This is a genomic window from Citrobacter sp. RHB21-C05 (genome assembly GCF_013889015.1).
GTDB classification, from domain to species: Bacteria; Pseudomonadota; Gammaproteobacteria; order Enterobacterales; family Enterobacteriaceae; genus Citrobacter_A; species Citrobacter_A sedlakii.
The window spans coordinates 1084319-1315004 of the sequence record NZ_CP057611.1; the positions used below are offsets into that span (position 1 = coordinate 1084319).

The 230686-nt window shown below is 55.7% G+C and carries 202 protein-coding genes, 1 tRNA gene, 3 rRNA genes, 1 other RNA gene, 2 pseudogenes and 1 other annotated feature (2 of these 210 cut by a window edge); of the genes and pseudogenes, 138 read left to right on the top strand and 71 right to left on the bottom strand.

The window, feature by feature from the left end; genetic code table 11:
* Together HVX72_RS05245 and HVX72_RS05250 are read right to left on the bottom strand one after the other, a co-directional pair.
* Positions 1–257, bottom strand: the 5' portion of a protein-coding gene (locus tag HVX72_RS05245) for a hypothetical protein (RefSeq protein WP_181822691.1). Its footprint begins 241 nt before the window's first position; the window shows 257 of its 498 coding nt (coding positions 1–257); the start codon lies at positions 255–257; the stop codon falls past the left edge of the window.
* Between the two features lie 34 nt (positions 258–291).
* On the bottom strand, positions 292–723 hold the full coding sequence (locus HVX72_RS05250) for a hypothetical protein (RefSeq protein ID WP_181822692.1): 432 nt from the start codon (positions 721–723) through the stop codon (positions 292–294).
* A 4-nt stretch (positions 724–727) separates the two neighbouring features.
* Between HVX72_RS05250 and HVX72_RS05255 the strand changes: the two genes are divergently transcribed.
* The 23 genes from HVX72_RS05255 to HVX72_RS05365 all read left to right on the top strand — a co-directional run bounded on the left by HVX72_RS05255 (position 728) and on the right by HVX72_RS05365 (position 20231).
* Positions 728–943 carry a hypothetical protein gene (locus tag HVX72_RS05255; protein ID WP_181822693.1) on the top strand — a complete coding sequence of 72 codons (216 nt, stop codon included), beginning with the start codon at positions 728–730 and terminating at the stop codon, positions 941–943.
* Positions 944–1118: 175 nt separating this feature from the next.
* On the top strand, positions 1119–1622 hold the full coding sequence (locus tag HVX72_RS05260) for a DUF1441 family protein (protein ID WP_181823241.1): 504 nt from the start codon (positions 1119–1121) through the stop codon (positions 1620–1622).
* Positions 1623–1625: 3 nt separating this feature from the next.
* Entirely contained in the window at positions 1626–3743 is a 2118-nt protein-coding gene (locus HVX72_RS05265) for a phage terminase large subunit family protein (RefSeq protein ID WP_181822694.1), read from the top strand.
* A complete protein-coding gene (locus tag HVX72_RS05270; protein ID WP_181822695.1) occupies positions 3740–3955 on the top strand; it encodes a hypothetical protein in 216 nt (71 codons plus the stop codon). The genes HVX72_RS05265 and HVX72_RS05270 overlap by 4 nt, the downstream gene beginning before the upstream one ends.
* An 8-nt stretch (positions 3956–3963) precedes the next feature.
* Complete coding sequence (locus HVX72_RS05275) at positions 3964–5484, top strand: phage portal protein (RefSeq protein ID WP_181822696.1); 1521 nt, start codon at positions 3964–3966, stop codon at positions 5482–5484.
* Positions 5474–7534: a ClpP-like prohead protease/major capsid protein fusion protein gene (locus HVX72_RS05280; RefSeq protein ID WP_181823242.1), complete on the top strand. Its 2061-nt coding sequence runs from the start codon at positions 5474–5476 to the stop codon at positions 7532–7534. Before HVX72_RS05275 ends, HVX72_RS05280 begins: the two co-directional genes overlap by 11 nt.
* 72 nt (positions 7535–7606) lie before the next feature.
* Positions 7607–7942, top strand: a complete 336-nt coding sequence (locus tag HVX72_RS05285) for a capsid cement protein (protein ID WP_181822697.1) — start codon at positions 7607–7609, stop codon at positions 7940–7942.
* Positions 7942–8298: a hypothetical protein gene (locus HVX72_RS05290; protein WP_181822698.1), complete on the top strand. Its 357-nt coding sequence runs from the start codon at positions 7942–7944 to the stop codon at positions 8296–8298. Before HVX72_RS05285 ends, HVX72_RS05290 begins: the two co-directional genes overlap by 1 nt.
* 1 nt (position 8299) lies before the next feature.
* Positions 8300–8962 carry a hypothetical protein gene (locus tag HVX72_RS05295; protein WP_181822699.1) on the top strand — a complete coding sequence of 221 codons (663 nt, stop codon included), beginning with the start codon at positions 8300–8302 and terminating at the stop codon, positions 8960–8962.
* 8 nt (positions 8963–8970) lie between these two features.
* Positions 8971–9525 (top strand): hypothetical protein, encoded by a 555-nt coding sequence (locus HVX72_RS05300; protein ID WP_181822700.1) that lies wholly within the window; start codon positions 8971–8973, stop codon positions 9523–9525.
* Positions 9518–10135 (top strand): phage baseplate assembly protein V, encoded by a 618-nt coding sequence (locus tag HVX72_RS05305; protein WP_181822701.1) that lies wholly within the window; start codon positions 9518–9520, stop codon positions 10133–10135. Before HVX72_RS05300 ends, HVX72_RS05305 begins: the two co-directional genes overlap by 8 nt.
* Before the next feature lie 38 nt (positions 10136–10173).
* A complete protein-coding gene (locus tag HVX72_RS05310) occupies positions 10174–11643 on the top strand; it encodes a phage tail sheath C-terminal domain-containing protein (protein WP_181822702.1) in 1470 nt (489 codons plus the stop codon).
* Positions 11640–12146 (top strand): phage major tail tube protein, encoded by a 507-nt coding sequence (locus HVX72_RS05315; RefSeq protein WP_181822703.1) that lies wholly within the window; start codon positions 11640–11642, stop codon positions 12144–12146. The genes HVX72_RS05310 and HVX72_RS05315 overlap by 4 nt, the downstream gene beginning before the upstream one ends.
* A gap of 55 nt (positions 12147–12201) precedes the next feature.
* Positions 12202–12489: a phage tail assembly protein gene (locus tag HVX72_RS05320; protein WP_181822704.1), complete on the top strand. Its 288-nt coding sequence runs from the start codon at positions 12202–12204 to the stop codon at positions 12487–12489.
* A gap of 114 nt (positions 12490–12603) precedes the next feature.
* A complete protein-coding gene (locus HVX72_RS05325; protein ID WP_181822705.1) occupies positions 12604–14421 on the top strand; it encodes a hypothetical protein in 1818 nt (605 codons plus the stop codon).
* Positions 14418–14888: a phage tail protein gene (locus HVX72_RS05330; RefSeq protein ID WP_181822706.1), complete on the top strand. Its 471-nt coding sequence runs from the start codon at positions 14418–14420 to the stop codon at positions 14886–14888. The genes HVX72_RS05325 and HVX72_RS05330 overlap by 4 nt, the downstream gene beginning before the upstream one ends.
* Entirely contained in the window at positions 14863–15078 is a 216-nt protein-coding gene (locus tag HVX72_RS05335) for a tail protein X (protein ID WP_181822707.1), read from the top strand. The genes HVX72_RS05330 and HVX72_RS05335 overlap by 26 nt, the downstream gene beginning before the upstream one ends.
* Before the next feature lies 1 nt (position 15079).
* Positions 15080–16198 carry a contractile injection system protein, VgrG/Pvc8 family gene (locus HVX72_RS05340; protein ID WP_181822708.1) on the top strand — a complete coding sequence of 373 codons (1119 nt, stop codon included), beginning with the start codon at positions 15080–15082 and terminating at the stop codon, positions 16196–16198.
* Positions 16199–16236: 38 nt separating this feature from the next.
* Positions 16237–16590 carry a GPW/gp25 family protein gene (locus HVX72_RS05345; protein WP_181822709.1) on the top strand — a complete coding sequence of 118 codons (354 nt, stop codon included), beginning with the start codon at positions 16237–16239 and terminating at the stop codon, positions 16588–16590.
* A complete protein-coding gene (locus tag HVX72_RS05350; protein WP_181822710.1) occupies positions 16574–17491 on the top strand; it encodes a baseplate J/gp47 family protein in 918 nt (305 codons plus the stop codon). Before HVX72_RS05345 ends, HVX72_RS05350 begins: the two co-directional genes overlap by 17 nt.
* A complete protein-coding gene (locus HVX72_RS05355) occupies positions 17484–18047 on the top strand; it encodes a phage tail protein I (protein ID WP_181822711.1) in 564 nt (187 codons plus the stop codon). Before HVX72_RS05350 ends, HVX72_RS05355 begins: the two co-directional genes overlap by 8 nt.
* Positions 18040–19797, top strand: a complete 1758-nt coding sequence (locus HVX72_RS05360) for a phage tail protein (protein ID WP_249418871.1) — start codon at positions 18040–18042, stop codon at positions 19795–19797. The genes HVX72_RS05355 and HVX72_RS05360 overlap by 8 nt, the downstream gene beginning before the upstream one ends.
* A 2-nt stretch (positions 19798–19799) precedes the next feature.
* Complete coding sequence (locus tag HVX72_RS05365) at positions 19800–20231, top strand: tail fiber assembly protein (protein WP_181822712.1); 432 nt, start codon at positions 19800–19802, stop codon at positions 20229–20231.
* Between the two features lie 40 nt (positions 20232–20271).
* Here the strand turns inward: HVX72_RS05365 and HVX72_RS05370 are convergent, their stop codons facing one another.
* The 3 genes from HVX72_RS05370 to HVX72_RS05380 form a co-directional block, all read right to left on the bottom strand.
* Positions 20272–21375 (bottom strand): acyltransferase, encoded by a 1104-nt coding sequence (locus tag HVX72_RS05370; protein ID WP_181822713.1) that lies wholly within the window; start codon positions 21373–21375, stop codon positions 20272–20274.
* A gap of 29 nt (positions 21376–21404) precedes the next feature.
* Entirely contained in the window at positions 21405–21584 is a 180-nt protein-coding gene (locus HVX72_RS05375) for a hypothetical protein (RefSeq protein ID WP_248315972.1), read from the bottom strand.
* A 217-nt stretch (positions 21585–21801) separates the two neighbouring features.
* A complete protein-coding gene (locus HVX72_RS05380; protein ID WP_181822715.1) occupies positions 21802–22047 on the bottom strand; it encodes a DinI family protein in 246 nt (81 codons plus the stop codon).
* A 79-nt stretch (positions 22048–22126) separates the two neighbouring features.
* Here HVX72_RS05380 and HVX72_RS05385 point away from each other — a divergent pair, with 79 nt between their 5' ends.
* Positions 22127–22492, top strand: coding sequence for a S24 family peptidase (locus HVX72_RS05385; protein WP_181822716.1), 366 nt, complete (start codon positions 22127–22129; stop codon positions 22490–22492).
* A gap of 192 nt (positions 22493–22684) precedes the next feature.
* Here HVX72_RS05385 and HVX72_RS05390 read toward each other — a convergent pair whose 3' ends face one another.
* The 3 genes from HVX72_RS05390 to HVX72_RS05400 are packed head-to-tail and all read right to left on the bottom strand — an operon-like array spanning position 22685 to position 23723.
* A complete protein-coding gene (locus tag HVX72_RS05390) occupies positions 22685–22846 on the bottom strand; it encodes a hypothetical protein (RefSeq protein ID WP_164972480.1) in 162 nt (53 codons plus the stop codon).
* The gene (locus HVX72_RS05395) at positions 22833–23372 is read right to left on the bottom strand and encodes an ImmA/IrrE family metallo-endopeptidase (RefSeq protein WP_241687271.1); all 540 of its coding nucleotides are present in this window, start codon (positions 23370–23372) and stop codon (positions 22833–22835) included. Before HVX72_RS05395 ends, HVX72_RS05390 begins: the two co-directional genes overlap by 14 nt.
* Positions 23373–23723 (bottom strand): helix-turn-helix transcriptional regulator, encoded by a 351-nt coding sequence (locus tag HVX72_RS05400; RefSeq protein ID WP_058107919.1) that lies wholly within the window; start codon positions 23721–23723, stop codon positions 23373–23375.
* Between the two features lie 411 nt (positions 23724–24134).
* On the opposite strand from HVX72_RS05400, the gene HVX72_RS05405 reads away from it, so the two are divergent.
* Positions 24135–24896, top strand: a complete 762-nt coding sequence (locus HVX72_RS05405) for a BRO family protein (protein WP_181822717.1) — start codon at positions 24135–24137, stop codon at positions 24894–24896.
* 165 nt (positions 24897–25061) lie between these two features.
* On the opposite strand, the gene ssrA is transcribed toward HVX72_RS05405, so the two are convergent.
* From ssrA to smpB, 7 genes are all read right to left on the bottom strand, one after another.
* Positions 25062–25425: a transfer-messenger RNA gene (ssrA, locus tag HVX72_RS05410) on the bottom strand.
* A gap of 72 nt (positions 25426–25497) precedes the next feature.
* Positions 25498–26688: an HlyD family efflux transporter periplasmic adaptor subunit gene (locus HVX72_RS05415; RefSeq protein WP_181822718.1), complete on the bottom strand. Its 1191-nt coding sequence runs from the start codon at positions 26686–26688 to the stop codon at positions 25498–25500.
* A complete protein-coding gene (locus tag HVX72_RS05420; RefSeq protein WP_181822719.1) occupies positions 26669–28480 on the bottom strand; it encodes an ATP-binding cassette domain-containing protein in 1812 nt (603 codons plus the stop codon). Before HVX72_RS05420 ends, HVX72_RS05415 begins: the two co-directional genes overlap by 20 nt.
* On the bottom strand, positions 28477–29883 hold the full coding sequence (locus HVX72_RS05425) for a TolC family outer membrane protein (RefSeq protein ID WP_181822720.1): 1407 nt from the start codon (positions 29881–29883) through the stop codon (positions 28477–28479). Before HVX72_RS05425 ends, HVX72_RS05420 begins: the two co-directional genes overlap by 4 nt.
* A gap of 78 nt (positions 29884–29961) precedes the next feature.
* Positions 29962–41130 (bottom strand): BapA/Bap/LapF family large adhesin, encoded by an 11169-nt coding sequence (locus HVX72_RS05430; RefSeq protein ID WP_320338573.1) that lies wholly within the window; start codon positions 41128–41130, stop codon positions 29962–29964.
* Positions 41127–41711, bottom strand: a complete 585-nt coding sequence (locus HVX72_RS05435; RefSeq protein ID WP_181822722.1) for a BapA prefix-like domain-containing protein — start codon at positions 41709–41711, stop codon at positions 41127–41129. Before HVX72_RS05435 ends, HVX72_RS05430 begins: the two co-directional genes overlap by 4 nt.
* A 614-nt stretch (positions 41712–42325) precedes the next feature.
* On the bottom strand, positions 42326–42808 hold the full coding sequence (smpB, locus tag HVX72_RS05440) for an SsrA-binding protein SmpB (RefSeq protein WP_042289030.1): 483 nt from the start codon (positions 42806–42808) through the stop codon (positions 42326–42328).
* A gap of 169 nt (positions 42809–42977) precedes the next feature.
* Here smpB and ratA point away from each other — a divergent pair, with 169 nt between their 5' ends.
* Both ratA and HVX72_RS05450 read left to right on the top strand, forming a co-directional pair.
* Positions 42978–43415, top strand: a complete 438-nt coding sequence (gene ratA / locus HVX72_RS05445; protein WP_042288300.1) for a type II toxin-antitoxin system toxin RatA — start codon at positions 42978–42980, stop codon at positions 43413–43415.
* On the top strand, positions 43405–43695 hold the full coding sequence (locus tag HVX72_RS05450; protein WP_042288298.1) for an RnfH family protein: 291 nt from the start codon (positions 43405–43407) through the stop codon (positions 43693–43695). Before ratA ends, HVX72_RS05450 begins: the two co-directional genes overlap by 11 nt.
* Before the next feature lie 108 nt (positions 43696–43803).
* Here HVX72_RS05450 and bamE read toward each other — a convergent pair whose 3' ends face one another.
* From bamE to nadK, 3 genes are all read right to left on the bottom strand, one after another.
* The gene (gene bamE, locus HVX72_RS05455) at positions 43804–44148 is read right to left on the bottom strand and encodes an outer membrane protein assembly factor BamE (RefSeq protein WP_042288296.1); all 345 of its coding nucleotides are present in this window, start codon (positions 44146–44148) and stop codon (positions 43804–43806) included.
* Between the two features lie 149 nt (positions 44149–44297).
* Complete coding sequence (recN, locus tag HVX72_RS05460; RefSeq protein WP_181822723.1) at positions 44298–45959, bottom strand: DNA repair protein RecN; 1662 nt, start codon at positions 45957–45959, stop codon at positions 44298–44300.
* Between the two features lie 85 nt (positions 45960–46044).
* On the bottom strand, positions 46045–46923 hold the full coding sequence (gene nadK / locus HVX72_RS05465) for an NAD(+) kinase (protein ID WP_042288294.1): 879 nt from the start codon (positions 46921–46923) through the stop codon (positions 46045–46047).
* A 122-nt stretch (positions 46924–47045) separates the two neighbouring features.
* On the opposite strand from nadK, the gene grpE reads away from it, so the two are divergent.
* Positions 47046–47639, top strand: a complete 594-nt coding sequence (grpE, locus tag HVX72_RS05470; protein WP_042288292.1) for a nucleotide exchange factor GrpE — start codon at positions 47046–47048, stop codon at positions 47637–47639.
* A 60-nt stretch (positions 47640–47699) separates the two neighbouring features.
* Here grpE and HVX72_RS05475 read toward each other — a convergent pair whose 3' ends face one another.
* Together HVX72_RS05475 and HVX72_RS05480 are read right to left on the bottom strand one after the other, a co-directional pair.
* Positions 47700–48986, bottom strand: coding sequence for an HlyC/CorC family transporter (locus HVX72_RS05475; protein WP_131729031.1), 1287 nt, complete (start codon positions 48984–48986; stop codon positions 47700–47702).
* Between the two features lie 19 nt (positions 48987–49005).
* Positions 49006–49797, bottom strand: a complete 792-nt coding sequence (locus HVX72_RS05480; RefSeq protein ID WP_042288288.1) for an inner membrane protein YpjD — start codon at positions 49795–49797, stop codon at positions 49006–49008.
* 165 nt (positions 49798–49962) lie between these two features.
* Between HVX72_RS05480 and ffh the strand changes: the two genes are divergently transcribed.
* The 7 genes and pseudogenes from ffh (at position 49963) to HVX72_RS05515 (ending at position 55560) form a co-directional block, all read left to right on the top strand.
* A complete protein-coding gene (gene ffh, locus HVX72_RS05485; protein ID WP_042288286.1) occupies positions 49963–51324 on the top strand; it encodes a signal recognition particle protein in 1362 nt (453 codons plus the stop codon).
* Positions 51325–51578: 254 nt separating this feature from the next.
* On the top strand, positions 51579–51827 hold the full coding sequence (rpsP, locus tag HVX72_RS05490) for a 30S ribosomal protein S16 (protein WP_012134698.1): 249 nt from the start codon (positions 51579–51581) through the stop codon (positions 51825–51827).
* 18 nt (positions 51828–51845) lie between these two features.
* Positions 51846–52394 carry a ribosome maturation factor RimM gene (gene rimM, locus HVX72_RS05495; RefSeq protein ID WP_042288279.1) on the top strand — a complete coding sequence of 183 codons (549 nt, stop codon included), beginning with the start codon at positions 51846–51848 and terminating at the stop codon, positions 52392–52394.
* A 43-nt stretch (positions 52395–52437) separates the two neighbouring features.
* Positions 52438–53203 (top strand): annotated as a pseudogene (gene trmD / locus HVX72_RS05500) (tRNA (guanosine(37)-N1)-methyltransferase TrmD).
* A 40-nt stretch (positions 53204–53243) separates the two neighbouring features.
* Complete coding sequence (gene rplS, locus HVX72_RS05505; RefSeq protein ID WP_000065254.1) at positions 53244–53591, top strand: 50S ribosomal protein L19; 348 nt, start codon at positions 53244–53246, stop codon at positions 53589–53591.
* Between the two features lie 141 nt (positions 53592–53732).
* Positions 53733–54137, top strand: a complete 405-nt coding sequence (locus tag HVX72_RS05510) for a DUF2946 domain-containing protein (protein WP_249418878.1) — start codon at positions 53733–53735, stop codon at positions 54135–54137.
* 64 nt (positions 54138–54201) lie between these two features.
* Positions 54202–55560: a PepSY-associated TM helix domain-containing protein gene (locus HVX72_RS05515; RefSeq protein WP_181822724.1), complete on the top strand. Its 1359-nt coding sequence runs from the start codon at positions 54202–54204 to the stop codon at positions 55558–55560.
* A 3-nt stretch (positions 55561–55563) separates the two neighbouring features.
* On the opposite strand, the gene HVX72_RS05520 is transcribed toward HVX72_RS05515, so the two are convergent.
* The 3 genes from HVX72_RS05520 to HVX72_RS05530 are packed head-to-tail and all read right to left on the bottom strand — an operon-like array spanning position 55564 to position 57791.
* Positions 55564–56043: an OmpA family protein gene (locus HVX72_RS05520; RefSeq protein ID WP_060569502.1), complete on the bottom strand. Its 480-nt coding sequence runs from the start codon at positions 56041–56043 to the stop codon at positions 55564–55566.
* Between the two features lie 13 nt (positions 56044–56056).
* Complete coding sequence (dgcN, locus tag HVX72_RS05525) at positions 56057–57280, bottom strand: diguanylate cyclase DgcN (RefSeq protein ID WP_181822725.1); 1224 nt, start codon at positions 57278–57280, stop codon at positions 56057–56059.
* Positions 57273–57791 (bottom strand): YfiR family protein, encoded by a 519-nt coding sequence (locus HVX72_RS05530; RefSeq protein ID WP_042288265.1) that lies wholly within the window; start codon positions 57789–57791, stop codon positions 57273–57275. The genes dgcN and HVX72_RS05530 overlap by 8 nt, the downstream gene beginning before the upstream one ends.
* A 384-nt stretch (positions 57792–58175) precedes the next feature.
* Between HVX72_RS05530 and aroF the strand changes: the two genes are divergently transcribed.
* The 3 genes from aroF (at position 58176) to HVX72_RS05545 (ending at position 61396) form a co-directional block, all read left to right on the top strand.
* Positions 58176–59246 carry a 3-deoxy-7-phosphoheptulonate synthase AroF gene (gene aroF, locus HVX72_RS05535; protein ID WP_181822726.1) on the top strand — a complete coding sequence of 357 codons (1071 nt, stop codon included), beginning with the start codon at positions 58176–58178 and terminating at the stop codon, positions 59244–59246.
* A 10-nt stretch (positions 59247–59256) separates the two neighbouring features.
* Entirely contained in the window at positions 59257–60378 is a 1122-nt protein-coding gene (gene tyrA / locus HVX72_RS05540; RefSeq protein WP_181822727.1) for a bifunctional chorismate mutase/prephenate dehydrogenase, read from the top strand.
* A 145-nt stretch (positions 60379–60523) separates the two neighbouring features.
* The gene (locus HVX72_RS05545) at positions 60524–61396 is read left to right on the top strand and encodes an SMP-30/gluconolactonase/LRE family protein (protein WP_181822728.1); all 873 of its coding nucleotides are present in this window, start codon (positions 60524–60526) and stop codon (positions 61394–61396) included.
* Here the strand turns inward: HVX72_RS05545 and pheA are convergent.
* The 4 genes from pheA to bamD all read right to left on the bottom strand — a co-directional run bounded on the left by pheA (position 61393) and on the right by bamD (position 64151).
* On the bottom strand, positions 61393–62553 hold the full coding sequence (pheA, locus tag HVX72_RS05550) for a bifunctional chorismate mutase/prephenate dehydratase (protein ID WP_042288254.1): 1161 nt from the start codon (positions 62551–62553) through the stop codon (positions 61393–61395). The two genes, HVX72_RS05545 and pheA, sit on opposite strands and share 4 nt — an antisense overlap.
* Positions 62554–62575: 22 nt before the next feature.
* Positions 62576–62700: a sequence feature (Phe leader region), on the bottom strand.
* Positions 62652–62699, bottom strand: a complete 48-nt coding sequence (pheL, locus tag HVX72_RS22090) for a pheA operon leader peptide PheL (protein WP_187375663.1) — start codon at positions 62697–62699, stop codon at positions 62652–62654. It overlaps the preceding feature by 48 nt.
* A 102-nt stretch (positions 62701–62802) precedes the next feature.
* Entirely contained in the window at positions 62803–63141 is a 339-nt protein-coding gene (raiA, locus tag HVX72_RS05555) for a ribosome-associated translation inhibitor RaiA (RefSeq protein WP_042288251.1), read from the bottom strand.
* 272 nt (positions 63142–63413) lie between these two features.
* Positions 63414–64151 carry an outer membrane protein assembly factor BamD gene (gene bamD, locus HVX72_RS05560; protein ID WP_012906713.1) on the bottom strand — a complete coding sequence of 246 codons (738 nt, stop codon included), beginning with the start codon at positions 64149–64151 and terminating at the stop codon, positions 63414–63416.
* Positions 64152–64283: 132 nt separating this feature from the next.
* On the opposite strand from bamD, the gene rluD reads away from it, so the two are divergent.
* The 8 genes from rluD to kgtP all read left to right on the top strand — a co-directional run bounded on the left by rluD (position 64284) and on the right by kgtP (position 75900).
* Positions 64284–65264, top strand: coding sequence for a 23S rRNA pseudouridine(1911/1915/1917) synthase RluD (gene rluD, locus HVX72_RS05565; RefSeq protein WP_042288245.1), 981 nt, complete (start codon positions 64284–64286; stop codon positions 65262–65264).
* Positions 65261–65992 (top strand): purine nucleoside phosphorylase YfiH, encoded by a 732-nt coding sequence (yfiH, locus tag HVX72_RS05570; protein WP_181822729.1) that lies wholly within the window; start codon positions 65261–65263, stop codon positions 65990–65992. The genes rluD and yfiH overlap by 4 nt, the downstream gene beginning before the upstream one ends.
* A 129-nt stretch (positions 65993–66121) precedes the next feature.
* The gene (gene clpB / locus HVX72_RS05575; protein ID WP_042288239.1) at positions 66122–68695 is read left to right on the top strand and encodes an ATP-dependent chaperone ClpB; all 2574 of its coding nucleotides are present in this window, start codon (positions 66122–66124) and stop codon (positions 68693–68695) included.
* A gap of 451 nt (positions 68696–69146) precedes the next feature.
* Positions 69147–70688: ribosomal RNA gene (locus HVX72_RS05580) — 16S ribosomal RNA — on the top strand.
* Positions 70689–70859: 171 nt separating this feature from the next.
* Positions 70860–70935: transfer RNA gene (locus HVX72_RS05585), tRNA-Glu, on the top strand.
* A gap of 184 nt (positions 70936–71119) precedes the next feature.
* Positions 71120–74024, top strand: a 23S ribosomal RNA gene (locus tag HVX72_RS05590).
* A gap of 127 nt (positions 74025–74151) precedes the next feature.
* Positions 74152–74267, top strand: a 5S ribosomal RNA gene (gene rrf, locus HVX72_RS05595).
* The 16S, 23S and 5S rRNA genes sit together here with 1 tRNA gene alongside, the layout of an rRNA operon.
* 334 nt (positions 74268–74601) lie before the next feature.
* Positions 74602–75900: an alpha-ketoglutarate permease gene (gene kgtP, locus HVX72_RS05600; protein ID WP_181822730.1), complete on the top strand. Its 1299-nt coding sequence runs from the start codon at positions 74602–74604 to the stop codon at positions 75898–75900.
* On the opposite strand, the gene HVX72_RS05605 is transcribed toward kgtP, so the two are convergent.
* The 5 genes from HVX72_RS05605 to trxC form a co-directional block, all read right to left on the bottom strand.
* Positions 75897–76220 (bottom strand): YfiM family lipoprotein, encoded by a 324-nt coding sequence (locus HVX72_RS05605; protein WP_181822731.1) that lies wholly within the window; start codon positions 76218–76220, stop codon positions 75897–75899. The genes kgtP and HVX72_RS05605 overlap by 4 nt on opposite strands.
* Before the next feature lie 43 nt (positions 76221–76263).
* Positions 76264–77619, bottom strand: coding sequence for a CDP-diacylglycerol--serine O-phosphatidyltransferase (pssA, locus tag HVX72_RS05610; RefSeq protein WP_181823245.1), 1356 nt, complete (start codon positions 77617–77619; stop codon positions 76264–76266).
* A 113-nt stretch (positions 77620–77732) separates the two neighbouring features.
* Positions 77733–80393, bottom strand: a complete 2661-nt coding sequence (gene pat, locus HVX72_RS05615) for a protein lysine acetyltransferase (protein ID WP_042291716.1) — start codon at positions 80391–80393, stop codon at positions 77733–77735.
* Between the two features lie 35 nt (positions 80394–80428).
* Positions 80429–81127: a tRNA-uridine aminocarboxypropyltransferase gene (gene tapT, locus HVX72_RS05620; protein ID WP_181822732.1), complete on the bottom strand. Its 699-nt coding sequence runs from the start codon at positions 81125–81127 to the stop codon at positions 80429–80431.
* Between the two features lie 76 nt (positions 81128–81203).
* A complete protein-coding gene (gene trxC, locus HVX72_RS05625; RefSeq protein WP_042291710.1) occupies positions 81204–81623 on the bottom strand; it encodes a thioredoxin TrxC in 420 nt (139 codons plus the stop codon).
* Positions 81624–81829: 206 nt separating this feature from the next.
* Here trxC and HVX72_RS05630 point away from each other — a divergent pair, with 206 nt between their 5' ends.
* Positions 81830–82867, top strand: a complete 1038-nt coding sequence (locus HVX72_RS05630) for a tRNA/rRNA methyltransferase (RefSeq protein ID WP_042291709.1) — start codon at positions 81830–81832, stop codon at positions 82865–82867.
* A gap of 48 nt (positions 82868–82915) precedes the next feature.
* Here HVX72_RS05630 and ung read toward each other — a convergent pair whose 3' ends face one another.
* Entirely contained in the window at positions 82916–83605 is a 690-nt protein-coding gene (gene ung / locus HVX72_RS05635; RefSeq protein ID WP_181822733.1) for a uracil-DNA glycosylase, read from the bottom strand.
* Between the two features lie 317 nt (positions 83606–83922).
* Here ung and grcA point away from each other — a divergent pair, with 317 nt between their 5' ends.
* Both grcA and HVX72_RS05645 read left to right on the top strand, forming a co-directional pair.
* Positions 83923–84306 carry an autonomous glycyl radical cofactor GrcA gene (gene grcA / locus HVX72_RS05640; protein WP_042291706.1) on the top strand — a complete coding sequence of 128 codons (384 nt, stop codon included), beginning with the start codon at positions 83923–83925 and terminating at the stop codon, positions 84304–84306.
* Positions 84307–85491: 1185 nt separating this feature from the next.
* Positions 85492–87492, top strand: coding sequence for an autotransporter outer membrane beta-barrel domain-containing protein (locus tag HVX72_RS05645; protein WP_181822734.1), 2001 nt, complete (start codon positions 85492–85494; stop codon positions 87490–87492).
* A gap of 66 nt (positions 87493–87558) precedes the next feature.
* Here the strand turns inward: HVX72_RS05645 and srmB are convergent, their stop codons facing one another.
* On the bottom strand, positions 87559–88893 hold the full coding sequence (srmB, locus tag HVX72_RS05650) for an ATP-dependent RNA helicase SrmB (protein WP_181822735.1): 1335 nt from the start codon (positions 88891–88893) through the stop codon (positions 87559–87561).
* A 131-nt stretch (positions 88894–89024) separates the two neighbouring features.
* Between srmB and trmN the strand changes: the two genes are divergently transcribed.
* On the top strand, positions 89025–89762 hold the full coding sequence (gene trmN, locus HVX72_RS05655; protein ID WP_181822736.1) for a tRNA(1)(Val) (adenine(37)-N(6))-methyltransferase TrmN: 738 nt from the start codon (positions 89025–89027) through the stop codon (positions 89760–89762).
* Here trmN and nadB read toward each other — a convergent pair.
* Positions 89747–91369 carry an L-aspartate oxidase gene (gene nadB, locus HVX72_RS05660; protein WP_042291700.1) on the bottom strand — a complete coding sequence of 541 codons (1623 nt, stop codon included), beginning with the start codon at positions 91367–91369 and terminating at the stop codon, positions 89747–89749. The two genes, trmN and nadB, sit on opposite strands and share 16 nt — an antisense overlap.
* A gap of 272 nt (positions 91370–91641) precedes the next feature.
* On the opposite strand from nadB, the gene rseD reads away from it, so the two are divergent.
* From rseD to acpS, 12 genes are all read left to right on the top strand, one after another.
* Positions 91642–91797: a rpoE leader peptide RseD gene (gene rseD / locus HVX72_RS05665; protein ID WP_131729047.1), complete on the top strand. Its 156-nt coding sequence runs from the start codon at positions 91642–91644 to the stop codon at positions 91795–91797.
* On the top strand, positions 91794–92369 hold the full coding sequence (rpoE, locus tag HVX72_RS05670; RefSeq protein ID WP_000003307.1) for an RNA polymerase sigma factor RpoE: 576 nt from the start codon (positions 91794–91796) through the stop codon (positions 92367–92369). Before rseD ends, rpoE begins: the two co-directional genes overlap by 4 nt.
* Before the next feature lie 31 nt (positions 92370–92400).
* Entirely contained in the window at positions 92401–93051 is a 651-nt protein-coding gene (rseA, locus tag HVX72_RS05675) for an anti-sigma-E factor RseA (RefSeq protein WP_060570467.1), read from the top strand.
* Positions 93051–94007: a sigma-E factor regulatory protein RseB gene (rseB, locus tag HVX72_RS05680; RefSeq protein WP_181822737.1), complete on the top strand. Its 957-nt coding sequence runs from the start codon at positions 93051–93053 to the stop codon at positions 94005–94007. Before rseA ends, rseB begins: the two co-directional genes overlap by 1 nt.
* Positions 94004–94480, top strand: coding sequence for a SoxR-reducing system protein RseC (gene rseC, locus HVX72_RS05685; protein ID WP_181822738.1), 477 nt, complete (start codon positions 94004–94006; stop codon positions 94478–94480). Before rseB ends, rseC begins: the two co-directional genes overlap by 4 nt.
* 175 nt (positions 94481–94655) lie before the next feature.
* The gene (gene lepA / locus HVX72_RS05690) at positions 94656–96455 is read left to right on the top strand and encodes a translation elongation factor 4 (RefSeq protein ID WP_042291517.1); all 1800 of its coding nucleotides are present in this window, start codon (positions 94656–94658) and stop codon (positions 96453–96455) included.
* A 16-nt stretch (positions 96456–96471) separates the two neighbouring features.
* On the top strand, positions 96472–97446 hold the full coding sequence (lepB, locus tag HVX72_RS05695) for a signal peptidase I (RefSeq protein ID WP_060570473.1): 975 nt from the start codon (positions 96472–96474) through the stop codon (positions 97444–97446).
* A 274-nt stretch (positions 97447–97720) separates the two neighbouring features.
* On the top strand, positions 97721–98401 hold the full coding sequence (gene rnc, locus HVX72_RS05700; protein ID WP_042291512.1) for a ribonuclease III: 681 nt from the start codon (positions 97721–97723) through the stop codon (positions 98399–98401).
* On the top strand, positions 98398–99303 hold the full coding sequence (era, locus tag HVX72_RS05705; RefSeq protein ID WP_042291507.1) for a GTPase Era: 906 nt from the start codon (positions 98398–98400) through the stop codon (positions 99301–99303). Before rnc ends, era begins: the two co-directional genes overlap by 4 nt.
* Positions 99304–99326: 23 nt before the next feature.
* Positions 99327–100040, top strand: a complete 714-nt coding sequence (recO, locus tag HVX72_RS05710) for a DNA repair protein RecO (protein ID WP_181822739.1) — start codon at positions 99327–99329, stop codon at positions 100038–100040.
* A gap of 15 nt (positions 100041–100055) precedes the next feature.
* A complete protein-coding gene (pdxJ, locus tag HVX72_RS05715) occupies positions 100056–100787 on the top strand; it encodes a pyridoxine 5'-phosphate synthase (protein WP_042291504.1) in 732 nt (243 codons plus the stop codon).
* Positions 100787–101167: a holo-ACP synthase gene (gene acpS, locus HVX72_RS05720; protein WP_181822740.1), complete on the top strand. Its 381-nt coding sequence runs from the start codon at positions 100787–100789 to the stop codon at positions 101165–101167. The genes pdxJ and acpS overlap by 1 nt, the downstream gene beginning before the upstream one ends.
* An 82-nt stretch (positions 101168–101249) precedes the next feature.
* Here the strand turns inward: acpS and HVX72_RS05725 are convergent, their stop codons facing one another.
* Positions 101250–101510 carry a YfhL family 4Fe-4S dicluster ferredoxin gene (locus tag HVX72_RS05725; protein WP_042291500.1) on the bottom strand — a complete coding sequence of 87 codons (261 nt, stop codon included), beginning with the start codon at positions 101508–101510 and terminating at the stop codon, positions 101250–101252.
* Positions 101511–101565: 55 nt separating this feature from the next.
* The gene (locus HVX72_RS05730) at positions 101566–102414 is read right to left on the bottom strand and encodes a MurR/RpiR family transcriptional regulator (protein WP_042291497.1); all 849 of its coding nucleotides are present in this window, start codon (positions 102412–102414) and stop codon (positions 101566–101568) included.
* A gap of 113 nt (positions 102415–102527) precedes the next feature.
* On the opposite strand from HVX72_RS05730, the gene murQ reads away from it, so the two are divergent.
* The 3 genes from murQ to tadA all read left to right on the top strand — a co-directional run bounded on the left by murQ (position 102528) and on the right by tadA (position 104756).
* Positions 102528–103445 (top strand): N-acetylmuramic acid 6-phosphate etherase, encoded by a 918-nt coding sequence (gene murQ, locus HVX72_RS05735; protein ID WP_042291493.1) that lies wholly within the window; start codon positions 102528–102530, stop codon positions 103443–103445.
* Between the two features lie 105 nt (positions 103446–103550).
* The gene (gene yfhb, locus HVX72_RS05740; RefSeq protein ID WP_042291490.1) at positions 103551–104186 is read left to right on the top strand and encodes a phosphatidylglycerophosphatase C; all 636 of its coding nucleotides are present in this window, start codon (positions 103551–103553) and stop codon (positions 104184–104186) included.
* 24 nt (positions 104187–104210) lie between these two features.
* Complete coding sequence (gene tadA, locus HVX72_RS05745; protein ID WP_060570476.1) at positions 104211–104756, top strand: tRNA adenosine(34) deaminase TadA; 546 nt, start codon at positions 104211–104213, stop codon at positions 104754–104756.
* Between the two features lie 12 nt (positions 104757–104768).
* Here the strand turns inward: tadA and mltF are convergent, their stop codons facing one another.
* A complete protein-coding gene (gene mltF / locus HVX72_RS05750) occupies positions 104769–106316 on the bottom strand; it encodes a membrane-bound lytic murein transglycosylase MltF (RefSeq protein ID WP_042291485.1) in 1548 nt (515 codons plus the stop codon).
* Positions 106317–106572: 256 nt separating this feature from the next.
* Between mltF and purL the strand changes: the two genes are divergently transcribed.
* The 5 genes from purL to glnB all read left to right on the top strand — a co-directional run bounded on the left by purL (position 106573) and on the right by glnB (position 114910).
* Complete coding sequence (gene purL, locus HVX72_RS05755; protein WP_181822741.1) at positions 106573–110460, top strand: phosphoribosylformylglycinamidine synthase; 3888 nt, start codon at positions 106573–106575, stop codon at positions 110458–110460.
* A 536-nt stretch (positions 110461–110996) separates the two neighbouring features.
* On the top strand, positions 110997–112427 hold the full coding sequence (gene qseE, locus HVX72_RS05760; RefSeq protein ID WP_060570598.1) for a two component system sensor histidine kinase QseE/GlrK: 1431 nt from the start codon (positions 110997–110999) through the stop codon (positions 112425–112427).
* Positions 112428–112446: 19 nt separating this feature from the next.
* A complete protein-coding gene (gene qseG, locus HVX72_RS05765) occupies positions 112447–113172 on the top strand; it encodes a two-component system QseEF-associated lipoprotein QseG (RefSeq protein WP_060570479.1) in 726 nt (241 codons plus the stop codon).
* Positions 113172–114506, top strand: a complete 1335-nt coding sequence (gene glrR, locus HVX72_RS05770; protein WP_304502517.1) for a two-component system response regulator GlrR — start codon at positions 113172–113174, stop codon at positions 114504–114506. Before qseG ends, glrR begins: the two co-directional genes overlap by 1 nt.
* 65 nt (positions 114507–114571) lie before the next feature.
* Positions 114572–114910, top strand: a complete 339-nt coding sequence (gene glnB, locus HVX72_RS05775; protein ID WP_012906673.1) for a nitrogen regulatory protein P-II — start codon at positions 114572–114574, stop codon at positions 114908–114910.
* 76 nt (positions 114911–114986) lie between these two features.
* Here glnB and hmpA read toward each other — a convergent pair whose 3' ends face one another.
* Positions 114987–116177, bottom strand: coding sequence for an NO-inducible flavohemoprotein (hmpA, locus tag HVX72_RS05780; RefSeq protein ID WP_181822742.1), 1191 nt, complete (start codon positions 116175–116177; stop codon positions 114987–114989).
* 327 nt (positions 116178–116504) lie between these two features.
* Here hmpA and glyA point away from each other — a divergent pair, with 327 nt between their 5' ends.
* Positions 116505–117758, top strand: a complete 1254-nt coding sequence (gene glyA / locus HVX72_RS05785) for a serine hydroxymethyltransferase (RefSeq protein ID WP_181822743.1) — start codon at positions 116505–116507, stop codon at positions 117756–117758.
* 141 nt (positions 117759–117899) lie between these two features.
* On the opposite strand, the pseudogene HVX72_RS05790 reads toward glyA, so the two are convergent.
* Positions 117900–119081 (bottom strand): annotated as a pseudogene (locus tag HVX72_RS05790) (ROK family transcriptional regulator); the annotation flags it as partial.
* Positions 119082–119194: 113 nt separating this feature from the next.
* Between HVX72_RS05790 and HVX72_RS05795 the strand changes: the two are divergent.
* From HVX72_RS05795 to HVX72_RS05810, 4 genes are all read left to right on the top strand, one after another.
* Positions 119195–122461 (top strand): DUF5107 domain-containing protein, encoded by a 3267-nt coding sequence (locus HVX72_RS05795; RefSeq protein WP_181822745.1) that lies wholly within the window; start codon positions 119195–119197, stop codon positions 122459–122461.
* Positions 122462–122532: 71 nt separating this feature from the next.
* On the top strand, positions 122533–123975 hold the full coding sequence (locus HVX72_RS05800) for a sugar porter family MFS transporter (protein ID WP_181822746.1): 1443 nt from the start codon (positions 122533–122535) through the stop codon (positions 123973–123975).
* Positions 123972–124802, top strand: a complete 831-nt coding sequence (locus HVX72_RS05805; protein WP_060570485.1) for an aldose 1-epimerase — start codon at positions 123972–123974, stop codon at positions 124800–124802. The genes HVX72_RS05800 and HVX72_RS05805 overlap by 4 nt, the downstream gene beginning before the upstream one ends.
* An 88-nt stretch (positions 124803–124890) precedes the next feature.
* Positions 124891–126030 carry a 3-phenylpropionate MFS transporter gene (locus HVX72_RS05810; RefSeq protein ID WP_181822747.1) on the top strand — a complete coding sequence of 380 codons (1140 nt, stop codon included), beginning with the start codon at positions 124891–124893 and terminating at the stop codon, positions 126028–126030.
* Here HVX72_RS05810 and csiE read toward each other — a convergent pair.
* From csiE to HVX72_RS05845, 7 genes are all read right to left on the bottom strand, one after another.
* The gene (gene csiE, locus HVX72_RS05815) at positions 126022–127302 is read right to left on the bottom strand and encodes a stationary phase inducible protein CsiE (RefSeq protein ID WP_181822748.1); all 1281 of its coding nucleotides are present in this window, start codon (positions 127300–127302) and stop codon (positions 126022–126024) included. The genes HVX72_RS05810 and csiE overlap by 9 nt on opposite strands.
* Positions 127303–127525: 223 nt before the next feature.
* Positions 127526–128125 carry an SIS domain-containing protein gene (locus tag HVX72_RS05820; RefSeq protein WP_181822749.1) on the bottom strand — a complete coding sequence of 200 codons (600 nt, stop codon included), beginning with the start codon at positions 128123–128125 and terminating at the stop codon, positions 127526–127528.
* Positions 128122–129759 (bottom strand): FGGY-family carbohydrate kinase, encoded by a 1638-nt coding sequence (locus tag HVX72_RS05825; RefSeq protein ID WP_042291448.1) that lies wholly within the window; start codon positions 129757–129759, stop codon positions 128122–128124. The genes HVX72_RS05820 and HVX72_RS05825 overlap by 4 nt, the downstream gene beginning before the upstream one ends.
* A gap of 16 nt (positions 129760–129775) precedes the next feature.
* A complete protein-coding gene (locus HVX72_RS05830) occupies positions 129776–130729 on the bottom strand; it encodes an ABC transporter permease (RefSeq protein WP_060570489.1) in 954 nt (317 codons plus the stop codon).
* Position 130730: 1 nt separating this feature from the next.
* Complete coding sequence (locus tag HVX72_RS05835; RefSeq protein WP_042291441.1) at positions 130731–131720, bottom strand: ABC transporter permease; 990 nt, start codon at positions 131718–131720, stop codon at positions 130731–130733.
* Positions 131713–133221 (bottom strand): sugar ABC transporter ATP-binding protein, encoded by a 1509-nt coding sequence (locus HVX72_RS05840; RefSeq protein WP_181822750.1) that lies wholly within the window; start codon positions 133219–133221, stop codon positions 131713–131715. Before HVX72_RS05840 ends, HVX72_RS05835 begins: the two co-directional genes overlap by 8 nt.
* Positions 133222–133326: 105 nt before the next feature.
* Complete coding sequence (locus tag HVX72_RS05845; RefSeq protein ID WP_060570492.1) at positions 133327–134310, bottom strand: autoinducer 2 ABC transporter substrate-binding protein; 984 nt, start codon at positions 134308–134310, stop codon at positions 133327–133329.
* A 412-nt stretch (positions 134311–134722) separates the two neighbouring features.
* Between HVX72_RS05845 and HVX72_RS05850 the strand changes: the two genes are divergently transcribed.
* The gene (locus tag HVX72_RS05850; protein WP_181823246.1) at positions 134723–135361 is read left to right on the top strand and encodes a DUF1007 family protein; all 639 of its coding nucleotides are present in this window, start codon (positions 134723–134725) and stop codon (positions 135359–135361) included.
* Positions 135352–136332, top strand: coding sequence for a nickel/cobalt transporter (locus HVX72_RS05855; protein ID WP_181822751.1), 981 nt, complete (start codon positions 135352–135354; stop codon positions 136330–136332). The genes HVX72_RS05850 and HVX72_RS05855 overlap by 10 nt, the downstream gene beginning before the upstream one ends.
* Positions 136333–136364: 32 nt before the next feature.
* On the opposite strand, the gene suhB is transcribed toward HVX72_RS05855, so the two are convergent.
* Positions 136365–137168 (bottom strand): inositol-1-monophosphatase, encoded by an 804-nt coding sequence (gene suhB, locus HVX72_RS05860; RefSeq protein WP_042291430.1) that lies wholly within the window; start codon positions 137166–137168, stop codon positions 136365–136367.
* 118 nt (positions 137169–137286) lie between these two features.
* On the opposite strand from suhB, the gene trmJ reads away from it, so the two are divergent.
* The 11 genes from trmJ to sseB all read left to right on the top strand — a co-directional run bounded on the left by trmJ (position 137287) and on the right by sseB (position 146042).
* Positions 137287–138018 carry a tRNA (cytosine(32)/uridine(32)-2'-O)-methyltransferase TrmJ gene (gene trmJ / locus HVX72_RS05865; protein ID WP_042291428.1) on the top strand — a complete coding sequence of 244 codons (732 nt, stop codon included), beginning with the start codon at positions 137287–137289 and terminating at the stop codon, positions 138016–138018.
* A 207-nt stretch (positions 138019–138225) separates the two neighbouring features.
* On the top strand, positions 138226–138717 hold the full coding sequence (gene iscR, locus HVX72_RS05870; RefSeq protein WP_042291424.1) for a Fe-S cluster assembly transcriptional regulator IscR: 492 nt from the start codon (positions 138226–138228) through the stop codon (positions 138715–138717).
* A gap of 124 nt (positions 138718–138841) precedes the next feature.
* Complete coding sequence (gene iscS, locus HVX72_RS05875) at positions 138842–140056, top strand: cysteine desulfurase (protein WP_181822752.1); 1215 nt, start codon at positions 138842–138844, stop codon at positions 140054–140056.
* Between the two features lie 25 nt (positions 140057–140081).
* Positions 140082–140468 carry a Fe-S cluster assembly scaffold IscU gene (gene iscU, locus HVX72_RS05880; RefSeq protein WP_002913991.1) on the top strand — a complete coding sequence of 129 codons (387 nt, stop codon included), beginning with the start codon at positions 140082–140084 and terminating at the stop codon, positions 140466–140468.
* Positions 140469–140487: 19 nt separating this feature from the next.
* On the top strand, positions 140488–140811 hold the full coding sequence (gene iscA, locus HVX72_RS05885; RefSeq protein WP_003037681.1) for an iron-sulfur cluster assembly protein IscA: 324 nt from the start codon (positions 140488–140490) through the stop codon (positions 140809–140811).
* Positions 140812–140884: 73 nt separating this feature from the next.
* Complete coding sequence (hscB, locus tag HVX72_RS05890) at positions 140885–141400, top strand: co-chaperone HscB (protein WP_042291420.1); 516 nt, start codon at positions 140885–140887, stop codon at positions 141398–141400.
* A 15-nt stretch (positions 141401–141415) separates the two neighbouring features.
* The gene (gene hscA, locus HVX72_RS05895) at positions 141416–143266 is read left to right on the top strand and encodes a Fe-S protein assembly chaperone HscA (protein WP_060570495.1); all 1851 of its coding nucleotides are present in this window, start codon (positions 141416–141418) and stop codon (positions 143264–143266) included.
* Between the two features lies 1 nt (position 143267).
* Positions 143268–143603 (top strand): ISC system 2Fe-2S type ferredoxin, encoded by a 336-nt coding sequence (gene fdx / locus HVX72_RS05900; RefSeq protein WP_042291414.1) that lies wholly within the window; start codon positions 143268–143270, stop codon positions 143601–143603.
* An 11-nt stretch (positions 143604–143614) separates the two neighbouring features.
* Positions 143615–143815, top strand: a complete 201-nt coding sequence (gene iscX, locus HVX72_RS05905) for a Fe-S cluster assembly protein IscX (RefSeq protein WP_003037694.1) — start codon at positions 143615–143617, stop codon at positions 143813–143815.
* 62 nt (positions 143816–143877) lie between these two features.
* Positions 143878–145161 carry an aminopeptidase PepB gene (gene pepB / locus HVX72_RS05910; RefSeq protein WP_060570496.1) on the top strand — a complete coding sequence of 428 codons (1284 nt, stop codon included), beginning with the start codon at positions 143878–143880 and terminating at the stop codon, positions 145159–145161.
* A 104-nt stretch (positions 145162–145265) separates the two neighbouring features.
* Positions 145266–146042 (top strand): enhanced serine sensitivity protein SseB, encoded by a 777-nt coding sequence (gene sseB, locus HVX72_RS05915; RefSeq protein WP_181822753.1) that lies wholly within the window; start codon positions 145266–145268, stop codon positions 146040–146042.
* Positions 146043–146198: 156 nt separating this feature from the next.
* On the opposite strand, the gene sseA is transcribed toward sseB, so the two are convergent.
* The gene (sseA, locus tag HVX72_RS05920; protein WP_060570498.1) at positions 146199–147050 is read right to left on the bottom strand and encodes a 3-mercaptopyruvate sulfurtransferase; all 852 of its coding nucleotides are present in this window, start codon (positions 147048–147050) and stop codon (positions 146199–146201) included.
* 209 nt (positions 147051–147259) lie between these two features.
* Between sseA and HVX72_RS05925 the strand changes: the two genes are divergently transcribed.
* From HVX72_RS05925 to HVX72_RS05975, 11 genes are all read left to right on the top strand, one after another.
* The gene (locus HVX72_RS05925; protein ID WP_181822754.1) at positions 147260–152203 is read left to right on the top strand and encodes an alpha-2-macroglobulin; all 4944 of its coding nucleotides are present in this window, start codon (positions 147260–147262) and stop codon (positions 152201–152203) included.
* Positions 152204–154516 carry a peptidoglycan glycosyltransferase PbpC gene (pbpC, locus tag HVX72_RS05930; protein WP_181822755.1) on the top strand — a complete coding sequence of 771 codons (2313 nt, stop codon included), beginning with the start codon at positions 152204–152206 and terminating at the stop codon, positions 154514–154516. It abuts the gene before it with no gap.
* A gap of 165 nt (positions 154517–154681) precedes the next feature.
* Positions 154682–155113 carry a nucleoside-diphosphate kinase gene (ndk, locus tag HVX72_RS05935; protein ID WP_042291400.1) on the top strand — a complete coding sequence of 144 codons (432 nt, stop codon included), beginning with the start codon at positions 154682–154684 and terminating at the stop codon, positions 155111–155113.
* A 147-nt stretch (positions 155114–155260) separates the two neighbouring features.
* Positions 155261–156427 carry a bifunctional tRNA (adenosine(37)-C2)-methyltransferase TrmG/ribosomal RNA large subunit methyltransferase RlmN gene (locus tag HVX72_RS05940; RefSeq protein WP_060570502.1) on the top strand — a complete coding sequence of 389 codons (1167 nt, stop codon included), beginning with the start codon at positions 155261–155263 and terminating at the stop codon, positions 156425–156427.
* Positions 156428–156715: 288 nt separating this feature from the next.
* Positions 156716–157723, top strand: a complete 1008-nt coding sequence (gene rodZ, locus HVX72_RS05945) for a cytoskeleton protein RodZ (RefSeq protein ID WP_181822756.1) — start codon at positions 156716–156718, stop codon at positions 157721–157723.
* Positions 157724–157749: 26 nt separating this feature from the next.
* On the top strand, positions 157750–158868 hold the full coding sequence (gene ispG / locus HVX72_RS05950) for a flavodoxin-dependent (E)-4-hydroxy-3-methylbut-2-enyl-diphosphate synthase (RefSeq protein ID WP_042291394.1): 1119 nt from the start codon (positions 157750–157752) through the stop codon (positions 158866–158868).
* A gap of 110 nt (positions 158869–158978) precedes the next feature.
* Positions 158979–160253, top strand: coding sequence for a histidine--tRNA ligase (gene hisS / locus HVX72_RS05955; RefSeq protein ID WP_042291391.1), 1275 nt, complete (start codon positions 158979–158981; stop codon positions 160251–160253).
* Between the two features lie 13 nt (positions 160254–160266).
* A complete protein-coding gene (locus HVX72_RS05960) occupies positions 160267–160887 on the top strand; it encodes a YfgM family protein (RefSeq protein ID WP_042291388.1) in 621 nt (206 codons plus the stop codon).
* Between the two features lie 10 nt (positions 160888–160897).
* Positions 160898–162076 (top strand): outer membrane protein assembly factor BamB, encoded by a 1179-nt coding sequence (gene bamB / locus HVX72_RS05965; protein WP_181822757.1) that lies wholly within the window; start codon positions 160898–160900, stop codon positions 162074–162076.
* A 118-nt stretch (positions 162077–162194) separates the two neighbouring features.
* Positions 162195–163667 (top strand): ribosome biogenesis GTPase Der, encoded by a 1473-nt coding sequence (gene der, locus HVX72_RS05970; RefSeq protein WP_181822758.1) that lies wholly within the window; start codon positions 162195–162197, stop codon positions 163665–163667.
* A gap of 52 nt (positions 163668–163719) precedes the next feature.
* The gene (locus tag HVX72_RS05975; protein ID WP_042291379.1) at positions 163720–163941 is read left to right on the top strand and encodes a zinc ribbon domain-containing protein; all 222 of its coding nucleotides are present in this window, start codon (positions 163720–163722) and stop codon (positions 163939–163941) included.
* Here HVX72_RS05975 and HVX72_RS05980 read toward each other — a convergent pair.
* The 3 genes from HVX72_RS05980 to xseA form a co-directional block, all read right to left on the bottom strand.
* Entirely contained in the window at positions 163938–164288 is a 351-nt protein-coding gene (locus tag HVX72_RS05980; RefSeq protein WP_042291377.1) for a protealysin inhibitor emfourin, read from the bottom strand. The genes HVX72_RS05975 and HVX72_RS05980 overlap by 4 nt on opposite strands.
* Entirely contained in the window at positions 164288–165307 is a 1020-nt protein-coding gene (locus HVX72_RS05985; protein ID WP_181822759.1) for a M4 family metallopeptidase, read from the bottom strand. Before HVX72_RS05985 ends, HVX72_RS05980 begins: the two co-directional genes overlap by 1 nt.
* Positions 165308–165370: 63 nt before the next feature.
* Positions 165371–166744, bottom strand: coding sequence for an exodeoxyribonuclease VII large subunit (gene xseA / locus HVX72_RS05990; RefSeq protein ID WP_181822760.1), 1374 nt, complete (start codon positions 166742–166744; stop codon positions 165371–165373).
* Positions 166745–166904: 160 nt separating this feature from the next.
* On the opposite strand from xseA, the gene guaB reads away from it, so the two are divergent.
* On the top strand, positions 166905–168371 hold the full coding sequence (guaB, locus tag HVX72_RS05995; protein ID WP_042291368.1) for an IMP dehydrogenase: 1467 nt from the start codon (positions 166905–166907) through the stop codon (positions 168369–168371).
* A 60-nt stretch (positions 168372–168431) separates the two neighbouring features.
* The gene (gene guaA / locus HVX72_RS06000; protein ID WP_042291366.1) at positions 168432–170009 is read left to right on the top strand and encodes a glutamine-hydrolyzing GMP synthase; all 1578 of its coding nucleotides are present in this window, start codon (positions 168432–168434) and stop codon (positions 170007–170009) included.
* Positions 170010–170231: 222 nt separating this feature from the next.
* Here guaA and HVX72_RS06005 read toward each other — a convergent pair whose 3' ends face one another.
* Positions 170232–170423, bottom strand: coding sequence for a YfgG family protein (locus HVX72_RS06005; RefSeq protein ID WP_181822761.1), 192 nt, complete (start codon positions 170421–170423; stop codon positions 170232–170234).
* A gap of 346 nt (positions 170424–170769) precedes the next feature.
* Here HVX72_RS06005 and HVX72_RS06010 point away from each other — a divergent pair, with 346 nt between their 5' ends.
* A complete protein-coding gene (locus tag HVX72_RS06010) occupies positions 170770–173010 on the top strand; it encodes a sensor domain-containing phosphodiesterase (RefSeq protein WP_181822762.1) in 2241 nt (746 codons plus the stop codon).
* Positions 173011–173017: 7 nt separating this feature from the next.
* Here HVX72_RS06010 and ppx read toward each other — a convergent pair whose 3' ends face one another.
* The 4 genes from ppx to purM form a co-directional block, all read right to left on the bottom strand.
* Positions 173018–174559, bottom strand: a complete 1542-nt coding sequence (gene ppx / locus HVX72_RS06015) for an exopolyphosphatase (RefSeq protein WP_181822763.1) — start codon at positions 174557–174559, stop codon at positions 173018–173020.
* Between the two features lie 4 nt (positions 174560–174563).
* Positions 174564–176630 (bottom strand): polyphosphate kinase 1, encoded by a 2067-nt coding sequence (ppk1, locus tag HVX72_RS06020; RefSeq protein ID WP_042290933.1) that lies wholly within the window; start codon positions 176628–176630, stop codon positions 174564–174566.
* Between the two features lie 217 nt (positions 176631–176847).
* Positions 176848–177486, bottom strand: coding sequence for a phosphoribosylglycinamide formyltransferase (gene purN, locus HVX72_RS06025; RefSeq protein WP_042290932.1), 639 nt, complete (start codon positions 177484–177486; stop codon positions 176848–176850).
* Positions 177486–178523: a phosphoribosylformylglycinamidine cyclo-ligase gene (gene purM / locus HVX72_RS06030; RefSeq protein WP_060570601.1), complete on the bottom strand. Its 1038-nt coding sequence runs from the start codon at positions 178521–178523 to the stop codon at positions 177486–177488. Before purM ends, purN begins: the two co-directional genes overlap by 1 nt.
* Positions 178524–178788: 265 nt before the next feature.
* Here purM and HVX72_RS06035 point away from each other — a divergent pair, with 265 nt between their 5' ends.
* The 4 genes from HVX72_RS06035 to HVX72_RS06050 all read left to right on the top strand — a co-directional run bounded on the left by HVX72_RS06035 (position 178789) and on the right by HVX72_RS06050 (position 183207).
* Positions 178789–180219, top strand: a complete 1431-nt coding sequence (locus HVX72_RS06035) for a 6-phospho-beta-glucosidase (RefSeq protein WP_181822764.1) — start codon at positions 178789–178791, stop codon at positions 180217–180219.
* 181 nt (positions 180220–180400) lie between these two features.
* Entirely contained in the window at positions 180401–181027 is a 627-nt protein-coding gene (gene upp / locus HVX72_RS06040; RefSeq protein ID WP_003037929.1) for a uracil phosphoribosyltransferase, read from the top strand.
* A gap of 94 nt (positions 181028–181121) precedes the next feature.
* Positions 181122–182411: a uracil permease gene (gene uraA / locus HVX72_RS06045; RefSeq protein WP_060570515.1), complete on the top strand. Its 1290-nt coding sequence runs from the start codon at positions 181122–181124 to the stop codon at positions 182409–182411.
* A 94-nt stretch (positions 182412–182505) separates the two neighbouring features.
* On the top strand, positions 182506–183207 hold the full coding sequence (locus HVX72_RS06050) for a DnaA inactivator Hda (RefSeq protein WP_211935781.1): 702 nt from the start codon (positions 182506–182508) through the stop codon (positions 183205–183207).
* Here the strand turns inward: HVX72_RS06050 and HVX72_RS06055 are convergent.
* From HVX72_RS06055 to bepA, 3 genes are all read right to left on the bottom strand, one after another.
* Entirely contained in the window at positions 183197–184120 is a 924-nt protein-coding gene (locus HVX72_RS06055) for an Rpn family recombination-promoting nuclease/putative transposase (RefSeq protein WP_181822765.1), read from the bottom strand. The two genes, HVX72_RS06050 and HVX72_RS06055, sit on opposite strands and share 11 nt — an antisense overlap.
* A gap of 157 nt (positions 184121–184277) precedes the next feature.
* A complete protein-coding gene (gene arsC / locus HVX72_RS06060) occupies positions 184278–184637 on the bottom strand; it encodes an arsenate reductase (glutaredoxin) (protein ID WP_042290924.1) in 360 nt (119 codons plus the stop codon).
* Between the two features lie 40 nt (positions 184638–184677).
* Complete coding sequence (bepA, locus tag HVX72_RS06065; protein ID WP_181822766.1) at positions 184678–186141, bottom strand: beta-barrel assembly-enhancing protease; 1464 nt, start codon at positions 186139–186141, stop codon at positions 184678–184680.
* A 223-nt stretch (positions 186142–186364) separates the two neighbouring features.
* Between bepA and HVX72_RS06070 the strand changes: the two genes are divergently transcribed.
* The 4 genes from HVX72_RS06070 to iadA all read left to right on the top strand — a co-directional run bounded on the left by HVX72_RS06070 (position 186365) and on the right by iadA (position 189885).
* On the top strand, positions 186365–187429 hold the full coding sequence (locus tag HVX72_RS06070; RefSeq protein WP_042290921.1) for an AI-2E family transporter: 1065 nt from the start codon (positions 186365–186367) through the stop codon (positions 187427–187429).
* A 158-nt stretch (positions 187430–187587) separates the two neighbouring features.
* Positions 187588–188247 carry a nucleoside recognition domain-containing protein gene (locus HVX72_RS06075; protein WP_042290919.1) on the top strand — a complete coding sequence of 220 codons (660 nt, stop codon included), beginning with the start codon at positions 187588–187590 and terminating at the stop codon, positions 188245–188247.
* A 1-nt stretch (position 188248) separates the two neighbouring features.
* Positions 188249–188710 (top strand): YjiG family protein, encoded by a 462-nt coding sequence (locus HVX72_RS06080; protein ID WP_181822767.1) that lies wholly within the window; start codon positions 188249–188251, stop codon positions 188708–188710.
* A gap of 11 nt (positions 188711–188721) precedes the next feature.
* A complete protein-coding gene (iadA, locus tag HVX72_RS06085) occupies positions 188722–189885 on the top strand; it encodes a beta-aspartyl-peptidase (protein ID WP_060570529.1) in 1164 nt (387 codons plus the stop codon).
* Positions 189886–189933: 48 nt separating this feature from the next.
* Here the strand turns inward: iadA and bcp are convergent, their stop codons facing one another.
* A complete protein-coding gene (gene bcp, locus HVX72_RS06090; RefSeq protein ID WP_012906615.1) occupies positions 189934–190404 on the bottom strand; it encodes a thioredoxin-dependent thiol peroxidase in 471 nt (156 codons plus the stop codon).
* A complete protein-coding gene (locus HVX72_RS06095) occupies positions 190404–190976 on the bottom strand; it encodes a glycine cleavage system transcriptional repressor (RefSeq protein WP_042290914.1) in 573 nt (190 codons plus the stop codon). Before HVX72_RS06095 ends, bcp begins: the two co-directional genes overlap by 1 nt.
* A gap of 145 nt (positions 190977–191121) precedes the next feature.
* Here HVX72_RS06095 and dapA point away from each other — a divergent pair, with 145 nt between their 5' ends.
* From dapA to ypfH, 6 genes are all read left to right on the top strand, one after another.
* Entirely contained in the window at positions 191122–192000 is an 879-nt protein-coding gene (gene dapA, locus HVX72_RS06100) for a 4-hydroxy-tetrahydrodipicolinate synthase (RefSeq protein WP_181822768.1), read from the top strand.
* Between the two features lie 16 nt (positions 192001–192016).
* On the top strand, positions 192017–193051 hold the full coding sequence (bamC, locus tag HVX72_RS06105; protein WP_042290912.1) for an outer membrane protein assembly factor BamC: 1035 nt from the start codon (positions 192017–192019) through the stop codon (positions 193049–193051).
* Between the two features lie 110 nt (positions 193052–193161).
* The gene (gene purC, locus HVX72_RS06110) at positions 193162–193875 is read left to right on the top strand and encodes a phosphoribosylaminoimidazolesuccinocarboxamide synthase (RefSeq protein ID WP_042290911.1); all 714 of its coding nucleotides are present in this window, start codon (positions 193162–193164) and stop codon (positions 193873–193875) included.
* A gap of 111 nt (positions 193876–193986) precedes the next feature.
* Complete coding sequence (locus HVX72_RS06115) at positions 193987–194853, top strand: neutral zinc metallopeptidase (RefSeq protein ID WP_181822769.1); 867 nt, start codon at positions 193987–193989, stop codon at positions 194851–194853.
* Positions 194854–194867: 14 nt separating this feature from the next.
* Positions 194868–196877 (top strand): GNAT family N-acetyltransferase, encoded by a 2010-nt coding sequence (locus HVX72_RS06120; protein ID WP_181822770.1) that lies wholly within the window; start codon positions 194868–194870, stop codon positions 196875–196877.
* Positions 196878–196950: 73 nt separating this feature from the next.
* Positions 196951–197649, top strand: coding sequence for an esterase (gene ypfH, locus HVX72_RS06125; RefSeq protein WP_181822771.1), 699 nt, complete (start codon positions 196951–196953; stop codon positions 197647–197649).
* A 112-nt stretch (positions 197650–197761) separates the two neighbouring features.
* Here the strand turns inward: ypfH and HVX72_RS06130 are convergent, their stop codons facing one another.
* From HVX72_RS06130 to HVX72_RS06140, 3 genes are read right to left on the bottom strand one after another with little or no spacing between them, the layout of a single operon-like run.
* Positions 197762–197962: a YpfN family protein gene (locus HVX72_RS06130; RefSeq protein WP_042290905.1), complete on the bottom strand. Its 201-nt coding sequence runs from the start codon at positions 197960–197962 to the stop codon at positions 197762–197764.
* 26 nt (positions 197963–197988) lie between these two features.
* Positions 197989–199116, bottom strand: a complete 1128-nt coding sequence (gene dapE / locus HVX72_RS06135; RefSeq protein WP_181822772.1) for a succinyl-diaminopimelate desuccinylase — start codon at positions 199114–199116, stop codon at positions 197989–197991.
* Positions 199117–199119: 3 nt separating this feature from the next.
* A complete protein-coding gene (locus HVX72_RS06140) occupies positions 199120–199476 on the bottom strand; it encodes an ArsC family reductase (protein ID WP_042290901.1) in 357 nt (118 codons plus the stop codon).
* 394 nt (positions 199477–199870) lie between these two features.
* Here HVX72_RS06140 and ypfM point away from each other — a divergent pair, with 394 nt between their 5' ends.
* The gene (gene ypfM, locus HVX72_RS06145) at positions 199871–199930 is read left to right on the top strand and encodes a protein YpfM (RefSeq protein WP_181823247.1); all 60 of its coding nucleotides are present in this window, start codon (positions 199871–199873) and stop codon (positions 199928–199930) included.
* Positions 199931–200022: 92 nt separating this feature from the next.
* On the opposite strand, the gene acrD is transcribed toward ypfM, so the two are convergent.
* Complete coding sequence (gene acrD, locus HVX72_RS06150; RefSeq protein WP_060570538.1) at positions 200023–203136, bottom strand: multidrug efflux RND transporter permease AcrD; 3114 nt, start codon at positions 203134–203136, stop codon at positions 200023–200025.
* A gap of 167 nt (positions 203137–203303) precedes the next feature.
* Positions 203304–205010, bottom strand: coding sequence for a nitrate/nitrite two-component system sensor histidine kinase NarQ (narQ, locus tag HVX72_RS06155; RefSeq protein WP_042290899.1), 1707 nt, complete (start codon positions 205008–205010; stop codon positions 203304–203306).
* Between the two features lie 186 nt (positions 205011–205196).
* Here narQ and aegA point away from each other — a divergent pair, with 186 nt between their 5' ends.
* The 3 genes from aegA to HVX72_RS06170 all read left to right on the top strand — a co-directional run bounded on the left by aegA (position 205197) and on the right by HVX72_RS06170 (position 209066).
* Complete coding sequence (gene aegA, locus HVX72_RS06160) at positions 205197–207158, top strand: formate-dependent uric acid utilization protein AegA (RefSeq protein WP_181822773.1); 1962 nt, start codon at positions 205197–205199, stop codon at positions 207156–207158.
* 168 nt (positions 207159–207326) lie between these two features.
* Positions 207327–207902 (top strand): GDP-mannose pyrophosphatase NudK, encoded by a 576-nt coding sequence (gene nudK, locus HVX72_RS06165; protein WP_042290897.1) that lies wholly within the window; start codon positions 207327–207329, stop codon positions 207900–207902.
* 123 nt (positions 207903–208025) lie between these two features.
* On the top strand, positions 208026–209066 hold the full coding sequence (locus tag HVX72_RS06170) for a DUF1176 domain-containing protein (protein ID WP_181822774.1): 1041 nt from the start codon (positions 208026–208028) through the stop codon (positions 209064–209066).
* Positions 209067–209080: 14 nt separating this feature from the next.
* On the opposite strand, the gene tkt is transcribed toward HVX72_RS06170, so the two are convergent.
* Entirely contained in the window at positions 209081–211075 is a 1995-nt protein-coding gene (gene tkt, locus HVX72_RS06175; protein ID WP_181822775.1) for a transketolase, read from the bottom strand.
* Between the two features lie 20 nt (positions 211076–211095).
* A complete protein-coding gene (gene tal, locus HVX72_RS06180) occupies positions 211096–212046 on the bottom strand; it encodes a transaldolase (RefSeq protein WP_060570544.1) in 951 nt (316 codons plus the stop codon).
* Between the two features lie 278 nt (positions 212047–212324).
* Between tal and maeB the strand changes: the two genes are divergently transcribed.
* The 18 genes from maeB (at position 212325) to eutR (ending at position 229509) form a co-directional block, all read left to right on the top strand.
* Positions 212325–214604: an NADP-dependent oxaloacetate-decarboxylating malate dehydrogenase gene (maeB, locus tag HVX72_RS06185; protein ID WP_042290889.1), complete on the top strand. Its 2280-nt coding sequence runs from the start codon at positions 212325–212327 to the stop codon at positions 214602–214604.
* 158 nt (positions 214605–214762) lie between these two features.
* Positions 214763–215098, top strand: coding sequence for an ethanolamine utilization microcompartment protein EutS (gene eutS / locus HVX72_RS06190; protein ID WP_042290888.1), 336 nt, complete (start codon positions 214763–214765; stop codon positions 215096–215098).
* A gap of 12 nt (positions 215099–215110) precedes the next feature.
* Entirely contained in the window at positions 215111–215593 is a 483-nt protein-coding gene (gene eutP, locus HVX72_RS06195; protein ID WP_060570546.1) for an ethanolamine utilization acetate kinase EutP, read from the top strand.
* Positions 215568–216257: an ethanolamine utilization acetate kinase EutQ gene (gene eutQ, locus HVX72_RS06200; RefSeq protein ID WP_181822776.1), complete on the top strand. Its 690-nt coding sequence runs from the start codon at positions 215568–215570 to the stop codon at positions 216255–216257. Before eutP ends, eutQ begins: the two co-directional genes overlap by 26 nt.
* Positions 216254–217057 (top strand): ethanolamine utilization cob(I)yrinic acid a,c-diamide adenosyltransferase EutT, encoded by an 804-nt coding sequence (eutT, locus tag HVX72_RS06205; RefSeq protein ID WP_181822777.1) that lies wholly within the window; start codon positions 216254–216256, stop codon positions 217055–217057. The genes eutQ and eutT overlap by 4 nt, the downstream gene beginning before the upstream one ends.
* Positions 217054–218070, top strand: a complete 1017-nt coding sequence (gene pta / locus HVX72_RS06210; protein WP_060570551.1) for a phosphate acetyltransferase — start codon at positions 217054–217056, stop codon at positions 218068–218070. Before eutT ends, pta begins: the two co-directional genes overlap by 4 nt.
* Positions 218071–218106: 36 nt before the next feature.
* Positions 218107–218397, top strand: coding sequence for an ethanolamine utilization microcompartment protein EutM (eutM, locus tag HVX72_RS06215; protein ID WP_000387720.1), 291 nt, complete (start codon positions 218107–218109; stop codon positions 218395–218397).
* Positions 218398–218520: 123 nt separating this feature from the next.
* The gene (gene eutN / locus HVX72_RS06220; protein ID WP_042290880.1) at positions 218521–218808 is read left to right on the top strand and encodes an ethanolamine utilization microcompartment protein EutN; all 288 of its coding nucleotides are present in this window, start codon (positions 218521–218523) and stop codon (positions 218806–218808) included.
* Positions 218809–218819: 11 nt separating this feature from the next.
* Entirely contained in the window at positions 218820–220223 is a 1404-nt protein-coding gene (locus HVX72_RS06225; protein ID WP_181822778.1) for an aldehyde dehydrogenase family protein, read from the top strand.
* 10 nt (positions 220224–220233) lie between these two features.
* Positions 220234–221073 (top strand): ethanolamine utilization protein EutJ, encoded by an 840-nt coding sequence (eutJ, locus tag HVX72_RS06230; protein ID WP_042290878.1) that lies wholly within the window; start codon positions 220234–220236, stop codon positions 221071–221073.
* Positions 221063–222250 (top strand): ethanolamine utilization ethanol dehydrogenase EutG, encoded by a 1188-nt coding sequence (eutG, locus tag HVX72_RS06235; protein ID WP_042290877.1) that lies wholly within the window; start codon positions 221063–221065, stop codon positions 222248–222250. The genes eutJ and eutG overlap by 11 nt, the downstream gene beginning before the upstream one ends.
* 60 nt (positions 222251–222310) lie before the next feature.
* Entirely contained in the window at positions 222311–223537 is a 1227-nt protein-coding gene (gene eutH, locus HVX72_RS06240; protein ID WP_042290876.1) for an ethanolamine utilization protein EutH, read from the top strand.
* On the top strand, positions 223534–224937 hold the full coding sequence (gene eutA, locus HVX72_RS06245) for an ethanolamine ammonia-lyase reactivating factor EutA (RefSeq protein ID WP_060570556.1): 1404 nt from the start codon (positions 223534–223536) through the stop codon (positions 224935–224937). The genes eutH and eutA overlap by 4 nt, the downstream gene beginning before the upstream one ends.
* Before the next feature lie 11 nt (positions 224938–224948).
* Positions 224949–226310, top strand: coding sequence for an ethanolamine ammonia-lyase subunit alpha (eutB, locus tag HVX72_RS06250; RefSeq protein WP_012906585.1), 1362 nt, complete (start codon positions 224949–224951; stop codon positions 226308–226310).
* Positions 226311–226330: 20 nt separating this feature from the next.
* Entirely contained in the window at positions 226331–227227 is an 897-nt protein-coding gene (gene eutC / locus HVX72_RS06255) for an ethanolamine ammonia-lyase subunit EutC (RefSeq protein WP_181822779.1), read from the top strand.
* A gap of 10 nt (positions 227228–227237) precedes the next feature.
* Entirely contained in the window at positions 227238–227897 is a 660-nt protein-coding gene (gene eutL / locus HVX72_RS06260; protein WP_042290871.1) for an ethanolamine utilization microcompartment protein EutL, read from the top strand.
* A 12-nt stretch (positions 227898–227909) separates the two neighbouring features.
* Positions 227910–228410: an ethanolamine utilization microcompartment protein EutK gene (gene eutK / locus HVX72_RS06265; RefSeq protein WP_181822780.1), complete on the top strand. Its 501-nt coding sequence runs from the start codon at positions 227910–227912 to the stop codon at positions 228408–228410.
* Positions 228411–228456: 46 nt separating this feature from the next.
* Positions 228457–229509, top strand: a complete 1053-nt coding sequence (gene eutR / locus HVX72_RS06270) for an HTH-type transcriptional regulator EutR (protein ID WP_181822781.1) — start codon at positions 228457–228459, stop codon at positions 229507–229509.
* A gap of 64 nt (positions 229510–229573) precedes the next feature.
* Here eutR and hemF read toward each other — a convergent pair whose 3' ends face one another.
* Complete coding sequence (hemF, locus tag HVX72_RS06275) at positions 229574–230473, bottom strand: oxygen-dependent coproporphyrinogen oxidase (RefSeq protein WP_042290866.1); 900 nt, start codon at positions 230471–230473, stop codon at positions 229574–229576.
* 2 nt (positions 230474–230475) lie between these two features.
* Positions 230476–230686, bottom strand: the 3' portion of a protein-coding gene (gene amiA / locus HVX72_RS06280) for an N-acetylmuramoyl-L-alanine amidase AmiA (RefSeq protein ID WP_181822782.1). 659 nt of this gene lie beyond the right edge of the window; 211 of the gene's 870 nt are visible here — the last part of the coding sequence; its start codon lies off the right edge, out of view — the gene reads right to left on this strand; the stop codon is at positions 230476–230478.

The window sequence follows — 230686 nt, forward strand, 5'->3', positions numbered from 1 at the left end:
ATATCGCTTCGTGTAATAGGGGCTGTTAACGTAGGTGAAAAGCTAAAAGAAGTCACCGATACCATGAACTGATTATATTTCTCCCTCAACAGAGATTCCTGCTTATCCAGACGAATGATACATGCTGTTTTTGAAGCATTGTGTGTTTGTAAATAGTTTCCATACAGACCCAGTAATGCGGTGATACTGACACCCAGTAATGTGCAGATGACTGGGAAAATTACATTGAATTGTTTTATAGCTAGACTTCTTCTCATGGCTGTCGCTCACTTGCTGTGTGGTTCAGTATATTTATTCGGTTAAACCATATTTACTTGCCATGATTTTTACGCCAAGAGCCAGCACATGGTTAGTTATCATTTTTATGGTTTCTCTACTTCCGGCTTTGACCGCCTGTGTTAATTGGCTACCAGCATTTGATGTTAGGCTATCAGGCATGAGTTTCAGACATTCAAGCCCTTTAGGGGTAAGAATTACATCAGTAAAGTATTCACCGTGAAATCCGCTGGAGGTAATAAAATCTGCATTAATAAGCCAGCTAATTGTTGCTTTAACAAATTCAGCGTCTTCGGTTAACTCAGCACCGGTAAAGCCATCGGGATCAAGTGCTGAGTCTCCTTCTGTGTAATCTGCCAACCCTAACGGTTTGGTGAGAGGAAAGGAATTGTACAAATCCGCAAATACCTGACCTGCAATTTCGTCGAACTTATCAATATTGGACATATTTATGGATAACTCCCTGTATCAAAAAGAAGAGGTTAAGGCTGTTCTTATTAAAGAACTGCATGGGGCTATTACAGCACAACTGACAGGAGAAATGGATTGGGTAAGGACGAGAGCTTTTTGGGCCGCCAGATTACCGGGGATTCCCTCAGATCTGCTGGCTGAAGCTCTCGCCTCTGCTATCAGCAAAGGTGCATACATTCTGGCGTCAAAGCGCTAATCAGTGATAGTTCTGTGGGTCCTCCTGACGATTCTGAACACCGAGGGGCCGGGTACACGCGGAAAACGGCTAGTTTTTTGCATTTTATGGGTTTCATCATCATCCGTTTAACCTATTGATATTTCAGTCCTGATCGTTTACAGGATGTCGAAATGACTATTTTTTGTTCACCATCATGGATAACGAACTGAAAAATCTCCGGCTGAATATCACTCAGCTGGCCGCAATCACCGATCTGCACCGTCAGACGGTCGCAAGCAAGCTGGCAAATGTGCAACCCGCCCCCGGCAGCAATCCGAAACTTAAGCTTTATGCAATCACAGATATTTTGCGTGAGCTGCTGACAAGCACCACATCGTCCGAGCTGGTGGACGTCGACAAAATGCTTCCCCCGGATCGTAAAGCCTGGTTTCAGTCAGAGCGCGAAAGGCTCAAGTTCCAGCAGGAAACAGGGGAGCTGATCCCGGCATCCGAAGTCACCAGGGAGTTTTCCTCCATGGCGAAAGCGATGGTTCAGGTGCTGGAAACGTTACCCGATATTCTTGAGCGCGATTGCGCCATGACCCCAGCAGCGGTTGTCAGGGTGCAGCAGGTTATTGACGATCTGCGCGATCAGATAGCCCTCAAAGTTGAGCAGGCCGACTCACCGGAACAGGAGGATATGCCAGAAGAGGAGTAAGTCATGCGACAGGCCACGGCAGCGGAAGTCAGGCGTAACGCTTCCGTCATTCTCAAAGCCCCGCGCCGTATGCCTGTGGCTGAGGCGGTTCAGAAATTTATGCGCGTACCCATGGGGGCCGGTAACTCAGTACCGTGGGACCCTGCCGTCGCCCCGTATGTGATTGAACCGATGAACTGCCTCGCGATGCGTGAATACGATGCGGTGGTGTTTGTTGGTCCGGCACGAACAGGGAAAACGATCGGTCTGGTGGATGGTTGGGTTGTATACAACATTGTCTGCGACCCTTCCGATATGCTCGTCGTTCAGATGACCGAAGAGAAAGCCCGCGAGCACTCAAAAAAGCGACTGGCGCGGACCTTCCGAGTGAGCCCTGAGGTGGCGAAGCGCCTGAGCCTGTTGCGAAACGACAACAATGTGCATGATCGTACTTTTCTGGCGGGCAATTATCTCAAAATCGGCTGGCCATCCATCAACATTATGTCCTCGTCAGATTTCAAATGTGTGGCGCTCACGGATTATGACCGTTTCCCTGAGGACATCGACGGCGAGGGTGACGGTTTTACCCTGGCCTCCAAACGCACAACGACTTTTATGTCCGCCGGGATGACCCTCGTGGAGTGTTCACCGGGGCGGGACATTCGCGACAGCAAATGGCGCCGCAAGTCTCCCCATGAAGCGCCACCAACGACTGGCGCGCTTTCTCTGTACAACCGTGGCGATCGCCGTCGGTGGTACTGGCCGTGCCCGCACTGTGGTGAATATTTTCAGCCAGCGATGGAGGCGATGACCGGCTACCGTGATGAACCGGATCCGGTAAAAGCCAGCGAGTCGGCTCATCTGCTTTGCCCACATTGCAGCAGCATTATTACAGCAGATAAAAAGCGCGAGCTTAACGGTGTGGGAGTCTGGTTGCGTGAAGGTCAGAGTATTGACCGTGATGGCAATATTTCTGGTGAGCCACGCCGTTCTCGCATAGCGTCGTTCTGGATGGAAGGCCCCGCCGCTGCGTATCAGACCTGGGCGCAGCTGGTATACAAACTGCTGACTGCTGAGCAGGAGTATGAGGCCACCGGCAGCGAAGAAACCCTAAAGGCGGTGATCAACACCGACTGGGGGCTGCCGTACCTGCCTCGCTCGGCCAGCGAACAGCGACGTGCCGATGCGCTGATGCTGCGTGCGGAGGATTACGGTAAACGCCTGGTACCGCCTAAGGTACGTTTCCTGCTGGCGGCAGTTGACGTTCAGGGCGGTAAAAAACGCCGTTTCGTCGTGCAGATTATCGGTTATGGCGAGAACGGAGAACGCTGGCTGGTTGACCGCTACAACATCCGTCAGTCGCTGCGCTGCAATGCCCATGGCGAGGCGGAGCCGATCCATCCCGGCGCCTATCCGGAGGACTGGCAACTGCTGGTCTCCGATGTGCTGGAAAAAACGTATGCGCTTCAGTCTGACCCGACGCGGCGTATGCCGGTACTGGCCATGGCCGTCGACAGCGGCGGTGAAGAAGGTGTGACCGATAACGCCTATAAATTCTGGCGCCAGTGCCGCCGGGATGGCCTGGGTAAACGCGTCTATCTGGTTAAGGGCGACAGTACAAAGCGTCAGAAAATCATCACCAAAACCCACCCGAATAATACCGAACGCAGCGACCGTCGCGCCGACGCGCGCGGCGAGGTACCGGTATATCTGCTGCAGACCGACCTGCTCAAGGATCAGTTGAGCAACAATCTGGACCGTGAGACCCCCGGCGCGGGCTATATCCATTTTCCTGACTGGCTGGGGGAGTGGTTCTACGAAGAACTGACCTACGAAGAGCGCGGCGTGGACGGCAAATGGCGTAAGCCAGGCAAGGGACCCAACGAAGCCTTTGACCTGTTCTGCTATGCCCACGCCGTGGCGATTCTGCGCGGCTACGAAAAAATCCGTGACTGGGAAAAACCTCCGGCGTGGGCTGAGCCGCAGGATCTCAACCCAAATATTCATGAAGGGGAACGCCCAAGGGAGATAACCGTGAAAAAAACAAAACCTGTTCAGTCACCTGTTAAGGCTGAACCTGAAAAGGATACAGCTCTCTCCGGCAGCTGGCTGGGGTCTTCCGGTAAGGGAGGCTGGTTGTGACGAAAGACGACATCTGGAAAACGCTGCTGATGGTGCGTCAGGCCTACCAGGATTCCCTGGACGGCAAGAGCATTTCCTTTACCGGCGTAAACGGTCGCGCCATCACTAACCACGATCCGAAAGCGCTGCGCGACGAGCTCGAATACTGGGAGCGTCGCTGGCGGGCGGTCAACAGTCGCGGTGGTTCGTACAAACTCGCACACTTTCTGTAAGGCGTCATATGGGTATTTTTGAAAGAACACTGGGGGCAATTTCACCCGGGTGGGCAGCGGCGCGCGCGCGGGATCGTCTGCGGCTAAATGCTTATGAAGCGGCAAACCCGTCACGGCTGCATAAGGCGAAAAAACAAAGCCAGTCAGCGGACACCTCGGTATTTGCTGCAGGTAAGTCCCTGCGGGAGCAGGCCCGGTGGCTGGATGAAAACCATGACCTGGTGATCGGCCTGTTCGACAAAATGGAAGATCGGGTAATCGGTGCCCACGGGATCCATGTTGAACCCCAGCCCCTCGATCTGGAGGGCAATCTCCATTCCGATTTTGCCGGGCAGCTTTCGGCGCTCTGGGCGGAATGGTCCGTGCGCCCGGAAGTAACCGGCATGTTTACCCGGCCGGAAGCTGAGCGCCTGTTGCTGCGTTCTGCGCTGCGTGACGGGGAGGTGTTCACGCAACTGGTAAGGGGGAATGTGTCGGGTCTGCAACACGCAACGTCAGTACCATTTTCACTGGAAATGCTGGAGGCGGATTTCGTTCCGTTCAACCTGAACAGTACCGCAGGCCAGCAGGTTCGCCAGGGCATCATCGTGAACGACTGGGGGCGTCCCGTAGGCTACCGCGTTTATAAGTACCACCCGGCCAACATGATGCGGTTCAGCGCTGAGTTGAAAACCGTCTCAGCGGAAAACATGCTCCACCTGGCACAGCGAAAGCGCCTGCACCAGTTGCGTGGTATCAGCCTGATCCACGGGGTGATCACCCGTCTTTCAGACATCAAGGATTACGAAGAGAGTGAACGCGTGGCCGCCCGTATTGCCGCTGCGCTCGGTTTCTACATCAAGCGTGGTGATGCGCAGTCCCTTGGCGATGATAGTGAGTTTTCAACACCCGGTGGTCAGCGTCATTACGATATTGCGCCGGGCATGATTTATGACGAACTCCGGCCCGGTGAAGACCTGGGCATGGTGGAATCAAACCGCCCGAATGTTCACCTCTACGAATTCCGGAACGGACAGATGCGCGCCGTGGCCGCAGGTACACGCGGCAGTTATTCCAGCATTGCCCGTGACTACAACGGTACATATAGCTCACAACGTCAGGAACTGGTTGAAAGCTTCGAGGGTTACAACGTTCTGCAACAGTGGTTTGTCGGGCAGCACAGCAGGCCTGTTTATCGTGCATGGCTGGCGATGGCGTTGCTGAGTGGCGTTGAGGTCCCGCCGGATGTGGATCCAAAATCCCTCTATAACGCACTTTATCTCGGCCCGGTTATGCCATGGATTGATCCGGGGAAAGAGGCTAACGCCTGGAAAGCGATTGTGCGTGGCGGTGCGGGTACAGAAGCGGAATGGGCGCGGGCACGTGGGAAAAACCCGCAGGAGGTTAAACGCCAGCGACTGCGTGAAACAGAATTTAACCGTAAACACGGGCTGGTGTTTGATTCCGACGCCGCCAATGACAAAGGAGCGATGCCAGATGCAACGGCAAAAACAAATGATGCCCGGCGTGAACCGGACGATGATGATTAATCCGCGCGCCAGCCTGGCGGGTGTCGATGCGGCAAACGGTCAGTGCTGGTATGAAATCCGCGCGCTGTCCGCAGGCCGTGTCGAAATCTTCCTTTATGACGTGATCGGTGGCTGGGGCATCACTGCCCAGCAGTTTGTCGCTGACTGTAAAGAGGCGGGGGTGTTTGACGCCAGCGCGGTGGACTTGCATATCCACAGCCCCGGCGGCGATGTGATGCAGGGTTTTGCCATTTACAACACCCTGTCGCGGCTGAAAGCGAAAGTGGATATCTGGGTGGACGGCGTGGCGGCAAGCATGGCCTCGATGATTGTCTGCCTGCCCGGCGCAACGGTGCACATGCCGGAAAACGCCTGGATTATGGTCCACAAACCGTGGGGCGGCATCGCCGGCGATTCTGACGATATGCGCGATTACGCCGCCTGGCTTGATCGTAATGAGTCCCTGATGCTCAGCGCTTACATGAACAAAACAGGACTGGAGCAGGAGGAGCTGGAAGCGATGCTGAAAGCAGAGACCTGGCTTAACGGTGCCGAGGCGGTGGAAAAAGGTTTCGCCGACAAACTTGAACCTGAACTGCAGGCCGCGGCCTGTGTGAATCAAAATAAACTGAAGGATTACCAGAATATGCCAGAACAGATTAATTCCCTATTTGCGCCGCGCGCCGAAGCTCCTGTGAATCAGCCGCAGCAGCCTGCTCCGGTACAGGCAAATCTTAACCCGCCAGCACCACAACAGCCTGCGCCTCAGATGTCGAACATCGATATTACCGCGCTTGCCCAGCAGTTGCAGCAGCAGATGCAGACGGCGAACGCGGAGCGCGTGAATTCCGTCTCTGCCGTGTTTGAGGCGTTTCCGACCTTTGCGACGCTAAAGGCGGAGTGCCTGGCCGATTTCTCCTGCAATGCCGAAAAGGCCCGTGACAAACTGTTGCAGGCACTGGCGGCGGGAACCACCCCGAGCGCCGGTCCGGGAGCTATTCATCTTTATGCCGGTAACGGCAATCTGGTCGGTGATTCCATTCGCGCTGCGGTAATGACCCGGGCGGGGTTTGCCCAGGCAGAGAAAGATAATGCCTATAGCGGCTATACCCTGCGTGAGCTGGCGCGCGCGTCGCTGGTCGATCGCGGCATCGGTATCTCCGGTGCAGGCACGGCACAAGCGATGGTCGGCCTGGCCTTCACCCACAGTAGCAGCGATTTCGGCAATATCCTGATGGATGTGGCGCACAAAGCAGCGCTACAGGGGTGGGATGAGGCAAGCGAAACCTTTGATCAGTGGACCCGTAAAGGTACGCTGACCGATTTCAAAACAGCACACCGCGTCGGCCTGGAATCACTCGCATCGCTGCGCAAGGTTCGCGCCGGGGCGGAATATAAATATGTCACTATTAAAGACCGCGGTGAGCCGATTGCGCTGGCGACCTACGGCGAACTTTTCAGCATTGACCGCCAGACCATCATCAACGATGACCTGGATATGCTGACCCGTATCCCGCAGGCAATGGGTCTTGCCGCTCGTGCCACAGTGGGTGATCTGGTGTGGGCAGTTCTGACCAGCAACCCAAAAATGTCCGACGGCAAGCCGCTGTTCCACGCCGATCATAGAAACCTTGTCTCCGCCGATCTGAGTATCGAAGGCCTGGATACGGCACGTAAGGCGATGCTGCTGCAAAAATCAGGCGACCGCAGTCTGAACATTCGCCCGGCCTACATGCTGACGCCAGTGGCCATTGAGTCCCGCGCTAACCAGTTGATCAAATCTGCAAGCGTACCGGGCGCGGACGCGAACAGCGGTATCGTTAACCCGATCCAGAACTTTGTGACGGTGGCCTCTGAGGCTCGCCTGGATGACAGCAGTCCGACGGATTATTACCTGACCGCTGCACAGGGACGCGACACCATTGAGGTGGCGTATCTGGACGGTATCGATACGCCGTATCTGGAGCAGCAACAGGGCTTCACTGTTGACGGTGCCGCGTTCAAGGTGCGTATCGATGCCGGTGTGGCACCGCTTGACTGGCGCGGCATGGTTAAAGTCACCAAAAAATAACGACCGCCGCCTGGCGGTTTTTTTATCCCTGAAGGCGGCGCGGGCCGCCTTATCCTCTTATGGAGAAAAAACATGTCGAATAACTATCAGCAGGACGGCAACACCCTCGATTTTCAGAATACCGGTGCGACCGATATTCACTCAGGCGATGCCGTGCTTTCAGGGGCACTGGTGGGCGTCGCTCACGATGACATCCCGGCAGGGCTGTGGGGCGTGCTGCATACCACGGGCGTGTTCGTTCTGCCAAAGGCAGCGGAAGCGGTCACTGTCGGCCAGAAGCTGTATCTGGCTGATGGTAAACTGACTGCGGAAGCGGGGGAGGAGGCAGCACCGAACCCTCTGGCGGGTACAGCTTGGGCTGCTGCGGCGGCGGATGCAGAATCTGTTCCGGTCCGGCTGGGTTACTGATGAACCGCTTTCGTCAACGCCTGTTAAACGCGGATGTCCGGATCTCCCGGGCATTTGCCGAAGAGGTGCCTGCCGTCCTGTCTATCGACGCTGAGTTGCGTCCTGTTAACGTGATTTTCGAGACGCCTGATGCCCCGGTAGATGTTCCGGGCGGGGGGCAAATTCAGGATCGTTCTCCGGCATTCAGCGCAATGACCTCCGATATCGCGGGACTTGAGAAGCATCACGGTGTGGAGATCAACGGTACGGCTTATCGTGTGACGCATGTCGGGGCTGATGAAGAAGGCCGTACCCGCGTCACACTGGCGTATGGCGCACCGGGTAAGGTGCAGCCGGCTATCAATAAGTGGAGCTGATATGGCGCGTGAGTCCAGACTGCGACGGGATTTGCCTGTCGATATCGATGTGGATGCCATCTGGCGGATAGCGGAGCACATCGGGGCCACCCATAAACAATTCCGGGCCGCGTATTCCCGCGCCCTGACCAGAACGGCAACGACGCTCCGCAAACAAGCGGTAGCTGATCTGAAAAGCGGCCTGGCACCACGCAGTCTTGATCTGGTGCGTCGCCGTCTTCTTTCCTTTCGTCTCGATCGCGCCTCTCAGTCAAAGCTGGATAATTTTCGTCTGTGGTTTGGCCTCAACGCCATCAAAGTTAAAGACCTTAAAGGACGCATTAACGGGCGTGTCAGGCCTCATCACACCCGGCGGGATAAATCCACAGGGCGTTTTATTAAGGCGCGGCGCCAGGCGGAAAACGCCGGATTTACGCCTAAGGGCAGTCTGCTTTCCCCGTGCACATATGAAAACGGAGAAGTGGCGCGCTCCCGACGGGAAAACAGGAGAACGGTGGTAATCCGTGATCCAGACACCCGCCGCACCCGCGAAGCGGAAGTCGACATATATGAGCCGATGCTGAACTACATCGAGGACAACGCGTTTGCGGAGGCGATGGAGATATTTATGCATCACTTTGAAACTGATCTGCGCGGGCGAGTGAAAGCCCGTATATCTGTCTGAGGTGGCTTATGGCCGAGCCTTTATTGCTGGGGCAATATCACGATGCCGTCACCAGCGCGCTGAAAGAAATTGCGTGGGTGCGCGACGCCGATGCCTATCCGGAAAAAAACATACCGCGCTTTTCCGGGCTGTCCACACCTGCGGTGTATTTTTCCATTAATGGCTGGGAGCAGGGGGGCGGTAATGAAGGGCAACTCAACGTAAACCTGTCCTGTGATTTGTTCGTGGTAGTGGATGCCGCCGGCCACGGTGTCAGCCGCCCGGAAATTTTTCTGCGTACTGCGGCTGCGGACATTACGCAGTGGATTGATGGCCAGCAATTTGGCCTGACAAATCTGGAGCCTGCCATTTTTATCGACGCTGCGCGCGATGAGTTTGACCCACGAATGGATGATTACCTTGTCTGGCGCATTTCGTACACACAGGCCGCCGCCTTTGGTGCGGATCCGTTTGCTCAGATGAACGCACCGCTCAAACAGGCGTGGCTCGGCAAGGCGCCGGACATTGGCAGCGCACATGTTGATGACTACCGACTGATTTATGAGGCTGAGCCTGATGAATGATATTGAAGGAGATTTACAGCGCCGGCTGGCGAATATTGTACGGCGCGGCGTCATTCATTCTGTCACGCATGACCGGATCCCTAAATGCCGGGTTGATCTGGGCGACAACATCACCGGCTGGCTGCCTCTCTGCCAGGGCTTTTCTGGTATGAACCGGGCAGACTCCAATCCGTACGCGGTTGGGGATGCTGTGACAGTACTGTCTGAGGCTGGCGAGCTCAACAATGGCCGGGTGTTTCCCGGCTGGAATACCGGCGGGCTGCCGGTACCGGAGGGCAGTAACAGTGAACATATCACACGCTACGGCGATGGTACCGAAATCCGGTATGACCGTGCCGAGCATGCTCTGACCATCACCGTGGCGGAGAACGGTACCTACAAAATCATTGGCAAAGGTACGCTGGACGGCCCGGTGGAGATCACCGATACCCTGACGGTACAGGGAAAAACGCAGATAAACGCCGATACCGCTGTGAAAGGTAACATCGGCGCCTCTCAGGAAATTACGGATAAAACCGGCAGTATGAGCGGGATCCGGAAAACCTTTAACAGTCACGACCACCCCGGAGACAGTGGCGGAACCACTAAGCAACCTAATCAGAAAATGTGACCTGCTACGGCAGGTTTTTTTATGCCTGGAGAAAAAACATGTCTCAGTTACATGGCGTTGAAACAATAGAACTAACCTCAGGGACTGTGGCGGTCACCACCATCCAGACCGCGATTATCGGCCTGGTGGGGACTGCTCCGGATGCGTCAGCCGGTTCCCCGGCAAGTGCCACCACCGGAACCCCTATTATGGATAACGTTGTGGACTTTGCCGCGACGATCGCGGGCAGGTCAGGCAACGTTGTGGTGATTGAGGCTGTAGCCGGGATCCCGGATGCGGAAAATCCAGCCAGGGTGGACACATCTGCGGTCTGGGATGCTACGGCATTAACGCTGACCATCACGTTAGGCTGTGATGATACGGGAAAACTGACGGCAACACCTGCAGAGATTGTCACTGCGGTGGGCGCACTGGCTGATGTGAAAGTGACCGCACAAGGAAGCGGCAGCGGTATTGTCACACCGTTCAGTATCCAGTTGGCTGGTGGTGAAGATGAACCTTTTCCGCTGAATACGCCGGTGGCGATCGCAGGCACGACGATGCTCTCTCGCCTTGGGGACAAAGGCACGCTTAAGCAGGCGCTGACGGAAATCAATGATCAGCGTAACGCCCTGACTGTGGTGGTGCGTGTGGCAGAAGAATCGGATGCGACTAAACAACGTGCTGCGGTACTGGCCGGGACAGGCAAGCTTTCATCTGCAAAATCCGTGACAACGTATCAGCCTCGTATCGTCATCGCGCCGGGATTCAGTGAGGATGATGCGGTGGGCAAGGCGCTGGAAACCGTTGCTGGCAAGCTGCGGGCTGTGGCGTATGTTGACTGTGAGTCCGGCGCCACGCTGCAGGAAGTGGTGCAGCGCCGCCAGTCATATGGTGCCCGCACCGAGCTGCTGCGTCCGCGCGTGCAGGTCAGCAACGCTGATGGCCAGCTGGTCTACCGCCCGTATTCGGCATTTGCTGCCGGGCTGCGTGCGCGCATCGACTTTGAGAAGGGATGGTGGTGGAGCAAATCCAACCAGGACATCAACAATATCCTCGGCGTGGAGCAGATCGACGAGTTTATTCTCGGCGATGAAAACTGCGACGCGAACCTGCTCAACATGCAGAACGTGTCCACCATTATCCGTCGTGCCGGGTTTAAGCACTGGGGCAACCGTCTGTGTGGTACCAACCCGCAGTGGCGCTTTGAATCGGTTCGCCGCACTGCTGACGTCATCGAGGACAGCATACAGGAAACAATGCTGGAATACGTTGACCGCCCGCTGGACCGGGAAAACGCCGACGACATTATCGGCACCATCAATGCCTATATGCGGCAGCTGATTGGACTCGGTGCCATATTCGGCGGTCGCGCCTGGCTGGATGAAGAGTTGAATACCGCAGAAAGCATGGCGGCAGGTGTCCTGTACATCAACTATGACTTTGGTCCGAAATCGCCGACTGAGCTTATCAGCCTGCGCGTCCGGGTGAATAACAACTATGCGCTTGAGGAGATGCTGGCAGCATGAGCGAAAAAAACACATTACGCGTCTGGACCTTCTTCCGGCAGGGGATCCGCATTCAGGGGGCGCATGAGTTTACGCCGCCGTCGTTGGCAGTCGTTAAAACAGATCTTCGTACCGGCGCGCAGGATGCACCGACGCCCGTTGATGACGGAATGGAGGCCCTGACGTGCCAGGTCAAGTTTTACGGCATCGATACGGACATGCTGACAGCGTTCGGTTTTGTCAGCGGCAGTCGCCCACGCTTTACGGCGTATCAGGGCTACCTGGCGAACGGTACCGCGCTCGGTACTATCGAGGAAATTGAAGGTTTTGTGCAAACGGTTACGCCGGATGCGCGCGGGAAGGACAATTTGTCTGAAAACGCCATCACAGTTGATATTGCTGTGAGCTATTACCGTCAGACCAAAGATGGCCGTGAACTCTTTGCCATTGATACTGAGCGCTTTGCGCGCCGGGTGAACGGCGTGGACGTGCTTTCTGGTCTGGCGGCAAAAGTTCGCCTCTGATTTATCCCTCATACTACCAACGGCCTGTGGGCCGTTTTTACTTTAAGGAGTTTTTATGAGCTTTCCCGGTGAAACCCGCGTCATCAAACTTTATTCGCCCGTTCAGCTTGAAAACGGTGATCTTCTTGAACAGGTGATTCTGCGCGAGCCGCTGGTACGTGACCGTATCGCTTTTTCTAAAGACCGCGGCAGCGAAGAAGAAAAAGAAGCACGCATGATTGCGCTCCTCTGCAATATCAGCGAACAGGATATATGGCAACTGACCGCGGCGGATTATGCGCAACTGCTGGATGCTTTTAATGTTTTTATGCTCCCGCCCGCGGAGCGTCCGAAAGAGGTCTGAGGCGGGCGATACGCTTTCTGGGGCGGCGTCTGCATTTCCCCATGACGGAATACCTGGACATGCCATTCAGCGTGTTTTCTGATTTTCTCACCGACGAAGTGGAGGCGGTAAATCGTGGCCGGATTAAGCCAGAATCTTAAGGCCGTCATTACCTTTGGCGGCAATATCGACAGTACCTGGAACCGTTCAGCGAACGGTCTGCAAAAAAGCCTGAAGGACGTCGGGAAGCAATCAGAAAAACTGTCCAAAGACCAGGCGAAGCTGGCGGCGGAGATTAAGAAAGCAAAGCTGTCAGGGCAAAGCCTGGGCGATCTGAAACGCCGTTACAGTGAAGTGTCCCGTGAAATCCGTAAAACGGAGTCCGAACAGCAGAAGCTGAACCAGCAGATGCAAAAGGCACAGCGCCTGGCGGCGTTCACAGGCGCCGGGAAAGGGCTGTTTCGCCGCGGTCTGGGTATCGCCGGACAACTGGGCGGCATGGTGGCGCCGGGGCTGGCGATTGGGGGCGGGGGCGTGGTGGCCTCCGCACTGGGTACCCTGATCGCCCCGGCAGCCACCAACGCGGAAACGGCCCGGCGCGCAGGTGTGGCAAAAAGTTATGGCGTTGATATTCCGACGTTTGATGCCTGGGACACGCTCGCGAAACAGTACGACATGAATGGGGAGAATATAGGCGACCTGTTCGAGGAGTACCTCCATAAAGCGGGGGAGTACAAGCAGAACGGCAAGCAGGGTTCACTGCAGGATGCGTTTGAGACACTGGGATTTAAGGCGGGTGATTTGGCCGGGCTAAGCGATATGGCGCAGTTTGAAAAAATTGTCGAGCGTGCGCTCAGCCTGCAGGATGAGTCGAAAGCCTCATTTGCACTGGATTCGCTGTTTGGCGGTGAGGCCAGCAAACTGCTGATGCTCCTGAAACAATCCGGGAAAAGTTACCGCGACCTGATGGACGAGCAGCGGCGGTATAACCTCGTCACGAAAGAGGGCGCCGAAGGGGCGATGGCGGGCAACCGCGCCGTCACGAACCTGCGCACTGTCTTCTCCTCCGCAGTTGCAGAGATTTCGGGACAACTGGGGAACGAACTGGCCCCGGACATCCGCCGACTGACCGACGATCTGGCAGAGTGGTTTAAGGGCGGTGGGATTAAGCGCATTGTCAGTTTCCTGCGTAATGATCTTTACCCTGGGGTACTGACCTTCGGGCAGGGAGTTGTTTTTGTCGGGAAGGTCGCTTACGCGCTCGCGAAAAAACTTTCCTGGCTACTACCGGATGAGCGAGGCGATCAACGGGACGTGCTCAAATCACTGGCAATGACAGGCTCAGTCGATATTGCCCGTATCACCGCACAGCGTAACGGTCAGGGCGAATGGTTTGAGCAGCAGCTTAAGGAAAAACCGGATCTGCCGGATGATGTGAAAAAATCGTATCGCGATACGCGAGGCTTTTTCCGTGACGACGAGGAGACGTTCAATTCCACACTCGATAAGTATGTGACGCCGGAGAACAGCGGTACACAGTTTGACTGGAACACCTCACTGCAGGGCAACCGTCAGCAACCCGGCACGCAGACGGGGGGCGGGGCAGGTTTCCGGGAGAATGGTGCGCTGACTGCAGTGTCATCCGCCCCATCGGCCATAAGTGTCAACCTGGCTTGGCCTGTCTCTGCAGGGATAGCCGGGCAGACGAGCCATGAACAGGGACAGACTGGAGCAGATAATTGGGACACACTGTTACAGCGATTAGATATGGCTGATAAACACCCCCCACAGCGGCAACTTACCGATAACCGTAAGTTTGAATACCGGTTTGAAATTTACGGTGCGCCAGGACAGGACGAACGGGTAATTGCTGATGAGGTGGGAGCAGTGACGAAAAGCAACCCGGCATTTACGGGTGACAGCAGTATGCTGGACGGAGGGCAAATCTGGTGAGTGAAATCATACCTGTCTTTGAAGATTTTGGGCAGTCCGGATCCAGCGCTGTTCGTGGCGCGCAGGCGGCCAGGGTGATGATGATGCTGGGTGACTTTGCCTTTTCCATCGATACCACGGCTTACAACCAACTGACCCGCGAGGCCAGCTGGCGATGGAGCGAGCAGGAGCGGATCGGCAAACAGGACTTACTTCAGTATACCGGCAAGCCGGGGCGAACCGTCCGGCTCGAGGGGGAATCGCATGCTTTCTTCCGTAAGGGGGTGGATGCTGTTAATGATCTCTACGACCTCGCCGATCAGAAAAAGCCACAGCAACTGGTCAGTGGCGAAGGCGATGTGCTGGGCTGGTGGGTGGTAATCGACTTCTCCGATACAACCAGCCGTTTTCTGCCAGGCGGCGGCCACCGTAACAAAAACTGGACGATGACGCTGAAACATTATGCAGACGATATATCAAACCCGTGACGGTGATGTGCTGGATGCGATTTGTGCAGCGCGTTACGGCACGGAAAACCTCTCTTATATTGTGACGCAGGTACTGGAAGCGAATCCGGGGCTGGCTGACCGCGGGGCAGTTTATCCGTCAGGTCTGCTTATCACATTGCCGGATATGTCTCCGCCCGTTCAGGAATCTGCATTCAGCCTGTGGGATTAAAATGACCGAACAGATTGTTAAACCAGAATATGCGCCCGCATACAGTGTTAGCGCCGAAGGGAAAGACATTACCCGCGCGCTACAGCAAAGCCTAACGGAGCTGACACTCACCGATTACGGCGGCTCCACGGCAAAGGCGGATGAGCTGAAAATCACTCTTCTGTCGGAAACGCTGTCCCTGCCGACAAAAGGGGCACGGCTAAGTGTCGCGCTGGGCTTTAACGACCAGTTAGTGGATAAGGGCTGGTTCGTGGTGTCCGGTGTTGGCAGCAGCGGCCCGCCACGTCGTATCGAGATATATGCCACCGCGGCGCCGATGAACGCGCAGAAACAGCCAGGCGATGTGCTCAGCCATAAAACGCGCAGCTGGGATAATCTGCGGCTGGCGGATCTGGTCAAGACCGTTGCTACTGAAAACGGGCTGAAGCCCAAAGTGGCCTCAGAGCTTGCTGATATTCATATCGATCATATCGACCAGGTGGCAGAATCCGACGCCAATCTGCTGACCCGCCTTGCCAGGACATGGAACGCTGTAAGCAAACCCTCCGGCGGCTACTGGTTGTTTCTCAGGCAAGGCGCTACGGCGAACGCCTCTGGCAGGCAAACTGATGCGCTGGTCATCACCCCGGATGAAGTATCGAACTGGTCATACAGTGAGGGGGAACGGGGAAGTTCTACGGGGAAAGCTACCGGCAGTGGTGGTAAGTCATCGGGCAAAATCGGTGTGCGGTATTACGATGAAGCGGATGGGAAGACCAAAACCACCACGGTTGACCATGATGGTCCCTCGATGGCTAATCCCTATACCCAGCCGGTGAAGGCCACGGCTGACCAGCAGGCTAAATCAAAAAAGACACAGGCCCTACGCAATGAACAGAAAATGACAGTTTCTGGCCCGTGTCGCCCTAAGCATGTTCCTCTCACGGCAGAATCTGGAGTGTCTACCTCCGGTTTTGGTGAGCGGGAGGATCGTACCTGGGTGGTGGAATCGCTGGTGTATTCCCTGACGCCTGCCGGATTCAGCTACACATATAACCTGGTGGTTGATATTCGCAAACCTGCAAAATTCTCTAAAAAATCCGGCAACAAGGATAAAACCGGCCCGGATTACTTCGGCTAACGTTCCGCCACCCGGCGGACCCGATACGGAAAAATACTATGAACGGCGTAAACAGCCGGACGGGTAAACGCCTGTCCGGTATTGACCATTTGCGTCAGTCGGTCAGCGACATCCTCTCCACGCCCGTCGGCAGCCGTCTGCTGGTCCGTGATTATGGCAGCAACCTGTTTTTACTGGTAGACAACCCCCGTGATGACCTGACCAGGCTGCGCATTATCGCAGCGACCGCCTCGGCGCTGGCGCGCTGGGAACCCCGGTTAAAGGTCACGCGCGTGGCCGTCTCTTTCCCGGCAGATGAAACGGGGTGTGTGGTGGATATCGAAGGGATTAACAAAGAAAACAATCTTCCTGTCAGCACCGGAGGCATACCGATTTATGGCAAGCAGCTATGACGTGATTAACCTGTCCGCCCTGGCGGTACCGGATGCCATAGTGGTACCGGATGCCGCAGATATTTTTACCCGCTGGCTGTCGCGCCTGCGCGAACTGGATCCGGCATTTGATGCGCTGGTGGAATCGGATCCGACCTACAAACAGGGAGAGATAACAGCTTATCAGTTAATGCTGGCTTTCCAGCGTGTTAATGACGCTGTCCGGGCAGTATTTCTTGCAAGTTCAAAAGGTGACGATCTCGATCAACTCGGTGCGGCGTTTAATGTTAAACGGCTTGTTATTACGCCGGGTGATCCGAATGCCGTGCCACCCGTCGATCCTGTCTATGAAGACGATGACGCTTTCCGTGAGCGCATCCAGCTTTCATGGGCGCAGCTAAACACCGCCGGTGCGCGAAACGCATACCGCTTCCATGCCAAATCAGCAGACACCGATGTGCTGGACTCGGATGCCTATGGTCCGGAAACCCACAATCGCCCCGGCGAAGTAGATATCTACGTTCTGTCGCGAAAAGGGGACGGTACGGCGGGGGAAACGCTGTTGGAAGCTGTCAGACGCAATCTGAACGCTGATGAAGTCCGCCCGTTAACTGATTATGTGACAGTTAAAAGTGCAGAGATCGTCAGGTATGAAGTGACCGCCAGACTTCAAATACCGGACGGACCGGACGCGCAGACGGTGCTGAAGAATGCGACTGATGTTTTACAGGCATACACCATCCTTTCTCACCGAATAAAAGCCGTCATCCCTCTTTCAGCAATCTATGCTGCGCTGCAGCAGGCCGGTGTTGTAAGGGTGAAACTGATTTCCCCGGTTGCAGATCTGGAAGCCGAAGCCGGCAAAGCACCGTGGTGTACCGCGATTAATGTTACGCGAGAGGAGGAAAGTGGTAATGGCTGAGAAATTTCGCTCCCTGTTGCCGCCCAGTGCTTTCAGGGAAGAACGGGCGCAGGAGCAGGCCGCAACGGAACTGATCATGTCACTGGATACCGATATGGTGCGCAAGGTGAAGAATGCCGACGACTGCCCGGCACATCTTCTTCCGTGGCTGGCATGGGAAAGCGCTGTTGATTTCTGGGACGACAGCTGGACAGAGGCGCAGAAGCGGCAGGTGATAAAAGATGCGCCCTATGTTCACCAGCACCGCGGTACTGCTGGCGCTGTCAGGCGTTCACTGGGATCAATCGATCTACCGACCACAGTTGTGGAGTGGTGGGAGGATACTCCACGTGCAGCACCATATACCTTCCGTATTGAAGTGCAGAGCAGCCAGGGTGTCAGCGATTCGCTCTACCATCAAATCCGTCAACTGACCGACAGGGCAAAGAATTTGCGCAGTTATCTGAGCAAGATCGATGTGCTCGCTAAAGTTGGGATGGACGGGGCCTTTTATATTTCTGGCGCGACGACGGCGCATATTGACGTAGACATTTTTGCCGGGGGATCTCATGGCTGATTATTATTCTATTATCACCAACCGGGGCAAGGAACTGGAAGCAGAGGCCCTTGCCAGCGGTCGTCCGATTGTACTGACGCAGTTTGTAGTGGGTGACAGTAACGGCCAGCAGATCAAACCCGATCCGAAGCAAATCAGGCTGGTGAATGAAACCTTCCGGGGAGTTATCGCTGAATTGATTGTATCCCCGGATCAATCAACACAGTTAATGGCGAAAATTATCCTACCCACAGGAATGGGGGGCTTTACGGTGCGTGAGGTCGGTCTGCTGACAGATGCAGGTGAACTTTATGCTGTTGCGAACTGTCCAGCTATCGACAAACCTGTTGGCGGTGTCAGTGTAAACATGCAGTTTCGCCTGGCAGTATCCGACACTTCAAACATAACCCTGAATGTGGCCACGGGCGATGGTCTGTTCCTGCGTATCGATCAAAACCTGAAAGAAATTAAAGCGCGTGGCGATGATTCGCAGCGAGAAGCCCGGGAGTCGATTGGTATTCTTGATGCAACGACCCAGCGAAAAGGGCTGGTGCAGCTCAACAGCGCTGTTAACAGTACCAGTGAAACGCAGGGGGCCACTCCTGAGGCAGTAAGAATCGCAATGGATAACGCGAATGCACGTCTGGCGAAAGAGCGGAATGGGGCTGATATTCCGAACAAGTCGCTTTTTATTCAGAATGTTGGACTGAAGGAAACGGTAGACAAAGCAGCTGGCGCAGTCCAGAGATCCGGCGATGAAATGACAGGCCAGCTAAAAATAGGTGCAACTGACGCCCTGAGAATTTATGACGACGCATTTGGACTGATTATGCGTCGTTCTGAGGATTTTCTTCATTTCATTCCGACTGTAGAAAATCAGGGGGAGTCTGGTGGACTCGGCCCACTACGTCCATTTTCCATCAATCTAAGATCAGGGAAGGTTTCAGTAAATCATGGCGTTAATATATCTGGCGGTCTGGGGCTTGGCACTGATAACACTCTGGGCGGCAATTCTATTGCCCTCGGTGACAATGATACTGGCCTTAAGCAGAATGGTGACGGTGTTCTGGAGGTTATCGCTAACAATGTTCAGTCGATGCGCATTATAAGAGATGCTGTTCAGGTTGCCAATTGGTCAGGCTCATGGATTAACATGCGTGAGCAACGCTGTTTTACAGGTCAGCAAATTGTGAGCACTAACTCAGCGTCGGCAATCGTTCGGCAGGAACATCAGGATCGTCATTTTTGTTTAGGCGGCTTGGGCAATCACCAGTTCGGAATATATATGATTAATAAAGCCCGAACAGAGAATGGAACTGATGGCCAGGCTTTTCTGAGTGTTGAGGGGAATTTTCAATGCCCGTCAGGACAGTTGATTCCGGGAAACTATGGAAATTTTGATGCCCGGTATCAGGCAAAAGGGAATTATACGCCAGCAGGTCAGGCTTATACTAAATCTGAATCAGATGCGCGTTATCAATTAAAAAATTCTGCGTCTAAAGCAGCCAATGGCTGGCACAAAGATGCCACTACTGGAATAATTACTCAATGGGGGTATGTGAAAAAGGCAGGGGACAGGAATGCTTATATTACTTTCCCTATTGCCTTTCCCTCTGCAGTTTGTTCAGTAGTTATTAATATTGATGGTAGTCCCGGATGGTCTCCGAACCTTGTTCAATTTGTATATAATGTGTCACGTACTGGATGTAGTGTATCGGCACATGACCCTGATAGAAATAGAGGGGTTTATTGGATGGCTATAGGATATTAATTATGTCAGAGGAAATTAAGTACTACTTTAGTGCAAGCAATAATTCATTCTACCCATTATCATTAAAAGATGATTATGATGTTGTAGACTCGTGGCCCAGTGATGCTGTGGCGATATCAGAGAAATGGTATAACTACCTTATGGAAGGACAGATGAAAGGAAAACTCATAATATCAAATGAGTATGGCGAACCAATACTTTCTGAACCCGCTCCGTTAACTAAGCAAGAACTGATTCAATTTGCTGAAAATAAAAAAGAGGAACTTCTTAGAGAAATCAGGGAAAAAACTCAGATTTGGCAAACTCAACTTGCCTTAGGGATTATTAGTGACGAAGACAGACAGCGTTTAATTCAATGGATGTTACATGCGCAACAAGTGGCTGTGACAGATACTTCAGCTAATCCGGTTGACTGGCCAGAGCAACCACGATAAACATTCTGTGCTACTGGTTAACAGTAGCACATCCCATCGCTTAATTCACCAGACGTACTTTTCTTATAGTATGTCGAATTGAACGGCTTTCAACGTACTTATAAAGTAAAGGTGCCATTATCCCCGTTGCTATTATTGCACAAATTTGCCAGGCATAATATCCTGAATCGTATAGGTAATGTTTCGATACTGTTTGTGCAATACCATGAACCAAATAAATGGAAAAACTACAGGTTCCAAGCATTTTAATAGGTAATGAGGTTAGCAAACCAAAATAATCACAACCACATTTTATCGTAAAGAATACAATAAACATATAAAGCGGCGTGGTAGTATTATACGCATGTTTTGTAAAAAATAACGCTGCTAGCAGCAAAACAAGGCATATCACATCTGAAGGTTTTTTATCGTATTTTATTGTTGCGGCTAAAAATCCAGAAAGGAAATACATTATAAAACTTAAATACTGCTCGCTAGCAACAAGGTATTTATAACACAATACCATTAACATTAAAGAAATGATGAATGCTTCTTTATATTTAATTTTTTTCATAATTAAATATAACAATGGAATTGCAAAGTATAAGCGCAACTCCCAAACAAGTGTCCAGAACACCCCAGACGTGGCTATCTGCAGAGAAAAACCGTTAATGTTTGCACCCGGTGGATTAAAAAGAAACGGAAGGGAAGGGAGGAACCATTCCCATACAGGGGTATGCTCGTCCGGATGCATTAACAAAGTTGCAAAATATACTATAAACAATATAGCGACTACTGGCGGGTAAATTCTCACAAATCTGGATATGGCAAAATCCTTAACATTGAAGTCAGATGCCAGCGCTTTTTTAAAGAACAGAAACGCTGAAAGCATAAAGAATATACCAACCGATAATTCACCCGTAAGATAAATGGATTTTTTGATGTGGCTTATGGTTATATAATCCAGAGACCAATACACATCTGACTCACCGCCGGCTCTCCAGTAGAGATGGAAAACCGCAACCAAAGCAGCACAGATTCCACGTAAACCATCAAGGGCTGCGTATTTGTGCTTAGCTGGGGTTATTCCTAGAATTTTGGAAGTTAGCCAGACAGTAGCTATTAACAAACCTAAGTAGAGTCCATATTCTAATAAATATTTCATATCCAATGTACAATCAGTCTGTAGTGAAATTAATCAATACGTGCGCCGATTTCCCTCATTTTGTTTATTACAGCAGTAAGTTCTTTATCGCTTAACGCCAACTGCGCCGCCATGAAAAAGAGGATATGAGGCGACATTGCGCGGGGAGTTTCTCCACCCGTGTACTTGCGCCATTGGCTGTTACTGGCAACACCGGCTAGGTCAGCCATCTGGTTTCCGGTGTAACCGAGACGCGCTTTAAGCTCATGCAGGTCTTCCGGTGTGGGTGCAGTGTAGCTGCTTATCAAGCGCATATGTAACCTTTAAAAAGCTCCCGAAAGAGCTTTTTATTGTTGGAATACAGGACGGGGCATTGCTGCCATAATGCGAGTCAAATTAGCCCTTTCGGTGCTATAGGTCAAGAAAATAATTAAATATTTTGAGCACTTAAGTGAATTCAGTAACAAGCCACATATCGGCTTCTTCAAACATTTCCTCAAGCATACGGTTTAGCTTTTCTCGATCGCTTTTGCTGGCGTCGCTATTCAGGCCGTTTGCCTGCATCGGCTTCACCTTCACTTCTGCATCCGGGAAAATCCGATGTACACGCTTCGTCAGTTCAGCCTGGATGATCTCTCTGGCTCCCGTCAATCCCTCAACATTACGCTTGTCATAAACCAGCTCAACAAACATATTTTATTTCCTTACTCCACTGGTTGGATACACAGTATTTATACTGTGTTTTTATCCAGTGTCAATAGTAGAGTTAACTATGGGCTTTCCCTCTTCGGCAGCTGACTATGTCGAGCGCCACATATCGCTAGATGAAAAGTTTATTGAGCATCCAGCAGCTACATACTTCATGAGTGCAGGGCAGACATACTGGAGAGAAGGCATCATGAATGGTGCTTTGTTAGTGGTAGATAGTTCCTTGATACCTTGCGGTGGCTCTCTGCTCATCTATAGGTTAGATGGTGAGCTAAAGATAAAACGCTTCCGTGTGTACCCAAGACCTCATCTGGTGAACCTGGAGAACGGTAAGCGCAAAGAGATACCAGACTTAACGGGTGACTACAATGTGACTTCTACAGGATTTGGGGTGATCACCTACATCATTAATGATGCTAGGAATGCGTAGTTTTTGATGATTATCCGTCTATATAATAAAAAAAGGCCCTGGGGGAAACCAGGACCTTTGCTTAATGAAGATTAACCACGATACTTAGAAACTGGAATCTTGATCGGAAAGGCTGAAAGGCCTTTCTGATGAGCGAAGATTCGCTTACCCTTTACAGTAATAAAAGGGCGATAAATAGTGATATACTCTTCGTTACTGGCGTTTGTAATACTCATGTATAGGTACCTTTAAAGTTTCGCTGTTGACAAAACCTAAGGTAAGCGTATACTCACAACCGCCAAGTTTTTCGTATTCGCTTACGATAGGAGAAGCCAGCGACAGCGGTTCGCTGGCTTTTTCGTTATCTTTTAACATTTTTTCTCATCCACGTTTCAGCTGCCTGTAAGCTAACCCCGAATGTTATGCTAATGTCCTCAGCATTCATCGCTGGAGAGACTAATCTTGCATCTATAAGGAAATGGCTGGCAAAGACATCTGCTTGCCACTCACTGTCCTCATAAATTTTGTGTCCACCATTACTCTTACTGCGAGCGTATGCTCCTTGATTGCGGTGCATAATCAGATGACCAATTTCGTGTGCAACAGTAAATCGTGCATGATTTTCTCCACTACAGAGGGCATCATAAACAGACTGTTGCAAAACAATCTTGTTTTTGTCTGGGTAAGTCACTGCGTACCGCTTAGGCAACTCGTGATCTTCGACAATTTCAAGGTCGATGCTTTCTGAGGCCATAAGACCTTCTAGCAATACATCCAGTCTCAGATATGTATGATTCGATATCTGAAGAACATCCCTCAAACGCTGCGCATAAGATTTAATCATGTCATTGCTGAGGGGTGAAACGCGATGGCCAAGTTCTCGTTTCGCAATAGTCATCATCTAGTCCTTTAACATTTTGTTGAGTTTATCAAGCTGTTCAGGACTCAGATCTTTGAACTTACGGGCAAAGACAAGCATCAATTCTTTATTCTGATCCTCTGCATCGGACATATCGACTTTCAGCGATGGTTGAGAAATCTCAGCCTGTTTCCTAAGGTCGCTGGCTTCTTGACCACTTAATCCGAATACAGCAGCTACTGAATTTACTAATGAGTCAGGTATGGCTCGCTTACCTAATTCAATGGCTGACAAGTAAGCTGAGCTCACCCCCAACATATCAGCCATATTCTTGAGTACCATACCCCGGTCTATTCTCAGTTTTCTGAGAGCTTTACCAAAGCTAGTTACCATGTTGTGCCTCCTACAAGTCCTGCTTACTTTATACTGAAAGCCTAACTCAAAATCAACAAAATCTGTAGAAATTTTTAAGCTCAACGTGTGCACTTAATTTACAAATTTTTTTCTCAAAGTGCAATGCTTAACCCCAAATAACTATATATTGTATGTACGTTGGTTTTTGTGCCTGCATATAGTTCACTCTCAACCACCATCTTTCAGAACCATGCATTGTGTTTGTAGCAGTTCCGGGGAAGAAGAACGGAGAGGTTGGTGATGTGGATTTGTTTTTGAACAGTTCGGGGTTAGGGGGAATTCATCCTAAGTGTACGATTTTTCAGTTTTGTAGGAAAATGTGACTTATTACTATACCCATGACAATTTTGCTGCCGACGGTATAATCAAAAAAACTAAGGAGGGGGTAGCGTGCAAAAAAACTTGTTACAACTTTGTTATGAAGGGGAGTGTGGCGAAAATTACATTCGTAGTATGAACGAAAAAGGACAACTTTTTGTTTCACTCTCGGACGTTTTGAAGACTCTTTCAGCAGAAAACAGAAAGCTTGATGGTAAAACATCCCAAAGTCTTATCACTGTTCTTAAAGCAGTAATTAAGACGCTAGATCCAGATGAATTCAGAAACGTTCCTCTTATTGTAGATGGCGAGACAATTTCTGAAACTTTCCTCACTGAGCCAGGTTTATACAGGGTCCTTGCTCAAGATACGACGGCAGCAGGGAAAAAATTCCAACGCTGGCTCTTTCATAGTGTTCTGCCCTCAATTCGCGAGTTTGGGATTTATCCGCCCCCTCCCAAGCAGGAGCGTTCGGAACTGAGTGCTTTCGCAAATAGTCTTCAGCAAACAGTTCAAGCTTTAGTGATGGAGATTGAAAGGCGCGAAGAACTCGAGAGCCGGGTAAACCAGGTTGAACTAAAAGTTAACTCGTTAGAAAGTTTAAGGGATTTATCAAAATTCAGGAGTGTTCCGCAACGCCTGTTAGAACTTGAGCTTGAGGGATACTCTGTCGAGGAGATCTGGCAGTGGTGTGAGAAACTACGTAGCGAAACTGGTGCCGAGAAGATTAAATGTCCTTCAGGGATTAATATCAACACTTGCTATCCATTGGCTCTGGTTGATGAAGCAATCACACTGTATCAAAAAGTTATCGAGGCAAGAATTCGGCCTTGAGTTAATGAGTACAAAAAAGCCCGCATAAGCGGGCTTTTTCATCACTCGGGAGCCGCGGCTCCTTTGCGTATCCTTTTTTGTCCCCTCACCGTCTGGTCGGTGTCCTGCTGAGACTGCTAACTACCTGTTATTTCTAGCGATGTCCTATCACTGTCCAATCATGATTGGTGGAGCTGGCGGGAGTTGAACCCGCGTCCGAAATTCCTACATCCTCGGTACTACATGCTTAGTCAGTCTTTACATTCGCCTGGCACCTGCGGACGGACACGCCACTACCAGACTAGCCTGATTAGTTTTAACGTTTCAACCCCAGGCAGGGCCTCCACGCGATCTCTTTTGGGTTTGACCTCTCTTTAATCCCCGTCTTAAGAGCGGAAGCTAGGGAGAGAGGGCTCTGAGCAGGTTATTAAGCTGCTAAAGCGTAGTTTTCGTCGTTTGCGACTATTTTTTTGCGGCTTTTTACGAGGCCAACCGCCCCTCGGCATGCACCTTGGGTTTCGCGAATCCCGTCGAATCCAGAATCAGCCCCAATGTGTGAAGATAAGTATAACAGACTTGTGACAGTCGTGACCAGCCCCTCATTTTGCTGTCCGTCAGGCAGTTAGCGTTCGCGCAGCGCTTCTTTGGCCCGGTTGAACGGTTTGATTAAATAGTCGACGATGGTTTTTTCACCCGTTTTAATGTCTACGGTGGCGATCATCCCGGGAACGATGGAAAAGCGTCGACCCAACTTGTTCTGCAAATAGTCCTGTTCGGTACGGATAAAGACGCGATAGTAGAAGATCTCCGGTTTGACCTCATCCTGAATGGTGTCCGGCGAAATGGTTTCTACAACGCCCTCCAGCCCGCCGTAAATGGCGTAATCGTAGGCGGTAATTTTCACCAGCGCGCGTTGTCCTGGGTGAATAAACGCGATATCGCGCGGCGACAGGCGGGTTTCAATCAACAGGTGATCGTCGACCGGCACAATCTCCATCATCTCGCCGTTTGGTGGGATAACCCCGCCAATGGTGGTGACCTGGATGTTCTTCACGATACCGCGAACCGGCGAGCGCACGGTCAGGCGCGTTACCGAATCTTCCCGCCCTTTGATGATCGCGGCGAGCATCGCGACCTCCGCGTTGGCTTTGGAAAGCGCCTCGCGCGCCTGGACGTAATATTGTGAGCGCAAGTCGGTCAGCTTCAGCCCGATATCGCTTTTTTGCCGCTGCAGGCGCAGTACTTCAACGTGGCTGGCGGCGCCGCTTTTTGCCAACCGTTCGGTAATCGCCAGCTCTTTATTCACCAGCGCCAGCGCCTCTTTCAGGTCTGACTGCGCATCGGCAAGCTGGGCGCGGCGGCTGTTATAAAGCCGCGTTTCCGAGGCGAGCAGTTCCGGCCAGTCTTTCAGCTCGTCGGAAAAGACCAGCGGTTGGTCGCTCACCTCTGCGGTCAGACGCTGGCTCGAGGCCAGCGACGCGCGATAGCGGGCGGCACTTTCGCCAACGTTGGATTCGGAACGTGTCGGGTCAAGGCGCGCCAGCACCTGACCGGCCTGCACCTGATCGCCCTCATGCACAACCAGTTCCGCGAGGATGCCGCCGTCGAGCGACTGCAATACCTGTTCACGGGAACTGGGGATCACTTTCCCGGTGCCGGTCGATACTTCATCCAGCACGCCAAACCATCCCCAAATCGCCAGCATCAGGCACAAAATGCCGGTTAGCCAGATGATCCGGCTGGCCCCTGAAAATTCTCGCTCGCGGCTGTCGTCGAGTGCGTCAAGCGTAGGATCAGGCTGACTGGTTTTCATTTTTCCACTCCCGTGCGTTAGCCTGTGCGGCCATTCGACTCTGTCCCAGCGCCTGGGCTTTAGGCGCATCCATGACCAGTTGCCCTTCTTTGAGCACGATCACCCGCTCCACCAGTTCCAGCACCGGTACGCGATGGGTGGCAACAACCAGCGTGCGATTGCCGAGCCACTGCCCCAGACGTTGAATAAACTCGCGCTCGGCATGCTCGTCCAGCGAGGCGGTGGGTTCATCAAGCAGGACGATATTTGGCGAACGCAGTAGCATCCGTGCGAGCAAAATCGACTGGCGTTGCCCGCCGGAAAGGCCCGTCCCCCCTTCCATAATCGGATGATCCAGTCCTTTTGGCAGACGTTTTACGAAGTTCGCCGCACCGCAGATCGCCAGCGCGGAAAAAATCTCGTCATCGCTGGCGTGCGGCGCGCCCAGCGTCAGGTTCTCACGCAGGGTGCCAAAGAACAGGCGGGCGTTCTGACTGAGCAGGCCAACGTTGCGGCGCAAGTCCGACATATCAATGTGCGGCAGGCTGATGTTGTCGAGACGGGCATCGCCCTCGACCAGATCCACGCCGCCCGCCAGCGCCTGTAGCAGCGTCGACTTCCCCGCGCCGTTGCGCCCCAGCACGGCAATGCGCTCACCGGCGGCAATCTCCAGCCGGTTGATGCGCAGCGGTACCCGCTGATCTTCGCTGTGATAGCGAAACTGCGCGTTCTCAAACAGATAATGGCCGTGGAAGATCTCCTGATGTACCAGCGTCTCGTCACGCTGGGTCTCGGTGGGCAGTTCCATAATGCTGTCCAGCCCCTTTTTGGCGGCCTTAACCTGCTGCCAGCGAGCCAGCACCCCACACAGATTGCCCATCGGGGCGATCCATGCCAGTGGCGGGGCGATGATCGCCAGAACCACAATAAACAGAAAGAAGAAGGGCAGATCGACGATCGTGGAAAGGGTAGAGGAGGTGACCATTTCACGGATCTGTTCCAGCTCGCGCAGTTGAGAAATAAAGCTGCCGGTCGAACGGGGGATCGCGCTGTTGCGCAGGCGCAGCGCGTGGCTGAACACGCGATCAGAAACCCGCATGTCGGCGCGTTTGCCCAGCAGATCCATCACATGTCCGCGCGCGAGTCGCAGCAAAAAACCGAACAGCATTGCGATCAGCACGCCTACCGCCAGCACGTACAGCGATGGCCACGACTGCGCCGGGATCACCCGGTCATAAACCTGCATGGAAAAAACGATCCCGGACAGAGACAAGATGTTGATCAACAGCGCCGCCAGCATCACCAGGCCGTAAGGCCGCAGATCTTTCAGCACCAGGCTTTTCAGCCAGTCGGGACGAAAACGTGAAACATAGGCGTCTACCCGGCTGTCCTTCACTGCCGAAAGCGGACGTAGCGCGATGATAAAGCGGATGGTCGGCAGCAGTTCGCTCAGGGCGAGCCGGTTACGTTGCAGGTCGCCATTAACAAAGCAGACATCGAGCTGGTTATCGCCATCAAACTGTTCCACCAGCACCAGTTCGCCATCCTGAAGCTGAATGACTACCGGCAGTCGCCAGCGGCTGAGGGATTGCCCGGTTGGCGTCAGCGGCTGAAAAGAAAGGCCGGCCTGGCGGGCTAACTGGGTAAGCGCTTGTGGCATCGCTTTATCTTTAAACCACGGCGCGCTGGCCTGTAACGCGCCAGGAGAACAGGCGATCCGATAATGGGCGGCGATATGGCTCATCGCTCGCGCCCAGTTGGCCAGCGCCTCTGCGCTAATCGGCTCATTGGCCGGAATGTCGGCATGGATCATGGCTGGATCTCCACGGACTGAATGGTGCGGTTTTCCAGGCCAAACGCCCGGCGTATCTGTCCGCTGTTGTACAGGCAGTTAAGCTGGAGCTGATGCAGTTGGCTTTCGGTCTGGATCTGCGCAAAGCGGGCCTGATACACCTCCTGTTCGGCATTCAGCACATCGAGCAGGGGGCGTGAACCGAGATCGAGATATTGTTGTTGATACAGTTCCCGCGTCCGCTCGCTCAGCGTCTGTTGGCGCTTTTGGATCTGTAACGATGTCGCCAGATTCATTGCCTCGCTGCGATCGGAAAGCAATTTCTGGCGGACATCCAGTCGGGTACGCTGAATGGCGGACTGGGCGGATTCCACTGCATGGCTGGCGGCGTTGCGACGCGCGGTTAAGCCGCCGCCCTGATAAATCGGCATCTCCACTTTCACCCATGCCGAATATTGGGTGCGGTCGATGGAGGCGCTGCCCGAATAGTTATCGTTCAGGTAATGACGCACTTCCGGCTCCAGCGAGACTGTCGGCGTCATTTGCGCGTTGGCGTAGTCCAGATTCGCCTGAGCGACGTTGGCCTGCGCCCACGCGGCGAGCACTGAGGGCACCAGTTTGTCATCCGGCGTGGCCTGCTCGCAGCTGCGGTTGAGCATCGCCGGGAATTCATTGCTAATGGCGTTGAGGTTTTTCCAGCCCAGCCAGGTTTTCAGCGTCTCCTGCGAACTTTCGAGGTTGGCCTGATACTGGACAAGCTGGGCGCGCGCGCCTTCAATGCGCGCGTCGGTCTGCACCACATCGGAAAGCGAGCTGGCGCCTTCGTCGTTACGCTGGTTCGCCAGTCTGCCGATGCTGCTCAGGGCGTCGAGTTGCTCTTTAGCCACTTCCACCATTTGTTGCCAGGTTTGCACTTGCACGAGGGTGGAGGCGGTCTCAAGGCCGACGTTATCAATGCTCACCAGTACGTTCGCCTGCTCCTGCGCGACGCCTGCGTTTTCCGCCCGCACCTGACTGGCGACTTTGCCGAAGTCGTAGAGCATTTGCGAGAGGGAAAGTACCAGCGACGGGCTGAATCCGCTGTCGGAGTAGCTGTTGGTGTACCCGTTATTCATCCCGGCATTAATCTGCGGATAATATTTGGCTTTGGCGACGTCCACCTGCTGGATTTGGGCATACAGTTTGCCGATCACTTCGGCGATCGACGGATGCCAGGAGACAGCGCGATTGACCGCCTGAGAAAGGGTAAGTTCGCCGGGCGCGGCGCTGTCGCCGGTGAGCGGCATTGGTCCATTCAGCGAGGGCAGTTCCTGCTGCTCAACCCATTGCTGTGGGGCGATGCGGGGCGGTTCCTCGACGGCAATCGCCGGGAACGCGTACAGATGTCCCGCCAGCCACCAACCTGTTAGCTGTCGTTTTCCCATTTTTTTACTTCCCTAAGCTGCTTTTTGCCCCGGGCGGGCGTGCGCCCGGGGTCGTTGTGTTGTCGTTTTTTGTACTTATCAGGTCACAATATGGTTCTGTTCAATCAGCTCATTGAGCGTGGTCTGTACGTTCTCCAGGGTGACGAGTGCCGTTGACTGATACGTGCTCCCCGCGCCGTCGCGGTCGATGGATATCGTGGTGTTGCCGCCGCTGGTGCTGACGTTGAGATAACTGCCGAGCGTGGCGTTATCTCCGTTCCAGCCCACCAACAGGTCGCCAATGTCGATTTTGTCGCTCTGCGTCAGCGAGAAGTTTCTCCACGTATCCGTACCGTTTCCGCCCGTCGCGCTGCTGGCGTTAAGCAGGTTGTAGATCAACGTGTCGCCGTAGGCCGATCCCACCAGGACATCGTTCTGCGTGGTGCTAACGACCTGCGGAGCAATATCTACCGTCAGGGTGGCGGTGTCGGTATGACCACGGGTGTCATCCAGTTTGTAGGTAAAGGTCTCCTTCGTGGACATAGATGAGAGTGCGACGCCGTTGTCCAGCGTGTAGGTATAAGAGCCGTCAGCGCGGATTTGCAGCGAGCCGTACTGCCCCTGGATGGTGGTCGTCCCGCTGGAATACGGATCCAGCGTCGCGGTACTGCCGTTAAAACCGGTTACCGTCAGACGCGTATCGACGGTGTTCAGTTGATCCAGCACGCCAGAGGCGTCGCTGCCGTCAAAGATATTGCCGTTGACGGTATGCGTACCGGAGGTTTCGAAATTATCCAGATCGACTGTGGTACCGGTGATACGCGGCGTAATGGTCGCAGCCCCCACCAGAGTGTTGTTACCGGTGAAGTTCAGCGTATACGTGCCGCCGTCCAGCTCCAGCCCGGTGAGATTGACGGTTACCGTGGCGCCGCCGAGGGTGATATTGGAAACCGGTACGGTGCCGGTGCGAATCACTACGCCATTTTCCAGCACCGTCCAGGTGATGGTCAGGTTGCCGAGTGTGATCAGCGTAGAAACGTTAAAGACTATCGCTGCGCCTTTCAGAATTGTGCCAGCCGCGACGTCAAAGGTCCCGCTGCCGCTGCCGGTTCTGCCAAACGCTCCCCAACTTGCTGTGCCGACAGAACTGTCCAGATAGCTCACCGTATCCTGCACCGACGGCGCAATCAGGGTGTCGCTGACATCGTTCACGGCATCCAGCGCGCGGGCGGTTGGCTGGATATTGAGTGAAGCGGTGTCAGTATCGCCGTTTGGCGCCCGGACCGTATAAACGAAACTGTCCGGCGTGGAGGTGCTGTCGGCTCCGAGGCCGCTTTTCAGGGTGTAGGTGTAGTTCCCCTGCGCATCAATGGTCAGCGTGCCCCAGGCACCCACAATCGTCGTGGTGCCGGTCTGTGCCACCGCGACGCCGTTCACCTGGGTCACCAGCGTTCCGTCTGGCGCGACATCGTCGTTCAGCACGTTGCCCTGAGTGGTGGTGCTCAGGCTTTCTACGCTGTAAACATGATCCTCAAGGATGTTCAGCGTATAGCCAGTCAGCGCCGTGATGCCAAATGACGGGTTCAGCAGGAACAGGTATTCACCGCCCGGGAGGTTGAGGGTCAACGGATTGGACTGACCGCCCAGGAGCGGCGCGTTCAGCCAGTTTCGCTCTACCCGCCACTGTTCAAACTGCTGGGTGACATCATTAAAGCGATAGATATAGAGGTCAAAACTCGACGCCACCGCCACGCCGCCTATCGATGATTGCAGCGTCATGGTACGCGTTGTGCCTTCTTCAACGTCGAAGATTATCGGGTTACTCAGTCTGTCGAGCACCCCAACATCCAGCACGTTGCCGAGGCTAACGTTCACCACGGTAAAACCACCCTGCGAAGACGGACCATTGTTAACGGCGTCCACCAGCGTGTCATAGGGCAGGGTAGCGACGTTATCGACAGCCGTAACGCTGCTGGCCGGAGTCTCATTGCCCAGCGTGATCACCAGTTTCGCCGAGGTTGTATTACCGCCGCCGGTGATAGTGTAGGTGAAGCTTTCGGTTCGACCGACCACCGATGCCGGGCTGTTCGGGTTCAGCGCGTAGCTGTAGCTGCCGTCCGGATTGATGGTCAGTGTCCCGTAGACGCCCTGAAGGACGCTGCTGCCGGAGCCGAGCGTAACGCTGTTGCCGTTGGTGCTGGTAACCGTTGTTACTACGGTGTCCTGCGGCGCGCTGTCGTTGTTCAGTACGTTACCGGTTTGCGTTTCCGCGCTGGTGATGGCGCCTGCGCTGGTCTGCTCGACGTTGACGTTCAGCGCAGTGTAAGAGCCCGTCGCCAGCAGAGCGGTGTTATAGGTCAGCACCCGATAGGTTCCGCCCTCTAATCCGGTGACGTTCACCGTTACGCCGCTGCTGCCCAGCGTCAGCAGGTTGGCGAACTGTGCCTGAGCGGTGTCGATGACCGTTGTCCACGAGTTAGTGGCCGCATCGTATTTCTGGATCGCCACTTCCTGGGTATTGAGCAGCGAGAGCACTACCCCGGTGGTACTGGCGTCGATCACCAGATTGGCGCTTCCGCCGTCCTGGACGGTGAACTCGACCGCCGCCGTATCGTTGCCCAGCACGTTCGCCACGTTGCCGAGCGCGCCTACCAGCAGCAAACCGTAGTCGCTGTAGTCATTGGTGGTCACGGTGGCGTCGGTGGTGATGGTCAGGTTCTCCACGTTATCGCTGGCGGCGATGGGGAGCGTTGGCGCCTGAACCTGGGTGGTGGTTGAAACGTTGCCAACCGCATCAGTGGCGCTGACGCTGATATTTTCCCCGCTGGTCTGTTTGCGGTCGAAAGTCAGGGTGTAATTACCGCTACTGTTGGCAGTGGTGGTGAGCGTCTCGCCGGTACTGAGGGTGATCGTGACCGTACTGCCCGCTTCGGCGGTCCCGCTGATGCTGGCGCCGTCAGCGCTGATGCTGCCGGTGGGCGCAGCCGTCACGGTGTCTATCGTGACGTTAAAGGTGGAAGAAAAGGTGCCGGTGCCGTTAGCGTTGGTTGCCGTGGCGGTCAGCGCGTGCGCCCCGTCAGCCATACCGGCAGGCGGGGTGAACGACCAGCTCCCTTGGGCGTTGGCAGTGGTGGTGCCAATCGCCACGCCGTCGCTGTAGATGGTGATGGTTGAGGATGGCTGTGCGGTGCCGTTGATCAGCGGTGTGGCGTCGTTAGTCGCCTGACCGTTGGCCACCAGCCCGGTGATTGAACCAACCTCATCGGTCAGTGAGACAATCACCGGTGCGCCTGGCAGACCGGTAAACGGCGCTTCGACGCTGCCTGCCGTTCCGATGTTGCCAGCCCGGTCCTGGGCAACCACCTGCAGGGTTTCTCCGCCAACCTGCGCCGGCGTGATGACAATGGAGAAATTGCCGGAGCCGTCTGCGACGCCGGTACCCAGCACCGTGCCGTTGCTGCCGGTGATGGTAATCGTGCTGCCCGCTTCCGCCGTACCGGTTACGCTGGTGCCGTTGGCGACCACCGCCAGGTTCGCTGGCGCGGCAGGCGGCGTGGTGTCGACAACAATGCTGGAGATTGCCGAGGTCGGGCTGACGTTGCCCGCCGCGTCGGTGGCCTGGGCCGTAAAGCTATGCGACCCTTCGCCCAGCGCAGTCGTCGGCGTAAAGCTCCACGCCCCGTTCGCATCCGCCTGAATCGGCGTCGGCGTAAGCAGGGTTGCGCCATCGTAGATATTGATAAACGCCCCCGGCTCACTGGTGCCGCGCAGTTCCGGCAGCGTATCGTTGGTGCTTTGCCCGCTGCCTACTGCGCCAGTGTTGTTGCTGACGTCATCAAGGATCGTGGTGATGACCGGTGCGGCTGGCGTTTGGGTGTCCACCGTCAGGCTGAAGCTGCTGGATGGGCCGACGTTGCCCGCCGTATCAGTGGCGCTCACGGAAAGCGTGTGCGGCCCGTTGCCGAGTGCCGTGGTTGGCGTAAAGCTCCATGTCCCGTTGGCGCTCACGACGACGCTGCCGATGACCGTTCCGTTATCGCTGAAGGTGAGCGTGGTGCCTGCTTCTCCCGTTCCGTTAAGCGTCGGACGGGTGTCGTTAGTGCTCTGATTGGGCGACAGGTTGCCGGTCTGCGGTGCGCTGTCATCCACCACCGAGGTGATCGCTGGCGCCAGCGGAGCGACACTGTCTACTGCCAGGGTGAAACTAGCCGCCGGACCCGTATTGCCCGCAGCGTCCGTTGGGGTAAAGGTTAGCGAATGCGTGCCCTGACCGAGATCGCTGGTTGGGGTAAAGGTCCAGGCGCCGTTGCTGCCTACTGTCGCCGTGCCGATAGGCACGCCGTTATCCGCAACGCTGATGGTGGTACCAGGCTCGCCCGTCCCGGTAAAGGTGGGGCGCGTATCGTTGGTGGACTGACCGCTGGTCAGGCTGCCGGTCACCGGGCCTGCGTCATCGGTCACGCTGCTGATAACCGGTGCGACAGGCGCGGCGGTATCGACCGTCAGGGTAAAGTTTGCCGATGCCGGACCGGTATTGCCCGCGCTGTCGGTGGCTGTCACCCGTAGCGTGTGCGTCCCCTGCGCCAGCCCGTCTGGTCTGTAGCTCCAGCTACCACCTTCGTTGACTACCGCAGTGCCAAGCAGGACGCTGCCGTCGAAGACGTTAATGGTGCTACCCGGCTCGCCCGTCCCGGTGATGACGGGACGAGGATCGTTGGTGGTCTGGCCGTTAGTGAGATCGCCCGTACCCGGCGTGACGTTATCGGTCACGTTGACGATGGCGGGCGCCACGGGCGCGACGGTATCCACCACCAGGCTAAATCCCGCGCCGAGGCTGACGTTGCCTGCGGTATCGGTCGCGGTCACGTTAAAGGTATGCGAACCGCTGGCGAGTGCGGTAGGCGGCGTAAAGGTCCAGGCGCCTGTGCCGTCTGCCTGCACAGTGCCGAGCAGGGTCGTACCGTCAAAAATGTTGACGGTGCTGTTGGCTTCGGCCGTTCCGGACAACGTTGGGCGCGTATCGTTGGTACTTTGTCCGTTTGCCAGTGTGCCGCTGTTGGGGGCGACATCATCGGTGACCGCGCTGATGACCGGCGCCGATGGCGCCTGGGTATCGACGGTCAGAGTGAAGGATGCCGCCGGACCTTCGTTCCCTGCGGCATCCGTCGCCGTAACGGTCAGGTTATGCAGGCCGCTGCTTAACGGACTGTCCGGAGAAAGCGACCAACTGCCGTCTGTGCCAGCGACGACGCTGCCGATTACGGTGGCGCCATCATAGAGGGTGACGGTTGCGCCTGGCTCCGCCGTCCCCTGGAAGGTCGGCTGGCTGTCGTTAGTGCTTTGCCCGTTCGCCAGTACGCCGGTGGCAGGAGCGGTATCGTCAGTAACGCTCTGGATCACCGGCGCGCGCGGCGCGGCGGTGTCCACGGTAACGGTATACCCCGCAGACGGGGCGCTGACGTTACCGATCGCATCGGTAGCGGTGACGGTTATGGTGTGTGTTCCGGCGCTGAGCGCAGGCGGCGTGAAGCTCCAGCTACCGTTGGTCACGGTCGTAGTGCCGATGTTTACACCGTTGTCGTAGAACGTAATGGTACTGCCTTCTTCACCGCTACCGGTAAAGGCTGGCGTGGTGTCGTTTGTGCTGCCGCCGTTGGAGATGATGCCGGTTTGCGGATCGCTGTCATCGGTAGCCGACGTGATCGCTGGCGCCAGCGGCGCGGTGGTGTCCACAACCACCTCAAACGCTGCTGACGGCGCACTGACGTTGCCCGCGGCATCGGTGGCGGTAATGGTCAGACTGTGGCTGCCTTCACCCAGCGCCGTCGTTGGAGTAAAGGACCATACGCCGTTGACCACCTGCGTTACCCCGAGCAGTGTGGCGCCATCGTAAATCGAAATCGTCTCGCCGTCGGTTCCGGTACCGTTGAGGGTCGGGCGCGCATCGTTAGTGGTGTCGCCACTGGTGAGCGTGCCGGTACCCGGCCCGACATCGTCCGTCACGCCGCCGATGACTGGCTGAGCGGGCGGGGTGAGGTCGAGGGTGATGGTAACCACCGCCGAGGCTTTGCTTGAATCTGCACTGTCGACTACCTGGAAGGTATGCTCGCCTTCACCCAGCGCCGTGGTGGCTGTCCAGACCCAGTTCCCGGTGCCGTCAACGGTTACCGTGCCGACATTCACGCCGTCGACCAGAACATTGAGCGTTGAACCTGGCGTAGCGGTACCACGCAGGCCGGGCAGGGTGTCATCGGTGGTCTCTCCGTCACGCACATCACCCAGCACGCCGCCTGCATCGTCGACCACGGCGCTAATCACCGGCAGCCCCGTGCCGGATCCGGCAAAGTCAGCCGGAATACTGAGGTTACCTGCCGCATCCTGCGCGGTGGCTGTCAGGGTGTTGGTGCCGGTTTGCGCCGGGGTGATATCAATGCTGAAGTTGCCGCCCGTCGCCACGCCGGTGCCGATCACGTTGCCGTTATTGTCACGGATGATCACCGTGCTTCCTGCTTCCGCAGTGCCGGTTACCGTTCCGCCGTCGTCAGAAATCAGTACGTTCTGCGGTGTTGCCGGCGGGGTAAGGTCAACGTTTAAGGTGATCGGGGCGGAAGGCTGGCTCGCATTCCCTGCCGGATCGGTGGCGACTGCCGTGAGGGTATAGGAACCTTCGGTAAGCGGCGCGTCAGGGACAATTGTCCAGTTGCCGTCGCCATCAACTAGCGCCGTGCCGACCACGGTTGCGCCGCTGGAGAGGGTGACGGTGCTGCCCGGTTCGCCAGTGCCGCTGACGGGTTGTTCAGGCTGGTTAGTCGCCGCTGGGCTGGTCGGTGAGGTGATAAACGGCGCATCGGGCGCGCGGGTATCGACCGTTAAATCAAACTCAGCCGACGGCGGGCTGATGTTCCCGGCTGCATCGGACGCCGTGACGCTAAAGCTATAGCTGCCCTCGGCAAGCGGAGTGGTCGGCGTGAAGTTCCAGGCGCCGCCAATGACTTCTGCCGTACCGATCGCCACGCCGTTATTCAGTATGGTGACGATACTGCCCGTTTCGCCCGTTCCGCTCAGGGTCGGGGTGGTATCGTTCGTCTGGCCGCCGTTGCTCAGCGGCCCGCTATCCTCGTTAACCGTGAGGGTTGGCGTGGTCGGCGCCTGGGCGTCCACACGCACGATACGATCCGGCGATGTGGTGCTGTTTCCCGCTGGATCGGTGACGGTCAGCGAGATGACGTGGTCACCCGATGTCAGCGGCGTCGTCAGTTGATAGCTCCAGTTACCGGCGTTATCGATGATTAACGGCGGCAGCGCCACGCCGTCAAGGGTAATGATGATGGTGTCGCCTGCGGTGCCGCTTCCGCTCAGCAGCGGCAGCGTATCGTCGGTGAACTGCGCGTTATCCAGCGAGCCCGTCTGGCTGCCGACGTTATCAGTGATCGTCAGGTTCGGCGTTGCTGGCGCGGTTGTATCCACCACGATACCGGTTGGCGCGGAGGGAGCGCTGACGTTGCCTGCCGCATCGGTCACGGTGATGGTAAACACATGCTCACCCTCGCCCAGTACGGCGGAAGGATATTCCCAGGCGCCGTCGGCGATCGTGACGGTGGCCACCTCAACACCCTTGTCGTAAATGGTAACGCGCTCGCCGTTGACTCCCGTTCCGCTGAGAACCGGCTGTGTTTCGTTGGTCGCCTGGCCGTTGCTTAACGGCGCATCATCACCGTCGACCACGGTCAGCGCCGGGGTGGCGGGGGCGGTGGTATCGACGGTAATGACGATTGCGGCGGAGTTCGTGCTGGTATTTCCCAGCGGATCGCTGGCGGTGACGCTGAGGGTATGGCTGCCTTCGCTGAGCGCTGGCGCCGGGGTAAAGCTCCACGTACCGGCGTTGGTGACTTCGGTTGTGCCAATCGCCGTTGTGCCGTCATACACCGTAATGATGTCTCCGGCGGTACCGATTCCGCTCAGCACTGGCTGCGTGGCGTCGGTGACGGCGTTATTGGTCAGCTCGCCCGTAATTTCCCCGGTATTGTCGGTAATGGTCAGAACCGGCGCCGTAGGCGCGGTGGTATCGACCGTAATGACGACGGCATCGGACGCGGGACTGGTCTGGTCCTGTCCGTCGGTTGCCGTGGCGGTGAAGGTGTACTCACCATCAGGGAGAACGTCTGTGGTCAGCGTCCAGTTGCCATCAGGGTCTACGATAGCCGTACCCGACAGCGGCACGCCGCCGTTCAAAATGGTGATGGTCGCTCCCGGTTCACCGGTACCGCTGAAGGTCAGTCGGTTGTCATCGGTGCTTTGCCCGGTATCCAGGTTACCGTTGACCCCGCCGAAGTCATCGGCAATCGATACCACCACCGGCGCTTCCGGCGCGGTGATATCGGGTGCCTGCACGCTGGTGGGCTGACTGGTGTTATTTGATCCATCGGTGGCGGTCACCGTGAGGGTTTCGCCATTAACCACGGCAGGAGTGAGCGAAACGGTAACGGTGCCGTTCGCCGGAACCGGATCAGATACCGCCAGAGTATTGCCTTCGCTGTCTTTAACGGTGATCCGACTGCCCGGCTCGGCGGTGGCGGTCAGGGAACTGCCATCCGCGGACACCTCCACGTTCGATGGCGGCTGCGGCGCGGTGGTGTCGGGCGCGGTAACAGAGGCTGGCGTGCTCTCCAGGTTCGCCGGATCGGTGACCACAGCGGTTAAGGTCTCGCCGTTGGTCTGTGGCGTGTCGAGGTCGACACTGAAATTCCCCTGATCGTCCGTAGTGCCCTGGCCCAACGGATTGCCATCGGGATCGCGAATGGTGACGGTGCTGCCCGGTTCGGCAGTGCCGGTGACCGTGGCGCCGTCATCGGAAACGTCAAGATTACCGGCTGGCTGCGGTGGAGTGATGTCCGGCGCGATGGTCGTCGACGGTGGGCTGGTCAGATTCACCGTGTCGGTGACGACAGCCGTTAAGATCTCGCCGTTAGTTTGCGGTGTGTCGAGCGTGACGGTAAAGGTACCGTCGGGCTGAACCAGCGCGGAACCGAGCGGCGTATTGTCGCTGGCGTAGATGGTCACGGTAGTACCGGCTTCGGCGGTCCCGGTGACGGTGGCGCCGTCGTCCGAAACATCCAGATTACCCGCCGCCAGCGGCGCGGTGGTGTCAGGCGCAGTGGTGGTGGCTGGAGAACTGGTCAGGTTTGCCGGATCGGTGACGATAGCGGTTAAAATTTCGCCGTTAGTCTGCGGTATATTCAGGGTAACGGTGAAAGTACCGTCGGGCTGAACCAGCGCGGAACCGAGTGGCGTATTGTCGCTGGCGTAGATGGTCACGCTAGTACCGGCTTCGGCGGTCCCGGTGACCGTGATGCCATCATCGGAAACGTCCAGGTTACCGGCAGGCTGCGGCGGAGTGGTGTCGGGTGCGGTGGCAGTTGCCGGAAGACTTTCCTGGTTCGCGGGATCGGTGACAATTGCGGTCACAATCTGACCGTTGGTCTGCGGCGTGTTCAGGGTAACGGTGAACGTACCATCATCCTGAACCACTGCGCTACCCAGCGGTGCGCTGTCGCTGCCGTAGATGGTCACGGTGGCGCCTGCTTCGGCTGTACCGGTGACCGTGAGGCCATCATCGGAAACATCAAGATTACCGGCAGGCTGCGGCGCGGTGGTGTCGGGTGCGGTAACAGAGGCTGGTGTGCTCTCCTGGTTCGCCGGATCGGTAACCACAGCGGTTAAGGTCTCGCCGTTGGTCTGCGGCGTGTCGAGGTCGACACTGAAATTCCCCTGATCGTCCGTAGTGCCCTGGCCCAGCGGATTGCCATCGGGATCGCGAATGGTGACGGTGCTGCCCGGTTCGGCTGTACCGGTGACCGTGAGGCCATCATCGGAAACATCCAGGTTACCGGCTGGCAGTGGCGCGGTGGTGTCGGGTGCGGTAACAGAAGCTGGCGTGCTCTCCTGGTTCGCCGGATCGGTGACCACAGCGGTTAAGGTCTCGCCGTTGGTCTGCGGCGTGTCGAGGTCGACACTGAAATTCCCCTGATCGTCCGTAGTGCCCTGGCCCAGCGGATTGCCATCGGGATCGCGAATGGTGACGGTGCTGCCCGGTTCGGCAGTGCCGGTGACGGTGGCGCCGTCATCGGAAACGTCAAGATTACCGGCTGGCTGCGGTGGAGTGATGTCCGGCGCGGTGGCGTTACCTGAAGCGCCTGGATTTCCCGCCTTATCGATGGCAACCGCGGTCAATACTTCGCCATTCACAAAGGCCGGGGAGAGCGGGAATGTGAATTTCCCATCGCTGCCTGCGGTCACGGTACCAAGCGTAGCTCCGTCACTGTTAGCGATCGTCACGGTACTCCCGGCTTCAGCGCTACCGGTCAGGACGCTACCGTCCGGAGAAACCTGTAGATCGCCAGGTGCGTCTGGGGCAGTGATATCAACCGTTATCGAAAACGTCTCTGCATCGCCGCTTGTGCCGTTCGCCGTGGTTTGGGTTGCGGTGTAGGTATGCTGTCCCTCTGTAACATTATTGAGTGGAAGCGACCATGTGCCATTAACCGCGGTTACGCTGCCGATCTCGACGCCATTTTCATAAACTTTTATTACGGCTCCTGATTCGGCGGTACCGGTAAGCGTTGGTGTTGTATCGTTAGTAAACTGACCGTCGGTTAACGTCACGGCGGTGGATTCAGTATCGTCAATGATGCCCGTGATGTCCGGGGCATCCGGAAAACCCGAGTCAGAGCCGAAAAATGGCGTGTTCGGGCCACTGTTGCTTGCTGCGTCGGTAATGGTGGCAACGAGTTGCTCACTGTTGGTCTGGGCAGAGGTGAGGCGAACAGTAAACGTTCCGCTCTCATCAACTGTGAAGGTTGCGAGCGTATTTTGTTGATTGTCGAGCAGGGTAACCGTACTGCCAGCTTCCGCCGTACCGGACACGAAAAGCCCGTCTTCAGAAATGGTTAATCCCGATACCGCAGCGGGGGGGACCGTATCTACAACGAAGCTGAATTCGCCGGACACGACGCTGGTATTGCCCGCCTTGTCTGTTGCGGTAACCGTCAGTTCATGTTCGCCATCGGCGAGCGAAGACGGTGGTGTGAAGCTCCAGTTGCCCGAGGCGTCTACGTTTGTTGTACCGAGAACCTGACCATTGTCATAAACGGTAATAACGGCCCCAACTTCGCCAGTACCGAAGAGCACAGGCTGGTTGTCGTTTGTGGTTTGGCCATTTTGAATGGCGCCGGTGATGCCAGCAACGGCATCCAGCGCGCTGGTGATCAGTGGCGATGCGGGCGGGGTGGTATCAACACTTCCCGGTGGAGGGGGGGGGTGCCTCCGCCACCATTGTCAGTGCCACCACCATTGTCTGTGCCACCCCCGCCAGTATCAGTACCGCCGCCCGGGTTACCGCTGCCATTGTCGTCGTCATCGTCCCCACCACCGCCGCCCGATGCGGCGATTGCCGCGATCCCGCCAGCAGCGACTACGCCGCCGAGTACCCAGGGCCAAATAGCGGCGCCTTCATTTGCGCCGCCTGCGGTGATTAACAGCACATCGATGGATGAGATCTGCTCAAACTGCAGTCCTGCTTCCGGGTTCTCTACCCACCACAAGGCTCCGTTGTCGTCTTCCAGCACCAGCTGGCTCGCGCCCTGATCGTTAGTGACGTAGAAATTTTTAATGGTCACCTTTTCACCGGAATGAAAAGTAATGACCAAATCCTGATTAACGCGAGCAAGCTGGCTGATTTCTTCACGTTGCGCGCTTAACTTCACTATGGAAGGGGTATTAAGTGTGACTTCAGAGGCTTCGACATTGGTGGAAACGCCCGTCAACTTGGATACAACGGCGAGAAGACGCATATATTCACTCCTGATAGCTTGCGCAGTGCGTTATTTTTTAAAATCACCCATCAGGAAAATACGCAGACGAGCGCCCTCGTTCATCGTTATGATGAATTCTCGCGGATGATTTCTGTTTACTGGTCGTTCGGATGGCGGCTTGTTGTGTGCTGAATAACCTTTTGTTTTTATGTACTGGTACTTTCGTATTAGATGATATAGCCAGAAAGATCTCTTTCTGCAACTTAAGTAATATTAACGATTTGCTTAGGTTCACTAAAATATATTCTCCGGGTCGGACTTTACTGGATGGAAAACGGTTAAAGCAAAGCGGCATGATAATTTATGTAATTGTAATATAAGCTTTTAAAGGGAGGGTTGTTGTGCAAGGGGAAGTCATTACAAGCATAAACTGTAATGTTATTCAGACGATTAAGAAGAAGAAAAAATATTTATTTGAAGTATTGGGTTCTTCGGCTATGCAATAACTGTAAATATATCTAAAGATATATTCTTGTTATTTTAACGATTCAGCAAATATATTTATACGATCAGGGAGAATATATTTTTGTGATTTCAGGGAGTCATTAAAGGTGACCAGCCTAAAATGTCGGGCTGGTCACATTCTGCAGGCGTCAGCGCCCGGCATTTTTCATAATGCGGGCTTTATCAAGCTGCCATTCGCGCTCTTTCACATCTGAACGCTTATCGTGCTGTTTCTTACCTTTCGCCACGCCGATTTTGACTTTGCACCAGGCATTTTTCCAGTACAAAGAGAGCGCGACCACGGTATACCCTTCGCGGTTAACACGGCCATACAGCGAGTCGAGTTCGCGCTGATTAAGCAGCAGCTTACGGGTGCGGGTAGGATCGCAAACCACGTGGGTCGATGCGACAGCCATTGGCGTAAAGTTGGCGCCAAACAGGTACGCTTCGCCGTCGCGTAACAAGACATAGCTGTCGCCGATGTTAGCTTTACCGGCACGCAGGGATTTCACTTCCCATCCTTGCAGGGCGAGTCCCGCTTCGAATTCTTCTTCGATGAAGTATTCATGTCGCGCACGTTTGTTAAGCGCGATGGTGGCTGAGCCAGGTTTGTGTGCTTTTTTCTTCGTCATAGTGCCGCTCAGTATAGGTAAACTGGAATCGAAAAACACCCCATTTCGTCCTCAGGGGGTGAAGGGATTATCTTAGCATGAACCGGGGTGTACCCTGTTGCGGGATAGCGTTTTTTTTACCGTAGGATAAATGCTATTATTTGTTCGATTTTTGTTGATGGAAATAGCTATGCCGCAGATTAGTCGAACCGCGTTAGTCCCTTACAGTGCGGAACAGATGTATCAGTTAGTGAATGACGTACAGTCCTATCCCCAGTTTTTACCGGGTTGCACCGGCAGCCGCGTTCTGGAGTCCACGCCGGGGCAGATGACGGCTGCAGTTGATGTCTCCAAAGCAGGGATCAGTAAAACGTTTACCACGCGCAATCAGTTAACCCGTAACCAGAGCATTCTGATGAATCTGGTCGACGGTCCGTTTAAGAAACTGATTGGCGGCTGGAAATTTACCCCACTGAGTCAGGAAGCCTGCCGGGTAGAATTTCATCTCGACTTTGAGTTTACCAATAAACTCATTGAGCTGGCGTTTGGTCGTATCTTTAAAGAGTTGGCCGCCAATATGGTGCAGGCATTCACTGTGCGCGCAAAAGAGGTTTACAGTGCCAGCTAAGATTGTTGTCGAGGTGGCTTATGCGTTACCGGAAAAACAGTATCTGCAGCGCGTCACGCTGCATGACGGGGCGACGGTGGAAGACGCCATTCGCGCTTCCGGTCTGCTCGAGCTACGCACCGATATTGATCTTGCGAAAAACAAAGTGGGTATATACAGCCGCCCGGTGAAGTTGAGCGATACGCTGCAGGAGGGTGATCGAGTTGAAATTTATCGCCCACTGATTGCCGACCCGAAAGAGTTGCGCAGACAGCGGGCGGAGAAGTCTGCCAATAAGTAGGCTATATACGGCGGGGCGCGATACTTTCAGTCGGCAAACGCTGCCAGTGACAAAAAAGGTGCTCATTGAGCACCTTTTAACATTTTGATTTACGTTCTCAAGCCTGGTTTAGGGGTTTTTGGTCAATGCCGGCTTGTTATCAATGTTGGTCAACACGCCGCTGCTGTTAAAGGTCAGCGTTAGCGTTTGTTGCGTTACGCCTTCATGTCCCGGCTGTTGGCGGAACACGTAGAACCAGGTATTTGTGCCAAACGGATCGGACATCATTGGCGTTCCCAGCGCATAGGCAACCTGTTGCTGAGTCATGCCGACGCGCACTTTCGATACGTCGTTAGCGGTCAGGTAGTTCCCCTGGTTGATATCAGGGCGGTAAACCACTCGCTCCAGAGTGGAACAGCCTGCGGTCAACATCAATAATACTGCTGCGGCAGCAGTCAGCGTTTTACAGCGCATAGTGATTTGATTCCTTTTCGGGCCCGAGCAGTACGTGGCTCATATGTAATATGCCGATGATAATAGACCTTTCACCACTTTAAAACCTTTTGCTTACGGGTCTGTCGGCGTTTTTGTTGTCTACTCTGACCGTTAAGGGGCCAAAAAGTTTATGCCGCCAGCAGTTCTTTCGCGTTTGCGAGGGTATTGCGAGTCACTTCGCTACCACCCAACAGTCGCGCCAGTTCCTGCAGGCGCGCGCGTTTGTCCAGCGGCTGCATATGGGTTTCGGTCATTTCACCGTCAGTGTCTTTGCTGACATAGAAATGCTGATGACCACAGCCGGCCACCTGTGGAAGGTGCGTTACGCACATTACCTGGGTGGATTCTCCCAACTGGCGCAGGAGCTTGCCGACGACGGCGGCGGTTGGTCCGCTGATCCCGACATCCACTTCATCAAAAATCAGCGCCGGGGTTTCCATCTTACGGGCGGTGATCACCTGGATCGCCAGCGCGATCCGCGACAATTCGCCGCCGGAGGCGACTTTGGCTATGGGCTGCATGGGCTGCCCGGGGTTCGTCGTGACCCTGAACTCCACGCGATCCGCGCCGTCAAGGCTCAGATGATGTTCGTCAAAATTCACGGCAATAGTGAACTGGCCATGCGGCATAGAGAGTGAGTGCATACTCTCGGTAATCAACGCGCTTAGCTCCTGTGCATAGTGCAAACGCTGTTGATGTAGCGCCTTCGCGGACTCAAGCGCCTGCTGATGATGCTTGTTAACGGCCAGCGTCAGCGTTTCCAGCGAGTCAGCCTGATCGTCAAGCTGCTGCTGTTCTTCCAGCAGAGACTGATAATACTGCGGTAGCGCCTCCGGACTGACGTGATGCTTACGCGCCAGCGAGATTTGTTTTGAAATACGCTGTTCAAGTTCAAACAGGCGATTAGGATCTAAATCCAGACGATCGCAGTAATGGCGTAGCTCGTCGCTGGCCTCGGTTAACTGAATGGTCGCTTCTTCCAGCATATCCAGCACGCCGGAAAGTTTGCTGTCCATGCTGACCAGTTCGCTGACCAGTTGCTTCGCGGTATACAGCTGGCTTTGCAGGTTAACATCATCGCCATCCGCCAGCAGCGCCAGCGCATTCTGGCTGGTAGAGAGAAGCTGGCCGCTGTTGGCCAGCCGTTTGTACTCTTCATCAATTTGCTCAAATTCACCCGCCTGCGGGTTAAATTCGTTAAGCTCTTTGAGTTGATATTGCAACAGCTCGGCGCGTGCGGCGCGTTCCTGGCTCTGCTGTTGATGATGCGCCAGATCGCGGCAGCTTTGATGCCACAACTGGTAGCGCGAAGCCATGTCCTGCACCAACTGGGATTCATTGGCATAGCCGTCAAGCAGCGATTTCTGGTGCTCAGGTTTGATCAGCAACTGATGGGCATGCTGGCCGTGAATCTGAATTAACAATTGGCCCAGCTCGCGAAGCTGAGAGAGGGGAACGGCAGTGCCATTGATAAAGCCGCGGGAGCGTCCGTCGCTGCTAATGACGCGGCGAAGTAAACACTCACGTCCGTCTTCGAGCTGGTTGGCCTCCAGCCAACGCAGGGCGGCAGGCGTATCTTTCAGAGAAAACCGAGCGCAGAGGTCGGCACGTGCGGCGCCGGCTCGCACCATGTCGGCGTCAGCCCGGCCTCCGAGACACAGGCCGAGTGCATCAATCGCAATGGATTTACCCGCCCCGGTTTCCCCGGTAATGACGGTCATTCCGCTCTGGAAATCGATCTCAAGTTCACGAACGATTGCAAAATTGCTGATGGTCAGTTGTGCCAACATAGCCGTTTTCCTGTATGAAAAACCATAACTGTAATTACATACAGTATAAACAGGTTTTTTATCCAGTAAAGAGGCTGACGTGAAATTAAAATAATTTTTTTGACCAACCCAGCTTGGTGCTTAACGTATTGAAATAGCTATAATCTTTTGGGTGTATTAAGTTCAGGTGATAGTCGCAACGCCGAATCAGCACATCTTCGCCTTCCTGGATAGGCAGGGCGATCTGGCTATCACAGCTAATCTCAAGGTCGTTACGACGATGAGAAAAACGCAGCCGAATGGTGCTGCTGCTGTTAATCACCAGCGGACGAGCCGAAAGGGTGTGCGGGAACATCGGCACCAGAGTGATCGCATCTAAAGAGGGGGTCAGAATCGGGCCGCCTGCCGAAAGCGAGTAGGCGGTAGAACCGGTTGGGGTCGAGATGATTAGCCCGTCTGAACGCTGTGAAAAGGCGAAGTTCTCGTCAATATAGACTTCAAACTCAATCATGTGCGCGACTTTACCGGGGTGCAGCACCACTTCGTTGATCGCCGTGCTGATGCGCTTCTGGCAATCCTGCTGGCAGACCTGCGCTTCCAGCAAAAAGCGCTGTTCCGCAATGTAATGGCCTTCCAGCACGTCGGCGAGCTGCTGCTGGGCGTTGTCAGGATCGAGATCCGTTAAAAACCCGAGATTGCCGCGGTTAATGCCAATCACTTTGATGTCATAACGCGCGAGGGTGCGCGCCGCGCCGAGCATGTTGCCGTCACCGCCAACCACTACCGCCAGATCCGCCTGCTGACCAATTTCGGCCAGGGTGCCGGTTTTAACGTTTTTCAACTGCAGCTCGTGCGCGATTTGCTGCTCAACAATGACTTCATAGCCCTTCGTGCATAACCATCGATAGAGCATTTCATGTGTTGTCAGAGCAGTGGGGTGACGTGGATGTCCCACTATGCCAATACACTTGAAATGATTATTCATTTTTCGAGGTCCTTGTAACGAAGATTGATGACAATGTGAGTGCTTCCCTTGAAACCCTGAATCCGATCCCCATAATAAGCGAAGTTAGCGAGATGAATGCGAAAAAAAACGCGGAGAAATTCATGAGTAGTAAAGAACAGAAAACGCCTGAGGGGCAAGCCCCGGAAGAAATTATCATGGAACAGCACGAAGAAGTTGAGGCGGTTGAATCAGACGCTTCTGCTGAGCAGGTGGATCCGCGCGATGAAAAAATTGCGAATCTGGAAGCGCAGCTTGCTGAGGCCCAGACGCGTGAACGCGACAGTCTGTTGCGCATGAAAGCGGAAATGGAAAACCTGCGTCGCCGCACCGAGCTGGACGTTGAGAAGGCGCACAAGTTCGCGCTGGAAAAATTCGTCAACGAGCTGCTGCCGGTGATCGACAGCCTGGATCGTGCGCTGGAAGTGGCTGATAAAGCTAATCCGGACATGGCGGCGATGATCGAAGGCATTGAACTGACGCTCAAATCCATGCTGGATGTGGTGCGCAAGTTTGGTGTTGAAGTGATTGCCGAGACCAACGTCGCGCTGGACCCGAACGTGCATCAGGCCATTGCGATGGTCGAGTCGGAAGAGGTCGCGCCGGGCAACGTGCTGGGTATTATGCAGAAAGGTTATACGCTGAACGGTCGTACGATTCGTGCGGCAATGGTCACGGTAGCGAAAGCCAAAGCGTAATGCGTGATCTGTAGCGCCGGGTGGCGGCTTGCGCCTTACCCGGCCTATCTATCCTGCGTCTTATTCCGCTACGCTCTCCCGCAGGGGCTTCACCGGCACCACTTTGACCTGCTTAATCATATTCTCCTGAACGTCGAGAATATCGATATCATACTGACCGATGCGCACCCGGGTGCCGGCGATCGGGATCTCTTCCAGCGCTTCCAGAATCACGCCATTTACTGTCCGCGCGTCATCTTCCGGCAGATGCCAGTTAAAGGCTTTGTTGATTTCACGGACGTTGGCGCTGCCGTCAATGATGACCGAGCCGTCATTCTGCGGTGTGACCTCTTCGGCCAGCGTTGGCGACATGGAGGTCGTAAAGTCACCGACGATCTCCTCAAGAATGTCCTCCACTGTTACCAACCCCTGAATATCGCCATACTCGTTGACCACCAGACCGACTTTCTTTTTGTTGCGCTGAAATTTAATCAGTTGGGTGCTCAGCGGTGTGCCTTCCGGGACGTAGTAAATCTCATCGGCGGCGCGCAGCATGGTTTCTTTAGTGAACTCTTTTTTCTCGGACATCAGCCGCCAGGCTTCGCGCACCCGCAGCATGCTGATGGTGTCGTCCAGCGAGTCGCGATACAGCACGATGCGTCCGTGCGGCGAGTGCGACAGTTGACGCACAATCGATTTCCAGTCGTCGTTGATGTCAATACCGATAATTTCATTACGCGGGACCATGATGTCATCGACAGTCATTTTTTCCAGGTCGAGCACCGACAACAGCATATCCTGGTTGCGACGAGAAATTTGCGAGCGGGATTCATTCACAATGGTGCGCAGTTCGTCTTTGCTCAGCGAACCGCTGACCACGATATCGGTTTTAATGCCCATCAGACGCATCAGCAACCGGGTAATGGTGTTCAGTAACCAGACCAGCGGCATCATTAATACTTGCAAGGGCGCAAGCAGGAAGCTGCTCGGATAAGCCACTTTTTCCGGATAGAGCGCGGCGATCGTTTTTGGCAGCACTTCGGCAAACACCAGCACGACAAAAGTCAACACGCCGGTGGCAATCGCCACGCCCGCATCGCCATACAACCGCATACCGACAATGGTCCCGAGGGCGGAGGCGAGAATATTGACCAGGTTGTTGCCGATAAGCACCAGGCTAATCAGGCGATCCGGCTTACGCAGCAGTTTTTCCACCCGCTTTGCCGCCCGGTTTCCCTGCTTGGCCATGTGGCGCAGCCGGTAACGGTTAAGGGTCATCATTCCGGTTTCAGAACCGGAAAAATAGGCTGAGATGACCACCATGATGAGTAACGTGATGATCAGCGTGGTGGTTGAGATGTGTTCCAGGGGAGACTCCTTTTAGGGCTTAACTTACGACCTGCTGCAAAATCCGGCTGCCGAAATAGGCCAGCGTCAGAATGCCTGCGCCTGCGACGTTAAACCACACCACGCGGCGGCCGCGCCAGCCCTCATGATAATGTCCCCATAACAAAACAATATAGACAAACCACGCCACAATAGAGAGAACGGCTTTGTCGATGTTTTCCATGCTGAACAGGTTGTGCATGTAAAACAGGCCGGTACACAGCGTGAGCGTCAGCAACACCACGCCGATTTGCGTGATATGAAACATTTTGCGCTCAATGCTCATCAGTGGCGGCATTTCGTTACTGAACGCCAGCTTTTTGTTTTTCAACTGGTAGTCGATCCAGGCCAGCTGCAGCGCGTAAAGAGCGGCGATGATGAGCGTCGCGTAGGAAAACAGCGACAGCCCGATATGGATCATCATGCCCGGAGTGGCTTCAAGATGCGTTATGTATTCGTTTGGCATAAAGGTCGCGAAAGCCAGATTGATGAGCGCGAAAGCGTACACGATCGGCAGCAACAGCCAGCCGCGGTTGCGTGAGGCGACAATCGTCATCACCGTACAGATCATCAGGCTCACCAGCGACCCGACGTTAAGCAGGCTCAGATTTTGTCCGCCTTCACCTGCGGGAAGGATACGGGCTTCCAGCGCAAAAGCGTGGCACACCAGCGCGACGACCGCAGAAAGAATAGCCATACGCCGCCAGCCGCTGTTTTTTTGCAGCAGAGCGGGAACGATCAGCGCGAGGCTGACGGAATAGGCGACAAGGGCGAGCAAAGCAAAAACGGGCATAGTGATGTCGACAATTAGCCAGTGAGAAAGAGAAGCAGTATAACGTTACGTGACCGCTGCTCCAACCGTTGCATAACAACAAAGGCGGCTTCATGTTATACTGCGACAAAATTCTGTTCCTGTGTCGCATGAGCGACCAACCGTTTCCACCCCAGGCGAGAGACAATGTTTGATAATTTAACCGATCGTTTGTCGCGCACGCTGCGCAATATCAGTGGCCGTGGACGCCTTACTGAAGACAACGTTAAAGAGACGCTGCGCGAAGTGCGCATGGCGCTGCTGGAGGCTGACGTTGCGCTGCCGGTAGTGCGTGAGTTTATCAATCGCGTAAAAGAGAAAGCGGTTGGCCACGAAGTCAACAAGAGCCTGACGCCGGGGCAAGAGTTCGTCAAAATTGTTCGTAACGAACTCGTCGCGGCGATGGGCGAAGAAAACCAGTCCCTGAACCTGGCCGCGCAACCGCCCGCCGTGGTGTTGATGGCGGGGTTGCAGGGGGCGGGTAAAACCACCAGCGTCGGCAAACTGGGTAAATTCCTGCGTGAAAAGCACAAAAAGAAAGTGCTGGTCGTTTCTGCGGACGTGTATCGTCCGGCGGCGATCAAACAGCTGGAAACGCTGGCCGAGCAGGTTGGCGTGGATTTCTTCCCGTCTGACGTCGGCCAGAAGCCCGTCGATATCGTTAACGGCGCGCTGAAGGAAGCGAAGCTGAAGTTCTACGACGTGCTGCTGGTGGATACCGCTGGTCGTCTGCACGTTGATGAAGCGATGATGGACGAAATCAAGCAGGTTCACGCCTCTATCAATCCGGTAGAGACCCTGTTTGTGGTCGACGCCATGACCGGTCAGGATGCGGCGAACACCGCGAAGGCGTTTAACGAAGCGCTGCCGCTGACCGGCGTGGTGCTGACTAAAGTCGACGGCGATGCCCGTGGCGGCGCCGCGCTCTCTATTCGTCATATCACCGGTAAGCCGATCAAGTTCCTCGGCGTGGGCGAGAAAACCGACGCGCTGGAGCCTTTCCACCCGGATCGTATTGCTTCACGCATTCTCGGTATGGGCGATGTGCTGTCGCTGATCGAAGATATCGAAAGCAAAGTTGACCGCGCGCAGGCCGAGAAGCTGGCGACCAAGCTGAAAAAAGGCGACGGTTTCGATCTCACCGACTTCCTGGAGCAGCTGCGCCAGATGAAAAATATGGGCGGCATGGCGAGCCTGATGGGCAAGCTGCCGGGCATGGGCCAGATTCCCGATAACGTTAAATCGCAGATGGATGACAAAGTGCTGGTGCGCATGGAGGCGATCATCAACTCGATGACGTTGAAAGAGCGCGCGAAGCCGGAAATCATCAAAGGCTCCCGCAAACGCCGTATCGCAGCCGGCTGCGGCATGCAGGTGCAGGACGTTAACCGCCTGTTGAAACAGTTCGACGACATGCAGCGCATGATGAAGAAGATGAAGAAGGGCGGGATGGCGAAGATGATGAGAAGTATGAAGGGGATGATGCCGCCAGGCTTCCCTGGCCGCTGATCTTTTCCGGCCTGGCTCATTTGCCATTTCGGCGCCGGGGTGTGCTCGCCATCCTCACGTACTGCGTGTACGCTCCGGTGGCTGCGCGCACGCCGGCACCGAACTGGCTGCACCGCCGACGGCCTTTTGCAGCAGAGTGATTAACTGCTGATTGCAATTTCCCCAGAAATCAGTAAAATTTTCGGGCTTTTAATATGACGCCGGGCTCCGTTCCTCGATGGGGCCCGGTTGTTTTATTCACACAAGAGGATGTTATGGTAACTATTCGTTTAGCACGTCACGGCGCTAAAAAGCGTCCGTTCTACCAGGTTGTTGTTACTGACAGCCGTAACGCACGTAACGGTCGCTTCATTGAGCGCGTAGGTTTCTTCAACCCAATCGCCAGCGAAAAAGAAGAAGGCACTCGCCTGGATCTGGATCGCATCGCTCACTGGGTTGGCCAGGGCGCGACCATTTCCGATCGCGTAGCAGCGCTGATCAAAGCAGCAAACAAAGCAGCTTAATCTGTCACGGTGGTCATGATGAGCAAACAACTCACCGCGCAAGCGCCCGCAGACCCTATTGTTTTAGGGAAAATGGGGTCGTCTTACGGTATTCGTGGGTGGCTCAGAGTGTTTTCCTCCACTGAAGACGCTGAAAGCATTTTTGACTATCAGCCCTGGTTTATCCAGAAGGCGGGTCAGTGGCAGCAAGTCCAGCTGGAAAGCTGGAAGCACCACAATCAGGATTTGATCATCAAGCTGAAAGGCGTTGACGATCGCGATGCGGCGAACCTGCTGACCAATTGTGAAATTGTCGTGGATTCTTCGCAATTGCCTGCGCTGGAAGACGGTGACTATTACTGGAAAGACCTGATGGGCTGCCAGGTAGTGACCACCGAAGGCTACGATCTCGGTAAAGTCGTCGATATGATGGAAACCGGATCGAATGACGTCATCGTCATTAAGGCAAACCTGAAAGATGCGTTTGGTATCAAGGAACGCCTCGTGCCGTTCCTCGATGGGCAGGTTATCAAGAAAGTCGATCTCACTACGCGTACTATCGAAGTAGATTGGGATCCTGGTTTTTAAACCACCGGATAAGCGGTAAATGACGGCGTGATGGGGATTGGCTGTGTTTATAGGTATCGTTAGCCTGTTTCCAGAAATGTTTCGTGCAATTACCGATTACGGGGTAACTGGCCGGGCAGTAAAAAATGGCCTGCTGAACATCCAGAGCTGGAGTCCGCGTGACTTCACGCACGACCGGCACCGTACCGTGGACGATCGTCCTTACGGCGGCGGACCGGGGATGTTAATGATGGTGCAACCTTTGCGGGACGCCATTCATGCAGCAAAAAGCGCGGCGGGTGAAGGCGCTAAGGTGATATATCTGTCACCTCAGGGACGCAAGCTTGATCAAGCGGGCGTCAGCGAACTGGCAACGAATCAAAAGCTGATTCTGGTGTGTGGTCGCTACGAAGGCATAGACGAGCGCGTGATCCAAACCGAAATTGACGAAGAGTGGTCAATCGGCGATTACGTTCTCAGCGGTGGAGAGCTACCAGCGATGGTACTGATTGACTCCGTATCTCGGTTCATTCCGGGAGTTCTGGGTCATGAGGCATCGGCAACGGAAGATTCCTTTGCGGATGGATTGCTGGACTGCCCGCACTATACCCGGCCTGAAGTGTTAGAAGAGATGGAAGTACCGGCAGTATTGCTGTCAGGAAACCATGCTGAGATACGTCGCTGGCGTCTGAAGCAGTCGCTGGGCCGCACCTGGCTTAGAAGACCTGAACTTCTGGAAAACCTGGCTCTGACTGAAGAGCAAGCAAGGTTGCTGGCGGAGTTCAAAAAAGAGCACGCACAGGCAACATAAACATGATGGGATGGCATAAGCCCCCGAATATCAGTTTACCCAGGATAAGAGATTAAATTATGAGCAACATTATTAAGCAACTTGAACAAGAGCAGATGAAGCAGGACGTGCCTTCCTTCCGTCCGGGTGACACCGTGGAAGTGAAAGTATGGGTTGTTGAAGGTTCCAAAAAACGTCTGCAGGCATTCGAGGGCGTGGTTATCGCTATTCGTAACCGCGGTCTGCACTCTGCATTCACTGTTCGTAAAATTTCCAACGGCGAAGGCGTTGAGCGTGTCTTCCAGACTCACTCTCCGGTTGTTGACAGCATCACTGTCAAACGTCGTGGTGCCGTTCGTAAAGCTAAACTGTACTACCTGCGTGAGCGTACTGGTAAGGCTGCTCGTATCAAAGAGCGTCTTAACTAAGATATCGCTCAGGCGACATCCTGTTAGAAGGGGCTGGCCAGATGGCTGGCCCTTTTTTTATCCCCGAAAGCTCGTAGCGTTAACCATTAATTCATAAATCATTTACAATGCCTGCCGTGTCTTGCGGGAGGGATCGTGGTTATCGGGCAATTTCGTCAGCCAGGTGTTCAGCGCAACGCGGCATGGCTCGCGCTGTTTGCGATCCTGCTGATACTCATCTCGCCGCCGATCTCCGTCGCGCTGCAAAAAGATCCGATGCGCGCTATGCCGGGCATGCACCATGAAATGGACATGACGGCGAACCACGCGCCGCATCACGATGTTTCGTCTTTCACCCCGCTTACTGTCGATCACGGTGAAGCGTGCGGTTACTGTGTGCTACTGGCGCATGTGCCGGGCCTGCTCCTGGCGCGGGTGATGCTGCCCTGTGGCCTGTTGCTCAGGCAGATGAACCGGCCAACACGCCCATCGGTAAACCACTGGCACTTTTTCCCCTGGCTGTATCCTGATACCCGCGCGCCTCCGTGCTGCTCTACTGCTTCCTGATCCTGAAAAATAAGATTGTGCGCGCAAGCGTCACGACACCTTTTTGCTTTTTCTGAGGAAAAGTATGACAACCTGCACACCGCGCGCGGCATGGCTTACCCTGCTGCGGCGTCTCCATTTCTACATTGGTCTGTTCGTTGGGCCTTTTATCTTTATTGCCGCGCTGACCGGCACGCTTTATGTCGCGACGCCACAGCTGGAAGCGTCGCTCTACGCGCAGGCGCTTACAGGGACTGCGCAAGGTCAGCCGCAGTCGCTGGCGGCGCAAATTGACGCCGCTCAACGGTTCGCCGGAAATGCGCAACCCCTGCACGCCGTCCGTCCCGGACTCGAGCCGGGGAGGACGACACGGGTCATGTTTGCGGATCCGCGCCTTGCCGCCTCGGAGCATCGGGCTATTTTTATCGATCCCGTTACCCTGGTGATAAAAGGGGATATGACGGTTTATGGCACCAGCGGGATTTTACCGCTGCGTCAGTGGATAGATTACGCCCATCGATCATTGCTGCTGGGGGAGGTTGGACGTATTTACAGTGAGCTGGCCGCCTCATGGATGTGGGTAGCGGCACTGGGTGGGGCAATGCTCTGGTATTTCACGCGGCCAAAGCGTCGCCTGAACAATCCGCGTCAGAAATACCGTCGTCTGCACGTTTCGCTCGGATGGCTGCTGTTGGCTGGAATGCTGCTTTTTTCTGCCACTGGCCTGACGTGGTCGCAATGGGCGGGCGGTAACGTGGATCGGATGCGTACGGCGTTTGGCTGGCTGACGCCGCAGGTGAATACGCAGCTTCACGGGCACAGTCCGGCGCAGAATGAACATGCGGGACACCATGGCGCGATGAGCATGTCCGCCGGGCCTGTCGATATCCGCTTGTTTGATCCTGTGCTGCAGGCGGCGCAGGCGGCGGGAATTGACGCCAGCGAAGTGGAAATTCGTCCGGCGAAAGACACGCAGCATGGCTGGACGGTCAGCGAAATCGATCGTCGCTGGCCCACCCAGGTCGATGCCGTTTCCGTCAACCCGACCACATTGCAGATTATCGACAGTATCGACTTCACGCAGTTTCCTCTGATGGCGAAACTGACCCGCTGGGGCGTGGATTTTCATATGGGCATTCTGTTTGGCCTGCCTAATCAACTGCTGCTGATAGGCTTTGGCGTGGGGCTTTGTGTGATGATTGCGCTGGGCTACCGGATGTGGTGGATACGTCGCCCTGCGCGCCCTGCGGTCAGTCCGGCGCAAACGTTGCTGGAAAGCTGGCTAATGCTGAACGGCGGAGGACGCGTCGGGTCAGTGTTGCTGGCGGTTACGTTGGGCATGGCGATGCCGGTTCTGGGGCTAAGTTTGACGCTGTTTATGCTGGTCGACTGGCTACGCTGGTATAGCGCCTCGCGCAGGGTTCTGGCGCAGTCAGCCGACTAAGACTTAAGGCGTGCTGATGACTACGGCGACGCGGCGGTTTTCAGCACGGCCTTTTGCGGTCTTGTTACTGGCGACAGGATATTTTTTGCCTAATCCCTGCGTTGTCAGATGACTACGCGGGATCTGCGCGCCTTCCGCCCATGCATCGGCCACAACGTTGGCGCGTTTCAGGGACAGGGCTTCGTTGTAGCTGTCTTCGCCATAATTATCAGTATGTCCGTCCATGCGCGCATGTTTCAGGCCAACGGAGGCCAGACGGGCAGCCATTGTCTGGATCTGTCGTTGACTTTCAGCACGCAGCTTATAGTCATTTTTATCAAACAGGATGGTGTCCGACATACCCAAAGACCAGCTCCCCGCCGACTCGGTAAACCCGTATGACTGCATGGCAGCGACCTGCTGCGGGGTAAACGTTCCCTGCGGCGCCTGACAGCCAGTCAGGAGGAGAGCAACAACAAAAGGCGATAAAAGACGTTTCAGCATGGGGGAATCCTTATTATTTGATCACGCGTTCGACACGCTGATGTTTGGCCAGATACATATTGCGGTCGGCCAGTTCTTGTAATTTTTCGGCTGAGGCGTGCTCCCACGTCAGGGCATAGCCCATACTCAGCGTCATGCTGGTCAGATGGCCGTTGTGCAGGTCAAAAGGCCGGTTAAATTCCTGCGCCAGCGCGGCGCATATGCGCTGCACTTCGTATTCGGAATGTACGCCGTAGAGGACCATCGCAAACTCGTCCCCGCCAAGACGATAGGGCTGGTGGCGGTTGCCGCCAAATTCCGCGAGTCGCTTAGCCACTTCGATCAAAACCCGGTCTCCCGCCGCATGGCCCCAGGTATCGTTAACGAATTTAAAGTTGTCGCCGTCAAGGAACAGCAGCGCTGAGCTACTGCGGGCGGCGTCATCATTCATGAGCGCGTTGATCGTGCTGCGAAAAGCAGCGCGGTTAGCCAGTCCGGTCAGCGGATCGTGCAGTGCCGTGCGTAGCAGTTGGGCGTTCCTCGCCTGGAGACGCAGTTGCCACTCTTCCATTTCATCCAGCAGGCTGTTGAAGTCCTGGGCAAAACGGTGAAACTCCTCAATTCGCTCCTCTGATACGCGACGGGAAAAATTCCGGTTGGTACGCACATCGTGCACGACGTCGGTGATATTTTGCAGCGCTACGACGACGCCGTTGTGCAGATGGCGCGTCAGGAGGATGGCGATACCGGACGCCAGAAGGATCGAGCCGGTGAGGACGGCCAGCGACAGCCAGAGAAAATGGCTGATTAAGCTGTCACGCGCGGTTATCCGCACTTCGCCAATGATTTCCCCGTTATGCCAGACAGGTTGCGAGACCGGCAATGGAAAAAGCCACTGGCTGATGTAACCACTGAGTTTGTCGTCAGTTTCCTGTGCGTTATAGCGCCAGCTGGCGATGACGTTCTCATTTTTATCGCGTACATCGGCGGCAGAAAACTGACCCTGCTGGCCGAGCGCCGCCAGCGTTTCGGTCGCTGCGGCATCGTCTGCGAACACGAGCGCGGCCTCCAGACTGTGGGTCATGGTGGCGGCGGTCAGTTCCAGATTTTTTTGCGCATACTGTTTCAGCGTCAGCACAGAGGCGACGCTAAGCAACAGCCAGATCAACGTCATGGTCACCACCACGCTGATCATGCTTATGCGTCTCAAGGCTCGCTTAAACGTTGGACGCGTCGTGCGGGAAAGATCCTTATCCATGCTTTTTATTCCGTGCGAGCATCAGTACATCCGGATTGACCCTGACGCCGCTGTGCGCCAGAGAATCCAGATTTACGGCGAATCTGACATCATTATTTTGAATAATAAGACAAAAGGCGCTGCCAATAATGCATTCAGCATTTTGTTCCGCAATTAATAACAAAGCCTTAGAGGGATATTTATTGGCTAATTCAACCTGAGCGGCCGGAGATTCATTGCCGAAATAAACGCCATCACAACGTGCGACCAGTGCCTCTTGTTCGTTACGAATAATAACAGGTTGATAGGGCAGGGAGGTATCGTCACTGTCACCCAATACGCTAACGAAACGGGATGAAGTGAAAATGCATAGCCTGGGCGGCGCGGAGAGCGCAGGCCAGCGCGTATAGCTCACAATGCCTGAGACAATTGCACGCACATTTTTGGCGTCATCGGGTAATTCCTGAGCATAAACCGGCGATCCTGCCAGCAATAGCATCAGCAGCACCAGAAGTCGGTGAGAATAGAACATGAGCGGCGTCCTCACCCGTATCTTTCGTAACGCATTAAATACATCCTTGATTGTTTGCAGCAAAATAACATTATTTTGCATAGGCGTCATTACGCCAAAGATATTTATGTTTTGTCCTTAAGTTAAATCTTATTAATCAATATTGCCGGGACGGTTTTTTTATCTTTCTTGCCGTAATCGTACAATTTTATTTAAGTTTAAAATCCGCGACAGAATTGCGTGTAAAGTAAAGTGTACGAATCTGTGCGTGTCATAATCAGTATTATAGGTGCTTGTACAATAAACTTTACGCATTTTGGATTGATATCTTTACTCTTTGTGTTATCGTTACGTCATCCTCGCTGAGGACAACTATCGCAAACGAGCTAAAACAGGATCGCCATCATGCAAAAAGACGCGCTGAACAACGTACACATCACCGACGAACAGGTTTTGATGACCCCGGAACAACTCAAAGCGGCATTCCCGCTGAGTCAGGCGCAAGAGGCGCAGATCGCCCAGTCGCGCAAAACCATTTCTGACATTATCGCCGGGCGCGATCCGCGTCTGCTGGTGGTGTGTGGTCCATGTTCTATTCACGATCCTGATGCCGCTCTTGAATACGCCCGTCGATTTAAAGCCCTTGCCGCAGAGGTCAGCGATAGCCTCTACCTGGTGATGCGCGTCTATTTTGAAAAACCCCGTACCACCGTCGGCTGGAAAGGGTTAATTAACGATCCTCATATGGATGGCTCTTTCGACGTTGAAGCGGGTTTGAAGATTGCGCGTCAGTTGCTGCTTGAACTCGTTCATATGGGACTGCCGCTGGCGACAGAAGCCCTGGATCCAAACAGTCCGCAGTACCTCGGGGATTTGTTTAGCTGGTCGGCTATTGGCGCGCGCACCACGGAGTCGCAGACTCACCGTGAAATGGCGTCCGGCCTGTCGATGCCGGTCGGGTTTAAAAACGGCACTGACGGCAGTCTGGCGACGGCGATTAACGCCATGCGCGCCGCCGCCCAGTCGCACCGCTTTGTGGGGATCAACCAGGCCGGGCAGGTTGCGCTGCTGCAAACGCAGGGCAACCCGGACGGACATGTGATCCTGCGCGGTGGTAAAGCGCCGAACTACAGTCCGGCCGATGTCGAACAGTGCGAAAAAGAGATGTCGCAGGCGGGACTGCGGCCTTCACTGATGGTAGATTGCAGTCATGGTAACTCCAATAAAGATTACCGCCGTCAGCCTGCCGTGGCGGAGTCTGTGGTTGCGCAAATTAAAGATGGCAACCGTTCCATCATTGGCTTGATGATTGAAAGTAATATTCACGAAGGTAATCAGTCTTCTGAGCAACCGCGCAGCGATATGAAATACGGCGTGTCCGTTACCGATGCCTGCATTAGCTGGGAAACGACGGATGCGCTGCTGCGTGAAATTCACAAAGACCTGAACGGCCAGCTGGCGGCGCGCAAGGCTTAAGAGGTTTGTTATGGTGGCTGAATTGACCGCATTACGCGATCAAATTGATGAAGTGGATAAGGCGCTGCTGGACTTACTGGCGCGTCGCCTGGAACTGGTGGCGGAGGTCGGCGAAGTCAAAAGCCGCTTTGGGCTGCCTATTTATGTCCCCGAGCGCGAGGCCACTATGCTGGCTTCGCGCCGTGCGGAAGCGGAAGCGCTGGGCGTACCGCCAGATCTGATTGAGGATGTGCTGCGCAGGGTGATGCGCGAGTCCTATTCCAGCGAAAACGACAAAGGGTTTAAAACGCTTTGTCCGACGCTGCGTCCGGTGGTCATCGTCGGCGGTGGCGGCCAGATGGGACGACTGTTTGAAAAAATGCTCACCCTGTCGGGCTACAAGGTGCGTATTCTGGAACAGCAGGACTGGGATCGCGCGCCGGAGATCGTCGCGGATGCCGGGATGGTGATTGTCAGCGTGCCTATCCATGTCACTGAACAAGTGATTGCTCGACTGCCGCGTTTACCGTCCGACTGTATTCTGGTGGATCTGGCCTCAGTGAAAAATGGGCCGTTGCAGGCAATGCTTGCCGCCCATGACGGGCCAGTGGTGGGTCTGCACCCGATGTTTGGTCCGGACAGCGGTAGCCTGGCGAAACAGGTGGTAGTCTGGTGTGACGGGCGAAACCCGGAGGCCTATCAATGGTTTCTTGAGCAGATTCAGGTCTGGGGAGCGCGACTGCACCGCATCAGTGCCGTAGAACATGACCAGAATATGGCATTTATCCAGGCGTTGCGCCACTTTGCGACCTTTGCTTACGGGCTGCATCTGGCGGAAGAAAACGTGCAGCTTGAACAACTCCTGGCACTCTCTTCGCCGATCTATCGCCTCGAACTGGCAATGGTCGGGCGGCTGTTTGCCCAGGACCCGCAGCTGTACGCCGACATCATTATGTCGTCGGAAAGTAATCTGGCGCTGATTAAACGCTACTACAAACGCTTTGGTGAGGCGATCGGTCTGCTTGAACAGGGAGATAAACAGGCGTTTATTGACAGCTTCCGCAAAGTCGAGCACTGGTTCGGGGACTACGCGAAACGCTTCCAGCAGGAAAGCCGTACCTTACTGCGACAGGCCAACGATAGCCGACAATAATCCTCACGCTGGTCTGATTCGGGCCAGCGTGTAACGCCCTTTGGCCTAAGAATGCGCTGGTGGTTTTTCCGCATCGTTAGCGCCAGGAGGGTTATACTGAAAAACCAGCGGGACTACCGCTGGTTTTTTTATTTGGGGATTCGTCATGGCTGAACCACGCGTGTTATTTGACTATACCGGACAGTTGCCGGAATGCCCGACCTGGAGTGCGGGCGAGAATGCGCTCTACTGGGCGGATATTCTGGAAGGAGAGATCCATCGCTACCATTTGACGACAGGAGAACACATCGTTCTGGCGTTCCCGGAAGAGGTTGGATGCTTTGCGCTGCGCGAGCGTGGCGGATTTATTGTTGCGTTGCGTAATGCTATCTGGCTGACCGATAAAAACGGTCTGCTTCAGCGAAAAGTGTGCGATAACCCGTCGAACCCGCAGCTGGCGCGTTTCAACGATGGCGGCACCGATCATGACGGACGTTTTTACGCCGGGACCTTCTGGGGACCCGGAGACTATAACGGCGCGATGTTGATGCGCATCGATAACGACCTAACGCCAAAGGTGATTCAGTGTGATATCCATGGGCATAACGGGCTGGCGTTCAGTCCGGATAAGCAATGGATGTATACCTCTGATACGCCAAACGGCGTGATCTGGCGTGCGCCGCTGGACGCGCAGGGCGAGCCGGGAAAACGTGAGGCGTTCCGCCGTTTTCAGGCCGGGGAGGGGATCCCGGACGGTGCGGCAATGGACGTGGAAGGCTGCTACTGGAGCGCGTTGTTCGACGGCTGGCGGATTGCCCGCTTTTCTCCTCAGGGCGAACAGCTTGAGCAATACCGGTTGCCGGTGCGTTGTCCGACAATGGTCTGCTTTGGCGGCGACGACATGAAAACGCTGTTTATCACCACCACGCGGGAAAACATGAGCGAAGAAGAGGTGGCAGAATATCCGCTTTCCGGGGCGATCTTCACCCTGCCGGCGAGGGTGGCAGGGATGAAGAAAAAGCCGTTTATCGAACGTTAAGAAGGATCGACCGGAACAACGTTTTCGCTCGGATAGCAACCCAGCACCTTCATCGAGCGGGTAATTTCGCCCAGCTCTTTCAGCGCCTTTTGCATTTCCGGCGCTTCCAGGTTGGCCTGAATATCAAGATAAAACATCTCTTCCCATGGGTTGCCGTGGATAGGGCGGGACTCCAGGCGAGTCATAATCAGATGATGATTACGCAGAACCAGCAGCGCTTCCACCAGGGCGCCGGCCTGCTGGCCCGTCGCCATCAGGAGCGTGGTTTTCGCCGGAACCTGATCGGACACGTTAATCGCTTTACGTGCCAGTACGATAAAGCGGGTGATATTCTGCGTCTGGTTCGCCTCAATACGTTCCAGCACTTGCAGGCCATGCAGCACGCCGCCCGCCTCGCTGCCCAATGCCGCCACGCGCGGAGAATTCGCCTGCGCAACTTTTTCCATCGCTGCGGAAGTACTTTCGGTGTATTCGATTTTCCAGTGCGGGTAACGATTGAGGAATTTGCTGCACTGCTGGAACGGTTGCGGATGGCTGTACACCGTGTCGATGGTGTCGAGATCGGTGGTGCCGGAGACCAGAACACAATGGTCGATCACAATCGTCATCTCGCCCACAATGGAAAGGCTGGTATGCTGCAGGAGATCGTAGACATCGTTAATGCCGCCTGAACTGGTGTTTTCAATGGGCACCACCGCGTAGTCAGCCTGTCCTGTTTCGACCTGATTAAAGATATCGGCAAACTTCGCGCAACCACTTTCAATGAACTGTTCGAAATGACGCGCGGCGTACTGACGGGCGGCGAGATGGGAGTAAGAGCCTTTTGGTCCCAGAAACGCCACGCGGGCAGAATGGGGATTGATCTTATTCAGATGCTGCTGGAGCAGCGCCTGCTGGGTAAGAACCGAGTCTTCAATAATAAGCTGAAAAAGGCGGGTGATGTAATGGGCATCCAGATGGTGCGCTTTGCCAAGCTGAATCAACCGGTCCAGAAGGTCGCGCTCGCGGTCGATATCGCGTACCGGTCGATGGGATTCAAGCTTCGCTTTACCCACTTCGACCGCCAGCCCGCGCCGTTCGGCCAGTAACGCCAGCAGTTTTGCATCAAGCGCACTGATTTTGTCACGCAGCGCCAGTAATGGATTTTCCGATGTCATAGTGTTGCCTTTCTTGTTATCAATAAAAAAGGCCCCCCGGAGTGGGAGGCCTTGTTATTCGTCTTCGCATTCTTTTTCACACGACGAAAGCCTCCCGTTCAGGGGAAGGTAAAAAAGAAGGCGAAGAAGAACGGCGTAAGTTGCATATCAGTTTCCTTAAGTGACGCTAGTAAAGTACCCGCACTGTTTTCATGCTGTCAACAAAAAACGCGCCCGAAGGCGCGTTGGCGATACACTCAATGTAAGGGACTATTCTTCGTCTGCTTCAGCGAAGTTTGCGTCTTTAACTGACGCGGTTGCGCGACGCGCTTCGCCTTTGTGCTGCACTTTATTGAGCTGCCGTTCCAGCTTGTTGATCAAATCGTTAATCGCGGTATACATATCTTCATGTTTTGCGCTGGCGACCAGATGTCCGTTTGGTGTATTGATGGTGGCATCAGCGGTGAAACCCTGTGGCTCCTTGGACAGAATGATATGTGGGTTAATCAGGTGTGTTTGCCATTTTTCCAGTTTGGCGAGACGGTCTGCGACATGTTGGCGAATTGCCGGAGTAATTTCCATTTGTTTACTGGTAATGTTCATTGTCATAAATTTTACCTCTTGTCTTTCCCGTCTTGGTGATTTCAGCATACCGTTCCTAATGTCAAAATGTGTGATTTGAATCACATTATTTTGTCACTTTTTGTCAAGGAAGCCTTTTTGTGAGGCATCGCAGGAGAAGGTGATATTTCACTTGAGGAAAGGGGAAAAGCGGGCCATAGTTGATGAGTTAGGTTACCGGGAAAACGGGCCTGACGTGATGCGAAACGAATAAAAAAACGGCAGCCCAAGGGCTGCCGTTTTGCTTGCGAAATCGCAGTTCAGGTGTTGCTGCTGTTGGCGGCAATGATTTTTGCCACTTTCTCAGCCTGGGTCGTCATCTGCATTTCGCGGTAGGCGTTTTCCATTAGCGGCAGAGCGTCGCGTGTGGCCTGGGTATCCGGGAAATCACGCAGCATACCTTCCACACGGTTCACCACGGCGACCCATGCGCCACGTTTGGTGTAGTATTCCGCCACGGAATATTCGTATTTCGCCAGACGATCTTTCAGGAACACGAGACGTTTAGTGGCGTCTGTGGTGTACTGGCTGTTCGGGTAGCCGCGCACCAGTTTGGAAAAGTCATTAAACGCAGCGCGTGCGTGCTGCGGGTCGCGGTCACTGCGATCGACGCCGAAGAAGCCCTGTAGCGCGCTGTCATCTAACGCCATATTGGTCAGGCCACGCATATACATGACATAATCAATATTGGGATGTGTCGGATTCAGGCGGATAAAGCGATCGATAGCGGCCTGAGCCAGCGGCAGATCGGCGTTTTTGTAGTAGGCGTAGATGAGATCCAACTGCACCTGCTGGGAATACGGGCCGAATGGATAGCGGTTATCCAACGCTTCTAATTGCGTTATTGCCTGTTTCCAGTTACCGTCCTGCAGCTTTTGCTGAGCAGTCGCGTAGATTTCATTAGGCGGATTATCGGGCACCTCTTCCTTTGAACCAGAGCAACCCGCCAAAAACAGGCTCAACGTGGCTGCTGCCACCAGATATTTCATGCGCGTCATGACGTTTTGACTTTCCTCAAAATGTTTTTGCGGGAGATTCTCTGTTCCTGCTCCCGGTTAAGACCAGCTACAATAGCACACTATATTAAACGGCAAAGCCGTAAAACCCAACGTTAAACAAAGAAGCTGTATATGGCACAACGAGTACAACTCACCGCAACGGTATCCGAAAATCAACTCGGTCAACGCTTAGATCAGGCTTTGGCCGAAATGTTCCCGGATTATTCACGTTCGCGCATAAAAGAATGGATTCTCGATCGGCGCGTGCTGGTCAACGGTAAAATTTGCGACAAACCGAAAGAAAAAGTCTTAGGCGGTGAACAGGTCGCTATCGACGCGGAGATCGATGAAGAAATCCGCTTTGAGCCTCAGGATATCCCACTGGATATCGTTTATGAAGACGATGACATCATTGTTATTAACAAACCTCGCGATCTGGTCGTGCATCCGGGGGCCGGGAATCCCGATGGCACCGTATTAAACGCCTTGCTGCATTACTACCCGCCGATTGCCGACGTGCCGCGCGCGGGTATTGTCCACCGTCTGGATAAAGACACTACCGGTCTGATGGTGGTGGCGAAAACCGTTCCGGCGCAAACGCGTCTGGTTGAGGCGCTTCAGCTGCGCGAGATCACCCGTGAATACGAAGCCGTCGCTATCGGTCATATGACCGCGGGCGGCACGGTGGAAGAGCCTATCAGCCGTCACCCGACCAAACGTACCCACATGGCGGTGCATCCGATGGGAAAACCGGCGGTCACGCACTATCGCATCATGGAACACTTCCGTGTGCACACGCGTCTTAGGTTGCGTCTGGAAACCGGGCGTACCCATCAGATCCGCGTGCACATGGCCCACATTACCCATCCGCTGGTGGGCGACCCGGTATACGGCGGTCGCCCGCGTCCGCCGAAAGGCGCCTCGGAGGCGTTTATCTCCACGTTGCGCAAGTTCGATCGCCAGGCGCTGCATGCCACTATGCTGCGCTTGTATCACCCCATCTCCGGTATCGAAATGGAATGGCATGCGCCAATTCCGCAGGATATGGTTGAGCTTATCGACGCCATGCGCGCGGATTTTGAAGAACATAAGGATGACGTGGCCTGGTTATGAGTATGCTCATTGTCCCGCAGTGGCCACTGCCGGAAGGCGTGGCGGCATGCAGTTCGACCCGTATCGGCGGGGTAAGTTTACCGCCTTATGATGCGATGAACCTGGGCGCCCACTGTGGCGACAACCCGACGCATGTTGAAGAGAACCGTAATCGGCTGTTTGCTGCGGGCAATTTGCCTTCAATGCCCGTCTGGCTGGAACAGGTTCATGGTAAGGATGTGCTGAAACTGACTGGTGGCCCTTACGCATCCAGACGTGCGGATGCCTCATACAGCAACACGCCGGGCGCGGTATGTGCGGTAATGACGGCAGATTGCCTGCCGGTACTGTTTTGCAACCGGGCAGGAACAGAAGTCGCGGCGGCCCATGCGGGCTGGCGCGGATTATGTGCAGGGGTGCTGGAAGAAACGCTCGCCTGCTTTGCGGATAAACCTGAAAATATTATGGCGTGGCTGGGTCCGGCCATCGGCCCGACAGCCTTTGAAGTGGGGGCTGAGGTGCGTGAGGCGTTTTGTATTAAGGACGCGCGTGCGCACGAAGCCTTTGCGCCGCATGGCGAAAAATATCTGGCGAATATTTATCAGCTTGCCCGTCAACGGCTGGCAAATGTCGGCGTTGAGCAAATATTCGGCGGCAATCGCTGTACTTTTAGTGAAAATGAGACTTTCTTCTCTTATCGTCGCGACAAGACCACGGGGCGTATGGCAAGTTTTATTTGGCTGATATAACCTAAAGAATCAAGACGATCCGGTACGCGTAATTTTCTTTTCACATAATTCAGGTCATTAACCTTGAATAATTGAGGGATGACCTCATTTAATCTCCAGTAGCAAATTTGACCTGTTATGGGAGGAGTTATGCGTCTGGATCGTCTTACCAACAAATTCCAGCTTGCTCTTGCCGATGCCCAGTCGCTCGCACTGGGGCACGACAACCAATTCATCGAACCTTTACATTTAATGAGCGCCTTGCTGAATCAGGAAGGGGGCTCGGTTCGTCCTTTATTAACGTCTGCGGGTATTAACGCAGGGCAGTTACGCACCGCCATCGATGAAGCACTGAGCCGTTTACCGCAGGTGGAAGGCACCGGCGGCGACGTGCAACCGTCGCAGGATCTGGTGCGCGTCCTTAACCTTTGCGACAAGCTGGCGCAAAAACGGGGCGATAACTTTATTTCGTCGGAACTGTTCGTTCTGGCGGCGCTTGAGTCTCGCGGCACACTGCCCGATTTATTGAAATCGGCTGGCGCAACAACCGCCAATATCACTCAGGCAATTGAACAGATGCGCGGAGGTGAAAGCGTGAACGATCAAGGGGCGGAAGACCAACGTCAGGCCTTGAAAAAATACACGGTCGATCTGACCGAGCGCGCCGAACAGGGCAAGCTCGATCCGGTGATCGGTCGTGATGAAGAAATTCGCCGTACCATTCAGGTACTGCAACGTCGTACCAAAAACAACCCGGTTTTGATTGGTGAGCCGGGCGTCGGTAAAACCGCAATTGTGGAAGGACTGGCGCAGCGGATCATTAACGGCGAAGTGCCGGAGGGATTAAAAGGTCGTCGCGTACTGGCGCTGGATATGGGCGCGCTGGTGGCAGGGGCGAAATACCGCGGTGAATTTGAAGAACGTTTAAAAGGCGTATTGAACGATCTCGCGAAACAGGAAGGCAACGTCATTCTGTTTATCGACGAACTACACACCATGGTTGGCGCGGGTAAGGCGGACGGCGCAATGGATGCCGGGAACATGCTGAAACCTGCGCTGGCGCGTGGTGAACTGCACTGCGTGGGGGCAACCACGCTTGATGAATACCGTCAGTACATTGAAAAAGATGCCGCGCTGGAGCGTCGTTTCCAGAAGGTGTTTGTTGCAGAGCCTAGCGTTGAAGACACCATCGCGATCCTCCGTGGTCTGAAAGAGCGTTATGAACTGCACCACCATGTGCAGATCACTGACCCGGCTATCGTGGCGGCGGCGACATTGTCACACCGTTATATTGCCGATCGTCAGTTACCGGATAAAGCCATCGACCTGATCGATGAAGCGGCTTCCAGCATTCGTATGCAAATTGACTCCAAACCGGAGGAACTCGACAGACTCGACCGCCGTATCATCCAGCTCAAACTGGAACAGCAGGCGCTGATGAAAGAGTCTGATGAAGCGAGCAAGAAACGTCTCGACATGCTTAATGAAGAACTGGAAGACAAAGAGCGCCAGTATTCTGAGCTGGAAGAGGAATGGAAGGCGGAAAAAGCCTCGCTTTCCGGAACCCAGACGATTAAAGCTGAGTTAGAGCAGGCGAAGATCGCGATTGAGCAGGCGCGTCGCGTGGGCGATCTGGCGCGGATGTCTGAACTGCAGTATGGCAAAATTCCGGAGCTGGAAAAACAGCTTGAGGCGGCCACCCAGTCTGAAGGCAAAACGATGCGTCTGCTGCGTAATAAAGTGACAGATGCGGAAATTGCCGAAGTGCTGGCGCGCTGGACCGGTATTCCTGTTGCGAGAATGCTGGAGGGCGAGCGCGAAAAACTGTTGAGAATGGAACAGGAGCTACACAGCCGCGTTATTGGTCAGAACGAAGCGGTAGAAGCGGTATCGAATGCTATTCGCCGTAGCCGCGCGGGGCTGGCGGATCCGAATCGTCCTATTGGCTCTTTCCTGTTCCTCGGGCCAACCGGGGTGGGTAAAACCGAACTTTGCAAAGCGCTGGCGAACTTTATGTTTGATAGCGACGACGCGATGGTGCGTATCGATATGTCCGAGTTTATGGAGAAACACTCAGTGTCTCGCCTGGTCGGTGCGCCTCCGGGATATGTCGGATATGAAGAGGGCGGGTATCTGACCGAAGCGGTTCGCCGTCGTCCTTACTCCGTCATCTTGTTAGACGAAGTGGAAAAAGCGCATCCGGATGTATTTAACATTCTGTTGCAGGTTCTGGACGATGGACGTCTGACTGACGGGCAGGGGAGAACGGTCGACTTCCGCAATACGGTTGTCATTATGACCTCTAACCTGGGTTCCGATCTGATTCAGGAACGCTTCGGCGATCTGGACTACAGCCATATGAAAGAAATGGTGCTGGGCGTGGTGAGCCATAACTTCCGTCCGGAATTTATTAACCGTATCGATGAGGTGGTGGTATTCCATCCGCTGGGTGAACAGCATATTGCCTCGATTGCTAAAATCCAGCTGCAGCGTCTGTATAAACGTCTGGAAGAGCGTGGATATGAAATCCATATCTCTGATGACGCCCTGAAGCTGCTTAGCGCAAATGGTTATGATCCGGTGTATGGCGCACGTCCGTTGAAACGCGCTATTCAGCAACAGATCGAAAACCCGCTGGCTCAGCAGATTCTGTCCGGCGAGTTAATTCCAGGCAAAACCATTCGTCTGGAAGCGAATGGCGATCGGATCGTGGCAGTGCAGTAAGTCACAAAATACAAAAACGGGCCGCTTGCGGCTCGTTTTTGTTTAAAAACCAGGCGAAAATTCAGGTTTGCGGAATGATTTGCCTGGAAAGTGAGCGGTTAGTAAATAATTTTCACTTTCTCCTTGCAGCTTCAGAATTACTCCCTATAATGCGCCACCACTGACACGGAACAACGGCACGCAAGCCGCCGGGTCAGCGGGGTTCAGACCAGAACCTCACGGAGAAAAGCAAAAATAAATGCTTGACTCTCAAGCGGGAAAGCGTATTATGCACACCCCGCGCCGCTGAGAAAAAGCGAAGCGGCACTGCTCTTTAACAATTTATCAGACAATCTGTGTGGGCACTCAAAGTGACATGGATTCTTAACGTCGCAAGACGAAAAATGAATACCAAGTCTCGAAGAGTGAACACGTAATTCATTACGAAGTTTAATTCACGAGCATCAAACTTAAATTGAAGAGTTTGATCATGGCTCAGATTGAACGCTGGCGGCAGGCCTAACACATGCAAGTCGAACGGTAACAGGAAGCAGCTTGCTGCTTCGCTGACGAGTGGCGGACGGGTGAGTAATGTCTGGGAAACTGCCCGGTGGAGGGGGATAACTACTGGAAACGGTAGCTAATACCGCATAACGTCGCAAGACCAAAGAGGGGGACCTTCGGGCCTCTTGCCACCGGATGTGCCCAGATGGGATTAGCTTGTTGGTGAGGTAACGGCTCACCAAGGCGACGATCCCTAGCTGGTCTGAGAGGATGACCAGCCACACTGGAACTGAGACACGGTCCAGACTCCTACGGGAGGCAGCAGTGGGGAATATTGCACAATGGGCGCAAGCCTGATGCAGCCATGCCGCGTGTATGAAGAAGGCCTTCGGGTTGTAAAGTACTTTCAGCGGGGAGGAAGGGATTGTGGTTAATAACCGCAGTCATTGACGTTACCCGCAGAAGAAGCACCGGCTAACTCCGTGCCAGCAGCCGCGGTAATACGGAGGGTGCAAGCGTTAATCGGAATTACTGGGCGTAAAGCGCACGCAGGCGGTCTGTCAAGTCGGATGTGAAATCCCCGGGCTCAACCTGGGAACTGCATTCGAAACTGGCAGGCTTGAGTCTCGTAGAGGGGGGTAGAATTCCAGGTGTAGCGGTGAAATGCGTAGAGATCTGGAGGAATACCGGTGGCGAAGGCGGCCCCCTGGACGAAGACTGACGCTCAGGTGCGAAAGCGTGGGGAGCAAACAGGATTAGATACCCTGGTAGTCCACGCCGTAAACGATGTCTACTTGGAGGCTGTGCCCTTGAGGCGTGGCTTCCGGAGCTAACGCGTTAAGTAGACCGCCTGGGGAGTACGGCCGCAAGGTTAAAACTCAAATGAATTGACGGGGGCCCGCACAAGCGGTGGAGCATGTGGTTTAATTCGATGCAACGCGAAGAACCTTACCTGGTCTTGACATCCACGGAAGACTGCAGAGATGCGGTTGTGCCTTCGGGAACCGTGAGACAGGTGCTGCATGGCTGTCGTCAGCTCGTGTTGTGAAATGTTGGGTTAAGTCCCGCAACGAGCGCAACCCTTATCCTTTGTTGCCAGCGGTCCGGCCGGGAACTCAAAGGAGACTGCCAGTGATAAACTGGAGGAAGGTGGGGATGACGTCAAGTCATCATGGCCCTTACGACCAGGGCTACACACGTGCTACAATGGCATATACAAAGAGAAGCGACCTCGCGAGAGCAAGCGGACCTCATAAAGTATGTCGTAGTCCGGATTGGAGTCTGCAACTCGACTCCATGAAGTCGGAATCGCTAGTAATCGTGGATCAGAATGCCACGGTGAATACGTTCCCGGGCCTTGTACACACCGCCCGTCACACCATGGGAGTGGGTTGCAAAAGAAGTAGGTAGCTTAACCTTCGGGAGGGCGCTTACCACTTTGTGATTCATGACTGGGGTGAAGTCGTAACAAGGTAACCGTAGGGGAACCTGCGGTTGGATCACCTCCTTACCTTAAAGAACCTGCCTTTGTAGTGCTCACACAGATTGTCTGATAGATGTAGAGAAGCAAGGCGTTTACGCGTTGGGAGTGAGGCTGAATGAAATAAGGCCGCTCGCTTTCTGTTAATGAAAGCTCACCCTACACGAAAATATCACGCAGCGCGTGATAAGCAATTTTCGTGTCCCCTTCGTCTAGAGGCCCAGGACACCGCCCTTTCACGGCGGTAACAGGGGTTCGAATCCCCTAGGGGACGCCACTTGCTGGTTTGTGTGAGTGAAAGTCGCCGGCCGTTATATCTCAAAACTGACTTGCGAGTCATGTTTGAGATATTTGCTCTTTAAAAATCTGGAACAAGCTGAAAATTGAAACACAGAACAACGAAAGTTGTTCGTGAGTCTCTCAATTATCGCAATCAGAAGTGAAACATCTTCGGGTTGTGAGGTTAAGCGACCAAGCGTACACGGTGGATGCCCTGGCAGTCAGAGGCGATGAAGGACGTGCTAATCTGCGAAAAGCGTCGGCGAGGTGATATGAACCTTTGACCCGGCGATGTCCGAATGGGGAAACCCAGTGTGACTCGTCACACTATCGTTAACTGAATACATAGGTTAACGAGGCGAACCGGGGGAACTGAAACATCTAAGTACCCCGAGGAAAAGAAATCAACCGAGATTCCCCCAGTAGCGGCGAGCGAACGGGGAGCAGCCCAGAGCCTGAATCAGCCAGTGTGGTAGTGGAAGTGTCTGGAAAGGCACGCGATACAGGGTGACAGCCCCGTACACAAAACCACACCGGTTGTGAGCTCGATGAGTAGGGCGGGACACGTGGTATCCTGTCTGAATATGGGGGGACCATCCTCCAAGGCTAAATACTCCTGACTGACCGATAGTGAACCAGTACCGTGAGGGAAAGGCGAAAAGAACCCCGGCGAGGGGAGTGAAAAAGAACCTGAAACCGTGTACGTACAAGCAGTGGGAGCCTCTTTATGGGGTGACTGCGTACCTTTTGTATAATGGGTCAGCGACTTATATTCTGTAGCAAGGTTAACCGAATAGGGGAGCCGCAGGGAAACCGAGTCTTAACTGGGCGTTAAGTTGCAGGGTATAGACCCGAAACCCGGTGATCTAGCCATGGGCAGGTTGAAGGTTGGGTAACACTAACTGGAGGACCGAACCGACTAATGTTGAAAAATTAGCGGATGACCTGTGGCTGGGGGTGAAAGGCCAATCAAACCGGGAGATAGCTGGTTCTCCCCGAAAGCTATTTAGGTAGCGCCTCGTGAACTCATCTCCGGGGGTAGAGCACTGTTTCGGCTAGGGGGCCATCCCGGCTTACCAACCCGATGCAAACTGCGAATACCGGAGAATGTTATCACGGGAGACACACGGCGGGTGCTAACGTCCGTCGTGAAGAGGGAAACAACCCAGACCGCCAGCTAAGGTCCCAAAGTCATGGTTAAGTGGGAAACGATGTGGGAAGGCTCAGACAGCCAGGATGTTGGCTTAGAAGCAGCCATCATTTAAAGAAAGCGTAATAGCTCACTGGTCGAGTCGGCCTGCGCGGAAGATGTAACGGGGCTAAACCATGCACCGAAGCTGCGGCAGCGACACTATGTGTTGTTGGGTAGGGGAGCGTTCTGTAAGCCGTTGAAGGTGTGTCGTGAGGCATGCTGGAGGTATCAGAAGTGCGAATGCTGACATAAGTAACGATAAAGCGGGTGAAAAGCCCGCTCGCCGGAAGACCAAGGGTTCCTGTCCAACGTTAATCGGGGCAGGGTGAGTCGACCCCTAAGGCGAGGCCGAAAGGCGTAGTCGATGGGAAACAGGTTAATATTCCTGTACTTGGTGTTACTGCGAAGGGGGGACGGAGAAGGCTATGTCGGCCGGGCGACGGTTGTCCCGGTTTAAGCGTGTAGGTGTGTGTTCCAGGTAAATCCGGTTCACTTTAACACTGAGGCGTGATGACGAGGCACTACGGTGCTGAAGTGACAAATGCCCTGCTTCCAGGAAAAGCCTCTAAGCATCAGGTAACACGAAATCGTACCCCAAACCGACACAGGTGGTCAGGTAGAGAATACCAAGGCGCTTGAGAGAACTCGGGTGAAGGAACTAGGCAAAATGGTGCCGTAACTTCGGGAGAAGGCACGCTGATATGTAGGTGAAGTGATTTACTCATGGAGCTGAAATCAGTCGAAGATACCAGCTGGCTGCAACTGTTTATTAAAAACACAGCACTGTGCAAACACGAAAGTGGACGTATACGGTGTGACGCCTGCCCGGTGCCGGAAGGTTAATTGATGGGGTTATCCGTAAGGAGAAGCTCTTGATCGAAGCCCCGGTAAACGGCGGCCGTAACTATAACGGTCCTAAGGTAGCGAAATTCCTTGTCGGGTAAGTTCCGACCTGCACGAATGGCGTAATGATGGCCAGGCTGTCTCCACCCGAGACTCAGTGAAATTGAACTCGCTGTGAAGATGCAGTGTACCCGCGGCAAGACGGAAAGACCCCGTGAACCTTTACTATAGCTTGACACTGAACACTGGTCCTTGATGTGTAGGATAGGTGGGAGGCTTTGAAGCGTGGACGCCAGTCTGCGTGGAGCCGCCCTTGAAATACCACCCTTTAATGGCTGGTGTTCTAACGTGGGCCCGTAATCCGGGTTGCGGACAGTGTCTGGTGGGTAGTTTGACTGGGGCGGTCTCCTCCTAAAGAGTAACGGAGGAGCACGAAGGTTGGCTAATCCTGGTCGGACATCAGGAGGTTAGTGCAATGGCATAAGCCAGCTTGACTGCGAGCGTGACGGCGCGAGCAGGTGCGAAAGCAGGTCATAGTGATCCGGTGGTTCTGAATGGAAGGGCCATCGCTCAACGGATAAAAGGTACTCCGGGGATAACAGGCTGATACCGCCCAAGAGTTCATATCGACGGCGGTGTTTGGCACCTCGATGTCGGCTCATCACATCCTGGGGCTGAAGTAGGTCCCAAGGGTATGGCTGTTCGCCATTTAAAGTGGTACGCGAGCTGGGTTTAGAACGTCGTGAGACAGTTCGGTCCCTATCTGCCGTGGGCGCTGGAGAACTGAGGGGGGCTGCTCCTAGTACGAGAGGACCGGAGTGGACGCATCACTGGTGTTCGGGTTGTCATGCCAATGGCACTGCCCGGTAGCTAAATGCGGAAGAGATAAGTGCTGAAAGCATCTAAGCACGAAACTTGCCCCGAGATGAGTTCTCCCTGACTCCTTGAGAGTCCTGAAGGAACGTTGAAGACGACGACGTTGATAGGCCGGGTGTGTAAGCGCAGCGATGCGTTGAGCTAACCGGTACTAATGAACCGTGAGGCTTAACCTTACAACGCCGAAGATGTTTTGGCGGATTGAGAGATTTTCAGCTTAGATTCAGAGTTAAGTACGCAATAGTTTACGCAGCCAGCGCCGCTGATGCGATAAAGTATTGCGTACAGAGCACAAAGAATTTGCCTGGCGGCCGTAGCGCGGTGGTCCCACCTGACCCCATGCCGAACTCAGAAGTGAAACGCCGTAGCGCCGATGGTAGTGTGGGGTCTCCCCATGCGAGAGTAGGGAACTGCCAGGCATCAAACAAGTGAAAAGCCCATCCTGACGGATGGGCTTTTTGCGTTTCTGGTACAGGCCATCTCAGCGCAGCGCCATCCGCCGCGAACAAGCATCCTTCTGGCGCCTAAGTTGACCAACTGTTCTGCAGACCGATTGCCGTCAGGCTATGGTAAAAGTCGGGTTCTGTACCCCCCTTACACACTGAGCTTCCTCTGAATTCCTTCTACTGCTAATTAAATCCTCGACCCTTGTCACATAATAATATATAACAATTGAATAACATTTCATTTACCAAAATGACAGCAAACACAACTGATGATCACAATCAGATCTTTGGCAGGAGTACAATTCTAATGACAGAAAGCAGTGTAACTGTGAACGGGTCACTGACCGACAGTGATACCCGTCGCCGCGTATGGGCAATTGTCGGTGCCTCATCCGGGAATCTGGTTGAATGGTTTGATTTCTACGTCTATTCCTTTTGTTCCCTCTACTTTGCGCACATCTTCTTCCCCTCGGGTAACACCACAACTCAACTTCTCCAGACCGCAGGCGTTTTTGCCGCAGGCTTTTTAATGCGCCCTATTGGCGGCTGGCTGTTCGGTCGGATAGCCGATAAACATGGGCGAAAAAAATCCATGCTGTTATCGGTGTGTATGATGTGTATGGGATCGCTGGTGATCGCCTGTCTGCCCGGTTATGAAACCATCGGCACATGGGCGCCAGCGCTGTTACTGCTTGCCCGTCTGTTTCAGGGGCTGTCTGTTGGTGGAGAATATGGCACCAGCGCAACCTATATGAGTGAAGTCGCTGTAGAAGGACGAAAAGGTTTTTATGCCTCGTTTCAGTATGTGACGCTGATTGGTGGGCAATTGCTGGCGCTGCTGGTTGTAGTAGTCTTACAGCACACCATGGAGGATGCAGCGCTCAGAGAGTGGGGGTGGCGTATACCCTTTGCGTTAGGCGCAGTACTGGCCGTGGTCGCGCTCTGGCTGCGTCGTCAGCTTGACGAAACGTCAAAGCAGGAAACCCGAGCTCTGAAAGAAGCAGGCTCGCTGAAAGGACTATGGCGAAACCGCAGAGCATTTATCATGGTGCTTGGATTCACCGCCGCGGGTTCCCTCTGTTTCTATACCTTCACGACTTACATGCAAAAGTATCTGGTGAATACCGCCGGGATGCATGCCAACGTGGCCAGCGGAATTATGACTGCCGCTCTGTTTGTATACATGCTTGTTCAGCCGTTGTTTGGCGCCCTGTCTGATAAAATTGGTCGACGTACCTCGATGCTGTGTTTTGGCGCGCTGGCGACACTGTTTACCGTACCCATTTTAACCGCGCTACAGAACGTGACATCGCCTTACGCAGCCTTTGGGTTGGTCATGTGCGCATTGCTAATTGTCAGCTTCTACACTTCAATCAGTGGGATTCTGAAGGCCGAAATGTTTCCGGCGCAGGTTCGCGCACTGGGTGTTGGTCTTTCCTATGCGGTGGCGAATGCGCTGTTTGGTGGTTCCGCGGAATACGTCGCGCTGTCGCTGAAGTCTGTCGGCATGGAAACCTCTTTCTTCTGGTATGTCACAGTGATGGCGATCGTCGCGTTTTTAGTTTCGCTGATGCTGCACCGCAAGGGTAAAGGGCTACGCCTTTAGTTATGCGCCAGTTGCCAGACGGCATAGCCAGTGGTTGCCCCGGCGACATCCCAGGCGAAATCTTTCCAGCTCCAGCCGCTCCCTTCAGGGCGGCTGTCCCACAGTTCTTTTGACGCGCCAAGGCTGAGCGAAAACATCAAACCAAATGCGGCGCTGCGATCGCGGCTCATACCCTGATGATGCGCATATTCGTTACCTGCGGCTGAAAGCATCGCGGAGGCGATAAAATGCTGAGCCTTATCCTGCCCGTGCCAGCTGTCCTGAGCCAGATGGCTACATCCCGAAAGAACAAAGACGCTCAGAACAAGAAGTATACGCACCGGCACCTCCATACAGAAAACCCCGTACAGGACGGGGTTTTGATTACAGAATACGACTAATAAGCCTGTCGATCCGAATCCGGCGAAGTCGGCGAATAAGTTTACGGACTTTGACCGGATAATCAGCGATGCTTTGAAGGTCGCGATAATGTTTAACGATCGTAGTATGCGTACGGATCAGATCCAGTTCTCTTTCTCTTTGCGCCGCCAGTTCTTGCTGAGGATCGTGAATCAGGATCGCATTTTCCAGATCCAGACGCCAGGCGCGTGGATTGAGGTTATTCCCGGTAAGCAACATCCAGTTGTCATCCACCCACATGCCTTTGAGATGATAAGAATTATCATCGTCTTTCCACAGACGGACGACGAGCTGATCGGTATTCACATAGTATTGCAGACGGCTCAGGAAACGCCGCAGGTTAATCTCGTAGAGATAGGGCAGAGCGCCGATAATTTTAAACGGCTCGTTTTCCGGAATATAAAAATCGTTGGCGGTTTTATCTCCGACGATGATCTCCACCTTTTTACCTTCACGCAGCAACTGAATAATGTTGCGCACCAGAATCGCTGGCAGGTTGAAGTAAGGCGTGCAAATCGTAAGCTTATGTTCCGTGCACGGCATCAAATGAAAGATGGTTTTATTGAGCAGGCTGGATTTACCCAGGCCTACTAATGGCGTCACGGAAAGCTGATCGTTGTTCGCATCGCCCTGAAAATGGTAGGCCGCATCGCGTAACTCCTGGCGATACAGACGAATATCATTTTTGATTTCCGGACTTTTTGGACGTTGAGTATCATCCAGTCGATTAACGCCACGACCCTGCATCAGGTTCTGGGTGACCCATTCGAACATGATGTCAGCCATTTTGGCGTTACGGATCAGGTGATAGCGATCATAACGATATTTATCATGCTGATGCAGGTAGACGTCGTTCAGGCTAGCGCCGCTGTACAGCACGCTGTCATCAATGATAAAGCCTTTGAAATGGAGAACGCCAAGGGCTTCACGAGTGTTGATGGGAACGCCGTAGACCGGTACGTCGACGCCGGGGTTTTCATGTGCCATCCGGCAGTACCAGTCGGCATTGGTATTCGATGCCGCCGCGCCGATTCGTCCACGTTGCGCACGATGCCAGTCGACAAGCACCCGAACGTCGAGTTCCGGCCGCTGCCGTTTCGCCTCATAAAGCGCGTTGAGGATGCCTTTGCCACCGTCATCCTGTTCCAGATACAGGGCGATGATGCAAATGCGTTGCTTCGCGCCGGCTATTTTCTCCAGCAGAGTCTCCCTGAACCTGGCAGGAGCATAAAAGAAATCGACATCATCAACTGATTGAGAAATCTTCGGTAGTTGGGCAAGGTGTTGTTGATGTTTATTACGCTTAAATTTTGACAACATCACAGTGCATTTCTTCTCTGTTCATTGAAGGGTCCTCTGTGCTATGCAGACGACATAAGCGGGCAATGATAACACCGTCCCCGTTAAAGTGGTCAACATTTCCAGTACCTTACTCACGATTCCTCGGGCGGCGCAAGCTCAAGCGTTAGCCCAACGATACCCTCTTCAAGCTGGATATCCACGTGGAAACCGAGCTTACGAGCCAGCGCCACCATGCCGCGATTGTTAGGCATCGTAATCCCATTCAGCCGTCTGAGTCCGTGATCCCGGGTATAGGTAATTAATTTTTCCAGCAATCGACGACCTAATCCTAACCCTTTGAGATCGGAACGCACCAGGACGGCAAATTCCGCATCAACGTTATCCGGATCGGAAATCGCGCGGGTGACGCCGAGAATTTCTTCCGTTTGCTCAACGCGTCTCACTGCGACAAATGCCATTTCCCGATCGTAGTCGATCTGCGTCATGTTAGCTAAATCTTCGTGGGTAAATTCATTGATCTCACTAAAATAGCGGTAATAAAGATCTTCTTTGGTGACCTGGGAAATGAACTGCTGAAGATGAGGCTCATCCTCCGGCAGGATAGGTCGGAACAGGCAGCGCTCGCCATTTTTCATCTCGACCCATTCTTCTAATTGATGAGGATAGGGACGCACGGCAAGGCGACTTTCGTTATCACCTTCAAAGGGCGCGATATCCAGAGTGACATCCAGCGCGGTAAACTCTCCAGCTGAGGCCAGCAGCGGATGGATATCCAGTCGCTGGATCTCCGGGCAGTCGACAATCAGGTTCGACACCTGCACCAGTAACTGGCTCAGACCCGCCACATCCAGCGGACGCAAAGCGCTACGCCCGCGGATCTTCTTACTTTTTATTCCCTGAATAACCAGGTAACGCGCCAGATTCATGTTCAGCGGCGGAAGCGCAACGACAGCCTGTTCTTCAGGGTGCCACTCCACGCCGCCTTCGCCCAACATAATCAATGGGCCAAACACCGGATCGTGCTCCACGACCACGCGCAACTCCTGCGCGCCCGCGCGGTTTGCCATGCTTTGCACCAGCAGACCGTGTATGCGCGCTTGCGGCCAGGCCATTTTTACCCGATCAAAGATGGCATTGGCTGCCTGCTGAACCTCATTCGCCGTGCGCAGATACAGCATGACCCCCTGTACTTCTGATTTATGGGGAATATCCGGCGAACGCAGCTTGAGTGCGACCGGGTAGCCAATCTGCTCGGCGATATGCACTGCTTCGGCGCTGTCGCTGGCAATCCAGGTGGGAAGCGTATGCAACCCATAAGCTTGAAGAATGGGCTGAACTTCATGAGTATCTAATGATGTCGCACCCTCGTGAATCGCCTGCTGAAGCAGGTCATGGGCTTGCGTCGTATTGGCGGTGAGATTGCTGGGCAACGCGGGCGTTTCCCGCAATTGTTTCTGGTTTCGCCGGTATTCCACCATATGCATAAACGCGGTAATGGTGCCTTCCGGGGTGCGATAGGTTGGCAGTCCGGCTTCGCTAAATAACCGTCGGGCTTCCTGAGAGGAAAACTCTCCGCACCAGTTGGTTAACAACGAAACAAACTTGCCGCGCGGATGGTGGCTAACGGTTTCTATCAGCGCCTGAGCGGTCTCGGTACCCGGCGCGGTGGCGCTGGGGGAGTGTATAACCATCAACGCGTCAAAATCCTGACTGGCGAGCAGGCATTCCAGCGTTTTAGTGTAATGCGCAATGCTGGCATCATCGCGAAGATCCAACGGGTTAGCTACTTCAACGTGCGCAGGGAGAAGATCGCGTAGCTTCTGGCACGTCTCTTCACTCAGCGTGGCCAGTTTGCCGTTACGCGACCAAAGTTCATCCAACGCCAGCGCCGCCGGCGCTGCGCCATTGCTGATAATCATTAGCCTGTCGCCGCGCAAAGGACGCATATGACTCAGCGTTTCTACCGCAGAAAACAGTTCGTGAGTATCCTGCACGCGCAGCAAGCCTGCGCGCTGAATAGCGGCATCCCAGGCAGGGTCCATTCCGGCGCTGGTCTGTAATAAACGCTGGGCAGCCGGGCTGCGACCGCTTTTGATCACCAGAATCGGTTTATTGCGCGAGGCGCTGCGGGCGGCAGAGACAAATCGTCTGGCATCGCTTAAGTGTTCCAGATAAAGCAGAATGGCGCTCGTTTTACTGTCACGGGAGAGATAGTCAAGCAATTCGTCGACATCAATGTCGAGGCTATCGCCAAGTGCAATAAAGTAGGAAAAGCCCATTTCGCGCTGCTGCGCCCAATCGAGAATAGTGTTCGACACCGCAGCGGACTGGGAGATAAACGCCAGCTTACCGCGTTTAATCGGTACCGGAGAAAAGCTGGCATTGAGCCCTTGCCAGGGCGCGAGCAGCCCAAGGCTGTTAGGGCCAAGCAGACGCATTTTATAGCGCGCGGCACAGGACAATAATTCAGCATGTAAAGACGCGGGGGCGGAAAGAATAATACAGGTTTTACAGCCCTTTTCTCCCAGCGCTTCCAGCAGCGCCAGATTGCGGCTGGCATTGGTGCACAATACGGCGAGGTCAGGCGTAAAAGGCAGACTGTCGACGTTCGGCCAGGCCAGTACGCCTAATACCGCTTTCCAGGCGGGCGTGACGGGAAGAACCGGGCCGTTAAAGCCGCCTGCCAACAGATTGCGCATCATCAGGTAACCCGCCCGGTTGGGTTTCATCGATGCGCCAATCACGGCTATCGATTTGGGTCGCAGTAGCGCTTCCAGCCCTCGCTGACTCATATCGGTTTCCCTTGCATAGAGATGACCGAATGATTTTAAACGCTTTCTGCTAATTGTGCTGTGACGCTTCCCTGATGTTGGGTTTTTCCTGCGAGATAGCGGGTTTTGAAGCGGCTAAAGTGTTCGCCAAGCGCACCTGCGGCGTCGGTATCACCGGCCAGATCCAGCAGGGCGATAGCCACCTCGGCGGTGCAATATTGCCCTTCGGCATGGATGCCGCGCAGGTGATAGGCCGACAGGCGCGACAGGTCGACGGAAATCACCGGCAGGTGGTCGAGGTAGGGGCTTTTACGGAACATTTTGCGCGCTTCCGGCCAGGTGCCGTCGAGCATAATGAACAGCGGTGGTTTACCGGTGGGGGGCGCCAGGATCAATTCACGTTCTTCGCTGGCATACGAGGCGGGAAAAACCACCATCGGCTGATACGCGGGGTCTTGCACTAAATCCAGCAACGCCTGCGGCGGTTCGGTTCGCGACCACTGAAACGCCGCGGTATCCGGCAACGTATCGGCAATCAGACGTCCGGTATTACTGGGCTTCATCGGTTCGGTATCAAACATCACCAAACAGAAACGACTCTTCGCCCACGAAGGCGACAGGGTCGCGCACAGGCACAGTTTCAGCGGCAGTAAACAGCGCTGGCAGCGACGAATACGATTACCGCGGGCGAGAAAAGGGCGCGTGGCGCGTGCAAGACGTTCAGCACGAAGCTTAAGAACAGCGTTTTCAGTCATTAGGGATTGAGAAGTGCGTCGAAAAACGCCATTGTCGCAGAGGTAAAAACGGGGCACAAGATGCGCCCCGACGAGATTACAGCGATTCGTTCAGCCAACTATCAAATGGCGCTTTTGGCACTGCGCCATTGAGCATATCCACAACCTGACCGTGCTTTAAGATCATAATGGTTGGAATGCTGCGAATGCCGAAGCGGGCGCTGAGTTCTCGCTCTGCTTCAGTATTCACTTTCACGAAACGCACTTTACCGCTGCGTTCTTCGGCGACGTCTTCAAAAATGGGGGCGAAGTTACGGCATGGGCCACACCACGGCGCCCAGAAGTCGATCACAACAGGCAGATCGTCCTTCAGCAGTTTATCCAGCGTTTCACCGGTCGCATTGATCACCTCTCCGTCAAACAGGTCGTGACCACAGCGTCCGCATTTTGCCGCATCCTCAACCCGATCGTCGGGAATGCGGTTGATGGCCTGGCAGCTGGTACAAACGGTATTCATAACTAACCTCTGGATGAGTAGGGATAATGAACGGCACGAACGCCGATATGTTTCCAATATGTTACATATTATCGACGAGACTGTTTTAAACAACAATGTGTTTTATTCAATGAGTACAATAGTCATAAGCTTTTAAATGAAATAATGGCTAACTCAGTGTACATCGGGTAATCTGCGCGCTTCGCGCAGCGCTGGTGGAGAAAAGCATGAACGATGAATTGAAAAACAAAAGCGGCAAGGTCAAAGTGATGTATGTCCGCAGTGATGATGATTCTGATAAACGTACCTATAACCCGCGTACCGGGAAAGGTGGCGGACGTCCAGGAAAATCTCGTGCTGACGGTGGCCGTCGCCCCGCCCGCGATGAACGACCCTCTCAGAACCGCGATCGCAAGCGTGAAGATTCGCCGTGGCGTACTGTGTCCCGGGCCCCCGGTGACGAGACGCCGGAAAAAGCCGATCACGGTGGGATCAGCGGTAAAAGTTTTATCGATCCTGAAGTGTTGCGTCGTCAGCGCGCGGAAGAGACCCGCGTTTACGGCGAAAATGCCTGCCAGGCTCTGTTCCAGAGCCGTCCGGAAGCCATTGTCCGCGCATGGTTCATTCAGAGCGTTACCCCTCGTTTTAAAGAAGCGCTACGCTGGATGGCGGCGAACCGCAAAGCGTATCACGTGGTAGATGAAGCGGAGCTGGCGAAAGCCTCGGGTACTGAACATCACGGCGGCGTTTGTTTCCTCATCAAAAAACGTAACGGCACCACCGTTAAACAATGGGTGAGTCAGGCGGGTGCGCAGGACTGCGTGTTGGCGCTGGAAAAAGAGTCTAACCCGCACAACCTGGGCGGCATGATGCGCAGTTGCGCCCATTTTGGCGTGAAGGCCGTCGTGGTGCAGGATGCAGCATTGCTGGAATCCGGTGCGGCAATTCGTACCGCAGAAGGCGGCGCGGAGCACGTGCAGCCAATCACCGGCGACAGTATTGTGAATGTGCTGGATGATTTCCGTCAGGCGGGGTACACCGTCGTGACCACCTCAAGCGAACAAGGTAAACCGTTGTTCAGCACCGCCTTGCCAGAAAAAGTGGTGCTTGTGCTGGGCCAGGAAGCTGATGGTCTGCCGGACGCTGCGCATGATGCCAGCGATTTGTGCGTGAAGATCGATGGTACCGGGAAGGTCGAAAGTCTGAACGTCTCAGTCGCGACTGGCGTACTGCTTGCCGAATGGTGGCGTCAGAATAAAGCGTAACGACACATTGCCCGGCGGCAAGGGTTCGCCGGGCATGCATTCTCTGATTTACTCGCTCTCTGCCGGTAATACCGGCATCCAGTCAACAGGCTTCTCGCCACGCTGCTCCAGCCATTGATTCGCCAGAACAAAATGATTGCAGCCAAAAAATCCGCGATGCGCCGACAGCGGAGACGGGTGGGGCGCTTTCAGCACATGATGACGTTGCTTATCAATAATTGCCCCTTTTTTCTGGGCGTGCGATCCCCAGAGCAGGAACACCACTCCTTCACGATACTGGTTGATCAGTGCGATCACTTTATCGGTGAAGGTTTCCCACCCAAGACTGGCGTGTGAATGCGCCTGGCCGGCCCGAACGGTTAATACTGTATTAAGCAACAGCACGCCCTGACGCGCCCAGCTTTCAAGATAACCGTGTGAGGGGCGGGTAAAACCCGGGATCGAGCCTTCCAGCTCTTTATACATATTCACCAGCGACGGCGGCGGCGCAATGCCCGGACGAACGGAAAACGCCAGCCCGTGCGCCTGGCCGGGGCCGTGATAGGGATCCTGTCCGAGAATAACGACTTTGACCTCGCCCAGTTCGGTGAAGCGAAACGCGTTAAACACATCTTTTTGCGGCGGATAAATCGTCATTCCTGACTGTCGTTCTGCAGCAACGGTGTGTAGCGTATTCACAAAATAGGGCTGCTGTTTCTCTTCAGCCAGCACATCGTGCCAGGTTAATTCGGTGGCCATCTCGCTCTCCTGCGAATTTTCAATCAACATAGCTTAACTGCTTCTTTGCATGGCGCAAACTGCTGTCGCCCGGCAGCGTGCGCTATGCCTCTAATAAAGTTGAAAATTTATGTAAAAAGTTTATGCCTTTGTCAGGCGTAAGTTGATGTAAAACAATAAATTCATCGTATCACCACTTTTGTGGTGTGGTTTTTATTGATTTAAATCAAAGAATCAAGGGTGTCAGGGGGGTATATATACACTCAAGCAACAATGGTTTTACCAATTGGCCGCGAGACGGCCAACCCTAATCAAATAATTTGCCGGGGAGGCATCACATGATTACAGGTATCCAGATTACTAAAGCCGCTAACGATGACCTGCTGAATTCCTTCTGGTTGCTGGACAGCGAAAAAGGCGAAGCACGCTGCATCGTTGCAAAAGCAGGTTTTGCCGAAGACGAAGTGGTTGCAGTAAACAAACTGGGCGACATTGAATATCGCGAAATTCCGATGGAAGTGAAACCGGAAGTGCGTGTGGAAGGGGGCCAGCACCTGAACGTTAACGTACTGCGTCGCGAAACGCTGGAAGATGCGGTTAAGCATCCGGAAAAATACCCGCAACTGACCATCCGTGTTTCCGGTTACGCCGTGCGTTTCAACTCTCTGACGCCGGAACAGCAGCGCGACGTTATCGCTCGTACCTTTACTGAAAGTCTGTAAGCACACCGCTCAGACTGATTCATCAACCCCGGTCACGCGCTGAGACCGGGGTTTTTTATTGTTTGCATTAATCACCCGCGTGATTAAAAGTTTGGCGATAATTAAACTTTTATTATTCCTCCTCATTCAACACATATATCAGCGACGTTATTTTTCGCGCTGGTAAGTATAGTTTTGTCAGTTTTTTCGTGGTTTAGGTTTGGTTTAAATAAACATGCGGGAAAACGGCTATTATCCGCGCAATTAAGAAATACCCTCCGTTCAACTCTACTTCAATTTTCTGTCTGCTTTAGTCGGACAACGTTATTTCTATAAATTTGTAATAATATCTTTGGGAAAAATATGAGACGCAATAAGGTCGCCTTTTTTTGCCTGTCGGCTATATACGGCACAGCGTTTAACGCCAGTGCTGAATATCTTCAGGACGGTCTGAAGGTTTCTACAGAAGATGTTTCACTGAATGACAGCGGAAAAATTATTAATACGTCCGTTTCTAAATCGAAGACGTTAACGCTTGGCGGTGATATTCAGGCAGAATCCACTCTGCTTGATGTCGGTAATCTGACTGCCGGAGACCGTGTCTCCTTAGCAGACACGACATTGAAGGGGCGCAGTCTCCTGACGCTGAACGATAATACTCTTGCCAATAATACTGTGCTGCAAGGAACCAGCACGACTGTCATTCTAAACAATAACGCGACGGCGACGAATACCACGTTAAACGGCATCAGTTATTTAAATGTTAACGATAATGCGTCAATAAGTAATACTATTATTAATGATAACAGTACAGTGACCTTATCGGGCAAGGCGACGGCGGAATATACCACAACGCATCGTAATATGACGTTAAACGATCATGCCACAGCCACTCACACGCATGTTAAACAACATGGCCGGCTTTATCTCAATGGCGATGCCTCGGCCACTGATACGCTTGTTGATGATGGTGGGTATATTTACACCTACGATAATAGCCAGATAAGTAATACCGTATTAAATGGTACATCGTTATTAACGATGTATGGGAATTCTTATGGTGTCGATACAGTTGTAAATAAAGATAGTAAAATTTTTATCAGAGAGCATTCGCTTCTGGAGAACACCACGGTCACGAACGGGGGATATTTGGGTTTTCATGACAATGCCTCGACCCGAAACACGCGGGTGCAATCTGGCGGGAATATGAATATCTCTGCTTCCGGTTCAGCAGAAGACACTTACGTTGAGCAGGGCGGGCGTTTAAATATGAACTCAACGGCCAGCGCCAGCAAGACAGTCATTAATGGCGGCACGATGCTGATGAGTATGAATGCGGTGGCCAGCGACACGCAAATCGCCGGTAGCGGTACGCTGGATATCAAAGGCAATGCTGCCTTAACGGATACCACGCTGTTTGATACCGCTGCGCTAACCATGACTGAAAACACCGTGGCGAACGGGACGACGCTCAACGGTATGAGCACGATGAGGCTTTCCGGCGCAGCGAGCGCGCGGAACGCCACCCTCAATGACGCCAGTGTGATGACTCTGGCAAGCGGTACCACCGCGCACGACACGGTAGTTAACAGCGGAGCATTTCAGTTGTATACCTCCGCACGGGCGACGGGGAGTACGGTTGTCAACGGGGCTGGCGAGATGATTATGGAAGCCGGCGCATATGCCAGCGACCTGACGCTGAAAGGCGGTACTCTGTCGATTACTGACTTAAACGACAATACCACCAGTGTGCTGCCTGCCCGAATCGATACGCTGTCGTCGGAGCGAGGGATCGTCTCGTTTCTCCGTGACAGCGATGGCGATTATGCGGCGTTATCGATCGGTTCGCTGAGCGGGACAGGATCGTTTCTGTTTAATACGTCATTGGCGGAACGTAACGGGAACTTTGTCACTATTGATAATGGCGTTGGCCAGTTCAATATCATCGTCCATGACTCAGGCCGGGAAATTGCCGATCCAGACAATATGACCGTCAACCTGGTGAATGATAAAGAGGGCAATATTGACTTCACGCTGGTCAGCGCTGCACAACGCCGTGTCGCAATGCTGGATGCGGGGGTGTACATGTACTCGCTTTATCACCAGCAAGGTAAAGATCAACTGGAGGGTAACATCTGGTATCTGGGCCTGGCGAACGGAAATACCGTGCAGCCGGAACCTGAAGAACCGGAGCCGGAAGAACCAGGCACAGAGCAACCGGGTACAGAAATTCCTGGTACTGGCGGTGGAGAGCAGCCCGATACCGGTGGTAATGGCGGTAACGAAAATAAACTGACCACGCCGTCAACGGATGCGATCCTCAACATGGCGTCGGCAATCACGCGCGTGGTGAATGCTGAACTGGATGGCTTCCGCGCCTGGCGCTCAACGCTTTCGGCGGATAATCTTCCGGAAAACAGTGTATGGGGGCATTACACCGGCAGCAACAGCCGCGTTCACAGTAGCAATGGCGCGGCGTATCGTCTGGAGCAAAACGGCATTGAAATCGGTGCGGATAAGACCACACGATTTGAGCGTGGAAACCTGCTAACCGGCGTCTGGATGTCCAGCTCTGGGAATGAGGTAAGACATGCGCGAGGTGGGAAAAGTACCCTGGATAGCTACGGTCTGGGCGCGTATGCCACGTGGTTCGATCGCTCCGGGATTTATGTAGATGGCGTAATGAAAGGCAACCGTCTGAACAGCGACCTGAAGGCGAAAATGACCAACGGAGGTTACACCCGGGGCGACTGGCATCAGTATGCGCTGAGCGGCGTGCTGGAAAGCGGTTATCGTCATTGGCTGACGGCACAAACTTATGCCGAGCCGTATGTCCGTACCAGCGCCGTTCAGGCAAACCGGGCCAACATCACACTCAGCAATGGTATGAAAGCGGACACCGGCAAGCCCCGTTCGCTGATTGCGGAAGCCGGTACGCGCGTCGGTAGCCAGTTCACACTGGGGCGCGCGGAAGTGAAGCCTTACTTCCATGCGGCAGTGGTTCAGGAAACCGCGAAGTCAAACGAAGTCGCCATTAACGGCATACGCTTTGATAATAATGTGAACGGGGCGTCTGGACGCTATGGCGCGGGAGCGTCGCTGGAACTGGCGGAAAATACCACGTTCTATGGCGAGGTTAATTACCGTCAAGGGCGATATATCGAAGAACCGGTACAGGGCGTACTGGGACTGAAAATGCACTTCTGATGGCAACGTAGAGAATAAAAAGCCGGCGCAAATGCCGGCTTTTATCATTAGAAAGAAACAGCGTTTTTATTCTTCGCCGGACTGCTGCGCGACGTCGCTAGCGCTCGGTTTACGGCGCTTACCAATATTTTTGGTATCACGGTGACGTTTTTTCACCCGCGGCTTCCCTTTTTCTTTCTCTTTTTTCTTCTCTGCGCGTTTGGCGAGCACTTTTTTGGACGGTTTCCCGGTCATTTTTTCACTGGGCGCTCGCGTGGTCGGGCGGAGTTCATCAATCACGCGTGATTTTAGCGGTTCCTCAATGTAACGACCGATTTTCAGCAGCAGCAGATGATCGTGCGCTTCAACCAGTGAAATGGCTGTGCCTTTACGCCCTGCGCGGCCTGTACGACCGATACGGTGCAGATAGGTATCCCCGCTGCGCGGCATGTCGAAGTTAATCACGTGACTCACGTCAGGAATATCAATCCCGCGCGCCGCAACGTCGGTGGCGACCAGCACATTCACGCGACCGTCGGTAAGACGTTTGATGCCTTCGTTGCGTTTGATCTGCGCCATCTCGCCTTCAAGATAGCAGTTGTTAATGCCTGCCAGGCGCAGTTGCTCTGCCAGTTCATGAACTCGCTCACGCTTACGCACGAACACGATGGTGCGGGTCGCGTCTTCCTGCTTCAACAAGTGCTTCAGTAGTTCGAATTTATGCTCGTAGTTATCGGCACGGTAGTACCACTGATGAATCTTTTTACGCTCACGCGTGGACGGAGTGGCAGACACTTCAACCGGTTCTTCCAGCAGACGCTCGGCAAAGTCTTTGATCGCCTCGCCTTCGAGGGTCGCGGAAAACAGCATCGTCTGCTTACGCCAGCGTGTTTCTCCGGCAATGTGCTCAATATCCTGAGCAAAACCCATGTCCAGCATGCGATCCGCTTCGTCAAGGATCAAGGTTTCTACCGCGCGGCAGTCAAAGTTCTCTTCTTTTATATACTGCATCAGGCGACCAGTGGTCGCGACCACGATATCCTGGTTTTCGCTGAACACTTCCGCGTGGTTCATGTACGCGACGCCACCGGTAATGGTCGCAATATCCAGATGGGTATGCTTTGCCAACTCGCGAGCGTGATCGGCGACCTGCATTGCCAGTTCGCGCGTCGGCGTAAGGATCAGGATACGCGGCGGGCCGGATTTCTTACGCGGGAAGTCGAGCAGGTGCTGCAACGCTGGCAGCAGATATGCCGCCGTTTTACCGGTGCCTGTCGGCGCAGAACCGAGCACATCACGGCCATCGAGCGCAGGCGGAATGGCGGCAGCCTGAATGGCGGTCGGGCGAGTGAAGCCTTTTTCCTGGAGGGCATCCAGCAGGCTTTCGTCGAGTTCAAGTTCGGAAAAAGTCGTTACAGTCATGTTCTACCTCTGTGTGGGGCGCTGATTATAGACGTTACGGCTGTAATCTTCATCTGTTTGTATGGATATCGCTTCTCAGGTATTGTTTTTACCCGGCGCTGTCGCCGTTTTTTCTGCAAGGTTTGTTATTCATGTCCCAGTCTACATCCGTTCTGCGTCGTAATGGATTTACCTTTAAACAGTTTTTTGTCGCTCACGATCGCTGTGCAATGAAAGTCGGGACGGATGGTATTTTACTTGGCGCATGGGCGCCAGTGGCCGGGGTAAAGCGGATCCTGGATATCGGTACGGGCAGCGGTCTGCTGGCTCTGATGCTCGCCCAACGTACTGATGAAAGCGTCACGGTCGACGCGGTTGAACTGGATGTAGATGCCGCCGAACAGGCGCAGGAGAATATTCTGCAGTCGCCATGGGCCGGACGGCTGACCCTACACCAGGAAGACGTTCAGGGCTGGGCTTCCCGGCAAACCGTTAAGTTTGATTTGATCGTCAGTAACCCGCCTTATTACGAGCAGGGCGTCGACTGTGCGACGCCGCAGCGGGAACGGGCGCGTTATACCACGACGCTGGATCACCCGGCGCTGCTAGCCTGCGCGGCGGAGCTGATTACGGAAGAAGGTTTTCTCTGCGTCGTCCTGCCGGAAAAGACCGGCAGCCTTTTTACGCAGCAGGCGCATGACATGGGCTGGCATTTAAGGCTCAGGACCGACGTTGCGGAAAATGAAGCGCGTTTACCACATCGGGTTCTGTTGGCTTTTTCACCAAAACAGGGAGAATGCTTTAGCGACAGGCTGGTAATACGCGGGCCAGACCAGCGTTACTCAGAAGGTTACACGGCGCTGACCCAGGCGTTTTATTTGTTTATGTGAGTATGTAGTGGCGACAGTACCGACGGTCCGGAAACGGCCAGCAGATCCGGATAATCAAGCGTATAGTGCAAACCGCGGCTCTCTTTGCGCATCATTGCGCAGCGTACGATCAGTTCGGCGACCTGCACCAGATTACGCAGCTCCAGCAAATTATTCGACACGCGGAAGTTGGCGTAATACTCGTCGATCTCCTGCTGCAACATGGTAATACGCCGCAGGGCGCGCTCCAGGCGTCGGGTGGTTCGCACGATGCCGACGTAGTCCCACATAAACAGGCGCAGCTCGTGCCAGTTATGCTGGATAACGACAAGTTCATCGGGATTTTCTACACGGCTTTCATCCCAGGCGGGAAGGGCGCTTACGCCACGGGCGTAAGGCATGCGTCTGTCGATATCTTCTGCCGCCGACCAACCGTAAACCAGGCATTCTAGCAACGAATTCGACGCCATACGGTTAGCGCCGTGCAGGCCGGTATAGCTCACTTCCCCAATGGCGTACAGGCCATCAACGTCAGTGCGTCCATAATCATCCACCATCACGCCGCCGCAGGTATAATGCGCAGCAGGCACCACCGGCACCGGATCTTTTGTCAGATCAATGCCCAACCCCAGCAGTTTTTCATAGATCATCGGAAAGTGCTGGCGGACAAACGCCTCAGGCTTATGGCTGATGTCGAGAAACATACAGTCCGCTCCCAGACGCTTCATTTCATGATCGATCGCGCGGGCGACAATATCCCGTGGCGCCAGCTCGCCGCGCTCATCGAAATCCGGCATAAAGCGCGTGCCGTCGGGACGTTTAAGATGCGCGCCTTCGCCACGCAGCGCTTCGGTAAGCAGGAAATTTCGCGCCTGTGGGTGATACAGGGCGGTAGGATGAAACTGGTTGAATTCAAGATTAGCGACGCGGCAGCCCGCGCGCCAGGCCATCGCAATCCCGTCACCCGAGGAAATGTCCGGATTCGTCGTGTACTGATACACCTTCGACGCCCCGCCGGTAGCCAACACTACCGACTTCGCATGGCAGGTCTCCACGCTTTCCTTATTACGGTTCCAGATCCAGGCGCCGACCACCCGGCGCGTGCCCGGCAGACCGATTTTATCGGAAATAATTAAATCGACAGCATTGCTGCGCTCAAGCACGCGGATGTTGGGATGGTTCTGCGCCTGACTGACCAGCGTGGTTTCGACCTCTTTACCGGTAGCGTCTGCGGCATGGAGGATGCGACGATGACTGTGACCGCCTTCACGGGTTAAATGATAGCTTTCCTGACCGTCAGGCTGGATTTGCGTATCAAACAGCACACCCTGATCGATTAGCCACTGAACGCAGGCGCGGGCATTGCTGGCGACAAATTCTACCGCGTGGCGATCGCATATACCGGCGCCGGCGATAAGCGTATCTTCCACATGGGAATCGATGCTGTCGGTTTCATCGAAAACGGCGGCAATCCCTCCCTGCGCATAGAAGGTGGACCCTTCGCTAACCGGGCCTTTGCTCAGGACAATGACCTGATGTTTCGCTGCAAGACGCAGCGCCAGCGAGAGGCCGGCAGCGCCGCTACCAATAATTAACACGTCACAAGAAAGTTCAGGAGTGGTTTTCATGATCTTTGTTTAATTTACTAAACAGTGTCTGGCGAGCATAGCATCATAACCTGCGTTTCAGCACGTTTTATTTTCAGTTCCGTTGAGCTGGCTAAACAGAAGGCGGGATTGCAAGGAAATGTCTGGTTAAGGATATATTTTGCGTAGCGGGCCGTAAGCGCCAGATTAGAGGATGAAATAAAGTAGCTGTTGGGGTACTCTGCAACCGGTTTATGGGCATTTCTTATGAGATAGTGCATTGTTCAGACTCGGTAGACTTATAATGAGAGATAATGACCGTCTACAACTTGACACTCAAAAAACAGATGCGTAACGGAACTTTACAAAAACGAGACACTCTAACCTGTTGCTTGCTCACAGTGCAGCTAATGGAGTGGCGTTTCGCGAACGCGTGGAAATTTGGTTTGGGGAGACTTTACCTCGGATGAGCGAGCAGTTAACGGACCAGGTCCTGGTTGAACGGGTCCAGAAGGGAGATCAGAAAGCCTTTAACTTACTGGTAGTGCGCTACCAGCATAAAGTGGCGAGTCTGGTTTCCCGCTATGTGCCGTCGGGTGACGTTCCTGATGTGGTGCAAGAGTCATTTATCAAAGCCTATCGTGCGCTGGATTCATTCCGGGGAGATAGCGCTTTTTATACCTGGCTGTATCGTATTGCCGTTAATACGGCGAAGAATTACCTGGTAGCTCAGGGCCGTCGTCCGCCATCCAGTGATGTGGATGCGATTGAAGCAGAAAACTTCGAAAGTGGCGGTGCGCTGAAAGAAATTTCGAACCCTGAGAACTTAATGTTGTCAGAAGAACTGAGACAGATAGTTTTCCGTACTATCGAGTCCCTCCCGGAAGATTTACGTATGGCAATCACCTTACGGGAGCTGGATGGCCTGAGCTATGAAGAAATCGCGGCCATCATGGATTGTCCAGTGGGTACGGTGCGTTCACGTATCTTCAGGGCGCGGGAAGCTATTGATAATAAAGTTCAACCGCTTATCAGGCGTTGACGATAGCGGGATACTGGAAAAGGTATTAGGCATGCAGAAAGAAAAACTTTCCGCTTTAATGGATGGCGAAACGCTGGACAGTGAGCTGCTCAAAGAACTGGCTCACGACCCGGAAATGCAAAAAACCTGGGAAGGCTACCACCTGATCCGCGATTCTATGCGGGGTGACACGCCTGACGTGCTTCATTTCGATATTTCCGCTCGCGTTATGGCCGCCATTGAAGATGAGCCGGTACGCCAGACGGCGCCATTAATTCCAGAGGCCCAGCCCGCACCGCACCAGTGGCAAAAAATGCCGTTCTGGAAAAAAATGCGCCCGTGGGCAGCGCAACTTACCCAAATGGGAGTCGCTGCATGCGTATCGCTTGCAGTTATTGTTGGCGTCCAGCACTATAATGGGCAATCTGAAACGTCCCAGCAGCCCGAAACGCCAGTGTTTAACACACTGCCGATGATGGGCAAAGCCAGCCCGGTTAGCCTGGGAGTACCTTCTGACGCGACCGCAAACGGTGGTCAACAGCAGCAGGTACAGGAGCAGCGTCGTCGAATTAATGCCATGTTGCAGGATTACGAACTGCAACGTCGACTGCACTCCGAACAGCTTCAGTTTGAGCAGGCGCAAACACAGCAAGCCGCTGTTCAGGTGCCAGGAATTCAAACTCTAGGAACGCAATCGCAGTAATGAAGCAACTTTGGTTTGCCATGTCACTTGTGGCGGGTAGCCTGTTCTTTTCTGTAAACGCCTCGGCCAATGCTGCGTCCGGGGCGTTATTGCAGCAGATGAATCTGGCCAGCCAGTCACTCACTTACGAGCTGTCGTTCGTCAGCATCACAAAACAAGGCGTAGAGTCTTTACGCTATCGCCACGCGCGTCTGGACAACCGCCCGCTTGCCCAACTGCTGCAAATGGACGGCCCTCGCCGCGAAGTTGTCCAGCGTGGAAACGAAATCAGCTATTTCGAACCCGGACTTGAGCCGTTCACCCTGAACGGCGACTATATTGTTGATTCTCTGCCATCGCTTATCTATACCGACTTCAAGCGCCTTGCCCCGTACTACGACTTCATTTCCGTGGGCAGAACCCGTATCGCCGATCGCCTGTGCGAAGTGATTCGCGTTGTCGCGCGTGACGGTACCCGTTATAGCTATATCGTCTGGATGGATACTGAAACCAAGCTGCCGATGCGTGTCGATCTGCTTGACCGTGATGGCGAAACGTTAGAACAATTTCGGGTAATCGCTTTCACCGTTAATCAGGACGTGGGAAACAGCATGCAGATGCTGGCGAAAGCCAACCTGCCGCCGTTGCTCTCCGTTCCGGCCGGTGAAAAAGCGAAATTCAACTGGAGTCCAACCTGGCTGCCGAAGGGTTTTAGCGAGGTGTCCAGCGGTCGCCGACCGTTGCCCACGATGGACAACATGCCGATTGAATCGCGTCTTTATTCGGACGGTTTGTTCAGCTTCTCTGTCAACGTCAACCAGGCGACGCCAACCAGTACCGATCAGATGCTGCGAACCGGTCGCCGGACCGTCAGCACCAGCGTACGTGATAACGCCGAAATCACCATTGTGGGTGAACTGCCGCCGCAAACGGCTAAGCGAATTGCCGACACCATTAAGTTTGGGGTGATGCAATGATCAAAGAGTGGGCTACCGTCGTCTCCTGGCAAGATGGTCAGGCGCTGGTAAGCTGCGACGTGAAAGCATCCTGCAACAGCTGCGCGTCACGCGCCGGGTGCGGCAGCCGCGTACTTAATAAGCTGGGGCCGCAGACGACGCACACGCTCGTTGTGCCCAGCGCCACGCCGCTGGAACCCGGCCAGAAAGTGGAACTGGGCATTGCTGAAGCCAGCTTGCTTGGCTCGGCCGTACTGGTGTATATGACGCCGCTGGTGGGGCTGTTTTTGTTCGCTTCCCTTTTTCAGGCGCTGTTTGGTTCCGATCTCGCTGCGCTAAGCGGCGCGGTACTCGGCGGCGTCGGCGGGTTTTTGTTTGCGCGAGGCTTTTCCCGTCAGCTTGCTGAACGTGAATCCTGGCAGCCGGTCATTCTGAATGTCGCGCTCCCGCCTGGCCTTGTTCGCGTCGATGCCACGTCATCAGAAAGTCGCTAATCCTGTCTCTGCCGGAGGGCGGCTTCCCGTTCCCGCTATCCTTACTCTATGAACATTTCCTCGCCTCACCGTTGTAGTGTAGAATGCGGCGTTTCAGTTAAACAGACGTTAAGCTCAGAACAGCGACTTCTCAAAGCCTGCCACGGCGGGCGTTAAGGCACAATAATTACTCTATATGAAGAACATACGTAACTTTTCGATCATTGCTCACATCGACCACGGTAAATCGACGCTGTCTGACCGTATTATCCAGATCTGCGGTGGCCTGTCTGACCGTGAAATGGAAGCGCAGGTTCTCGACTCGATGGATCTGGAGCGTGAGCGCGGCATTACCATCAAAGCGCAGAGCGTAACGCTCGATTACAAAGCCTCAGATGGTGAAACGTACCAGCTTAACTTTATCGACACCCCCGGTCACGTTGACTTCTCGTACGAGGTTTCCCGTTCGCTCGCCGCCTGTGAAGGGGCGCTGCTGGTGGTGGATGCCGGGCAGGGCGTTGAAGCGCAGACGCTGGCGAACTGCTACACCGCCATGGAAATGGATCTCGAAGTGGTGCCGGTTCTGAACAAAATTGACCTGCCCGCTGCCGATCCGGAACGTGTCGCCGAAGAGATTGAAGATATTGTTGGCATTGACGCGACTGACGCTGTGCGCTGCTCGGCGAAAACGGGCGTTGGCGTAACCGACGTGCTGGAACGCCTGGTGCGCGATATCCCGCCGCCGCAGGGCGACCCGGAAGGGCCGCTGCAGGCGTTGATTATCGACTCCTGGTTTGATAACTACCTCGGCGTCGTGTCGCTGGTGCGGATAAAAAACGGCACCATGCGCAAAGGCGACAAAGTGAAGGTCATGAGCACCGGTCAAACCTATAACGCCGATCGCCTGGGCATCTTCACGCCGAAGCAGGTTGACCGTACCGAATTGAAATGCGGCGAGGTAGGTTGGCTGGTCTGCGCCATTAAAGATATCCACGGCGCGCCGGTGGGCGACACCCTGACGCTGGCCCGTAATCCGGCGGACAAAGCGCTTCCGGGCTTTAAAAAGGTCAAACCGCAGGTTTACGCCGGTCTGTTCCCGGTAAGCTCCGACGATTACGAAGGCTTCCGTGATGCCCTTGGCAAACTGAGCCTTAACGATGCGTCCCTGTTCTATGAACCGGAAAGTTCTTCCGCGCTTGGCTTTGGTTTCCGCTGCGGCTTCCTGGGGCTGCTGCATATGGAGATCATTCAGGAACGTCTGGAGCGTGAATACGATCTGGATCTCATCACCACGGCGCCGACCGTTGTTTACGAAGTGGAAACCACGGCAAAAGAGACGATCTACGTCGACAGTCCGTCAAAACTGCCGCCGCTGAACAACATCTATGAACTGCGCGAACCAATCGCAGAGTGTCATATGCTGCTGCCGCAGGCGTATCTGGGGAACGTCATCACGTTGTGCGTTGAAAAACGCGGCGTGCAGACCAACATGGTTTACCACGGTAACCAGGTGGCGCTGACCTATGAAATCCCGATGGCGGAAGTCGTGCTCGACTTCTTTGACCGTCTGAAATCCACATCGCGTGGCTATGCGTCGCTGGATTACAACTTCAAACGCTTCCAGGCTTCCGATATGGTGCGCGTAGACGTTCTGATCAACAACGAACGCGTCGACGCGCTGGCGCTGATCACGCACCGTGACAACTCCCAGAGCCGTGGCCGTGAGCTGGTGGAGAAGATGAAAGATCTGATCCCGCGTCAGCAGTTCGATATCGCGATTCAGGCGGCAATCGGCACACACATTATTGCGCGTTCTACCGTGAAACAGCTGCGTAAGAACGTGTTGGCGAAATGCTATGGCGGCGATATCAGCCGTAAGAAAAAACTGCTGCAGAAGCAGAAAGAAGGTAAGAAGCGTATGAAGCAGATCGGTAACGTCGAACTGCCTCAGGAAGCGTTCCTCGCCATTCTGCATGTCGGTAAAGACAGCAAATAACCCTTAAGGAGTTGGCATGGCCAATATGTTTGCCCTGATTCTGGTGATTGCCACACTGGTGACGGGCATTTTATGGTGCGTGGATAAATTCTTTTTCGCGCCAAAACGTCGGGAGCGTCAGGCCGCAGCGCAGGCCGCTGCTGGTGATTCGCTCGATAAAGCCACCTTGAAGAAAGTGGCGCCGAAACCCGGCTGGCTGGAAACTGGCGCGTCGGTTTTCCCGGTGCTGGCGATTGTGCTGGTCGTGCGTTCGTTTATTTATGAGCCGTTCCAGATCCCGTCAGGTTCAATGATGCCAACGCTGCTGATTGGTGACTTTATCCTGGTGGAGAAATTCGCTTACGGGATTAAAGACCCGATCTACCAGAAAACGTTGATCGAAACCGGTCATCCGAAACGCGGCGATATCGTGGTCTTTAAATATCCGGAAGATCCGAAGCTCGACTACATTAAGCGTGCGGTTGGGCTGCCTGGCGACAAAGTGACTTACGATCCGGTTGCCAAAGAACTCACCATTCAGCCTGGCTGTCGCTCCGGTCAGGCGTGCGAAAATGCTTTACCGGTGACCTACAGCGACGTACAGCCGAGCGACTTCGTACAGACGTTCTCGCGTCGTAATGGCGGCGAGGCGACCAGCGGCTTCTTTGACGTACCGCAGAGTGAAACGAAAGAGAACGGCATTCGACTTGCCGAGCGCAAAGAGACCCTTGGCGACGTCACGCACCGTATTCTGACCGTACCGATTGCGCAGGATCAGGTGGGGATGTATTACCGTCAGCCAGGTCAGCAACTGGCGACCTGGATTGTTCCGCCGGGGCAGTACTTCATGATGGGCGATAACCGGGATAACAGCGCTGACAGCCGTTACTGGGGATTTGTGCCGGAAGCTAATCTGGTGGGGAAAGCAACCGCAATCTGGATGAGTTTTGACAAGCAGGAAGGCGAATGGCCGACCGGCGTCCGTTTGAGCCGTATTGGCGGGATCCACTGATCGCGGTTTAGCGTTCACGTTGTCGTCAATGTGGCGGCAACGTGAATTATTTATTAGATAATTCCCCCCAGGCTAACGACATCCCTTGTCGTTGTGTATAGAATATTCCCCCGAAGTTTAAGGTTGGCGCCTCCTGGTCGCCACGGCACACGAAACAGCGTTGGTTCCCCATATACAGGCAAGTAAAGCTGTCGCTCTGCGGCTGGCTGAATAGCCTGTGTATCAGGTCTGTTTCGTGTGCTGAATTGTTGACGCATTTATTTATTGGTATCGCATGAACCCCATCGTAATTAATCGGCTTCAACGGAAGCTGGGCTACACTTTTACTCATCAGGAGCTGTTGCAGCAGGCATTAACCCATCGCAGCGCCAGCAGCAAACATAACGAGCGTTTAGAGTTTCTTGGCGACTCCATTTTAAGTTTTGTGATTGCGAATGCGCTGTATCACCGTTTTCCGCGCGTAGACGAAGGCGACATGAGCCGTATGCGCGCAACGCTGGTGCGGGGTAATACGCTGGCTGAACTGGCGCGTGAATTCGATCTGGGCGAATGTTTGCGCTTAGGGCCTGGAGAACTGAAGAGCGGCGGTTTTCGTCGTGAGTCGATTCTGGCCGACACCGTTGAAGCGTTGATTGGCGGGGTGTTCCTCGACAGCGATATTCAAACCGTCGAAAAACTGATTCTCAACTGGTACCAGACCCGTCTGGACGAAATCAGTCCGGGCGATAAACAAAAAGATCCGAAAACGCGTTTGCAGGAATATTTACAGGGTCGCCATCTGCCGCTGCCGTCGTACCTGGTTGTGCAGGTTCGCGGCGAAGCGCACGATCAAGAATTTACAATCCACTGCCAGGTCAGCGGCCTGAGTGAGCCGGTGGTAGGCACCGGTTCGAGCCGTCGTAAGGCGGAGCAGGCTGCCGCCGAACAGGCGCTGAAAAAACTGGAGCTGGAATGAGCGAAGATAAAACCTACTGCGGATTTATAGCCATCGTCGGACGTCCGAACGTGGGTAAATCCACTCTGTTAAATAAGCTGCTCGGGCAGAAGATTTCGATCACCTCCCGTAAAGCGCAGACCACGCGTCACCGAATTGTCGGCATCCATACCGAAGGGGCATATCAGGCGATTTACGTCGATACACCCGGTCTGCATATGGAAGAAAAGCGTGCGATCAACCGTCTGATGAATAAAGCGGCCAGCAGCTCTATCGGTGACGTTGAACTGGTGATCTTCGTGGTTGAAGGTACGCGCTGGACGCCAGACGACGAGATGGTGCTGAATAAACTGCGCGACGGCAAAGCACCGGTGATCCTGGCCGTGAACAAGGTGGATAACGTTCAGGAAAAAGCCGATCTGCTGCCGCACCTGCAGTTCCTGGCAAGTCAGATGAACTTTCTCGACATCGTACCGATCTCCGCTGAGACCGGGATGAACGTCGACACCATCGCGGGTATTGTGCGTAAACACTTGCCGGAAGCCATTCATCACTTCCCGGAAGATTACATTACCGATCGCTCCCAGCGCTTTATGGCCTCTGAGATCATCCGTGAAAAGCTGATGCGTTTTCTTGGCGCTGAGCTGCCTTATTCGGTCACCGTCGAAATTGAGCGTTTCGTGACTAACGAGCGCGGCGGCTACGACATCAACGGGCTGATCCTCGTTGAACGTGAAGGGCAGAAAAAGATGGTTATTGGCAACAAAGGCGCCAAGATTAAAACCATCGGCATTGAAGCGCGTAAAGACATGCAGGAGATGTTCGAAGCCCCGGTTCACCTTGAACTGTGGGTGAAAGTGAAATCGGGATGGGCCGACGACGAGCGCGCGCTGCGCAGTCTCGGTTATGTCGACGACCTCTAAACCTGCGTCCTGCACAGACGAGTATGATGGAAGGCTGGCAGCGCGCATTTGTCCTGCATAGTCGTCCCTGGAGCGAAACCAGCCTGATGCTGGACGTCTTCACGGAAGAGTCGGGTCGCGTGCGCCTTGTTGCCAAAGGCGTGCGATCTAAACGTTCGAACCTGAAAGGCGCTCTCCAGCCTTTTACCCCCCTGTTAGTGCGCTTTGGCGGGCGTGGCGAAGTGAAAACGCTACGCAGCGCTGAAGCCGTTTCTCTGGCCCTCCCACTGAGCGGTATCACCTTATACAGTGGTCTGTACGTTAACGAACTGCTGGCTCGCGTGCTTGAGCACGAAACCCGTTTTTCGGCCCTTTTTTTCGACTATCTGCATTGCATACAGGCGCTGGCGGGCGCTACCGGTACGCCCGAACCGACCCTGCGTCGATTCGAACTGGCGCTGCTCGGGCACCTTGGGTATGGCGTGGACTTTTTGCACTGCGCCGGCAGCGGTGAAGCGGTGGATGACACAATGACCTATCGTTACCGCGAGGAAAAAGGCTTTATCGCCAGCGTGGTGATCGACAACAGCACCTTTACCGGTCGGCAGTTGCGGGCGCTGGCGGAGCGCGAGTTTCCCGATGCTGATACCTTGCGCGCCGCGAAACGCTTTACCCGTATGGCGCTGAAGCCGTATCTTGGTGGAAAACCTTTAAAGAGCCGCGAATTATTCCGGCAGTTTATGCCGAAGCGAAAATAAAAAACGAGGATTGTCATGGCTGAATTACTGTTAGGCGTCAATATTGACCACATTGCCACCCTGCGTAACGCGCGCGGCACGGCGTATCCGGATCCGGTGCAGGCGGCGTTCATTGCTGAACAGGCGGGCGCGGATGGTATCACCGTCCATCTGCGCGAAGATCGTCGTCATATCACCGATCGCGACGTTCGTATTCTTCGCCAGACGCTGGACACGCGGATGAATCTGGAAATGGCGGTGACCGAAGAAATGCTGGCGATTGCGGTGGAGACCAAACCGCATTTCTGCTGCCTGGTGCCGGAAAAACGCCAGGAAGTGACCACCGAAGGCGGTCTCGATGTCGCCGGGCAGCGCGACAAAATGCGTGATGCCTGCAAGCGTCTGGCGGAGGCGGGGATCCTCGTGTCGCTGTTCATCGACGCGGATGAAGTACAGATCAAAGCCGCTGCCGAGGTGGGCGCGCCGTACATTGAAATCCATACCGGCTGCTATGCCGATGCGCAAACTGACGCTGACCAGGCGCAGGAGCTGGCGCGCATCGCGAAAGCGGCGACCTTTGCCGCAAGCCTCGGTCTGAAGGTCAATGCGGGCCACGGTTTAACGTACCACAACGTGAAAGCTATTGCCGCGCTGCCGGAAATGCATGAACTGAATATCGGCCATGCGATTATTGGGCGTGCGGTCATGAGCGGCCTGAAAGAGGCGGTAGCGGAAATGAAGCGCCTGATGCTGGAAGCGCGCGGCTAATGGCAATCCTCGGTTTAGGCACCGATATTGTGGAGATCGCCCGCATCGAAGCGGTGATCTCCCGCTCCGGCGACCGCCTTGCCAGACGGGTGCTCAGCGACAACGAGTGGGCGATTTGGCAGACGCACCAGCAGCCGGTGCGTTTTCTTGCCAAGCGCTTTGCGGTGAAAGAGGCGGCGGCAAAAGCGTTGGGTACCGGTATCCGCAATGGCCTGGCGTTTAATCAGTTTGAAGTGTTCAACGATGCGCTGGGGAAACCGCGCCTGCGGCTGTGGGGGGAAGCGTTAGCGCTGGCAGAGAAACTGGGTGTTGTTCATATGCATGTGACGCTGGCCGATGAGCGCCATTACGCCTGCGCCACGGTCATTATTGAAAGTTAAGCAGCGTTGCCGTCATCCGGCATATTCACTTGCCGAACGGCATCCTGTTTTATCTGGCCCGGAGGCGGGTCTCAGGCAGCCGTTACAGCTTATCGGCGTGGTGCATCAGGACAAACTTGTCCCACAGTTGCTCTTCCGTTTCGACATGCGCCGGATCTTTCAAAATGGTATTCGGGATAGGGCACACCTTCTGACAGGTGGGCGTTTCATAATGGCCTACGCACTCGGTGCACTTGTCGCTGTTAATCTCATAAATGCTCTCGCCCATTGAAATCGCCTCATTGGGGCATTCTGGCTCGCACATATCGCAGTTGATGCATTTTTTGGTGATTAACAGGGCCATCAGGAAACTCTCATAACATCACAAACCGGGCGGGCATTATACGCGCATTCTTTGCTCAAACCAGTTTTTTTACCAGCGCCTCGCTGTGGCGTATCCGCTCCGGCGCATGTTCTAAATCCTGCTGTACCAGCGCCATAAACAGCAGATCGGTCAGCAGCGTCTGTGCGTGAGTGGAAGAGATCGCGGCACTGCGCGTGGCCTGCTCTTCCGCAATGGTATAAAGACAGTGGCTGGCCCGCTGCTGCAGGGCGTTAGGGGTGAAACCGGTTATAGCCAGAATCTTGCCACCGACGCGCAGCGTTTCATCCGCCGCCAGATTCAGCTCACGGCGCTCTCCGCTGTAGGAAATGGCAAACAGCAGATCGTCTGGCGTCAACGCCTGAACCGTCGCCAGCAGCGCATGCATATCGCGCTCCACGACCGCGTTGAGGCCGATTTTTCGTAGTTTCCAGGCAAAACTCTGCGCTACCAGACCCGACGCGCCGATGCCGGTCAACACAATGCGCCGGGCGCTGCGCAACAGATTCACGCTTTCGATCAGCTTCTCTTCCGTATTCACGTCCAGCGTGGCATGCATGGCCGCGACGTTCTCTTTGATCAACTTCTCGCCGACGAGACGTAACGGATCGTCGCCGCGGATCTGGTTGTGCACCGGCACAGAGTGCGCGGCTGGCGCGCTCATCAGCGCTTCGCTGAGCGCCAGTTTCAATGCGGGGAAACCTTTATAGCCAAGCTTTTGCGCGAACTTCACGACGCTTGACTGACTCACGCCCGCTTCGGCAGCCAGCTGCTGAGAGCTAAGATGTCTTGCCGTATCCGGCTGCGTGAGCAGATAGTCCGCGAGCTTTTTATCACTCTGCGCAAACCCAGAATATCGCTGACGAATACGAATCAAACAGTTCATAACCTCTCCCGGAAAACGAAATGGCGCAACAGACTGAAATTTTGCTCGCCTTAGTGAATATTCTATTCCATTATTAATGATAAATATGAATTAAAAATTCCTGAGGAGCAAATATGAATCTCGGCGCGTTAGTATCAGAAACCCGCAATCCCCAAACGATGGATCTTGATGCGCTGCCGACGCTTAAATTGGTTGAGCGTTTTAATCAACAGGATGCGCAGGTAGCGGAAGCCGTAAAAGCGACTCTCCCGGAGGTTGCGCGAGCGGTCGACGCCGCGGCTGACGCGTTGAAATCCGGGGGGCGTATTATCTATATGGGGGCAGGGACCAGCGGACGCCTGGGCGTGCTTGATGCCTCGGAATGTCCACCGACATTCGGCGTCCCGCACGGTCTGGTTATCGGGCTGATTGCCGGTGGTCCGGGGGCATTGCTTAAAGCGGTCGAAGGCGCAGAAGATAATCCTCAGTTGGGGGAAGACGATCTTGTCGCGATCAACCTAAAGCCACAGGATCTGGTGGTGGGACTGGCCGCTTCGGGCCGTACACCGTACGTGATCGGGGCGCTGAAGTATGCGCGTGGCGTGGGCTGCACGACGGTGGCTATCTCCTGTAACCCGGATTCACCCATAGCCCGCGAAGCCGATATCGCGATTTCGCCGGTCGTCGGCCCCGAGGCGCTAACGGGCTCAACGCGCCTGAAGTCAGGCACTGCCCAGAAACTGGTGCTCAATATGATCTCCACTGGCGCGATGGTGAAGTTCGGCAAGGTTTACCAGAATCTGATGGTGGATATGCAGGCCACTAACGTCAAACTGGTCGATCGCGCCTGTCGGATGGTGGTTGAGGCGACGGGCATTGCGCGCGACGACGCGGAAGCGCTTCTCAAACAAACCGACTATGACGTTAAGCCCGCTATTCTGATGGCGCTGACCGGTCTTAACGCTACGGCGGCGAGAGAGAAGCTAGCCCAACATCAGGGCTTTTTACGCGCGGCGTTAGCCGACTCGTCTGCGGATCGCCTGGGTAAATGATTGTTGCCGGAAAAGTGACGATCTATCTGTTAGGCTAAGATCAGGAGTTATCGTCAGGTTTCCGTTTCCTGACGACAGACGTTGAATGATCCAGAGGAGTAAGGTTTGACCACTAACGCGCGTCGTGTCGTATTTTTTGATTTGGATGGTACGTTGCACCAGCAGGACATGTTCGGCAGTTTCCTGCGCTATTTGTTGCGTCGCCAGCCTCTCAACGCGCTGCTCGTGCTGCCTCTTTTGCCGGTCATTGCCGGCGCGTTGCTGATAAAAGGGCGCGCAGCGCGCTGGCCAATGAGTTTGCTGCTGTGGGGCTGCACCTTCGGGCACAGCGAAGCGCGGCTGCAGACGCTGCATGCAGACTTTGTGAGCTGGTTTCGGGAAAGCGTGACGGCGTTTCCGCTCGTCCAGGAACGTCTGACAACCTATCTGCTCAGTTCAGATGCCGATATCTGGCTGATTACCGGTTCGCCGCAGTCGCTGGTGGAGCAGGTGTATTTTGATACGCCGTGGCTACCGCGGGTCAATCTTATCGCCAGCCAGATGCGGCGCGGCTATGGCGGCTGGGTGCTGACGATGCGCTGTCTGGGACATGAAAAAGTGGCGCAGCTTGAGCGTCAAATCGGTACGCCGCTGCGTCTGTACAGCGGCTACAGCGACAGTAAACAGGACAACCCGCTGCTCTATTTTTGCCAGCATCGTTGGCGCGTCACGCCTCGCGGAGAGCTCCAGCAACTGGAATAGTTGAAAGCATAGCTACTGTGTATAATGCGGCCCGCTATGATTACCGGAGTATCCCTTTTGTCAGACGTTGAATTTAGCCACGAATACTGGATGCGTCATGCGCTTACCCTCGCAAAGCGTGCCTGGGACGCGAGAGAAGTGCCAGTCGGGGCGGTACTGGTGCATAACAACCGCGTGATTGGCGAAGGCTGGAACCGCCCGATTGGTCACCACGATCCGACCGCGCATGCGGAGATCATGGCGCTCCGCCAGGGCGGACTGGTGTTACAGAACTACCGGCTGATTGACGCCACGCTGTACGTAACGCTGGAGCCGTGCGTCATGTGCGCAGGGGCAATGGTGCATAGCCGTATTAGCCGCGTGGTGTTTGGCGCCCGAGATGCCAAAACCGGCGCTGCCGGTTCACTTATTGACGTGCTGCACCATCCGGGAATGAATCATCGCGTAGAGGTTATTGAAGGCGTGCTGCGCGATGAGTGCGCGACGCTGCTCAGCGACTTCTTTCGCATGCGTCGTCAGGAAATTAAAGCCCTGAAAAACGCATCACGCGCTCACCTTTCATCCGACTAGGACGCGGTCAATTTACTCTGCGTCCTTTTTCTGCGGCAGGCGCAGCAAGGAAGGGGCATCCGCCAGATAGCCGGAGGACGCTTGCGACAGGAAGGAGGAGAGCGGCAGCGACTGTTTGCTGAATTCCGCAGGGGATACCACGGGATATTCTTCCGCCAGTCTCATTTCTTCCGCGACCCGTTTCTCTTTCTCCTGCAAATAGCCCACTAAACTGATCTGATACTTGCGGATATTTTCGACGTAGGCGTACGCTTCGTGACCGCGGGCGTAGCCATAGGTCAGCTTACTGTAATATGGTTTCTGGCTGAGCAGCGGCAGACGCTGCTTCACGTCGGTCCAGCTGTCAGGGTTACCTTTGGTTTTCGCCGTCAGCGTTCGCGCGTCGAGCATATGCGCATAGCCCATATTATACGCCGCCAGCGCAAACCAGATGCGCTCATCCTTTGGCACGGTTTCCGGCACCTTGCTCATCATGTCCTGTAAATACCGCGCGCCGCCGCTGATGCTCTGCTCCGGGTCGGTACGATCGGTAAGACCCAGACTTTGGGCCGTGTTTTTGGTCAGCATCATCATGCCGCGAACGCCGGTCGGCGAGGTAGCCTGCGGATCCCAGTGCGATTCCTGCCAGGCGATCGCGGCGAGCAGACGCCAGTCAATTTCCTGAGCATACTTTTCAAATAAGGGTTTCAGGTCGGGCAGCATGGCCTCAACGGCGCGCAGGAAGGTGCGGGTATCGACATAGTCGAAATCGTCGCCGTGGCCGAGATACTTCTCTTCCAGCCTCGCCAGCGAGCCGTCATCATTGATGCTGTTGAAGAAATCGAGCAGGGCGGCTGATAACGTATTGTCATCGTCCAGTTGGCTAAACCAGGTGACCGGCTGTTCGTCAGTGACATCCAGCGCGACCGCCAGTTCCGGATGTACGCGCTGATAAAGGCTGATGGCGACAGAGTCGGCAATGGTGTAATCCAGCTTACCGGCAAGCACGGCGTCCAACAGCTCCGTGGTGCCTTTTCTGTCTTCAATTCGCCAACTGAGTTGAGGAAATTTTGTCTCTTTCAGCGTCTGTAAATCATTAACCACCACATGGCCGGGAGCGATAGTCAGCTGGCTTTCCGTCACGCTGCCCAGCGTACGCGGACGATACTGGCCCACTTTGTAGACCAGCTGCTGCGAGACGGAGTAATAGGTCGGGCCGGGCTGGTAATTTTTAACCCGTTCGCTGTTATAGACCAGTCCGGCAGCCAGCAGGTCGGCATCGCCGTTATCCAGGTCATCGAACAACTGACTGATGTTCTGGCGTACGGTAATCTTCAGCTTCACCCCAAGATAGTTGGCAAACTGTTCCGCCAGCTCATAATCCAGCCCGTAGGGCTTACCATTAAGCGTTGAATAGGTCAGCGGCGAGTTAATGGTGCTCACGCGCAGCTCTCCCCGCGACTGGATCGCCGCGATACGACTTTCAGCTTTACCGGACCAGGGAATAGAGGGCCAAAGCGCGGCGGCCAACAACAGCGTCAGGATGCCGATGAACAGATAATTAATCTTTAATTTTTTCAATTAGTTAATTCTCTGTACCGTGCGTTGCCTCAGTGTAGGAAAAGGAATAGTAAGACCAGGAGTATTTATCAGTGAGCGGCATTTTGCTTAAACTTGCGTCAGTTGGCAACTAATTAGAACGATTGGCCGCACCGTCTGGCAAAAATTGACGCCAATTTTATTTCGACGCAAACGGTTTCGTCGGCGGCGCAGATTCTTTATAATGACGCCCGTTTCCCCACTTGGGCACACCGAAAGCTTAGAAGACGAGAGACTTATGATGGAAATTCTGCGTGGTTCGCCTGCACTGTCGGCATTCCGTATTAACAAACTGCTGGCGCGCTTTCAGGCTGCCAACCTCCAGGTCCACAACATTTACGCCGAGTACGTCCATTTTGCCGATCTGAACGCGCCGCTGAGCGAAGATGAGCAGGCGCAGCTTGCCCGCCTGCTGAAATATGGCCCGAGCCTGAGCAGCCATACGCCGGAAGGCAAACTGCTGCTGGTAACGCCTCGCCCCGGCACCATCTCCCCCTGGTCTTCCAAAGCGACGGATATCGCCCACAACTGCGGTCTGCAACAAATCGATCGCCTGGAGCGCGGTGTGGCTTACTATGTTGAAGCCTCCACGCTGACCGCTGAACAGTGGCAGCAGGTCGCCGCAGAGCTTCACGATCGCATGATGGAAACGGTTTTTTCCTCATTAAACGATGCGGAAAAATTATTTATCCATCACGAGCCCGCTCCGGTCGCCAGCGTCAATTTGCTGGGCGAAGGCCGCCAGGCGCTGATCGACGCCAACCTGCGTCTCGGCCTGGCGCTGGCGGAAGACGAAATCGACTACCTGCAGGATGCGTTCACAACGCTGGGGCGCAACCCGAACGATATCGAGCTGTACATGTTTGCCCAGGCGAACTCCGAACACTGCCGTCACAAAATTTTTAACGCCGACTGGGTGATTGACGGCGAGCAGCAGCCGAAGTCGCTGTTCAAAATGATTAAAAACACGATGGAACACACCCCCGACCACGTGTTGTCTGCCTATAAAGACAACGCGGCGGTAATGGAAGGTTCTGACGTGGGACGTTATTTTGCCGACCATGCCACCGGGCGCTATGACTTCCACCAGGAAGCGGCGCATATCCTGATGAAGGTCGAAACCCACAACCACCCAACGGCAATCTCGCCATGGCCGGGGGCCGCGACCGGTTCCGGCGGCGAGATTCGCGATGAAGGCGCAACCGGACGCGGCGCGAAACCAAAAGCGGGACTGGTGGGCTTTTCGGTCTCTAACCTGCGCATTCCTGGCTTTGAACAGCCGTGGGAAGAAGATTTCGGCAAGCCTGAGCGCATTGTGACCGCGCTGGATATCATGACCGAAGGCCCGCTGGGCGGCGCGGCGTTCAACAACGAATTTGGTCGTCCGGCGCTGAACGGCTATTTCCGTACCTACGAAGAAAAGGTCAACAGCCATAACGGCGAGGAGTTGCGCGGCTACCATAAACCGATCATGCTGGCGGGCGGGATCGGCAACATCCGCGCGGATCATGTACAGAAAGGCGAGATCAACGTTGGCGCGAAGCTGATCGTTCTCGGCGGCCCGGCAATGAACATCGGCCTCGGCGGTGGAGCGGCGTCGTCAATGGCGTCCGGCCAGTCTGACGCGGATCTCGACTTCGCTTCCGTGCAGCGCGACAACCCAGAGATGGAGCGTCGCTGCCAGGAGGTGATCGACCGCTGCTGGCAACTGGGCGAAGCTAACCCCATTCTCTTTATTCATGACGTTGGCGCGGGCGGTCTTTCTAACGCCATGCCGGAGCTGGTGAGCGACGGCGGGCGCGGCGGTAAGTTCGAGCTGCGTGATATTCTCAGCGACGAGCCGGGCATGAGCCCGCTGGAAATCTGGTGTAACGAATCCCAGGAGCGTTACGTGCTGGCGGTTGCCGCCGACCAGCTTCCGCTATTCGACGAACTGTGCCGTCGCGAACGCGCGCCGTACGCGGTCATTGGTGAAGCGACGGAAGAAAAACACCTGTCGCTGAATGACCGTCACTTTAACAACCAGCCGATCGATCTGCCGCTTGATGTGTTGCTCGGCAAAACACCGAAAATGACCCGCGATGTTCAGTCCCTCAAAGCGAAAGGCGACGCCCTGAATCGCGGCGGCATCACGCTTGCCGACGCCGTGAAGCGCGTTCTGCATTTGCCAGCCGTCGCGGAAAAAACCTTCCTTGTGACCATTGGCGACCGCACCGTTACCGGTATGGTTTCCCGCGATCAGATGGTCGGCCCGTGGCAGGTGCCGGTAGCGAACTGCGCGGTAACGACCGCCAGCCTTGACAGCTACTACGGCGAAGCGATGGCTATCGGCGAACGCGCGCCGGTGGCGTTGCTCGACTTCTCTGCTTCCGCGCGTCTGGCGGTTGGCGAAGCGCTGACCAACATTGCCGCCACGCAGATTGGCGACATCAAACGCATCAAGCTCTCCGCGAACTGGATGGCGGCTGCCGGTCACCCCGGTGAAGACGCCGGTCTGTATGAAGCGGTAAAAGCGGTGGGTGAAGAACTTTGCCCGGCGCTTGGCCTGACCATTCCGGTAGGCAAAGACTCCATGTCGATGAAAACCCGCTGGCAGGAAGGCGGCGAACAGCGCGAAATGACCTCGCCGCTGTCGTTGGTGATCTCCGCTTTTGCCCGCGTAGAGGACGTACGTCATACCGTTACGCCTCAGCTCTCGACCGAAGACAATGCCCTGCTGCTGATTGACCTCGGTAAAGGACACAACGCGCTGGGCGCCACCGCGCTGGCGCAGGTGTATCGTCAGCTTGGCGATAAACCAGCGGATGTGCGCGACGTGGCGCAACTGAAAGGTTTCTACGACGCGATTCAGGCGCTGGTGGCGCAGCGTAAATTGCTGGCCTACCACGACCGCTCCGACGGCGGTCTGCTGGTGACGCTGGCGGAAATGGCCTTTACCGGCCATTGCGGTCTCCAGGCCGATATCGCCACGCTGGGCGGCGACCATTTGGCCGCGTTATTTAACGAAGAACTGGGCGCGGTGATCCAGGTGCGTGCGGCGGAGCGTGAGGCGGTTGAAGCGCTGCTGGCGCAATACGGCCTCGGTGACTGCGTCCATTATGTCGGTCAGGCCGTGTCGGGCGACCGTTTCGTGATTAATGCTAACGGCCAGACGGTGTTTAGCGAAAGCCGGACCACGCTTCGCGTCTGGTGGGCAGAAACCACCTGGCAGATGCAGCGCCTGCGCGACAATCCGGAATGCGCCGACCAGGAGCACGACGCGAAAACCAACGACGCCGATCCGGGCCTGAACGTGACGCTGACGTTTGATCTTAATGACGATATCGCCGCACCGTACATTGCCACCGGCGCGCGTCCGAAGGTCGCCGTCCTGCGCGAGCAGGGGGTGAACTCCCACGTTGAAATGGCCGCCGCGTTCCATCGCGCGGGCTTTGACGCCATCGACGTGCACATGAGCGATCTCCTCGGCGGTCGCACCGGACTGGGCAACTTCCAGGCGCTGGTGGCCTGCGGCGGTTTCTCTTACGGCGACGTGCTGGGCGCAGGGGAAGGCTGGGCGAAATCCATTCTGTTTAATCATCGCGTGCGCGATGAGTTTGAAACTTTCTTCCATCGTCCGCAAACCCTGGCGCTTGGCGTATGTAACGGCTGCCAGATGATGTCGAACCTGCGTGAACTGATCCCGGGCAGCGAGCTGTGGCCGCGCTTTGTGCGTAATCAGTCGGACCGTTTTGAAGCGCGCTTTAGCCTGGTGGAAGTGACGCAAAGCCCGTCGCTGCTGCTACAGGGGATGGTCGGCTCGCAAATGCCTATCGCTGTGTCCCACGGGGAAGGGCGCGTCGAAGTACGCGATGCGGCCCATCTTGCCGCGCTGGAGAGCAAAGGTCTGGTGGCGCTGCGCTATGTCGACAACTTTGGCACGGTGACGGAAACGTACCCGGCAAACCCGAACGGCTCGCCAAACGGCATTACCGCGGTCACGACGGAAAACGGTCGTGTGACCATCATGATGCCGCACCCGGAGCGCGTGTTCCGCACGGTCAGTAACTCCTGGCACCCGGAAAACTGGGGCGAGGACGGCCCATGGATGCGTATCTTCCGCAACGCGCGTAAGCAGCTAGGCTAAGCCGTTGCCTGTTGAATAGCCTCTTCACAAAAAGCCCGGTATATTTACCGGGCTTTTTAGTGAGTGTCGCGAATTTACGACAACACAGCCAGGTGAGTGTCGTCAAAAGGAGACGTTTAACCTATTGATTTTTATAGCGGTATAAAGGTTGTGCTTAAGGTGTTGCTAATCAGCGACACTCGGAGTGAAAAATGAGCAATGCAGGGTGCGGGCTTATTTTACATAAAGATCATGAAATTCAGTGTGTTAAAAAAATGTTTTATTTGTTGGCACAGTTACTGCATAATATTCACCAGTGGCTCATTCACCTTCTTATGTCAGCCCCTTCGGGACGTGCTACATAAACTTCGAATGACGCACAACAAGGTGCCTGCCGTCCAACTTCTGATAATAGCGTTGCTTTATCAACCATCGGGCGAAACGTCGAGTTAGGCACCGCCTTATTCCATAACAAAGCCGGGTTTTACCCGGCTTTGTTGTATCTGACGTTTGCCTCAGTTAGCATCCTCTTATTCCTGTTTGGCGAGAGTAACGCATTGAAGCGCTGGTCTGTTTTCCCCCGTTCATTACGACAGTTGGTAACGCTGGCATTCCTGCTGATCCTGTTACCGCTGCTGGTCCTTGCCTGGCAGGCGTGGCAAAGCCTGAACGCCCTGAGCGCGCAGGCGGCGCTAACCAACCGTACGACGCTTATCGATGCGCGCCGCAGCGAGGCTATGACCAACGTAGCGCTGGAGATGGAGCGCAGCTACCGCCAGTATTGCGTGCTTGACGATCCAACCCTTGCCAGGGTGTACCAGAGCCAGCGCAAACGCTACAGCGAAATGCTCGACGCCCACGCCGGCGTATTGCCAGACGATAAGCTGTATCAGGCGCTGCATCAGGATCTGAACGATCTGGCGCAGTTGCAATGCCGTAACAGCGGGCCGGATACCGCCGCTGCCGCGCGTCTGGAAGCCTTTGCCAGTGCCAATACCGAGATGGTGCAGGCCACGCGTACCGTGGTTTTCTCGCGCGGGCAACAGCTTCAACAGGAGATTGCCGAACGCGGCCAGTTCTTCGGCTGGCAAGCGCTGGTGTTGTTTCTGGTCAGTCTTGCAATGGTATTGCTGTTTACGCGGATGATAATCGGGCCGGTAAAAGGCATAGAGCGAATGATCAACCGGTTGGGGGAAGGGCGGTCGCTTGGCAATACCGTCACTTTTACCGGACCGCGCGAGCTTCGTTCCGTAGGGCAGCGTATCATTTGGCTGAGCGAGCGGCTGTCCTGGCTTGAGTCTCAGCGCCATCAGTTTTTGCGTCATCTTTCCCATGAACTGAAAACGCCGCTCGCCAGCATGCGGGAAGGGACGGAACTGTTGGCCGATCAGGTGGTGGGCCCCTTGACGCCGGAGCAAAAAGAGGTGGTCGGCATCCTCGACGACAGCAGCCGCAACCTGCAAAAACTGATTGAACAACTGCTCGATTATAACCGTAAGCTGGCGGACAGCCCCGTTGAGATGGAAAGCGTTGAGATTGAACCTTTGGTTGATATGGTCGTTTCCGCTCACAGTTTGCCTGCTCGCGCTAAAATGATGCATACCGCGGTTGAGCTGTCAGCTGACCGCTGTCTGGCGGAGCCGATGCTGTTGATGAGCGTGCTGGATAATCTTTATTCCAATGCGGTGCACTACGGAGCCGAATCCGGTAACATTCGTATCAGTAGCCGTTTCCAGGGAAACCGGGTTTACATTGACGTCTGCAATACCGGTACGCCAATTCCCGAAGCGGAAAAGACCATGATTTTCGAGCCTTTTTTCCAGGGAAGTCATCAACGAAAAGGGGCCGTGAAGGGCAGCGGGTTGGGGCTGAGTATCGCCAGAGATTGCATTCGCCGTATGCAGGGCGAATTGTATCTTGTCGAGGACCCTGCGCAAGCGGTTTGCTTCCGAATCGAATTGCCGCTTTCTGCATCGAAAAACGACTAAACAGATAAGTCTGGTAACTATGCCACACGTTTTTTTTCACATTTTTCAACGAATTCTGTCCCGTCGGGTCATCCTGGCGGGAATACCCTGTCTGGCGCTGCTGGGCTGTGTACCGCAGGCGGTAAAACATGACGCGGGCGAAACGGCGCAGGATAACCTGCCTACGACTCAACTGGCGGATTATCTGTCGGTCGACTGTACCGATATCTGGGCGCTGCATGGCCCGGCGACCGATACCAATCCGCTGTACTGGCTGCGCGCCATTGACTGCGCCGATCGTTTGATGCCGGTACAGTCGCGTAATGAAGCCCGAATGCTGAACGACGACAGCTGGCAAAACGCCTTTAAGCGCGGCGTGCTGCTGGCGAACGCCAAAATCACGCCGCTAGAGCGTCGCGACACGATTTCCCGTCTTGACGGCGTCAGTACCCTAATCCCCTCGCAGGTGCGCCCGCTTTATCAAATCTGGCGCGACGGACAGGCGCTCCAGCTTCAGCTTGCTGAAGAGCGCCAGCGCTACAGCAAACTGCAGCAAACCAGCGACAGCGAACTTGATACGCTGCGCCAGCAACAACAGCACATGCAGGCGCAGTTAGATCTGACGACGCGCAAACTGGAAAACCTGACGGACATCGAGCGCCGGCTTTCCAGCCGTAAGCCTGCCGGAAGTTACAATCCTGACGCGGGACACAGCGAAGAGAAAGCTGCCGCGCCGGTTCCGTCCGACGATGAGGTATCGCCATGATAAGCCGTAAACCAGCGCATTTACTGCTGGTCGATGACGATCCGGGCTTGCTTAAACTGTTGGGCATGCGTCTGACCAGTGAAGGCTACAGCGTGGTTACAGCAGAGAGCGGAGCCGAAGGACTGCGCGTGCTAAACCGTGAAAAAGTGGATTTGGTGATTAGTGACTTACGCATGGATGAAATGGACGGGATGCAACTGTTCAGCGAAATCCAGAAGGTGCAGCCCGGCATGCCGGTGATCATCCTTACCGCCCACGGGTCGATCCCGGACGCGGTCGCCGCAACGCAAAAAGGCGTGTTCAGTTTTCTCACCAAACCGGTCGATAAGGACGCGCTGTACCATGCTATTGATGAAGCACTGGAACAGTCCGCCCCGGCGACCGACGACAGTTGGCGTGAGTCAATCGTTACCCGCAGCCCGCTCATGCTGCGTCTGCTGGAGCAGGCGCGGATGGTGGCCCAGTCTGACGTCAGCGTGCTGATCAACGGGCAAAGCGGCACCGGGAAAGAGATCTTCGCCCAGGCGATCCATAATGCCAGCCCGCGCAGCAGTAAACCGTTTATCGCCATTAACTGCGGCGCGTTGCCGGAACAACTGCTCGAGTCGGAGCTGTTTGGTCACGCGCGCGGGGCGTTTACCGGCGCGGTCAGCAACCGCGAAGGGCTGTTTCAGGCCGCAGAAGGCGGGACGCTGTTCCTTGATGAAATTGGCGATATGCCCGCGCCGTTACAGGTGAAGCTGCTGCGCGTGTTGCAGGAGCGCAAAGTCAGGCCGCTCGGCAGCAACCGCGACATCGACATTGATGTGCGCATTATTTCGGCTACCCACCGTGACCTGCCGAAAGCGATGGCGCGCGGCGAGTTTCGTGAGGATCTGTACTACCGCCTCAACGTGGTGAGCCTGAAGATCCCGGCGCTGGCCGAGCGGACGGAAGATATCCCGCTGCTGGCGAATCATTTGCTGCGTCAGTCGGCGGAGCGGCATAAACCGTTTGTGCGCGCCTTTTCCACCGATGCGATGAAGCGCCTGATGACCGCCAGTTGGCCGGGTAACGTCCGGCAACTGGTGAACGTCATTGAGCAGTGCGTGGCGCTGACCTCGTCGCCGGTGATCAGCGACGCACTGGTCGAGCAGGCGCTGGAAGGCGAAAACACTGCGTTACCGACCTTTGTCGAAGCCCGTAATCAGTTCGAACTGAACTATCTGCGTAAACTGCTGCAAATCACCCGAGGCAATGTGACCCATGCGGCGCGCATGGCGGGACGCAACCGGACGGAGTTTTATAAATTGCTCTCCCGTCACGAGCTTGATGCCAACGACTTTAAAGAGTAGCTCCCTACCAGGACGCACGCTATGATACGGTTAGCAACCGGTTACGCGATTAAAACAGGAACACCATGAAAAAGATTGATGCGATTATTAAACCCTTCAAACTGGATGACGTGCGTGAAGCGCTGGCTGAAGTCGGCATCACCGGGATGACGGTAACAGAAGTGAAAGGCTTTGGCCGTCAGAAAGGGCATACCGAGCTGTATCGTGGCGCGGAATATATGGTCGATTTTCTGCCGAAGGTGAAAATCGAAATCGTCGTGCCGGATGACATCGTGGAAACCTGTGTCGATACCATCATCCGTACTGCGCAGACCGGCAAAATTGGCGATGGTAAGATTTTTGTCTTCGACGTGGCGCGGGTTGTACGCATCCGTACTGGCGAGGAAGACGACGCGGCCATTTAAGCCGCGTCTGTCTGTAGGCTGGCGCAGTGCCTGATGGCGCGGCGCCTGTCAGGCCTGCGGGTTTTTCCGCTGTGCGTTACAGCACTTTATGCGGACCAAAACATTCGTAATGAATGTTTTCGTTTTTCACGCCCATTTCCACCAGTTGCTTCGCGGCAAACTGCATAAACCCGACCGGACCGCACAGATAAAACTGCATAGCCGGATGGGTTAGCGACGCTTTCATCGCCGTCAGGTCCATCAGCCCTTCACTGTCAAATGCCGCTTTTGCGCGATCGGCCTCTGTCGGGATGCGATACCAGGTGTGCGCGGTAAAGTGCGGCAGCGTATTTCCCCGTTCACTCACTTCATCGACAAACGCATGCACATCGCCGTTTTCCGCCGCGTGGAACCAGTTAACCTGGGCGGTGTGTTTCGCTGTTGCCAGCGTATCCAGCATCGCCAGCATTGGGGTCTGACCGACGCCTGCGGAGATCAGCGACACCGGCGTGTCCGTTGAGACCTGCATAAAGAAATCACCGGCAGGCGCGGCTAAATGCACCACGTCGCCGACGTTTGCATGGTTATGCAGCCAGTTAGACACCTGCCCGCCGTCTTCGCGCTTCACGGCAATCCGGTAGCCTTTGCCATCTGGCTTGCGGGTCAGCGAGTACTGGCGAATCTCCTGGTGCGGAAAACCTTCCGGCTTCAGCCAGACGCCCAGATATTGACCCGGCTGGTAGTCGGCCACCGCGCCGCCATCGACAGGTTCAAATTCAAAACTGGTAATCAGCGCGCTGCGTGGGGTTTTCGCGACAATACGGAATGGTCGTGTCCCTTCCCAGCCGCCGGTTTTACGGGCATTTTCACGATAGATTTCCGCTTCGCGGTGAATAAACACATTCGCCAGCACGCCATAGGCTTTACCCCACGCATCCAGCACATCCTGACCCGGGCTGAACATTTCATCCAGCGTGGCTAACAGATGCGTGCCGACGATGTTGTACTGCTCCGGTTGGATCTGGAAGCTGGTGTGTTTCTGGGCGATCTTTTCCACAGCAGGCAGCAGCGCGGGTAGATTCTCAAGGTTGCTGGCATAGGCGGCAATGGCGTTAAACAGCGCTTCACGCTGATCGCCATTGCGCTGGTTGCTCATGTTAAAGATTTCTTTGAGTTCGGGATTATGGGCAAACATGCGATCGTAAAAATGGGCGGTCAGTTTGGGACCCGTCTCGACCAGCAGGGGAATGGTGGCTTTTACAGTGGCGATGGTTTGGGCGTCAAGCATACGGTCTTCCTTTATCTGAATCTTTAATGATGTATGTCAAATGCATCTTATAAAAAATACCCCTGCTTTGTAAATGGTTCTTTGTGACTTTGCGTTGCAAAAGTTACAACGTGAAAAATCTGCATCACAAACCTGAAAAGAAATCCGTTGAAAACCGTAAGGTCTTCATTCGGCAAAGCCTTATAGAATGCCGAGGTAATCGTTTGCGTAAAATCCTTTGTCAAGACCTGTTATCACAGAATGATTCAGTTATACTGTTGGCCGTTGTCCAACAGGACCGCCTAATTAAGGCCAAAATTTTATCGTTAGCTGAGTCAGGAGATGCGGATGTTAAAGCGTGAAATGAACATTGCCGATTATGATGCCGAACTGTGGCAGGCTATGGAGCAGGAAAAAGTACGTCAGGAAGAGCACATCGAACTGATCGCCTCCGAAAACTACACCAGCCCGCGCGTCATGCAGGCGCAGGGATCTCAGCTGACCAACAAATATGCTGAAGGGTATCCGGGCAAGCGCTACTACGGCGGTTGTGAATATGTCGATATCGTTGAGCAACTGGCGATCGATCGCGCGAAAGAATTGTTCGGCGCTGACTACGCTAACGTACAGCCGCACTCTGGTTCTCAGGCTAACTTCGCGGTTTACACCGCGCTGCTGCAGCCGGGCGATACCGTACTGGGTATGAACCTGGCGCAGGGCGGCCACCTGACTCACGGCTCCCCGGTTAACTTCTCCGGCAAACTGTACAACATCGTGCCCTACGGTATTGATGAGTCCGGTAAAATTGACTACGAAGAGATGGCGAAGCTGGCGAAAGCGCACAAACCGAAAATGATTATCGGTGGTTTCTCTGCTTACTCCGGTATCGTTGACTGGGCCAAAATGCGTGAAATCGCCGACAGCATCGGCGCGTATCTGTTCGTCGATATGGCGCACGTTGCGGGCCTGATCGCCGCGGGCGTCTATCCTAACCCGGTTCCGCACGCGCACGTTGTGACCACCACCACCCACAAAACGCTGGCGGGTCCTCGCGGCGGCCTGATCCTGGCGAAAGGCGGTGACGAAGAGCTGTACAAAAAACTGAACTCCGCCGTGTTCCCGAGCGCGCAGGGCGGCCCGTTGATGCACGTTATCGCGGCAAAAGCGGTAGCGCTGAAAGAAGCGATGGAGCCAGAATTCAAAGTTTACCAGCAGCAGGTTGCGAAAAATGCTAAAGCGATGGTGGAAGTGTTCCTGAACCGTGGCTACAAGGTAGTCTCCGGCGGGACTGAAAACCACCTGTTCCTGCTGGATCTGGTTGATAAAAACCTGACCGGTAAAGAAGCCGATGCCGCGCTGGGTCGCGCCAACATCACCGTAAACAAAAACAGCGTACCGAACGATCCGAAGAGCCCGTTTGTGACTTCCGGTATCCGTATCGGTTCTCCGGCTGTCACTCGCCGTGGCTTTAAAGAAGCGGAAGTGAAAGAGCTGGCGGGCTGGATGTGTGACGTTCTGGACAATATCAATGACGACGCGGTGATTGAGCGCGTGAAAGGTAACGTTCTGGATATTTGCGCACGCTTCCCGGTTTACGCGTAATTCACTGCGAATGCCGGATGGCGGCGCATGCCTGACCATCCGGTCGCGATGTTATGCCGGGCGTCACTCTGATGCCCGGTTATCTGAATAAAATGCCCTCACGCTTCCCTCGCCGCCGCGGCGCTCCGGGTCAATCTCGCTCAACTGCGATTCAACGTATAAATAGCCAATACCCATAAGCTGCTGCGCGCGGCTCAACGTGCCAAAGCCGATCCGCGTCGCTTTCGCCCGTGGATTATCGCCATGGTCGAAAGGATTAAATCCGGTTTGCTGGCGTAAGGTATTTAGCCAGCTTTCGCCAAAAGCACAGCTACGCCCGTATAGCCAGATCTGGTTAATATTAAGGATATTAAGGAAGTTATAAAGGCTTAATCCGATGGCGTTCGCCGCATGTTCCACCCATGCCTGAATACGCACGTCACCCTGCCGCCATGCTTCAATCAGTCTGTCCGTAGTTAGCGTCTCCGGATCCAGCTCGGGTATGGGTTGCGTTTTCATCCACACCCTCGCCTGTTTTTTCAGCGCGCTCAGCGAGGCCACGGTTTCCAGGCAACCGTAGCGACCACAGTCGCAGGCGACGCCGTCCGGATGAATAATGGTGTGTCCTATCTGTCCACTGCCGTACAGGCTGCCGCGCCAGATGCTGTCATTGATGACAAAGGAAGAACCAATCCCATAATCGACGTTAATCACGCAGAAATCTTCATTGGCCGCCGGGTTTTGCCATTTCTCCGCCAGCGCCAGCATCACGCAGTCATTATCAAGACGAACCTGCACGCCAAGCATTTCTTCCAGGAGATATTTTATCTCTACCGGGGTTTTCCACGGCGCCTGCGGCATGGTTTTCGACGCACCGGTAATCGGGTCAACCTGACCGTGCACGCCCAGCGCCAGATTAAGGGTGATCTCAGGATAGCGCTGCTGGTACACGCGCCAGTGGCGGGCTATAGCGCTGAGCAAGTCTTTCGGCGTGGCGGCATTGATTACCTCGTGCCGCCAGTCGCCGACGGCGACCAGACGGGCGTCCGCCAGTTGGCTGGTGAGGCTGGTCGGCGTCACGTTCATACAGAGCGTCCAGGCCCCGCGTTCGGGCAGGTGAAAGCTTCCGTTGCTCAGACCTCGCTGGCTCAGCGTTTCTCTGGAGTGGCAGAGCCGTCCCTCATCCACTAACTCCTGCAGAATATTGCTCACTGCCGGAATCGACAGGCCGGTCATTTGCGCCAGCTGCGACTTGCTGAGCTGTTTCTCACGCCATAAATGCGCCAGAAAGAGCTGTTTGTTTGCCTGCCGGACCCGCGCATTGTTGTAGCCTAAATGGCGCATACACTTAACTCCCTTAACTATATTGCGTGAGCGTTGCGCATTTTAACGCCAGTTAACTGTACCACAATAGCCTTAAGTCGATATTTTACTTTTATTCATTGAGTGGAGGCAGCATGTACGGTTCAGTTAAGGTCTGGCAGGAAACCTTATCACTTCCGACCTGGACGGTGGGGGAAGAAGATCCAAACCCCATGTTTCTTGAAAAGCGCGTCTACCAGGGCTCTTCCGGCGCCGTGTATCCGTATGGCGTTATTGATACGCTGACCGGCAAACGTGAGATGCGTGAGTATCAGGCCGTGTGGATGGAGAACGATTTTATCCGCGTCATGCTGCTACCGGCGCTGGGTGGACGTATTCATCGCGCTTACGACAAAGTGCGGGCGCGCGATTTTGTCTATTACAACGAAGTGGTGAAACCCGCGCTGGTCGGCTTGCTGGGGCCGTGGATCTCCGGCGGCATTGAGTTTAACTGGCCGCAGCACCACCGTCCCACCACCTTTATGCCGGTGGATTTCACCGTCCAGGCGGGTGAAAACGGCGAACAAACCGTCTGGATGGGCGAGGTGGAGCCGATGCGCGGTTTGCAGGTTATGGCTGGTTTTACGCTGTATCCGGATCGCGCGCTGATTGAAATCACCGGTAAGGTATTCAACGGCAACGCGACACCGCGCCATTTTTTGTGGTGGGCTAACCCGGCGGTGAAGGGGGGGGACGATCATCAGAGCGTATTTCCGCCGGACGTGACGGCGGTATTTGACCACGGCAAGCGCGACGTTTCTGCTTTTCCGATCGCCACCGGCACCTACTATAAAGTCGATTACTCGGCGGGCGTGGATATCTCCCGCTACAAAAACGTGCCGGTTCCGACCTCCTACATGGCGGAAAAGTCAGACTATGACTTTGTCGGCGCCTGGCATCACGGTGAACGTGGTGGCCTGTTGCATGTGGCCGATCATCACGTTTCACCGGGTAAAAAACAGTGGACCTGGGGATACGGCGATTTTGGCGTCGCCTGGGATCGTAACCTGACCGATGATAACGGCCCGTATATCGAACTGATGACCGGCGTTTTCACTGATAACCAGCCGGATTTTACCTGGCTTGCGCCTTATGAAGAAAAGGTGTTCGTCCAGAACTTCCTTCCTTACAGCGAACTGGGCATGGTACAGAATGCCAGCACCGATCTGGCGCTCCGTCTGGTGCGTGAAGACGGCGCTCTGTCGGTTGGCGTTTACGCCATCGCGCCGCTGCATGAGGCGCGAGTGACGCTCAGCGCAGAGGGCGCGCCTTTTTATGAAACCACCCTGACGCTGGCGCCGGGCCAGAGCTGGATGACACGGATCGTGGAAAACGGCCCGGACCGGATCACGATGACGGTAAGCCATCCTGATGGACGGGAATGGCTGAAATACGAAGAACACATCGCCGGGGAGGTTCCCCTGCCGTCGGCAGCAACGGCGCCGGCGATGCCGGAAGCGCTCTCCAATACCGATGAGCTCTACTTTATTGGTCAGCACCTGGAGCAATATAACCATGCCAGCCGTTATGCCGAGGATTACTATCGTCGGGCGCTGGAGGTGGATCCGCTGGATTATCGCAACAACGTCGCGCTGGGTTCGCTGGCGCTAAACCGCGCGGACTGGACGCTGGCGGCACAGTGTGCGAGCGCCGCGTTGGCGCGGGCGCACAAGCTCAACAAAAACCCGCGTGACGGCGAAGCCAGCATGTTGCTTGCCGCCGCGCTGGAGCGGCAGGGGAATTTCGACGCGGCATGGGATCACTACTTTAAAGCGAGCTGGAGCGGGAACTGTCGGGATGCCGCGTTCTGGTCGCTGGCGCGAATAGCGATGCGGCGGGGAAATTACGCGGACGCGCTGGACAAAGTCAATCAAAGCCTGCGCGTTAACGGTAGCAACAACCTGGCGATGGGGTTAAAGGCGCTGGTGTTGGCGAAGCTGGGCCGTGAAGCTGACGCGCTGACCTGGATCGATCAGCAGCTTCGCGATTATCCGCTCAGCTACGCGCTGCACTATGCGCGCTGGGCGGTGAGCCGCGACGAGTCAACGAAAGATGCGTTGATTGCCATCACGGGACGACGCGGTACTAACGCCTGTGAGTTGGCGGGCTGGCTGCTCTCCTGTGGTCAGCAAGACGCTGCGAGCGACGTGCTGGAGCTGTTGGACAGCCAGGAAACGCTGCCGTTGCTTTGGCGCGCATCCCTGAGCGATAACCCGCAGTCGTTGATTGATCGGTCACGCGCCTGTCTGCACAACCGGGTGCGCTTCCCGAATACGCTCGACGAAGTGCAAATGCTGCAAACGCTACCGGACAGCCCGTGGGCGCAATATTTACTCGGCTGCTTCTGGTACAGCAAACGCCGTTACGATGCGGCGCTGGCCTGCTGGCAATTCACGCTTGCGCAGGAAGCGGATTTCGCACCGGTGCATCGTCTGCTAGGCATCTACGCATGGAATAAACAGCAGGATGCCGTACTGGCGCGACAGTACCTTTCGCAGGCGGTGGCGCTGGAGCCGGACAACGCCCGCTTCCTGTTTGAACGGGATTACCTCGACAAACTGCTGGCTACCCCTGCTGCACAGCGTCTGCAACAGCTGGTCTCGCGCCAGTCCGTTGTTTTTCAGCGCGACGATCTCACTGTGGAATTGCTCAGCCTGTGGAACGGACTGGGCGACTACGAGGCGGCGGCGAAGGTCCTGCGCGAGCGGGCATTCCATCCCTGGGAAGGGGGCGAAGGGAAGGCGACCGGCCAGTACCTGATCAACCAGATGCATCGGGCGCTGGCAGCGATCGGCGAAGGCGCGTACCAGAATGCGGTCTACCTGCTGCAACAGGCGCTGAGCTATCCGCATAACCTGGGCGAGGGGCGTTTGCCGGGGCAAACGGATAATGACATTTGGTATCTGCTTGGCTACTGCGCGCAGCAACAGGGGCATCACGACGAGGCGCAGCGCTATTTTGCGCGAGCGACGCGCGGCGGCAGTTCGCTTGATGCCGGCCGCTATTATAACGATCAACCGGTGGATTACTTGTTCTGGCAGGGCATGGCGCTGAAGGCGCTGGGCGAGCATCACGCTGCGGAGCGGTTGTTCCAGAGCTTCCTGCATTGGGTTGAAACTCAGCGTGACAACGTGCCAGAGGTGGACTTCTTCGCCGTTTCGTTGCCGGATCTGGTGGTGCTTGATACGCCCGCGGCGGCGAAGCACCAACAGCACTGTCTGTTTATCACCGCGTTAGGGCATCTGGGGCTGGGCAATCTTACCGCCAGCCAGCAGGCGTTCGACGCATTATTGCAGGCGAATCCGGCGCATGACAAAGCGCTGCTCCTGCGCCACGTCATCCCCCTGGCGTTATGGAACTAAACCCTGAACCGGTGGTGGAAACACCACCGATAACCTCCTGTTCCCTGCGTTTCCCTGAAAGAGGAATCAACATGAATAATGCGCAGACACACCTGAATATCGGCTACGTCTGGACCATTTGTCTGGTTGCGGCCTGCGGCGGTTTATTGTTTGGCTATGACTGGGTGGTCATTGGTGGGGCAAAGCCCTTTTATGAAGCGTACTTTTCCATTACCGATCCGGTGCAGTCCGGCTGGGCAATGAGTTCCGCGCTGGTGGGCTGTATTTTTGGCGCGCTGATTTCCGGCTGGTGCGCCGACAAGTTCGGTCGCAAAATGCCGCTGATCCTCGCGGCCATTCTGTTCAGCGCCTCGGCATGGGGAACCGCCGTTGCCCATAATTTCGATATGTTTGTTATTTACCGCATCGTCGGCGGTATCGGGATCGGCCTGGCCTCAGCCCTGAGTCCACTGTACATCGCCGAGGTCAGTCCGGCGGAAAAGCGCGGTCGCTTTGTGGCGGTTAACCAGTTAACTATTGTGATCGGCGTGCTCGCGGCGCAGCTGATCAACCTGCTGATCGCCGAACCCGTCGCGCCAGGCGCGACGCAACAGGCCATCGTGGAAAGCTGGAACGGTCAGACCGGCTGGCGCTGGATGTTTGGCGCCGAGCTTGTTCCGGCGCTGGCGTTTCTGGTGCTGATGTTTTTTGTGCCGGAGTCGCCGCGCTGGCTGGTGAAGGCGGGGAAACCGGAGCGGGCGCGCGCGATGCTAAAGCGGATTGGCAGTACGGAGTACGCCGGGCAGACGCTGAAAGAGATTGAACACTCCCTGCGTAAAGATAACCATAAAGTCGCCTGGTCGACGCTGCTACAGCCGCAGATCAAGCCGATCGTGGTTATCGGGATGGTGCTTGCGGTGTTCCAGCAGTGGTGCGGGATCAACGTGATCTTCAACTATGCCCAGGAGATCTTCGCCTCTGCGGGCTTCGACATTAACGGTACGCTGAAATCCATCGTCGCCACCGGCATCATTAACCTGGTGTTTACGCTTGCCGCACTGCCGCTGGTCGACAAAATTGGTCGACGCAAACTGATGTTGTTTGGCGCATCCGGTCTGACTGTCATCTATGTGCTGATTGCGGGCGCGTATGGCATGGGGATCATGGGCTGGCCGGTGCTGGTTCTGGTACTGGCGGCGATCGCGATCTATGCCATAACCCTTGCCCCGGTAACCTGGGTGCTGCTTTCCGAGATTTTCCCCAACCGGGTGCGCGGTCTGGCGATGTCGCTGGGGACGCTGGCGCTGTGGATCGCCTGCTTCCTGTTGACGTATACCTTTCCGCTGCTCAATGCCGGACTCGGCGCGGCAGGCAGCTTCCTGCTCTATGGCGTGATTTGCGCGATGGGTTTTCTGTACATCCTGCGTAACGTGCCGGAGACCAAAGGCGTGACGCTGGAAGCGCTGGAAGAACAGTTGGCGGCTAAACAGCTGAAAACCAGCCCGTCGGCGCAGCAGAAAAGCGCACGCTCATGAGCACCGCGCTGACGCTGCAAAACGCGCATCTGCGGATGCGCGTGGATCCGCAAGGAGGCAGGCTGCTGACGCTGTTTTCGTTACCACATCAGCAGCCAGTATTGTATACAGGCGACGGCGCGGGTGGGCTGTTTCCCATGTTGCCGGTGGCTAACCGTGTGGCGGGAAACCGTTTTTCCCAGCGCGACGGCGACGTTCAACTGCCCTTGCATGATGCTGACCCCACGTTCTGGCTGCACGGAGACGGCTGGCGTCAACGCTGGGAGGTGGCCGACGCTGGCGATCAGCACTGCGTTTTGCGTCTGCGAAGCCAGCACCCCTGCGGCTACGATTATTGGGCCACCTTGCGTTACGCTCTCGACGGCGCAACGCTGGCGGCGCAGCTCTCGATAACCCATCAGGGTCAGCGACCGATGCTTTACGGCTGTGGGTTTCATCCCTGGTTTGCTTTTGACGCGCAAAGTACAGCGCAGTTTTCCGCCAGCGGCTACTGGCCGGAAGGGGAACAGCACCTGCCGTTGGCCTGGCGCAGCGACATTCCGCCAGAAGCGGATTTCAGCCGGGCGCATAATGGCGCGGATCGCTGGCTGAATGTGGGCTATTCCGGCTGGGGAGGACGGGCGGTCATCCGACATGGCGTGATGAAGATCACGCTTTCAGCGCAAACTCCCTGGCTGATGCTGTTCAGAATGCCGGGTCGGTCATTCCTCTGCCTTGAGCCGCAGTCGCATCCGGTTAACGCCCACCACATGCCGGGGCAGCCGGGATTACGTGTATTAAGTGCGGGAGAAGCGTGCCGTTTTGCACTGCAAATCCGCGTTGATTAAGGCAAAAAAGAGGTTATCTCGCTGTTAATGTTCGCTTGCGTCAGCCTGCGTTTATCGCCAGACTATCGCCTCCAAACGGGAGGGAATCATGGTCTTGCACTCCACGCGCTGGCTGGCGCTCGGTTACTTCACCTATTTTTTTAGCTACGGTATTTTCTTACCTTTCTGGAGCGTCTGGCTTAATGGCGCCGGGTTAACCCCCGAAACCATCGGTTTGCTGCTGGGCGCCGGACTGATCGCCCGTTTTCTTGGCAGCCTGTTGATTGCCCCCCGGGTCAGCGACCCGTCGCGGTTGATTTCAGCGCTGCGCATCCTGGCGTTGCTGACGCTGGTGCTCGCGCTGGCATTCTGGGCGGGCACCCACGTGGCGTGGCTGATGGTCGTGATGGTCGGCTTTAACCTTTTTTTCTCCCCGCTGGTGCCGTTAACCGATGCGCTGGCAAACACCTGGCAAAAACAGATCACGATGGACTATGGCCGGGTGCGTCTGTGGGGGTCAGTCGCCTTTGTGATCGGCTCGGCGCTAACCGGTAAACTCGTGAGTCTGTTTGATTATCGGGCGATTCTGGTAATGCTCACCCTGGGGATTGCATCCATGCTGCTCGGTATGCTGCTGCGTCCGAGCGTGCCGCCGCAGGGAGAAAGCCGCCAGCAGGAGAGCGCCGGATGGCCGGCGTGGCGAGCGTTGGTGACCCAGAGCTGGCGCTTTCTGGCCTGCGTCTGCCTGCTGCAAGGGGCGCATGCCGCTTATTACGGCTTTAGCGCGATTTACTGGCAGGGGGCCGGGTATTCGGCCTCGGCGGTAGGGTATTTGTGGTCGCTTGGCGTCGTGGCGGAAGTTGTCATCTTCGCCCTTAGCAAAAAGCTGTTCCGCCGCTTTAGCGCCCGCGACCTGTTGCTGCTTTCTGCCGTCTGCGGCGTGATTCGCTGGGCGCTGATGGGCTGGACCACCGCGCTGCCGTGGTTGATTGTGGCGCAGATCCTGCACTGCGGCACGTTTACCGTATGTCACCTGGCCGCGATGCGCTATATCGCCGCGCGGCAGGGGAGTGAAGTGATTCGCCTGCAGGCGGTCTATTCCGCGGTGGCGATGGGCGGCAGTATCGCCATCATGACGGTCTTTGCCGGATTCCTCTATCAGCATCTGGGCAACGGCGTGTTCTGGGTGATGGCGCTGGTGGCTCTGCCCGCGATGGCGCTGCGGCCAAAAGTAACGGCTTCAGCCTGACTCCAGCATTTTGCGGATCTGCTGTTGCTGGTGCGGCGTTAACGCCTCCGCCGCGTGTATCAGCGGCGGTGAAAACAGGGGCAGCGGCGTGGTGTAAGGCGTGACGATCAGCGCGACGCCGCGCGGCGACCCTTCCTGCTGAAATGTCCGCATCGGCACCGGTTTGATATTTAACGGCAGTAGCGTCAGTTCGCGAAGCTGCTGTTCTATCTGCTGCTCCAGCATGCGGTTATCGCCGGTCAGTAAGAGGATCTGCTTTTCGTGTAGATCATTTTCCTGCATCAACCACGCGCCGAAAATCACCGCCACCAGACCCGTCTCTTCTTCGGAAAACGCAACGCCGTATTCCTCTTCAAAACCGCGCAGAGCCTCGCGGGTGGTGCGCATCAGGCGCGGATAAAGACGCGCGAATTCATCCGGCAGGGTGTTATCAATACCGATCGAGAACAGACTGCGGTTCAGCGCCTGGGCAAGGTGAATGTATAACTGATCGTTCAGCCCTTGTTCATCGTTGAACCGCACCGCGCCCAGTTCGCGAAAGCGCAGCACCAGACGGGCGATGGCCAGCCGTAGCCGCCGGTTTTGCTGATGGTTGTCGCGGATCGGATCGGGCAGGCGCACCATCGAAAACAGCAGCGCCATAAACAGCGACTCCGTGAGCGGCGCATCCTGTCGCACGCGTCGCTGCCAGTGGCGCCCAATTTCCTGGGCGAGCTGATATTCGGCGCATGTTTGCACCCAGCGCTGCTGGATCGGATTAAATTCCGGCGCAATGCCCGCGTGATGTTGCAAAAGGCAATATTGCAAATAGAGGCGTAAAAACTGCACGTCGCGACTCTCGAACGGCTTTTGCAGACGGCGGGCGCAGAGGTTGATCAGCGCGTGAAGGTTGGTGTCATCGTAGAGCGTGCGCAGGATCCCCCGCTGCTTCAGCTCGCGCTTGAGGGCGGGCGAGAAGTGCTGGGAAATAAAATGGGGGCATAACCGTAAGCCGCGTCTCAGCCAGTGCAGCAGGCAGAGGCGCTGATCGAGCGCTGTACCTTCGATCCGGTAGCAACCGTCAGGGCCAGAAATGATGCTCAGTCGATGATAGCGCTGGATCTCGCGTCCCGTTTCGGTGACATCTTCGCGGGCAAGCCCATCATCGACGCCATTAAGCGCGCTGAATGTTTCCGCGGTGGCAATTTGCCCTGGCTGGAAAAGCGTCAGCAAAACCTGGCAACGGCGCTGGGGAGCAGAAAGTACAGATGGCGGAGCAAGCGTTGGCATCATCTGTCGAACCTCCCGAATGTATGTTTGATAAGAATAGCTAAAGTTTTTCCATAATAATTACGAATGAAATGCTTTAGGTCAGGATTGCTGAGGAAGGTCACAGAATTTTTCACGTACAGGGCGTCAGGAAGGAGTGAAACGCAGCACCTGAAGCGCATTTTTTGCTTTTTTATCGTTCGGTTGTCTGAAAGACGCCCCGCCGATGCCGGCGGAGCGGGAAACGCTAACGCGTCTGGCGTAACGTTAATCCAACGTCGCCACCGGGATGCACCGACAACAGCGTCTCTTTTGAGTAACCACTTTCGCTCATCAGGCAGGCGCAGGCGGCGTCGAAAATGGCGATGACCAGCATAATCGAAGTGGTCGCCAGCATGTTTAGCGGGTCGGCTTCACGCTTAACGCCTGTTGAAATCACCAGCCGGGCGGCGCGGGCGATGGCGGAGTCAGCGTTTTCGGTGACGCTGATAATCGGTACATTTTTCGCTGCGAGTCCTGGCAGCAGGCGCGTTAGCTCATCTGAGTTCCCGCCGCGAGAGATCATAATGACCAGATCGTCCGCGTCCAAAAAACCCAGGTCGCCGTGCGCGGCGTCGGTGGCGTTAAGGTAGATCGCCGGACGTTCAACGCAGGCCAGCATATGGGCGATTTTTCGCGCTGCGATGCCGGAGGTGCCGACGCCCGTGACGGCGATTTTCCCCCGGCAAGTGCGTAGTGCCGCCATTAACGCCTGCCACTGCGCCTCGCTCAGATGATCGGCCAGTCCGGCCAGCGCCTCGCTATACAGCGTCCAGGTGGCGGTGGCCTGTTGCCATGCGCGGCTCATGACGCCGCCTGCATCAGTTGGCGGTACTTCATATGATCCTGATACATTTCATGAAACACCTGATATTTACGGTCGTAATACTGTTTGATGCGGTTGGTCTGCGGGGTCACCGTTTTGCCAATCCGGCTCATCGCCGACATCGCTTCCGGGAAGCTTTCAAAAACGCCCGCCGCGATCGTGCCCATCATGGCGCCGCCCAACAGCATCGCCTCGCTCTCTTCCGGCAGCAGCATCGCGCAGCCGGTGGCGTTAGCGTGTTCCTGCACGAAGACGGGATTCTTGGTGCCGCCACCGCTGGCCATAATGGTGTCGATACTGTAACCGCTCTGGTTCATGGTCTCGATGATATGGCGTGTTCCCAACGCGATGGCCTGAATGGTGGCCAGATACTGTAGCGCCATATCTTCCGGAGTCCGCGATAGTTTCAGCCCGCTTATCGCCCCGGTGAGGGTGGGGTTGGCGCGCGGCGAACGGTTACCGTGGAAGTAGGGGAGAATATGTATATCGCGGGTTAAAAAGGCGATGTTCTCCGGCTCGCCCGCCATTTTTCGCAGCAGCGCGTTGAGCACTTCATAGATAGTTTGGTCCTGCGACGTAGCCTGCGCCAGCAGCGTTTCGTAGCACGGGTGTGACTGAATAATATGATCGATTAACGCGCCGGTGGCGGATTGTCCGCCTTCGTTAAGCCAGTATTCCGGTAGCACCGCTGAGTAGTACGGTCCCCAGACGCCGCTGATAAAGCGCGGTTCTTTAGAGATCGCCATATGGCCGGTCGAGGTGCCGCCAATCAGGGCGATCCGGCGATCGAAATCGGCCACATCGCCCGACACGCCGCTGGCGCCCAGGGTGCCGAGCGTACCGGCATGGGCGTCGATGATCGACACGCTCACCGCCGTGCCCGGAATCAGTCCCATTTCGCTGGCGGCGCGCTGGCTCAGACCGTGACCCAACGGTTCGCCCATCGTTTTAACATAGCGGCCAATTTTGGCGGCATCGTGTTCCAGCAGATCTTCAAGGCCAATTTCGCGGAAATAGCTGGCATCCCATTTGTCCTCGTGGCCCATATAGGTCCACTTGCAGACCGTGGAGCACAATGAACGGGTGTCGTCGCCGGTGGCGCGCCAGGTCAGGAAATCAGGCAAATCAAAATAATAGCCCGCGTTGGCCCAGGTGTTCGGCATGTGCTGTTTCAGCCACAGCAGCTTTGGGGTTTGCATTTCCGGTGAGATAATACCGCCAACGTAGTCCAGCACGCGGTGGTGCAGGGCGTTGATGCGTTCCGCCTGGGTGATGGCGCGGTGATCCATCCAGACAATTATATTCTGCTCGCTGCGCCCCGACGGGCTAACGGTCAGCGGTTGTCCCTCTTTGTCGAGCACCACCAACGAACAGGTCGCGTCAAAGCCTAACCCCTTGACCTGAATAGGGTTGATATCTGACTGATTAATGGCATCGCGAACGGCGTTGCACACCGCCTGCCAGATATTGTCTGACGACTGTTCGACGAAATCGGCCTGCGGACGATAAATCTCAATCGCACGGCTGGCTTGTCCAACCATTCTGCCGTTGAGATCAAACACCCCTGCGCGGGCGCTACCGGTTCCTACATCCACACCAATAAAATAACTCGCCATCATTTTTCTCCTGAAATCAGGCTTTACGATTCTGTAATGCGATAAAGAGGATGAGCACCGCGCCCCAGAGCGCCATGGTCAGATAGCTACTGATCCCCAGCAAATTAAAGCCGCTCTCCAGCATTTGCAGCACCACCAGCGCCAGCACCAGGCCGATAATGCGCCCAAAGCCGCCGTCCGGGTTAATGCCGCCCAGCACTGAGGCGAGAATGGTCACCAGCAGGTACGACTCGCCGTAGCCGGCTTTCGCCGAATTGAACTTGGCCATCATCAAGATGGCCGCCACCCAGCCGAGCAGAGCGGAAATGACATAGACCGAGATTTGCACCCGCACTGTATTCACGCCGCTGTAGCGGGTCGCCTGCTCGTTGGAGCCCATCAGATAAAGACTGCGCCCCAACGTGGTGTGCTCCAGCAAAACCCATAGCAGGACGGCAACCAGCAGGAACAGCAGCAGGGCGACGGGAATACCGGCGACAGTGGCGTTACCGAGATACTGAATCGCTGTCGGGAAACCAGAAATTACCGTGCCGTTGGAAAGTAGAATGTTCAACCCGGAGATCAGCGTCATGGTACCGAGCGTCGCCAGGATGGGTGAGACGCCGACCCAGGCGATGAGCGCCCCGTTTACGACACCGATCGCTACGGCCACCGCTGCGCCCGCCAGCAGCGCCAGCGCCAGAAACAGCGGGTTATCCGGTTGACTGACGATGATCGCCGCCATGACCAGCGAACAGGCGTTAGCGCCCGCGATAATCGACAGGTTGATGCCGCCAGTAAGCATGGTCATCCCCATGCCAAGCGCCAGCATACCGAGGATCGGCAACTGCGAGCCTATGGACTGGAAATTGGCGGCGCTGAAAAAACGGCTTCCCAGCAGCGCGGAAAAGATCACGGCAACGACAATAATAATGACGCACTGCAGGCGAATGATGGCATCACCGGGTAAAACGCGTGCTATCGTTTTCATCTTAGAGCTCCCTTGCCAGTTTGCGTTTTTCGTTCCAGGCCGTCGCGCTGATGCTGACCAGGATGATGGCGCCGCTGAAAACGGTGTGCCAGTAAGATGAGACGCCCAGCAGCGTCAGGCCGTTTTGCAAAAAGGCCAACAGGATCACCCCGAGCAGCGTACCGGTCAGCGTGCCGCGTCCGCCGCTCATGCTGGTGCCGCCGAGCACTACTGCCGCCAGCACAGTGAGTTCGAAACCGAGCAGCGAGTTTGGCGCTACCGACTGGGTGATTTGCGCCTGCACCACCGCCGCGACGCCCGCCAGAATTCCCATGTAGCCGTAAACGTAGAAATGCAGCTTCAGCAGATTCATACCGAGGCGCGAGGCCGCGTCGCGGTTGCCGCCCATCGCGTAAATTTGTCGGCCCAGGCGGGTAAAGTTCATCAGCACGGCGGTAAAGACAATCACTGCCGCCAGGCACAACAATGGCAGGGTTAGCCCGTAGTCATAACCGTCGGCGGCGGTGAACGAAAACCAGTTAATGCCGTTCATAAACCAGTCCGGGAAGCCGTACAGCCAGGTGCCTTTGGTGGCGTAAACCAGCAGACCGTAATAGACGTTAAGCGTGGCGATGGTAATGATGATCGCCGGTACGCGCAGCCAGTAAACGAGAAAGCCGTTGAGCAAGCCGAGCAGCAGCCCGACGACGCAGGCCAGCGCCAGGGCCAGCAGAAAGTTGCCGCCGTGGGCAATAACCCAGCTTGCCATCGCATACTGCGCAATGGCGGTCATCGCCGGAAACGAAATATCGATACCGCCGGAGATCAGCACCACAAACAGCCCGCAGGCGAGGATGCCGAGGATCGCGTAGCTGGTGGCGACATCCGTCAGGTTACCTAACGACAGAAATTCATCGGTTTTGATGCTCAGCCCGACCGCCAGCGCAATCACCAGCAGGCCGAGCCAAAATTCATGGTGTCCCGCTAAGCGGGAGAGACGATTATTATTCATGGATGACCTCTACCACCTCGGCAATATCCTGTTCAGAGCAGCGATGCGGGTTAAACTCCGCCACCAGCTTTCCGCGACGCATCACCAGCACGCGATGGCTGTTGTAATAGGCTTCCGGGATCTCATCGCAAATCATCAGCACCGCCATTCCCTGCTCCGCCAGGTTGCGGGCGATCTGGTAGATCCCTTCTTTATTGGCGATATCCACGCCCACGGTGGGCGAATCGAGGATCAGAATCCGTGGGTTGGTCGCCACCCATTTGGCAATGGCGATACGCTGGGCGTTTCCGCCGGACAGCGTTTTTACCGGCAGTTGCGGATCGGAAACCTTAATGTTCAGTTCACGGATCAGTCCGGCGACCTGTTTTTGCGCGTGGCGATGGTCCAGCAGACCGCTGCGCGTATGCAGTTTGTCGTAAACCGTGACGATGGTGTTGTCATAGATCGACTGATCCATGATAAGCCCTTGCGTCAGGCGATCCTCCGAGACATAGCCGATCCCATGCCGGATAGCATCCTGGTTATTACGCAGCCGGACCGGCTGACCGTTGATCCGAATTTCACCGCTTTCCGGCTGGGTCATGCCAAACAGGCTCAGGCACAGCTCGGTGCGCCCGGCGCCCAGTAACCCGACAATCGACACGATTTCGCCGCTGCGCAGCGACAAATTGATGTCCTGATATTTTCCACGACGGCTCAGGTTGCGTAGCTCAAGCAGGGGTTCTTGCTCAGGCGACGGTTTTTCCGGGAGCGGGCTGTAATGAAAGCGCTGGCCGGTCATCAGGAACGCCAGCTCGTGGCTGTCGAGCTCGCTTGCCGGATACGTGCCCACCAGCTTGCCGTCACGCATGACGCTGATGCGGTCCGCCACTTCCATCACTTCATCAAGCCGGTGGCTGACAAACACCACGCAGATGCCATCTGCCTTAAGTTCGTTTACCACCCGCAGCAGGCCGTTAACCTCCTGGCGGGTCAACGAAGCGGTAGGTTCATCCATAATGACCAGCCGCGCTTCGGCGGCAATGGCGCGGCAAATAGCCACCAGTTGGCGGTCGGCAATCGACAGCTTTTCGACTTTTTTGTCCGGATCGATGGACACGCCAATGCGCCGCATTGCCGCCAGCGCCTGTTGTTTCATTGCGCCGCGGCGTACCCAGATATCGCCGCCGGGTAGGTAGCGGTTGACGGCAATGTTCTCTGCCACGCTGAAGTTGGGGAACAGGGATAAATCCTGATAGATCACCTGGATGCCATAATGTGAAGAGAGCTGCGGAGAAAGATGGTGGAACAGTTTTCCATCCAACTGGATCTGCGCCCCTTTTTCCGGCTGATAAACGCCCGAAATCACTTTAATGATGGTGCTTTTTCCGCAGCCGTTCTGTCCTGCCAGGCAGTGAACTTCGCCTTTTTTCAGCGTCAGATTCACGTTATCCAGCGCCAGCACGCCCGGGAATTGCTTGCTGATATTCTCAAGAGTGATAAATGCGGTGGTGTCTGTCATGGACAATACCCCTGCGAGCGCCCCGAAGGGCGCTAAGTGTTAATTTTTATTGATAGCGCCGTTCAGACGAACGGCGTTGGGTTTCCCTGGTGTTGGCAAAAAGCCTTAGAAACCGAGCGATTGTGCGTTGTCTTTGGTGACTTCGAGGATCTTATTAAAGCGAATCACTTTCTTTTCCATGTCGACATCGGCTTTCCCTAAACCGTCGATGGTCAGATCCGGCGTCACCTCTTTGCCCTGCAGCAGTTGATCGGCGACCGTGACCAGCGCGTAACCAGCGTCTTTCGGATCCCACAACATCGCTTTCTTGATATCACCGCGCATCAGATACGGCGCGGCCTGTGCTGGCATCGCGATCCCAACCACGGCGATTTTATCTTTCGCCCGTTTTTTCTGTACCGCCTGGCCTGCGCCGATCGGACCCAGCGAGCCAAACCCGATAACGCCTTTCATCTGCGGGTAGGTTTTCATCAGATCCAGCGTTGTGGCGTAGGATTTATCGATGCTCTCCGCCACCGGCAGGCGCGAAGTCACTTCAAACATGTCAGGGTATTTTTCTTTCTGGTACTTAATGGCGTAATCGGCCCAGGCGTTGTGCAACGGTACGGTCAGCGAACCAACGTAAATGGCGTAGCCGCCTTTTCCACCCATGTTTTTCGCCAGTTCGTCAACGTTCGCCTGCGCGTACTTCTCGCTGTCGATGGTTTCAATATCCCACTGACCGATCTGCTGGTCAGGTGACTCGTGGGTCAGGACGACAATCCCCTTATCGCGCGCTTTCTTCAGAACCGGCTCAAGGACTTTCGCGTCATTCGGGACCACAATGATCGCGTTCACGTTCTTGGCAATCAGATCTTCAATCACTTTCACTTGCTGCGCCGGATCGGGCGTTGACGGACCGGTCTGGTAAGCGTTGACGTCGAGCTTTTTCGCCGCTTCATTGACGCCGGTTTCCATGCGGTTGAACCATGGAATCCCCGTCACTTTTGCAACCACAGCGATTTCATATTTTTCTGCCGCAAAGGACGTGCCGGACAACATGCATGCAGAAACCAGAGTGGCACTGAGTAATGCGAGTTTGAATTTCATTGTTGTTCCTTTTGTAGGGACCAGAGCATGTCACGCCACGAGATTAGCAACGAAGGGAAGAGGCAATGAATCATAAGTTTGCTAAATGTGATCAATGCCCTTAATTGTTATTTTTTGGATAATATAAGGTTAAATTAATATTTAATTTGGAGTGAGTTAGCCTTTGGCAGAGACAGTTTGTGTTATTTTTTAGTGTTATTGAAACTATTCATTAACATTTATGCATCATATTGCCGTTGGCGAAGCAAAATTTGGCGTTGGCGTGTTGAACAACGCGGCAGGAAAATATCAAAAATGAGAACTGAATCGAGACACGAAATCCGCGCCCAATTTTACAGATTTCTTTGCTATCCTCTCGGTCAGTTTCGCCACGCTGGTTTTTCGTGGCTTGTAGCCGAATTGAGAGGTAATGATGCCACTGGTTAAACGCAGCGCGCTGGCGTGCCTGATGTTTTTTATGACCTCTATGGCGGTGGCGCATCCTCATAGCTTTATCCGCCTGAAAACAGAAACGGTGAGTGAGGATGGTCGGCTGATCGCGTTAAAAATGCGCTGGACGATGGATGAGTTAACCTCAGCCGACCTGCTTTACGACGCGGGGGAGGCGAAACCCGGCTCGGAAGTCTGGAAGAAACTGGCGGCGGAAGTGATGGCGAACGTGCTGGGACAGCATTATTTCACCGAAATGTGGCATAACGGGCAGCGGGTGAAATTTAAAAATCGTCCCACGGAATACGGTATGGCGCGTGAAGCCCATCAGGCTGTACTGACGTTTACTCTGCCACTCGCTGAACCGCAGTCGCTGAGCGGGCAAACCTTTACCTTTTCTACTTTCGATCCCAGCTATTACGTCGATATGAGTTATGAAGAAGACAGTGACGCCACGCTCTCTCCGGCGATGGCAACGCAGTGCGACATTGCCATGCATACCCCGACCCCCAGCGAAGAATCCCTGAAATTTGCCCAGTCGCTGGATAAAGCGGACGCGCCGCCGGAAGATATGGAACTGGGTAAACAATTTGCGCAGAAGGTCACCCTGAGATGTCGGTAATGTCACCCACTCGTCTTCCTTCACGCCGCTGGATGGCTCTTTGGCCGCTGGCGCTGTTTTTATTGCTGGCTACCGTGGGCGGCGTCTGGCTCTGGCAGGCATGGCCGCAGGTGATGATTAAAAGCGTGCTCTGGCAGCGGGAAGTTAATCAGCAGATGGGCGTTTTGCTGAAGACCGTTGCCGCGAATCCGGCACAAGCGGGCGGCTCGCTGCTGCTGTTCAGCTTTTTGTATGGCGTGCTGCATGCGCTGGGGCCGGGGCATGGCAAGGTGGTGATCGCGACCTGGCTGGCGACCCATCCTTCTAAGCTGAAATCGAGTATCGGCCTGACGCTGGCATCCTCGCTATTGCAAGGGCTGGTGGCGATTGGACTGGTGGTGCTGGTGCTTGGCGTGCTACAGCTTCCGGCAAGGCAACTCCATTTGAGCAGTTTCTGGCTCGAAAAGGGCAGTTACGCATTGGTCGGCGTCCTCGGGCTCCTGCTCTGCTGGCGGGCGTTGAAAAAGCTGCGCGCGCTGCTGCGTAAGCCCAAATTCATCGCCTTCACGCCGCACCATACGCATCATGAAAACTGCGGCTGCGGGCATCAGCATTTACCGGATCCGCAGCAGCTAAGCAACGATGACGACTGGCGCGCCCGGCTGATGATTATTCTGTCAATGGGGATGCGTCCCTGTTCCGGCGCAATCATGGTACTGCTGTTCAGCAAAGTCATCGGCGTTTTTTACTGGGGAATGGCCTCGGCGCTGGCGATGGCGGCAGGGACATCGCTCACTATTACATCGCTGGCGCTGCTGGTGCACAGCTTCCGGACGCTGGCGGCCAGACTGAGCGGCAACAGTGCGCCGGTATTGTGGCGGCAGGTAGGATGGTTGACGCTGGCATTAGCCGGAGGGACGTTCTTAATGATTGCTGCGGTGGTGATGTGGGTGAGTGCGGCGCCGACGGGAAGGGGCCTGAGGTCGTTTTGAATAAATGCCGGAGGCGGGCTCCGGCATTTTGCTTAACGCTTCAGCGCGTCGCTCAGTTCGTCACGCATGCTGGCCAGCATCGCTTTCACTACGCGCGGGTTACCCGCCACGATGTTGCCGGTCGTCATGTAGTTATGGCCGCCGGTGAAGTCGCATACCAGCGCGCCCGCTTCACGGGCGATCAGCTCGCCTGCGGCGAAATCCCACGGACGCAGGCCGATTTCGAAATAACCGTCAACGCGCGCGGCGGCAACATAGGCCAGATCCAGCGCGGCGGAGCCGGTGCGGCGGAAGTCAGCGCACTCGGTAAACATTTTGCCGAGGATATTCATGTAAGAGGTGGCGTGCTGTTTCGCTTTGAACGGGAACCCGGTAGCGATGATGGTGCCATCCAGGTCGCGCGCGTTGCTACCGCGCAGACGGTAACCGTTCAGTTGCGCGCCCTGACCGCGGGTGGCGGTGAACAGTTCATTGCGCATCGGATCGTAAACCACGGCGACTTCGGTACGGCCTTTAATGCGGACCGCAATTGATACCGCGAAGTGCGGCAGACGTTTAACGAAGTTGGTCGTGCCATCCAGTGGATCGATAACCCATTGAACATCCTGATCGGTACCTTCATGTTCACCGCTTTCTTCGGTGATGATGGTGTGCTGTGGGTAAGATTTGCGGATCGTTTCGATAATAATCGCTTCTGCGGCTTTATCGACGTTGGTCACGAAATCATTGCTGCCTTTCTGGCTGGTTTCTACTGAGTCAGGCGTTTCGTAGTGTTTGGCAATTACATTACCCGCCTTGCGCGCTGCGCGCACGGCGATGGTCAGCATCGGATGCATCGGTCTCTCTCACTGGATGTTAAAGAACGGGAAAACGGCGCAGAGTATAGCAGCGAGATCGGAATATGTCTCCGGTTTATGATAATATGGCCGAATAATCTTTAGACGAAGAAAGACAATGCTGCAAAATATTCGAATTGTGCTGGTCGAAACCTCCCACACCGGCAATATGGGGTCTGTCGCCCGCGCGATGAAAACAATGGGGTTAACCAATCTGTGGCTGGTGAATCCGCTGGTGAAGCCGGATTCCCAGGCAATTGCGCTGGCGGCCGGGGCCAGCGATGTGATCGGCAACGCGCAGATCGTCGACACGCTCGACGAGGCGCTTGCCGGATGCAGCCTGGTGGTCGGCACCAGCGCGCGTTCGCGCACGCTGCCGTGGCCAATGCTTGACCCGCGCGAATGCGGTCTGAAAAGCGTGGCGGAAGCGGCGAATACGCCGGTGGCGCTGGTGTTTGGTCGTGAACGCGTCGGCCTGACCAATGATGAACTGCAAAAATGCCATTACCATGTCGCGATTGCCGCTAATCCGGAATACAGCTCGCTGAACCTGGCAATGGCGGTGCAGGTTATCGCCTATGAAGTCCGCATGGCCTGGCTGGCGACGCAGGAAAACCCGGACGCCGCGGAGCATGAAGAAACGCCATACCCGCTGGTTGACGATCTGGAGCGTTTTTACGGTCACCTGGAGCAAACGTTGCTTTCAACAGGTTTTATCCGTGAGAACCATCCGGGGCAGGTGATGAACAAACTGCGCCGTCTGTTTACCCGTGCGCGTCCGGAGAGCCAGGAGCTGAACATTCTGCGCGGTATGCTGGCGTCGATTGAGCAGTTAAAGAAAGAGAAGTAAGCCAGGCCGAAGGCACATACCGTAAGCCGGATAAGCGGAGCGCCATCCGGCAGGTGAAAACGGCACTGAAGGTTAAATACCTGACTAAAACAGTCAAGTAAATAGTTGACCAATTTACTCAGGAATGTCAGACTTGGCCCTGCTATGCAATACCCCCATTTTACAATAAAAACCCCGGGCAGGGGCGAGTTTGAGGTTAAGTAAGACATGAGACTGACATCTAAAGGGCGTTATGCCGTGACCGCAATGTTGGACGTTGCGCTCAACTCCGAAGCGGGCCCGGTACCGTTGGCTGATATTTCCGAGCGTCAGGGTATTTCCCTTTCTTATCTGGAACAGCTGTTCTCCCGTTTGCGTAAAAATGGTCTGGTCTCCAGCGTACGTGGACCAGGCGGTGGTTATCTGCTGGGTAAAGATGCCGGCAGTATTGCAGTAGGTGAAGTGATCAGCGCTGTTGACGAGTCGGTGGATGCGACCCGTTGCCAGGGCAAAGGCGGCTGTCAGGGCGGCGATAAGTGCCTGACTCACGCGCTGTGGCGCGATCTCAGCGACCGCCTGACCGGTTTCCTTAACAACATTACGTTGGGCGAACTGGTGAATAATCAGGAAGTCCTGGATGTGTCCGATCGTCAGCACACCCATGACGCACCGCGCACGAATCGTGCTCAAGACGCGATCGACGTTAAATTACGCGCGTAGTAAGTAGTAAAACGTATTTCAGAATCAGGCCGGGGCAATGATGTATTGCCCCGCTAACTCGGTCGTACATCCAGCCGGTTGCCTGATTCCTTGCATTGAAGCGATGTACGGAGTTTATAGAGCAATGAAATTACCGATTTATCTCGACTACTCCGCAACCACGCCGGTGGACCCGCGTGTTGCCGAGAAAATGATGCAGTTCCTGACGCTGGACGGAACCTTTGGTAACCCGGCCTCCCGTTCACACCGTTTTGGCTGGCAGGCGGAAGAAGCGGTCGATATCGCCCGTAATCAGATTGCCGATCTGGTCGGCGCTGACCCGCGTGAAATTGTCTTTACCTCCGGTGCGACAGAGTCCGATAACCTGGCGATCAAAGGTGCAGCCAACTTTTATCAGAAAAAAGGCAAGCACATCATCACCAGCAAAACCGAACACAAAGCCGTGCTGGATACCTGCCGTCAGCTTGAGCGCGAAGGGTTTGAAGTCACCTACCTGGCGCCGCAGAGCAACGGTATTATCGATCTGAAAGCGCTCGAAGCGGCAATGCGTGATGACACCATCCTCGTGTCTATCATGCACGTAAACAACGAAATCGGCGTGGTGCAGGATATCGCGACTATCGGCGAAATGTGCCGTGCGCGCGGCATCATCTATCACGTGGACGCCACTCAGAGCGTGGGCAAACTGCCTATCGATCTGAGCCAACTGAAAGTGGATCTGATGTCCTTCTCCGGCCACAAAATCTATGGCCCGAAAGGGATCGGCGCGCTGTACGTTCGCCGCAAACCGCGTATTCGTATTGAAGCACAGATGCATGGCGGCGGACACGAGCGCGGTATGCGTTCCGGCACCCTGCCTGTTCACCAGATCGTCGGTATGGGTGAAGCCTATCGTATCGCCAAAGAAGAGATGGAAACCGAAATGGCGCGCCTGCGCGCGCTGCGTAACCGTCTGTGGAACGGCGTGAAAGATATGGAAGAAGTCTACCTGAACGGCGATCTCGAACAGGGCGCGCCGAACATTCTTAACGTCAGCTTTAACTACGTTGAAGGCGAGTCACTGATCATGGCGCTGAAAGACCTGGCGGTATCGTCCGGTTCAGCCTGTACTTCCGCAAGCCTCGAGCCATCCTACGTGCTGCGCGCGCTGGGGATGACCGATGAGCTGGCGCATAGCTCTATCCGTTTCTCTTTAGGTCGTTTTACTACCGAAGAAGAGATTGATTACACCATCGAACTGGTTCGTAAATCCATTGGCCGTCTGCGCGATCTTTCTCCGCTGTGGGAAATGCACAAGCAGGGCGTGGATCTGAACAGCATCGAATGGTCACATCATTAATCGGTACCGATAAGGAGAATTCAACATGGCATACAGCGAAAAAGTCATCGATCATTACGAGAATCCGCGTAACGTGGGTTCCTTCGACAACAGCGACGAGAACGTCGGCAGCGGTATGGTCGGCGCGCCAGCCTGTGGCGACGTAATGAAGTTGCAGATTAAAGTCAACAATGAAGGTATCATTGAAGACGCGCGTTTTAAGACCTACGGCTGCGGTTCCGCCATCGCCTCCAGCTCCCTGGTCACCGAATGGGTCAAAGGGAAGTCGCTGGACGAAGCGCAGGCGATCAAAAACACCGATATTGCCGACGAGCTTGAGCTGCCGCCAGTGAAAATTCACTGCTCTATCCTGGCAGAAGACGCGATCAAAGCCGCCATTGCGGACTACAAAAGTAAACGTGAAGCAAAATAAGAAGAGTTGAGGTTTTGTTATGTCGATTACACTTAGCGACAGTGCAGCAGCGCGAGTTAATACCTTCCTGGCGAACCGCGGTAAAGGGTTCGGCCTGCGTCTGGGTGTAAGAACCTCGGGCTGCTCAGGTATGGCGTATGTACTGGAATTTGTTGATGAACCGGCGGCGGAAGACACCGTGTTTGAAGACAAAGGCGTGAAAGTAGTCGTCGACGGCAAAAGCCTGCAATTTCTGGATGGTACGCAGTTAGATTTCGTCAAAGAAGGTCTTAACGAAGGGTTTAAGTTCACCAACCCGAACGTTAAAGACGAATGTGGCTGCGGCGAAAGCTTCCACGTCTGAGCGCTTACCGATAACCCCACGCGTAATGTCTTACGTGTGGGGTTTGTTCTGACAGGCTACCCCTGAGATAGTTATGGATTACTTCACTCTCTTCGGATTACCCGCGCAATACCCACTTGATCTCCAGGCCCTGACGATGCGTTTTCAGGATCTGCAACGTCAGTATCACCCTGATAAATTCGCCAGTGGCACCCAGGCTGAACAGCTTGCCGCCGTACAGCAATCCGCCACCATCAACCAGGGCTGGCAAACGCTACGCCATCCCTTAACGCGTGCGGAATATCTGCTCTCACTCCACGGATTCGACCTTGCCAGCGAGCAGCATACGGTGCGCGACACCGCTTTTCTCATGGAACAACTGGAACTCCGCGAAGAGCTCGACGAGATTGAACAGGCGAAAGACGAAGCGCGGCTCGACGCCTTTATTAAGCGCGTCCAGTCCATGTTCGACAGCCGCCATCAGCAGATGGTTGAACAGCTTAATCACGAGACGTGGGACGCGGCGGCCGATACCGTGCGTAAACTGCGTTTTCTCGATAAACTGCGAAGCAGTGCAGAACAACTCGAAGAAAAACTGCTCGATTTTTAATTTTCGGAAGCAATTATGGCCTTATTACAAATTAGTGAGCCTGGTCTGAGTGCTGCGCCGCATCAGCGTCGTCTGGCGGCGGGCATTGACCTTGGAACCACCAACTCTCTGGTCGCTACCGTGCGTAGCGGTCAGGCCGAAACGCTGGCTGACCATGACGGTCGTCATCTGTTGCCGTCGGTGGTTCACTATCAGCAGCAGGGCCACACGGTGGGCTACACCGCACGCGAGAACGCCGCGCTGGACACCGCCAACACCATCAGTTCGGTTAAGCGCATGATGGGCCGCTCGCTGGCGGATATCCAGACGCGTTATCCGCATCTGCCGTACCGTTTTCAGGCCAGCGCTAACGGCCTGCCGATGATCGAAACCGCAGCGGGATTGCTGAATCCGGTGCGGGTGTCCGCGGACATTTTGAAAGCGCTGGCCGCGCGTGCCACCGAATCCCTTTCCGGCGAGCTGGACGGCGTGGTGATTACCGTTCCGGCCTACTTCGATGACGCGCAGCGTCAGGGGACAAAAGACGCTGCGCGTCTGGCGGGGCTGCATGTGCTGCGCCTGCTTAACGAGCCGACTGCCGCGGCGATTGCCTACGGTCTGGATTCCGGCAAAGAAGGGGTGATTGCCGTCTACGATCTCGGCGGCGGCACTTTTGATATTTCTATTCTGCGCCTGAGCCGCGGCGTGTTCGAAGTGCTGGCAACCGGCGGCGACTCCGCGCTGGGCGGCGACGATTTCGACCACCTGCTGGCAGACTACATTCGTGAACAGGCCGGGATTGCCGATCGCAGCGATAACCGCGTACAGCGTGAATTGTTGGATGCGGCCATCGCCGCGAAAATCGCCCTCAGTGACGCGGAGTCTGTCACCGTTAACGTGGCGGGCTGGCAGGGGAAAATCACCCGCGACCAGTTCAATGAACTCATTTCCTCGCTGGTTAAGCGTACCTTACTGGCCTGCCGACGCGCGCTGAAAGACGCGGGCGTTGAGCCGCAGGAAGTTCTGGAAGTGGTGATGGTGGGCGGTTCTACGCGCGTGCCGTTGGTGCGTGAGCGCGTTGGCGAATTCTTTGGCCGAACGCCGCTGACCGCGATCGATCCGGATAAAGTGGTCGCCATTGGCGCCGCCATTCAGGCGGATATCCTGGTGGGCAACAAGCCGGACAGCGAAATGCTGCTGCTGGACGTGATTCCACTGTCGCTGGGCCTCGAGACGATGGGCGGCCTGGTGGAAAAAGTGATCCCGCGTAATACCACGATTCCGGTGGCGCGCGCGCAGGACTTCACTACGTTTAAAGACGGTCAAACCGCCATGTCGATCCACGTCATGCAGGGCGAGCGTGAACTGGTGCAGGACTGCCGTTCGCTGGCGCGCTTTGCGCTGCGCGGGATCCCGGCGTTGCCAGCGGGTGGGGCGCATATTCGCGTTACCTTCCAGGTGGACGCTGATGGCCTGCTGAGCGTCACCGCAATGGAAAAATCGACCGGCGTTGAGGCCTCTATTCAGGTCAAACCGTCCTATGGTCTGACCGACAGCGAAATCGCGTCAATGATTCAGGATTCGATGAGCTTTGCCGAGCAGGACGTGAAAGCGCGTATGCTGGCCGAGCAGAAAGTCGAAGCGGCGCGCGTGCTGGAAAGTTTAACCGGCGCGCTCGTTGCGGATGCCGCGCTGCTCAGCGCCGCAGAACGTCAGGTTATCGACGAGGCCGCCGCGCGCCTGAGCGAGGCGGCGCAGGGCGATGACGTTGACGCTATCGAACAAGCCATTAAAAACGTAGACAAACAAACCCAGGAATTCGCCGCTCGCCGCATGGACCAGTCGGTTCGTCGCGCGCTGAAAGGCCATTCCGTGGACGAGGTTTAATATGCCAAAGATTGTTATTCTGCCTCATCAGGACCTCTGTCCGGATGGCGCAGTTCTGGAAGCGAAGACCGGTGAAACCATTCTTGACGTTGCCCTGCGTAACGGCATCGAGATTGAACACGCCTGCGAAAAATCCTGCGCCTGTACCACCTGCCACTGCATCGTGCGTGAAGGTTTTGATTCCCTGCCGGAAAGCACGGAAGAAGAAGACGACATGCTGGATAAAGCCTGGGGGCTGGAGCCGGAGAGTCGCTTAAGCTGCCAGGCGCGCGTCACCGAAGATGATTTAGTGGTCGAAATCCCACGTTACACAATCAACCATGCGCGCGAGCATTAACAGAGGGTAGTATGGGACTTAAGTGGACAGACAGCCGTGAAATTGGCGAAGCGCTGTACGACGCCTTCCCCGATCTCGATCCAAAAACCGTTCGTTTCACCGATCTGCATCAGTGGATCTGCGACCTGGAAGAATTCGACGATGACCCGCAGGCATCGAACGAAAAGATCCTTGAGGCCATTCTGCTGGTCTGGCTGGACGAAGCCGAATAAGACAACGGGCTGCCTACGGGTAGCCCGTTTTCCTGTATGCGCGAAGTTAAGGAAAAATAACAATGACAGAAGCCATGAAAATCACGCTTTCCACTCAGCCTGCCGACGCACGCTGGGGTGAAAAAGCCACATACAGTATTAATAGCGACGGGATTACCCTGCACCTCAACGGTAAAGACGACCTGGGCCTGATTCAGCGCGCCGCGCGTAAAATTGACGGACTGGGTATTAAGCATGTCCAGCTTGCCGGTGACGGATGGGATGCCGATCGCAGTTGGGCCTTCTGGCAGGGCTACAAAGGGCCGAAAGGCAGCCGTAAGGTCGAGTGGCCGCAACTCGACGACGCACAGCGCCAGGAGCTGGACAACCGTTTGACGATCGTCGACTGGGTGCGCGACACCATCAACGCCCCGGCGGAAGAACTGGGGCCGGAGCAGCTGGCGCAGCGCGCCGTTGACCTGCTGTGCAGCGTAGCGTGCGATCATGTTTCTTACCGTATTACGAAAGGCGAAGACCTGCGCGAGCAGAATTACATGGGGCTGCATACCGTTGGCCGCGGCTCTGAGCGTCCGCCAGTGCTGTTGGCGCTCGACTACAACCCGACCGGGAATAAAGATGCGCCGGTTTATGCCTGTCTGGTGGGTAAAGGCATCACCTTCGATTCCGGCGGTTACAGCATCAAACAGAGCGCTTTTATGGATTCGATGAAATCCGATATGGGCGGCGCGGCAACGGTGACCGGCGCGCTGGCGTTTGCCATTACCCGCGGTCTGAACAAGCGCGTGAAGCTGTTCCTTTGCTGTGCCGATAACCTGATCAGCGGCAATGCGTTTAAGCTGGGCGATATTATTCGCTATCGTAACGGTAAAAACGTGGAAGTGATGAACACCGATGCGGAAGGCCGTCTGGTACTGGCGGATGGACTGATTGACGCCTGCGCGCAGAAACCAGAGCTGATCATCGACGCCGCCACTCTGACCGGCGCGGCAAAAACGGCGCTGGGTAATGACTATCATGCGCTGTTCAGCTTTGACGATCGGTTGGCGAACCGCCTTCTGGCCAGCGCGGCGGCGGAAAACGAGCCGTTCTGGCGTCTGCCGCTGGCGGAGTTCCACCGTAACCAACTGCCGTCGAATTTTGCCGAGCTGAATAATACCGGCAGCGCGGCGTATCCGGCCGGTGCGAGCACGGCGGCGGGGTTCCTGTCGCACTTTGTCGAAAATTACCAGCAGGGCTGGCTGCATATTGACTGTTCGGCCACCTACCGCAAAGCGCCGGTTGAGCAGTGGTCCGCCGGGGCGACTGGCCTGGGCGTGCGCACGATTGCGAATCTGCTGACCGCCTAAAATCCGCTTTGTAGGCCGGGCAAGCGAAGCGCCTCCCGGCATTTTGCCTGACGCGACACGTTGCGTCAGGCCTGCAATCATTTTTAATACGATGTGTGATGCCTATGTCCGAAACGAAAAACGAATTAGAAATTCTGCTGGAGAAAGCGGCGACAGAACCCGCGCACCGTCCGGCCTTTTTCCGCACCTTGCTGGAGTCGACTGTCTGGGTGCCCGGCACCGCTGCCGAAGGCGAGGCGATCGTCGAAGACTCTGCGCTGGATCTTCAGCACTGGGAAAAAGAGGACGGCACCTCCGTAATTCCGTTCTTTACTTCTCTGGACGCGCTACAGCAGGCAGTGGAGGAAGAACAAGCGTTTGTGGTGATGCCCGTGCGCACTCTGTTTGAAATGACCCTGGGCGAGACGCTGTTCCTCAACGCCAAACTGCCGACCGGCAAAGAGTTTATGCCGCGTGAAATCAGCCTGTTAATGGGTGAAGAGGGCAATCCTCTGAGTTCGCAGGAGGTGCTGGAGGGAGGGGAATCATTGATCCTTTCTGACGTCGCTGAACCGCCAGCCCAGATGATCGATTCGCTCACCACGTTGTTTAAAACCATCAAGCCGGTGAAGCGGGCGTTTCTGTGTTCCATTAAAGAAAGTGCCGATGCTGAATCTAACCTGTTGATAGGCATTGAGGCTGACGGCGATATTGAGGACATTATTCAGGCGGCGGGCAGCGTGGCGACCGACACTTTACCGGGCGATGAGCCAATTGATATCTGTCAGGTCGTGAAAGGCGAAAAGGGCATCAGCCACTTTATTACCGAGCATATCGCACCGTTCTACGAACGTCGCTGGGGCGGATTCCTGCGTGACTTTAAGCAAAACCGGATTCTCTGATCACAGGAAAGCCGCCCCGTAGGACGGCTACCTGGCTTACTTGTTCTGAACGTTGAGATTTTTGAACACAGCGTGCCGGGAAGGCCGCGAACCGAACCAGCATAAAAAAAGGCGCGGTTGAACGGTTATTGGGGGATAAGCAAGTCCTGTCGGAATTTATTCAGACGGTTCAGGCTCCACCGGTAAATCATCACGCGCGCCCCATTCACTCCATGCGCCGTCATACAGCGCAACGTCCGGAACCCCCAGGGTGGCCAGCGCCAGCACCACCACGGCAGCCGTCACGCCGGAACCGCAACTGGCAATAATGGGCCGATCCAGACTGACCCCGTGGCGAAAGAAAATGGCGTCCAGTTCGTCAGTCGTTTTTAATTCACCGTCCTGAACCAGCTCGGTCCACGGCACGTTTAACGCGCCGGGGACGTGGCCACGTCGCAGGCCGGGACGCGGCTCATCCACTTCTGCATTAAAACGCGCAGCCGGACGGGCGTCGACGATTTGCGCCGTTTTTTCGTGACTGGCTAACAGCACGTCAGTAACACGCACCACGGCTCCGGGGGTAAACGCGGCGTCAAATTCGCCTTCCGGCAGCGTCACGTCGCCTTCTTCCAGTGGCAGCGCAGCGCGCTGCCAGCCCGCCAGCCCGCCGCCCAGGATCGACACGTTCTCCACGCCAAACGTCCGCAGCATCCACCACGCGCGTGGCGCGGAAAACAGATTTCCTTCGTCATAAACAACCAGATGCTTATCCTGATGTATGCCGAGTTCGCGCATGGCGACGGCAAAGGCTTCCGGGCGCGGCATCATATGGGGCAGAGGAGAGGTGTGGTCGGAAAGCGCTTCGATATCGAAAAACACGGCGCCAGGAATATGTCCGGCGCGGAACTCTTGTGCAACGTCGCGGTCTTCCTGTCCCGGCGGCGCCATTCGGGCGTCGATAACGTGAATATGCGGATCGTTAATATGCTCAGCAAGCCAGTCGGCGGCGACAAACCAGGAAGTGGACATAAGCATCTCCATTTTTGCGTCACAGAAAAGAAGAATTCTCGGACGTTTAGGGATAACGGGCAAGTAAAAGCGCCCGAATTGTCCGGTAGCGCCACACTTCTAAAAAAAATTCAGACAGCGCAGAGCGGATACAGACTTACACAACGATAAATCTCACGCATAATGTCTGTCCTACGTTGCTAACGGGCCATGTCGGCCAGGGATGAAAAATGAAACACATACGCGTAGCCGCCTGCATTTTGATGCTGGCGCTGGCTGGGTGCGACAACAACGACAAAACCACAACTGTCGCCAAAAGCGATACGCCAGCGACGCAAACAAAGGCCACACCGCCTGTCCAGAAAGATCCGGCGCAGTTGCAAAAGCTGGCCCAGCAAAGCGAAGGCAAAGCCTTAACGCTGTTGGACGCATCAGAAGTGCAGCTCGATGGCGCCGCCACGCTGGTGCTGACTTTTTCCATTCCGCTCGATCCCGAACAGGATTTCGCCCGCACCGTGCATGTGGTGGATAAGAAAAGCGGCAAAGTCGATGGCGCCTGGGAGCTTTCGCCCAATCTGAAAGAGCTGCGTTTACGCCATCTGGAGCCTAATCGTTCTCTGGTGGTCACGGTTGAACGGGATCTTAAAGCGCTGAACAACGCGACCTTCGACATTACGTACGAAAAAGCGCTCACCACCCGTGACGTGCAACCCAGCGTCGGCTTTGCCAGTCGTGGGTCGCTGCTGCCAGGAAAGGTGGTGGAAGGCCTGCCGGTCATGGCGTTGAATGTGAACAACGTAGACGTAAACTTTTTCCGCGTGAAGCCGGAATCGCTGGCGGCGTTCGTCAGCCAGTGGGAGTATCGCAATTCCCTTTCGAACTGGGAGTCCGACACGCTGCTGAAAATGGCCGATTTAGTCTATTCTGGCCGTTTCGACCTGAATCCGGCGCGCAACACCCGCGAAAAACTTCTCTTACCGCTCAGTGAGATTAAACCGCTGCAGCAGACCGGCGTTTATGTCGCGGTCATGGCGAAAGCCGGTAAGTATGAATACAGCAATGCCGCGACGCTGTTTACCTTAAGCGACATTGGCGTCTCGGCGCATCGCTACCAGAGCCGTCTGGATGTTTTTACCCAAAGTCTGGAAAACGGCGCGGCGCAGCAGGGCGTCAATGTCTCTCTGCTGGATGAGAAAGGCCAGACGCTGGCGCAGGCCACCAGCGACGGGAAAGGCCATCTGCAACTGGAGAACACGAAAAATGCCGCGTTGCTGTTAGCGCGGAAAGACGGTCAAACCACCCTGTTGGATCTCAAACTGCCGGCGCTGGACCTGGCCGAGTTCGATATCGCAGGCGCGCCAGGCTACAGCAAGCAATTCTTTATGTTCGGCCCGCGCGATCTCTATCGTCCGGGCGAAACGGTGATCCTCAATGGACTGCTGCGCGACAGCGACGGCAGGTCGCTGCCCGATCAGCCGGTTAAGCTCGAGGTGGTCAAACCGGACGGCCAGGTGATCCGCAGCGTGGTGAGTCAGGCTCAAAATGGCTTGTACCGCTTTACCTACCCGCTGGACAGCGGCGCGCCGACCGGCATGTGGCATATCCGCGCGAACACGGGCGATAACCAGAGCCGGATGTGGGACTTCCACGTGGAAGATTTTATGCCGGAACGAATGGCGCTGAACCTCAGTGGGCAGAAAACGCCATTAGCGCCTGCGGACAAGGTAAATTTCTCGGTTACCGGCTATTACCTGTATGGCGCGCCCGCAAATGGTAATGCTCTGCATGGCCAGCTGTTCCTCCGACCATTGCGTGAAGCCGTTCCGGCGTTGCCGGGCTTCCAGTTTGGCAACATCGCGGAGGAGAACCTTTCACGTAGCCTGGACGAAGTGCAGTTAACGCTGGATGCGCAAGGGCGCGGCGAGGTCAGTACCGACAGCCAGTGGCGTGACGCCCATTCGCCGTTACAGGTGGTCTTGCAGGCCAGCCTGCTGGAGTCCGGTGGTCGCCCGGTCACACGCCGTGCGGAGCAGGCGATTTGGCCAGCCGACACGCTGCCGGGTATCCGTCCGCAGTTTGCGGTAAAAGCAGTGTATGACTATCGCACCGACACCACCGTCAATCAGCCTGTTGTCGACGAAGACAGCAACGCCGCGTTTGATATTGTTTATACCGATGCTCAGGGCGTGAAAAAAGCGGTATCCGGATTGCAGGTGCGGTTGATCCGTGAACGCCGTGATTACTACTGGAACTGGTCGGAAAGCGAGGGCTGGGAATCGCGCTTCGATCAAAAAGATCTGGTCGAAGGCGAACAGACATTGGATCTCGGCGCCGATGAAACCGGTAAAGTGTCGTTTCCGGTGGAATGGGGCGCTTACCGACTGGAAGTCAAAGCGCCAAACGATGCTGTCAGCAGCGTTCGCTTTTGGGCGGGCTATAGCTGGCAGGACAACAGCGACGGCAGCGGGGCGGTACGTCCGGATCGCGTGACGTTGAAGCTCGATAAGCCCGCTTATCGTCCGGGCGACACCATCAGGCTGCATATTGCCGCGCCGGCGGCAGGCAAAGGTTATGCGATGGTGGAATCCAGCGAAGGCCCGGTGTGGTGGCAAGAAATTGACGTACCGGCGGCTGGATTGGATCTGTCAATTCCGGTAGATAAAGACTGGAATCGCCACGATCTTTATCTGAGTACGCTGGTGGTGCGTCCTGGGGATAAATCGCGTTCGGCGACGCCAAAACGCGCCGTAGGCTTGCTGCATCTGCCGTTAGGCGATGAAAATCGTCGCCTGGCGCTGACGCTGGAGAGCCCGGCGAAAATGCGGCCGAACCAGCCGTTGACGGTGAAAATTAAAGCCAGCGCCAAAAACGGCGCCGCGCCGAAACAGGTAAATGTGCTGGTATCCGCTGTGGACAGCGGCGTGCTGAATATTACCGATTACGTCACGCCGGATCCGTGGCAGGCGTTCTTCGGTCAAAAACGCTATGGCGCGGATATCTACGATATTTATGGTCAGGTCATTGAAGGTCAGGGACGTCTGGCGGCGTTGCGCTTTGGTGGCGATGGCGATGAGCTAAAACGCGGGGGTAAACCCCCGGTTAACCATGTCAATATTGTCGCCCAACAGGCGCAGCCAGTTACGCTAAATGAACAGGGCGAAGGCATCGTGACGTTGCCGATTGGCGATTTCAACGGTGAACTTCGGGTCATGGCGCAAGCGTGGACTGCGGAAGACTTCGGCAGTAGCGAAAGCAAAACCGTTGTGGCGGCGCCGGTTATCGCTGAACTGAATATGCCGCGCTTTATGGCCAGCGGCGACACGTCGCGTCTGGTGCTGGATATCACTAACCTTACGGACCAGCCGCAGACCCTAAACGTGGGGCTGACGACCAGCGGTCTGATTGAGTTGATCAGCGAGCAGCCTGCGCCAGTCACTCTTGCGCCGGGTGTGCGTACGACGCTGTTTATTCCGGTGCGCGCAAAAGAGGGCTTTGGCGATGGTGAGCTGCAGGCTACGCTCACTGGCCTGACGCTGCCGGGCGAAGCGGTGGGGGCGCAGCAAAAACAGTGGAAGATAGGCGTTCGTCCGGCATTCCCGGCGCAAACAACCCATCACGGCATTATGCTGCAATCAGGCGAAAGCTGGTCGGCGCCTGCCGATGTACTGGCCAATTTCTCGCCAGTCACCACTCAGGGACAACTGCTGTTTAGCGGTAAACCGCCGCTGAATCTGGCGCGTTATATCCGCGAACTGAAAGCCTATCCGTATGGCTGCCTGGAACAAACCACCAGCGGCCTGTTCCCGTCGCTTTATACTAACGCTGCGCAGCTTAAGGCGTTGGGCATTGCTGGCGACAGCGATGAAAAGCGCCGTGCGGCGATAGAAACCGGCATTTCACGTCTGCTGCAGATGCAGCGTGATAACGGCGGCTTTGCGCTGTGGGATAAAAACGGTCCGGAAGAATACTGGCTGACCGCGTACGCGATGGACTTTCTTGTCCGTGCGGGCGAGCAGGGCTACAGCGTCCCGGCGGAAAGTATCAACCAGGGGAACGCGCGTCTGCTGCGCTATCTCCAGGATCCGGGCATGATGTCGATTCGCTACGCCGATGACACCCAGGCGAGTAAGTTTGCCGTGCAGGCCTATGCCGCGCTGGTGCTGGCGCGTCAGCAGAAAGCGCCGCTCGGCGCGCTGCGTGAAATCTGGGAGCGTCGCGGTCAGGCGGCGTCCGGTTTACCGCTGCTGCAACTGGGGATTGCCCTGAAAAATATGGGGGATGCGAAGCGTAGCGACGAGGCGATTAGCCTGGCGTTGACGACGTCGCGCGACAGCGATCGTCAATGGATGGCGGATTACGGCAGCCCGCTTCGCGATAACGCGCTGATGCTGTCGCTGCTGGAAGAAAACAAGCTGAAGCCGGAAGCGCAGAACAGCTTGCTGAACACCCTCTCTGAACAGGCATTTGGTCAACGCTGGCTGTCAACGCAGGAGAATAACGCGTTGTTCCTTGCGGCGCGCACTCTTCAGGATCTGCCGGGAACCTGGCAGGCGCAGACGTCGCTTGAGACGCAGCCGTTGGCGGGCGATCGCGCGCAAACCCGCAATTTCGATGCCGATCAACTTGCCGCGCTGCAGGTGACCAACAGCGGCACACAGCCAATGTGGCTGCGCCTGGATGTCAGCGGCTACCCGCAAACCGCGCCAGCGCCAGCCAGCAATGTTTTGCACATTGAGCGCCATATTCTGGGCACTGATGGACAAAGCAAAGCGTTGGATTCGTTACGCAGTGGCGAACTGGTGCTGGTCTGGCTGGAAGTGAAGGCCAGCCAGAACGTGCCCGATGCGCTGGTGGTGGATCTGTTGCCAGCCGGTCTGGAACTGGAAAACCAGAACCTGTCCAATGGCAGCGCCAGCCTGCAGGAAAGCGGCAGCGAAGTGCAGAACCTGATTAACCAGATGCAACAGGCGGACATTCAGCACATGGAGTTCCGCGATGATCGCTTTGTCGCCGCCGTGGCGATCAATGAAGGGCAGCCCGTCACGCTGGTGTATCTGGCGCGCGCGGTGACGCCGGGAACGTACCAGGTGCCGACGCCGCTGGTGGAGTCAATGTATGTACCACAATGGCGGGCGATCGGCGCGGCTGACAATCTGCTGATTGTTAAGCCGTAAATGATCCGATTGTGTCGCAAACGCAGCTGCTGGCTCTGGCTGGCAGTTGCGTCTGTCCTTCTGGTCGCCGCCGTTCTGGCGGCTGATAAAATCTGGCCCTTACCCCTGCGCGAAGTGAATCCGGCCCGTGTCGTCGTGGCGCATGACGGTACACCGTTATGGCGATTCGCCGACGCGGAAGGGATCTGGCGTTATCCGGTTACCGTTGAAGAGGTCTCCCCCCGCTACCTTGAGGCGCTCATCAATTACGAAGATCGCTGGTTCTGGACGCACCCGGGGGTCAATCCGTTCTCTGTGCTTCGCGCGGCGTGGCAGGATCTGAGCGCCGGACGCGTGATTTCCGGCGGCAGCACCTTAACCATGCAGGTTGCCCGACTCCTCGACCCGCATCCGCGAACCTTCGGCGGCAAGTTTCGTCAACTCTGGCGCGCTTTTCAGCTCGAATGGCACCTCTCTAAGCGTGACATCCTGACCCTGTACCTCAATCGTGCGCCGTTTGGCGGGACTTTGCAGGGCGTCGGCGCGGCCAGTTGGGCTTACCTGGGTAAGCCTCCGACGCAGTTGAGTTATTCCGAAGCGGCTTTACTGGCGGTGCTGCCTCAGGCGCCGAGCCGTCTGCGTCCCGACCGGTGGCCGGAACGGGCAGAGGCCGCGCGAAATAAAGTGCTTGCGCGAATGGCGACACAGGGCGTGTGGTCGCCAAAGCAGGTGCAGGAGTCGCGTGAAGAGCCTGTCTGGCTTGCGCCGAGACAAATGCCGCAGTTGGCGCCGTTGTTTTCGCGCATGATGTTGGGCAAAAGCCAGCGCGACAAAATCGTCACCACCCTGGATGCCGGGTTGCAAAGGCAACTGGAAGAGCTGGCGAATAACTGGAACGGAAGGCTTCCGGCGCGCAGTTCCCTGGCGATGATCGTGGTCGACCATACCGACATGAGTGTGCGTGGCTGGGTCGGCTCGGCGGATTTGAATGACGACACGCGATTCGGTCATGTGGATATGGTAAATGCGATCCGTTCACCCGGATCGGTGTTAAAGCCCTTTGTCTACGGCCTTGCGCTGGATGATGGGTTAATTCATCCGGCGTCTTTATTACAGGATGTGCCACGTCGTACCGGGGACTATCGGCCTGGCAATTTTGACAGCGGCTTCCACGGCCCCGTCAGCATGAGTGAGGCGCTGGTCAGATCGCTGAACCTGCCAGCGGTGCAGGTGCTGGAAGCCTACGGACCAAAACGTTTTGCGGCGAAACTGCGCAACGCCGGATTGCCGCTGTATCTGCCTGCGGGCGCCGCGCCGAACCTGTCGCTGATTCTGGGGGGGGCAGGCGCGCGGCTTGAGGAGATGGCGGCGGCGTATAGCGCGTTTGCCCGCCACGGTAAGGCGGGAAAGCTGCGCCTGCAACCGGACGAGCCGCTGATTGAGCGCCCATTGCTTTCGCCGGGCGCGGCATGGATCATCCGGAGAATCATGGCGGATGAAGCGCAGCCGTTACCTGACAGCGCGCTACCCCGCGTCGCGCCGCTGGCCTGGAAAACCGGCACCAGCTACGGCTATCGCGACGCGTGGGCGATTGGCCTGAACGCTCGTTATGTGATCGGCATCTGGACCGGCAGACCGGATGGAACGCCCGTCGCCGGACAGTTTGGATTCGCCAGCGCCATTCCGCTGTTGAATCAGGTAAACAACTTGCTGTTGGCCCGTGGCGCATCGCTGCCGGAAGATCCGCGCCCTTCGTCAGTGACGCGAGGGACGGTTTGCTGGCCTGGCGGACAATCTCTTGCGGATGGCGACGCCAACTGTCGCCGTCGTCTGGCGAGCTGGCTGCTGGAGGGCGCACAGCCGCCGACGTTGCTGTTGCCTGAGCAGGAAGGCGTGAGCGGTATTCGTTTTCCTGTCTGGCTGGACGGCGCGGGAAAACGCGTTGCTGCCGACTGTCCGCAGGCGCGCGAGCGGACGCTGATCGTCTGGCCGCTGCCGCTGGAGCCGTGGTTACCGACCCCGGAGCGTCGTGCTGCAAGGCTGCCGCCGCCCTCCGTACAGTGCCCGCCGCTGGGACAGGACGCCCTTTTACCGCTTCAGCTTTCCGGCATACGTGACGGGGCGATAGTGAAGCGTTTACCGGGTAGTCTTGAGGCGAGCGTCGCGATTCAGAGCAGCGGTGGAAGCGGCGAACGTTGGTGGTTCCTTAATGGCGAACCGTTAAGCGAACGAGGATCTGCGATCACGTTGCGGCTCGTGGAAAACCGAGAATATCAACTGTTGGTGATGGATGGCGCAGGACAAATTGCGGCGGTGAGATTTTCCTTGCTGTAGTCGTCAGCGCCGTTTGTCAGGCCATCCGCCGCGAACGCATGCGTGTTGTTGCTAATACTCATCTTATTTTAAAAAAATGTTACCTTTATCCATAGGCAACAGTCAGGATGCTCTTTATAATCCGCGCCAGGTAAACAACAACAGAACACTTATCAGAGGTTAATAATGGCGATTGAACGTACTTTTTCCATCATCAAGCCAAACGCGGTGGCAAAAAACGTTATTGGTAATATCTTTGCGCGCTTTGAAGCAGCAGGGTTTAAAATTGTCGGCACAAAAATGCTGCACCTGACCGTAGAACAGGCTCGCGGTTTTTATGCTGAGCACGACGGTAAGCCGTTCTTTGACGGTCTGGTGGAGTTTATGACCTCTGGCCCGATCGTGGTCTCTGTTCTGGAAAGCGAAAACGCGGTGCAGCGTCATCGCGATCTGCTGGGCGCAACCAACCCGGCAAACGCCCTGGCGGGTACCCTGCGCGCGGACTACGCGGACAGCTTCACCGAAAACGGCACCCATGGTTCCGACTCCCTGGAATCCGCGAAACGCGAAATCGCCTTCTTCTTCGGAGAAGGCGAGGTGTGCCCGCGTACTCGTTAATAATTTCGTAAATGCCGCGTGCAGACGTGGCATCCTTGCGCCAGAATTTGTACAATGCAGCGCCCCAGGACGAGCACCGCTCACCGGGGCGCTTCTTTTTCAACCCTCCAGGGGCCATAACGTGTAATAACGAGGCCGGAATAGAATATGTCTGAACACATTGTCACGCCTGAAAGCATCACCCCGGTAGTTCCCAATAAAGATGGAAAAATCAACCTGTTGGATCTCAACCGCCAGCAGTTGCGGGAGTTTTTTAAAGAATTAGGTGAAAAACCCTTCCGCGCCGATCAGGTGATGAAGTGGATGTATCACTATTGCTGCGACAACTTTGATGAGATGACCGACATCAACAAAGTTCTGCGCGGTAAGCTGAAAGAGGTGGCGGAAATCCGCGCGCCGGAAGTGGTTGAAGAACAGCGCTCCTCCGACGGCACCATCAAATGGGCGATTGCCGTCGGCGATCAGCGCGTTGAAACGGTATACATCCCGGAAGACGACCGCGCCACGCTGTGCGTCTCTTCTCAGGTAGGTTGTGCGCTGGAATGTAAATTCTGCTCAACGGCCCAGCAGGGATTTAACCGTAACCTGCGCGTTTCTGAAATCATCGGCCAGGTGTGGCGCGCGGCGAAAATCGTTGGCGCGGCGAAAGTCACCGGCCAGCGCCCGATCACTAACGTGGTGATGATGGGGATGGGCGAACCGTTGCTCAACCTGACCAATGTGGTTCCGGCGATGGAAATCATGCTGGATGATTTCGGCTTTGGCTTGTCCAAACGTCGCGTCACGTTGTCCACTTCCGGCGTCGTGCCTGCGCTGGACAAATTAGGCGACATGATCGATGTCGCGCTGGCGATCTCGTTGCACGCGCCGAACGATGAAATTCGAGACGAAATTGTCCCTATCAACAAGAAATACAATATCGAAACGTTCCTCGCCGCGGTGCGCCGCTATCTGGAGAAATCCAACGCTAACCAGGGGCGCGTGACCATCGAATATGTCATGCTCGATCACGTCAATGACGGAACCGAGCACGCGCATCAGTTGGCGGAGTTGCTGAAAGATACGCCATGTAAGATCAACCTGATCCCCTGGAACCCGTTCCCGGGCGCGCCGTATGGCCGCAGCTCCAATAGCCGCATCGATCGTTTCTCGAAAGTGCTCATGGGTTACGGGTTTACCACCATTGTGCGTAAAACCCGCGGCGATGATATCGACGCCGCCTGCGGTCAACTGGCCGGGGATGTTATCGATCGGACCAAGCGTACCCTGCGTAAACGTATGCAGGGCGAGGCTATCGACGTGAAAGCGATCTGATAAATATTGCGTCACTGCCCGTTTTATGTGCAGTGACGCAATGTTATTTGAATGAGGGCCGCGCTTGTACTCGTCTGGTCAATAATAACGGTGCGTTTTTGTCGACTTTAAGGCAGTATGTACGGTGCAACAATAGTTTAGCCCTCCGGCTTGAGCTGTTTTTGTTAAGAGTGACCTGACAGGCTTATACTGTCTGACTAAGGTTAACTGACCAGATGTTTCGCGGTGTGGGTGGGCATTGTGACTCGCCGGCGCCTGAATCCAAATTTACACCAGCAGCTGTAGCGAATGAATACTGAAGCCACTCACGACCAACATGAAGCACAATCCACTGGCGTTCGTCTGCGTAATGCCCGTGAACAACTCGGACTCAGCCAACAGGCTGTCGCTGAGCGACTTTGCCTGAAGGTGTCTACCGTACGTGATATCGAAGACGATAAGGCCCCGGCCGATCTTGCTTCGACCTTCCTGCGCGGGTACATCCGCTCCTATGCGCGTCTGGTGCATATCCCTGAAGAAGAGCTGCTGCCTGGCCTGGAAAAACAGGCGCCTGTCCGTGCGGCGAAAGTGGCGCCGATGCAGAGCTTCTCATTAGGTAAACGGCGCAAAAAGCGCGACGGCTGGTTGATGACGTTTACCTGGCTGGTGCTGTTTGTGGTCGTCGGCCTGACGGGCGCCTGGTGGTGGCAAAACCATAAGGCGCAGCAGGAGGAGATCACGACGATGGCCGATCAGTCCGCTGCTGAGCTGAACGCAAATGGCGCAACGACGCAGAGCGTGCCGCTGGATACCAGCGCCGCAGCAAGTCAGGATAATACTCCTGCGTCGACCGGTCCGGCGGAAACCGCGCAAACGCCAGCGCCAACCACAACGGCGCCAGCGGTTGACCCGCAGCAGAACGCCGTTGTGTCGCCTTCTCAGGCTAACGTGGATACCGCCACGACGTCTCCGGCCACCCCTGCGCCACAGTCCGCGACGGACGGTACAGCAACGCTGCCAACCGATCCGGCAGGCACGGCGACACCTGCTGTCGACCCGAACGCGCTGGTGATGAACTTCACCGCCGACTGCTGGCTGGAAGTGACAGATGCGACCGGCAAAAAGCTGTTCAGCGGTATGCAGCGTAAAGATGGCAATTTAAACCTAACCGGGCAGGCGCCTTATAAGCTTAAAATTGGCGCTCCGGCGGCGGTGCAGATCCAGTATCAAAGAAAACCTGTCGATCTGAGCCGTTTTATCAGAACTAACCAGGTTGCGCGTCTGACCCTCAATGCCGAACAATCACCGGCGCAGTAACAGACGGGTAACGCGGGAGATTTTTCATGCATAACCAGGCTCCAATTCAACGTAGAAAATCAACGCGTATTTACGTTGGGAATGTGCCGATTGGCGATGGCGCCCCCATCGCCGTACAGTCGATGACCAATACGCGGACCACGGACGTGGAAGCGACGGTTAACCAGATAAAAGCGCTGGAACGCGTTGGCGCAGATATTGTTCGCGTCTCCGTCCCCACCATGGATGCCGCAGAAGCCTTTAAGCTCATCAAACAGCAGGTTTCTGTTCCGCTGGTGGCCGACATTCACTTTGACTACCGTATCGCGCTGAAAGTGGCGGAATATGGTGTGGACTGTCTGCGTATCAACCCTGGCAATATCGGTAATGAAGAGCGTATCCGCATGGTGGTGGATTGCGCGCGCGACAAAAATATCCCGATCCGCATCGGCGTTAACGCCGGGTCGCTGGAAAAAGATCTGCAGGAAAAATATGGCGAACCGACGCCGCAGGCGCTGCTGGAATCGGCAATGCGCCATGTCGATCATCTCGATCGTCTCAATTTCGATCAGTTTAAAGTCAGCGTGAAAGCCTCCGATGTCTTCCTCGCCGTTGAGTCTTATCGCCTGTTAGCGCGTCAGATCGCCCAGCCGCTGCACTTAGGCATCACCGAAGCCGGCGGCGCACGCAGCGGCGCGGTGAAATCCGCGATCGGCCTCGGGCTGCTGCTGTCTGAAGGGATCGGCGACACCCTGCGCGTCTCGCTGGCTGCCGATCCGGTGGAAGAGATCAAAGTCGGTTTTGATATTCTCAAATCACTGCGTATTCGCTCACGCGGCATCAATTTTATTGCCTGCCCGACCTGTTCGCGCCAGGAGTTCGACGTGATCGGTACGGTGAACGCGCTGGAGCAGCGGCTGGAAGATATCATCACCCCGATGGACGTTTCTATCATTGGCTGTGTGGTCAACGGGCCGGGTGAAGCGCTGGTCTCCACGCTGGGCGTGACGGGCGGCAACAAGAAAAGTGGTCTCTATGAAGATGGCGTTCGTAAAGATCGTCTGGATAATAACGACATGATTGACCAGCTTGAAGCCCGCATTCGCGCCAAAGCGACAATGCTCGACGAAGCGCAGCGCATCAACGTGCAGCAGGTTGAAAAATAATAACGTGATGGGAAGCGCGTAGCTTCCCGTGTATGATTGAACCCGCATGGCTCCCGTCTCGTTCGGGAAAGCGCTGAGGGTTCATTTTTATATTCAGAAAGAGAATAAACGTGGCAAAAAACATTCAAGCCATTCGCGGCATGAACGATTATCTGCCTGGCGAAACCGCCATCTGGCAGCGCATTGAAGGCACACTCAAAAACGTGCTCGGTAGCTACGGTTACAGTGAAATCCGCCTGCCGATTGTAGAGCAGACCCCGTTATTCAAACGCGCGATTGGTGAAGTTACTGACGTCGTTGAAAAAGAGATGTATACCTTCGAGGACCGCAATGGCGATAGCCTGACCCTGCGTCCTGAAGGAACGGCAGGCTGTGTACGCGCCGGCATCGAGCATGGTCTTCTGTACAATCAGGAACAACGTCTGTGGTACATCGGACCGATGTTTCGCCACGAGCGTCCGCAGAAAGGGCGCTATCGCCAGTTCCACCAGTTGGGCGTCGAAGCCTTTGGCCTGCAGGGGCCGGACATTGACGCTGAGCTTATCATGCTGACAGCACGCTGGTGGCGTGCGCTGGGGATCGCCGGGCACGTTAACCTGGAGCTGAACTCTATTGGTTCTCTGGCGGCGCGCGCCAGTTATCGCGATGCGCTGGTCGCCTTCCTGGAACAGCACGTTGAGAAGCTTGACGAAGACTGCAAACGTCGTATGTATAGCAACCCGCTGCGCGTTCTGGACTCCAAAAATCCGGACGTACAGGCGCTGCTTAACGATGCGCCGCAGCTTGGCGACTATCTCGACGACGATTCCCGCGAACACTTCGCCGGCCTGTGTAAACTGCTGGAAGCCGCGGGCATTGGCTATACCGTTAATCAGCGTCTGGTTCGCGGCCTTGACTACTACAACCGTACCGTTTTTGAATGGGTGACCAGCAGCCTGGGTTCCCAGGGCACCGTTTGCGCTGGCGGCCGCTATGACGGACTGGTGGAACAGCTTGGTGGCCGGGCGACCCCGGCGGTGGGCTTCGCAATGGGGCTTGAGCGCCTTGTTTTACTTGTTCAGGCGGTGAATCCGGAATTTACTGCCGATCCTGTTGTCGATATATACCTGGTGGCTTCAGGCGCGGATACGCAGTCTGCGGCAATGACGCTGGCGGAACGTTTACGGGATGACCTCCCGGGCGTGAAGCTGATGACAAACCACGGCGGCGGCAACTTTAAGAAACAGTTTGCCCGCGCTGATAAGTGGGGCGCCCGCATTGCGCTGGTGCTTGGCGAGTCCGAAGTGGCTGCCGGTACTGTCGTTGTGAAAGATTTGCGCTCCGGTGAGCAAACGGCGGTTGCACAAGATAGCGTTGCAACGCATTTGCGCACGTTAATGGCTTAAGGAGAAGGACTGCGTGGAAATTTACGAGAACGAAAACGACCAGGTTGACGCGATTAAACGCTTCTTTGCCGAAAACGGCAAAGCCCTGGCGGTTGGGGTGATTTTAGGGGTTGGCGCGCTGATTGGCTGGCGCTACTGGACCAGTCACCAGACTGAATCCGCACGCTCTGCTTCTCAGGCTTATCAGACCGTCGTCAGCTCGCTCAGCGCGGATAACGCAGAAAACCTGTCTGCGGCGGAAAAATTTGCTGCTGAGAATAAAAACACCTACGGCGCGTTAGCGTCGATGGAGCTGGCGCAACAGTTTGTCGACCAGAATCAACTTGATAAAGCCGTGTCCCAGCTACAGCAGGGACTGGCGGCCACCAGTGACGAAAATCTTAAAGCGGTTATCTCACTGCGTCTGGCTCGCGTTCAGGTACAGCTTAAACAGGCTGACACTGCGCTGCAAACCCTCGACACCGTAAAAGGTGAAGGCTGGGCGGCGATTGTTGCCGATCTGCGTGGCGAAGCGTTGCTGAGCAAAGGCGACAAGAAAGGTGCGCGCAGTGCATGGGAAGCAGGCGTAAACAGCAAAGCCTCCCCGGCACTGAGCGAAATGTTGCAGATGAAAATCAATAATTTGTCCATCTGAGAGGGACCCGATGCAATTGCGTAAATTACTTCTGCCAGGACTGCTGTCCGTTACCCTGTTGAGCGGCTGTTCACTGTTTAGCGGCGAAGAAGACGTTGTTAAAATGTCCCCATTACCGGTGGTTGAGAACCAGTTTACCCCGTCTACCGTCTGGAGCACCTCTGTGGGCAACGGGATCGGTGATTTCTATTCCAACCTCCATCCTGCGCTGGCAGATAACGTGGTTTACGCCGCCGATCGTGCGGGCGTGGTGAAAGCGTTAAATGCCGACGACGGCAAAGAGATCTGGTCGGTTAACCTCAACGAGAAAGATGGCTGGTTCTCCCGCGCGCCTGCGCTGCTGTCTGGCGGCGTGACGGTGTCTGGCGGTCATGTTTACCTGGGCAGTGAAAAAGCCCAGGTATATGCCCTGAACACCGCGGACGGTACCATTGCGTGGCAGACCAAAGTCGCGGGCGAAGCGCTGTCGCGTCCGGTGGTCAGCGACGGCCTGGTGCTGATTCATACCAGTAACGGCCAGCTGCAGGCGCTGAACGAAGCGGATGGCGCGATCAAGTGGACCGTCAACCTTGATATGCCTTCTCTGTCTCTGCGCGGCGAGTCTGCGCCAGCGACGGCCTTCGGCGCGGCGATTGTCGGCGGTGATAACGGTCGCGTAAGCGCCGTGCTGATGCAGCAGGGCCAGATGATTTGGCAGCAGCGTATTTCTCAGGCGACGGGCTCTACAGAAATCGACCGTCTCAGCGATGTCGATACCACGCCAGTTATCGTTGACGGTATCGTCTATGCGCTGGCGTATAATGGTAACCTGACGGCGCTGGATCTGCGCAGCGGTCAGATCATGTGGAAACGTGAACTGGGGTCAGTGAACGATTTCATCGTTGACGGCAACCGTATTTATCTGGTGGATCAGAATGACCGCATACTGGCGTTGACCACCGACGGCGGCGTAACCCTGTGGACACAGAGCGATCTGCTGCACCGTCTGCTGACCTCTCCGGTGCTGTACAATGGCAATCTGGTGGTGGGCGACAGCGAAGGTTACCTGCACTGGCTCAACGTTGAAGATGGCCGCTTTGTGGCACAGCAGGAAGTTGACAGCTCCGGCTTCCAGACCGAACCGGTGTCTGCCGACGGCAAACTGCTGATCCAGGCGAAAGACGGTACCGTGTACGCGATTACACGTTAATCGTTCTGGTCGTGCGCATTAAAAAACGGCTCCTGGTGCAGGGGCCGTTTTCCTGTTTTTAACAACGGCGCAAAAATCGCGTCTGTTGTCTGATGATTTATAAAATGAGGCTTTAAACATGGTACCTGTGGTCGCGCTTGTCGGGCGCCCTAACGTCGGAAAATCCACGTTATTTAACCGTCTAACCCGTACCCGGGATGCGCTGGTTGCGGATTTCCCGGGTCTGACTCGTGACCGTAAGTACGGTCGTGCGGAAATTGATGGTCGCGAGTTTATCTGTATTGATACTGGCGGTATTGACGGGACGGAAGACGGTGTAGAAACCCGTATGGCGGAACAGTCCCTGCTGGCGATTGAAGAAGCGGACGTTGTACTGTTTATGGTGGACGCCCGCGCGGGCCTGATGCCTGCTGACGAAGCCATCGCTCAGCATCTGCGTTCCCGTGAAAAACCGACCTTCCTCGTCGCCAACAAAACCGACGGCCTCGATCCGGACCAGGCGGTTGTGGATTTCTACTCCCTGGGGCTGGGGGAAATTCACCCGATCGCCGCGTCTCATGGTCGTGGCGTTCTCAGCCTGCTGGAACACGTTCTGCTGCCGTGGATGGACGATGTCGCGCCGCAGGAAGAGGTGGATGAAGACGCCGAATACTGGGCGCAGTATGACGCCGACGAGAACGTGGAAGAAGAGCCGGCAGATGATTTTAACCCGCAGGATCTGCCGATCAAGCTGGCGATAGTCGGACGACCGAACGTGGGTAAGTCTACGCTTACTAACCGCATTCTGGGCGAGGACCGCGTGGTAGTCTACGACATGCCCGGCACCACGCGCGACAGCATTTATATCCCCATGCAGCGTGACGAGCGTGAATATGTGCTGATTGATACCGCAGGGGTGCGTAAGCGCGGCAAGATTACCGACGCGGTGGAAAAGTTCTCGGTAATCAAGACGCTGCAAGCGATAGAAGACGCTAACGTGGTGCTGCTGGTGATTGATGCCCGCGAAGGGATTTCCGATCAGGACCTGTCGCTGCTGGGGTTCATCCTTAATAGTGGGCGCTCACTTGTTATTGTGGTGAACAAGTGGGATGGCCTGACGCAGGAAGTGAAAGAGCAGGTGAAAGAGACGCTGGACTTCCGTCTGGGCTTTATCGACTTTGCTCGCGTACACTTTATCTCCGCACTTCACGGCAGCGGGGTCGGCAACCTGTTTGAATCCGTACGTGAGGCCTATGACAGCTCCACCCGTCGCGTCAGCACCGCGATGCTAACCCGCATCATGACGATGGCGGTGGAAGATCACCAGCCGCCGTTGGTGCGTGGCCGCCGCGTGAAGCTGAAATACGCCCACGCCGGTGGTTACAACCCGCCAATCGTGGTGATTCACGGCAACCAGGTTAAAGACCTGCCGGACTCTTACAAGCGTTATCTGATGAACTACTTCCGTAAGTCGCTGGAAGTGATGGGGACACCGATTCGTATCCAGTTCAAAGAAGGGGAAAACCCGTATGCGAATAAGCGTAATACGCTGACCCCGACGCAGATGCGCAAGCGTAAGCGCCTGATTAAACATATCAAGAAAAGTAAGTAATCACTTAAGCCCTCTCTCAGGAGAGGGCACACATCCAGATAGGGAGACTGCTATGGAACTTCGTTGTCCAGACTGCCAAAATCCGCTGGAACGTAACGGTGAGACTGCGCATTGTGCGACGTGCAATGTCGATTATGCCCTTGCGGCGCTGTGCCCGGACTGCCATAAGCCGCTACAGATCTTAAAAGCCTGTGGCGCGGTGGATTACTTTTGCCAGAATGGCCATGGCCTGATTTCAAAAAAACGCGTTGAGTTTGCCCTGACGCGAACTTAATCGCACACGCAGTCCTCTCCTTTTTGCCAAAGTTCAACGAGCGAAGCGGGCGCGTCATTTTCCGGCACCAGCACGATGATATCGGCGTATCCCGCCTGATCGTGCCGGGTCCAGACGATCTGAATACGAAAATAGCGCTGATCGCCTCGCCCCGGCGAATCCGCCTGACCCGGCGGCGTGCCGACGGACAGGCTTTGCCGCAGGATGTCGGCAACGCGCTGACGCTGGGCCTCAGACAAGGTGGAAAGGGCAATTTTGCGCTGTTGACTCAGCTTTGGGATAAACGCGACGCCGCCTTCGCGTGCCAGTTCCACAACGGCGTCATCAGTGAGTTCAGGGATATCCATTACATCACTCCTGTGGCTTTCCAGGCGTCCTCAATGGCCTGCGCCGTTACTTTACCGCTACGTTTTTCGCCGTGATGAATGGTTAAACGCGCGAAATCAATGAAGTCGGCGTCCTGCGCCAGTTGGCGATCGCACACTGTATCGTACCAGGCATAGCCAGCCTTCTCCCATGCGTAACCGCCGAGCGCCGTCGCGGCGAGGTAAAACGCCCGGTTAGGAATGCCGGAATTAAGGTGCACGCCGCCGTTGTCCTCACGCGTTTTGATAAAATCGCGCATATGACCAGGCTGTGGATCTTTGCCAAGCAGCGGATCGTCATAGGCGGTACCCGGTGCCGACATTGAGCGTAATCCCTTGCCGTTGATACCTTCCGCCAGCAGCCCTTCGCCGATGAGCCAGTCGGCCTGGTCCGCGGTTTGCCCCAGATGGTATTGCTTTACCAGCGCGCCAAACACGTCAGATAGCGATTCATTGAGCGCGCCCGCCTGCTCAAAGTAGATCAGTCCGGCTTCGGATTCCGTGATCCCATGCGCCAGTTCGTGCGCCACCACGTCAGTGGCAATCGTGAAACGGTTAAAAATCTCGCCATCGCCGTCGCCAAACACCATCTGCTGCCCGTTCCAGAAGGCGTTCTGGTACTCGCGTCCGTAATGAACCGTGCCGGTGAGAATTAACCCTTTGTTATCCAACGAGTCGCGCTGCCAGTTTTTCCAGAAAAAGTCATGGGTTATGCCGAGATAATCATAGGCTTCATCTACCGCCACGTCGCCATTCGAAGGATGGCCCTCATAACGGACCTGCGTGCCAGGCAGTTCCTGGGTCTGCTTCGCATCGTAAATGTCGCGTTCCAGTTGGCCAGCCTGACTGACGTGCGGCGCGGCGGGCTTGCCCGGCATATGCGCCATCAGGGTCTGCACGTGGCTCAGCGTTTGTCGTGCGCACCGCTGCTGCGGTTCAGAACCTGTTTCGATAATGCGACGCAGGATATAAGGCGGGATGACGCTGTAAAAGTGGGGCATGCTGTTCTCCTGAATTCTGGCAAGGCCGAATAAATAAGGAATAACAGCAGTATAGTGTGAAAATTAAACGCTTTTACGCTGGCGGGTTTTTTTTACCGTTTTGACGGCTTTCACTTCGCTTTCCACCCAGCCATCGGTGACCCGGGTGGTCAGCAGATCGCCAGCCTTCACCTGTTTAGTGTGTTTCAGCACATTGCCGTCGGCGCTGCTGGTCACGCTGTAGCCGCGTGCCAGAGTGGAGAGCGGACTGACGGCTTCCAGATGAGTGACCGCATTGCCAAAGCGTTCGCGCGTTGCGCTCAGGCGCGCGCGTATTGTATCCGCCAGACGATATTCCAGTTGCTGAACACGGCTTTGCGCCCGGTGAATGCGTGGCTGAGGATTTTGGTGATTGAGGCGCTGTAATAAGCGGAATTGCTGCTGGCCGGAACGCTTAAGCTGGCTGTCAATCGCGATATTCATCCGCTGTTGTAATCGTTCCAGCGCCGTCTGCTGACGCGCCAGTCGCAGCTGCGGATGCTGCTGTTGCAGACGATGATGCAACTGTGTAAAGCGACGGCTGCGGTTTGCGAGAAAATAGTCCATCGCCATGCCCAGGCGCTGCTGGGCAGACTGAAGCTGGCGCACCAGCTCCTGCTGGTTGCGGCTGACCATTTCAGCGGCTGCTGAAGGGGTCGGCGCGCGCAGATCGCCGACAAAATCGGCAATCGTCACGTCCGTTTCGTGTCCGACGGCGCTCACTACCGGAATGCGACTGGCGAAGATTGCCCGCGCCACCCGTTCATCATTGAAGCTCCATAAATCTTCCAGTGAACCGCCGCCGCGTCCGACAATCAGCACGTCACACTCGTTACGCATGTTTGCCAGTTCGATGGCGCGCACGATTTGCCCTGGCGCATCGTCACCCTGTACGGCGGTCGGATAAATAATGACCGGGAGGGACGGATCGCGGCGTTTGAGCACGTGGAGAATATCATGCAGCGCAGCGCCGGTTTTCGAGGTGATCACCCCGACGCAGCGGGCAGGGGAGGGAAGCGGTTTTTTAAACTGCTGGTCGAATAAACCTTCTGCCGAAAGCGTGGCTTTTAGCTGTTCGAATTTTTGCTGGAGCAGACCTTCACCCGCGGGCTGCATGCTCTCGACGATAATCTGGTAATCGCCGCGCGGCTCGTAGAGGGTGATATTGGCGCGCACCAGCACCTGCTGCCCGTGTTGCGGGCGGAAAGTTACCCGGCGGTTGCTGTTGCGAAACATCGCACAGCGCACCTGGGCGGCGTCATCTTTCAGGGTGAAATACCAGTGGCCTGACGCGGGCTGGGAGAAATTCGAAATTTCGCCGCTGATCCAGACCTGCCCCATCTCTTGTTCCAACAGCAGACGAACCGTCTGATTAAGGCGGCTTACGGTAAAAATGGCGGAAGTCTGAGAGGATAACATGTGAGCGGGATCAAATTCTAAATCAGCAGGTTATTCAGTCGATAGTAACCCGCTTACCGGGGATCGCAAGGTTTTTTTGCAAAAAAGTGTAGATGCAATCGGTTACGCTCTGTATAATGCCACGGCAATATTTATCCACCCCAGGTCAGAGATATTGCCCATGCTACGTATCGCTAAAGAAGCTTTGACGTTTGACGACGTCCTCCTCGTTCCCGCTCACTCCACCGTTCTGCCGAATACTGCCGATCTCAGCACGCAGTTGACGAAAACCATTCGTCTGAACATTCCTATGCTCTCCGCAGCAATGGATACCGTGACTGAAGCGCGCCTTGCAATCGCTCTGGCTCAGGAAGGCGGCATTGGTTTTATCCACAAAAACATGTCTATCGAGCGTCAGGCGGAAGAAGTCCGTCGCGTGAAGAAACATGAATCTGGCGTGGTTACCGACCCGCAAACCGTTCTGCCCACGACCACCCTGCGCGAAGTTAAAGAACTGACCGAACGCAATGGTTTCGCAGGCTACCCGGTTGTGACCGAAGACAACGAACTGGTCGGCATCATTACGGGCCGCGACGTGCGTTTTGTGACGGACCTGAGCCAGCCGGTGAGCGTCTATATGACCCCGAAAGAGCGTCTGGTTACCGTGCGTGAAGGTGAAGCGCGTGATGTCGTGCTGGCAAAAATGCACGAAAAGCGCGTCGAGAAAGCGCTGGTTGTTGATGACAGCTTCCACCTGCTCGGCATGATCACCGTTAAAGATTTCCAGAAAGCAGAACGTAAACCGAATTCCTGTAAAGACGAGCACGGTCGCCTGCGCGTCGGCGCAGCGGTTGGCGCGGGGGCGGGCAACGAAGAACGCGTTGATGCGCTGGTTGCTGCGGGCGTTGACGTCCTGTTGATCGACTCCTCTCATGGCCACTCCGAAGGCGTACTGCAGCGTATCCGCGAAACCCGCGCGAAGTACCCGGATCTGCAAATCATCGGCGGCAACGTGGCGACTGGCGCAGGCGCGCGCGCGCTCGCTGACGCTGGCGTAAGCGCGGTGAAAGTGGGGATTGGCCCAGGCTCTATCTGCACCACCCGTATCGTAACCGGCGTGGGGGTTCCGCAGATCACCGCCGTATCTGACGCTGTAGAAGCGCTGGAAGGCACCGGCATTCCGGTTATCGCCGACGGCGGTATCCGTTTCTCTGGCGATATCGCGAAAGCCATTGCCGCAGGCGCAAGCGCGGTGATGGTCGGCTCTATGCTGGCCGGTACCGAGGAATCTCCGGGCGAAATTGAACTGTACCAGGGCCGTTCTTATAAATCCTACCGCGGAATGGGCTCGCTGGGCGCAATGTCTAAAGGCTCTTCTGACCGTTACTTCCAGAGCGATAACGCCGCCGACAAACTGGTGCCGGAAGGTATCGAAGGCCGCGTTGCCTATAAAGGCCGTCTGAAAGAGATCATTCACCAGCAGATGGGCGGCCTGCGCTCCTGTATGGGGCTGACGGGCTGTGGTACTATTGACGCATTGCGTACTAAGGCGGAATTCGTCCGTATCAGCGGTGCGGGTATTCAGGAAAGTCACGTTCATGACGTGACCATCACTAAAGAGTCCCCGAACTACCGTCTGGGCTCCTGATAAGTTTACGCGCCCTGACGGGCGCTTTTTTTGGTTTCATTTGCCTCGGAATTAGCGTCAATGACAGACAATATTCACAAGCATCGCATTCTCATCCTTGATTTCGGATCGCAGTACACTCAGCTGGTTGCGCGTCGCGTACGTGAACTCGGCGTGTACTGCGAACTGTGGGCTTGGGATGTAACTGAAGCACAGATTCGCGAGTTTAATCCTAGCGGTATCATTCTTTCCGGCGGCCCTGAAAGCACCACCGAAGAAAACAGTCCGCGCGCGCCGCAGTACGTTTTTGAAGCGGGCGTACCGGTATTTGGCGTTTGCTACGGCATGCAGACCATGGCGATGCAGCTGGGCGGTCATGTAGAAGGCTCCAGCGAGCGCGAGTTTGGCTACGCCCAGGTTGAAGTGGTTAGCGACAGCGCGCTGGTGCGTGGCATCGAAGATTCCTTGACCGCCGACGGCAAGCCGCTGCTCGACGTCTGGATGAGCCACGGCGATAAAGTCACCGCTATCCCGTCTGACTTTGTGACCGTTGCCAGCACCGAAAGCTGCCCGTTCGCCATCATGGCGAATGAGGAAAAACGTTTCTACGGCGTGCAGTTCCACCCGGAAGTGACGCACACCCGTCAGGGGATGCGTATGCTGGAGCGCTTCGTGCGCGATATCTGCCAGTGTGAAGCGCTGTGGACGCCGGCAAAAATCATTGACGACGCGGTTGAGCGTATCCGTCAGCAGGTCGGTGATGACAAAGTGATCCTCGGTCTGTCCGGTGGGGTTGACTCCTCCGTCACCGCGATGCTGCTGCACCGTGCGATCGGCAAAAATCTGACCTGCGTCTTTGTCGATAACGGTTTGCTGCGTCTGAATGAAGCGCAGCAGGTGATGGATATGTTCGGCGACCATTTCGGTCTGAACATCGTTCATGTTCCGGCGGAAGACCGCTTCCTCAGCGCGCTGGCGGGTGAAAACGATCCGGAAGCAAAACGTAAGATCATTGGCCGCGTTTTCGTGGAGGTGTTCGACGAAGAAGCGCTGAAGCTGGAAGAGGTGAAATGGCTTGCTCAGGGCACTATCTACCCGGACGTCATCGAGTCTGCTGCTTCAGCAACCGGTAAGGCGCACGTCATCAAATCTCACCATAACGTCGGCGGTCTGCCAAAAGAGATGAAGATGGGTCTGGTTGAACCGCTTAAAGAGCTGTTCAAAGACGAAGTACGCAAGATTGGTCTGGAGCTGGGTCTGCCGTACGACATGCTTTACCGTCACCCGTTCCCGGGGCCAGGTCTGGGCGTGCGCGTGCTGGGCGAAGTGAAGAAAGAGTATTGCGATCTGCTGCGTCGTGCGGACGCGATCTTCATCGAGGAACTGCACAAAGCTGACCTGTACAACAAGGTAAGCCAGGCGTTCACCGTGTTCTTGCCGGTTCGTTCGGTTGGCGTGATGGGCGACGGTCGTAAATACGACTGGGTTGTCTCTCTGCGTGCGGTTGAAACCATCGACTTTATGACCGCGCATTGGGCGCACCTGCCGTATGACTTCTTAGGCCGCGTGTCTAACCGCATCATCAATGAAGTGAACGGCATTTCCCGCGTGGTGTATGACATCAGCGGTAAGCCCCCCGCTACCATTGAGTGGGAATGATGAACCGCTAACTTATAGCTAATCATTTCTGTTCGAATATTAATTCAACCCTCTGTTTTTACAGAGGGTTTTTTATTTTTATCTATTCACATTTACAATGACTGCTTAGCGCGAAAAATGAGCCACAATATTTGAAGAAAGACATCATTGCTATTAACGGTTAGCGAGACTGCGGCATGTTCGACGATGGAAGATCGGTTTATCTTATCGCGCTGAGAAACCTTAACGCTGTGCGGGCGTTTCGACAGAGAGTCTGGACTGTTGAACGTCTTTTTTGTCCTGATGATGATGCCAGGCGCCAATAGAAGAGTAGACAAAGCGTCCAAAGAAGAAGAGAAAACTGATAAGCAGTACGATACGGGTCATGCGACTGTTAAATCGATGTCGTTTTCGCATACTGGTAGCCTGACTCACAAAAGGTTCCTTAAGAGATGCCCCTGCGGGCGATAAGCACATTAAGGCATACTGCGCCGCAATGGTCAATTCATGACGTTGTAAAAATGCGTTAGCTTGTTCATGGGTGGTTGTTATGGAAGTTAATAATCTTATTTACATTAATAATATATAAATGATAACACGCCGGAATAAAGGTAATAATTAATTAATGGCGGTGAAATTATTTGATGTATGTCAAAATTTGCTTTCCGCTGGCAACTAAAATCGTTGCCTCACGTGATGATCTTTTCATCGTCTTTTTGCGGTCAGGGGGGATGCCTGTCTGATAAAACCCATCGGGAGTCGGGGTTTCTGCTGAGCATCTATGAGACTGAATAAAAATTATATTGCAATCAGAGATAAGTGGTGGGGGCTTCCTCTGGTTTTGCCGTGTTTAATGCTGCCATTAGTGAGCCACGTCAATACTTATGCGCATATGGCTTCCGGGGATGTGGTGCTTTTATATCTTCCGTTAGCATTAATGATGAGCATGATGCACTTTTTCAGTTGGGCGGCATTACCAGGAATTATTCTTGCCATCTTTTTACGCAAATATCCGCAGGTGGGGCTGGCTGAAACGCTACCGGTAATCGCCCATTTCCTCATCGCTATCGTCCTCAGTTGGGGCGGCTATCGCGTCTTTAATCCGCGTCGGAATTGCGTCTCACACGGCGAGCCGCGACTGGTGTTCCAGCGAATTTTCTGGCAGGTATTTTGCTCCGCTACGCTGTTTCTGGTGCTTTTTCAGTTTGCGGCGTTTGTCGGAATGTATGAAAGCCGACTGAATCTGATGGGCGTCACCCCGTTTAACATCAATGCATTAATTAACTATCAGGGGATCCTGGTCGGAAATTTAATTGGCGTCCCGTTTTTCTATTTTCTCCTTCGCGTGATTCGTAACCCGCTTCATTTACGCGGCTATTATTCCCAGTTAAAACTGCAGTTTGATGCAAAAGCCTCGAAGAAAGAGGTCGCCTTATGGTTATTAATCCTCATTGTATTAATGACCTTGCTATGTATGCCCCTGAATGTAAATAGCTCAATATTCAGCACAAATTATACAATGTCATTATTACTGCCGGTTATGCTCTGGGGCGCGATGCGCTATGGCTATCGCTTCATCTCTCTGCTTTGGGCGCCCGTGCTGATTATTGCGATCCATAATTACCAGAGTTATACCCCCTATTATTCTGGTTATGATGTCCAACTGGCGATCACGTCGTCGAGCTTTCTGGTTTTTTCATTTATCGTCAATTACATGGCGGTATTGGCCACGCGTCAGCGGGTTGTCAACAGCCGCGCGCGCAGGCTGGCTTTCCTCGATCCCGTTGTTCATCTGCCCAATCTCCGCGCGCTCAATCGCGCCCTGAAAAATGCCCCGTGGTCCGCGCTCTGTTTTCTGCATGTTCCTGAGCTCGAAGTGCTGGTGAAGAATTATGGCATTATGCTGCGGATTCAGTATAAGCAGCAGCTTTCACACTGGATAAATGAAAAGCTGTCGCCGGATGAAAACGTCTACCAAATGTCTGGCCCGGACCTGCTGCTGCGCTTAAACACCGAATCACACCAGCAGCGTATTGATCTCCTGGACGAGCACATCAAACGGTTTCGCTTTATCTGGGACGGTATGACCTTCCAGCCGCAGGTGGGCATGAGCTACTGCTACGTGCGGTCTCCGGTGAACCATATTTATCTGCTGCTTGGCGAACTTAGTACCATTGCTGAACTGTCGATTATGACCAACACGCCGGAGAATCTGGAGCGTCGTGGAGCTGTGAATTTGCAGCGCAATGTGAAAGATAAAGTGGCGATGATGAATCGCCTGCAGCACGCGCTCGAACACGATCGCTTCTGCCTGATGGCGCAACCTATCGAAGGCCTGCGTGGCGATGTCTACCATGAGATCCTGCTGCGGTTGAAAGACAGTGACGGCGGACTGATCTCGCCAGAGGTATTTTTGCCCGTTGCGCATGAGTTCGGTCTGGCCTCGCGAATCGATCTCTGGGTCATCGAACATACCTTACGCTTTATGGCCGATAATCGTGCAGATATGCCCGCGCGCCGTTTTGCCCTGAATCTTTCGGCTCCGTCAATTTGTCGGGCGAAGTTTTCACTGGAAGTCAGCAAGCTACTGAGCAAATACCAGATCGAGGCGTGGCAGTTGATCTTCGAAGTCACCGAAAGCTACGCGCTGCTGAATGCCGAGCAGGCGCAGGTAACGCTGCATAATCTGCAACAGCTGGGCTGTCAAATTGCGATTGACGATTTCGGTACCGGCTATGCCAGCTATGCCCGGCTGAAAAATATCAGCGCCAACATTTTAAAAATTGACGGGAGTTTTATCCGCAATATGGTATCGAACAGCCTCGACTACCAGATTGTGGCTTCTATCTGCCATCTGGCGCGCATGAAGAAAATGCAGGTGGTGGCGGAATTTGTTGAAAGCGAGGAGATCCGCAGCGCGGTCGCCTCGCTGGGTATTGACTATATGCAGGGATATTTAATCGGCGAACCCCAACCGCTAAGGGACATACTGAAAGCGCAGGTGCCGGTTACCGGCACCTGAGCGGTCTTCAGGCGGCGATTTCCGGTGAACGTTCTTCCTCTATTTTCAGACGCCAGCCGGTGACCGCTTCCCAGTATTGCTGCTCTTTTTCCAGATCGAGCAGCACCAGCGCGTTCTGGCTGAACCAGTCATAAGGAAAACGGAGCGTCCAGTGGCTGTCGTCCGTGATGAGCGTCAGCGTCGGGGGCGTAGTTGTGGCCTGGCGCTGATTGTTCAGCAGAACCCCAAGGCGCAGCAACTGGATTAGCGGCAGGTATTGCTTCTTCTTGAACAGCGTAAAGCGCGGCAGATCGTCCAGCTTGATCGCTTTGCGGTGATAGCGAACCAGCGTCGCCATCATGGTTTGCTGCTCCTGATTAAAGCCGGGTAAATCACTGTTTTGCAGAATATAGGCTGAATGGCGATGCAGGCCGCTGTGATTGATATTCAGGCCTACCTCGTGCAGCATCGCGGCCCATCTCAGCAGCGCTTCCAACTGCGGATGGGCCAGTTTTGGCTGCTGCGCCTGCCACTGATCGTACATCTGCATGGTGGTATCCAGTACGCGTCTGGCCTGATCGCCGTCAATATTGTACTGATTCGCCAGGCTACTGGCGGTACGGCTACGGACGTCCTGGTGGCGAAAACGGCCTTCCATTTCGTACAGGACGCCTTCACGCAGCGCGCCGTCGGAGAGGCGAAGTTCACGGATGGCCAGCGCATCAAAGACACCGCAAAGAATCGCCAGACCCGGCACAAACACCGCTTTTCGCTCCTCGGATAAACCCGGCAAGCTCAGGGCGTCGAAATTGCGGTAGTGCAGTATCTCTGTCACCAGACGGTCCAGACGTTCCGGGGTAATAAAACCGTCTTTTTCCCCCAACTCCAGCAACACTTCATGTGCGGCTTTAATGGTGCCGGAGGCGCCCAGCGCGACGTTCCAGCCCTGAATGCGAAACTGCCAGGTTAAGGTTTCGAGCTTTTGCGCCGCCGCCATTCTGGCGCGCTGGAAGTTCTCCGGGGTGATCGCGCCGCCGGGAAAATAAAGCTGCGCAAAGCTGACGCACCCCATACGACGGCTTTCAACCAGCGTTGGCTCGAAGTTTTCGCCGATCACCAGTTCCGTTGAGCCGCCGCCGATGTCGATCACCAGCTTACGCCCCTTTTCGGGCTGCGTGTGCTCAACGCCCATAAAAATCAGGCGCGCTTCTTCGTTACCGGAGATGATCTCAATAGGGTAGGGGATAACCTTTTCCGCACGCTTGAGAAAGTCAGTGGCGTTCAACGCCTGACGCAGCGTGTGCGTCCCCACAATACAGACGCTGGAGGGCGAAAACCCCTGCAGACGTTCGGCAAACAGCGACAGACAGCTTAGCCCGCGCTCCATGGCTTCTTCACTCAGCCGGTTATCCGGGCCGAGGCCGTCAGCCAGATGGACACGCTGCTTCAGACGGCCAATTATCTGCATTGCGCCATCCACCACGCGGGCAATGACCATGTGAAAACTGTTTGAGCCGAGGTCGACTGCCGCAAACTCCTGCGGTCGTGGGGACTTATCATGTATTGGCATAGCGTTAGTCTGGTTGCTCGAGTGATTTGATGTAGTCATAAATCGCCAGTTGCGCCTGTACTTTGCGGCGATTCCCGCGCGGCACGTAGCGATTACTCAGTTCTTTGTCGATATAGCGGGCTTTTACCGTGTCGCTGAACAGGATGTCAATAATATCCAGTACCCGTTGCTTCAGGCGTGGATCAAGCAGCGGCGTCGCTACCTCAATGCGGTAGTCGATATTACGCGTCATCCAGTCCGCGGAGGACAGATACACCTGCTTATTGCCGCCATTTTCAAAGATGTAAACACGGTCATGTTCCAGATAGCGGTCAACAATGCTGATGACGCGAATATTATCGCTGATGCCTGGAAGATAAGGAATCAGCGAACACATTCCGCGAACCAGCAGATTTACCGTCACGCCGGAACTGGACGCCGCATACAGGCGGTCAACCAGCCCTTTGTCGACCAAATTATTCAGCTTCAGGGTGATGCCGGAAGGGCGTCCCTGCTGAGCGTTGGCGATTTCACGGTCAATCATTTCATACAGCAGGCGACGCGAGTTCTGTGGCGAAACCAGCAAATAATCAAACGTTACCGGACGGTACGGGTTCTCAATAAAGTTAAACACCCGGCGCACTTCGTTGGTGATCCGCGCATCGGCGGTCAGCAGCGAATAGTCGGTATACAGGCGCGCGGTTTTTTCGTTGAAGTTACCGGTGCCGATATGCGCGTAGCGCACCACGTCGTCGCCTTCTTTACGCGAAATAAGAAACAGCTTGGCGTGAATTTTTAAGCCCGGCGCGGAGAAGATCACATGTACGCCCGCTTCCGTCAGGCGCTTCGCCCAATGAATGTTGGCTTCTTCATCAAAGCGCGCCTGTAGCTCCACCACCACCGTGACTTTTTTGCCGTTGTGGGCAGCATGGATCATCGAGTCGATAATCCGTGAATCTTTCGCCACGCGATAGATGTTAATTTTGATGGCCAGTACGCTCGGGTCGAAGGAGGCCTGACGCAACAGCTCCAGAACGTGTTCAAAGGTGTGATATGGATAGTAGAGCAGCACATCGCGTTCACGGATGGCGTCAAAGCCATTACGAAACTTCTCATTATCAAACCAGATATGGCGCAGGCGCGGCAGTGGTTTATTCACCAGATTCGCTTTGCCGACATTCGGGAAGTTAATGAAATCTTTGAAGTTGTGGTAACGCCCTCCGGGCACGATGGAGTCATAACGCGAGATGGTCAGTTTTTCCCGCAGCACTTCGACCAGCGCGTTGGGCATGTCGCGCTGATAAACAAAACGCACCGGTTCAGCGGTCAAACGCTGTTTGAGGCTGGAGGACATCAGCTCCATCAGGCTGGATTCCATCTCGTGCACCAGATCGTATTCGGCGTCGCGGGTCATCTTCATCGAATAAGCGTTCAGGGCGTCGTAATCAAAAAAGCCTTTGAAGATGTCATCCAGGCAGTAGCGCAGAATGTTGTCCAGCAGGATCATCGGCTTGCGGCGTCGCGGGGCTTCCGGCGGCAGGTTGACGAAGCGCGGCACTTTGTCCGATGGAATTTCCAGCAGCGCGTAGCGTATCGAATCACCACGAATGATCTCCACCGCGAGGTAGGTGTAATCATCTTTCAGAAACTGAACGAGATCCGTTTCGCGGTTGATCAAAATGGGGGTGATATGCTGGCGCAGGTATTGTTTAAAGTAGTGGCGCAGCCAGCTTTGCTGATTCACTGACAGTTGGCGTTCGTTAATCAGGAAGATCTGGTTGCGCGCCATCTCCAGCAACAGTTCGTTATAAAGACCATCAAATTCCTGATCGGCTTTTAACACACGGGACTGGATCTTGCCTAACAGATGGCGAGAATGCGAATTTGAACCCTGTTCTTCGCTAATGATAATGCGGCGCTTCAACTCGGCGAAACGCACTTTATAGAACTCATCAAGGTTATTGGAATAGATGCCTAAGAAACGCATCCTTTCGATTAGCGGGTTAGATTTATCCGCCGCTTCCTGGAGCACGCGTTCGTTAAACGCTAACCAGCTCAGCTCTTTCTCGATGTATAGCTTTTCCTGACCCATTAATACTTATACTCCGTTTGATTCACGGGACACGACCTGATCATTATGGCGAGCAATGCTCTCAGATGTCCAACTGTGCCAGAAAAGTATGACAATAAACTGTTTGATAACATAAAGGCGGGAAGAAAAGTAGGCCGGACAGGGTATTTTGCCGCTATCCGGCGAACGGACGCGTCAGGGCCAGAAGACGGCGCTTCTGGCCTGTGAAGGGACCGAATTAATCGTCAGCCGCATAGCCCTGCGGCGGCAAACGTTGACCATCCAGCCACGCGGCGTTGTCATGCATCTTCAGACGGCCTTCGACGAACCAGCTCACAACCAGGGGATAAATGGCATGTTCCTGGGCCTGAACGCGCGCGGTGATTTCGTCTTCGTCGTCTCCCTCAAAGACGGGTACTTTCGCCTGTAAAATGACCGGACCGCCATCAAGCTCATCGGTGACAAAGTGCACCGACGTGCCGTGTTCCTCGTCGCCATTTTCCAGCGCCTGGCGGTGGGTATGCAGGCCGGGATATTTGGGCAACAGGGAAGGGTGTATATTCAGCAGGCGTCCGTGATAATGAGCGACAAAGGCTGGGCTAAGAATGCGCATAAAACCGGCCAGCACCACCACATCAGGCGCATACGCGTCGATCTCAAGGGTCAGCTCCCGGTCAAACGCTTCACGGCTGGCGAACTGATCGGCCGTCAGCGTATGCACAGGAATGTTCGCTTTTCTGGCGCGTTCAAGGCCGAACGCATCGGCCTTGTTGCTGAATACTGCGCGAAGGGTGCCGTTGATTTTCTTCTCTTTGCAGGCATCAATGATCGCCTGCAAATTGCTTCCGTTGCCGGAAATAAGCACCACAATATTCATTATTCAATAACCACACGCTGTTCGGAATCAGAAGCGTTGATGATACCGATTTTCCACGCGTTTTCACCCTTTGCTTTCAGCAATGCCAGCGCATTGTCCACTTCGCTTGCCGGAAGGGCGATCACCATACCGACGCCGCAGTTAAAGGTACGGTACATTTCGTGCTGGCTAACATTACCGGCGTTTTGCAACCAGTTGAACACGGCAGGCCACTGCCATGAAGATTCGTCGATCACCGCCTGAGTGTTGTCCGGCAGGACGCGTGGAATATTTTCCCAGAAACCGCCGCCGGTGAGGTGGGCGATGGCGTGCACGTCGACGTTCTCGATCAGCGCCAGGATCGATTTCACGTAGATACGGGTCGGCGCAAGCAGATGATCGGCCAGCGGCTTACCGTCAAGCTCGGTGGTTTCCGGGTCGCAGCCGCTAACCTCAACGATTTTGCGCACCAGCGAATAGCCGTTAGAGTGCGGGCCGCTGGATCCCAGCGCAATCAGCACATCGCCGTCGGCAACTTTAGAACCGTCGATGATTTCTGATTTTTCCACCACCCCGACGCAGAAGCCCGCGACGTCATAGTCTTCACCGTGGTACATCCCTGGCATTTCAGCGGTTTCCCCTCCGACCAGCGCGCAGCCGGACTGCAGACAACCTTCCGCAATGCCCTGAATGACGCTGGCTGCGGTGTCCACGTCCAGTTTCCCGGTAGCGTAATAGTCGAGGAAAAACAGCGGCTCAGCGCCCTGAACCACCAGGTCGTTCACGCACATCGCCACCAGGTCAATCCCGATGGTGTCGTGACGCTTAAGATCCATTGCCAGACGCAGTTTGGTCCCTACGCCGTCAGTGCCGGAAACCAGTACCGGTTCACGATATTTTTGCGGCAACGCGCACAGCGCACCGAAGCCACCCAGACCCCCCATCACTTCCGGGCGGCGGGTTTTCTTCACTACGCCTTTGATTCGATCGACCAGAGCATTGCCCGCGTCAATATCAACACCGGCATCTTTGTAGCTAAGAGAGGTTTTATCGGTCACTGCCTGGTTCCCCACGTTATTTCTTGCGGTAAAAGGAAAAATTCGGCGCAATTCTAACAGGGAAAGCAAACGTTTGCGAGCCTGCGTTGCATCCGATTTTATGTGTTGATTTTTGCTGCGATTTTCTCGTACGGCGCCGTTTTTATGACCTGCGCCACGAAAATGAAACCGGGTACATTTCGTTGCTTGAATGCGCCGCTAAGTTTGCTCAGTATCGTACTGAAACCGGTTTCTGTTTTGCTAATGCGAATTAACGAGGGGATCTATGTCGGGATTTAAAGCGAATTTCATGTGGGGTGGGGCGGTCGCGGCGCATCAACTGGAGGGCGGCTGGCAGGAAGGCGGAAAGGGAATCAGCGTGGCCGATGTGATGACCGCGGGCGCGCACGGCGTCGCGCGGGAAATCACCGACGGCGTGCTGCCAGGCAAAAATTATCCCAATCACCACGCCATTGACTTTTACCACCGCTACAAAGAGGACATAAAACTGTTCGCGGAAATGGGCTTCAGGTGTTTCCGCACGTCCATTGCCTGGACACGTATTTTTCCGCAGGGAGACGAAACCCAGCCCAATGAAGCGGGGTTGCAATTTTATGACGACCTCTTTGACGAGTGTCTGAAATATGGCATTGAACCGGTGATCACCTTGTCGCATTTCGAGATGCCGTACCATCTGGTGACGGAATACGGCGGCTGGCGCAACCGTAAGCTCATCGACTTTTTCGTGCGCTTTGCGAAGGTGGCGTTTACGCGCTACCAGCATAAAGTGAAATACTGGATGACGTTTAACGAGATTAACAACCAGGCGAATTATCATGAAGACTTCGCGCCGTTTACTAACTCCGGGTTGAAATACCAGCCGGGCGAAGATCGCGAACCGATAATGTACCAGGCGGCGCACTACGAGTTGGTCGCCAGTGCGCTGGCGGTGAAAGCCGCCCGCGAAATCAACCCGGCGCTACAGGTCGGCTGCATGATCGCCATGTGCCCCATATACCCGCTGACCTGTGCGCCGGACGACATGATGATGGCGATGAACGCTATGCACCGCCGCTACTGGTTTACCGACGTCCAGGTACGCGGTAAATACCCGCAGCACATCCTTAACTATTTCGAACGCCGCGGCTTCGCGCTGGATATCACCGACGCCGATCGCGTCGCGTTGTCTGAGGGCTGCGTTGATTACATTGGCTTTAGCTATTACATGTCGTTTACCACCAAAGCGACGGAGGATAATCCACAGCTTGACTATGACGAAACGAAGCATCTGGTCGCCAACCCCTATGTGCAGAAGTCGGATTGGGGGTGGCAGATCGATCCCGTCGGCCTGCGCTATTCGTTGAACTGGTTCTGGGACCACTATCAGCTGCCGCTGTTTATCGTTGAGAACGGCTTCGGCGCCATTGACGTTCAGCAGCCTGACGGATCGGTGGACGACAGTTACCGTATTGACTACCTGGCCGCGCACATCCGCGAAATGAAAAAAGCGGTGGTGGAGGATGGCGTGGATCTGATGGGGTACACGCCATGGGGATGCATCGATCTGGTTTCCGCTGGCACGGGCGAAATGAAAAAACGCTATGGCTTCATCTACGTCGACAAAAATAATGACGGGAGCGGCACACTGGCCCGGCAGCTTAAAAAATCTTTCGCCTGGTATCAGCAGGTGATTAAAAGCAACGGTGAAACGCTCTGATTTCAGCGACTTGACCCGCCGCCCCGCGCAGAATGCGGGGCGTGTTTTATACTCATCAGCCAAAGGTAAATAACTTTGCTTGATCCAGGTCATGCATACGTTATGTTGCGCCCAGGAGGAAAAGCGGTATAATCCGGCGATTTTTTTGTGGTTGCCACTCGTCTGAGGAAAGGAGAAGAGTATGAAGATCGTGGAAGTCAAACACCCACTCGTCAAACACAAGCTGGGTCTGATGCGTGAAAACGACATCAGCACCAAACGCTTTCGTGAACTCGCCTCGGAAGTAGGCAGTCTGCTGACCTACGAAGCGACTGCGGGCCTGGAAACCGAAAAGGTGACCATTGAAGGCTGGAATGGCCCGGTTGAAGTCGACCAGATTAAAGGGAAAAAAATTACCGTCGTGCCTATCCTGCGCGCAGGTCTGGGGATGATGGAAGGGGTACTGGAAAACGTACCAAGCGCGCGTATCAGCGTGGTCGGGATGTACCGCAACGAAGAAACCCTGGAGCCGGTTCCTTATTTCCAGAAGCTGGTGTCCAACATCGACGAGCGTATGGCGCTGATCGTTGATCCGATGCTGGCGACCGGTGGTTCCGTTATCGCCACCATCGATCTGCTGAAAAAAGCCGGTTGCAGCAGCATCAAGGTGCTGGTGCTGGTTGCCGCGCCGGAAGGCATTGCCGCGCTGGAAAAAGCGCACCCGGACGTGGAACTGTACACCGCGTCGATCGACCAGGGATTGAACGAGCACGGATACATTATTCCGGGGCTTGGCGATGCCGGTGATAAGATCTTTGGGACGAAATAAGTGAATCATTAAATATCAGCCGACTTTAAGAGTCGGCTTTTTTTTGAATAAAACAACTCAACTGCTAATAACAAAACACACAGAGGAAAACACTATGACGCGCCGTGCTATCGGGGTAAGTGAAAGACCGCCGCTTTTACAGACAATCCCGCTTAGTTTGCAACACCTGTTCGCCATGTTTGGCGCAACCGTGCTGGTGCCCGTTCTGTTTCATATTAACCCGGCCACCGTTCTGCTGTTTAACGGCATCGGTACGCTGCTGTATTTGTTTATCTGTAAAGGGAAAATCCCGGCTTATTTAGGGTCGAGTTTTGCCTTTATCTCCCCGGTGCTGCTCCTGCTGCCGTTAGGCTATGAGGTGGCGCTGGGCGGCTTTATTATGTGCGGCGTGCTGTTCTGCCTGGTCTCTTTCATCGTGAAGAAGGCAGGCACTGGCTGGCTGGACGTGATGTTTCCTCCTGCTGCGATGGGCGCCATTGTTGCCGTTATCGGTCTGGAACTGGCGGGGGTCGCTGCTGGCATGGCCGGACTGCTGCCGGCGGAAGGTCAGTCCGCGGATGCGAAGACCATTATTATCTCCATGGTGACGCTGGCGGTGACCGTGTTCGGTTCTGTACTGTTCCGCGGCTTTATGGCGATTATCCCGATCCTCATTGGCGTGCTGGCGGGCTATGCGCTTTCCTTCGCGATGGGCGTTGTCGATACCACACCGATCGCCGAGGCGCACTGGTTTGCGCTGCCGACATTCTACACCCCGCGTTTCGAGTGGTTCGCTATTCTGACCATTCTGCCAGCGGCGCTGGTGGTGATTGCTGAACACGTCGGGCACCTGGTGGTTACGGCGAATATCGTTAAAAAAGATCTGGTACGCGATCCGGGTTTGCATCGCTCTATGTTCGCTAACGGTTTATCAACGGTGATCTCCGGCTTCTTCGGCTCTACACCGAACACCACCTACGGCGAAAATATTGGCGTCATGGCAATTACCCGCGTGTACAGCACCTGGGTGATTGGCGGCGCGGCGATCTTCGCTATCCTGCTCTCCTGCGTAGGCAAACTCGCAGCGGCTATCCAGATCATTCCGCTACCGGTGATGGGTGGGGTATCCCTGTTGCTGTATGGGGTGATCGGCGCGTCCGGTATCCGCGTGCTGATTGAATCGAAGGTGGATTACAACAAAGCGCAGAACCTGATCCTGACCTCCGTTATTCTGATCATTGGCGTCAGTGGCGCGAAGGTTCACATTGGCGCCGCTGAACTGAAAGGCATGGCGCTGGCCACCATCGTCGGGATTGGCCTGAGTCTGATCTTCAAGTTAATCTCAGTATTGCGTCCGGAAGAAGTGGTACTGGATGCGAAAGACGCGGATACGCCGCAGCAGTAACGCAGAAACCGGGCAGGGACGCTGCCCGGTTCTATCACAGCGGAATTCTGTGTTAAACTCATCGCGATTTAATGAAATCTGGGTTGAGGTATCTCTGAACACACCGGCACAGCTCTCCTTGCCACTTTATCTTCCTGACGACGAAACTTTCGCAAGTTTCTGGCCGGGGGATAACGCCTCTTTACTGGCCGCACTGCAAAACGTGTTGCGTCAGGAGCATAGCGGATACATTTATCTCTGGTCGCGTGAAGGCGCGGGCCGCAGTCATTTATTACATGCCGCCTGCGCGGAACTGTCGCAGCGCGGCGACGCGGTCGGCTATGTGCCGCTGGACAAGCGCACCTGGTTTGTTCCGGAAGTGCTCGACGGGATGGAACAGCTTTCGCTGGTCTGTATCGACAACATCGAATGTGTCGCCGGCGATGCGCTGTGGGAAATGGCGATTTTCGATCTCTACAACCGCATCCTCGAGTCTGGAAAAACGCGTCTGCTGATCACCGGCGATCGTCCGCCACGCCAGCTTAATCTCGGCTTGCCCGATCTGGCCTCGCGGCTGGACTGGGGGCAAATTTACAAGCTTCAGCCTCTGTCGGATGAAGACAAACTTCAGGCGCTCCAACTGCGCGCCCGGCTACGTGGCTTTGAGCTACCCGAAGACGTGGGGCGCTTTTTGCTTAAACGGCTGGATCGCGAAATGCGTACGCTGTTTATGACGCTGGACCAGCTCGATCATGCCTCGATTACCGCCCAGCGTAAGCTGACGATTCCGTTCGTCAAAGAGATCCTCAAGCTTTAACCGCAGACTGCTCTGGGTCTGTCTGATGTAATTCTGCTTCGCTGACGCCCGTCACGGTGAGAATGAGTGGCAGGTCGAGCCCGTTTTTCAGCATCTCTTTTGCGATACGTAACGCCGCGAGCTTTTGCCCTTTTTCCAGACCTTCTTCGAGTCCTTCGTTTCTCAGATATTCTGCCAGCGTCATAATTGTGTCCTTATATTCGGTTGGTTGGTTTGCCAGTGTCTGGAAAAAAGCGCGTTGATTTTCTACTTTTCCATTTTTTGATACGTAAAGCAATACTGTTTTAAGCTGCTCGTGGGTGATGTTGTTTTGATTGATTAATATTACTAGTTTATCTGTTAATTCATTTAAATCGCGCAAGCGAATATGTTTTTGCACTATTTCCAGAATCGCCATTCGTCGATGCTGCATAATTTCATCATCGGGTATGATGGTAATATCGACTAAAGGAAAGGCGTGATTATAGAAATTTTCAGCCAGCGACGGCAGCGCAAACGCATCCAGCCAGCGCATTGAGTATGGATAAGGGCTAACCAGACCGTGATAGAACAGAACCGGGATCACCAGCGGTAATGTGTCGTGTCCGGCGTCAAGGTGACGTTGCATGGCGGCAATGGCATAGCGCATCAGGCGAAACGCCATGTGCCGGTCGGGAGAGCTCTGATGTTCAATTAACGCGTAAATATAACCGTTACCTGCGCGCGTCTTTAATGAGTAAAGAATATCCGAATAATAGGCGCGCATCGTCTCCTCAATAAAACTGGCAGACTCCAGACGAAGCGTACTGAGGTCACAAAGTTTATGCAGCGCACGGGGTAAATGACTCTCCAAAAAATCACGCGCGGTTTCGGGATGGGATAAAAATTGTTTAAACACGGCATCATGCGGTGTCGAGGTGTTCTTTTTATTCATGGCATCCTTTTCCTTCTTTAATGAATAGTCCGCAATCTAGCAGAAAGAAAAATAAAGAAGAGAAAGAAGCGGCAAGGATGCGAGTAGCCTCGGAAAATTATTGAGAGCCAAATAATAGAAAAGCGCCGCAATCGATACTGAGGCGGCGCATGGGCGGTTAGCGGACGATGTCCAGCACCTGCTCTGGCGGTCGTCCGATTCGTGCCTGGCCATTCGCCACCACAATCGGGCGCTCCATCAGTTTGGGATTTTCTACCATCGCCTGAATCAGTTGCGCCTCCGTCAGATTGCTGTCTGCCAGATTGAGCGCTTTGTAGAGATCGTCTTTCTGGCGCATCAGTTCGCGGGCGCTGGTCATGCCCAGCATTTTCAGCAGTTGACGCAGTGTTGCCGCATCGGCGGGGGTGTCGAGATAAAGCACCACTTCCGGCTCCACGCCGTTGGACTGCAGCAGGCTCAGCGTTTCGCGACTCTTGGAACAACGCGGATTATGGTAGATTTTTACCGCTTCTGACATGACTTCTCCTTGTATCGCTATCCGGGCAAAGGACAGATAATTACATTTTGGTGTAAGGCTTAAAGCGTTCTTGCAGCTGACGCAACTGGTCGATACGGGCATCGTAACGCGCCTGCTGCTGGCTGCCCAGCTTCGCCTGTGAGCTGGCGCTGCTGAGTAATGAGATCGCCTGATCGAGACGGCCCGCGAGCGCGTAGCCTTCCGCGCGGGCCGCAAGCTCTTGATCGCGATGATTCAGCGCAGCTTGCGCCTGGGCAAGAAGATCCCAGCCATTGCTGTCGTCTTTATAATTAAACGTATAGCGGTTGAGGATCGTTGCGGCTTCCTGCGCCTGTCCACCCTGTAGCAGCGCGTTCGCGAGGTTAAGCTGCAGGACAGGGTTCACCCGCAAATCGCGCGCATTTTTCAGACGCGCGATCGCGTCATGGGTTTTCTTCTGTCCGAGGTCGATGTCGGTGGCCAGATCCAGATACCAGGCGTTCCCCGGCTCCGCCGATAACAGCGGCTGGAGCGCTTTGCGCGCTTCATCATATTTACTGCCTTCCATTGCCTGAAGCGCCCGGCCATATTGCGCGGCGCGCTGCTGGCGGACGTTGCCTTTCGCCAGTTCATCCAGCAGATCGCTGGTTAACTGGTTGCGTCCGGAATTATACATTCCCAGGGTGCGCACTTTCGCTAAATAGAACGCTTCCGATGATTGCACCACCACCGGACGCATCTGGTTTGCCCGGTTACGGGCGTCAGAAAGTCGGCTTTCCGGCAGGGGGTGGGTTAACAGGATTTCCGGCGGACGGGAGGAGTAGCGCGCCTGGTCGAGCAGTTTCTCCAGGAATGTCGGCATAGCTTGTGGATCGAACCCGGCACGCTGAAGCACCTGGATCCCTATACGGTCGGCTTCCTGTTCGTTCTGCTGGGTAAAGCTGATCATTCCCTGACGCGTGCCCGCCAGCGTCCCGGTGAGCGCCGCCATCCCCGCCTGCGGGCTGGCCATTGCTAACAATATGGAGCCCAGTGCGCCAACCCAGGTGAGCGGCGCGCTGCGTTTTTGATCTTCCATCGCCCGCGCCAGGTGGCGTTGGGTAACGTGGGAAATTTCGTGCGCCATGACCGAGGCGAGTTGGCTTTCATTATCAGAGTAGCGAAACAGCGCGGAGTGCAGCACGACGTTACCGCCGAAGAAGGCGAATGCGTTGATTTCGTCGTTATTAATCAAAAAGAAATGGAAGGGCGTTTTGACCGAGTCGGCATGGGAAACCAGGCGCATCCCGAGTCCGTTAATGTACTGAACCAACAACGGGTCGTTAATCAACGGCGCGCTGCCGCGCAGCTGGCGCACATAATAATCGCCCATCTGCAATTCCTGCCCGATGGAAAGGGTGCTTGCAGCCGACGTTCCCATGTCCGGCAATGAGTCCGCAGCGTCTGCGAACGCGGGCGCCGCCTGACCGAGGGGCAGTGCGGCAATGAGGGTAGCCACCAGGTTTTTCTTAAACTGCCTGAACATAACCTCTGTCCTGTTTTCTTTGAGATAGTCATTTGACCGATGCCGGGCAGTATCGTTCCCGCTCTGCCTGCAAGGGCAGTGTAGCGGTGAAACCGGCGGATGAATACCCTGCACAAACGACTTTTCAGTTTCCTGAATCAGTCATAAAAAGCGAAGTCTTTTTTGTGACATTTCGATACAATTCGGGATCGCAATCCCGCTAATGAGGTTCAGGGAAGGTTTTATGCTCGAAATGTTGATGCAATGGTATCGCCGTCGCTTTAGCGACCCGGAGGCGATTGCTTTGCTGGTGATCCTGGTTGCCGGGTTCGGTATCCTTTTCTTTTTTAGCGGATTACTGGCTCCGCTGCTGGTGTCTATCGTGCTGGCCTATTTACTCGAGTGGCCGACCGTCCGCCTGGAGAAGATCGGCTGTTCACGCCGCTGGGCGACGTCGATTGTGCTGGTACTGTTTGTAGGCATTTTACTGCTTATGGCGTTTGTGGTGATGCCGGTGGCCTGGCAGCAGGGGATATACCTGATCCGCGACATGCCCGGCATGTTGAATAAACTCTCTGATTTCGCCGCGACATTGCCGCGTCGTTATCCTGCGTTAATGGATGCGGGCATCATTGACGCCATGGCGGAAAACATGCGTACCCGCATGCTGACGATGGGCGATTCCGTAGTGAAATACTCACTGGCGTCTCTGGTTGGCCTGCTGACCCTGGCGGTTTATCTGGTGCTGGTGCCGCTGATGGTGTTTTTCCTGCTGAAGGACAAAGAGCAGATGCTGAATGCGGTGCGCCGGGTGCTTCCGCGCAACCGTGGGCTGGCGGGGCAGGTCTGGAAAGAGATGAATCAGCAAATCACCAACTACATCCGCGGTAAAGTGCTGGAAATGGTGGTGGTGGGTGTGGCGACCTGGCTGGGCTTCCTGCTGTTTGGCCTCAACTATTCGCTGCTGCTGGCGGTGCTGGTCGGCTTTTCGGTTCTTATCCCCTATATCGGCGCCTTCGTGGTGACGATCCCGGTAGTGGGCGTGGCGCTGTTTCAGTTTGGTCTAGGGACCGAGTTCTGGAGCTGTTTCGCGGTCTATTTGATCATCCAGGCGCTTGACGGCAACCTGCTGGTGCCGGTTTTGTTCTCTGAAGCGGTGAATCTGCACCCGTTGGTGATCATTCTCTCCGTGGTCATTTTTGGCGGCCTGTGGGGTTTCTGGGGCGTTTTCTTCGCGATTCCGTTAGCGACCTTAATTAAAGCCGTGGTCCATGCCTGGCCTGATGCGCAGCGCGTTGACGCAGCGTAACTCTTTTCATCCGGTAACGTTCTGTTACCGGATTGCTTCTCCCCTCTAAATGTTTTCTGAATATACCGCCACGCTGTCGTTTTTCGTCCTTTTTGTCTTTAACGTGACCCGGGTGATGAATTTTTGTCACGCATGGAAAAGACCGACAGGAGAAAAAAATGGGTCACAACACACACACGCAACAGAAACCGGGGTGGGGCGGTTATCTCGCCTTTTTCATTACGATTCTCTTTTTTTCAGGGATGTTTGCGAAAAGCACGGAATGGTGGCGGGTTTTCGATTTTACCGTGCTCAACGGCACGTTTGGTCAGATCAACGCGGCGGGAGATAAAGCCCTCTCGTTTCGCGGGATCGGTGGAACGGGAGCAAAAGACGGATTTCTTTTCGCCCTCGAACTCGCGCCGTCGGTCATTCTGTCGTTAGGGATTATTTCGGTGACGGAAGGGCTGGGTGGCCTGCGCGCCGCCCAACAGTTGATGACGCCCGTTCTGCGTCCTTTACTGGGGATTCCAGGGATTTGCTCGCTGGCGTTGATTGCGAACCTGCAAAATACCGACGCTGCGGCAGGGATGACTAAAGAAATGGCGGAAGAGGGGCTCATTACCGGGCAGGAGCGCGCGATTTTCGCCACCTGGCAAACCAGCGGTAGCGCCTGCATAACCAATTATTTTTCTTCTGGCGCAGCGCTGTTCACCATGATTACCGTGCCGGTCATTACCCCGCTGGCGGTGATACTGGTCTTTAAGTTTGTCGGCGCGAATCTGTTAAGGCTGTGGATATCGCTGCTGGAAAATCGTCGTCTGCAACGGGAGGCCTGAGATGAGCGCGCAGGTACGTAAAAATGTCATGGATATGTTTATCGACGGCGCGCGGCGCGGTTTTACCATCGCCACTACCAGCCTTCTTCCCAACGTGGTGATGGCGTTTGTCATTATCCAGGCGCTGACGGTGACAGGACTGCTTGATATCGTTGGCCGCGTCTGCGAGCCGGTGATGGCGCTCTGGGGCTTGCCAGGCGAGTCTGCCACCGTACTGCTGGCTGCGGTAATGAGCATGGGCGGTGGCGTAGGCGTTTGCGCGAGCCTGGTGGTGGCGGGATCGCTGACGGGGCATGACGCGACCGTCCTTTTACCTGCGATCTACCTGATGGGCAACCCGGTACAAAACGTCGGACGCTGTCTCGGGACAGCGGGTGTCGATCCGCGGTATTATCCGCACATCATCGCCGTGTGCGTGATTAACGCGCTGGTGTCGATCTGGGTCATGCAACTTGTTGTTTAACAAGGAAGGCTATGAACTGTTCAATTCTGAATCTGACGCTGTTTCAGCGTGGACATGTCTACGCCCCTGACGATCTTGGCGTACAGGATATTCTCGTCGCCAGCGGCAAAATCGTGGCGATTGCTCCCACTATCGCGCCGGGCGATTTTCCTGGCTGCCAGTGTATTGATCTGGCAGGCGCCGTTGTCTGCCCGGGTTTTATCGACCAGCATGTGCACCTGATTGGCGGCGGAGGCGAAGCGGGGCCTCATACCCGCACACCGGAAGTGCGTTTGTCGCGGCTGGTGGAGGCCGGGATCACGTCCGTAGTCGGGTTACTGGGGACTGATGGGATAACCCGCCATCCGGAGTCGCTCCTCGCGAAGACCCGCGCGCTGGAAACGGAAGGTATCAGCGCGTGGATGCTCACCGGCGCCTACTCGCTGCCCTCTCCGACCCTCACCGGCAGCGTCGATCGTGACGTGGCGCTGATCGATAAGGTCATTGGGGTGAAGTGCGCGATTTCCGATCACCGCTCGTCTGCCCCGGACGCCGCCGCGCTGGCCAATATGGCCGCACAGGCGCGCGTCGGCGGACTACTGGGGCAGAAAGCGGGCGTGAGCGTGTTTCATATGGGCAGTAGCCCCAGGATGCTCGAGCCGTTGTATGAGATCCTCGCGAATGCCGATGTGCCCATCACAAAACTCCTGCCAACACATGTTAACCGCGCCGAGTCGCTGTTCCATGCGGCGCTGGAATATGCGCACGACGGTGGCTATATCGACATCACCAGCAGCATTGATGAGCCTGTCGATCCCGCCACGGCGATCGTTACCGCGCTACAGAATGATGTTCCGTTGTCGCGTCTCACCCTCAGTTCAGACGGTAACGGCAGCCAGCCGGAGTTTGATGAAAACGGCAATCTGATCGGCATCGGCGTGGCGGGATTCGACTCGCTGGCACAGACGCTGCGCCAGTTAGTCACTATTCATCATCTGCCGCTGGAGCAGGCGTTGTGCCCGCTTACGCGTACGGTGGCCGAATTTCTGGGCCTTGCCCATAAAGGCCGGTTAGCGGTCGGATGCGACGCTGATATTCTGGTGTTTAATGAAGCGCTGGAAGTGACACATCTGTGGGCGAAAGGCAAAGTCATGGTGCGGGATAAAAAAGCGTGCGTAAAAGGCACGTTTGAGTAAAACGCGTGGCAGCCGGCCTACAAAAGATAGCCTGTAGGCCGGAAACGGTCAGGCGTTTTCTTTCAGCCAGTTCAGTACGACATCGTGGTGATTGCTGGTTTTGAAGTCGTCGAAAACGTGTTCAACTTTACCGTCTGCGTCGATCAAAAAGCTGATGCGGTGAATACCGTCATAGGTTTTCCCCATAAAGGATTTCTCACCCCAGACGCCAAACTGTTCGCAAACCTGGTGATCTTCGTCAGACAGCAGGGTAAAGTTCAGCAGTTCTTTTTCGGCAAAACGGGAAAGTTTTTCGGGTTTGTCGGTGCTGATACCCAGCACATCCACGCCCGCCTTTTTCAACTCATCCATGTTATCGCGTAGGCCGCAGGCCTGAACGGTACAGCCCGGCGTCATGGCTTTCGGATAGAAATAGACCAGAACACGCTGTCCCTGGAAGTCGGTCAAATTTACTTGTTCCCCGTCTTGATCCGGCAAGCTAAATTTCGGTGCGATGTCACCGGCTTTCAGTGGATTCATTACTTAACTCCATCCTGTTCATCATGTTGTGAATAATTAACAACGTTAATACTGCCTTGTGCATTGAGTTCTGTACATAGGGCTTTAAACGCCTGCTCGATATTTTCCGCATCGTGTGATGCCGGACTGTGCGCCGTAATCTGCACGTGCAACTGCGCAGGCGTTTCATTTTCAGCGGGTTGCGTGCGCGAAACCAGTTCCGCAATGTTCATTTGATGGCTATCAAACAGGGCTGTAAAACGCTCAATTAAATGAGGTGAATCCGGCACATCGACCTGAACCCATACTGTGGCGGGCATCGGCGGACGAGGACGGGCAGTGGTGCGCTTCATCACTATCAATAAATCCAGCTCTGCGCCTTTTAACGGCAAGGTCGATTCGATCAGGGTGATGGCATTCCAGCTACCGGACAGCAGCATGATAAACGTAAACTCCTCACCCAGCATGGCCAGTCGGCTGTCTTCAATATTGCAGCCACAACTGCTCACATGACGGGTGATCGTGTTCACAATTCCCGGGCGATCGGCACCCAGCGCAGTAATAACCAAATAATGTTGCGATGAAGGTGTCAAACCTGTTCTTCCTTTGATAGGTGGGGTAATCATAAGGAAAGCATAAAAAAAACCGGCATACAACAACCAGAAGGGCTCTGGTCACTTGCTTTTATTACCGTACCAAACGTACCATTGAGACACTTGTTTGCACAGAGGATGGCCCATGTTCACGGGAAGTATTGTCGCGCTTGTTACGCCGATGGATGAGAAAGGTAATGTCTGCCGGTCAAGCCTGAAAAAACTGATTGATTATCATGTCGCCAGCGGCACCTCGGCGATCGTTTCTGTGGGTACCACCGGCGAATCCGCTACGCTGAGCCATGATGAACATGGCGACGTGGTGATGATGACCCTGGAGTTAGCCGATGGCCGTATCCCGGTGATTGCCGGAACGGGCGCCAATGCGACCGCAGAAGCCATTAGTCTGACGCAGCGTTTCAATGACAGCGGAATTGTCGGCTGCCTGACGGTGACGCCGTATTATAACCGTCCGACGCAGGAAGGGTTGTTCCAGCATTTCAAAGCCATCGCGGAACATACTGACCTGCCACAAATTCTGTATAATGTGCCATCCCGTACCGGCTGCGATATGCTGCCGGAAACCGTAGGCCGTCTGGCGGAATTGAAAAATATTGTCGCCATTAAAGAGGCCACGGGGAACTTAAGTCGCGTTCATCAGATCAAAGAGCGGGTTTCTGACGATTTTCTGCTGCTTAGCGGCGACGATGCGACCGCGATGGACTTTATGCAGTTAGGCGGTCATGGCGTAATCTCCGTTACCTCTAACGTCGCCGCGCGCGACATGGCGGAAATGTGCAAGCTGGCGGCGGAAGGGCGTTTTGCCGAGGCGCGGGCGATCAACCAGCGTCTGATGCCGTTACATAACAAACTGTTTGTCGAACCCAACCCGATCCCAGTGAAATGGGCATGTAAGGCGTTGGGCCTTGTGGCGACCGATACGCTGCGCCTGCCAATGACGCCGATCACGGACAAAGGTCGTGACATCGTCGAAGCGGCGCTTAAGCACGCCGGTTTGCTGTAAAGTTTAGGGAGATTTGATGGCTTACTCAGTACAAAAGTCGCGCCTGGCCAGGGTTGCGGGTGTTTCGCTTGTTTTGCTGCTCGCTGCCTGTAGTTCTGATTCGCGCTACAAGCGCCAGGTGAGCGGTGATGAATCCTATCTGGATGCCGCGCCGCTTGCTGAACTCCATGCTCCAGCAGGTATGATTCTGCCGGTGACCACGGGTGACTATAACATTCCGGTGACCAACGGCAGCGGCGCTGTCGGTAAAGCGCTGGACATCCGTCCGCCTGCTCAGCCGCTGGCGCTGGTTAGCGGGGCGCGTACCCAGTTTGCTGGCGATACCGCAACGCTGCTGGTGGAAAACGGACGCGGTAATACGCTGTGGCCGCAGGTCGTTAGCGTGATTCAGTCTAAAAACTACACGATTGAAAAGCGTGACGACGCCAGCCAGACCCTGACAACCGACTGGGTTGAATGGAACCGTCTTGATGAAGACCAGCAGTACCGTGGCCGTTATCAGATTTCGGTGAAACCGCAGGGCTATCAGCAGGCGGTGATGGTGAAACTGGTTAACCTGGAACAGGCGGGTAAGCCGGTTGCTGACGCCGCTTCACTGCAACGTTACAGCGCGGAAATGATGAACGTTATTTCCGCGGGTCTTGATAAGACCGCGAATGACGCCGCGAACGCCGCGCAGAACCGCTCCGCCGCTACTATGGATGTGCAGAGCGCCGCGGATGAGACCGGTTTACCGATGCTGGTCGTGCGTGGTCCGTTCAACGTCGTCTGGCAGCGTCTGCCCGCCGCGCTGGAGAAGGCAGGCATGAAGGTAACCGACAGCACCCGCTCTCAGGGCAGCATGGCGGTGACGTACAAACCGCTGTCTGATAGCGACTGGCGTGAGCTGGGCGCAAGCGATCCTGGCCTGGCGTCCGGCGACTATAAGCTGCAGGTCGGTGACTTAGACAACCGCAGCAGCATGCAGTTTATCGATCCGAAGGGGCATACCCTGACGCAGAGCCAGAACGACGCGCTGGTGGCCGTCTTCCAGGCAGCGTTTAGCAAGTAAAAATACAGGGCTGGAGAAATCCGGCCCTTTTTATTTTCGTGCTACGCAAACGTGTGCGTGGCATAATGTTTCCCGTTTCGACTACAAATTCACACCCAGGAGTATTGAAGATGCAAAAGCAAGCTGAGTTGTATCGTGGTAAAGCGAAGACCGTATACAGCACGGAAAACCCGGATCTGTTGGTGCTCGAATTCCGCAATGATACGTCAGCAGGGGATGGCGCGCGCATTGAACAGTTTGATCGTAAGGGCATGGTGAACAACAAGTTCAACCACTTTATCATGACCAAACTGGCAGAGGCCGGTATCCCGACGCAAATGGAGCGCCTGCTCTCAGACACCGAATGTCTGGTAAAAAAACTGGATATGGTGCCGGTAGAGTGCGTGGTGCGTAACCGTGCTGCTGGCTCTCTGGTCAAACGCCTGGGTATTGAAGAAGGCATCGAACTGAATCCGCCACTGTTCGATCTGTTTCTGAAAAATGATGCGATGCACGATCCGATGGTGAACGATTCTTACTGCGAAACCTTCGGCTGGGTGAGCAAAGAGAACCTGGCGCGCATGAAAGAGTTGACCTACAAAGCCAATGACGTGCTGAAGAAGTTGTTTGATGACGCAGGTCTGATCCTTGTCGACTTCAAGCTGGAGTTTGGTCTGTACAAAGGTGAAGTGGTGCTCGGTGATGAATTCTCGCCGGACGGCAGCCGTCTGTGGGATAAAGAGACCCTCGACAAGATGGACAAGGACCGTTTCCGTCAGAGCCTGGGCGGCCTGATTGAAGCCTACGAAACCGTTGCGCGTCGTCTGGGCGTGAATCTCGACTAACAGACCCGGCGGGCCGGGACTTTTTCTCCGGCTCGCTTGCGCTTTCCAGTGGTAATCTTGTGCTGAACCGCCTACGATCATCATCATAATGAATAGAGAGATGAGGTGATTATGCGCTGGCAAGGGCGACGTGAAAGTGACAATGTGGAAGACCGACGCAGCCGTTCTGGCGGCGGCCCGTCTCTGGGCGGTCCGGGTTTTCGTTTGCCGAGCGGAAAAGGCGGTCTGGTTCTGCTGATTGTCGTTCTGGTCGCAGGCTATTATGGGGTCGACCTGACGGGCTTAATGACCGGGCAGCCGGTTTCGCAGCAACAATCTTCACGCTCCATCAGTCCAAACGACGATGAAGCGGCCAAGTTTACCTCCGTGATTCTGGCGACAACGGAAGACACCTGGGGGCAGCAGTTTGAAAAAATGGGGCGTACCTACCAGCAGCCTAAGCTGGTGATGTACCGCGGCGCTACGCGCACCGGATGCGGCACCGGGCAGTCCATTATGGGTCCGTTCTACTGTCCGGCGGACGGTACGGTCTATATCGATCTTTCCTTCTATGACGAAATGAAAAACAAGCTGGGCGCGGACGGCGATTTCGCCCAGGGCTACGTTATTGCGCACGAAGTCGGTCACCATATCCAGAAACTGTTAGGCATTGAGCCAAAAGTTCGCCAGCTGCAGCAAAATGCCTCGCAGGCGGAAGTTAACCGTCTTTCCGTGAGAATGGAACTGCAGGCTGACTGCTTTGCGGGCGTCTGGGGTCACAACATGCAGCAGCAGGGCGTACTGGAGGCTGGCGATTTGCAAGAAGCGCTGAATGCCGCCGAAGCCATTGGCGACGATCGTCTGCAGCAACAAAGCCAGGGACGCGTGGTACCGGACAGCTTCACTCACGGCACGTCTGAACAGCGCTACACCTGGTTTAAACGCGGCTTCGACAGCGGCGATCCGGCGCAGTGTAATACCTTCGGCAAAGCGCTCTGATTGCAGAGGCAGGGATGTCCGACGTTATGACGCTGAATGCGCTCACCGCGCAGCTGGCGCGCGAGGGGATCCGCCGCCTGCTGGTGCTGAGCGGCGAGAATGACTGGTGCCGGGAACAGGCGTTGCGCCTGCGGGCACAGCTTCCCGGCGACTGGCTCTGGGTTTCGGACGATGCACCCTCGGCGCCCTGCTGTTCGCCGCAGGCGCTGCAAACCCTGCTGGGTCGAGAATTTCGTCATGCGGTTTTTGATGCGCGTCATGGGTTGGATGCGGCGGCGTTCGCAGCCTTAAGCGGTACGCTGCGCGCGGGAAGCTGGCTGGTCCTGTTGGTTCCGCCGCTGGCGCGTTGGTCCACGCAACCGGATGCGGATTCGCTTCGCTGGAGCGACTGCGCTCAGCCCATCCCGACGCCCAATTTTGTTCGCCATTTCTGCCATGTCCTCCTCTCTGACGGGGAGACGCTATGCTGGCAGCAACATCAGCCGTTTACCGTCCCGCATTTTCCGCAGCGTCCTGCGTGGCAGCCTGCCAGCGGTGAGCCGTTGCCGGAACAAGCCGCCCTTCTGGCGAAACTGTCAACGATGCCGGAAGGCATTGCCGCCGCGATCGCCGCCCGCGGTCGCGGCAAGTCCGCCCTGGCGGGCCAGCTGATTGCGCGTATTGCCGGGACGGCGATCGTCACCGCGCCTGCGAAAGCGGCAACGGACGTGCTGGCGCAGTTTGCTGGCGATAAATTCTGCTTTTACTCACCGGATGCGCTGCTGGCAGCCGACGTACGCGCCGACTGGCTGATCGTAGACGAAGCGGCCGCGATCCCCGCGCCGCTCCTGCACCGCCTTGTATCGCGTTTCCCCCGCGTCTTACTGACCACCACCGTTCAGGGCTACGAAGGCACCGGACGCGGATTTTTGCTTAAGTTTTGCGCCCGTTTTCCGACGCTTCAACGCTTCGAACTCCAGCACCCCGTTCGCTGGGCCAAAGGGTGCCCGCTGGAGAAAACCGTCAGCGACGCGCTGGTATTTGACGATGACGATTTTGCCACTTTGCCGCAGGGTGACGTAACCATCACCCCTTTTGAGCAAAAAAGCTGGCGAACGCGCCCGGCGCTACCGCTGGCGGCTTACCGGCTACTTTCCGGCGCGCACTATCGCACCTCGCCGTTGGACCTGCGCCGGATGATGGATGCGCCGGGGCAGCATTTTTTTCAGGCAAACTGCGCCGGACAAACCGTTGGCGCGCTATGGCTGGTGGATGAAGGCGGGCTGAGCGGTGAACTCAGCCAGGCCGTCTGGGCGGGTTACCGTCGGCCTCGCGGAAATCTCGTGGCGCAGTCGCTGGCGGCGCACGGCGGCGATCCGCTGGCCGCCACGCTGACCGGTCGTCGTGTCAGCCGGATAGCCATTCATCCCGGTCGGCAGGGGGAGGGTATTGGTCAGCAACTGATTGCCCAGGCCCATGATGCCCCCTGTGACTACCTTTCCGTTAGCTTTGGCTACACGCCGCTGCTTTGGCGTTTCTGGCAGCGCTGCGGCTTCATTCTGGTCCGCATGGGGAATCACAAAGAAGCCAGCAGCGGCTATTACGCCGCGATGGCGATACTGCCGTTAACGGCGGCTGGAAAACGACTCGCGAATGAGGAACATGGGCGTTTACGCCGCGATGCGGAAGTCCTTAGTCAATGGAATGGCGAGACGATTCCGGTAGACCCCCTCAAAACGTCTACGCTTAATGAAGATGACTGGCGCGCCCTGTCTGGTTTTGCCTTTGCTCACCGGCCATTGCTCACCTCGCTTGGCTGTCTGAACCGCCTGTTGGCCTCCTGTACGCTGCCACTCCCGGCGCTGCGGGGCGGCATACAGGATCGACATAGTGACGCGCAGCTGTGCGGCGCACTGAGGCTTTCGGGGCGCAAAGCGTTATTGAGGCAACAACGGGACGAGGCGGCGCAGGCGCTTGCCGCGTTAGATGATGAACGTTGCCGGCAGTACCGCGATCGCATTGTGCAATGGCAATTTTTTCACTAACTCCTTCAATTTTCTGGCATGGTCATTGCGATTGGGGGGCGTAGAATTGACACCCTAAGCTAAGGAGAATGCCATGAAACATGATCATTTTGTTGTTCAACGTCCGGGTAAACCTGCGCAGCAGCTGTTGCTCCTGTTTCATGGCGTTGGAGATAATCCGGTCGCAATGGGCGAGATCGGCTCATGGTTTGCACCCGTCTTTCCGGACGCGCTGGTGGTGAGCGTGGGCGGCATCGAGCCGAGCGGCACAGCGTCGGGACGGCAATGGTTCTCGGTGGACGGGGTGACCGAGGAAAATCGCCAGGCGCGGATAAATGCCGTGATGCCTGCCTTTATTGACATTGTGCGCGAGTGGCAACAGCAGAGCGGCGTCGGAGCTAACGCCACGGCGCTGATCGGTTTTTCGCAGGGGGCGATCATGGCGCTTGAAAGCATCAAGGCTGAGCCAGGCCTGGCTTCCCGCGTGATTGCGTTCAATGGCCGCTACGCCAGCTTGCCGGAAACGGCCACCACCGCGACGACTATCCATCTGATTCATGGCGGTGAAGATCGGGTAATTGAGCTTTCCCATGCGGTGGCGGCGCAAGACGCGCTGCAACGTGCGGGCGGCGACGTGACGCTGGATATCGTGGACGATCTGGGACATGCGATAGACGATCGCAGCATGCAGTTTGCGCTCGACCATTTACGCTACACCGTGCCGAAGCACTATTTTGATGAAGCACTCAGCGGCGGGACGCCAAAGGATGACGATATCATCGAGATGATGTAAGTCGGAAGCATAGTCAGGAACGGAAAAAAGCGAAATGATGTTTTCCGCCTGGGCGATGAAATGGCCGGAAGGCAACGTCGCCTTTTCCGGCCCCTTTCAGTCCGTAATGGGGTTATTTCTTCGGTTGGTCTTTCTTCGGCCAGTCGTCCTCATCATCCCACTTATCGTTGAAATCACGATGCGGGGGAAGCTCCGGCTTGTTGGCGAGAAATTTTTTATGGTCGACGCGCTTGAGATCTTTTATCACGTTCAGCAGTACGCCTACCAGAAACACCAGTACCAGAATCCACCAATATTTAGCCAGCCAGTCCATGCGCTTTACCTCTTAACGGAACATCGTCAGGCGACGAGTTGTTCCATGATACGTTGATACATACGGGCAAGCAGTTGCAGATCGGCGGCGTTTACACATTCATTGATTTTATGAATCGTGGCATTCACCGGGCCGAGCTCCACCACCTGCGCCCCCATGCGGGCAATAAATCGTCCGTCGGATGTCCCGCCCGTGGTCAGTAACTGCGGTTTAATTTCATTATAGTGCTCAATGGCATTCACCACCGCATCCACCAGCTTCCCGCGTGCCGTCAGGAACGGCTGGCCGGAGAGCCACCAGTCGACGGTATAACGCAACTGATGTTTGTCCAGCAGGGTATGAACCCGCTCTTTGATCATCTCATCGGTCAGCTCAGTGCTGAAGCGGAAGTTAAACTGCACAAACAGCTCGCCGGGGATCACATTGTTGCTGCCGGTTCCCGCCTGGATATTGGCGATCTGCATACTGGTGGCCGGGAAGAAATCATTGCCCCGATCCCATTCAATGCCCACCAGTTCGTTGAGCATCGGCGCGGCGCGGTGCACCGGGTTATCCGCCAGATGCGGATAGGCCACGTGTCCTTGCACGCCATGAATCGTCAGGTTACAGGTCAGAGAACCGCGGCGGCCGTTTTTGACGACGTCGCCTACCACTTCGGTGCTCGACGGCTCGCCCACCAGACAATAGTCGAGGCGCTCATTGCGCGCCATCAGCGCTTCCACCACCTTGACGGTGCCGTTCTTCGCGCTGGCTTCTTCATCGGAGGTGATCAGAAACGCCAGGCGTCCTTTGTGGTTGGGATGCTGCGCAACGAAACGTTCTGCCGCCACCACCATCGCCGCCAGCGAACCTTTCATATCCGCCGCGCCGCGACCAAACAACATGCCGTCACGAATTGTCGGTTCGAAAGGCGGGTTGATCCAGCGGTCGGCTTCACCCGCAGGCACCACATCGGTGTGACCGGCAAACGCTAACGTCTCGCCCTGACCGCGCCATGCCCAAAAATTCTGTGTATCCGCAAAATCCATACGCTCAACGGTAAAACCGATGGCGCGCAGGCGTTCAATCATCAACGCCTGACATCCCGCATCGTCCGGGCTAAGGGAAGGGCGGCGAATAAGCTGCTGTGTCAGCTCAATAACCGGGCACGACATAGACTACACCTCGTCAAAAAACTGCTGATAACTGGATTCACTAAAACCCAGCAGCATAGGCTTCCCGGGCGCGCAGAGCAATGGGCGTTTGATGATTGCCGGCATTTCCAGCATTAACGCGGTGGCTGCTGCGGCATCGGTAATGGCATTGCGTGTGGCTTCATCGAGTTTTCGCCAGGTGGTGCCGCGAGTATTCAACAACGCTTCCCAGCCCAGTTCTTCGATAAACGTAGTAAGTAGCGCGGGATCCAGGCCGTCTACGCGGTAGTCATGAAAGCGATAATCCCGGTTTTGCGCCTCCAGCCAGCGGCGGGCTTTTTTAATGGTATCGCAGTTTTTGATGCCGTAAAGGGTAATCATTTGCATCCTTATTATCGTAAACTGATTTTTTAATCAGTAATACTGTTGTGACTGATAATATGATTTGTCATGTAATGGTGATCAGAAAATATATCATTGTTGAAGGAGTGTGAATAATAATTCTCCTGATCTGCGCCGGATCGATGTTTATCGCGATTCGGAATTTACCTCTTGCATCCGGCTGTTTTTTAATCAAAATAAACGCTGCCGATAATAAGGTATGATTGTTTCAAAATATTGCAGTAAGTCACATAAAATTTATGGGTTCAGCGCCATGATGTTTACATCACTTCACGGTCTCCCCGGAGGATGTAATCGCAGCAATCGGCTAATTTAACTTCACCCGGCGTGAAGGTGTTTTGTAGAATACCCATAATAAGAAGCAGAGGTCGTTATGATTGAACGTGAACTGGGGAAGTGGAAAGACTTTATCGAAGTTATGCTTCGTAAATAAAATTCTGGAAAGGCATCCAAATAACAGAACAGATCGTGTGAGACGCATCACACTGAAAAGGCGACCCGTTGGCAGGTCGCCTTTTTGTTTGTTTATTCCGGACGCGGCTTCAACGGGAAGCGTCGGCGCACCAGCACGAAAAACAGCGGTACGAAGTAGATAGCCAGAATTGTCGCCGAGATCATCCCGCCCATCACGCCGGTACCGACCGCATGCTGACCCCCCGAGCCTGCGCCGTTGCTGATCGCCATCGGCAGTACGCCGAAGATAAAGGCCAGCGAGGTCATCAGGATAGGTCGCAAGCGCTGGCGACAGGCATGCAGCGTGGCCTCCAGCAGATCGTGGCCTTTTTCGTTCATCTCATTGGCGAATTCCACAATAAGAATGGCGTTTTTCGCTGACAAACCAATCACCGTCAACAGTCCTACCTGGAAATAGACATCGTTTTCCAGACCGCGCATCCAGGTGGCGAGCAGGGCGCCAATCACCCCCAGCGGCACCACCAGCATCACCGAGAACGGCACAGACCAGCTTTCATACAGCGCCGCCAGGCACAGGAATACCACCAGCAGCGAAATGGCGTAAAGGGCGGGCGCTTGTGCGCCGGACAGCCGTTCCTGATACGACATCGCGGTCCACTCAAGCCCAAATCCGGTTGGAAGCTGGCGTACCAGCGACTCCATCACGTCCATCGCCGTACCGGTGCTGACGCCAGGCGCCGCCTCGCCGACGATTTCAACGGCGGAGTAGCCATTATAGCGCTCCAGTCGCGGCGAGCCCGTTTCCCAGCGCGAGGTGGCGAAGGCCGAGAAGGGAACCATGCCGCCGCTGTTGTTGCGCACGTACCACAGATTGATGTCTTCCGGCAGCATACGGTATTTCGCCGCCGCCTGAACATACACCTTTTTTACGCGCCCGCGGTCCATAAAGTCGTTGACGTAGCTCGACCCCCAGGCCGTTTGTAACGTATCGTTGATGTCATCAATAGAGACGCCTAGCGCCTGAGCTTTGCGCTGGTCGATATCGATCTGCAACTGCGGGCTGTCGTCCAGACCGTTGTGGCGTACGCGAGTCAACTGGTTGTCGTTCGCCGCAAGCCGCAACAACTGGTCGCGCGCGGCCATCAGGGCATCGTGACCGGCCCCGGCGTGATCCTGCAACTCCATGTCGAAACCCGCAGAGCTGCCCAGGCCGCTGATAGCCGGCGGGCTGCTGGCAAACACCCGCGCCTCTTTAATCTGGTTAAACGCTTTGGTCGCGCGCTCGATAATGGCAAACGATGTGCCGGTGGTGGTGTTGCGCTCGTCCCAGTCTTTTAAACGAATAAACATTCGCGCCACGTTCTGGCCGTTGCCGCCGGGGCCGGAGCCGACGGTGGCAAACACGGACTGGACGTTCTCTTTTTCGTGGGTAAAGAAGTATTTTTCGACCTGCTGTACCACTTTCAGGGTTTGTTGCTGCGTAGAACCGCTCGGCAACTGCACCGAGGTGATGAACATCCCACGATCCTCGAGCGGCAGGAAGGAGGTCGGCAGACGCAGAAACAGCACCACCATTCCCCCGAGCAGCAGCACGTAAATCAACATCCAGCGCAGGCTGCGGTGAAGGATCTTCGCCACGCCTTTTTCGTAGCGCTCGGCGTTACGGTTAAAGGTGCGGTTAAACCAGCCGAAGAAGCCAGTCTGCCCGTGATGCTCCCCTTTATGCAGCGGTTTTAGCAGCGTGGCGCACAGGGCAGGGGTGAGGATCATCGCCACCAGCACCGACAGCACCATCGCCGCGACAATCGTAATGGAGAACTGGCGGTAGATCGCCCCGGTCGTGCCGCCGAAGAATGCCATTGGCACAAATACCGCCGAGAGCACCATCGCGATACCGACCAGCGCCCCCTGAATTTGTCCCATCGACTTACGCGTCGCTTCGCGCGGGGAAAGTCCCTCTTCGCTCATGATGCGTTCGACGTTCTCCACCACCACAATGGCATCATCGACCAGCAGGCCGATAGCCAGCACCATCGCGAACATCGTCAGGGTGTTGATACTGTAGCCAAAGGCGTAAAGTACCGAGAAGGTCCCCATCAACACCACCGGTACGGCGATAGTGGGGATCAGTGTGGCGCGGAAATTTTGCAGGAACAGATACATCACGAGGAACACCAGCGCGATGGCCTCCAGCAGCGTTTTCACTACATCTTCGATTGAGGCCTTCACGAAGGAGGTGGTTTCATAGGCGACCTTGTATTCCAGCCCGTGCGGAAAATACTGCGCCAGTTCATCCAGCCGCGCGAGCACCTGGGTCGCTGTCGCCATTTCATTCGCGCCAGAGGCCAGTTTTACCCCCAGCCCGGAGGCCGCATGGCCGTTAAAGCGGCTGAGATAATCATACTTTTCCGCCCCCATTTCGACGGTGGCGACGTCTCCCAGCGTCACTTCCGAGCCATCCTGATTCACCCGCAGCGTAATGGCGCGGAACTGTTCAGGGGTTTGCAGTAGCGACTGAGCGTTAATGGTGGCGTTCAGCGCCTGAGTATCAATGGAAGGCGTACCGCCGAGCTGACCCACCGCAATCTGCGCGTTTTGCGATTCAATGGCGTCGGTCACATCTTTCGCGGTCATCTGGTAGCTGTTGAGTTTGGCGGGATCCAGCCAGATACGCATTGAATATGGCGAACCGTAAGCATCAATATCGCCCACGCCGTTAACCCGGCTTAGCGGGTCCTGGATATTACTGGCGACGTAGTCCGCGATGTCCTGCTTATCCATTGAGCCGTCGGTGGAGACGAAGGCGATAGTCAGAATGTTGGTGTCCCCGGTTTTACGCACGGTTACGCCCTGATTCTGCACTGCCTGCGGCAGCTTACGCATGGCCGACTGCAGCTGGTTTTGCACCTGCTGAACCGCCTCATCCGGATCGGTTCCGGCGACAAAGCTCAGCGTCACCGAGGCCTGGCCGGTTCCGCTGCTTTGTGATGACATGTACATCAAATTGTCGAGGCCGGTCATGTTCTGCTCAATGACCTGGGTAACGGTGTTCTCAAGCGTTTGCGCGGATGCGCCCGGATAGTTAGCGGTGATGCGCACGTTAGGCGGCGCAAGGTCCGGATACTGCTCAATAGGCAAAGAAAAAATAGCCAGGGTTCCTGTCAGGCACAACAGGATAGCCAGCACCCAGGCAAAAATGGGGCGATCGATAAAGAAATTCGCCATCAGAAAGAGAACCTCATTTTTCTTGATAACTTATCGGTGTGATGTGCTTCACTGTAGCGGCAAGGCACAAACCAAACGTGGAGAAAAAAAGGAGATAATGTAAATTATCATGCCTCTTTGCGGCGTTTGTCAGCTTCCTGCGCGCTTACGTCCGGTTTTGTGAAATTCTACGTCAGATGTGCGGTATCGTCTTGCGAATCTGTCGAACGAAAGCTAATGCTCACTAACGTGCCGCCGCCGGACGGTTGAGAAAAACTCAGCGTGCCGCCAAGCCGTTCCGCACGTTCCCGCATAATATTCAGGCCGTAATGCCCTGCCGGTTCATCCGGTTCGCCAATGCCCACGCCGTTATCGCGAATATAGACCGTATGATCGCCATCCGGCGCGGTCACGCAGCTGACGGCGATTTCACTGGCATTCGCGTGCTTCATCGCGTTAAGAACCGCTTCGCGAATAATTTGCAGTAAATGCACCTGCATCTGCGCGTCAAGCGCCAGCGTCGGCAGGCGGCAGTCCAGCGTCAGTTTCGCGGGCGTCTGAGCTTGCAGGGTTTCCAGCATCTCATGCAGCGCGGAGGGGAGATCGGCCTGCTGCAGCGTCAGGCGGAAGGTCGTCAGCAGTTCACGTAACTGGCGGTATGCATCATTCAGCGCCCGGGAGAAGTCATCCATGATTGACTGCGCAGGGGCGTTATCTTCCGGAATCGAACGCTTCAGCAGCGTCAGTTGGATGCGCAAATAAGAGAGCACCTGCGCAAGCGAGTCGTGAAGTTCGCGGGCGATAGTGGCTCGTTCCTCCATCAACAACAGCTGCTGGAAATGCTTTTGCGCCTGGTTAAAGTACAAGCCGCGCCCAAGCATAGTTGAGACGCTGTTCAACAGGGGGATTGCGCTGTTCACGTTCTGGCTCTGCCAGTGCAGTTCACCGTAAACCGTGTCCTGCATCGTGACCGGCAGGATCTGCATCGGCAATTCGGCTTGTTTTTCGCCTTCGCTGATGCGCCAGTTCTCGCCAACGGTCAGTTCCAGAAACTGGGCGGCTTCGTTTTCGCGCACAATTTGCAGGATATGACGAAAACAGTGAACGTCAATCTGGCTGGTATTCAGCGCTTGCGAACACTGGTAAAGCACCTCAAGGCGACGTCTGGACTCGTGCAGGTCGCGGGTTTTTTCCTCCACGCTGGCTTCAAGCGAACGGTACAACTTGTGCAGCTCGCTCGACATCTGGTTGAAGGTTTTCGCCAGCAACCCCAGTTCGTTCGGCAGATGGGTTTCCAGCGGAGGGGAATCGAACTGGCCGTGTTCAATACGCTGGCTGGCCATCACCAACTGACTTAACGGACGTACTACCTGATGGCGAATACGTCGCAGGGTGAAAAAAACAAGGGTAAAGATACCGATGCCGCCCGCCAGCGACGTGCCGACAACCAGCATGACCTTGCGTTCGGCGTAGTGCTGTAACGCCAATACGAACAGATCGATCTTATCGACATAGGCATTAATGTTGGCCTGATACCAGGGTAAATCGCCGTCAATCAGCCGCTTATTCATCTCCAGCCAGTTGGCGTGCAGTTGCCCGTAGCGGCTTTTTACCGCCTGCGGCACGTACCAGGCGTTCAGATTGCTGAGGGCGGGAGAGTTCAACGCCTGCTGGAAAAGCTGGCGATGGGCGGTCAACTGCGAACTGCGGCTTTGCAGATCGTAACCCAGCCGGTAGCTCTGCATGCGCAGCGAACCGGCGACGTTAATCGCCTCGGCATCGCGCAGGCTGCTCGCCAGCGTTAACAGCGCTACGCCGGTGGACAGAATCGACAGCAGAACAATGTAAAAAAAGGCCCGGGCCAGGCTGGCCGAGACGGGACGTTTGACGATCACTGGCGTGAGTTCCTTTAACCGTGTTCAGGATGAAACGCAGTTTCATTGAAGCTGAAATAAATTGATCTGCTTCAGGTTCTGTAGAAATAGTTGTGCTTCCTGGGCAGATGAACATTGCCGACGCCCTGCTTAGTCGGTAATAACACGTAAAGAATAAGGTTTTTACAACCAAAAAAGAAGGTCGCCATGAACCGTTTTATTATGGCCAACAGCCAACAGTGCCTGGGATGCCATGCCTGCGAAGTGGCTTGCGTTATGGCCCACAATGATGAGCAACACGTCCTGAGTCAACAACATTACCGGCCCCGGATCGCGGTCATCAAACACCAGCATCAGCGCAGTGCCGTCACCTGTCACCACTGCGAGGATGCTCCTTGCGCCCGCAGTTGCCCGAACGGCGCCATCAGCCATATTAACGATAGCGTACAGGTCAATGCGCAAAAATGTATTGGCTGTAAATCCTGCGTGGTGGCATGCCCGTTTGGCGCGATGCAGATTATCCTGACGCCGGTCGCGAAAGATCAGGTTAACGCGACCGCTCACAAGTGCGATCTTTGCGCAGGGCGCGAAAACGGACCAGCCTGCGTGGAAAACTGCCCGGCGGACGCGCTGCAACTGGTGACGGAAGGGAGCTTAGCTCGCCTGGCGAAAGCGCGACGACTGCGTACCGCGCGCCAGGAAATCCAGCCCTGGCATGCGGAAACAGGAGGACAAACATCGCCGGGTATCAGCAAAATCGAGCAGATGCGCGCCACGCCTGCGCGCGGTGAGCCGGATAAGCTGGCCATTGACGCGCGCAAAACCGGCTTTGATGAAATCTACCTGCCGTTTCGCAGCGCGCAGGCAAAGCAGGAAGCGTCGCGTTGCCTGAAATGCGGCGAGCACAGCATTTGTGAGTGGACCTGCCCGTTGCACAATCACATTCCGCAGTGGATTGAACGGGTGAAGGCTGGCGACATTGATGCGGCGGTAGAACTCTCTCATCAAACCAACTGCTTGCCGGAAATCACCGGGCGTGTTTGTCCTCAGGATCGTCTCTGTGAAGGGGCCTGTACGGTGCGGGACGAATATGGTGCGGTGACCATTGGCAATATTGAACGTTACATATCCGATCGCGCGCTGGCAAACGGCTGGCGACCGGACCTCAGCGACGTACGGCAAAGTGATAAACGGGTGGCGATTATCGGCGCGGGTCCGGCGGGCCTGGCCTGTGCGGACGTGCTGGCGCGCCACGGCATCAGCGCCACGGTTTTCGACAGGCATCCGGAGATCGGCGGGCTGCTGACCTTCGGCATTCCGGCGTTTAAACTCGACAAATCGCTGCTGGCGCGCCGCCGGGAAATCTTCAGCGCAATGGGCATTCATTTCGAGCTGAACTGCGAAGTAGGTCGCGACGTCAGTCTGGAGACGCTACTGGACGAATACGACGCGGTGTTTGTCGGCGTAGGGACCTACCGTTCGATGAAAGCCGACTTACCTAATGAAGATGCGCCGGGCGTGTATGACGCGTTGCCGTTCCTTATTGCCAACACCAAACAGCTGATGGGGCTGGATGAACACCCGGATGAACCGTACATCAATACCGCCGGGTTAAACGTCGTGGTGCTTGGCGGGGGAGATACGGCCATGGACTGCGTGCGTACCGCGCTGCGTCACGGCGCAAGCAAAGTGACCTGCGCCTATCGTCGCGACGAAGCCAATATGCCCGGCTCGAAGAAAGAGGTGAAGAACGCGCGCGAAGAGGGGGCTAATTTTGAATTTAACGTTCAGCCTGTTGAGCTGGAACTGAATGCCGAAGGCCGGGTTTGCGGCGTGCGCTTCCTGCGTACCGAGCTTGGCGAGCCGGACGCCCAGGGCCGCCGCCGTCCGGTACCCATCGCCGGCAGCGAGTTTGTGATGCCCGCGGACGCGGTGATCATGGCGTTTGGTTTTCATCCGCACGGCATGCCGTGGCTGGAAACCCACGGCGTGAAGGTGGATAGCTGGGGACGCATAGCGGCAAACGTTGAAAGCGCCTACCGCTACCAGACCACTAACCCGAAAATCTTCGCCGGTGGTGATGCGGTACGCGGCGCAGATCTGGTGGTGACCGCGATGGCCGAAGGGCGTCATGCCGCGCAGGGGATTATCGACTGGCTGGGGGAATAGTCCCTGTGCCTGATGGGGTGTGGTTAAGCAGGCGTCGACTTCGCACTCCTGATGTCGGATAAGACGCTCGGCGTCGTCCGGCATCGCACATAATTCAGCGTAATCCCACGCAGACAAATCCGGATCCGCGGCGTAGTATGTTTTCTCACCTTACGCTGTGGAGCCGGTATGTCGCAAAAAATTACCCTCGTTAAAGACAAAATCCTTTCTGATAACTATTTCATCCTGCGCAATATCACCTACGATCTGACCCGCTCAAGCGGCGAGGTGATTCGTCACAAGCGCGAAGTGTACGACCGCGGCAACGGCGCGACCATTCTGCTGTATAACGCTGAGAAAAAAACGGTGGTGCTGATCCGTCAGTTCCGCGTCGCGACCTGGGTTAACGGCAATGAAAGCGGACAGCTCATTGAAACCTGCGCCGGACTGCTCGACAACGATGAGCCGGAAGCCTGTATCCGCAAAGAGGCCATTGAAGAAACCGGCTATGCCGTCGGCGAAGTGCGTAAATTATTTGAGCTGTATATGTCCCCCGGCGGCGTCACGGAACTGATCCATTTCTTTATTGCTGAGTACAGTGACAGCCAGCGTGCAAATGCGGGCGGCGGCGTCGAAGATGAAGAGATCGACGTGCTGGAGCTTCCCTTTACCCGGGCGCTGGAGATGATTAAAACGGGCGAGATACGAGACGGTAAGACCGTGTTATTGCTTAACTATTTGCATTCTTCGCATTTAATGGATTGATAATTAAAGGTTATATTTCTTTACGAATTATTGACGCAATCCGATAAATCCGATTGAGGATGGCTAACTGCGCAACGAAGATACGACCTGTTGCTCGTTTGACTTCTGGGGTTATCACCGTCCATGCGCTATCGCGTCATTTTCCTTTTCCTGCTCGGCCTGCTTCCGGGTCGACTGTTATGGGCGGCCCCGGCGCAGCAGGCCTTTTCTGACTGGCAGGTGACCTGTAATAACCAAAATTTCTGCATTGCGCGTAATACCGGTGACCATGGCGGTCTGGTGATGACCCTCAGCCGTAGCGCAGGCGCACATACTGACGCCGTTTTGCGTATCGATCTTGGCGGCTTAAAAACGCCAGAGGGCGAAAAAGAGATCGCGCCGCGACTGCTGCTTGACGGTCATCCTCTGGCCCTGAACGGCCAGCGCTGGCGCGCCACGGCGTGGCATCTCATGACTGACGATACGGCGACGATAAGCGAGTTTCTGCAGACGATTCAGGAAAGCGACGCGATTACCCTGCGTAAAGGCAGTCAGCGCATTTCATTAACCGGGCTGAAGGCCGCGCTGCTGTTTATCGACGCGCAGCAAAAGCGCGTGGGAAGCGAAACGGCGTGGATTGATAAAGGCGACGATCCGCCCCTCAGCGTGCCGCCCGCGCCCGCACTGAAAGGCGTGGCGGTAGTTAACCCCACGCCCACGCCGCTGTCCCTTGAAGAACGAAACGATCTGCTCGATTACGGTAACTGGCGAATGAACGGTATTCGCTGTTCGCTTGATCCGTCGCGCCGGGATGTCCGCGTCACTGCGCTCACCGATGATAAAGCCCTGATGATGATTGCCTGCGAAGCAGGCGCGTGGAACACCGTCGATCTGGCGTGGGTTGTGTCGCGCAAAAAACCGTTGGCTTCCCACGCTGTTCGTCTGCGTCTGCCGTTTAAAAACGGGTCGGGGAGCAATGACATGGAGTTGATGAACGCCAGTTTTGATGAGAAATCCCGCGAGTTGATAACCCTGGCGAAGGGGCGGGGAATGACGGATTGCGGTATTCAGACCCGCTGGCGCTTTGACGGTCAACGTTTTCGCCTGGTGCGTTACGCGGAAGAACCGAGCTGCGATGGCTGGCATGGGCCAGATGCCTGGCCCACGCTGTGGATTACGCGCTAAGGTGAAGACAGATATCAGGCCTTCAGCACTTTCTGCGCCTTCGCAACGATATTCTCGACCGTAAAGCCAAAGTACGGGAACAGCTTGTCGGCAGGCGCCGATTCCCCGTAACCCGTCATACCGACAATTGCGCCTTTCAGGCCGACGTATTTGAACCAGTAATCGGCAATACCGGCTTCGACCGCCACGCGCGCCGTCACGTTTGACGGCAGCACCGACTCACGGTATGCCTCGTCCTGGGCATCAAAAATGTCCGTTGAAGGCAACGAAACTACCCGCACGTTACGTCCTTCGCCGGTCAGCTTTTCCGCCGCCTGCAGCGTAATTTCCATCTCCGAACCGGTGGCTATCAGAATGATGTCCGGCTTGCCGCCGCTGTCTTTCAGGATATACCCGCCGCGGGCAATCTCTTTGACCTGCTCCGGCGTGCGCTCAACCTGCGCCAGATTCTGTCGCGAGAGGATAAGCGCCGTTGGACCGTTATGACGTTCCACCGCCAGCTTCCAGCCGACCGCCGCCTCAACCTGATCGCATGGTCGCCAGGTGCTGAAGTTCGGCGTCAGGCGCAGGCTCGCCAGTTGTTCCACCGCCTGGTGGGTCGGGCCATCTTCCCCCAGGCCAATGGAGTCATGGGTATACACCATGATCTGCCGCGCCTTCATCAGCGCCGCCATGCGCGCGGCGTTTCGCGCATACTCGACAAACATCAGGAAGGTAGCGGTGTAGGGGACAAATCCGCCGTGATGAGCAATGCCGTTGGCGATGGCGGTCATGCCGAATTCGCGCACGCCGTAATGGATATAATTTCCCGCCGGGTCCTCTTTCAGCGAGGTGGATCCTTTCCAGATGGTCAGGTTGCTGGGCGCCAGATCCGCCGAGCCGCCAAGCAGCTCCGGCAGCAGCGGTCCATAAACATTGAGCGTGTTTTGCGAGGCTTTGCGGGTGGCGATTTTCGCCGGATTCGCCTGCAGGTCGTTGATGAATTTCTGCGTCGTCTCTTCCCATGCTTCCGGCAGGCCGCCGCTCATTCGGCGGCTAAACTCGGCGGCCAGATCCGGATACGCCTTCTCATAGGCGGCAAATTTTTCTTTCCAGCGCTGTTGCGCTTTTTCGCCTTTCTCACGGGCATCCCAGGCGCGATAAATCTCTTTTGGGATCTCAAACGCCGGATGGCGCCAGCCCAACTTCTGGCGGGTCAGCGCGACTTCTTCTTCGCCCAGCGCTGCGCCGTGCGACTCCTCTTTACCTGCTTTGTTCGGTGAGCCAAAACCAATAACCGTACGGCAGATAATCAGCGACGGCTTGTCCTTCACGCTCTGGGCTTCCTGAATCGCTTTCTTCACCGCTTCCGGATCGTGGCCGTCTATTTCATGCACCACATGCCAGTGGTAGGCTTCAAACCGTTTAGCCGTGTCATCGGTAAACCAGCCTTCGGTTTCGCCATCAATGGAAATGCCGTTGTGATCGTAAAAGCCGATCAGTTTGCCGAGACCCAGCGTGCCCGCCAGCGAACACACTTCGTGTGAAATCCCTTCCATCAGACAGCCGTCGCCCATAAACACATATGTGAAGTGGTCGACGATCTCATGATCCGGCTGGTTGAACTGCGCGGCGAGAGTGCGTTCCGCAATGGCCAGGCCGACGGCGTTCGCCAGCCCCTGACCCAACGGGCCGGTGGTGGTTTCTACACCCGGCGTATAACCGATTTCCGGATGGCCCGGCGTTTTGGAGTGTAGCTGGCGGAAGTTTTTTAACTCCTCCAGCGGCAGGTCGTAGCCGGACAGGTGCAGCAGGCTGTAGAGCAGCATCGAGGCATGACCGTTAGAGAGAATAAAGCGGTCACGGTCGTACCAGGTGGGATCGGTCGGATTATGCTTGAGAAAATCGTTCCATAGCACTTCGGCAATATCGGCCATCCCCATCGGGGCGCCGGGGTGGCCGGAATTGGCTTTCTGCACGGCATCCATACTGAGCGCGCGAATGGCGTTGGCAAGTTCTTTACGGGACATATTTCTCTCCGTGGCAGTGTTTAAAGTTTGGCAGCGAGCAGGTCTTCCAGTTTGCGCTGGTCGACGGCGAACTGGCGGATGCCGTCAGACAGCTTTTCAACCGCCATTGCGTCCTGGTTATGTTCCCAGCGGAATTCGGCTTCGCTCATCGGCGTCGGACGATGGAAGGTTTGCGAAGAGGGCACCAGCTTGCGAATGACCGGTTCTTCTTTTTCCTGCAGCTGTTTCAGCAGGTCAGGGGAGATGGTCAGGCGGTCGCAGCCTGTCAGCGCCAGAATCTGTTCGGTACGGCGGAAGCTGGCCCCCATGACGATGGTTTCATAGCGGTGCTGCTTGTAGTAGTCATAGATGTTCCGCACGGATTTCACCCCCGGATCTTCATCCACCACATACGGATCCATCGGACTGCGCGCCTGATACCAGTCATAGATGCGCCCGACAAAGGGGGAGATCAGATACACGCCCGCTTCAGCGCAGGCGCGGGCCTGGGCGAAAGAGAACAGCAGCGTCAGGTTGCAGTTGATGCCTTCTTTTTCTAACGCTTCCGCCGCGCGAATGCCTTCCCAGGTGGAGGCCAGCTTGATCAAAATGCGTGATTTTTCGATGCCCTGCTGCTGATACAGGTCGACCAGATGACGTGCTTTCTCGATGCTTTTTTCTTTATCGAACGAGAGGCGGGCATCGACTTCGGTCGATACGCGACCGGGGATGCTTTTCAGAATTTCCGCACCAAAATTGACCGCCAGCTTATCGCAGGCTTCCGCGACCTGCTGCTCCTGGGTTTTACCGCGTTTTTTACCCCATTCGAGGGCGTCGTCGATCAGGTGGCTGTAATGGTCAAGACCCGCCGCTTTCAGCAGCAGAGAAGGGTTGGTGGTGGCATCCTGGGGCTGATAATGGCGAATCGACTCAATGTCGCCGCTGTCCGCCACGACAGTAGTGAATTGTTTGATGCCGTCTAACTGGTTCATAGGAAATACTCCTTGAAAAGTAAAGTGTTAGGTGAGTGCGTTAATTCACACTTCTGGAAAATTCATGAACTGCATAACAAAAAAGCATAGCAGACAGGCATGGTATTGCTGGCGCAACCGGGTAACATGGTTGTTATGAGTTGATTACAATTTCATTATTTTGAGTCGTAAGAGTTTGGCGACCTTCAAAGTTTGCGCCCCGCACAGCGGTGATAATGTGCGGCGCACCAGGCTGTTGCGTCTCATTTTTTGATCGTTACGTGAAAAGGAACAACAAGATGGATGACCAGTTAAAACAAAGCGCGCTTGATTTCCACGAATTCCCTGTCCCCGGTAAGATCCAGGTCTCTCCAACCAAGCCTCTGGCGACCCAGCGCGATCTGGCGCTGGCCTACTCGCCGGGCGTCGCGGCCCCTTGTCTGGAAATTGAAAAAGATCCGCTGGCGGCCTACAAATACACTGCGCGCGGCAACCTCGTCGCGGTGATCTCTAACGGTACGGCAGTGCTCGGCTTAGGCAATATCGGCGCGCTGGCCGGTAAGCCGGTGATGGAAGGCAAAGGCGTACTGTTCAAAAAATTTGCCGGTATCGACGTGTTCGATATCGAAGTCGACGAGCTGGATCCGGATAAATTTATCAACGTGGTGGCCGCGCTGGAACCGACCTTCGGCGGCATCAACCTCGAAGACATTAAAGCGCCGGAATGTTTCTATATTGAACAACAGCTGCGTGAACGGATGAACATTCCGGTGTTCCATGACGATCAGCACGGGACCGCCATCATCAGCACAGCCGCTATTCTGAACGGCCTGCGGGTGGTGGAAAAGAACATCTCCGATGTGCGAATGGTCGTTTCCGGCGCGGGCGCGGCGGCTATCGCATGTATGAACCTGCTGGTGGCGCTGGGGATGCAGAAACACAATATTGTGGTCTGCGACTCGAAAGGCGTGATCTACAAAGGTCGTGAGCCGAATATGGCGGAAACCAAAGCGGCCTATGCGGTGGATGATGACGGCAAACGCACGCTGGATGATGTCATTGACGGCGCGGACATCTTCCTCGGCTGCTCCGGCCCGAAAGTGCTGACCCAGGAGATGGTCAAGAAAATGGCCCGTGCGCCAATGATTCTGGCGCTGGCGAACCCGGAACCGGAAATCCTGCCGCCGCTGGCGAAAGAGGTTCGCCCGGACGCGATTATCTGTACCGGACGCTCGGATTATCCGAATCAGGTGAACAATGTCCTGTGCTTCCCGTTCATTTTCCGCGGCGCGCTGGACGTTGGCGCCACCGCAATCAACGAAGAGATGAAGCTGGCGGCGGTACATGCGATAGCCGAACTGGCCCACGCCGAGCAGAGCGAAGTGGTGGCCTCGGCCTATGGCGATCAGGATCTGAGTTTCGGTCCGGAATACATCATTCCGAAACCGTTCGATCCGCGTTTAATCGTTAAAATCGCCCCGGCCGTAGCGAAAGCGGCGATGGACTCCGGCGTGGCGAAACGGCCCATCGCCGACTTTGACGTCTATGTCGATAAGCTGACCGAATTTGTCTATAAAACCAACCTGTTTATGAAGCCGATCTTCTCCCAGGCGCGCAAAGAGCCGAAGCGCGTGGTGCTGCCGGAAGGGGAAGAGGCGCGCGTGCTGCATGCCACCCAGGAGTTAGTGACCCTGGGACTGGCGAAGCCCATCCTGATTGGCCGTCCGGGCGTGATCGAGATGCGCATCCAGAAGCTGGGATTACAGATCAAAGCGGGCGTTGATTTTGAGATCGTCAACAACGAATCCGATCCGCGTTTCAAAGAGTACTGGAGCGAGTATTACCAGATCATGAAGCGCCGAGGGATCACCCAGGAGCAGGCGCAGCGGGCGATGATCGGCAATCATACGGCCATTGGCGCGATCATGGTGCAACGCGGTGAAGCCGATGCGATGATCTGCGGCACTATCGGTGACTACCATGAGCACTTCAGCGTGGTCAAAGAGGTGTTCGGTTACCGTGAAGGCGTGCATGCGGCGGGGGCGATGAACGCGCTGCTGCTGCCGAGCGGTAACACCTTCATTGCCGATACCTATGTCAATGAAGATCCGACGCCGGAAGAGCTGGCGGAGATCACCCTGATGGCGGCGGAGTCGGTGCGTCGCTTTGGTATTGAGCCGAAGGTGGCGCTGCTTTCGCATTCCAACTTTGGGTCATCCAATGCGCCAGCGGCCAGCAAAATGCGCGAAGCGCTGGCGCTGATCAAACAACGGGCTCCGGAACTGATGATCGACGGCGAAATGCACGGTGACGCGGCGCTGGTGGAAAGTATTCGCAATGACCGGATGCCGGACAGTCCGCTGAAAGGTTCCGCCAATATTCTGGTGATGCCGAATATGGAAGCGGCACGTATTAGTTACAACTTACTGCGCGTTTCCAGTTCTGAAGGCGTGACCGTCGGGCCAGTATTAATGGGCGTGGCGAAGCCAGTACATGTATTAACGCCGATCGCCTCTGTGCGGCGGATTGTTAATATGGTGGCGCTGGCGGTCGTCGAAGCACAAACGCAACCGCTGTAATTTCACTTTAATTCATTTCGGCGCGGGTCTCTCCCGCGCTTTTTTATTTCTGCGTAATAGTGATCTCCTTCACCTTTTAAATCACCTTGCCGAATTTTGTTATTTACCCCAGCAAAAAATTGCCACGATAAGACCAGTTTCAACAGGGGCGGTGGCCAATGGATAAAGAACGCATCATTCAGGAATTTGTGCCGGGTAAACAGGTCACGCTGGCGCATCTCATTGCGCATCCAGGTGAAGAACTGGCGAAAAAGATCGGCGTTCCCGAGGCAGGCGCTATCGGCATTATGACGCTGACGCCAGGTGAGACCGCCATGATTGCAGGCGATCTGGCGATGAAAGCCGCCGATGTCCATATCGGCTTTCTCGACCGGTTCAGCGGCGCGCTGGTGATTTATGGAACCGTCGGCGCGGTAGAGGAAGCATTATTGCAAACGGTCAGCGGACTTGGGCGCTTATTAAATTTTACCCTGTGTGAGCTGACCAAAAGCTAATTCGGAGCCGGTATGAAACGTATTGCGTTTGTGGGGGCGGTAGGCGCGGGAAAAACGACGCTTTTTAACGCGCTGCAGGGAAATTATTCCCTCGCCAGGAAAACGCAGGCCGTGGAATTTAATGCCGACGGCGATATTGACACCCCCGGGGAATATTTCAGCCATCCCCGCTGGTACCACGCCTTAATAACCACGCTGCAGGACGTCGACACGTTGATTTATGTCCATGCGGCAAATGACAGAGAAAGTCGCTTACCTGCCGGGCTGTTAGATATTGGCGCCAGTAAACGACACATTGCGGTGATCAGCAAAACGGACAGGCCGGATGCCGACGTGCCTGCTACGCGGGCGTTACTGCGCGGGATGGGCTTTGCAGAGCCGATTTTTGCCCTCAACAGCCAGGATCCGGGCAGCGTACAGCATCTGGTGGACTATCTGAGTGAGCTTAGCCAAAAGGAGGAAGGGGCAGGTGAAAAAACTCATCACAGCGAATGACATACGTGCGGCTCATGCACGCGGCGAACAGGCGATGTCGGTGGTCCTGCGCGCCAGCATTATCACCCCGGAAGCGCGAGAGGTCGCGGAACTGCTGGGCGTGACGATAACGGAATGCGACGAATCTGCCCCGACGACGAGCAGCGTGGACGCGGGCAAATCCGATACCCAGCGCATTCGTGAAACCATCATAGCGCAGTTGCCGGAAGGGCAGTTCACCGAAAGCCTGGTTTCGCAACTGATGGAGAAAGTGCTGAAAGAAAAACAGTCGCTGGAGCAGGCCGGGATGCAGCCGGGCTTTAAATCCGTTACCGGCAAAGGCGGAATCAAGGTTGTTGACGGCAGCAGCGTGAAGTTTGGTCGTTTTGACGGCGCCGAACCGCACTGCGTGGGCTTAACCGATCTGGTGACTGAGCAGGATGGCAGCAGCATGGCCGCCGGATTTATGCAGTGGGACAACGCTTTCTTCCCGTGGACGCTGAACTACGACGAAATCGACATGGTGCTGGAAGGCGAACTGCATGTGCGTCATGAAGGCGAAACCCTGATCGCCAGAGCCGGGGACGTCATGTTTATCCCTAAAGGCTCCAGCATTGAATTTGGCACGCCGACGACCGTGCGCTTCCTGTACGTAGCGTGGCCTGCGAACTGGCAATCGGTATGAACGACTTCATCACCGAAGCATGGCTCAGAGCGAACCATACGCTCAGCGAGGGGGCGGAGATCCATCTTCCCGCTGACGCCCGCCTGACGCCCTCTGCCCGTGAACTGCTGGAAAGTCGCCATTTGCGCATCAAATTTCTTGATGAGCAGGGCCGCCTGTTCGTCGACGACGAGCAACAGCAACTGCAGCCGGTGCACGGCCTGACCAGCAGCGACACCCATCCGCAGGCCTGCTGCGAACTGTGCCGCCAGCCGGTGAAGGAGAAGCCCGACACGCTGACCCATCTGACGGCGGACAAAATGGTCGCGAAAAGCGATCCGCGCTTGGGTTTTCGCGCTGCGCTGGACAGCACTATCGCGTTGACTGTGTGGCTGCAAACAGAACTGCCGGACTTCTGGCAGCCGTGGCTGGCGGATATTCGTTCGCGGCTTGGCAATATTATGCGCGCCGACGCGATGGACGAACCGCTGGCGGCGCAGTCGATTGTCGGCCTGAACGAAGACGATCTGCACCGCCTTTCTCATCAGCCGTTGCGCTATCTCGACCACGACCATCTGGTGCCGGAAGCCCGCCACGGGCGCGATGCGGCGCTGCTTAACCTGCTACGCACCAAAGTGCGCGAAACGGAAACCATTGCCGCGCAGGTCTTTATCAACCGCAGTTTTGAGGTTCTGCGACCGGACATCATGCAGGCGCTGAACCGCCTTTCCAGCGCGGTCTACGTGATGATGATTTTGTCCGTCGCGACGCAGCCGCTTACCGTCAGTCAGATCCAACAGCGACTGGGAGGTGAACAATGATCATTGAACGCGCCCGCCAGTTGGCCTTACAGGCGCCTGCCAGGGTGGTGTTTCCGGATGCGTTAGACCCGCGCGTGTTAAAAGCGGCGCACTACCTGCAACAGCAGGGGCTGGCGCGCCCGGTTCTGGTCGCCAGCCCATTCGCTCTGCGTCAGTTTGCGTTGAGCCACCGCGTGGCCCTGGACGGGATTCAGGTCATCGACCCACAGAGCAATCCCGCAATGCGCGAGGATTTTGCCCGCCGTTGGCTGGCAAAAGCAGGCGAAAAAACGCCGACGGATGCGGTGGAAAAACTGAGCGACCCGCTGATGTTTGCCGCAGCGATGGTCAGCGCGGGGCACGCTGATGTGTGCATTGCGGGCAATCTGTCATCGACAGCCAACGTGCTGCGCGCCGGACTACGCATCATCGGCCTTCAGCCTGGCTGTAAAACCTTGTCGTCCATTTTTTTGATGCTGCCGCAGTACGTTGGGCCAGCGTTAGGGTTTGCCGACTGTAGCGTGGTGCCGCAGCCCACGGCGGCGCAACTGGCGGATATCGCCATCGCCAGCGCGGCGTCATGGCGCGCCATTACCGGCGACGAGCCGCGGGTGGCGATGCTGTCGTTTTCCAGCCACGGCAGCGCCCGTCATCCTAACGTCGCTAACGTGCAGCAGGCGACAGAGATTGTGAGGGAACGCGCGCCCCAACTGCAGGTGGACGGTGAACTGCAGTTTGACGCCGCCTTCGTGCCGGAGGTCGCCGCGCAAAAAGCGCCCGACAGTCCGCTGCGGGGCAACGCCAACGTGATGGTCTTTCCGTCGCTGGAGGCGGGCAATATCGGCTACAAAATCGCCCAGCGTCTGGGCGGATACCGCGCTGTCGGGCCGCTGATTCAGGGGCTGGCCGCGCCGCTACATGACCTGTCACGGGGCTGTAGCGTACAGGAAATTATCGAACTGGCGCTGGTGGCTGCGGTGCCGCGCCAGACTGACGCGAGCCGCGTACGCGATTCGCAAACCCTGGTTGTATAAACGGTCCCGTTCTGGACCCCATGAGAGGAAAACACAATGGAAGCTTTAGGAATGATTGAAACCCGGGGCCTGGTTGCACTGATTGAGGCCTCTGATGCGATGGTGAAAGCCGCGCGCGTGAAACTGGTTGGTGTGAAGCAGATTGGTGGTGGTCTGGTGACCGCGATGGTGCGCGGCGACGTCGCGGCGTGCAAAGCGGCAACGGATGCTGGCGCCGCCGCCGCGCAGCGCATTGGCGAGCTGGTCTCAGTACATGTTATCCCACGTCCGCATGGCGATCTGGAAGAAGTCTTCCCGATCAGCTTCAAAGGCGACAGCAACATCTAAGCATGAAACGTGGTGCCGGATGGCGCTGTGCTTATCCGGCCTACGGGAGACCACCCACGGCGTTCGGATTGTGTAGGCCGGATAAGGCGCCAGGCGCGGTCATCCGGCAACAAGGAGGCGGGTATGAAACTGGCTGTCGTTACAGGACAAATCGTCTGCACCGTCCGCCATCAGGGACTGGCCCACGACAAGCTGCTGATGGTCGAGATGATTGATGCTGCGGGCAACCCGGACGGGCAGTGCGCTGTCGCTATCGACAGTATCGGCGCGGGAACCGGCGAATGGGTACTGCTGGTCAGCGGCAGCTCGGCGCGTCAGGCGCACCGCAGTGAAGCCTCGCCAGTGGATCTGTGCGTCATTGGCATCGTCGATGAAGTGGTGGCGGGCGGTCAGGTGATTTTCCATAAATAGGACTGAACATCATGAATCAACAGGACATTGAACAGGTGGTAAAAGCGGTGCTGCTGAAAATGAAGGACAGCAGCCATCCGGTGGCCGCCGTTCATGAAATGGGCGTTTTTGCCTCCCTGGATGATGCGGTGGCAGCCGCAAAAATCGCCCAGCAGGGGCTGAAAAGCGTGGCGATGCGCCAGCTTGCGATTCACGCCATTCGTGAGGCGGGCGAAAAACACGCCAGAGAACTGGCGGAGTTTGCCGTTAAAGAAACCGGCATGGGCCGTGTCGAAGATAAAGTGGCCAAAAATATCGCCCAGGCGCGCGGCACGCCGGGTGTGGAATGTCTGTCGCCGCAGGTACTGACCGGTGATAACGGACTGACCCTGATTGAAAACGCGCCGTGGGGCGTGGTGGCCTCGGTGACGCCGTCCACCAACCCGGCGGCGACGGTGATTAATAACGCCATCAGCCTGATTGCTGCCGGCAACAGCGTGGTGTTTGCCCCGCATCCGGCGGCGAAAGGCGTTTCACAGCGCGCCATCACCCTGCTCAACCAGGCTGTGGTGGCGGCGGGCGGCCCGGAGAACCTGCTGGTCACGGTGGCGAATCCGGATATCGAAACCGCCCAACGGCTGTTTAAGTACCCGGGCATCGGCCTGCTGGTGGTCACTGGCGGCGAAGCGGTCGTCGAAGCCGCCCGTAAACACACCAACAAGCGGCTGATTGCCGCAGGGGCCGGTAATCCGCCGGTGGTGGTGGATGAGACCGCCGACCTCGCGCGCGCCGCCGAATCCATCGTGAAAGGCGCGTCCTTTGATAACAACATTATTTGCGCCGACGAGAAGGTATTGATTGTCGTCGACAGCGTTGCCGACGAATTGATGCGCCTGATGGAAGGCCAACAGGCGGTGAAACTGACCGCCGCGCAGGCCGAACAGCTTCAGCCGGTACTGCTGAAAAACATTGATGAACGCGGCAAAGGCACCGTCAGCCGTGACTGGGTGGGCCGTGACGCGGCGAAAATCGCGGCAGCCATTGGTCTGAAGGTGCCTGAGCCAACCCGGTTGCTGTTTGTCGAAACGCCCGCCAGCCATCCGTTTGCCGTCACCGAACTGATGATGCCGGTGCTGCCGGTCGTACGGGTGGCAAATGTCGATGAGGCGATCGCGTTGGCGGTTGAGCTGGAAGGCGGCTGTCACCATACGGCGGCTATGCACTCGCGCAATATCGACAACATGAACCAGATGGCCAACGCCATTGATACCAGCATTTTCGTCAAAAACGGGCCGTGCATTGCCGGGCTGGGGCTGGGCGGCGAAGGCTGGACCACGATGACCATCACTACGCCAACCGGGGAAGGGGTCACCAGCGCGCGCACCTTTGTGCGTCTGCGTCGTTGCGTGCTGGTGGATGCGTTCAGAATCGTTTAAGGGATAAAACATGGCGCACGACGAACAACGCTGGCTGACGCCGCGACTGCAAAAAGCCGCGCAGCTCTGTAATCAGACGCCCGCTGACAGCGAGTCTCCGCTGTGGCTGGGCGTGGATTTGGGCACCTGCGACGTAGTGTCGATGGTCGTCGACGGCGACGCGCAGCCCGTCGCGGTGTGCCTCGACTGGGCTGACGTCGTGCGTGACGGCATCGTCTGGGATTTCTTCGGCGCGGTCACCCTGGTGCGCCGTCATCTCGAGACGCTCGAAAAACGGCTCGGCTGCCGCTTCACCCATGCGGCGACCTCATTCCCGCCGGGCACCGATCCGCGCATTTCAATCAACGTGCTGGAGTCGGCCGGGCTGGAGGTGAGCCACGTGCTGGATGAACCGACTGCAGTGGCGGATCTGCTGCAACTCGATAACGCCGGCGTGGTGGATATCGGCGGCGGCACGACCGGCATCGCCATCGTGAAGCGGGGGGACGTGACCTGGTCCGCCGACGAAGCGACCGGTGGTCATCACATTTCACTGACCCTTGCCGGAAACCGGCGCATCTCGCTGGAGGACGCCGAACAGTACAAGCGCAGCAATGCGCAGGAGATTTGGCCGGTGGTTAAGCCGGTGTACGAAAAAATGGCGGAGATTGTCGCCCGGCACATTGAAGGGCAGGGGATTAACGATCTGTGGCTGGCGGGCGGTTCCTGCATGCAGCCGGGGGTGGGCGAACTGTTTCGCCAGCGTTTCCCGACTTTACAGGTGCATCTGCCCCAACACAGCCTGTTTATGACGCCGCTGGCTATCGCTAACAGCGGGAAAGAGAAAGCGGAGGGAATCTATGCAAGCTGACTTGCAGACGGCGCTCTTTCAGGCATTCGATACCCTGAATCTGCAACGCGTGAAAACCTTTAGCGTTCCGCCGGTCACGCTGTGTGGACTCGGCGCGTTGAGCGCTTGCGGACAGGAAGCGCAGACGCGCGAACTCAGCCATCTGTTTGTGATGGTTGACAGTTTTCTGCATCAGGCCGGATTGACCGCGCCGCTTGAGCGCAGCCTGGCGATGAAGGGCGTGGCGATGACGGTCTGGTCGTGTCCACCAGGGGAACCCTGTATTACCGACGTCTGTGCCGCGGTTGCGCAGCTGCGCGAGGCTAAATGCGACGGCGTGGTGGCGTTTGGCGGCGGATCCGTGCTGGATGCGGCAAAAGCGGTCGCGCTGTTGGTCACCAATCCCAGCCTGACGCTGGCAGAGATGACGGAAACCAGCACGCTGCGTCCGCGCCTGCCGCTGATCGCGGTGCCTACCACCGCCGGTACCGGATCGGAAACCACCAACGTCACGGTGATTACCGACGCGGCGAGCGGGCGCAAACAGGTGCTGGCGCATGCCTCTTTGATGCCGGATCTGGCGATTCTTGACGCCGCGCTGACCGAAGGCGTGCCGTCATCGGTCACGGCAATGACCGGTATTGATGCGCTCACTCACGCGGTGGAAGCGTACAGCGCGCTGAATGCCTCCCCGTTTACTGACAGCCTGGCGATTGGCGCGATAGCGATGATCGGCAAATCGCTGCCGAAAGCGGTGGGCTACGGACACGATCTCGCCGCGCGCGAAAGTATGCTGCTTGCCTCCTGTATGGCGGGCATGGCGTTTTCCAGCGCCGGACTGGGGCTGTGCCATGCGATGGCGCACCAGCCGGGGGCGACGCTGCACATCCCTCACGGCCAGGCGAATGCCATGCTGCTGCCAACGGTCATGGGGTTTAACCGAATGGTGTGCCGTGAACGCTTTACGCATATCGGGCGGGCGTTGACCAATAAGAAATCGGACGATCGCGATGCCATCACGGCGGTGAGCGATCTGATCGCCGAAGTGGGCCTGACGACGCGCCTCGGCGACGCAGGCGCGGAAGCAGCACATTACAGCGGCTGGGCGACGGGGGCGCTGGAGGATATTTGTCTGCGCACCAACCCACGCACCGCCAGCCGGGAACAGATTATCGACCTGTACACGGCGGCACATTAACAGCCTGATAAGCGCAGCGCCATCAGGCCCACGAATCACAAAAGACAGGGAGTAGAGGCTATGGGAATTAACGAAATCATCATGTACATCATGATGTTCTTTATGCTGATTGCCGCCGTGGACAGGATCCTGTCACAGTTCGGCGGTTCAGCGCGTTTCCTCGGAAAATTCGGCAAAAGCATTGAAGGGTCCGGTGGACAGTTTGAAGAAGGTTTTATGGCGATGGGCGCGCTGGGGTTGGCCATGGTCGGTATGACCGCGCTGGCGCCGGTGTTAGCGAAATTGCTCGGACCGGTGATTATTCCGCTGTATGAAATGCTCGGTGCGAACCCGTCAATGTTCGCCGGTACGCTGCTGGCCTGCGACATGGGCGGTTTCTTCCTCGCCAAAGAGCTGGCGGGCGGCGATGTGGCGGCGTGGCTATACTCAGGGTTAATTCTCGGCGCGATGATGGGGCCCACCATCGTCTTCTCTATTCCGGTGGCGCTGGGGATCATTGAGCCGTCTGATCGCCGCTGGTTGGCGCTCGGCGTGCTGGCGGGCATCGTGACGATCCCCATCGGCTGTATCGCCGGGGGGCTGGTGGCAATGTATTCCGGCGTTGAGATCAACGGTCAGCCGGTGGAGTTTACCTTCGCGCTGATCCTGATGAACATGATCCCGGTGATCATCGTTGCGGTGCTGGTGGCGCTGGGGTTGAAGTTCATTCCGGAAAAGATGATCAGCGGCTTCCAGATCTTCGCCAAATTCCTCGTGGCGCTAATCACTATCGGCCTGGCGGCGGCGGTGATCAAATTCCTGCTCGGTTGGGATCTGATCCCAGGGCTTGATCCGATCTTCATGGCCCCTGGCGACACGCCCGGCGAGGTGATGCGCGCCATCGAAGTGATCGGTTCTATCTCCTGCGTGCTGCTCGGCGCTTATCCGATGGTGCTGTTGCTGACCCGCTGGTTCGAAAAACCACTGATGCGCGTCGGCGGCCTGCTCAAAATCAACAATATGGCGGCGGGCGGCATGGTGGCGACGCTGGCGAACAATATCCCGATGTTCGGCATGATGAAGCAGATGGATACCCGCGGCAAAGTGATCAACTGCGCATTTGCCGTCTCTGCCGCTTTCGCGCTGGGCGACCACTTAGGCTTCGCGGCAGCCAACATGAACGCGATGATTTTCCCGATGATTGTCGGCAAGCTCATTGGCGGCGTCACGGCGATTGGCGTGGCGATGATGCTGGTGCCAAAGGATGAAAATGTCCCGGCAGAAATCGACGTGGAGGCGCAATCGTGAACACTCGCCAGCTACTGAGCGTTGGTATCGATATTGGCACCACCACCACCCAGGTGATCTTCTCACGACTGGAACTGGTCAACCGCGCGGCGGTGTCGCAGGTGCCTCGTTACGAATTCATTAAACGCGAAATTAGCTGGCAAAGCCCGGTTTTCTTTACGCCTGTCGATAAGCAGGGTGGGTTAAAAGAGGCCGAACTCAGGGCATTAATCCTTGAACAATACCAGGCGGCCGGCATCGCGCCGGAAACCGTGGACTCCGGGGCGATCATCATCACCGGCGAGAGCGCGAAAACCCGTAATGCGCGCGGGGCGGTGATGGCGCTGTCGCAGTCGCTCGGCGACTTTGTCGTCGCCAGCGCCGGTCCCCATCTGGAGTCGGTGATTGCCGGACACGGCGCGGGCGCGCAAACCCTTTCAGAGCAGCGGATGTGTCGGGTGCTCAATATCGACATCGGCGGCGGGACGTCGAACTACGCGCTGTTTGATGCCGGAAAGGTCACCGGTACCGCCTGCCTGAATGTGGGGGGCCGTCTGCTGGAAACCGACGGCCAGGGACGCGTGGTTTACGCTCACCAACCCGGTCAGAAGATCGTCGCAGCGCTGTTCGGCGAAGGAACTGACGCCCGCACACTTACTGTGGCGCAGGTCGTTGAGGTGACGCAGCGGATGGCGGAACTGATTGTGGAAATCATTGACGGCACGCCGTCACCGCTGGCGCAGGCGCTGATGCAAACCGCGCTGCTGCCTGCCGGGGCGAAACCAGATGTGATTACGCTTTCCGGCGGAGTGGGCGAATGCTACCGCAACCTGCCCGCCGATCCGTTCTGTTTTGCTGACATCGGACCGCTGTTAGCGACGGCGCTGCACGAACATCCCCGCCTGCGGGAGATGAACGTGCAGTTTCCGGCGCAGACCGTACGGGCCACGGTGATCGGCGCGGGGGCGCATACGCTGTCGCTGTCCGGCAGTACGATTTGGCTGGACGACGTTCAACTGCCGCTGCGCAATCTGCCAGTGGCGATCCCGCAGGATGACGCGGATCTGTTGCATGCCTGGCAGCAGGCGCTCATTCAACTCGATCTCGATCCCCAAAACGACGCTTACGTGCTGGCGCTGCCCGCCTCGCTTCCGGTGCGTTACGCCGCGTTACTGTCGGTCATCGACGCGCTGACCGCCTTTGTCGCGCGTTTTCCCAATCCGCATCCCCTGCTGGTGGTGGCCGAGCAGGATTTTGGTAAAGCCCTGGGCATGTTGTTGCGCCCGCAGTTACAGCAACTCCCGCTGGCGGTCATCGATGAGGTGGTCGTGCGGGCGGGGGACTATATCGACATTGGTACGCCTCTTTTTGGCGGATCGGTTGTGCCGGTGACGGTGAAATCACTCGCATTTCCTTCCTGAGGGAACGACTTATGAAACTAAAGACCACATTGTTCGGCAATGTATATCAGTTTAAGGATGTTAAAGAGGTGCTGGCAAAGGCCAACGAACTGCGTTCGGGGGATGTGCTGGCAGGCGTCGCAGCGCAAAGTTCGCAGGAGCGCGTGGCGGCGAAACAGGTACTGTCAGAAATGACAGTGGCGGATATTCGCAATAATCCGGTGATTGCCTATGAGGAGGACTGCGTGACGCGTCTGATCCAGGATGACGTCAACGAAACCGCTTATAACCGCATTAAAAACTGGAGCATCAGCGAACTGCGCGAGTACGTGTTGAGCGACGAAACATCCGTTGACGACATCGCTTTTACCCGTAAAGGGCTCACCTCTGAAGTGGTGGCGGCGGTGGCGAAAATTTGTTCCAACGCCGATCTGATTTACGGCGGCAAGAAAATGCCGGTGATTAAAAAAGCCAATACCACGATCGGTATTCCAGGCACCTTTAGCTGCCGCTTACAACCGAACGACACCCGCGACGATGTGCAGAGTATTGCCGCGCAAATCTATGAAGGGCTTTCTTTTGGCGCAGGCGATGCGGTGATTGGCGTCAACCCGGTCACCGACGACGTGGAAAACTTAAGCCGCGTGCTGGATACCGTTTACGGCGTCATCGACAAGTTCAACATCCCGACCCAGGGCTGCGTGCTGGCGCATGTGACGACCCAGATCGAAGCGATCCGTCGCGGCGCGCCGGGCGGGCTGATCTTCCAGAGTATTTGCGGCAGCGAGAAGGGATTAAAAGAGTTTGGCGTCGAGCTGGCGATGCTGGATGAAGCGCGCGCGGTGGGGGCGGAATTCAACCGCATCGCCGGGGAAAACTGCCTGTACTTTGAAACCGGGCAAGGTTCGGCGCTTTCCGCTGGCGCTAACTTTGGCGCGGATCAGGTGACAATGGAAGCGCGTAACTACGGGCTGGCGCGGCACTACGATCCGTTCCTCGTTAATACGGTGGTGGGCTTTATCGGGCCGGAGTACCTCTATAACGATCGCCAGATTATTCGTGCGGGCCTGGAAGATCACTTTATGGGCAAGCTGAGCGGCATTTCGATGGGCTGCGACTGCTGCTACACCAACCATGCCGATGCCGATCAGAACCTCAACGAAAACCTGATGATTTTGCTCGCCACCGCCGGCTGCAACTACATCATGGGCATGCCGCTCGGCGACGACATCATGCTCAACTATCAGACCACCGCCTTCCACGACACCGCAACCGTGCGCCAGCTGCTGAACCTGCGCCCGTCGCCGGAGTTTGAACGCTGGCTGGAAACGATGGGCATTATGGCAAACGGTCGTCTGACCAAACGGGCGGGCGATCCGTCACTGTTCTTCTGATGACGCGGGGATGAGACACCATGGATCAAAAACAGATTGAAGAAATTGTACGTAGCGTGATGGCGTCAATGGGCCAGGATGCGCCACAAACCGCCGCGCCGTCCGCGCAGGGATGCCATAAGCCGCAGTGCGCGACGCCCGTCGCCAGCGAAAGCTGTGAGGTCGATTTAGGATCCGCACAAGCCAAAGCGTGGATTGGCGTTGAGCATCCGCACCGCGCCGACGTGCTCACAGAGCTGCGTCGTAGCACCGCCGCGCGGGTTTGCACGGGGCGCGCCGGGCCGCGCCCACGCACCCAGGCGCTGCTGCGCTTTCTCGCCGATCACTCGCGTTCGAAAGACACGGTGCTGAAAGAGGTGCCGGAAGAGTGGGTGAAAGCCCAGGGGTTGCTGGAGGTGCGTTCGGAAATCAGCGACAAAAACCTGTATCTGACCCGCCCGGACATGGGGCGTCGGCTGAGTCCGGAAGCGGTCGAGGCGCTGAAAGCGCAGTGCGTGATGAGTCCGGACGTGCAGGTGGTGGTATCCGACGGTCTTTCCACTGATGCGATCACTGCCAACTATGAGGAGATTTTGCCGCCGCTTCTCGCCGGGCTGAAGCAGGCGGGGCTGAAGGTCGGCACGCCGTTCTTTGTGCGCTATGGCCGCGTGAAGATAGAAGATCAGATCGGCGAGATCCTCGGTGCGAAGGTGGTTGTTCTGCTGGTCGGCGAACGTCCAGGGCTGGGACAGTCAGAAAGTCTCTCCTGCTACGCGGTCTATTCCCCGCGTGTGGCGACCACCGTGGAAGCCGATCGCACCTGTATTTCGAACATCCACCAGGGCGGCACCCCGCCGGTCGAAGCGGCCGCCGTCATTGTCGATTTGGCCAAACGAATGCTGGAGCAAAAGGCGTCCGGCATCAACATGACCCGTTAAAGGAGGCATCATGCCAGCATTAGATTTGATTCGACCCTCGGTCAGCGCGATGCGCGTGATTGCTTCCGTAAACGACGGGTTTGCGCGCGAACTGAAATTACCGTCGCATATACGTAGCCTCGGTCTCATCACGGCAGACTCTGACGACGTGACGTATATTGCCGCAGACGAAGCGACGAAACAGGCGATGGTGGAAGTGGTGTATGGCCGCTCGCTATACGCCGGCGCTGCCCACGGCCCGTCGCCTACCGCCGGAGAAGTGCTGATTATGCTCGGCGGACCAAACCCGGCGGAGGTTCGCGCCGGACTGGACGCGATGGTCGCCCATATTGAAAGCGGCGCTGCGTTCCAGTGGGCGAACGATGCGGAAGATACGGCATTTCTCGCTCACGTGGTGTCGCGCACCGGTTCGTATCTCTCGTCAACCGCGGGGATTGCGCTGGGCGATCCGATCGCTTATCTGGTTGCGCCGCCGCTGGAGGCGACCTTTGGTATTGATGCGGCGATGAAATCTGCCGATGTTCAACTGGTGACCTACGTGCCGCCGCCGTCGGAAACCAACTATTCCGCTGCGTTTTTAACCGGGAGCCAGGCGGCCTGTAAAGCGGCCTGCAATGCCTTTACCGATGCGGTTCTGGATATCGCCCGTAGTCCCATCCAGCGCGCGTAACGGAGGTTGCCGATGATCAATGCGCTGGGATTACTGGAAGTGGAGGGCATGGTCGCGGCGGTGGATGCCGCGGATGCCATGCTGAAAGCCGCCAACGTTACGCTGCTGAATCACGAAGTGCTTGACCCTGGCAAGGTGACGCTGGTAGTGGAGGGCGATCTGGCGGCCTGTCGGGCGGCGCTGGATGCCGGAAGCGCCGCGGCGCAGCGCACCGGACGCGTCATCAGCCGAAAAGAGATTGGGCGGCCCGAGGATGACACCCAGTGGCTGATCGGCGGGTTTCAGCGTGCATCGGCGCCTCCCGCGCCGAAAACGGCGCCGCAGCCGCCTGGCGTACCGGACAACGCCGATGCGCTGTTGGCAAAACTCGCCGGGGTGCGTCAGGGCATGACGGCGGGCGAGGTCGCCGCGCACTTTGGCTGGCCGCTGGAGCAGGCCCGGGCGGCGCTGGAGCAGCTTTTTACGGACGGGGCGTTGCGTAAACGCAGCAGTCGCTATCGCATAAAAAATTAATCTGTCGGAGGGCCGGGCGTCTCAACAGGCGTCCGGCATAAAGATCATGAAAAAGACCCGTACAGCTAACTTGCACCATCTTTATCATGAAGCATTACCCGAAGACGTAAAACTGACGCCGAAGGTGGAAGTGGACAACGTTCACCAGCGGCGAACCACGGACGTGTATGAGCACGCCCTGACTATTACCGCCTGGCAGCAGATTTACGATCAACTGCATCCCGGCAAATTTCATGGCGAGTTCACGGAAATCCTGCTCGATGATATTCAGGTGTTCCGTGAATACACCGGACTGGCGCTGCGCCAGTCGTGTCTGGTCTGGCCGAACTCTTTCTGGTTTGGTATTCCGGCGACGCGCGGCGAGCAGGGGTTTATTGGCAGCCAGTGCCTCGGCAGCGCGGAGATTGCGACCCGGCCGGGTGGTACCGAGTTTGAACTGAGTACCCCGGACGATTACACCATTCTTGGGGTGGTGATTTCGGAAGATGTGATCTCCCGGCAGGCCAACTTTTTACATAACCCGGAGCGGGTGCTACATATGCTGCGCAGCCAGGCGGCGCTGGAGGTCAAAGAGCAGCACAAAGCGGCGCTGTGGGGCTTTGTTCAGCAGGCGCTGGCGACGTTTAGCGAGAATCCGGAGAATCTCCATCAGCCCGCCGTACGAAAAGTGCTTGGCGATAACCTGCTAATGGCGATGGGGACGATGCTGGAAGAGGCGCAGCCAATTCATACGGCGGAAAGCGTTAGCCATCAGGGCTACCGCAGGCTGCTGTCGCGGGCGCGGGAGTATGTGCTGGAAAACATGTCTGAGCCGCTGACGGTGCTGGATCTGTGCAATCAACTGCACGTCAGCCGTCGCACGTTGCAGAATGCGTTTCACGCTATTTTGGGGATTGGCCCAAACGCGTGGTTGAAAAGGATCCGCCTGAACGCGGTGCGCCGCGAACTGATCAGTCCGTGGTCGCAAAGCGCCACGGTCAAGGACGCCGCGATGCAGTGGGGATTCTGGCACTTGGGCCAGTTCGCCACCGACTACCAGCAGTTGTTTGCCGAGAAGCCGTCGTCGACGTTACATCAACGAATGCGCCAGTGGATGTGAGGCAATGGCGGCTGCGTGATTGCCGCATGGCGCGCCGCTTATCCAGCCTGCGAAGCGGCGCGACTCACACCCAGTCGCGTACCTGAATAAAGTCACTCAATGCGGCTTCCGGGCTACCGTCTTCCGGCTGCCAGTCGTACTCCCAACGCACCAGCGGCGGCATCGACATCAAAATCGATTCGGTGCGTCCGCCTGTCTGTAACCCAAACAGGGTACCGCGATCCCAGACCAGGTTAAATTCCACATAACGCCCGCGACGATACAACTGGAAGTTACGCTCGCGCTCGCCCCAGGGCATCGCTTTGCGACGTTCGACGATCGGCAGGTAGGCGTCGGCATAACCGTTCCCCACCGCCTGCATAAAGGCGAAACAGCGATCGAAATCCGGTGTGTTCAGATCGTCAAAAAACAGCCCGCCGATGCCGCGCTGCTCATTGCGATGCTTCAGGAAAAAGTAGTCGTCACACCATTTTTTATAGCGGGGGTAGAGCTCGTCGCCAAACGGCAGACACAGATCGCGCGCGGTCCGGTGCCAGTGAACGGCATCGTCGGCAAAACCGTAGTAGGGCGTGAGGTCAAAACCGCCGCCGAACCACCAGACCGGATCGGCACCGGGCTTTTCGGCAATAAAAAAGCGCACGTTAGCGTGGCTGGTGGGAACGTACGGGTTGAGCGGGTGCACCACCAGCGAGACGCCCATCGCTTCGAAACTGCGTCCGGCCAGCTCAGGACGATGGGCCGTGGCGGAAGCGGGCATCGCCTCGCCATGGACATGGGAAAAATTTACGCCCGCCTGCTCAAAAATGCCGCCGTTACGCAGTACCCGACTGCGTCCACCGCCGCCAGCTTCACGCTGCCAGCTGTCTTCAATGAATGTCGCGCCGTCAATGGCGCTGAGCTGCTGGCAAAGGGTGTCCTGCAAGGTCAGCAGGAACTGTTTAACGCGTTGTGCATCGGGTTTCATATTCAGCGTTTCTTCGAATGAGCTTTCTGGTTATCGAACCAGTGGAAATAACTGACGACGCCATTGGCGATGGCGGTCGCGATTTTCTGCCGGAACGCCGCAGTGCCCAGCAGTCGCTCTTCTTCCGGATTCGTGATAAAGGAGGTTTCCACCAGCACCGACGGTATTGACGGTGATTTTAGCACCACAAACGCCGCCTGTTCCGTGGAACGG

Bases quoted from the DNA above. Each gene is read 5' to 3' on its own strand.
- HVX72_RS05250 (WP_181822692.1), bottom strand. From the start codon at position 723: ATGTCCAATATTGATAAGTTCGACGAAATTGCAGGTCAGGTATTTGCG.
- HVX72_RS05255 (WP_181822693.1), top strand. From the start codon at position 728: ATGGATAACTCCCTGTATCAAAAAGAAGAGGTTAAGGCTGTTCTTATT.
- HVX72_RS05260 (WP_181823241.1), top strand. From the start codon at position 1,119: ATGGATAACGAACTGAAAAATCTCCGGCTGAATATCACTCAGCTGGCC.
- HVX72_RS05265 (WP_181822694.1), top strand. From the start codon at position 1,626: ATGCGACAGGCCACGGCAGCGGAAGTCAGGCGTAACGCTTCCGTCATT.
- HVX72_RS05275 (WP_181822696.1), top strand. From the start codon at position 3,964: ATGGGTATTTTTGAAAGAACACTGGGGGCAATTTCACCCGGGTGGGCA.
- HVX72_RS05280 (WP_181823242.1), top strand. From the start codon at position 5,474: ATGATGATTAATCCGCGCGCCAGCCTGGCGGGTGTCGATGCGGCAAAC.
- HVX72_RS05285 (WP_181822697.1), top strand. From the start codon at position 7,607: ATGTCGAATAACTATCAGCAGGACGGCAACACCCTCGATTTTCAGAAT.
- HVX72_RS05290 (WP_181822698.1), top strand. From the start codon at position 7,942: ATGAACCGCTTTCGTCAACGCCTGTTAAACGCGGATGTCCGGATCTCC.
- HVX72_RS05295 (WP_181822699.1), top strand. From the start codon at position 8,300: ATGGCGCGTGAGTCCAGACTGCGACGGGATTTGCCTGTCGATATCGAT.
- HVX72_RS05300 (WP_181822700.1), top strand. From the start codon at position 8,971: ATGGCCGAGCCTTTATTGCTGGGGCAATATCACGATGCCGTCACCAGC.
- HVX72_RS05305 (WP_181822701.1), top strand. From the start codon at position 9,518: ATGAATGATATTGAAGGAGATTTACAGCGCCGGCTGGCGAATATTGTA.
- HVX72_RS05310 (WP_181822702.1), top strand. From the start codon at position 10,174: ATGTCTCAGTTACATGGCGTTGAAACAATAGAACTAACCTCAGGGACT.
- HVX72_RS05315 (WP_181822703.1), top strand. From the start codon at position 11,640: ATGAGCGAAAAAAACACATTACGCGTCTGGACCTTCTTCCGGCAGGGG.
- HVX72_RS05320 (WP_181822704.1), top strand. From the start codon at position 12,202: ATGAGCTTTCCCGGTGAAACCCGCGTCATCAAACTTTATTCGCCCGTT.
- HVX72_RS05335 (WP_181822707.1), top strand. From the start codon at position 14,863: ATGCAGACGATATATCAAACCCGTGACGGTGATGTGCTGGATGCGATT.
- HVX72_RS05340 (WP_181822708.1), top strand. From the start codon at position 15,080: ATGACCGAACAGATTGTTAAACCAGAATATGCGCCCGCATACAGTGTT.
- HVX72_RS05345 (WP_181822709.1), top strand. From the start codon at position 16,237: ATGAACGGCGTAAACAGCCGGACGGGTAAACGCCTGTCCGGTATTGAC.
- HVX72_RS05350 (WP_181822710.1), top strand. From the start codon at position 16,574: ATGGCAAGCAGCTATGACGTGATTAACCTGTCCGCCCTGGCGGTACCG.
- HVX72_RS05355 (WP_181822711.1), top strand. From the start codon at position 17,484: ATGGCTGAGAAATTTCGCTCCCTGTTGCCGCCCAGTGCTTTCAGGGAA.
- HVX72_RS05360 (WP_249418871.1), top strand. From the start codon at position 18,040: ATGGCTGATTATTATTCTATTATCACCAACCGGGGCAAGGAACTGGAA.
- HVX72_RS05365 (WP_181822712.1), top strand. From the start codon at position 19,800: ATGTCAGAGGAAATTAAGTACTACTTTAGTGCAAGCAATAATTCATTC.
- HVX72_RS05370 (WP_181822713.1), bottom strand. From the start codon at position 21,375: ATGAAATATTTATTAGAATATGGACTCTACTTAGGTTTGTTAATAGCT.
- HVX72_RS05375 (WP_248315972.1), bottom strand. From the start codon at position 21,584: ATGGCTGACCTAGCCGGTGTTGCCAGTAACAGCCAATGGCGCAAGTAC.
- HVX72_RS05380 (WP_181822715.1), bottom strand. From the start codon at position 22,047: ATGTTTGTTGAGCTGGTTTATGACAAGCGTAATGTTGAGGGATTGACG.
- HVX72_RS05385 (WP_181822716.1), top strand. From the start codon at position 22,127: ATGGGCTTTCCCTCTTCGGCAGCTGACTATGTCGAGCGCCACATATCG.
- HVX72_RS05390 (WP_164972480.1), bottom strand. From the start codon at position 22,846: ATGTTAAAAGATAACGAAAAAGCCAGCGAACCGCTGTCGCTGGCTTCT.
- HVX72_RS05395 (WP_241687271.1), bottom strand. From the start codon at position 23,372: ATGATGACTATTGCGAAACGAGAACTTGGCCATCGCGTTTCACCCCTC.
- HVX72_RS05400 (WP_058107919.1), bottom strand. From the start codon at position 23,723: ATGGTAACTAGCTTTGGTAAAGCTCTCAGAAAACTGAGAATAGACCGG.
- HVX72_RS05415 (WP_181822718.1), bottom strand. From the start codon at position 26,688: ATGAAAACCAGTCAGCCTGATCCTACGCTTGACGCACTCGACGACAGC.
- HVX72_RS05420 (WP_181822719.1), bottom strand. From the start codon at position 28,480: ATGATCCATGCCGACATTCCGGCCAATGAGCCGATTAGCGCAGAGGCG.
- HVX72_RS05425 (WP_181822720.1), bottom strand. From the start codon at position 29,883: ATGGGAAAACGACAGCTAACAGGTTGGTGGCTGGCGGGACATCTGTAC.
- HVX72_RS05435 (WP_181822722.1), bottom strand. From the start codon at position 41,711: ATGCGTCTTCTCGCCGTTGTATCCAAGTTGACGGGCGTTTCCACCAAT.
- smpB (WP_042289030.1), bottom strand. From the start codon at position 42,808: ATGACGAAGAAAAAAGCACACAAACCTGGCTCAGCCACCATCGCGCTT.
- ratA (WP_042288300.1), top strand. From the start codon at position 42,978: ATGCCGCAGATTAGTCGAACCGCGTTAGTCCCTTACAGTGCGGAACAG.
- bamE (WP_042288296.1), bottom strand. From the start codon at position 44,148: ATGCGCTGTAAAACGCTGACTGCTGCCGCAGCAGTATTATTGATGTTG.
- recN (WP_181822723.1), bottom strand. From the start codon at position 45,959: ATGTTGGCACAACTGACCATCAGCAATTTTGCAATCGTTCGTGAACTT.
- nadK (WP_042288294.1), bottom strand. From the start codon at position 46,923: ATGAATAATCATTTCAAGTGTATTGGCATAGTGGGACATCCACGTCAC.
- grpE (WP_042288292.1), top strand. From the start codon at position 47,046: ATGAGTAGTAAAGAACAGAAAACGCCTGAGGGGCAAGCCCCGGAAGAA.
- HVX72_RS05480 (WP_042288288.1), bottom strand. From the start codon at position 49,797: ATGCCCGTTTTTGCTTTGCTCGCCCTTGTCGCCTATTCCGTCAGCCTC.
- ffh (WP_042288286.1), top strand. From the start codon at position 49,963: ATGTTTGATAATTTAACCGATCGTTTGTCGCGCACGCTGCGCAATATC.
- rpsP (WP_012134698.1), top strand. From the start codon at position 51,579: ATGGTAACTATTCGTTTAGCACGTCACGGCGCTAAAAAGCGTCCGTTC.
- rimM (WP_042288279.1), top strand. From the start codon at position 51,846: ATGAGCAAACAACTCACCGCGCAAGCGCCCGCAGACCCTATTGTTTTA.
- rplS (WP_000065254.1), top strand. From the start codon at position 53,244: ATGAGCAACATTATTAAGCAACTTGAACAAGAGCAGATGAAGCAGGAC.
- HVX72_RS05515 (WP_181822724.1), top strand. From the start codon at position 54,202: ATGACAACCTGCACACCGCGCGCGGCATGGCTTACCCTGCTGCGGCGT.
- HVX72_RS05520 (WP_060569502.1), bottom strand. From the start codon at position 56,043: ATGCTGAAACGTCTTTTATCGCCTTTTGTTGTTGCTCTCCTCCTGACT.
- dgcN (WP_181822725.1), bottom strand. From the start codon at position 57,280: ATGGATAAGGATCTTTCCCGCACGACGCGTCCAACGTTTAAGCGAGCC.
- HVX72_RS05530 (WP_042288265.1), bottom strand. From the start codon at position 57,791: ATGTTCTATTCTCACCGACTTCTGGTGCTGCTGATGCTATTGCTGGCA.
- aroF (WP_181822726.1), top strand. From the start codon at position 58,176: ATGCAAAAAGACGCGCTGAACAACGTACACATCACCGACGAACAGGTT.
- tyrA (WP_181822727.1), top strand. From the start codon at position 59,257: ATGGTGGCTGAATTGACCGCATTACGCGATCAAATTGATGAAGTGGAT.
- HVX72_RS05545 (WP_181822728.1), top strand. From the start codon at position 60,524: ATGGCTGAACCACGCGTGTTATTTGACTATACCGGACAGTTGCCGGAA.
- pheA (WP_042288254.1), bottom strand. From the start codon at position 62,553: ATGACATCGGAAAATCCATTACTGGCGCTGCGTGACAAAATCAGTGCG.
- raiA (WP_042288251.1), bottom strand. From the start codon at position 63,141: ATGACAATGAACATTACCAGTAAACAAATGGAAATTACTCCGGCAATT.
- bamD (WP_012906713.1), bottom strand. From the start codon at position 64,151: ATGACGCGCATGAAATATCTGGTGGCAGCAGCCACGTTGAGCCTGTTT.
- rluD (WP_042288245.1), top strand. From the start codon at position 64,284: ATGGCACAACGAGTACAACTCACCGCAACGGTATCCGAAAATCAACTC.
- yfiH (WP_181822729.1), top strand. From the start codon at position 65,261: ATGAGTATGCTCATTGTCCCGCAGTGGCCACTGCCGGAAGGCGTGGCG.
- clpB (WP_042288239.1), top strand. From the start codon at position 66,122: ATGCGTCTGGATCGTCTTACCAACAAATTCCAGCTTGCTCTTGCCGAT.
- kgtP (WP_181822730.1), top strand. From the start codon at position 74,602: ATGACAGAAAGCAGTGTAACTGTGAACGGGTCACTGACCGACAGTGAT.
- pssA (WP_181823245.1), bottom strand. From the start codon at position 77,619: ATGTTGTCAAAATTTAAGCGTAATAAACATCAACAACACCTTGCCCAA.
- pat (WP_042291716.1), bottom strand. From the start codon at position 80,393: ATGAGTCAGCGAGGGCTGGAAGCGCTACTGCGACCCAAATCGATAGCC.
- tapT (WP_181822732.1), bottom strand. From the start codon at position 81,127: ATGACTGAAAACGCTGTTCTTAAGCTTCGTGCTGAACGTCTTGCACGC.
- trxC (WP_042291710.1), bottom strand. From the start codon at position 81,623: ATGAATACCGTTTGTACCAGCTGCCAGGCCATCAACCGCATTCCCGAC.
- HVX72_RS05630 (WP_042291709.1), top strand. From the start codon at position 81,830: ATGAACGATGAATTGAAAAACAAAAGCGGCAAGGTCAAAGTGATGTAT.
- ung (WP_181822733.1), bottom strand. From the start codon at position 83,605: ATGGCCACCGAATTAACCTGGCACGATGTGCTGGCTGAAGAGAAACAG.
- grcA (WP_042291706.1), top strand. From the start codon at position 83,923: ATGATTACAGGTATCCAGATTACTAAAGCCGCTAACGATGACCTGCTG.
- HVX72_RS05645 (WP_181822734.1), top strand. From the start codon at position 85,492: ATGAATATCTCTGCTTCCGGTTCAGCAGAAGACACTTACGTTGAGCAG.
- srmB (WP_181822735.1), bottom strand. From the start codon at position 88,893: ATGACTGTAACGACTTTTTCCGAACTTGAACTCGACGAAAGCCTGCTG.
- trmN (WP_181822736.1), top strand. From the start codon at position 89,025: ATGTCCCAGTCTACATCCGTTCTGCGTCGTAATGGATTTACCTTTAAA.
- nadB (WP_042291700.1), bottom strand. From the start codon at position 91,369: ATGAAAACCACTCCTGAACTTTCTTGTGACGTGTTAATTATTGGTAGC.
- rseD (WP_131729047.1), top strand. From the start codon at position 91,642: ATGACCGTCTACAACTTGACACTCAAAAAACAGATGCGTAACGGAACT.
- rpoE (WP_000003307.1), top strand. From the start codon at position 91,794: ATGAGCGAGCAGTTAACGGACCAGGTCCTGGTTGAACGGGTCCAGAAG.
- rseA (WP_060570467.1), top strand. From the start codon at position 92,401: ATGCAGAAAGAAAAACTTTCCGCTTTAATGGATGGCGAAACGCTGGAC.
- rseB (WP_181822737.1), top strand. From the start codon at position 93,051: ATGAAGCAACTTTGGTTTGCCATGTCACTTGTGGCGGGTAGCCTGTTC.
- rseC (WP_181822738.1), top strand. From the start codon at position 94,004: ATGATCAAAGAGTGGGCTACCGTCGTCTCCTGGCAAGATGGTCAGGCG.
- lepA (WP_042291517.1), top strand. From the start codon at position 94,656: ATGAAGAACATACGTAACTTTTCGATCATTGCTCACATCGACCACGGT.
- lepB (WP_060570473.1), top strand. From the start codon at position 96,472: ATGGCCAATATGTTTGCCCTGATTCTGGTGATTGCCACACTGGTGACG.
- rnc (WP_042291512.1), top strand. From the start codon at position 97,721: ATGAACCCCATCGTAATTAATCGGCTTCAACGGAAGCTGGGCTACACT.
- era (WP_042291507.1), top strand. From the start codon at position 98,398: ATGAGCGAAGATAAAACCTACTGCGGATTTATAGCCATCGTCGGACGT.
- recO (WP_181822739.1), top strand. From the start codon at position 99,327: ATGATGGAAGGCTGGCAGCGCGCATTTGTCCTGCATAGTCGTCCCTGG.
- pdxJ (WP_042291504.1), top strand. From the start codon at position 100,056: ATGGCTGAATTACTGTTAGGCGTCAATATTGACCACATTGCCACCCTG.
- acpS (WP_181822740.1), top strand. From the start codon at position 100,787: ATGGCAATCCTCGGTTTAGGCACCGATATTGTGGAGATCGCCCGCATC.
- HVX72_RS05725 (WP_042291500.1), bottom strand. From the start codon at position 101,510: ATGGCCCTGTTAATCACCAAAAAATGCATCAACTGCGATATGTGCGAG.
- HVX72_RS05730 (WP_042291497.1), bottom strand. From the start codon at position 102,414: ATGAACTGTTTGATTCGTATTCGTCAGCGATATTCTGGGTTTGCGCAG.
- murQ (WP_042291493.1), top strand. From the start codon at position 102,528: ATGAATCTCGGCGCGTTAGTATCAGAAACCCGCAATCCCCAAACGATG.
- tadA (WP_060570476.1), top strand. From the start codon at position 104,211: ATGCGGCCCGCTATGATTACCGGAGTATCCCTTTTGTCAGACGTTGAA.
- purL (WP_181822741.1), top strand. From the start codon at position 106,573: ATGATGGAAATTCTGCGTGGTTCGCCTGCACTGTCGGCATTCCGTATT.
- qseG (WP_060570479.1), top strand. From the start codon at position 112,447: ATGCCACACGTTTTTTTTCACATTTTTCAACGAATTCTGTCCCGTCGG.
- glnB (WP_012906673.1), top strand. From the start codon at position 114,572: ATGAAAAAGATTGATGCGATTATTAAACCCTTCAAACTGGATGACGTG.
- hmpA (WP_181822742.1), bottom strand. From the start codon at position 116,177: ATGCTTGACGCCCAAACCATCGCCACTGTAAAAGCCACCATTCCCCTG.
- glyA (WP_181822743.1), top strand. From the start codon at position 116,505: ATGTTAAAGCGTGAAATGAACATTGCCGATTATGATGCCGAACTGTGG.
- HVX72_RS05795 (WP_181822745.1), top strand. From the start codon at position 119,195: ATGTACGGTTCAGTTAAGGTCTGGCAGGAAACCTTATCACTTCCGACC.
- HVX72_RS05800 (WP_181822746.1), top strand. From the start codon at position 122,533: ATGAATAATGCGCAGACACACCTGAATATCGGCTACGTCTGGACCATT.
- HVX72_RS05805 (WP_060570485.1), top strand. From the start codon at position 123,972: ATGAGCACCGCGCTGACGCTGCAAAACGCGCATCTGCGGATGCGCGTG.
- HVX72_RS05810 (WP_181822747.1), top strand. From the start codon at position 124,891: ATGGTCTTGCACTCCACGCGCTGGCTGGCGCTCGGTTACTTCACCTAT.
- csiE (WP_181822748.1), bottom strand. From the start codon at position 127,302: ATGATGCCAACGCTTGCTCCGCCATCTGTACTTTCTGCTCCCCAGCGC.
- HVX72_RS05820 (WP_181822749.1), bottom strand. From the start codon at position 128,125: ATGAGCCGCGCATGGCAACAGGCCACCGCCACCTGGACGCTGTATAGC.
- HVX72_RS05825 (WP_042291448.1), bottom strand. From the start codon at position 129,759: ATGGCGAGTTATTTTATTGGTGTGGATGTAGGAACCGGTAGCGCCCGC.
- HVX72_RS05830 (WP_060570489.1), bottom strand. From the start codon at position 130,729: ATGAAAACGATAGCACGCGTTTTACCCGGTGATGCCATCATTCGCCTG.
- HVX72_RS05835 (WP_042291441.1), bottom strand. From the start codon at position 131,720: ATGAATAATAATCGTCTCTCCCGCTTAGCGGGACACCATGAATTTTGG.
- HVX72_RS05840 (WP_181822750.1), bottom strand. From the start codon at position 133,221: ATGACAGACACCACCGCATTTATCACTCTTGAGAATATCAGCAAGCAA.
- HVX72_RS05845 (WP_060570492.1), bottom strand. From the start codon at position 134,310: ATGAAATTCAAACTCGCATTACTCAGTGCCACTCTGGTTTCTGCATGC.
- HVX72_RS05850 (WP_181823246.1), top strand. From the start codon at position 134,723: ATGCCACTGGTTAAACGCAGCGCGCTGGCGTGCCTGATGTTTTTTATG.
- HVX72_RS05855 (WP_181822751.1), top strand. From the start codon at position 135,352: ATGTCGGTAATGTCACCCACTCGTCTTCCTTCACGCCGCTGGATGGCT.
- suhB (WP_042291430.1), bottom strand. From the start codon at position 137,168: ATGCATCCGATGCTGACCATCGCCGTGCGCGCAGCGCGCAAGGCGGGT.
- trmJ (WP_042291428.1), top strand. From the start codon at position 137,287: ATGCTGCAAAATATTCGAATTGTGCTGGTCGAAACCTCCCACACCGGC.
- iscR (WP_042291424.1), top strand. From the start codon at position 138,226: ATGAGACTGACATCTAAAGGGCGTTATGCCGTGACCGCAATGTTGGAC.
- iscS (WP_181822752.1), top strand. From the start codon at position 138,842: ATGAAATTACCGATTTATCTCGACTACTCCGCAACCACGCCGGTGGAC.
- iscU (WP_002913991.1), top strand. From the start codon at position 140,082: ATGGCATACAGCGAAAAAGTCATCGATCATTACGAGAATCCGCGTAAC.
- iscA (WP_003037681.1), top strand. From the start codon at position 140,488: ATGTCGATTACACTTAGCGACAGTGCAGCAGCGCGAGTTAATACCTTC.
- hscB (WP_042291420.1), top strand. From the start codon at position 140,885: ATGGATTACTTCACTCTCTTCGGATTACCCGCGCAATACCCACTTGAT.
- hscA (WP_060570495.1), top strand. From the start codon at position 141,416: ATGGCCTTATTACAAATTAGTGAGCCTGGTCTGAGTGCTGCGCCGCAT.
- fdx (WP_042291414.1), top strand. From the start codon at position 143,268: ATGCCAAAGATTGTTATTCTGCCTCATCAGGACCTCTGTCCGGATGGC.
- iscX (WP_003037694.1), top strand. From the start codon at position 143,615: ATGGGACTTAAGTGGACAGACAGCCGTGAAATTGGCGAAGCGCTGTAC.
- pepB (WP_060570496.1), top strand. From the start codon at position 143,878: ATGACAGAAGCCATGAAAATCACGCTTTCCACTCAGCCTGCCGACGCA.
- sseB (WP_181822753.1), top strand. From the start codon at position 145,266: ATGTCCGAAACGAAAAACGAATTAGAAATTCTGCTGGAGAAAGCGGCG.
- sseA (WP_060570498.1), bottom strand. From the start codon at position 147,050: ATGTCCACTTCCTGGTTTGTCGCCGCCGACTGGCTTGCTGAGCATATT.
- HVX72_RS05925 (WP_181822754.1), top strand. From the start codon at position 147,260: ATGAAACACATACGCGTAGCCGCCTGCATTTTGATGCTGGCGCTGGCT.
- pbpC (WP_181822755.1), top strand. From the start codon at position 152,204: ATGATCCGATTGTGTCGCAAACGCAGCTGCTGGCTCTGGCTGGCAGTT.
- ndk (WP_042291400.1), top strand. From the start codon at position 154,682: ATGGCGATTGAACGTACTTTTTCCATCATCAAGCCAAACGCGGTGGCA.
- HVX72_RS05940 (WP_060570502.1), top strand. From the start codon at position 155,261: ATGTCTGAACACATTGTCACGCCTGAAAGCATCACCCCGGTAGTTCCC.
- rodZ (WP_181822756.1), top strand. From the start codon at position 156,716: ATGAATACTGAAGCCACTCACGACCAACATGAAGCACAATCCACTGGC.
- ispG (WP_042291394.1), top strand. From the start codon at position 157,750: ATGCATAACCAGGCTCCAATTCAACGTAGAAAATCAACGCGTATTTAC.
- bamB (WP_181822757.1), top strand. From the start codon at position 160,898: ATGCAATTGCGTAAATTACTTCTGCCAGGACTGCTGTCCGTTACCCTG.
- der (WP_181822758.1), top strand. From the start codon at position 162,195: ATGGTACCTGTGGTCGCGCTTGTCGGGCGCCCTAACGTCGGAAAATCC.
- HVX72_RS05975 (WP_042291379.1), top strand. From the start codon at position 163,720: ATGGAACTTCGTTGTCCAGACTGCCAAAATCCGCTGGAACGTAACGGT.
- HVX72_RS05980 (WP_042291377.1), bottom strand. From the start codon at position 164,288: ATGGATATCCCTGAACTCACTGATGACGCCGTTGTGGAACTGGCACGC.
- HVX72_RS05985 (WP_181822759.1), bottom strand. From the start codon at position 165,307: ATGCCCCACTTTTACAGCGTCATCCCGCCTTATATCCTGCGTCGCATT.
- xseA (WP_181822760.1), bottom strand. From the start codon at position 166,744: ATGTTATCCTCTCAGACTTCCGCCATTTTTACCGTAAGCCGCCTTAAT.
- guaB (WP_042291368.1), top strand. From the start codon at position 166,905: ATGCTACGTATCGCTAAAGAAGCTTTGACGTTTGACGACGTCCTCCTC.
- guaA (WP_042291366.1), top strand. From the start codon at position 168,432: ATGACAGACAATATTCACAAGCATCGCATTCTCATCCTTGATTTCGGA.
- HVX72_RS06010 (WP_181822762.1), top strand. From the start codon at position 170,770: ATGAGACTGAATAAAAATTATATTGCAATCAGAGATAAGTGGTGGGGG.
- ppx (WP_181822763.1), bottom strand. From the start codon at position 174,559: ATGCCAATACATGATAAGTCCCCACGACCGCAGGAGTTTGCGGCAGTC.
- ppk1 (WP_042290933.1), bottom strand. From the start codon at position 176,630: ATGGGTCAGGAAAAGCTATACATCGAGAAAGAGCTGAGCTGGTTAGCG.
- purN (WP_042290932.1), bottom strand. From the start codon at position 177,486: ATGAATATTGTGGTGCTTATTTCCGGCAACGGAAGCAATTTGCAGGCG.
- HVX72_RS06035 (WP_181822764.1), top strand. From the start codon at position 178,789: ATGTCGGGATTTAAAGCGAATTTCATGTGGGGTGGGGCGGTCGCGGCG.
- upp (WP_003037929.1), top strand. From the start codon at position 180,401: ATGAAGATCGTGGAAGTCAAACACCCACTCGTCAAACACAAGCTGGGT.
- uraA (WP_060570515.1), top strand. From the start codon at position 181,122: ATGACGCGCCGTGCTATCGGGGTAAGTGAAAGACCGCCGCTTTTACAG.
- HVX72_RS06055 (WP_181822765.1), bottom strand. From the start codon at position 184,120: ATGAATAAAAAGAACACCTCGACACCGCATGATGCCGTGTTTAAACAA.
- arsC (WP_042290924.1), bottom strand. From the start codon at position 184,637: ATGTCAGAAGCGGTAAAAATCTACCATAATCCGCGTTGTTCCAAGAGT.
- bepA (WP_181822766.1), bottom strand. From the start codon at position 186,141: ATGTTCAGGCAGTTTAAGAAAAACCTGGTGGCTACCCTCATTGCCGCA.
- HVX72_RS06070 (WP_042290921.1), top strand. From the start codon at position 186,365: ATGCTCGAAATGTTGATGCAATGGTATCGCCGTCGCTTTAGCGACCCG.
- HVX72_RS06075 (WP_042290919.1), top strand. From the start codon at position 187,588: ATGGGTCACAACACACACACGCAACAGAAACCGGGGTGGGGCGGTTAT.
- HVX72_RS06080 (WP_181822767.1), top strand. From the start codon at position 188,249: ATGAGCGCGCAGGTACGTAAAAATGTCATGGATATGTTTATCGACGGC.
- iadA (WP_060570529.1), top strand. From the start codon at position 188,722: ATGAACTGTTCAATTCTGAATCTGACGCTGTTTCAGCGTGGACATGTC.
- bcp (WP_012906615.1), bottom strand. From the start codon at position 190,404: ATGAATCCACTGAAAGCCGGTGACATCGCACCGAAATTTAGCTTGCCG.
- dapA (WP_181822768.1), top strand. From the start codon at position 191,122: ATGTTCACGGGAAGTATTGTCGCGCTTGTTACGCCGATGGATGAGAAA.
- bamC (WP_042290912.1), top strand. From the start codon at position 192,017: ATGGCTTACTCAGTACAAAAGTCGCGCCTGGCCAGGGTTGCGGGTGTT.
- purC (WP_042290911.1), top strand. From the start codon at position 193,162: ATGCAAAAGCAAGCTGAGTTGTATCGTGGTAAAGCGAAGACCGTATAC.
- HVX72_RS06115 (WP_181822769.1), top strand. From the start codon at position 193,987: ATGCGCTGGCAAGGGCGACGTGAAAGTGACAATGTGGAAGACCGACGC.
- HVX72_RS06120 (WP_181822770.1), top strand. From the start codon at position 194,868: ATGTCCGACGTTATGACGCTGAATGCGCTCACCGCGCAGCTGGCGCGC.
- ypfH (WP_181822771.1), top strand. From the start codon at position 196,951: ATGAAACATGATCATTTTGTTGTTCAACGTCCGGGTAAACCTGCGCAG.
- HVX72_RS06130 (WP_042290905.1), bottom strand. From the start codon at position 197,962: ATGGACTGGCTGGCTAAATATTGGTGGATTCTGGTACTGGTGTTTCTG.
- dapE (WP_181822772.1), bottom strand. From the start codon at position 199,116: ATGTCGTGCCCGGTTATTGAGCTGACACAGCAGCTTATTCGCCGCCCT.
- HVX72_RS06140 (WP_042290901.1), bottom strand. From the start codon at position 199,476: ATGATTACCCTTTACGGCATCAAAAACTGCGATACCATTAAAAAAGCC.
- acrD (WP_060570538.1), bottom strand. From the start codon at position 203,136: ATGGCGAATTTCTTTATCGATCGCCCCATTTTTGCCTGGGTGCTGGCT.
- aegA (WP_181822773.1), top strand. From the start codon at position 205,197: ATGAACCGTTTTATTATGGCCAACAGCCAACAGTGCCTGGGATGCCAT.
- nudK (WP_042290897.1), top strand. From the start codon at position 207,327: ATGTCGCAAAAAATTACCCTCGTTAAAGACAAAATCCTTTCTGATAAC.
- HVX72_RS06170 (WP_181822774.1), top strand. From the start codon at position 208,026: ATGCGCTATCGCGTCATTTTCCTTTTCCTGCTCGGCCTGCTTCCGGGT.
- tkt (WP_181822775.1), bottom strand. From the start codon at position 211,075: ATGTCCCGTAAAGAACTTGCCAACGCCATTCGCGCGCTCAGTATGGAT.
- tal (WP_060570544.1), bottom strand. From the start codon at position 212,046: ATGAACCAGTTAGACGGCATCAAACAATTCACTACTGTCGTGGCGGAC.
- maeB (WP_042290889.1), top strand. From the start codon at position 212,325: ATGGATGACCAGTTAAAACAAAGCGCGCTTGATTTCCACGAATTCCCT.
- eutS (WP_042290888.1), top strand. From the start codon at position 214,763: ATGGATAAAGAACGCATCATTCAGGAATTTGTGCCGGGTAAACAGGTC.
- eutP (WP_060570546.1), top strand. From the start codon at position 215,111: ATGAAACGTATTGCGTTTGTGGGGGCGGTAGGCGCGGGAAAAACGACG.
- eutT (WP_181822777.1), top strand. From the start codon at position 216,254: ATGAACGACTTCATCACCGAAGCATGGCTCAGAGCGAACCATACGCTC.
- pta (WP_060570551.1), top strand. From the start codon at position 217,054: ATGATCATTGAACGCGCCCGCCAGTTGGCCTTACAGGCGCCTGCCAGG.
- eutM (WP_000387720.1), top strand. From the start codon at position 218,107: ATGGAAGCTTTAGGAATGATTGAAACCCGGGGCCTGGTTGCACTGATT.
- eutN (WP_042290880.1), top strand. From the start codon at position 218,521: ATGAAACTGGCTGTCGTTACAGGACAAATCGTCTGCACCGTCCGCCAT.
- HVX72_RS06225 (WP_181822778.1), top strand. From the start codon at position 218,820: ATGAATCAACAGGACATTGAACAGGTGGTAAAAGCGGTGCTGCTGAAA.
- eutJ (WP_042290878.1), top strand. From the start codon at position 220,234: ATGGCGCACGACGAACAACGCTGGCTGACGCCGCGACTGCAAAAAGCC.
- eutG (WP_042290877.1), top strand. From the start codon at position 221,063: ATGCAAGCTGACTTGCAGACGGCGCTCTTTCAGGCATTCGATACCCTG.
- eutH (WP_042290876.1), top strand. From the start codon at position 222,311: ATGGGAATTAACGAAATCATCATGTACATCATGATGTTCTTTATGCTG.
- eutB (WP_012906585.1), top strand. From the start codon at position 224,949: ATGAAACTAAAGACCACATTGTTCGGCAATGTATATCAGTTTAAGGAT.
- eutC (WP_181822779.1), top strand. From the start codon at position 226,331: ATGGATCAAAAACAGATTGAAGAAATTGTACGTAGCGTGATGGCGTCA.
- eutL (WP_042290871.1), top strand. From the start codon at position 227,238: ATGCCAGCATTAGATTTGATTCGACCCTCGGTCAGCGCGATGCGCGTG.
- eutK (WP_181822780.1), top strand. From the start codon at position 227,910: ATGATCAATGCGCTGGGATTACTGGAAGTGGAGGGCATGGTCGCGGCG.
- eutR (WP_181822781.1), top strand. From the start codon at position 228,457: ATGAAAAAGACCCGTACAGCTAACTTGCACCATCTTTATCATGAAGCA.
- hemF (WP_042290866.1), bottom strand. From the start codon at position 230,473: ATGAAACCCGATGCACAACGCGTTAAACAGTTCCTGCTGACCTTGCAG.